Consider the following 215,407-nt stretch of genomic DNA (forward strand, 5'->3'; position numbering starts at 1 on the left):
TATTAATTTAATAGAAGGAACTAAGTATGAGTACATTCCGAAACAGGAAGATATTATAACTGGAATGGCTGATTTATCTAGAATGAAAGAAATGTTAGAGCAACCTGAGCATTATACAGAGCGTCATTTTCGTTCTGAGTGTATAAGTTGTGCGTTTCGTAGTGAATGCCAAGGGGAAGAAGTAAAGACAGAAGCGAAACAGAAGAAAAATATAGTTCATTAAAGGATGCAACTTTGCATCCTTTTTTGTTATTGACATGAAAAGCTTTTCATCATTTACGGTATATTTGTAGCAGATTTTAATAAAGTGAAACTTTAATCAGTGGGGGTTTTGTCAATCACCCACTGATTATCAGCCCTCATTAATCGGGCTACCCACAAATCAGAATAAAGGGAGGAATAATCAATGAAAGATGAAACAAAAGTATTTCAATGGTTAAAAGAACAAAATGCTCCTTTTGAAATTCAACTGCAAATTTTACAGGCATTTCAATTGTATAAAGTTATTGTTGAAATGGATAAAAAGTTAATGATGTATGAGGAGAGAGTATATAGGGAGAGAATGTAATCTCATCCCTGTAATATCGTTTTTAGCTGTTCTGTGCCTGTAATGAATTCGAGTTCATTCTCTGACTCAAAATTATAAATAATATTATGTAGTAAAGGACTGTATTGATAAAAGGTAGTAATACGATGAATGAGTAATGGATCATGATGAGAAATAAGTGTACTGTACTGTTCATATACAGATGTAGTAAACTCATGTCCGAAATCATAATATAGTCCTGCAAAATCAAAAGCAGGATCGCCAATTTGCGCATCACCAAAATCGATAACACCTGAAATGCTTTTGTTATGCTTGTTAAATAAAATGTGATGATGAGTAAAATCAGCGTGAATGATTGTGTTTTGAAAAGTGGATGTAGCTAAACATGCAAAGAAATTTTCAAATAAGCGATTTAAGGCTAGTTTCTGTAATGAAGTAAGGCTAGTAGTGAGATATTGGTTTAATTTTGTTTGTAGCTCTTTCCAGTAGGTACATGTTTTTTCAATAGGGAAACATAGCGTTGTAACTTGGTGTAAAGGAATACTATGTAGTACCGCAAGGAAAGTAGCTAATTGTGTAATAATTGCTTTCAGCTTTGGATCCTCCAGCGTGGCAACTGTTTCTGTTTTTAATGGTTCACCATGAATGAGAGTATAGTAACTACAAAGAGGAACCTCATCAGATTCATTTTTATAAATTAGGTGATATTGTGGAACTTCGATTTCTTGTAGTGATTGAGTGAGAATTGCGCATAGTTCTTTTTCTAACGGAATTCGCATCGCATATTCCTGTTTTCGCGGGAAACGAAACAGTAGCTCATCATTTACTATAACTGCTACATTATCCCATCCTTCTTCATTTTGTTTATATGAATGTATAGAAAGATTAGGCAAAGCTTCTTTTATATAATGTTTGTAAGAGTCCATAATTGTTCCTCGTTTCTGAGTTAAGTTATTCTATTTTATGATATCAGAATTTTCTTTCTATATGTTAAAATATATCTATTATTATGAAGAAGGGCGGGAGTATTACGAAAAAAAGACTGTTAATCATTTCTCTATGTATCGCTTTTGTATTGTTTTGGTCATATAAAGAGGAGGTTTTTGCTACCTTTAAACCGATTGATCAGTACGAGTTAAATAAGGAGTTAAAGAACAAAAGTATAGAAAACTTAACTCATAATGAAATGAAAAAGGTAGGAGAGCATTTTGTGACCGAGCAACTATCAGTGTTTGGGTCTACTAATAAAGAAGATGTGAAACGAAAAGGTGAAGAACTATTTTTAAATAGAGGGTATGAACAATTAATGGGAAATTATTATCCAAATCGTTTTCAAGATTTAGAGTATAAATTTACAAACGAGGAGATACGTGAAGAGACCAATGAGAGTTTTCTTTATCAAGCTGTAGCGTACGTTGCGGGTACTGAAAATGGTAAGAGTAAGAGAAGCGAAATGAAATTGAATTATGAAGTGAAAATTGTAAAGGTTAATAATATATTTATGGTGCTAGAACAAAAGCAGCGCGTACAATAAAGGAAATTCATTGCTCAATAGAACATTTGAGGGTGTATTACTTAATGCGGAATAAAAAGACCCTTAAGGAATAAAGGGCCTTTAAAGATTTTCATTTTGTTGACCAAGTTCTTTTTGAGCAATATATAAATTCCCTTGCTCGACTTGTTTAAGAGTATGAACAGAATCTCCTGCATATCCTTTTTGTGTTTTAACAGTTCTTTTTGAACGATTGGAATCTTGTTTCTTCATATAATAGGCCACCTTTCATCAAAAATAAACGAAAATGATAAGTATGAGTAATACAGCAGCGAAAATGGTAATGCCCATTAAAAACGAAGTGTTTTTATATTTAGGTGGCTTATGTACATCTTGCCGATATCCAGGTGAAATTTCAGGGGCAAATTCTTCATCGAATGATTGCTTTTTTTCTTTGTCGTCCATATGTACCCACCTTTCTTTTTCATTATATTATACGTTACAAGAAAAAATATGCATAAAGAAAACAGCCGCTTTATTATTAGCGGCTGTTTTGTGTTGTATATTTTCGTTGTACTTGAAAGAGACGGATAAGTAGGAAGGCAGCGCCAAATGCTAGACCGATAATAAGACCGATCCAATAGCCTTTCGCGGCCCATTCTGTATACGTCGCTAATATGTAACCTAGTGGTAGACCTATTATCCAATAAGCAATTAAAGTCATAATTAGAGCAACATTTACATCTTTATAACCACGCAAAGCTCCTTGTACAGGGGTTGCAATTGCATCTGAAATTTGAAATAAAATTGCAAAGATAAGAAATTCTTTTGCTAAATGATGAACTTTTGCATCTGTCGTATAAATAGAAGCAATTTGATCATCAAAGAAGTAGAGAAGAATCGAATATAATAAAGCAAAGGCAAGGGCTAATCCAATTCCAATCAGTCCGTATTGTTTTGCATTATCGTAACGTTTTGCTCCAACTTCGAATCCAACCGCAATAGTCATTGCCATTGCTAAACTTAGCGGAGTCATATATAACAAGGAAGCAAAGTTCATAGCTGCTTGGTGAGCTGCAATAGTTGTCGTACTAAAATTACTCATCATGAGCGTTACCGCAGCGAAAATACTCGTTTCAAAAAAGATAGCAAATCCGATAGGGACGCCAAGTTTTAAGAATGCTATCCAACTCGAAAGAGAAGGTCGGTATAATTGTTTGAAAATGTTGAAAGAGGCAAAAGGCTCTTTCGTCTGAATAATAATGACTGTAATAATTAAAATGCACCAATATGTTGCAGTGGAAGCAATTGCTGCTCCGACACCACCGAGCTTTGGGAAACCGAAGTTACCAAAAATTAATAGGTAATTTAATATTACATTAATTGGTAATGATAATAATGTAATAATCATCGTTGTTCGAGTTTTTCCTAATGCATCAATAAATCCACGTAAAACAGTGTAAGTGAATAAAGGTATAATTCCTATTGCGATAATACTTAAAAATTGCGCTGCAATACGTTCCACAGGTTCTTCTAAGCGCATGCCATTTAAAATAGGTGAAACGACGAAAAAACCGATGAGGATAACAACGAAGCTAGCACAAATTGCTAAATAAACTGCTTGTATGACAACGTGGGGAACGTCCTCTTTTTTCTTGGATCCAACGAGCTGTGCAACAATGGGAGTAGTAGCCATTAAAATTCCTGTTAACCCCGTACTAACTGGAATCCATATACTTGTTCCAATTGCCACACCTGCTAAATCAGTTGGACTTGCATGTCCTGACATCGTTGTATCAAAAAAACTCATCGCAAATAATGACATTTGCGTTACGAAAATCGGAAAAAATAGTAATACAAATTGCTTTAACTTTTGTGAGAATGAAGTAGTTTCTTTCATAAAATCCCCTTTCCGTATAAAAAAACAAACTCTTACTATCATACAATTTAATCAAAGATTAGAAAAGAAATACGCGCCTATAACATATGAAGCCAATAAAAAAAGGATGCACTTTGAAAAGGGATAAGGTATTATGATAAGGTGTGAAAAAATTACATATTATTTGTTATTAAGGAGGCACTACTTGTGGCTGATTGGTTAATTGGTTTAATCATGGGTGCTGTTGAAGGGTTAACAGAGTTTCTACCAGTATCATCAACAGGACATATGATTTTAACAGGACATTTAATTGGATTTGACGATGAGAGAGCGAAAGTTTTTGAAGTTGTTATCCAATTGGGATCGATTTTAGCAGTTGTTGTTATATTTTGGAAGCGTCTATGGTCGTTAGTTGGAATAGGTAAAGTAACAGACGGACCATCGTTAAATTTATTACATATTATTATCGGGATGATTCCTGCCGGGGTACTTGGCGTATTATTCCATAGCACTATTAAAGAGGTTTTATTTGGTCCAGGACCAGTTGTTATTAGCTTAGTAGCCGGTGGTATTTTAATGATTGTTGCTGAGAAGTTTTCGAAACCAAGTACAGCAAGAACGTTAGATGAAATCACATATAAACAGGCATTTACAATTGGAATGTTCCAATGTTTAGCTCTTTGGCCAGGATTTTCTCGTTCTGGTTCTACAATAAGTGGTGGTTTATTAGCTCGCGTGTCGCATACAGCGGCAGCTGAATATACGTTCATTTTAGCGGTACCGATGATGGTAGCTGCAAGTGGCTTAGATTTAATTAAAAGCTGGGATGTATTAAGCTCAGCAGATATAACGCTATTTGTAACAGGATTTGTAACTGCATTCGTTGTTGCGATGCTTGCAATTGTTTCATTCTTGAAATTATTATCTCGTGTAAAACTAACACCGTTCGCTTATTATCGTTTCATTTTAGCTGCGGTATTCTATTTCTTCATTATGTAATAAAAAAACCTGCCGAGCTCGGCAGGTTTTTATTTTACTACTTTTTCCATCATGTTTTCCATTACATGTTCCCAAAGAGAAGTATCATCAGCTAATGTAGCACGGAAATTAGCATACATTTCTTTTTGTTTTTCTTCGAAAGTTGGATCTTCTTTTTCAGGTAATGTAGCGTGCATTGAAGTTACTAATTCTTGTACTTTTGGAGCGCGTGGTCCCCAAACAGCTTGTTCATTTCCATCTTTATCAATGAAAATAAAGATTGGAATCGCACGTGCTGTTCCATTTGTTAAATATTGATCCATTAATTCTAAGTTTTCATCGCGAATTAATAAACTCATATCAATATTTGCAACTTCAGAAATTCGTTTCATAACAGGTACGCATAAAAGAGCATCGCCACACCAATCAGCAGTTAATACGATAACACGCCAGCCATCATTTTGACGTTCTTCTAATACAGGAAGTAATTCATTTGGAATTAAAAAATTATTGTAAATGTGTAGTAGCTCGTATTGGTTTACTTGCATTTCATTCACATATGTATCAAAGGACATACCTTTATCAGCCCATTGTTGTAAGTTCATAATTAACACCTCTTTAGTAAGATTTGCTTTCATTGTACCAATTTTTATATAGAAAAGCTTGTATTCTTACTCTTTCTTGTCACTTAATAATTTATTTAATAGAAAAAAGAATAGTACGACACATAATTCAGTTAAGTTGGACATTTGTACGCTTTCTATCCAATCATCAGCAGTATGAATGACGAACCAATCTAGTGTAATTTCAATGAATGAGAAAAGAGTGAGAGAAATCCAATTTGACATGTTTTGAGTCAATGGATATAGCAGCGCTTTGAAGAAACTGAAAATAAATAATGTAATACCATCTAAGAAAGTGATTAATAAAAAAAGAGAAGTAAAGCAGTACGTGAACTATACGCTATACCTGTAATTTGAAAGATTCCTACATATACAAAAAATATAAATGTAAAAACTATAATGAGAAAAAGAGCAATAATACTAATGATAATTGTTTTATCTTTTAGGCTGAGATTTGAGAACCTATCCTCCTCATGCATTAAAATACCCCTTTTTCTGGAAGTTGACTTCATTTTATCATGAAATACATATTAAAAAACTACGAATTATGGGAAAATAAGGTGACAAAAAGTAAGATTTCATGTAAAATTATTAATAAGGTTTTTATTTAACTAAATGAAATAAAAGGAGCTGTCAATGTTGTCTCAAAATCGAGAGCAATTAATGGAAGAACTATCGACAAATGTGTTTGCTATGTTTCGCACGTTGCGTAATGATATCGGAAAAATATTTGGTGGTTACATACCGTGGAATGAATTCATCGTCCTAAGAATATTAAATCGTACGAATAAAGAAATGGTATCGCGTGTAGCAAATGAATTAAATGTGTCGAATAGTCATATTACAGCTGTTACAGAAAAATTAATTAATAAGGGTTTTGTAACTCGTTCACGTTCTACATCAGATCGCCGAGTTGTGTATTTAGAGATTACAGAACAAGGGAAAGATTTAGTTGCGAAAATGGAAGATGCGAAAAAACAATATTTACAAGAAAGATTCTCTGCACTTTCAGAAGATGAAATGAATGTAATGATTTCAATTTCCAAAAAACTTATTTAAGTGATTATAAACAAGAAAACGCTTACGTGATAAAATAGAAGGTCTTCCTTATAGATGGGAGATCTTCTTTCGTGTGTAATAGATGTTAATAAATAAAATGTGTATGAAAAAAGATAGAGCGCCATACTACTAATACAAGGAAGGAGGGAGAAATATGACGAATCGTAACGGTAGTAAAGGGAGCGGTAATCAAGGATCACCAAAGTCCGGCCAGTTTAATCAGGAATTTAGCACTGAATTTGAAACTGGTAATGATAATAAAGGGAAAGAATATCGTTCTAAAAAAGGGAGTAAATCAAAAAAGGAGTGAAATAATTCACTCCTTTTTTGATTTACGATGCTGCCGATTGATCCGTATTATATTTTTCTTCTGATTTTGCGACAATCATTGCGCAAATTGCATCACCAGAAATGTTTACAGCTGTTCTAGACATATCTAGAATACGGTCAATACCGATAATTAAAGCGATACCTTCTACTGGTAGATTTACTTGATTTAAAACCATTGTAAGCATTACAAGTCCAACACCAGGTACACCAGCAGTACCGATACTAGCTAGTACAGCAGTTAATACGACCATAGCTAATTGCGGTAATGTAAGTTCAACTCCGTATACTTGAGCGATAAATACAGTGGCTACTCCTTGCATAATGGCAGTACCATCCATATTAATAGTTGCCCCTAGTGGTTGTACAAATGAGCTTATCGCTTTTGGAACGCCAAGCTTATCTTGTGCTGTTTTCATTGCAAATGGAAGCGATGCATTAGAGCTAGATGTACTAAATCCAATTGCCATTACTGGTCCGAAATGTTTAAAGAAACGAACAATACTTTCTTTTGCTAATACCTTTAATAAGCCGCCATATACAAAGACCCCGTGAATAATGAGTACTAACATAACGACAATCATATACTTGAACATCGCAGCGACGCCTGCAAGCCCCATTTTACCAACGGATGAAGCGAGCAAACCGAATGTTCCAATTGGGGCTAATTTCATAACGAGATTAACAAGATACATCATTAATTCGTTGCCCTGTTCAAGTAATGAATGGATACCTTGAACTCGTTTTCCTAAAATAGCTATACCGAGTCCAATCAATACGGCAAAGGCAATGATTTGTAACATGTTTCCGTCAGCCATCGCTTTTGCTGGGTTATCTGGTACGATATTTAGCAATGTGTCGACGAAAGATGTTTCAGTTTTTGCACCTTCATACTTAAGACCTTCTGTTTTAAAATTACCGCCAGCTCCTGGTTTTATAATAAGTGCAAATGTAACCGCTATAGAGATGGCAACCGCAGTTGTTACGAGAAAGAATGAAATTGATTTTAAACCGATTCTTCCAAGTTGTTTCGGATCTCCAAGGCCGGCAGCACCAAGTACGATAGAAATGAACACAACAGGAACAACTAGCATTTTAATAAGTCGAATAAACAATTGACCAATTGGGTTGAACACATATTGATTTAGTGGCTCAAAGATAGATGGAGCAGCTAAATTTAGAGTGAGTCCAACAACTAGACCTAGAAATAATGCGATTAAGATTGCTTTTGTTTGTTTCAATAAAATCCCCCCTTTTGTTTTTGCGAAATTTCTTTCTAAAGTAATTATACCGAAAAAATACCTAATTTGACAATATTTTCTGAATTTTTAATTTTTTAAGTGTAGATAGACAGATTTTGTGTTTGGAAAATAAAATAGACCATCACATAGGATGGTCAAGGGAAGGGGACAATTTATGTCAATTTAATTAGGGATGGAAGTTGCTTTAAGACACTGGGGAATGTCTTATAAATTAGGGAGGAACAACTTCGATACATATACTATAAAAGATAGGTGTGACTCTCATGTGAACATAGGGTGAAAGAGAGGGGGAGTTTTAAATAAAAGATAGAAAGACAAAAAAATAAGACCATCATATATAAGATGGTCAAGGAAGGGGACAATTTATGTCAATTTAATTAGGGATGGAAGTTGCTTTAAGACACTGGGGAATGTCTTATAAATTAGGGAGGAACAACTTCGATACATATACTATAAAAGGTAGATGTGACCTCTGTGTGAACATAGAGTGAAAGAGAGAGGGAGTTTTAAATAAAAGATAGAAAGACAAAAAAATAAGACCATCATATATAAGATGGTCAAGGAAGGGGACAATTTATGTCAATTTAATTAGGGATGGAAGCTGTTCAAAGACACTGGGGAATGTCTTATAAATTAGGGAGGAACAACTTCGATACATATACTATAAAAGGTGGATGTGACCTCTGTGTGAATATAGAGTGAAAGAGAGAGGGAGTTTTAAATAAAATGAAAATTTAATGAGTGTTTTTTGTTCATCCCCTGTTGATTATTAGCCTTAACCAATCGGGCGTTTATTGCCCACAAATAGCGGAATAAAAGATAGAGAAAACAAAAAAATAAGACCATCATATATAAGATGGTCAAGGAAGGGGACAATTTATGTCAATTTAATTAGGGATGGAAGCTATTCAAAGACACTGGGGAATGTCTTATAAATTAGGGAGGAACAGCTTCGATACATATACTATAAAAGGTGGATGTGACCTCTATGTGAACATAGAGTGAAAGATATGGGGATTTGAAAAATAGTACATATGAAATTGTTATTGCTAGCAATATTGAGTTAGGATATAGAGTTTTCCCAGCATAAAACGAAAAGGAATCTGAATATAAATAAAAGTTGTAATCTATGAAAAAAAGGATTATGCTCAACTATATTATGAGAATATAAGGTTTGTCCCAATTATTTAAGGGCTTTTAAAAAGCTTTTTATTGTATGAGGGGAAAGCTTCACTTTAATAAGGGAGTTAGTGATATGGACGTAACAAAAAAACAAGGGCTGTATAATCGTCTTATACGATTAAACCCACCACAAATATTAGCATTAGGCTTTTTCTGCTTAATTGTGGTTGGCGGTTTGTTATTAAAATTACCATTCGCAACGAAAGTACATATTAGTTGGGTAGATGCTTTCTTTACAGCAACGTCAGCAGCGACCGTAACTGGTTTGGGAGTAGTGGATACAGCAAGTACATTTACGATGTTTGGCGAAATTGTTATTATGTTTTTAATTCAAACAGGTGGTCTAGGTCTTATGACAATTGCCATTTTAATTGTTTGGGTACTAGGTAAAAAAATCGGATTACGCCATCGTTTATTAATTGGAGAAGCATTTAATCAAACAAATATAGGTGGTCTTGTAAAATTAGTAAAGCGTGTCTTTATATTTTCGATTTGTATTGAACTTATTGGGGTCATCTTTTTATCGTTTCGCTTTATTCCAGAGTTTGGTTTTGGAAAAGGTTTATATTATAGTATTTTTCATGTAATTGCATCTTATAATAATGCAGGATTTGCTTTATGGCCAGATAATTTAACAAGATATGTAGGGGATCCCATTATTAATATTGGGATTTGCTCTTTAATTGTAATTGGGGGACTCGGTTTTACCGTATTAATTGATATATGGTATAGCCACAGTTTTCGAAAATTATCACTTCACTCAAAAATAATGATTATTGGAACAGTAGTGCTAAATGTTATAGCAATGATTGTAATTTTTGTATTGGAATATAATAATGTGAAGACGTTAGGGAATTTATCTTTAAATGAAAAACTATGGGCTTCCTTCTTTCAAGGTATTACTCCGCGGACAGCTGGATTTAATACGGTTGACTATGGAGGTATGGAAGAATCATCTATATTATTTACGATGATTTTAATGTTTATTGGTGCAGGAAGTGTATCGACAGGTGGAGGAATTAAATTAACGACGTTTGTTATCTTAATTACATCTGTCCTTTCTTTCTTTAGAAAAAAGGAGGAAATTGTTTTATTTCAGCGTACAATTAAAATGTCGACAGTAACGAGGGCCTTAGCGATTGCTGTTGCCAGTCAAATACTTATTTTAGCAGCGGTATTCATATTAATGCTTACAGAAAACTTCAGCTTTATTCAATTATTATTTGAGACAATATCAGCGTTTGGCACAGTCGGATTAACGATGGGAATTACTGCAAAGCTATCGGCATTCGGAAAATGTATTATTATGTTTGTTATGTTCTGCGGATTAATTGGACCATTAACACTTGTGTTCTCTTTAGCGCGACCAGCAAAACAAAAAATAAAATATCCATCGGAAGATGTGTTTACAGGATAAGGTATCCCGCGTTAAGCGAGATACCTTTTTCTTTTTTAGAACAGGGAGAACAATAGACCAATAAGTGCTACTCGGAATAAAATTGCGATAAGTGCAGCAATTCCACCGACAACTGCAGCGATACCGCCAGTTACAGTAGCTCCGCGATTATAAGCGTAAATACCGAGTAAAACAGAAACAAGACCAAATAGTGTTGGAAATGTAAATAGCGATAAGATAGATAGCGCAAGAGCGATAAAACCAGCAGTTGATCCAGCAGCGGACGATTTTACAACATCTTTATCGTCTTTATCATCGTAATCATAATCAATGCGTTGTGGTGCAACCTCAGCGGCGTACTCTTCTTTATAGTCACTATAATCACTATCTATTCTATCTTTTCTTTTATAATCATCAAATTTCTCAGTCAAAGTCATGACTCCTTTCATAACAAGGTTCAATAGTAGTATGTATCTCTTTTTCTTTTTTATCCCGCTATTTGTGGGAGTCGAGAAACGTGCACATCCCACTGATTAAAGTTTCACTATACCGGAGCATGTACAGGGAGTAGTATCTTTTAAAAGGAGGAAAATGTTTTCTTGAAATAGGAAAAGTTAGTATGACTTCCTCTATTTTGGAAAATATAAAAAGGAATAATGAGGAAAGGGTGCAATACATAATGGAACATCCAATTGAAAATTTAATGAAAACGGCAATGACAAATTTAAAAGAGATGGTAGATGTAAATACAATTGTTGGGAGCCCGGTTTCAACAGCTGACGGAAATGTAGTATTAACAGTATCTCAAGTGGCTTTTGGTTTTGGAGCTGGTGGAAGTGATTTTAAAGGGGATTTCATTACTGAAAAACATAACGGTGGGCAAAATCAGCATAAAGAGAACAAACAAGGGCATCCATTTGGAGGAGGAAGCGGGGCTGGGGTTTCCATTAGTCCAGTAGCTTTTTTAGTAGTTGGTTCTAATGGGGTGCAAGTATTACATCTCAACAGCAGTACACATTTAATTGAAAAGGCTTTAAATACTGTACCAAGCACTGTAGATAAATTTGTGAATGGTCGTCAAAAGTGAACTTGCATTTTTTAGGAATTATGATATATTAGAAAAAGTGCGCTTTAGGATGATCGGAATAATTGAAATGTAAATATATATGATGTGTGGAATAAGGGAGAGGAATTTATGATTAATATCAAAAACTTAGTAGTTGGCTTATTCATGTTAGTAAGCGGCTTTGTTGTATATGTAATAAAAGAAAAAGCTCCATTCTAAAACAGACAAACCGTTAATGTCTGTTTTTAATTTGCGGAAAAAAGTTGACAAGTTATTGTATTGGTGTTACAATTTTAATTCGTGTCTCGGTTACAGCTAGTGTAAAGTAAATATCTCTTATGAATGCAATACGAAAAGTTTGCGAAAGATCGGGTAATTTTATCAACAACTTTTGTGAACAAACCCTATAAATTGTATTTGTAAGCTATATATGTATACTAGTGAATCAAGGAGCGGTCAGTGGAACCGTAATGATGAGAGAGAGGTAGGGCTTTCATCCAGTATATGTTACTTTCCCGTTAGGTGAATATAAAAAAGAGGACTCTTTTTAAAAGGAGTCCTCTTTCATTTTTTAAGTGCGACTTTCAACTTGTTGACAAATTTCATCTGTTGTTAAACCGTGAGCTGTAATGACTGATCCTTTAATTGATGTATCTGCAATGCCCATCACATTAGAATCTTGCCCAGTTACAACGCAACAATCACACCCTTGTGCATCCTGTTCTGAGTTAAGTGTAACAACTTCATGACCTTGTTGCTGAAGAGCTTGTTGAACGTCTGTTAATGAGTTTTCAACGCCAATTCTAGCCATAATTCTCACCTCCCTACCATCTAATTGCTAGTATGCTCAAGTTCACTGCATATATTTATGAAAAGACGGTAGGAAGTAAATCTTTGTTTAGTCGTTATATACGCCAGTAAGCATTTGACTAACGAATTGATCGTTTAATAATGTATCTTGTGCTGAAGAAGTATTTGAATGGATGTCGATTGAAGCAATAAAATGATTATGTTCTTGCGTATTTGGTTCTACCTCTACGTAATTATCGAATTTACAAAAACCTTTCGTATCCATTAGATCAAATAATTGCAGCATTTCTACTACCTCTTGTCTCGTTCCTTTAATTTGTACACACGCCATATTTATTTCCTCCTTCATTTTGACAAATTGTTTTTTAAAAATAGGATTATGATTACGAAATGAAAAATATGAATGTTATTTTTAGACAGCGCTATTTTTGTTATTTTCCCCCTTTTTCAGCAAAAGTCGTTATATATTTCCGGATTTATAAAATCGGACGTCCGTTTATTGAATACAATAGATTCGTATCAATTGATGAAAATCCTTCTTTTAAACAAATATTTTTTTAGTGGAAATTGGCGAAAAAAATTTTTTGACTTTTTGTAAACGTTAACAATGTTGTTAAATCAGTATAAGTAAAGAAGTACGTATGATTAAAAATTATAAATTTTCTAAAAATTCACTTGATTTATTTAGAAAGGAGAGTAAACTAGGAAACAATAAAAAATTCATAGAACATAGGAGGCGCTTCTAGTGAATGAGCAATGGATTTTCTTAAATGGAGAATTTGTTCCAAAAGATGAGGCAAAAGTTTCAGTATATGATCATGGCTATTTATATGGCGATGGAGTGTTTGAAGGAATTAGAGTTTATAGCGGTAATGTTTTCCGTTTGAGAGAGCATCTTGTCCGGTTGTATGAATCAGCAAAATCAATCCTTTTAGAAATTCCATATTCATTAGATGAAGTAACAAATATTGTTGTTGAGACGATTCGACAAAATAAATTATCTAATGGATACATTCGCCTTGTTGTATCAAGAGGAGCAGGAAATCTTGGATTGGATCCCGATTCATGTAAGAAGCCGAATGTAGTAGTAATTGCAGAACAATTATCTTTATTCCCACAAGAATATTATGAGAAAGGGATTCCAGTTGTAACAGTTGCAACGCGCCGAAATCGTCCCGATGTTTTATCCCCTCAAGTAAAATCTTTAAATTACTTAAACAATATTTTAGTTCGTATTGAAGCGAAATTAGCTGGAGTACAAGAAGCGCTTATGTTAAATGATCAAGGATATGTAGCTGAAGGATCAGGAGATAACGTGTTTATTGTTAAAGGAAATAAATTAATTACACCACCAAGTTCTGCTGGAGCGTTAGAAGGTATTACACGAAACGCCATTTTAGAAATCGGCGAAAAACTTGGGTATGACGTAAGAGAAGAGTTATTTACAAGACATGATGTATATGTAGCTGATGAAGTGTTTTTAACAGGAACAGCTGCTGAAGTGATTGCTGTTACGACAGTAGATGGTAGAACGATTGGCTTAGGGCAAACAGGTCCACATACGAACCGTTTATTAGAAGAGTTTCGTAAGTTAGTTGTAGAAGATGGAGAGAAAATTTACGAAGAAAATAAAGTTGGATAACAACTTTTTTAACATAAGAAAGCGTTGATAGGGAGGAGTAGTTGATTGTGAAGCCTCACAGAGAGTCGGTGGTTGCTGAAAACCGATGGTTCACGTCGACGAACATCGCCCTTGAGTGCTAAGCTAAAGCATTTGTCTAGGCTTAGAACCTGTCTAAAATCTTTGCTATAATATAGACAAAAAAGGATGTTTCCTATGATACACAATTATACAAGTAATATATCCCGTAAACAGTTTGAACTGATTCGTGAAGATTTAGAAAACGCACGTAAAAAGACGCGTCCGCGCACAGTCGATTTGTACGAAGCATTCTGCGGCGTACTGTACCTACTTACAACAGGATGCCAATGGCGCAACCTACCGAGTGATTTTCCACATTGGAAAACCGTGTATGCCTACTATCAAATTTGGCGGAAAGTAGACGAGAATGACACAAGTCTTCTCGAAAAAGTGCATAAAAAAATTGGTCGAAACCTATCGTGAGCAAGATGGGCGTGAAAAACACATGGATAGCTGGTGAAAAAGGCTATGATGCTGGAAAGAAAGTGTCAGGAATCAAACGTCATATCGCTGTAGACACCAATGGGCTTATTCATGCTATAGAAGTAACAACTGCGAAAATAACGGACCGAGAGGGCGCTATCCAAATGTGCAAACGCCATACTGAAACATTGGATAAAGTGACAAATATACTTTGTGATGGTGGATACACTGGCCCATCATTTGCACAATCGATAAAAGAGGCGATAGATTGTTCGGTTGAAATCATCAAACGCTCTGAACTTCACAAATTTGTCGTGTTACCAAAACGCTGGATTGTGGAACGAACTTTTGCTTGGTTGGAAAATTATCGAAGGCTGTGGAAGAACTGTGAACGAACACTTGAAAATAGTAGACAGAGTTGCTTATTGGCAGGTGTGGCGATTTTATTAAAAAGATTTTAGACAGGTTCTTAGACGGTAGCTCCGTTATTAGCTAGATCCATTTATGGATCACTGAGGCAAGAGTATTCTTGCAAAGAAGGGTGGTACCGCGAAATTTTTCGTCCCTTCAGCACATAGCTGGAGTGTGGACGTAGGATTTTTTTATTGTATAAAAGGTTGAAAAAGGGGGCTTATAAGAACAATGTCTTCAAAAACGGAAGAGAAACTGGAAACTGGTGCACAGCTATTGTTAGAAGCGCTAGAAAAGGAAGGCGTAGAAGTGATTTTCGGTTATCCGGGTGGTGCCGTTTTACCTCTCTATGATGCATTGTATGATTGTGAAATTCCGCATATTTTAACAAGGCATGAGCAAGGGGCAATTCACGCTGCTGAAGGGTATGCCAGAATTACAGGGAATCCAGGGGTTGTAATTGCAACGAGTGGACCAGGTGCTACAAATGTAATTACGGGTCTAGCTGATGCGATGATTGATTCATTGCCACTTGTAGTATTTACAGGCCAAGTAGCAACAACGTTAATTGGGAGCGATGCTTTTCAAGAGGCAGATATTATGGGACTTACGATGCCAGTGACAAAACATAACTATCAAGTGCGAAAGGCCTCAGATTTACCTCGAATTATTAAAGAAGCATTTCATATTGCTAAAACAGGAAGACCAGGACCAGTCGTTATTGACCTTCCGAAAGATATGGTAGTCGAGAAAGGTGAGCGATGTAGCAATGTACAAATGGATTTACCAGGATATAACCCTAATTATGAACCGAATCTACTTCAAATAAACAAATTACTCAAAGTAATTGAAACCGCAAAAAAACCGTTAATTTTAGCTGGAGCGGGTATATTGCATGCGAAAGCTTCGAAAGAATTGACAAGTTTTGCTCGTAAATATGAAATCCCTGTTGTGCATACATTACTTGGACTTGGTGGTTTTCCACCAGATGATGAACTATTTCTAGGGATGGGGGGAATGCACGGTTCTTATACAGCCAATATGGCATTATATGAATGCGACTTACTCATTAATATAGGCGCGAGATTTGATGATCGTCTTACTGGAAATTTAGCTTTTTTTGCTAAAGGGGCGACTGTTGCACATATCGATATTGATCCAGCAGAAATCGGGAAAAATGTGCCAACAGAGATTCCTATTGTTGCAAGTGCTAAGCAGGCGTTAGAAGTATTGCTTCAATCAGAAGGAAAGAAAGAAAATCATCATGAATGGCTCTTTTTATTAAAGAATAGAAAAGAAAAATATCCATTCTCTTATAAAAGAAATTCTGAAAGTATTAAACCTCAATATGCGATTGATATGCTATATGAAATTACGAAGGGAGAAGCGATTGTAACAACAGACGTTGGGCAACACCAAATGTGGGCAGCGCAATATTATCCACTGAAAAATCCAGATAAATGGGTAACTTCTGGTGGATTAGGAACGATGGGGTTCGGATTTCCAGCAGCAATCGGTGCGCAAATTGCAAAGCCTGAAGAATTAGTTATTGCAATTGTTGGTGATGCTGGGTTTCAAATGACTCTGCAAGAATTAAGTGTATTAAAAGAACACGCTTTACCCGTTAAAGTATTTATTTTAAATAATGAAGCTTTAGGAATGGTAAGACAATGGCAAGATGAATTTTACAATCAAAGATATTCACATTCTTTATTACCATGCCAACCAGATTTCGTCGCTCTTGCAAATGCATATGGCATAAAAGGTGTTCGTATTGACGATCCACTTCTTGCAAAGAAGCAAATCCAGCATGCGATCGAATTACAAGAGCCAGTCGTAATTGATTGTCGTGTACTTCAATCAGAGAAGGTTATGCCGATGGTTGCGCCAGGAAAAGGTGTTCACCAAATGGAGGGAGTGGAAAAAGGGTGAAGAGAATTGTTACAGCGACAGTTCGAAATCAAAGTGGTGTGTTAAACCGAATTACAGGGGTTATGACACGAAGACATTTTAATATTGAAAGTATTTCAGTAGGTCATACAGAATCATCAGATATATCGCGAATGACGATTGTTGTACACGTTGAAAGTGAACAGCAAGTGGAGCAGTTAATTAAACAACTGCATAAGCAAATTGATGTTCTGAAAGTATCAGATATTACAGAAGAAGCGATGATTGCTAGAGAGCTTGCTCTTATTAAAGTAGCAACTTCTGTAGCGAGGGCAGAATTATATAGTTTAATTGAACCGTTTCGAGCCGCTGTAATAGATGTTGGGAAGGATTCCATAGTTGTGCAAGTAACAGGTACGCAAGATAAAGTAGAAGCGTTAATTGAATTACTTCGTCCATACGGTTTGAAAGAAATTGCTAGAACAGGTGTAACAGCATTTACACGTAGTATGAAAAAACAAGATAAGCAAGTTATGTTAATTCAATAATCATTTAAATATAGGGGGAAATGAAAATGGCAAAAGTTTATTATGAGAAAGATGTAACAGTAAATGTATTAAAGGAAAAGAAAGTAGCAATCATCGGATATGGCTCGCAAGGTCATGCGCATGCGCAAAATTTACGTGATAACGGATTTGATGTAGTAGTAGGTTTAAGAAAAGGTAAGTCTTGGGATAAAGCGAATGAAGATGGGTTTTCTGTATATACAGTAGCAGAAGCTGCGGAAAAAGCTGATGTAGTAATGATTCTATTGCCTGATGAATTACAACCAGAAGTATATGAAGCTGAAATTGCACCAAATTTACAGGCTGGAAACTCTCTCGTGTTCGCACATGGATTTAATGTTCACTTTGATCAAGTAAAACCACCAGCTAATGTAGATGTATTTCTAGTAGCGCCAAAAGGACCAGGGCATCTCGTACGCCGTACGTTCGCCGAGGGCGGGGCTGTTCCTGCATTATTTGCAGTATATCAAGATGCAACAGGAGTTGCGACTGAAAAAGCACTTTCTTATGCTGACGGAATTGGAGCAACGAGAGCTGGTGTACTAGAAACGACGTTTAAAGAAGAAACAGAAACAGATTTGTTTGGAGAGCAAGCTGTACTTTGCGGCGGAGTGACTGCACTTGTAAAAGCAGGGTTTGAAACGTTAGTTGATGCGGGATATCAGCCTGAACTTGCATATTTTGAATGTTTACATGAATTGAAGCTAATCGTTGACCTTATGTACGAAGGTGGACTTGAAAATATGAGATATTCAGTTTCAGATACAGCGCAGTGGGGAGACTTCGTATCAGGACCACGCGTTGTGACTGAAGATACGAAGAAAGCGATGGGGGCAGTATTAGCAGAAATTCAAGATGGTACATTTGCAAGAGGGTGGATTGCAGAACATAAAGCAGGAAGACCAAATTTCCATGCGACAAATGAGAAAGAGAATAAACATGAAATCGAAGTAGTTGGACGTAAATTACGTGAAATGATGCCTTTCGTACAGCCGCGAGTAAAGGTAGGGGTTAAATAATATGAAGCAGGTTTTGTTCATGGATACAACGCTTCGTGATGGCGAACAATCACCAGGAGTAAATTTAAATGAACAAGAGAAATTACAAATTGCTAGGCAATTAGAGAGGCTTGGTATTCATGTAATGGAAGCTGGATTCGCGGCAGCTTCCGAAGGCGACTTCCAATCGGTAAAACGTATTGCGAATACAATTCAAAATGCTACGGTTATGAGTTTAGCTAGAGCGAAAGAAAGTGACATTCGAAGAGCATATGAAGCTGTGAAAGGCGCTGTATCTCCTCGTCTACACGTATTTCTAGCTACGAGTGATATTCATATGAAATATAAACTTTGTATGTCAAAAGAAGATGTGTTAAATAGTATTCATCGCTCGGTTACGCTCGGAAAATCATTATTTCCGACAGTACAATTTTCTGCAGAAGATGCGACAAGAACATCGAGAGCATTTTTAGCTGAAGCAGTAGAAATTGCGATTCGAGCAGGAGCGAATGTAATTAATATTCCGGATACAGTTGGATATACAAATCCGGAAGAGTATTATTCTCTTTTTAAATACTTACAAGAATCCGTTCCATCATATGAAAAAGCGATTTTTTCTTGTCATTGTCACGATGATCTTGGTATGGCAGTAGCAAATTCGTTAGCTGCGGTTGAAGGGGGAGCATTGCAAGTAGAAGGAACGATTAATGGCATTGGAGAAAGAGCAGGGAATGCAGCGTTAGAAGAAGTTGCGGTAGCTCTTCATATTAGAAAAGATTTTTATAAAGCAGAGCCTTCGATGACTTTAAAAGAAATTAAGGCGACGAGTATATTAGTAAGCAGGTTAACGGGTATGGTTGTACCGAAAAATAAAGCAATCGTTGGAGCGAATGCATTTGCTCATGAATCGGGCATCCACCAAGACGGGGTTTTAAAAGAAGTAACAACTTATGAAATTATCGAACCAGCGCTTATAGGAGAATCTCAAAATCTCTTTGTACTTGGGAAACACTCTGGCCGTCATGCGTTTACGGAAAAAATGAAAGAGCTTGGTTATGAATTTACAAATGAAGAGCGAGATGCGGCATTCGAAGCATTTAAAAAATTGGCTGATCGTAAAAAGGAAATTACTGAAGAAGATTTACGCGCACTTATGCTTGGTGAAGCAGCATTTGCAGCTCAGCAATATAACATTACGCAATTACAAGTGCATTTCGTATCAAATAGTACACAATGCGCAACAGTTGTGTTGAAGGATGAGGAAGGAAATGTATATGAAGATGCAGCCACTGGTTCTGGTAGTATTGAAGCGATATACAATGCGATTCAAAGAATTTTAGGATTAGAATGTGAATTGGCAGATTATCGCATACAATCTATTACACAAGGTCAAGATGCACTTGCTCACGTTCATGTTGAATTAAAAGAAGGTAGTCACCAAATATCAGGTTTCGGAGTTGCGCAAGACGTATTGGAAGCGTCGGCGAGAGCTTATGTCCATGCAGCAGGGAAATTAAAATCTCTTATAGCGCTTGTGAAATAAATAATTGATAGGTGAGAGAAGCTTTCCTCACCTATCAAATTAAAGTTCTGAAAATTCGGTTAAAAGGAGTGTTAAAAATGGAAAAACGTATCGTTTGTTTAGCTGGTGATGGTGTCGGTCCAGAAGTAATGGAGAGTGCGAAGGAAGTATTGCATATGGTAGAAAGGCTATATGGACATCATTTTCATTTGCAAGATGAGTACTTTGGTGGTGTTGCTATCGATTTAACTGGGCAACCATTACCACAGCGAACACTTGCCGCCTGTTTAGCGAGTGATGCGGTTTTACTTGGAGCAGTAGGTGGACCAAGGTGGGATAGTGCGAAAGAAAGGCCTGAGAAAGGATTATTAGCATTAAGAAAAGGACTCGGTGTATTTGCGAATGTTCGCCCTGTAACGGTAGAAAGTGCAACTGCACATTTATCACCATTAAAAAACGCTGATGAAATTGATTTCGTTGTCGTTCGTGAATTAACAGGCGGAATTTATTTTTCTTATCCGAAAGAGCGAACGGAAGAAGTGGCGACAGATACACTTACGTATCATCGCCATGAAATTGAACGTATCGTTTCGTATGCTTTTCAATTAGCAAATAAGCGGAAGAAAAAAGTAACATCTATTGATAAAGCGAATGTTTTAGAGTCTAGTAAATTATGGAGAACTGTGACAGAAGAAGTAGCACTTCGCTACCCAAATGTGGAAGTAGAACACATTTTAGTAGATGCAGCAGCTATGGAATTAATTCGGAATCCAGGAAGATTTGACGTTATTGTAACGGAAAATTTATTTGGTGATATTTTAAGTGATGAGGCTTCAGTATTAGCTGGATCATTAGGAATGCTTCCATCAGCAAGTCACGCTGAAAAGGGACCTTCATTATACGAGCCTATTCACGGATCAGCACCGGATATTGCGGGGGAAAATAAGGCGAATCCAATTGCGATGATGCGTTCTGTTGCAATGATGCTTGGGCAATCGTTCGGATTAACGAGAGAAGGATATGCAATTGAAGAAGCAGTTTCTGCAGTCCTTAAATCAGGGAAATGTACAGCAGATATCGGGGGGACTGAAACGACAACTTCATTTACAAAGGCAGTTATTCAAGAAATGGAAGAGCAAGCGTTAGTAGGGAGAGGGAGATAATGGGAAAAAGGTTACTAGATAAGCTTTGGGAAAGACATGTAGTTGCGACTAATGAAAATGGATTGGATTTATTATATATCGATCTACATCTTGTTCATGAAGTAACGTCACCGCAAGCCTTTGAAGGCTTGCGGCTTACAAATCGAACAGTCCGCAGACCAGATTTAACATTTGCAACGATGGATCATAATATTCCAACGAAAGATGTTTGGAATATTACCGACCGCATTGCGAAGCAGCAACTAGATACACTTCGGCAAAACTGTAAACAATTTCAGGTGCCATTAGCGGATATCGGAGATGAAGAGCAAGGGATCGTTCATGTAATAGGACCAGAACTTGGACTCACACAGCCAGGAAAAACGATTGTTTGTGGTGATAGTCATACAGCAACACACGGTGCTTTTGGCGCACTAGCGTTTGGTATTGGTACGAGTGAAGTGGAACATGTATTGGCAACGCAAACGTTATGGCAACGAAAGCCGAAAGCGATGGGCATTGAGTTAAAAGGGAAGTTACCGCAAGGTGTCTATGCGAAAGATATTATTTTACACCTTCTTTCAAAGTACGGAGTAGCAGTTGGAACAGGTTACGTAATGGAATTTTATGGAGAGGCCATTCATGCTATGGATATGGAAGAGAGGATGACGCTTTGCAATATGGCAATTGAAGGGGGAGCAAAGGCTGGCATTATTGCACCAGATGAAAAAACGTTTGCTTACGTAAAAGGGCGTAAATATGCACCGAAAGACTATGAATCTATTAAGAAAAAATGGTCAGAACTTTATACAGATTTAGATGCAGTTTATGATTTACATATTCTAGTAGATGTTACGGATTTAGCGCCGTACGTTACGTGGGGAACAAATCCTAGTATGGGTGTTCGGATCGATGAGAAATTGCCAGAAAAGCATGATGCAAATGATGAAAGAGCGTTTTCTTATATGGGATTGAGTCCCGGACAAAGTACGTATGACATTCCAGTTCAACATGTTTTCATTGGATCTTGTACAAATTCCAGGCTTTCTGACTTAGAAATTGCTGCATCTGTCGTGAAAGGTAAAAAAGTAAAAGAAGGTGTGCGAGCACTTGTTGTACCTGGATCTCGAAGGGTAAGAGAAGCAGCGATGCATAAAGGATTACATCGCATATTTGAAGAAGCTGGATTTGAATGGAGAGAGCCCGGATGCTCAATGTGTCTAGGTATGAATCCAGATCAAGTGCCTGAAGGAGAACATTGTGCCTCTACGTCCAATCGCAATTTTGAAGGAAGACAAGGAAAGGGAGCACGAACGCATTTAGTTAGCCCGGCAATGGCGGCAGCGGCTGCGTTATATGGTCATTTTGTTGATATTAGAAAGGAGAGTTATGATGGAGCCATTTCGTATTCATAAAGGTACTGCCGCAGTACTGATGAATGATAACATTGATACAGATCAAATTATTCCGAAGCAATATTTAAAGAGAATTGAAAGAACTGGGTTTGGGAAGTTTTTATTTGATGAGTGGCGATATGATAATAATCGCCAAGAAAACCCTAATTTCCCGCTTAATGCACAAGAAAGAAAAGGAGCCAGCATATTAATCACAGGTGATAATTTTGGATGTGGCTCGTCAAGAGAACATGCTCCATGGGCACTTGCTGATTATGGTTTCCGCGTTATTATCGCTGGAGGATTTGCCGATATCTTTTATATGAATTGTATGAAGAATGGCATGTTACCGATTGTAATGGATAAAGATATGCGTGAACAACTTGCTAAAACAGATGCGAGGGAACAAATTACAGTTGATTTAGAAAATGAAATAATGACAACGAATACGCATAGATTCCATTTTACGATCGAGAAAATGTGGAAAGAGAAGTTATTAAATGGTTTAGATGAAATTAGTATTACAATGCAATATGAACAAGAAATAAAAGAGTATGAAAGAAAAGTGGCTTTACATTAAAAAAAATGACGGAATATTAAAAATGTATTTACATTCAAAATTAACTGTTATATACTATGTGAAAATCAGAGGAGAAAGGGAGTAAGTATTATGAATATCGTGCAATCTATTACAATGCTTACACAACTACATCATCATACATGAAACCCTTGAACCTAGCGTGAAAACGTGTAGGTACAAGGGTTATTCCCGTTGTACCTACACTCTACTGAAGAGCCTTGTAGGTATTTTGTCTACAAGGCTCTTTTTATTTTCGGCTTAGGGGAATGAAATAGGCATACATTAGAAGGGGAAAGGTGTGAAAATTTAGATGACAAAATGGAAACGAGCAAACCCGAATGGAACGAGAGATTATTTATTCGAAGAATGTACGTTAATTGAAGAAGTAGAACAAAAATTAAGGCTTACTTTTTTAGAGAGAGGTTATGAGGAAATAAGAACACCTACAATTGAATTTTATGATGTTTTTGCATTTCAAAATAGACCGATAGATGAAGAGAAGATGTATAAATTTTTTGATGAAAAGGGAAGGATTATCGTTTTACGTCCAGATATGACAATTCCTTTAGCGAGAGTTATTGGAACACAGAGATGGGATACGCCACTTAAAGTGACGTATAGCGGGAATGTATTTCGAGCGAATGAATCCCATTCTGGAAAATATAATGAAATCGTACAAAGTGGTATTGAAGTTATCGGGATTGATAATGTAAGAGCTGAAATTGAATGTGTAATAAGTGTCATTCAAGCACTTCAAAAGTTGAAGGTGCAATCTTTTACAATTGAGATTGGGCAAGTACAGTTATATAAATGTATTGTAAAAAAACTCTCCATCCAGGATGAAGAAGAAAGGGTACTTAGAACGTATATAGAAAGTAAAAATTATGCAGCCCTCTCAAATTTTATCGGAGAAAAGAAATTAGATCGATGCGATGAGACAGTAAGATTACTTGAGAAATTGCCAAGGCTATTTGGAAATTTAGAAGTTATTGAGGAAGCAGAAAAGCTTGCTTCAAGTAATGAAATGAAAATGGCAATTGCAAGAGTAAAAGAAATGTATGAAACAATTGAAATGTTAGGATATGGTTCTTACATATCAATTGATTTGGGCATGATTCAACACTTAGATTACTATACGGGTGTTATTTTCAAAGGATATATATATGAAATTGGAGAAGAAATCGTTAGTGGCGGAAGGTACGATGAGCTAATTGGGAATTTTGGAGAAATGCTGCCAGCTGTTGGACTCGCGGTACAAGTAAATCAAATTGTGAAGGCGCTGCAAGAGCAGCAAGAACCATATGAACGAAATCAAATTGATATTGTGATTCATTATGAGTTAAATAGATTAGCGGAAGCAGAAAGGCTACGAAATTTACTTCGAAAGGATGGGAAAAATGCTTGGTTATCTCTATTCTCTAATTTAAGCGATACCTTTCAATTTGCAAGAAAAAATAAAATAGGAACGGTCGTTGAGGCAAAGAATGAATACTTAGTGGAATATGTATGGAATGAGAAATGGGTAGTCCAGAAAGAAGGAGAGGCTTCATGCGTAACATTCAAATTGCGTTAACGAAAGGAAGATTAGAAAAACATGTCATTCCACTTTTTGAGCAGATTGGAATTGATTGTTCCGAGCTCAAAAATAAAGGTCGGAAGCTTGTATTTCAAAGTAAAAATACAAATGTTTCATTTATTTTAGTAAAAGCGATTGATGTTGCTACTTATGTAGAACATGGGGTAGCTGATATTGGCATCGTTGGAAAAGATATTTTAATGGAAAACGAGAAAGATATTTATGAAATGCTGGATTTAGGAGTGGGGATTTGTAAGTTTTGTGTTGCTTCTATTCCTACGTATAATCCGAAGAGTTACCGGAAGAAAAGAATCGCTACGAAATACCCCCATATTACTTCTACTTATTATCATGATAAGGGAGAGGATGTAGAAATTATTAAGATAGAAGGTTCTGTAGAAATCGCTCCTCTTCTTGGATTGGCAGATGCGATTGTAGATATTGTTGAAACAGGAAAAACATTACAAGAGAATGGACTCATTGTATTTGAGGAAATGTACTTTATATCGGCTCGGATGATTGTAAATAAGGCAGCCTTAAAAACTAAAAAAGACGAAATATTCAGCATTATAAATATGATGGAGCAAGAAATCTTATCAAGGAAATAGGAGGATTTAAAATGGAAATCATTTATGAAGAATTTAAGGAGGCATTATCTAAAATAAAAGTGCTAAGAGAAAACGCTAATATAATAGAAGAAACTGTTCAAAGAAGTGTAAGAGAAATCATTAGACATGTAAGGGAAGGGAAAGATGAGGCTTTATCTTTCTATACAAAAAAGTTTGATGGTGTAGAGATGAAAGATTTTCGTGTAAGTGAAGAAGAAATACAGCAAGCGAGTATGTTTGTAGAGAATTCATTTTTAGAAGCTTTAAAAGAGGCGAAGAAAAACGTTGTTTCGTATCACGAAAAGCAAAAGAAGCACTCAATATTCGATTGTGAAAGTAAAGGGATAATTAGAGGGCAACTCATTCGGCCGTTAGAAAATGTAGGTGTATATGTACCGGGTGGGACAGCCTCATATCCTTCTTCAGTATTAATGAATGTATTGCCGGCGAAACTCGCAGGTGTGAAAAAGATTGTAATGGTAACACCGCCGAGGAAAGGAGGAATTGATCCGCATATATTAGCTGCTGCAGATCTTGCGGGAGTAGATGAAATTTATACGATAGGTGGCGCACAAGCAATTGCTGCTTTAGCATACGGGACGGAATCGATTCCGAAAGTGGATAAAATAGTTGGACCGGGAAATTTGTACGTCGCTCTAGCGAAACGAGAAGTATACGGAATAGTAAATATCGATATGATTGCTGGTCCATCAGAAATTGTAGTTGTCGCGGATGAAACAGGTAATGCAAAATATATCGCAGCGGATTTATTATCGCAAGCAGAGCATGATGAGAGAGCAACGGCGATTTGTATTACAACGAATATAGAACTAGCTAAAGAAGTAGAAAAAGAGGTAGAAAGACAGTTAGAAACGTTACCAAGAAGTGAAATTGCACGTGAATCAATAAATAGAAATGGAGCCATCTTTATCGTTCCTTCTTTAGAGGAGGCGCTAAAGTTATCAAATGAAATTGCTCCAGAACATTTAGAGTTACATATAAAAGAACCGATGAATGCTCTAGATTATGTGAAACATGCAGGTTCTATTTTCCTTGGGTCATATGCACCTGAACCGCTCGGGGATTATTTAGCGGGACCGAATCATGTATTACCAACGAGCGGAACGGCAAGATTTTTTTCTCCGTTATCAGTCGATGATTTCGTGAAAAAATCAAGTTTTATTTCTTATACGGAGGAAGCATTAAAAAATGTACAGCATCATATTGTAGAGCTTGCAAATAAAGAAGGGTTACATGCACATGCGAGAGCAATCCAAATAAGGTTTGAGGAGGAACAATAATGCGTCAGTCCAGTCAAGTACGTGAGACGACAGAAACAAAAATTAAATTAAGTTTGCAGCTTGATGAAAGTACAAATGTATCTATTCAAACGAGGGTTGGTTTTTTCGATCATATGCTTACTTTATTTGCTAGACATGGAAGATTTGGATTGCAAGTTGAAGCAGAAGGTGATGTATTTGTCGATGCACATCACACCGTTGAAGATGTTGGAATTGTACTCGGAAATTGCTTGAAAGAAGCATTGCAAAACAAAGAGGGAATTAATCGTTACGGTTCTGCGTATGTACCGATGGATGAATCTTTAGGATTTGTCGCAATTGATATAAGTGGACGCTCATATTGTGTATTTCAAGGGGAATTAACAAATCCGAAGCTTGGGGATTTTGATACAGAATTGACGGAAGAATTTTTTAGAGCAGTTGCACATGCTGCCAATATTACATTACATGCGCGCGTTCTATACGGAAGTAATACGCATCACAAAATTGAAGCATTATTTAAAGCTTTTGGTAGAGCGCTTAGAGAAGCGGTCGAAAAAAATGCCAACATTACTGGTGTAAATTCAACGAAAGGGATGTTGTAATTGATTGCCATTATAGATTATGGAATGGGGAATATTCGCAGTGTAGAGCAAGCATTAAAATATATTGGCGCAGAGTACATTGTAACGAGTAATAAAAAAGAGATATTGAGAAGCGATGGCGTGATTTTACCGGGAGTAGGTGCATTTCCGAAAGCGATGGACGTATTAGAAGAAAGAGATTTAGTGTGTGTACTAAAAGAGGTTTGTGATATAGGAAAACCACTCCTCGGTATATGTTTGGGCATGCAGCTTTTATTTGAACGAAGTGAGGAACTAAAAGATTGTAGCGGGTTAGGTTTACTACCAGGGGAAATTCGTAAGTTAAAAGTTTCGTATAAAATTCCTCATATGGGATGGAATGAATTAAGGAAGGAAAGAGAATTTCCGCTTTGGAATGGATTAGTGGATGGTTCTTTCGTGTATTATGTTCACTCATATTACGCGGATTGTCCAGATGAAATTGTATGCGGAGTAAGTGATTATGGAATGCAAGTACCAGGGTTTGTAGCGAAAGGAAATGTATTTGGTGCACAGTTTCATCCAGAAAAAAGTGGTGAAATTGGCATGCAAATATTAAAAAATTTTCAAGGGGTGGTAGAAGCATGGAAATCTTCCCAGCTATCGATTTAAAAGAAGGACGATGCGTTAGACTTTATCAAGGAGAGTTTAGTAAAGAAACGGTGATGAATGAAGATCCGGTAGCGCAGGCAATCATATTTGAAAAGCTTGGAGCGGAAATACTACACATTGTTGATTTAGACGGTGCAATTGCTGGCGAGTCGTTAAATTTGCCCGTCATTGAAAAAATCTGCAAGGCGGTACGTATTCCTGTGCAAGTGGGAGGAGGAATTCGTTCACTTGTAGCGGTGGAGAAGTTATTGTCAGTAGGTGTAGAAAAAGTGATTTTAGGAACAGCAGCTCTTTATGATAAGTCATTTTTAGAGGAAGCAGTTCGTCTATATAAAGAGAAAATCATTGTTGGAATTGATGCGAAAAATGGTTTCGTAGCAACGAGAGGTTGGCTTGATCTGTCTGAAATTTCTTATATTAGTTTAGCGAAACAAATGGAAAGTTTAGGTGTTCAAACGATTGTGTTTACAGACATTTCGAAAGACGGGACGCTTGCAGGGCCAAATTTTGAACAATTGGCGTTACTTCAAAAAAGTGTGGGCATTCGTCTCATTGCCTCTGGAGGAGTGGCATCTATTCAAGATGTGAAAAAGTTAAATGATATGAATATATATGGTGTCATAATTGGAAAGGCGCTTTACGAGAAAACGATTGATTTAGAAGAAGTGTTACAGGTAACGAAGTTATGTTAGCGAAACGAATTATTCCATGTCTAGATGTGAAAGAAGGGCGAGTCGTAAAGGGTGTAAATTTTATAGGATTACAAGATGTCGGTGATCCGGTTGAAATAGCTGAAGCATATAACGTGGCAGGGGCGGATGAAATCGTATTTTTAGATATTACAGCGACTCATGAAGGAAGAAAAACGATTATAGATGTTGTAGAAAAAACAGCAGCTAAAGTATTTATTCCTCTTACGGTTGGCGGGGGGATTTCAAGTGTGAAAGATATGTACAATTTACTAAGAGCTGGAGCAGACAAAGTTTCAATAAACTCAGCGGCAGTGCGAAACCCGAAGCTAATAGAAGAGGGCGCAGAACACTTTGGATCACAGTGTATTGTCGTGGCAATTGACGCTAGAAAAGTAGCAGAAGATAAATGGAACGTATACGTCAACGGCGGAAGAGTTGACACAGGAATGGATGCCATAGAATGGGCGAATCGTGTTGTTAAACTTGGGGCAGGTGAAATTTTGTTAACGAGTATGGATGCAGATGGAACGAAAAGCGGATATGACCTTCGTTTAACAGAAGAAATTTCAAAAAGTGTTTCTATTCCAGTCATCGCATCAGGGGGCTGTGGTCATACGGATCATATTATAGAAGTTTTTCAAAAGACAACAGTTGATGCAGCGTTAGCGGCATCCATCTTTCATTATGGTGAGGCGACAGTGCATAGTGTAAAGCGAAAATTAAGAGATGCAAATATTGAGGTGCGGTTATGAAACCTAATTTTTCAAAAGGATTAATACCGGCAATTGTCATCGAAGAAGGTACGAAAGACGTTTTAATGCTAGCTTATATGAATGAAGAAGCATATGAAAAAACGTTAGAGACGAAAAGAACATGGTTTTATTCTCGTTCGAGGCAGTCGTTATGGAATAAGGGGGAAACATCAGGGAATGTTCAATATGTGCAATCTTTATATTTAGATTGTGATCAAGATTCAATTGTTGTGAATGTGAAACAAGTAGGACCTGCTTGTCATACGGGAGAGAAGACATGTTTTCACTATCAAATTATATAGGGGGATACATATGGAAAATGCCTTTAAGTTGCTGTATAAAACAATTGAAGAACGAAAGGGAAGCCCACTTCCTGAATCGTATACAAATTATTTATTTTCAAAAGGAGAAGATAAAATTTTAAAGAAGATTGGTGAAGAGTGTGCTGAAGTAATTATCGCATGTAAAAATAATGATAAAGAAGAAGTAGTGAAAGAAATGGTTGATGTATTTTATCACTGTTTCGTTTTATTAGCTGAAAAAAATATTGCATTGGAAGATGTCATGCGAGAGGTGAAAGAACGAAATGGAAAGCTTTCGAGAGTTGGGGATAGAAGGGAAATAGATACATTATAAGGGGGAATGTATATGAAAGTAGATTATCATCTTCACTTAGAAGAAGGACCGTATTCAATAGGATGGCTTGCTAAAATAAATGAAGCGTTGGAATGTTATGAACCGCTTCAAGAAAGACATTCTATTGATTGGCTTATGAAAACACAAGAGCGTTTGCAAAAGCGTGTGAAGGAAGGGCCATTTACAACAGAATGGATAGATCTATATTTAGAAGAAGCTGTACGAAAAGGAATAAAAGAAGTGGGAATTGTTGATCATCTATATCGTTTTCATGAAGCAAAAGGATATTATGAAAAATATGTAGATATTAGTGATTCTAAGCTCGGTCGTATACAGAAAGAATGGTTGGATCAAGTAAGGGTAGTTTCACTGTATGATTTTACAAAGGCAATTGAAGAGGCGAAAGAACGATGGGGGAAAAGAGGTGTCACACTTAAACTTGGAATTGAAGCGGATTATTTTATTGGTTGTGAAGGAGAGTTAAAAGAATTATTAGCGCTAGGAGACTTTGATTATGTAATTGGTTCCGTTCATTTTCTAAATGGCTGGGGATTTGATAATCCAGATACGAAAGAATATTTTGAGGTGCATGACCTACGCGCATTATATGATATGTTTTTTAAAACAGTTGAGAGTGCGATTCGTACCGAGTTATTTGATATTATCGCTCATCTTGATAATATAAAGGTATTTAATTATCGATTGGATGAGAATGAACAGCTTTCTTATTATGAGGAAATTGCCTGTGCGTTAGTAGAAACGAATACGGCAACAGAAATAAATGCAGGATTATACTATCGTTATCCTGTTCGTGAAATGTGCCCAAGTCCACTATATTTACAAGTATTAGCTAAGTATGGTGTTCCAATTACGATTTCTTCGGATGCCCATTACCCAAATGATTTAGGGAATTATGTACAAGAAAATGTACAAACATTACGAGCTCACGGTGTTACTCAGGTTGCAACATTTACGAAGCGAGCAAGAGTAATGAGGTCGCTTGAAGAAGAAGTAACAAATTCAAAATGAAACGCAATTTTTTGATGAAAACGGTCCTTTTTGTTCAAAATAAGAAAGAATGAAAAGGAGGGTAAGAAATGGCGAAACAACAAAATAAACAAAATGTACAAGGTGCACAGCAACAAGCTTATACTTCTGAAACGAATGCTGCATCTCAATCGGTTATTGAGGAGCAAATTAGCGATACGGTTGCAGAAGGAACTATTGATGTGAAGCTCGGAAAAGAATCGCAGGAAAAAGCGTAAGAAAAGGGGAGAGTTGCATCTCCTCTTTTTTCATGGAAAAGTGTCGATTTTCAAAACTATAATCAAATTCCTTGGTTTTTATATGTGGATTTCTTACAATGAAATATAAGAGATGTCTTATTTTCTATAGAAGAGGTGTTAGTAGTGGCAAAAATATTAGTAGCGGGAAAAATTCCGGAAATTGGATTAGAACTATTAAAAGATCATAATGTAGAAATGTACAATAAAGAGGAGTTAATTTCTATAGATGAATTAACAGAGCGTGTAAAAGATAAAGATGCATTGTTAAGTTTACTTTCGACAAAGGTGCCAAAAGAAGTTATTGATGCAGCGCCTCATTTAAAGATTGTTGCAAACTATGGTGCTGGTTACGACAATATTGATTACACGTATGCGGGCGAAAAAGGAATTGCAGTTACGAATACACCGAAAGTATCAACGGAAGCGACTGCAGAATTAACATTTGCACTTCTTTTAGCAGCGGCGCGTAGAATTCCTGAAGGGGATACGTTATGTCGTACGACTGGATTTAACGGATGGGCACCGTTATTTTTCTTAGGACGAGAAGTTCATGGTAAGACAATCGGAATTATAGGTCTTGGAGAAATTGGGAAGGCTGTTGCAAAACGTGCGAAAGCATTTGGAATGGATGTTTTATATACAGGGCCAAATCGTAAGCTTGAAGCTGAAAGTGAACTGGGAGCAACGTATGTGACGTTGGAAGAATTATTACAAACAGCAGACTTTATTACAATTAACTGTGCTTATAATCCAAAATTACATCATATGATTGATGAAGAGCAGTTTAAAATGATGAAGAAAACAGCGTATATTGTAAATGCTTCACGTGGACCAATTATGAATGAAGCAGCACTTGCTCATGCATTAAAAACAAATGAAATTGAAGGAGCAGCTCTTGACGTGTTTGAATTTGAACCGAAAATTACAGAAGAGCTAAAAGAATTAAAGAATGTAGTACTTGCTCCACATGTAGGGAATGCAACATTTGAAACTCGTGATGCGATGGCTGAAATGGCTGTCAGAAATATTTTAGCTGTATTAAACGGCGAAGAGCCAGTAACACCTGTAAATCAAAAGGTATTAGTTACAAAATAAAAAGAAACCTTCCGGACTTGGAAGGTTTTCTTATTTTTCTTTATTCGCTTTTTTAGACGGTCTTTGTCTAATGAATTGAGATAACATGTACAAAATATATAGTGGAATGGCAATGAATAAGAAAACAGAAAAATTTCCAAATCCTGTTTGATACATTGTAATAATGATTCCAACTAAAAATAGTGTAATAATGATGCTATATCGTGGAATTGGTACATCTTTTAAACTTGGGATACGAATGCGGCTCACCATTAAAAATGCGAACGTTACAAATACGGTAATAAGAACGATTTTTGGAATGGTATGTGAAAATAATGTTAAGAAAGCAACAAGCCCTCCCGCTGCTGTAATCGGTACTCCAGTGAAATATTTCATTGAAGTAGAAGATGGTGTTACATTAAATCGTGCTAAACGATATGCTCCGAAAAGAGGGAATAATCCCGCTATGTATAATCCGATGATTCCGTAGTTTGAGAAAGATGTGTAATACATTAAAACAGCTGGTGCTGCACCAAATGTTACGACATCTGCAAGCGAGTCGAGCTCTTTTCCCATTTGTGAATCAACACGTAATAAACGAGCAACACGACCATCAAGACTATCTAACATCATCCCGATAAGTACTAAAATAGCAGCTGATTTATAATATCCTAAAGATGCATAGCCGATTGATAAAAATCCGCTATATAAATTTCCGAGCGTAAATAAGTTTGGAATAGCTGCTCTATACAAAATCTGATCCCTTGCTTTCTGTAATAAATTCTTAATTAGTGTATGAAAGTTTACTTATTTTATCATACCATAAATTTATTCCTCATACGAAAGAAATTACCAATTTGTGAAAGATTTCATAGAAGGATGGTTTGAAAATTAAGTGAAAATAAAAAGAGGAAGCAACTTGTATAAAGTTGCTTCCTTTACTATTCAAATTTCGTTGTCATCGTTCCAGTTTTATATCGATTATTAGGATCGAAGCGTAATAAATCTCCATAAATTAATTTGTCGGAGAATTTTAATTCTGTTTTTGCTTTTTCAATATACGGCTGACATAGCGTCATGTCAGCTTCTTCACCCGTACTTCTTTTGTAGCACATATTTTTTGTATAAACATACTCTTCAGAAACAAAGCTACCATCACGCATTACCATAAGCGGGTCTTTCTCTTTAATAAATAAGTCAGTTCCAAATTCAACGGATTTATTTGTTTTAATACCAAGTAAATGAAGGAGCGTTGGCTTAATATCAATTTGACCGGATACTTTAGAAACAACTTTTCCTTCTTGGCCAGGCACATGAATAATAAGAGGAACTCGTTGTAATTGCATAGAATCGAATGGTGTAATAGTATCTTTTCCTAGGAACTGTGCCATAGCTGTGTTATGGTTTTCGGAAATACCGTAATGATCACCATAAATGACAATAACGGAATTATCATATAATCCTTCTTCTTTTAATTGTTGAATAAATAATTTAAGAGCTTCATCTGTGTAACGAACAGTTGGGAAGTAGCGGTTTACAACACCACTTTCCGAGTTGAATTCATCAACATATTGATCTTCCGGATTTAGAAGAAACGGAAAATGATTTGTTAATGTAATAAATTTTGTATAGAACGGTTGCGGTAAAGATTTTAACTTTGGAATAGATTGTTCAAAGAACTCTTTATCTTTTAATCCCCAACCGACAGACATTTGCTCCGTTCCTGCGTAATCATTTAAATTAAAATAACGATCATATCCAAGCGCAGGATACATTACATCCCGATTCCAAAACGTTTTATCGTTTGAATGGAAGACGGCAGAAGAATATCCGTATTTCTTTAATTGTTCTGGTGTCGCTGTGTATTCATTTGTTGCATGAGTAAAGAATACAGAACCACGATCTAGCGGATAAAGTGAGTTTTCAACGATAAATTCAGCATCAGAAGTTTTGCCTTGTCCAGTTTGATGATAGAAGTTATCGAAATAGAAACTATCCTTAATAAATTCATTTAAAAATGGTGTAATTTCTTTTCCATTTATTTTTTTATTAATAACAAAGTTTTGTGTAGATTCCATTGAAATTAAAATTACATTTTTACCTTTTGCAGCTCCAAATAAGTTTTTATCAACTTGTTTGTCTTTTGAGTCTGTATAGTTTTTAATTTCAGAAAACCCATCCCCACTTGCAAATACACGCTCAGCTGAAGACTTGGATTGAAGCGTAATATCAAATAGATGGTATGTGTATAAACCTAAATTCTTCACGACAGTTTGACGGTCAAATGAGCGCGAGAACATTTGTGGTTTATAAATAACTGATACAACAATTTGTAGTGCTAATAAAGCTGTTACACCGCTAAAGAAAGTTCGCTTCTCTGAGCGGGAAAGTGGTGTTTTGTCGCCAAATGATGGGAATTTACGTGAAATAAACATTAAAATAATTGCATCTGCAAATAAAAGTAATGTTTTGTACGTAAAGAGTTCTTTTATACTTGTCCCTAAATCAGCCATATTGTTTGTTTGGAATAAAACCGGGAAAGTAACGAAATCGTTATAGAACCCATAAAACATTGCGTTTCCAAATAAAATAAATGACAGTATAAAACTGATTCCAATTATAATTCGGTTTCGGTGCTTAGATGCAAGTAAAGCTAAGCCGAAAAATAAAAGTAACGCAGCTAGTGGATTGATAAAAAGCATGAATTCTTCAAAGAAATTATCAATTTTAATATCAAATGCTAGCTTGTACACAATATATGTTTTAATCCATAGTAAAACGACTGCAACGAGTGCAAATCGCAGTTTTGGAAACAGATGTTGTAGCATAATATACTCCTCTCCTAAAAAGCATGACAGTTCTTGTGAGTCAGTTTGCTTAACGACTCATTTTATATATACGAACAGTCCTTTGTTATTATGATTATTATACTATGAGTATCATTATACGAAAATAAAAGAAGGTTGTGGGCTTTTTTATAATAATCGAGTAGAAAAAGAGTGGTGGGAGACAATAAAACAGAATTTCTATGTATGATAATTATCGTACGCAGAAAGAATCGCGTGATTATACGGAGGTTATAATGCGAAAATTATTATATTTTATAGCATGCAGTAGTGTTATACTTTTTACTTCACCGAGTGTGTCGGTAGCCCAATATGATGCACCTCTTATGGAAGATGCACTTTATTCTGTTTTATTTCCAAAAATAAATAAAGCAATTGAAAAACAATATGGAAGTTTGAAACCTTATCAATGTCCTAAAATTATTAGTTTAAAAAAAGTGTATAGCGGTACATATTTATTTCAAGCAAGTATTGAAGTGACAAAGTATGAACGTGTTGCTGGGAAAATTGCTCCACCATTTGAGAAGGTAACGATTACATTTAATAACGAAGAAGGCGAATGGGAAGTGACAAAGATTTCAGTAAAGCGCTTACCAAATGATACGAAACTAAACTGTAAAAAAACAATATAAAAAATTGTTTGACAAATAAAATGGTCCTTTGGTATTGTTAATAGCAACAATTAGATGTTTGAAAATTAAATAGACTTACCTCATCTACTCTCAAAGGTAGAGGCCGCGATAGGAAAGAGTAAGCTATGGGAGATTTAATGGAATCTGTGATCATAGGTTGAAAGGGACTATTGCCGAAATATAAGAATAACCATCTTATTCATATATTGGGACTGCATTGAATAAATGTAGTACTGTCATAAGATTTATTTTATGGAGAGCTATTTGGAGATGTTGATGCGGTTTCTTATTTTGAGGAGATAACAACTCGTTTATTTTTTCAATATATATTTTTCCTAATAAGAAACGCGTGTGAACATTGTTCCGCGCGTTTTTTGTCTATCTAAAAGCGTGCTGCAATGAATAGAAGATTGGGGTTATGAGTTTTAGAGGAAATAAGGGAGGAATTTAAATGTATTTACACGGCACAAGCCGAATTAATGGGCAAGGACACTTAGAAATTGGAGGGTGCGATACGACGCAGCTAGCAAAGCAATACGGAACACCACTTTATGTATACGATGAAGAGTCTATTCGAGGAAAATGCCGAGCATTTCATCGTGCTTTTAAAGAAAGTGGTTTCTCTTATCAAGTAGCATATGCAAGCAAGGCGTTCTTGTGCATGGAGATGTGCCGAGTAGCTCGTGAAGAGAGTATGTCATTAGACGTTGTTTCTGGGGGAGAATTATATACTGCGCTCCAAGCAGGATTTCCGGCATCACGTATTCATTTTCATGGAAATAATAAAACAGAAGAAGAAATAGTGATGGCTCTTCAGGCGAATATCGGTTGTTTTGTCGTAGATAATTTCTTTGAATTAGAAGTTTTACACGATTTAGCGATGCAACATGGGAAATTTGTGAACATATTAATTCGTGTAACGCCTGGAGTAGAGGCGCACACACATGAATATATTACAACAGGTCAAGATGATTCGAAATTTGGATTTGGTGTTTCAAACGGTCAAGCGATGCAGGCAATTGGATTTGCTTTACAAAAATCAAATTATAATGTGCTAGGGATCCATTCACATATTGGGTCGCAAATATTTGAAACAGCTGGTTTTGTTCGAGCAATTGAAGTTCTTCGCCAATTTTTAGAAGAAGTGAGAGAGCAAACAAACTATGTAGTAAAAGTGTTAAATGTAGGCGGGGGATTTGGAATACGTTACACAGAGTCAGATACACCATTAACTCTTGAGACATATGTGCGAGCTGTAACAAGTGCAGTGAGAGAACAATTTACTGTATGTGAATATCCATTGCCAGAAATATGGATTGAGCCAGGCCGTAGCATTGTAGGTGATGCTGGGACAACAATTTATACAGTTGGATCTGTGAAAGATATTCCTGGTATTCGGAAATATGTATCAGTCGATGGTGGAATGACAGATAATTTAAGACCTGCTTTATATAGTGCGCGTTATGAAGCGATGTTAGCGAATCGAGGGAATGATGAGAATGAGGAACTCGTTTCGATTGCTGGGAAATGCTGTGAGAGTGGAGATATGTTGATTTGGGATATTCATTTACCGAAAGTCGCTGCTTCTGATTTACTAGCAGTTTCCTGTACAGGAGCATACGGGTACTCGATGGCGAATAATTACAATCGGATTCGAAGACCAGCCGTTGTCTTTGCAAAAGGCGGAACATCGCAAGTAGTTGTGGAACGCGAAACATATGAAAATATTATTGGGAACGATCGCATACGTATTAAAGAGCTTGTCTAAATAGGAAAAGGAGTTGTTCGAATGGACAATTCCTTTTTTATAAAATAAAATAATTAAAATATATCGGAAAACTAGGATTGAAAAAAATCAGAATTGTGATAAAATACAAATACAAAGCTTATCAAGAGAAGCGGAGGGAACTGGCCCGAAGAAGCTCGGCAACCTGCTTATAGAAAGCAAGGTGCTAAATCCAGCAAAATGGGATCCATTTTGAAAGATAAGGTAAAATATATTACCGAACAGTCTTTTCGAAATGGGAAAGATTTTTTTTATGAATAAAAAGGGGGGCTGTTCGCGTGAGTGTACGGGAACATTTTGATGAAGTATCCGAGAAGATTGAAGCGATGCTTGCTGATATGAAATATGGTTCAATTACAATTGTTGTGCAAGATGGAAAAGTAATTCAGTTAGAGAAAAGTGAAAAAGTACGTTTAAAGTGAAAAGCGCTGACTAGAAAAACTAGAGGCGGTTTTAACCTATTTTCATTAGGTTAAAACCGTCTTTTTGCTTTTACAGGGGGAAAAAACATGTTGACGTATGAAACGTGGGAAGAAAATGTTGTTTCGTTTTCGGAAGAAGATGAAACAAAAGGTGCGTTATCAGTATTAAATTGGGCTTATAAAGAATATAAAGATGAGGTTGTCTACGCATGTAGCTTTGGGGTGGAAGGTATGGTATTGCTGCACATTATAAACCAAGTAAATCCATCTGCTAAAGTTGTATTTTTGGATACAAATGTTCATTTTCAAGAAACGTATGAATTAATTCGAAAAGTGCGGGAACGATTTCCTTCATTGAATATTATAGAAAAACAGCCAGAACTTACACTTGATGAACAGGCGAAGTTGCATGGTGAAAAACTGTGGGAGAGCAATCCGAATCTTTGTTGTAAGATTAGAAAAATTTTACCTTTAGAAAAATCATTAGTCGTGGAAAAAGCATGGATATCGGGCTTAAGAAGGGAACAATCAGAAACACGTAAGCATACAAAGTTTATAAATCAAGATCATCGTTTTCAATCTATTAAAGTTTGTCCACTCATTCATTGGACGTGGAAAGAAGTTTGGCGATATGTATACAAACATAGCTTGCCGTATAACCCGTTGCATGATGTTGGCTATCCAAGTATTGGGTGTGAGAAATGTACGTTACCTGTAGGGGATGGTGGCGATTCAAGAGATGGTAGATGGGCTGGAAAAGTGAAAACTGAATGTGGTCTTCATTACCAATAAGATGAATCTTGAAATAAAGCGAAGAGAGGATATAGAAAAATGAGCATAGTAAACGAATTAGTAAACCGTATAGATGAGACATATGACGTATCACAAATTGAAAAAGAGATTAAATTAGACAATATTGCGTTAAGTGATTTAGAACTATTGGCGACAGGTGGATATAGCCCCCTTACTGGTTTTTTAGGGAAGGAAGATTATGATTCTGTTGTAGAAACGCTTCGTTTAGCAAATGGTAGTGTGTGGAGTATACCGATTACATTACCGGTAACAGAAAAAGTCGCCGAAAGCCTGAAGGCTGGAGAGGAAGTAAAGCTTGTCAACAATGGAAATATATACGGTGTCATTCAAATAGAAGATATTTTTGTACCAGATAAAGAAAAAGAAGCGTTACTTGTATATAAAACAACGGATGAGGCTCATCCAGGAGTGAAAAAATTATATGAACGACCAAACGTTTACGTTGGAGGAACTATTATTCTAACAAAACGCTTTGAAAATAATCAATTTCCTTTTTATCATTTAGACCCAATTGAAACGAGGGAAGCATTTAAAAAACGTGGGTGGAAAACAGTGGTCGGATTTCAAACGAGAAACCCGGTACATCGTGCCCATGAGTATATTCAAAAATCTGCTCTTGAAATTGTAGATGGTCTCTTTTTAAATCCGCTCGTTGGAGAAACGAAATCGGATGATATTCCTGCTGATGTAAGAATGGAAAGCTATGAAGTACTTCTTCAAAACTATTATCCGAAAAATCGTGTCTTTTTAAGTGTATTTCCTGCTGCCATGCGTTACGCAGGACCAAGGGAAGCGATATTTCATGCGTTAGTAAGAAAGAATTTTGGATGTACCCACTTTATAGTAGGGCGTGATCATGCTGGAGTAGGAGATTATTACGGAACGTATGAAGCGCAAGAAATCTTCACAAATTTTACGATAGAAGAGTTAGGAATTACAACACTATTCTTTGAGCATAGTTTTTACTGCACGAAATGTGAAGCGATGGCTTCAACGAAAACATGTCCGCACGGAAAAGAAGATCATGTTATTTTATCGGGTACGAAAGTAAGAGAATTATTAAGAAACGGTGAGATTCCGCCAAGTACATTTAGTCGTAAAGAAGTAGTGGAAGTGCTAATTAAAGGCTTGAAAAAAGAAGTAGTAACAGAATAGGGAGAGAACGAGATGGATACGAATATTACTTGGCATACAGCTTCGGTTTCAAAAGATGAGAGAAGAGTGAAGAATGGACATCATAGTTTTGTAATTTGGTTTACTGGTTTATCAGCTTCGGGTAAATCTACAGTAGCGAATGCGGTCGCTCGTAAACTGTTTGAAAAGAATATTGGAAATTATGTGCTGGATGGGGATAACATTCGCCACGGTTTAAATAAAGACTTAGGATTTTCTGAAAGTGATCGCATGGAAAATATAAGACGTATTGGCGAAGTGGCAAAGTTATTTGTAGACCAAGGAGCAGTTGTCCTTACAGCATTTATTTCACCATTTCGAGTAGACCGCAAACAAGTAAGAGATTTATTAGCGGCAGATGAATTTATTGAAATTTTTGTGAAGTGTCCGATTGAAGAGTGTGAGAAACGTGATCCGAAAGGACTTTATAAAAAGGCAAGAAAAGGTGATATTAAGGATTTCACAGGTATTGATTCGCCTTATGAAGAGCCAGAGCAAGCGGAATTAATTGTAGAAACGCACAAATATTCTATTGAAGAATGTGTAGAACAAATCGTGAAGTACTTACAAGAGCGTAGTTTTATATAGGGGGATAAACAATGAGTTATGAAAAAGTGTGGGCTAACAATGAAAAATTAAATCAGACCGAGAAAAATAAATTAGAAAAAGATGGCTTAGAAATTTTTAATGATATTCCTTACTATGCGGAAAATGGTTTCGAATCTATTCCGAAAGAAGAGTGGGATGCCTTTAAATGGGCAGGCTTGTATTTACAAAGACCGAAAGAAGCTGGTTATTTTATGATGCGGGTAAATATTCCGTCAGGGATTATTACAAATGCACAGGCAGAAGTACTTGCTTCTATCGCTGAAGATTATGGACGTAATGTAATAGATATTACGACGAGACAGGCGATTCAGTTTCACTGGTTAGAAATTCAGCAAATTCCAGATATTTTTAAAAGATTAGCAAGAGTTGGGTTATCTTCAGCGGGGGCTTGTGGTGATATAACGCGGAATATTACAGGTAATCCGCTTGCTGGCATTGATGCAAATGAACTATTCGATACAACGCATATTGTAAAAGAAGTATATGATTACTTCCAACATAATGAGGAGTTTTCTAACTTGCCACGTAAATTTAAAATGTCTATTAGTTCTAATATTTATAATTCAGCAAACGCAGAAATTAACTGTGTTGCATTTACGCCTGCAACGAAAGAAATAGATGGTGAGAAAAAAGTTGGTTTTCATATAAAAGTAGGTGGAGGATTATCAGCTCGACCGTATTTAGCTGATGAATTAGATGTATTCGTTTTACCAGAAGAAGTGAAGGCGGTGGCGATTGCGATTGCTACTATATTCCGTGATTTTGGATATCGTGAAAAACGTCATTTAGCTCGGTTGAAATTTCTTGTTGCGGACTGGGGAGCAGAGAAATTTAAAGAGAAACTAATAGAGTATACAGGGCCTTTACAAAGTAAAGGGGAAAGTGCACTCAAAGGATGGAATGCAGGCTATTTTTATGGTGTTCAAGACCAAAAACAAAAGGGATTAAAATATGTAGGTTTTAATGTACCGGTAGGTCGTTTACATGCAGAAGAAATGTTTGAGATTGCAAGAATCGCAAAGCAATATGGAAATGGACAAATTCGTACATGTAACTCGCAAAACTTCATTATTCCGAACGTTCCTCCAGAAAATGTAAAAGGATTACTTAGTGAACCGCTGTTTGAAGCGATATCTGCTAGCCCGAAATCATTTATTGGTCATGCGGTTTCATGTACCGGTATTGAATATTGTAATCTTGCACTAGTAGAAACGAAAGAAAGATTACGAAAAATTGCAGAATACTTAGATACACAAATTGCACTCGATGTTCCAGTTCGAATTCATATGGTAGGCTGCCCGAATTCATGTGGTCAACGTCAAATTGCTGACATTGGGTTACAAGGGGTGAAAATGAAAACGAAGGAAAAAGGTATTGTTGAAGCGTTTGAAATATACGTAGGTGGAACATTGTTAGATGGCGGTGCCTACAATCAAAAGTTAAAAGGAAAAATAGATGGCGAGGATCTACCTGATGTACTCGCATCATTTATAAGTTATTTCAAAGAGAATAAATTACCAGCCGAAACATTTTATGATTTTGTAGGTCGTGTTGGTGTAGATACATTACAAATAGCGTTAAATAACGTGCTAGAAGAAGTAATAGCGTCTTAGGAGGGACGATATGGATTTATATCGATTTGAAGTTGTGTTAGTAAATAGTATTGTTCCGATTGTTGTTGTTGCTCAAAGTGAAGAACAGGCATTTAAGCTTGCGGAGATTGAGCTTGAAAAGCATTTTTTACCGTTGCCAGAGGTAAAAGAGATTTCTTTGTTTGAAAAAAAGAAGATTCGAAAAGGTGGGGCATTTGTTATCCATGAGTAGAGATCAGTAATACGAAAAAATAAAAACTTCCATTCTTATATACGAATGGAAGTTTCATTTTAATAGAAGAAATGAGGAGAGATGATGGGAAAGGTTTATATTGTTGGAGCGGGTCCTGGCGATCCAGATTTAATTACTGTTAAAGGGTTGAAATGTATTGAGAAGGCAGATGTTATTTTATACGACCGACTTGTGAATAAAGAGCTGCTTTCATACGCAAAGCCTGACGCGGATTTAATTTATTGCGGAAAACTCCCGAATTATCACACGATGAAGCAAGAGACAATTAACACGTTTCTTATTAAGTATGCGAAAAAAGGAAAAGTTGTAACGAGGCTTAAGGGCGGCGATCCATTTGTGTTTGGTAGAGGGGGAGAAGAAGCTGAAGCATTAGCAAAGCAAGGTGTACCATTTGAAATCATTCCTGGTATTTCAGCTGGAATAGCTGCTCCTGCTTATGCGGGCATTCCAGTGACGCACCGTGATGCAAGTGCAAGTTTTGCTATTGTGACTGGGCATAGGAAAGAAGGTGCTGAAGAAGAAGTGAAATGGGAAAGTTTAGCGAAAGGTGTAGAGACTTTAGCGGTATATATGGGGGTTAGTAATTTGCCCTACATATGTGAGCAACTTATGAAGCATGGAAAAGATAAAAGTACGCTAGCTGCTATTATTGAGCAGGGGACGACGTCTATGCAACGCACAGTTGTTGGAACGTTAGGGACAATTGTAGATGTTGCGAAAAAAGAGCAAATTCAAAATCCGAGTATGATTGTAATTGGAGAGGTTGTCCGTTTTAGAGAAAAAATTCATTGGTTTGAGAAGCAGACAGAAAATGCTTATCAAGTAAGTGGAGTGTTGTAAAATGAAAGCCGTCTTATATATATGTCATGGAAGTCGTTTGAAGACAGCGAAAGAAGAGGCGATTCAATTTATTACATCATGCATGAGCCGTATAGAAGCGACTATTCAAGAAGTTTGTTTTTTAGAGTTAGCGAATCCTTCTATTGAAGATGGTTTTCGTACATGTGTGAAGCGTGGGGCCACTGAGATTATTGCTATCCCTGTTTTTTTATTAGCGGCAGGTCATGTAAAAAAAGATATCCCTTTTGAATTGGAAAAGTTAACTAATCAATTTTCGGATGTTAAAGTGACCTATGGTAATCCGTTTGGTGTATCAGAAACACTTGTTAAATCGGTGTATAGCGGAAGTGGCATCGAACAGGAAGATAAAAATGAAGTGACGTTACTTCTTGTTGCAAGAGGGAGCAGTGATCCTGAAGTATTAAGAGATATAAACTGGATTGCTTCTTTATTTCAAACAAAAGAGAAGGTTAAAAAAGTAGAAGTTTGTTATTTAGCGGCTGCAGAGCCAAAATTTGAGGAGAAGTTAAAGGAAGTTGTAGAACGAAAAGAAAAGAACATCGTTGTACTGCCTTACTTGTTATTTACAGGTTTGCTTATGAAACATATTGAGAAAGAAGTGCGCCAATATGAAGTGGAAGAGATAAAAATCAGTCCATATTTAGGGAAGAATGAAGCGTTTCAAGATATGTTAATTCAGAAAACGACGGAGTTATTGAAAGGAGATCAGTATGTATCCACTTACAGTGCGAGTTAATGAGAAACGCGTTGTTGTTATTGGCGGGGGAAAAGTTGCAGGATTTAAAATTATTCCTTTACTCAAACAGGGTGCGGATATAGTTGTGATAAGTCCAGAATTAGATGCGAATTTAGTAAAACTTGTGGAAGAAAAGAAAATTCGTTGGTATCAAAGAGAATATGAAAAAAGTGATATTAAAAGTGCTTTTTTAGTTGTTGCAGCGAGTAGTGATTCAATATTAAATGAACAAGTTGCTGAAGATGCCGCTGAGAATCAATTAGTAAATATTATTACAAATCCGGAAAGTGGTAATGTTCATTTTCCGGCAGCGATTCATCGTGGTTTACTTAATATAGCAGTTTCTACTGGGGGAGCGAGCCCGAAGCTCGCAAAAAAAATTCGAGATGATATTGCAAATAAATATGATGAGACATATGAATCGTATTTAGATTTTTTATATGAAGTAAGGTTGAAGTTAAAAGATTTACAGTTAGAAAAGAGGGAACGAAATATATTGCTCCAAGAAGTGTTGAAATCAGTATATGTGCAAAATGAGGGGAAAAGAGAAAGTTTTTTACGTGAGTTAGAGGAAAAGGTTTTAAAATAATAAAAGATAAAGTGCGCTTTACAAATATAAAAATATAATTTATAATCACAAGTAACTTCAATAGATGAAATCGATGAGCAAGAAGAGTACGTATATTTGATGCGTTCAGAGAGCTGGGGTTAGGTGGGAGCCCGGTACGATAAAATATACAGAATGGGCTTGCGAGAGGTATGTTGAACATTGTAGTAGGCAACCCGGGTTCCGCCGTTAAAAGGATAGAGTATCGGAATTATTCCTGTACTTGAACAAGTGGGATTTATCAATCCAATTGAGGTGGTACCACGGTATTTACATTACATATATCGTCCTCTACATGCATATTTGCGTGTAGGGGACTTTTTTATTTTCTAAAGGAGGTGTGCGAGTATGAAATGAAAGTGTATAATTAACAAAAGTTTAAATATTCAGAAAAGGAGAAATTATGATGAAAGAAACACAGCAATGGACGTCGAAAATAGGCTTTGTACTCGCAGCAGCCGGAGCCGCAGTAGGTCTTGGTGCGATATGGAAATTTCCATATGTTGCAGGTAATGGCGGGGGAGGCGCATTCTTCCTTGTATTTTTACTATTAACTTTATTTATAGGTATGCCTCTTTTAATAGCGGAGTTTGTTATTGGACGTAGCACGCAAAAAGAGGCCGTTACAGCTTATAAAGTACTAGTGCCAAATAGCAAAGTATATCCTTGGATTGGTCGTATGGGAGTTGTTACTTGTTTTAGTGTACTATCTTTTTATAGTGTTGTAGGTGGATGGATTTTACTTTATTTATATTATAGTGTGACAGGAAGTTTCTGGAATGGAGCAGCTGATTATGGACAATTGTTCGGTGAAACGATTTCAAATCCGTTAAGTGCGATTGGAGCACAATTTATCTTTATGCTTTGTACAATTTTTGTCGTAAGTAAAGGTGTAGAGAAAGGTATAGAAAAGGCAAGTAAGTACATGATGCCGCTATTATTTATTTTATTTATTGCGATTATTGTTCGTGCGTTAACACTCGATGGTGCTTTTGCTGGAGTAGAGTTCTTCTTAAAGCCAGATTTTTCAAAGCTTACAGCAGATACGATTTTATACGCGATGGGACAATCTTTCTTCTCACTAACAGTAGGTGCCTCAGTAATGGTCACGTATAGTTCGTATTTAAAGAAAGAGGAACATTTAGCGAAATCAGCAACATCTATTGTAAGTTTAACTGTTTTTGTTACAGTACTTGCAGGATTAGCAATTTTCCCAGCGATTTTCGCATTAGGAGTAAAACCAACTGAAGGACCAGGATTACTGTTTATCGTCCTTCCAGCAGTATTTGCAAAAATACCATTTGGTCAATTTTTCTTTATTATGTTTTTAATTTTATTCTTCTTTGCGACTTTAACATCAGCAATTTCAATGCTTGAAATTGTAGTAGCATCTGTTGCGAAAGGTAATGAGAAGAAGCGTCCGTCAGCATCATTATTAATTGGTATTCTTATTTTTGCAGTCGGTATTCCATCAGCGTTATCATTTGGGATTATGAGTGACGTGAAAATATTTGGGAAAACGTTCTTTGATTTAGTCGACTTTTCGGTAAGTAACGTATTGCTACCGTTAGGAGTACTAGCTATTTCATTATTTGTACCAAATAAAATGAGTAAAGAATTGTTGATGAAAGAATTAGAAGTGACGGAAACGAAAGGGAAAACGTTATTTAACATTTGGTTCTTCTTACTTCGTTATGTTATTCCGGTAACTGTAATAATTGTATTTTTAAATGCGATAGGTGTATTTAAAATGTTTGCATAAAAAAAAGGCGGGGATCTCCCGTCTTTTTTTATGTTGATGAATGTAATAGACGATTATACGCTTTATAGGCTGTGGTGACTGCGAGGAATGAACCGATTAAAAATAAAACTGAGCCGCCAAATGTAAATATTCGGCCAATATACGTTCCTCTAGCTTCTTCTATTTTTTGTTGTAATTGCGTATTCATATGGATCACCTCGTCAACTATAGGCATTTAGTTATAGTCTATGTAGAACGCCTATATTGTGTGAAGTGTAAATGAAAAACCTCGGTAGGCACCGAGGTTTTTTATAATCCGATATAAGGAGATGGGTCAACTGCGTTTGTCTTGCCGACATTCCATTCTCCAAGATGAAGTTCGAAGTGTAAATGTTGTCCGTATGATTGGCCCGTATTCCCCATAAATCCAAGCTGATCGCCTTGTTTTACAGTTTGTCCATTCGATACAGAACGACTATTCATATGAGCATATACTGTCGTATATGTTTTTCCGTTTATACGGTGAGATAAATACACTACGTTTCCGTAACTAGATGATAATTCTGAGCGAATAACAACGCCATCTGCAGCAGCGATAATTGGAACCGTTCCCGAAGCAGCGATGTCAATTCCTTTATGGTTATCTAAAGAACGTACACCAAATCCGGAAGTTTTTGATCCAGCTGCTGGTTTGATAAAACCACCGATATTTGTATCATGTGGTGTTGGGGCCGCTTGAGCAGATTTAGTAGCTTGTTGTTTGCGAGCCTCTTCTGCCTGGCGGGCTTCTTCCGCTTTACGAGCTTCTTCCGCCCGTTTTTCTTCTTCAATTGCTTTTTGAACAGCTTGACGTTGATTTTCTAAAATGCCCTTGGATTCTTCTAATCCTTCAATCTCTGAATCTACTTTTGCTACTTTCGTATGTAGATCGTTAATAAGAGTTTGTTGCTGCTGTTGATTATTTTGTAATTCTTGTTGTTTTTGTTCTAGTTTTTGTTCAGAGTCTTTCAGTTGTTGTTCTTTTTTCTCAACAGCCTCTTTTTCTGTCGTTACAGCATTTTGATCAGATGTTTGTTTTTTTACAATATCTGTATCGTTGTTTAATATTAAACTTACGGAGTACATATTATCAACAAGATCAGCAATGTTTGTAGAGTTTGTTAATACTTCTGTAATGATATTTGTACGCGGTTTTTCTTGCATAGATTGTAATCGTTGTTTAATAACTTCCTGACGTGTATCTATGTTTGTTTGTAATTGTTCTATATGTTTCTTTTTGTCAGTAATTACTTGTTGTGTTTTGCTAATTTCTTTTTTTGTATCGTTTAATTCAGTCTCATTTTTATTAATGGAGGTAGTTAATTCATCGATTTTCTTCTGTAATTCTTGAATTTCTTTTTCTATTTGTTCTTTCTCGACTGATTTATTTTGTAAGTCACTTTGTTTGCCTTCTAATTCAGATTGAATGTTAGATAATTTATCTTGATTCGTTTCAGCGTATACGGGTGAAAGTAACGGGGAAGCAAAAATCGTTCCTGCTGCTAAAACGCTAAACGCCGCAAATTTCTTTTTCATTGTTGTCTGACTCCTTTCCCTATGAATGTTATATATCATAAGAAGAAGGGTGTCTATCGTTGTAATCATAATGTAAAGAAAATTTTATAAAATTGCTAAGTTTTGTCGGAATTTATCATTTTTCAACTGTAATTGTCATAGTGCTTACATTTTATTCATATGTGTAACAAAGGTAAATTTTGGGATTTATCTGTGGAATGAAGGAGGAAAGTAATCGTTTTTATGAGGTGAAATATTACTTGGAAAGCTAATAAAACACTAGTAAGGAATCGTTCTCATGTTAGGTTTTCTAACATGGGTCTGCTTTTTGTCAAGAAAATTATTTGTGTTCGGGCAAAGTTATTTTGTTGTCAGATTTAAATTTTTGATTTATGATTTTTAACAGGGACAAAATGTAGTGAATTGTCGAATAATATGTAATACTCTTAATTTCTTAGTTTTATAGAGATAGAATGAGAGATAGAGTGACACATCGAAGAGGGGGTTACAACAAATATGAAAAGAATAGGACTTGCATGGCAAATATTAATAGGACTTGCGCTTGGTATTGTGGTTGGTGCGATTTTCTTTGATAATCCAGCTGTTGTGAAGTACTTACAACCAATTGGTGATATTTTCATCCGATTAATTAAAATGATCGTTGTACCGATTGTTGTAGCAAGTATTGTTGTTGGGGTTGCTGGTGTTGGCGATGTTAAAAAACTAGGTCGACTAGGCGGAAAAACAATTCTTTACTTTGAAATTATTACAACAATTGCAATTATTGTTGGTCTATTAATAGCGAATATTTTCCAACCAGGAAAAGGCGTAAATATGGAGCAGTTAACAAAGACAGATATTTCGAAATATACACATACGACAGAGCAAGTACAAAGTCATTCATTTGCAGATACATTTGTAAATATTGTTCCAACGAACATTATGAAGTCGTTAGCTGACGGAGATATGCTTGCTATTATCTTCTTCTCTGTACTATTTGGTTTAGGTGTAGCAGCGATTGGTGAAAGAGGAAGACCAGTTCTTCAATTTTTCCAAGGGGTAGCTGATGCAATGTTTTACGTAACAAACCAAGTTATGAAATTTGCACCATTTGGTGTGTTTGCACTAATTGGTGTTACAGTTTCTACATTTGGTCTTGCTTCATTAATTCCGTTAGGGAAATTACTAATTGTCGTATATGGAGCAATGATTTTCTTCGTCGTAGTTGTCTTAGGACTTACAGCGAAAATATTTGGAATTAACATTTTCCAATTCTTTAAGATTTTAAAAGACGAGCTGATCTTAGCGTATTCTACAGCAAGCTCAGAAACAGTTTTACCAAAAATCATGGAGAAAATGGAGAAATTCGGTTGCCCGAAAGCAATTACATCTTTCGTTATTCCGACAGGTTATTCATTTAACTTAGATGGATCAACTTTATATCAAGCAATTGCGGCTATTTTCTTAGCGCAAATGTACGGTATTGATTTATCTATTACACAACAAATTACATTGTTGCTTGTATTAATGGTTACATCAAAAGGTATCGCAGGTGTACCGGGCGTATCATTCGTTGTATTATTAGCGACACTTGGTACAGTAGGTATTCCACCTGAAGGCTTAGCGTTCATTGCTGGTATTGACCGTATTTTAGATATGGCTCGTACAGCAGTTAACGTTGTAGGAAACTCTTTAGCAGCTGTAGTTATGTCTAAGTGGGAAGGTCAATATGACGCTGAAAAAGGACAAGCTTATTTAAAAGAGATTTCTGAAAAGGGTCAAGCGGCTTAATTATAATATGAACAAGCTCTCACATAATATGTGGGAGCTTTTCTGTATATAGAAGAGGAGCAGACATAATGAAACGAAAATATGGTGACGGTTCTTCGTGGAAGAGACTAATAGAAAAGAGTTATACGGTTAAGCAAGTGGAAGAGGGAATGCTCGGAATACTGGATATAAAAAAGGTGAGAGAGCCTAGTTGTAAAGAATATGATGGTAAAGAAATTTGTATTGCAAGTGATGGGTATACGTGGGTTCAATATTTCATTAATGGAAAGAACTTTGCGATTACAGCTATGTTAGATGATAGGCACAATTTAGTGCAATATTATATTGATGTGACGAAAGAATATGAAATAGACGATCGTGGTTTACCGTATTTTGATGATTTATATTTAGATGTAGTATTATTACCCAGCGGTAAGGTGTATATATTAGATGAAGAAGAGCTAGAGGATGCTTATAAAAGTGGCGATGTCACGAAGGAAGAGTATGAGTTAGCTTGGTACACTACGAAATGGATATTAGCAGCAATGAAAAATAGTGAATTTTATTGGATTTCAATATTGGAAGAAGAAATCGAAAAGTTAAAATGATTGTTGTATTCGAATTTTTGTATAATTACCAAAAAAATCTATACAAAAAATAATTGACTTTTGTTTTGTAAGCGAGTAAAGTTAGGGAAGAAATTATTATTAAAAAATAAATATGAAACCTTCTTATAAAGAGAGGCGGAGGGACTGGCCCTACGATGCCTCGGCAGCGGACTCGATTTCAGAGTGCTGTGCCAAATCCAGCAAGCATGTGCTTGAAAGATGAGAAGAGCGTTTCTTATAGATGTATAAGACCTCTTCTCATCGGAAGAGGTCTTTTGTTATTCATTAGAAAAAGGTTGAAACTAGGGAGAGATGGTACTTTGAAAGAAACGAGAGGAAATGGTTTAGCTTTATTACCACTTGGGATATTTTTGGCGCTATTTATTGGTTCTGGAATTATTACAGGTGATTTCTATAAATTGCCGATACTTGTAGCGATTTCAATTGCTGTAGGAGTCGCTTTAGTGATGAATCGTAAAGAAAGTTTTAATGTGAAAGTAGAGCGGTTCGCTAAAGGTGCAGGAAATCCGGATATCATGATTATGGTATTAATTTTTGTGCTTGCAGGTGCATTTTCTGAAACTGCTAAAGGAATGGGCGGAGTAGACTCAACTGTTAATTTAGCGTTAACTATTTTACCGCCAGGATTTATCGTAGCTGGAATCTTTGTTATTGGTGCATTTATTTCATTAGCGATGGGAACTTCAATGGGAACAATTGCAGCATTAGCGCCGATTGCTGTAGGTATTAGTGGTCAAACCGATATCTCAATTGCGCTTGCAATGGCTACTGTTGTTGGCGGAGCGATGTTTGGTGATAATTTATCATTTATTTCAGATACAACAATCGCAGCTGTTCGTTCACAAGGAACAGAAATGAAAGATAAGTTTAAAACGAACTTTTTAATTGTGTTACCAGCGGCTATTATTACAATTGTACTATTAGTAATAGTTACTTCAGGAAGTGACACGCAGATTAAAGCACATAGCTTTGATTGGATAAAGATTTTACCGTACGCAGGAGTACTTATTACAGCGCTACTTGGCTGGAATGTACTTATTGTATTAACTGGTGGAACTGTACTATCTGGTGTTATCGGCCTTATAGATGGAAGTTACACGTTAGAAAGTTTCTTTAAAAGTGTAACGACTGGAATGGGCGGTATGATGGAGTTAGTATTACTTGCTATATTAATTGGCGGTATGGTTGAATTAATCCAATATAATGGTGGTATTCAATATTTAATGAATGTATTAACACGTAATATTCGTTCGAAAAAAGGAGCGGAATTTGGTATTGCTGGTTTAGTGAGTATGACGAATATGTGTACAGCGAATAATACGATTTCAATTATCTTTACGGGCCCGCTTGCAAAAAATATTGCAGATCAATATGAAATAGACCCTCGTAAATCAGCGAGTGTATTAGATCTTTTCTCATGTTGTGTGCAAGGATTAATTCCGTACGGTGCCCAAATGTTAACGGCAGCAGGATTTGCAGCGTTATCTCCGGTTGAATTGTTGCCATATGCATTTTATCCAATCTTAGTTGGAGTATGTGGGATTGCTTCTATTTTAATTGGGTTTCCAAGGTTTTCGAAAGTAGCTGAGAAAAAAGAGTATCATAAAACAGCTTAATTTAATATGAATGTTAGTAATTAAAAAACGTGCAGAGGATAGACTCTGCACGTTTTTTTGCGTAAAGGGCTGAATATGACTCGGTCTTAAGTCTGAGTTAAAAACGGTTCTTAAGCTCGTTATGGAAAGATGAAAAAATAGTTAAGATAAGAGTATCAAATCGAAGGGAGGCAAGCACAAGATGAAACAATTTCTAGCGTTTATCGCAGCCGGTATTTTGGCTTTAATTGCTCTTGGTAGTCTTGCTGGTATTGTAGGATTTGCAATCGGAGCAGGAGTTGTATATTGGAGCTATAAATCATTTGTGCGAGCTAAATCATTTTTTGGAAAGTTAGCTTGGGGGATTGTTGGTTTAATCGGTTTATCCATTGCACTTTCTCATTCGCCAGCATTAATCGGTATCGCTGCTTTAGTGGTTTTATACTACGGATACCGTGAGTGGAAAAAAGAAAAAGATGTAGTTGTTGAATCTGCTCCAGAAAGTTCTAAACCATATAGCAACTTTGAAGATGAGTGGAACAAATTAATGAAAAACTAAAACAATAAATCAAATTATAATTAAAGTAGAAGAGAGGAAGATTTATAATGAAACAATCTTTATTCGGACGTGTACGCGATGCAATTTTAGCTGATTTTCATAACGTGTTAGATGAGAAGGAAAGAAAAAATCCAATTGCGATGTTAAACCAATATTTACGTGATAGTGAGCGTGAAATAACAAAAATTGAGAAGTTAATTGAGCGTCATAAAACATTAAAATCTAACTTTGCTCGTGAGCTTGAGCAAGCACGTTATTTCGTTAATAAAAGATCAAAGCAAGCTATCATTGCTCAAGAAGCAGGCGAATTGCAATTGCACGAACGTGCGTTAGAAGAGGTAGCTTATTATGAAGGTCAAGTAACTCGATTAGAAGAAATGTATGCAGGTGTTGTAGAGCAAATTGATGAGTTAGAGCGTCGTCTTTCTGAAATGAAAAATAAATTAAAAGAAATGCACGCAAAGCGTATGGAACTAATGGCACGTGAAAATATGGCACATGCAAATCGTCGTATGAATACTGCGATGCATAAAATGGATGAAAATAATCCGTTCTTACGATTTGAAGAAATTGAAGATCACATTCGTGACTTAGAAACTCGTATGAATGAAGAGCATGAGCGTGATACATTTGATATGAAAATTGCAAAACTTGAGCGTGAAATGAAAGAAAAGAATGATGTATCGTTAACGAAAGAGTTAACAAAATAATAGTAGTATATTATAAAACAGGCTTATGATATAGTGATAGGAGAAAAGGTGTTGGAAAGCAATGCCTTTTCTTCTATGTATATGTGACAAGAAGGGGGGAGCTGAAATGAAGAAACATTTTTCAAAGACACAATTAATGGGGATGCTCCTCATCATATTTGGATTCGGTCTTTTTCTTGATATGATACTTGGACATTTTGAACCAGGTGGTCTCATTTTTGCATTTATTATGCTTATGTTTGGAAGGCATTATCGTAAAAAGAATCGTTATGTACGGGGAAATGTATTTTTATTTGTTGGTGGTATCGTATTTTTATTTTTCTTATTTTCATCAGCAGCATTTGTTCTTGTCGTATTTGCTTGTTTAGCTTTAATTGGTTATCAATTGATTCAACAAGGGCATCAGCAAAAAGCAATGAAGGTTGAAATTAAAGAAAAAGGGATTATAGACGAAGAGAAGCAAATATATCGTACAGAAACATATTTGAAAAATATGTTTGTAGGCAATGTGCGAATGATGGATCATATTTATGAACTTGAGGATATTAATGTTCAATATGGTGCTTGTGATGTGGAAATAGATTTAACAACTGCTATGATTCCAGAAGGGGAAACGGTAATTGTTATTCGGGGTGTCGTTGGTAATATTCGTTTATATGTGCCGTATGATATTGAACTTTCTTTAAATCATTCTGTTATTGTCGGACGTGTGCTCTTGCCAGGTCATGAAGAGACAGGGTTTAACCGCAATGTTACATTTAGAACAGAGCAGTATAAAGAGGCTCCTCGACGTATTAAAATTATTTCTTCGCTTGTCGTAGGCGACACGGAAGTGAGGAAAGTATAATGAAGAAACAAAAAAATATTTCGTGGATGTATATTCGTTATTCTATGTTGTCCTCTGTTAGTATCGCACTCATTTGTACAATTGTATATGTATGGAAAAGCGAGCAACAAGTGTATGATTTATTATGGAAGGAATCCATCGCTTCTGTTCCAATTGGCTTGTTTATTATGACTACAAGTTTACTTATCGGGGGAATTGTAGGATATGCAATCGGTTATTATATAGAGCAGCGTATACAAGGATTAAATACTTTTCTATTTGAAGTAGAGCGAGGGAATTTTCCGAGCGATGTTTCGTTTACTGCAGATGATGAATTTCATGAAGTGGAACGAAAAGTAATCGTTCTGGCTCGTCGATTAGAGGAGCAAGCTGGACTCTTTCAAAAAGTAACGAATGAACGAGCTCATTGGAATGAAGAGATGAGACAAGAAGCGATTTCTCAAGAAAGGCATCGTTTAGCAAGGGAGTTGCATGATTCAGTAAGTCAGCAGCTTTTCGCAATGTCGATGATGATGTCAGCGATTAATGAACAAATAACTGAATTTCCAGATGTGACAAAAAAACAATTGCAACTTGTTGAAAATATGGTTGTAAATGCTCAATCAGAAATGAGAGCATTGCTCCTTCATTTACGTCCTGTACAATTGGAAGGTAAGAAACTGACAGAAGGTATAGAGGAATTATTAACGGAATTATCGCGAAAACAACATATGAAAATTGAATGGCTTATTGAGCCAATAGAATTAAAAAAAGGTGTAGAAGATCATTTATTCCGTATTGTGCAAGAAGCGCTATCAAACACGTTGCGACACGCGAAGGCAAAGAAAACAGAAGTGCGCCTTCGAAAAATTGATCAATATGCGATTTTAAAAATCATTGATGACGGCGTTGGGTTTGAAGTAGGGGTTAATAAGGCTGGTTCATATGGCCTAAGATCGATGCAAGAGCGTGTTCATGAAATTGGTGGGACACTTAAGGTACTTAGTTTCCCGGCCAAAGGTACACAAATAGAAGTAAAAGTACCGATTATGATTGAGAGAGGGGGAGAAGTATGATAAAAGTATTGCTTGTCGATGATCATGAAATGGTTCGTATGGGTGTATCGGCATATTTATCAACACAGCCAGATATTGAAGTAGTAGGGGAAGCTGAGAATGGAAGAAAAGGATCAGAATTAGCATTGCAATTAAGGCCGGATATTATTTTAATGGACCTTGTTATGGATGAGATGGATGGTGTCGAAGCAACACGTGCTATTATTCAAGAATGGCCAGAAGCAAAAATTGTAGTTGTAACAAGCTTTTTAGATGACGAAAAATTGTATCCTGTTATTGAGGCTGGGGCGACCAGTTACTTATTAAAAACATCAAGAGCAAGTGATATTGCTGATGCTGTACGAGCTACTTATGATGGAGAAACAGTATTAGAGCCGAAAGTTACCGGGAAAATGATGTCCCGTATGCGTCAAAAGAAAGAGCAACCTTTGCATGATGATTTAACGGAAAGAGAGTTTGAGATTTTGTTATTAATTGCAGAGGGAAAAAGTAATCAAGAGATTGCGGACGAGTTATTTATTGCACTGAAAACGGTAAAGACACATGTGAGTAATATATTAAATAAATTGAATGTAAGTGACCGTACTCAGGCGGTTATTTATGCATTTAGGCATCAATTAACGAAGTGATAAAGTGAAACTTTAATCAGTGGGGAGGTTGTTCCTCTCCCACTGATTATCAGCCCTCACCAATCGGACTTTTACGGGCAGTTAATGCGGGATAAAGTAAAACTTTAATTGGCGGGGAATTCCTCGCTGATTATTGGCTCGATGCAATATAGATTTGGCGTTAAAACAATTGAATGTTTTTATTGACGACAAATAATGTAAGCGTTATCATCGAGGTGTTAACAGTACATATAAAGGGGAGAATGTATATGTTAGTTCAAACTATATTCGGAATGGATAAGTCTAAAAAATTAGGGGATTATGTGAACGCATTACAAGCGCTTTGTGAACAATATAATGTTGAAACAGATAAAATTGCGATTATTGAGGCAACAGAGGAATACTATTTATTTTTAGTAAAGCAAGAAGAGCGCTATGATGTTGTCAAGGTAGAAACAGTTGATACGAATATTGAATATTATACGAAGGCTTATAAAATAAGCAGTTTTAATCATGCTGCGTATCAAATGTAAAAAAAACTCCCTTTTGGGAGTTTTTTTAGGAGGCTTTTACTTCGTGAGATTCGGTTACTAATGGAACTTTTTTCGTACCGCTTAACTTAGCCATTGCAAGACCAATAAGAGCTCCTACTAATGCTGGTATTAGCCAGCCGATTCCTTCATTATATAAAGGGATAAATTCAAAATATGGTGTGATAAATGAAACTGAAATACCACCTTGTTTTAATCCATCAAATACGCTCACTACAGCTGCTCCAATTAAAGCACCTACATAAACAGAGCGATATCCACCGAAGTATTTATGAAGTAATGATAGTAGTACGAGTACAATCGCAATTGGATACACAACAAGTAGAATTGGAACAGAGATTGCGATAATTTTCGTTAAACCTAAGTTGGCAACTAGTAATCCTAATGCGCAAATGATACTCGCGAACGTTTTGTATGAAAATGTAGTCAATAATGTTGAAAAATATTGGCTGCACGCAGATACGAGTCCAACGCATGTCGTTAAACAAGCGAGTGTAACGATAAGAGATAATAGGAGCAAACCGTATGGACCGAATAATTGTTGTACGATAACAGTAAGTAGCTGTCCGCCATTTTTTGCATATCTGAGCGAGACGCTAGTTGCCCCAAGCCAGCCGAGTGCACCGTATACAAGTACGAGCCCTGTAGCGGCAATAAGCCCTGCTTTTGCTGTGGCGATGGCAATGGACTTACGATCATTCACACCTTTAGAGCGAATTGCATTTACAACGATAATTCCGAATGCAAGTGCTGAAATAGTGTCCATTGTTAAGTAGCCTTCCATAAAGCCTTTGAAGATTGGAGAAGTTTGATACTCTTGCATTGCTGGTCCTGATTGCCCAAGTGGTGTAAATACACTTTTAACAAACAATAAGAAAATAGAGAGTAATAAAATAGGTGTTAATACATTTCCAATACGATCAACAAGTTTAGATGGATTCAAACTCAGCCAAAATACGATAGTAAAGAAGATGATTGTATATACAAATAGCACTAGGCTGCTAGAGCGGATTGTTTCTGGCAAGAAAGAACTAACCCCCATTTCATAAGCGACATTTGCAACACGTGGGATGCCCATGGATGGACCGATAGCAATGTATACAACTACTGTAAAGAAAATTCCGAATAATGGATGGACATGACTTGCAAGTTGCTGCATTCCATTTCCTGATAGAGAAATTGCGATAACAGTAAGTAGTGGTAAGCCAACTCCTGTTAGTAAAAATCCAATCATTGCTGGCCAAAAGTTTTCACCTGCGTTTTGCCCAAGCATGGGAGGGAAAATTAAATTACCTGCCCCAAAAAATAAAGAAAATAGCATAAGACCCGTGAAAAAAATATGTTTTTTTGATACAGTGTTCATTGTTTTTCCTCCTTTTTCATTCATTTGTAAGAACACAAAAAACTCGTCCCTAAAGAAAGGGACGAGTTATATTTACCCGCGATACCACCCTAATTTACACATGTAGAAATAAATCTATATGTATACGGCTTTGCAACGTACAACATGATACGTGTTCCTTGTAACGGGGGACGGCCGGTAAGAACTTACTGTAACATTCGGTTCTACTTCTCGGAGATGATTTTCGGTTACGCACTGAACGTTGGCTTTCAGCAAATCGCCAACTCTCTGGGGAACAGTTCTATAACGTACTCGTTCTCGTCAATGAATTTTTATTCAAGTATTCTGACAGTATTGTTGCATGTTTTTTTTAGAAAGTCAATATGTTTTTTGAAAGATATATTTATATACGGAAATATCGAAAGTGATATTCGTTGTTGCAAAAGGAATAATGAATTGTAAAATAGGAGTAAAAATTTACGGAGAATTGTAAAATTTATAGAGAAAGTTGATATTTATAGGAGTAAAGAAGGGATTGTTTGAATTTACAGAGAATAATACAACAATCCACTTGCTGGAAAGAACAAACCAAAAGAGGTGACTGAAATGCTTGCGATGGGAGTATTATTTGGCATTATTGCTATAATTGGTTTTATGTGGTTATATTATTCGCGTTCGTTTAAACAAGCAGAAGTTTTACTCTTTCAAAAAGGTAGTTTATTGACAAATCAGTCTAGATATTTAGTATGTCCGAAGTGTGGAAGTGCACAGGCCAGAAGTGGAGGATATCAAGAGTGTTGCAAAATTAGATTATGAAAGAAAGGAAGCCTCACATTATTTTGTGAGGCTTCCTTCCTTACAACTTCATGGCGCTCCAAATTGTCCATCGATCTCTTTCAATAATAGGAGAGACGTTTTGTAATGCGGTCTGTATATGTTGTAGAAGTTGAGAAAGTTCATCATCTGTTAACTCATATAGAATGGATCGACCTGTTCGAGGAGATAAATCTTGCAATAATGCTTCTACAGAATCATGTATTTTTCGTATTTCCCATTGTGTTTGTGCGGGAAGTACATGAAGAGAATGTTTTTGTAATTCTGTCTGTATAGTGTTGGTTTTTGGACGTCTTTTTGACTCTATTTCAATAAGTTTTGGAAATAGAGAGAAAAAATATCCGCGAATGTGTTCGGGACTTCCTGGAATTGTACAATCTTCAATTGTTCGATCTTGTAAAATAAGTACACCGTTTTTATTTAATATACGAGAAGCTTCACGTAAAAATGTAGGAATGTCTTGTAAATGATGAATAACTGCACGCGAAATAACTATGTCGAATGTTTCATTAGGGTATGGGATATTATGTGCATCACCGTGGATGAATGAAATGTTTGAAAAGTTGTTACAATTTTCTTTTGCAGCTTGTAATATTTCTTTTGAAAAATCAAGTCCCACAACATTTTTGGCTCCCATAAGAGCGAGTTCTTTCGTATAAATCCCACCACCACAGCCGATATCAATTATTTGCTTGTTTTGTATTTCTGTAATGTTTTTTACCATTTCAGCCCAAGAAATATGAGCGTTTCTTATTGCATATGTGTACTTATTATTTTCATCATGAAAATTAATGGACATGATAAAGACCTCCTTTCAATGATTAGTATAGCGTATTTAATAGGATGTCACGTTTTTGTTTTATGTATGAAGATTATAAGGATTTCTTATCGTAAGAGGAGGATTAATTTGAAAGGGAAATATGTATTGGTGTTGTTGTTTGTTATGTTACTAGCAGCTTGTGGTCAAGTTGAACCGAAAAAAGAAACAAAAAAAGTAGAAGAGACGGTGAATGAAGTGAAAGAAACAATAGGGGTAACCGTTATACAAAAAAAACATAAAGAGAAAAAGTTGCAGGAATCAGAAGCGAAGTTAGTAATAGACATTTTGAATAAAGCTGAGAAACAAGAAATAACAGGAAGCTTCGGTGAACCTGAATATGAAATACAAATTAGTAGAGATGGGAAAAAAGAAACTTATTATGCATGGTTAAGGGGAGAAGATAGACGAGGATGGGTGCAATATAAGAAAGCTATGTATATGTTGAATGAAAAAGATACGGAAAAGCTTTTGGATATATTTCCAAATGTCTCAGAACAAAAAGAAGATGAGATGCAGGTAAGCCCTTTAACGGAAGTAACAAAAAAAGATTTGCAGATTACCGCGTTTCATATTAAAACAGGCGATCAAAACGTGAATTATACGGTACGGTATACGATTTCACAATCACTATACAATAAGTTAGTGAAGGAGCAAGAATATTATTTGCAACTCAATTTTCCAGAAAAAGTTCAAAAATTAATTGGAGCAAAAGAGAGTGAAATGATTTTAGGTGAAAAAGTAAAGGAAGGGTATAAGCAATATGAATTACATGCTACTGTTCCGATAAACAGCGCTTCAGAATCACAATTAAAATCATTAGAAACATATTACGAAAATTATGATTTGAAAATATTAAACAGTGAAAAAGAAAAAATAGGTGTGTTTCAAAATATAATTCAGATTGTTAAAGATTATGGTGAAAAAATGAATTTTCAAAGATAAAGTGAGACTTTAATTAGCCCTTACGGATTGGAATGAATGTAAACTTGTCAAATCTATATGACCTTTCCTAGGAAATGATAATAGAGAGGGGAAAGCACCCCTCTCTATTACTTTGCTTTTGTAGATGGCTCATTCATTGATTTTCGTGTAATAAGAAAAGAAATCATAAGAGCGGAAAGGATGACAAGGGCAATAAATACGTGATTGGGCAACAAATCTAATAATAATACGTAACTAACGGTATAAAAAATAAGAGTTGAGGCTAAAAACGATAGAGCACCTATTATAAGAGATTGTAAATTCATTTGTGTACACCTCCTTTTATTTATATTTTTGGCTGAAAATGGATTATATAAACATTATTTCTAACAATAGAAAAAAATATGTCATAATAGAGAAAAGAACAAGCTTTGATGAATGATATGATTCATTAATGAGAGATAAAGGAGAGGAATATGAAAAATAATAAAAAAGGATTATGGGGAATTATTGTTGCGATAGGTCTATTTTTACTGTCTAAGTTAAAGTGGGTATTTGCAATTTTTAAATTAGCAAAGTTTTCAACGGTATTTAGTATGTTTCTATCGCTTGGCGCATACGCAGTTCTATATGGTTGGAAATTTGGAGTGGCGCTCATTTATTTGTTGTTTGTTCATGAAATGGGCCATTTATGGGCTGCGAAAAGAAAGGGGATCCCAACATCGCCAGCAATCTTTATTCCATTTATGGGGGCTCTTATTGGAATGAAAGAGATGCCGAAAAATGCGAAAGAGGAAGCTTACATTGCCTATATGGGTCCGCTTTTCGGACTTCTGTCATTTTTACCGGCGATACCGCTTTATATAATGACGAAAGAGCCATTTTGGGCGCTTGTTATTTTGCTTGGAAGTATGATTAATTTCTTTAATTTAATTCCCGTTTCGCCGCTAGATGGTGGGCGAATTATTTCAGTTGTCAGTACTAAAATTTGGGGAGCAGGCCTTATTTTATTACTTGGCTATTCAATTTACTTTAAAAGTATTTTGGGAGGATTTATTGTTATTATCGGTTGTATGGAGTTATATAGAGTAATAAAGAGAGATGAGCCGATTAAGGAATTAGGGCATAAAATTGATGGGATGAAAGAATATGTTACTAGGCTTGAAGAGGAATTAAAAGAAACGGGTGCTGTACATCGGACTATATACGTGATGCATCATGAGATGAATGCATTAAGACAAAGAGAACGGGAAAAAGAGTTACAAATAGGTGAACTTCAAAAAATGGAAGTGTTAGAGTATCTTTTACCGAAGTTCGAACCGTTAGATTATGTTCCATATGAAGATGAAAAAGATGAGTATACAATTCACATAAGGGAAGCATTTGAAGCGTCAGAAAGAAAATTAAATGAGTGGAAAACAGAAAAGGAACAACAAGAAAACTATTATAAAGTGGATGCGAAAACGAAATGGACAGTATTTGCTTGTTATATCGGATTAATGGCTATACTCGGTTACACAGCTTATGAAGGATATATTGTTTTACAAGAACATTTGCCAACGAGAAATGTATAGAAAAATATTGTCGAAATGATAGGAAGAATTTATACAGGAATTATATTTCTACGAGAGAAAGTTACAAGTATAGTCATACATTGTAATATTTTTAGTAGAGAAGGAGTTCTGTGTATGAAGAAATTGTTAAATGTATTAGGTATTATTATCGTGATGATCATTGCGAGTTATAGTCTTATGAAAGTGCTGTTACATTATGCAAATAAGCCTGCTGAGGTAAATACAATAGCTCAAATAGAAGATGTGCAAGAAGAGACAAAAGTGCTAGATTTTATTCGAATGACACATGAAAGCTATAATAATTTCTTAAATTATGGTAAAGCAGAGAATTATACAGATGGGGATTGGAATCAATTTAAGCAATGGTTTCAACAACAAGAACAATCTTTAAAAAATATACATACGGAAATAAAGAATGAAAAAATAAAACGCGATGTAAATAGAAGCTATGAAATTGTAAAAAAAGGTGTGGAACTTCAAAATATTGAGTATGTAGTGTATGCTCACCGTGTATATCATGACTTGGATATTATCGTAAATAAATATAGAGGTGAAACGAATATCTGGGGGTATACGGAGTTTGGCGATGGGAAAGATATAAAAGTAATCGAACAAGCTATACAAACAAAATAATAAGCTAGCTAGAATTCTAGTTAGCTTATTTTCTTTTGTAAATGCAATGTTCATATATTATTCACAAAAACACCGTGTTAATAGTGATTAAAATCACAATCTGCATTATAAGATTCAGTTAAACTAAAAACAGTTAAGGAAATAGAGGAGTGGGATACAATGTTAAGTGCAAAAACAATTGAAATCGTAAAGTCAACAGTACCATTATTACAAGAAAAAGGCGTTGAAATTACAACGAGATTTTATGAAATTTTATTTTCGGAACATCCGGAGTTATTGAATATTTTCAACCATACAAATCAGAAAAAGGGAAGACAACAACAAGCGTTAGCGAATGCTGTTTATGCAGCTGCAACGTACATTGATAATTTAGAAGCTATTATTCCAGTTGTAAAACAAATTGGTCATAAGCATAGAAGTTTAGGTATTAAAGCAGAGCATTATCCGATTGTAGGTACATGTTTACTACGTGCCATTAAAGAGGTCGCAGGTGCACCTGATGAAGTTTTAAATGCATGGGGAGAAGCATATGGTGTCATTGCTGATGCATTCATTAGCATTGAAGCAGAGATGTATGAAGAAGCTGCACATAAAGAAGGTGGATGGAAAGACTTCCGCAACTTTGTGATTGTAAAAAAAGTGAAGGAAAGCGATGTTATTACGTCATTTTATTTGAAACCTGAAGATGGAGGGAAAGTTTCTTCATTCATCCCAGGTCAATATGTAACGATTCAAATCAATATTGAAGGTGAGACATATACACATAATCGTCAATACAGTTTATCCGATGCTCCTGGGAAAGAATATTATCGTATTAGTGTAAAAAAAGAAAAAGGTGTAGATACACCAGACGGTAAAGTGTCTAATTACTTACATGAACATGTAAAAGAAGGAGATGTTTTACCAGTAAGTGCACCAGCGGGAGATTTCGTGTTAAATATGGATTCAACATTACCAGTTGTACTAATTAGTGGTGGAGTAGGGATTACACCGATGATGAGTATGTTAAATACGTTAATTGAACAAGATTCAAAACGTAATGTATATTTTGTTCATGCAGCAATAAATAGTAATACACATGCAATGAAAGAACACGTTAAGGCAGTAGAAAATGAATATGAACAAGTTAAAGCATATACTTGTTATTCTGCACCGACTGAAAAAGATTTAGAAATGAAGAACTTTGATAAAGAAGGTTTCATTGAAAGTGAATGGTTAAAAACTATTATTCCGACAACTGAAGCAGAGTTCTATTTCTGTGGTCCAGTAGCATTTATGAAGCATATAAATGCTGCACTAACTGATTTAAGTGTGAAACAAGAGCATATTCATTATGAATTTTTCGGCCCAGCAACAAGCTTACAATAAGCAAAAAAACGAGGTATTTATTTTACCTCGTTTTTTATTTGTTCTCGTAATAAACGGTTTACTGTTTCACGGCGTATACCTATCAGTTGGCCAATTTCGGTTTGTGTTAATATTTCATATATAGGAATGTCACCTAAATATAGAGTGAACCATTCTTGTAAACGATGAAGACGTTCTTTCGGAGAGACGGTTGTCAATTGATCAATTCGTTGTTGCATCATTCTTAATTTAGATTGCAATTGCATAGCAATGTTAGCATACGATTCGGGATTTGCTTGAAGCCTCTCATACCATTCACTACTAGTGATCGGTTCCACTTCTGTTTTTATTAAAGCGATAGCTGTACCGTGATATTCTTTCGGTGAAATTAAAGAATGATGAGGTATCGTTTCACCTGGAACGATAATATTGAATAAAAATGGTGTTCCGTTTTCTTCTAGCCGAACTACTTTTAATAAGCCTGTTTTTATAAAGTATAAAGGACCGTCCTCGCCTTGACGGAATAGTACATCTCCTTTGTGTAGAATCAATGTTAGCCCCCCATTAATATGTTTCTATTTCTTCTATTTTAGCGTATATGTATATAGACAATATGCTATTTCAACAGCAATTTCATTGACGAAATGTATGCTATTACAGTAGTATACTATTTAGTGTGTAATAGTACTAGCAATGAATACGCTGTAGGGGGTTTAGTATATTGTTAGATGCGATGAGAATGACGGATATGAGAATTCCGGCGAATGCTATCATTCATGTAGAAGAGATGAAAGGTGGAGTCGTTTTATCCGTTGAAGTAGACGGCCAAATTATTTATACGATGGCTTATGATGAAGAAACAGATAGCTATGCTGAATTATATGATCGAAACGATAAGAGGGCGTGCCAAGTACATGAAGACTTCATGGGGTGGTCACTTCTTCATTAAAAAAGATGTCAATATGACATCTTTTTTTATTAAATCGATAGAATATACAAAGAAATGAAATATAAGGATAAAATTTGTAATAATTGATTTTGCATTGTTAACACTCTGTAACTGCAAGTGAACTATTTTTTCGCTATCATAAAGATAACAGTCGCAGTTATAGGAGTGGTCAACTTGAAGAAAGTACATATTTCAAATTATATGTTATTATGTGTTTGTTTAATTTTATTTGTTCTCCTCGGAGGATTTTTATATTCATGTGTATAAGAACCTGTCTGAAATCTATGATATAATCTATACAAAAAAGGATGTTTCCTAATGATACATGATTATACCAGTAATATTACTCGTAAACAGTTTGAACTGATTCGTGAAGATTTAGAAAATGCACGGAAAACGACGCGCCCACGCACAGTTGATTTGTACGAGGTATTCTGCGGTGTACTATATTTGCTTACGACAGGTTGTCAATGGCGTAATCTGCCAAGGGACTTTCCAAACTGGAAAACCGTCTATTCCTACTACCAGATTTGGCGGAAAGTAGACGAGAATGGCATAAGTCTTCTTGAAAAAGTGCATAAAAAAATTGATCGAAACCTATCGTGAACAAGAGGGGCGAAAAAAACAGACAAGCTTCTGCATCGTAGATGCACAAAGTGTAAAAAACACATGGATAGCGAGTGAAAAAGGCTACGATGCGGGAAAGAAAGTATCAGGAATCAAACGACATATCGCTGTAGACACCAATGGTCTCATTCATGCGATTGAAGTAACAACTGCGAATATAACAGATCGAGAAGGTGCTATCCAAATGTGTGAAAAGCATAAAAAATCATTGGACAAAGTGACAAATATACTTTGTGATGGTGGATATACGGGCCCATCATTTGCACAATCGATAAAAGAAACGATTCATTGTTCAGTTGAAATTATCAAACGCTCGGAACTTCACAAGTTTGTTGTGTTACCCAAACGCTGGATCGTAGAGCGAACTTTTGCTTGGTTGGAAAATTACCGCAGACTGTGGAAAAACTGTGAACGAACACTTGAAAACAGTAGACAAAGTTGCTTATTGGCAGGTGTGGCAATTTTATTGAAAAGATTCTAGACAGGTTCTAAGAAAAACGCATTCTAAAAAGAATACGTTATAAAAGGGAAATAATGATTAATCTAGTTCCAAGAATAATCAACGTAATACGTAATAAATTAATTACGGCGTTACCACTTAGTTTTGTATTAATGTAAGACCCGATTTTTCCGCCAATCCATGCACCCGGAATCAGGATTAATGCATAAATCCAGCTGACATTTCCAAGTGAGATGTGAGTTGCAGAACTTACAATTGCTGATAGAAATACGATGAACATTGAAGTTGCTACTGCAATATGTGCTGGGAATGCAAAAAGAAGCATCATTGCTGGAACAAGTAAGGCACCGCCACCAATTCCAAATAATCCAGATATAAACCCAACTATAAAGGCGATAAAGATAGCAAGAAACGGTGGGAATTGGTAGTGTACAGTATTTCCATCATTATCTGTAAAAGAACGCTTAATTACAGACGTATTTGAGAGGGAAAGAGGTTTTAATTTGTCTCGAAGCATAAGTAGAATTGAGACGAATATAAGGAAAATCCCAAAGTATAAAGAAAATGTGTCTTGGTTTAAAAATTTATTTGCCCATGATCCGATAATACCACCAGGGCCGCTTCCGATAAATAAAATAAGTCCACTTTTATAATCTACTCGCTTATGCTTCATGTAAGTAAGGGTGGAAGATAGTCCTGTGAAAACGACTGTTACCATAGAAGTCCCTACTGCAAGTTGTGGTGATAAACTGTGTAATCCAATTAATAACGGAACAATAATAATTCCGCCTCCAAGCCCAACTAGGCTGCCGACTGTTCCGGCGATTAGTCCGATGAAAAGTAACATGATGTATTCCAAAATTGCCAACTCCTCTAAATAACTTATCCACCAATTATTATACACGCTTTTTAATGAGAAATAGGCTTGTTCACAAAAAAGTCGTCTTCCTAGAAAAATAAGGAAGACGACTTTTGATTAGAAAACAAAATGTAATAGGTAGTAAAACAGAGCAGCTAAAGAAGCTGAAATAGGAAGTGTAATAACCCATGTAATTAACATGCGTTTTGCAGTTCCCCATTTTACCCCTTTCACACGGTGAGAAGCACCAACCCCTAAAATAGAAGAAGAGATAACGTGCGTCGTACTAACCGGTAAGTGAATGAATGTTGCACCGAAAATAACAAGTGATGATGATAAATCGGCAGCTACACCATTTACAGGACGAATTTTCATAATTTGTCCACCGACAGTTTTAATAATTTTCCATCCGCCGACAGAAGTACCAAGCCCCATTGCGATAGCACAAGATAATTGTACCCAGAACGGGATATCGCTAGAAGTATGATAGTTATTAGCCATAAGAGCCATCGTAATGATTCCCATTGCTTTTTGTGCATCATTCGTACCGTGTGTGTAGGCTTGTAATGCTGCAGTGAAAATCTGGAATATACGGAAGTTCTTATTCGTTTTTGTTAAGTTAAAGTTTTTAAATACTACTTTAAAAATACTGTATACGGTATAACCAATAACGAAAGCGATAATCGGTGAAATGATTAAAGCTTCAATAATTTTAATAAATCCTTTAAGATTTAGCGAGCTAATCCCAGCGGCCGCAATTGCTGCACCTGCGATTGAGCCGATAATTGCATGCGAAGAACTACTTGGAATACCGTAGTACCAAGTAATTAAGTTCCAAGCTATCGCCGCAAGCAAAGCAGCTAAAATTACAAGAGAACCATTTTGTAAGGCGAATGGATCAACGATATCTTTTGTAATCGTTTTTGCTACACCTGTAAATGTCATTGCGCCTAAAAAGTTCATAATAGCCGCCATAATAATGGCATGTCTAGGCTTTAGAGCTTTCGTTGAAACAGCCGTTGCAATAGCGTTTGCTGTATCGTGAAATCCATTGATAAAGTCAAAAGCTAAAGCGCAAATGACTACTAAAACGGTTAGTATCAAGAGTGTATCCATGATCAAACTCCTTACGCGTTCTTCATAATAATTGTTTCTAATACGTTTGCAACGCTTTGACAGCTATCAGCTACTTCTTCAAGCTCTTCGTAAATCTCTTTAAATTGAATAATCTTAATCGGATCTTTTTCACGAGAGAATAAGTTCTTAATCGCATGACGGCGAATATCATCACACTGTGATTCATAATCCTTAATCTTAATCGCATTTGTACGAATGTCGACTAATTTTTTGTTAGACATTAATTCAACAGAGTTTGCAATCTCAATCGCACATTGATTAATTGCTTCTACGAATTTAATCATGTATTCATCAGCTTCTGTAATAGAATACATTTCGAACAGACCAGCACTGTGATCTAATCCGTCTAATACATCATCCATACTCATTGCAAGTTGTAGGATGTCCTCACGCTCAATCGGAGTGATAAACGCTTTGTTTAACTCCATAATGATTTCGTGAATAAATGAGTCACCTTTTGACTCATACTCTTTCATGCGCATAGAAAACTCTTTTAAATCGCTAGCATTTTTAATTTTATACTCCACGAAAAACTGCGCGCCTTCTTTTAAATTTTCGGAAACATTCATTAACATTTCAGAAAATTTATCTTTTTTTGATTTAAAGACCATTATTGTTACCCCCACAAAAGTAATATATGTAAAATATATTGGCTAATCAATTCTAACAAAAAACTGTCGTTTTTTAAAACATTTTATCGAAAAGTTTACAAAAACTTAACATAACTCTCGTTGTTCTATTAATAATATTAATATCCAATAGTGAATATCTTACTTGTAGAATGTCCTTTTCTTGCAAAAAGTATGAATGTAAAAGAAAAGCTTTACACTATAGGAATGACTACGTTATTATAATAAATTTAAAAGGCGGTATATTCTTCCTTTTAAAAAGAAGAGTGTAAATAAATGAAGGAAGTGAACGAATGAAATTGAAGAACACTCATTTTAAAAAAATGCTTGAGTGGTTCAATAAGAGGAAGAAACTTCGTAATTCATTAATTGTATTGGGAAGTGTATTCGTTACTCTATTTATTGCTGTAAATATAATAATTTCCATTCAAGACATATCTGAATTAAAACAAGCTGTTCCACAACCGACTTTAATTTATGATGCAAATAATGAGGTCGCAACTAAATTAGCTTCCTCGAAAACAGAAGGCGTTAAAAGAAAAGATATTCCTGATATTATGGTTCAGGCAATTGTTGCAGTAGAAGATAAGGAATTTTTTAACCATCATGGTATTTATTATAGTGGAATTATAAGTGCGGTTTTTAAAAATATTACAGCAGGAGAAGTTGTAGCAGGGGGAAGTACAATAACACAACAACTTGCGAAAAATGTATTTCTGACACAAGACCGCACATACTCTCGAAAAATAAAGGAATATTTTTTAACGAAAAAAATAGAGCGCACGTATACGAAAGATGAAATCATTGAAATGTATATGAACCAAATTTATTTTGGTGAAGGTGCTTGGGGTATAAAAAGGGCAGCTAAATCTTATTTTGATAAAGATGTAAAAGATTTAACAATTTCAGAAGCTGCAACGATTGCGGGCTTGATTAAAGCACCATCTGCGTATTCACCTTATAAAAACTTTAACAAGTCAATTGAAAGACGTAATGTCGTATTAAGTTTAATGAAAGAGCAAGGGTATATTTCTGACGAACAGTATAATAAAGAAAAAGAGAGCGGACTTGTGTTAAAACGTGGCGTTGATGATAAATATAAGGGAAAATACTCTCAATATGTAGACTATATTGTTAGAGAAGCGATGGAAAAGTACGAATTAACACAAAATGAAATTTTAGCGGGTGGTTATCGTATTTATACAGAGCTTGACCCGAAAAAACAACAGGCTGTAGAAGACGTTGTGAATAATGATAGTTATTTCAAAGATAGTGGCTCAGACCAACTTATGCAAACGGGTGTAGTTCTTATAAATCCCAAAACAGGCGGTGTTCCAGCTTTAGTTGGTGGTAGAGGACCATATCAGTTTTTACAATTTAATCATGCTACGCAATTAAAAAGACAACCAGGTTCAACGTTAAAGCCTCTAGCTGTATATGTACCCGCTTTAGAACAAGGGTATGAAGTATACGATATATTAAAGGATGAACCATTTCATATTAAAGAATATGAACCGAAAAATAGTGATCAGGCTTTTCATGGTAATGTGACAATGTATGAAGCGGTAGCAAAGTCGTATAATGTTTCCGCTGTGTGGCTATTAGAACAAATAGGATTAGATAAAGGATTGAAATCTTTAGAGCGATTTGGTATTCCATTAGTACCAGAAGACCGTACGTATCCAATTGCTTTAGGTGGGATGCATGTAGGGACATCACCATTTGTAATGGCCCAAGCATATAGTACATTTGCTAATGATGGGGTTCAAGTAGAGGCTCATGCAATTAGAGAAGTTCAAAATGCTGAAGGAGAAATAATAGGGAAATGGTATAAGAAAGAGACACGAGTGACGAGTGAGAAAATTGCTCAAAAGATGACGTATTTATTAAAAGGTGTTGTAGAAAAGGGAACAGGTGGAAAAGCGAAAGTTACTAATGTTGATACAGCAGGAAAGACAGGGACTACTCAACTTGTAAATGGTCCGAGCGTAGGGGCAAAGGACTCGTGGTTTGTAGGATACACACCAGATTTAGTAAGTGCGATTTGGGTAGGATATGACAAAACAGATAGCGAGCATTATGTTCCAGGTGGTAGTCAAATTACAACGACGATGTTCCGGGATATCATGAAAAAAGCAAATGCAAACCCAGCCCAAAAAGCGTTCCAATTGTCGTTAATATCTGAAGCGGACTATAAAAAACAATTGCAAACAATTGAAGAAGAAAAGCGAAGAAAAGAAGAAGAAAAGAAAAGGCAAGAAGAAGAACAACAAAGGAAAAAAGAACAGCAAGAGTGGTTTAATAAAGTGAAAGAGTGGATTCCATCATTATGGTAAAAAAAGAGGCGAATTTCGTTATTCGCCTCTTTCTCATGTGAAAAATAAAGTTTGCTCATAATTTGTGAGGTAAATGCTACTATTCATTAAGAGTAATGTTCGTACTGCCAAAGGATTGGGAATCGTATGTGATGATTATTGTTCCTTTACTAATCGGTTCGTATAGTAATTCTTCTTCATAACTACCATTATTTTCATTATGGATAGACAGCGTGATTTCATCAATTCCTTTATTTGTATATTGATTTTTAATCGTTTCAGCAATTTGAAGTAGAGTTTCGTAACTAGGAGCTTCCGTAATAAGCATTCCTTTTATAACTTTTTTTTCATTATTTGTGGAATTGGAATAAAGGATGTTGTTTTGTTTCGTATACAAAAGTGTGTATGGAACTGTTTTTCTCTCTGCTTTTGAAATAGTGGAATATTTTAGAGTTAAAAAAAATCCTACACATAAAATAATGCATATCATAAGAGCAATCCAAATGCGTATCGGTGACATAACTCTCATTTTTCATCCCTCTTTCATATCTTTGACTTCATTATTTATCATACAAAATGAGGATTAAGATAGAGTAAATTTGAGGTAAAGAAACGTAAAGAAGGAGCACTTATCCTCCCAAACAAGTGCTCCTTTTTATTAAAAGAGAGATTTAATAGTCAATCAAAATCACATCTATTACTTATAAATGTGCTTAGTCCTCCCAAAATATTTTCGGAAATTGTGGTTAGTAAATTCGGAAGACAGATAGTGTCGCAGTTGTATCGCCCGCAGGTCCTTGTTGAGCCCCTTGAGCACCAGTAGTCCCCGTAGTTCCTCCGCCTAGGCAACCAGATCCATATTGAACTAGAATAGCTTGGCCAAGAGCTTGAAGAAGTCTAACGAATTCTGTAAGTTCGGACTTAGAGATGTTAATGTGACTGCAAGTTCTGGCTTCACAACAATCATTACCATAAAATACTTTTCCTTTATTTTTATTGTTCATCTTTTCATTCCTTTCTTTCATAGAATCAATAGTCATTACTATATATTAAAATGAAATTTCTACTAAATCCGTGCTGGACAAACTACCATTTCTAAAAAAATAAGTAAAACATAGAGAAGGTTTTATATAATGTAAAGAAGAAAAGTTCAACATAAAAACTGCATGTCAATTGTTGAAGGATGTAACAATTGACATGCAGTTCGTGGATTGGATTTTATTTGTATTGATTTAATCTTTCAAGGGCTGTTTTAGGTAAGATTGGAATTGAAATAGTAAAAGTAGTACCATCTTCATTACTAGTCATTTTTAATGTACCGTTATGATTTTGAATAATTTTTTTCGTTACTGACAAGCCCAAACCTGTGCCGGAATCTTTTGTTGAGAAGAATGGATCAAAGATATAGTCTTGAATCGCTGGTGGAATACCAGTCCCATTATCAGTGAAAGTAATACGAACAAAATTATCTAGGCGGTAACTAGTGATTTGGATAGAAAGTTTTTTTTCTCCTTGAGCATCGACGGCGTTCTGGAATAAGTTTAAAAAAACTTGCACAAGTTCATGACGATCAATATGAACTAATATATCATCTAATTCGGTAGAAAAATTATAATCAATTGAAATGTTATGTAAAAAGACTTCGCTAGCTAGTAACTGTTGAATATACTCACGTAAAAATGTATTAATGGGAAAGGGTTCTCTTTTAAATTCACGTGTTTTTGAAAGAGATAAAAATTTTGTAATGATACTATTTGCTCGATCTAATTCAGGAATAAGTAAATTTTTAAATAGTTCTTTATTAGATGGAGAAACACTTTCTTGTAAAAATTGTAAATATCCTCGTACTGTTGTAAGAGGATTTCGTACTTCGTGTGCAATTCCAGCTGCGATTCGCCCTGCTAACGAAAACTTCTCTGCATCACGTTCTGTATTTAAATAATGAAAGACACTAATAACTCTAAAAATCTCCCCGTTATAATCACGAATAATTCGGTTATTTATAATGCCATAGTTTTTGTCTAAAACTTCTTCATTATATATTTCTGTTCCCGTTTTTAATGTTTCAATCGCTTTAATTTTTTCTTCCGGCAAGTTTAGTAATTGTTGAATCGGTTTTCCGATAATATCATTTCGTATTACACCGAAATCATCTGCAGCAACTTGATTACATAAAGTAATATTCCCTTTATTATCGACAAAGGTTACATGATGTGAAAAGGCATCAAAAATATGTACAAAGTGTTTTTCGAGTTGTTCAAATAAAAATAATGAATCACAAGTAAGTTGAAAATGAGCCTCTTTATTCTCTTTTGGTATTTCTTGAATGGAATGGGTTGTTCTAGTTTTCTTTATTCGTAAACCAATATGTGGATTTTTGTATGTGAAATGATGTGGTAATTGATTCACAAGTTCTTCATAAAAACGTACTTTATTTTCTAGTTCTTCAATTCGTTTTTCATGAGATACAGTAGCATCGTTTGGAAGCATAAATAAATAACCCCTCATTTTAAAAATTCTTCCATATAGTATATCATATTTTTATAAGGATACTCTTAAAGAAAAGGCTACATGATGCAAAGTGTTTGGAAAGTGAATAGAAGATGAAGTTAAAAAGGGAGGGGTATATGTGCTGTTTATTGGAGTGACAGGATGGGGAGATCATGATTCTTTATACATAAATCCCTATGAAAATAGAAATAAATTACGAACATACAGCGAGTATTTTCCTATAGTAGAAGTGGATAGCTCATTTTATGCGATGCAACCTGCACGAAACTATACAAAATGGGCAATGGAAACACCGAAAGATTTTTCTTTTATCGTAAAAGCATATCAAGGAATGACAGGACATATGAAAGGTGAAATTCCTTTTTCTACGTTCGATGAGATGTTTGATGTATATAAACAATCTATTCTTCCTTTAATTGAAGCTGGTAAATTAAAAACGATTTTATTTCAATATCCACCATGGTTTGATTGTAAAAAGAAAAATGTAGATTTTCTCCGATATACAAAAGAAAAAATGGAAGGTTTGCCGTGTGCGATAGAATTTCGAAATCAAACATGGTTTTATCCAAAAATGAGAGATAAGACGTTACAGTTCCTAGAGCTGGAGAAATGGATTCATACAATTTGTGATGAGCCACAGGCAGGGATGGGTTCAGTACCGCTTGTATTAGAAGTAACGAATGCAGAGATGGTGTTAATACGTTTTCATGGCCGGAATGTTCATGGCTGGCTTGATAAAGGGGAAAATTGGAGAGCGGTGCGTTGCTTATATCGCTACAACAATAAAGAATTAGAAGAATGGGTAGAAAGACTAGAACAATTAAAAAAGAAGACAAAGGACATATACGTACTATTTAACAATAATTCGGGCGGCGATGCAGCAGATAATGCGAAACAGCTTATGAAAATGATGAACATTACATATGGTGAGCCGAAGCCGGAGCAATTAAATTTTTTTGAATGATAATAAACAAGAAAGGCACTGTACAAACAGGGGGAATGTACAGTGCCTTTCTATATGAAAAAGAGGGGTAACAATGTTACTGAGCGTTTGGTTGATTCATCAATTGTTGGCTTCATAATAAATGATAATGGTTATCATTATCATTGTCAATGGTTTTTCTAAAAATATATAAAAAACTTTGTATATTTTAAATAGAGATAAAAAAAGAACAGCATTAATGCTGTTCTTTTCCGTTGACGAATTGTTGTAAATCAAAAGGAGTTATCGCTTGGATAAATTCTTTTGAGATAAGTGTTTGAACGAGAGTGCTCTCAGAGATAGAAGCACCTGTTTTCTTTTCATAAGCTTGTTTTAATAAATCAAGTTTTTCAGCCGTTTCTTTTGGTAATTCAATTGTAAGTGTGTTCATAATTTCTCCCCCTTATTATTAGAGTACCACTACAGTATAGGAGAGACAAGAAAAGAGAATATGAAATATAAAAAAGGTTACCAAATTTTCAAATGGTAACCTTTTTTATGTATAAGAGTTATTAAGCAATACCGATATACTTTAAAGTTTTTGATGGAGTACTGTGATCAAAGAAGTGTTGTAAAAACGCAATATCAACACCTGATTTGTATGCACAATAACCCCAAGTTTTTCGAAGTGTATGTGAGCTAATCCCTTCTAATCCAACTTCTTTTGCAGCTTTGTTTAAAATGTACCATGCATGTTGTCTCGTAATAGATTTTGTTCCTTTTTGAGATTTTAGCAATGGTTCATTACGTTTCCAAGTTTTACGTTCTTTCATGTAGTCTTCGATTGCGTGCTGTAAGTCTTCATTTACAGCAAACCATTTATGTTTCTTCACTTTTTCATTGTAAAATAAAATGGAATGGCGAACATTTTCATTTTCATCGATTACATCACTAACTTTTAATTGTAAGATTTCACTTACTTTTAAGCCAGAATTTACAGCTAATACGAATAATAAGCCATCACGTTTCGAAGATTGTAAAAGTATATTTTTGATAGTTTCTAATTGTTTTTCATTTTGAATAGGTTGTCCTGCTTGTTTCATTTCACGCACTCTCCTCTTTTATATGTGTAAAGGAAAGGATTAACTTGTTTCTTACTATAAAGGGAGAGTGTGAATTTCATGTGAACTCCTAGTGAAATTAAGACAAATTATTTGACTTCTTTTACTTTTTGTAAATTGAAATAGAATACAACACTGTTAGTCGTATTATACACACCATACTCGGCATGATGGAGGTCTAAAATGTTTTTTACAATAGATAATCCGAGACCGGTACCTCCAGTGTGACGGCTACGTGATGCATCTAGACGATAGAAGCGATCCCAAATTTTTTCAAGACTTTCTTCAGGGATAGGGTTTCCTGTATTCTCGATTTCGACTTTTACGGTATCTTCTGCTTCTATAATGGAGACTTGTATTTTTTCTCCCTCTGGCGTATAACGGATTGCATTACTTAGTAAGTTCACAACTACTTGCTCAATGCGACTGCGATTTGCTTTAACAAGTATAGAAGGGTCTGCATCGATGTTCACTTGTAAATGTTTTTCTTCCATGCTAAATAATAATTTTGTGTAGACTTGTTGCGTTAATTCACCGATTGAGAACGTCGTCATATCTAGTTTGTAAGTACCAGATTCCAACTTTGCTAATTCTAACATTTCAACAATCAGCCTGTTCATATTTTCTGTTTCTTCTAAAATAACATCAGTATAATACGAAGTATCCTTACTAACACCATCTTTAATTCCTTCTGCAAAACTTCTAATTACACTTAGCGGTGTTTTTAATTCGTGTGATACGCCAGAAATGAATTCTTTTCTTGTTTTTTCTAATTGACGTTCACGTTCAATATCTTGTTGTAACTTTGTATTAGCAACATTTAATCGATCGATGCGATCTTTTAAATTTACAGATAATGTATTGATACTGCCAGAAAGCCCGCCAATTTCATCGTCAGCTGTAACAGGTAATTTCTCGCTGAAATCAAAATTAGCCATTTTTTTTGTAACACGATTTATTTTAATTAATGGCTTAACAATGATTTTTGAGTAGTAGAAGGATAACAAAATAATTACGAGAAACACGATGATTAAGGCATAGACATAATAATCTTTTAAAACGAGCATCGCTTCATTAACAGGCTGCAAAGATGCTATCGCAAAAGCGTATTCTGTAATCCTTCCATTTTCTATAATCGGTTTTACAAAGATACTATTTTTTATATTTTCTCCACCATCTAATATGAAAGTACTTAATTGGTTCGAGTTAGAAGTTCCCTCTCTAATCATATCTGCAAAATATTGAACGGCTTGTAATGTTTCAATATCATTTGCAAGACGAACCTCCGCTTTGGATGGGAGCTGTAACTTAGTTATAACACCTGTAAAGACAATTCGAGTTGTAGATTTGTATCGGCTTGCAAGTCTGTTCTTAGAAGGGTTACCATTAATTGACTGAAAATCCGAATAGAAATGTTCGTTCTGCCATTGATTATAATTCGTTCCTAATTTTTGTGGTGTGATTATATTATTCTCTTGTACGACTCCATCAACATTGATTATTACATCTTTTTTTAAACCTAAATTTTCGAATTTATTATATTCTTCTGGTGTTAAAAGATTATTGAGTGGAATGGAATACTGTTTATTATTGTTGGGATTAAATACATCGATATAGTAATTGTTATCACTTTTAATAATACCGTTAGAATCCAAAAACTGCATATCGGCATTTGTTTTATCATGAAATTCTTGTTTTAGTTTTCTAACCTGCTCATAACTTTTATCACTTTTATCATAATTATCTACGAATTTTTCAAAAGCAGTTTGGACTGTTTTTACTTTCTTATTAATATAAAATTTCTCTAAAAATAGAGATTGTCCTAGGAAAAAAAGTAGGAATATGATTGTAAATAAAGTGGATGTTAATAAAAATAGTTTAAAGACGATACTTCTGTTTTTCACTGCGTCACCTCTTATGAGAAATACTGTAAATGATTTCTTTATCCCGCTTTAACGGGCAATAAGACTCCCACTTCAAAATTCGGCGAATACAAGGGAGTTAGGCGGGAGATCAATTGCCCGTAAAATCCGATTGGTTCAACTAATAATCAGTGGGGGATGGAAAAAACCTCCACTGATTAAAGTTTCACTTCATTATAACAAACGTTACAAGAAAGTAGAGGGGAGAAATCTGTCTCTTTATAAAGTAGTTATTTATAAAAAGTCACATAAAAAGAACTCGCCAGACGTATGACAAGTTCTTTAGTGTATTATTGTTGAATTGCTGCATCTAAAGAGATTTCAATCATTTCGTTAAATGTAGTTTGACGCTCTTCAGATGTTGTTTCTTCGCCAGTGAAGATGTGATCGCTAACTGTTAATACAGATAATGCATTTACACCGTATTTCGCTGCTAATGTGTAAAGAGCAGTTGTTTCCATTTCTACTGCTAATACACCGTAATCTCCAAGTTTTTTAACCATGTCCATGCTTTCACGATAAAACACATCTGCTGTTAAAACGTTACCGACACGAACGTGTAATCCTTTTTCAGTTCCAGCATCATAAGCTTTCTTTAAAAGGTCAAAGTTTGCAGCTGGTGCAAAATCAAATCCTGGGAATGTTAAACGGTTCATATTAGAATCAGTACAAGCCGTCATTGCGATAATAACATCACGAACTTTTACATCTTTTTGAATTGCACCGCAAGTTCCAACGCGAATTAAATTTTTAACTCCGTAGCTTTGGATTAATTCGTTTACATAAATAGAAATAGAAGGAACACCCATACCTGTACCTTGAACAGATACACGTTTTCCTTTATAAGTTCCAGTGAAACCTAACATACCACGCACATTATTATAGCAAGTAACGTCCTCTAGAAATGTTTCAGCGATATATTTTGCACGTAATGGATCACCAGGTAATAGAATAGATTCAGCGATTTCGCCTTGTTTTGCTTCGATATGTACACTCATAAAAAAGTCCTCCTTATAATGTATTGATAGAAATCAATATCATTTGCATTATACACTACGAATCCTTTCAATTAAAATCTTTTTATTATTTGTAATATGTACAAAATAGGAGGATTTCATAAATCATAATCTAGAATATATATCTTAAGAAGTTTTGTATGAATAGAGACAATAAAAATGGTAGGTGATGTTTTGAAAAATCTTGTGATTGGGCTTATTGCGTTAGTACTTATTGTGGCAGGAGGATTTTACATAAAAAAATATCAAGAAAACGAAGAGACTGTAGGAGATGTTCAGGAAGTAAAGTGGGATGTTTCAAATGGAAAGGGAAATGAGAAAGTAGATATTGTATTTCAGTTGTTAAACAACAAGAATAATGAAATTCGTGGTGTAAATGATCAAATGCGGGCAGTGATTGTAGATGGACAGTTAAAAAACATACAACAAATTAAACCCACATTTGCAGGGAACGGGTCATATAAGTTATCTTCCAAAATAGCGAAAGACGAAGAATATACAATATTTTTATACGAAGACAAAAATAAGTCCGTAGAGTCATTCGCTAGGAAGAATTTTGGTAGAACGAAAGAGGAGAACAATAAGAAAAAAGTGAAATTTCCAATCGACAGTGTACTTACAAAAAAAATAGGAGAGTATGAAGTTTCTCTTTTATTTGGCGCATTACATCCGAATGAACCAGTTACGTTAACATTTCAGTTTCAAGCGAAAAAGGGTGAAAAATTGAAATTGCATTCAGAGAGAGGAGAAGTAGAGTCACTCTATATAGTGGATGAAACGAAGGAGAATTTTTTATACGCTATGCCTGTAGATACGGATGAGCAATTACAATACCGAATTACATTTCCTGCCGAGGGCACGTATAAAATGTGGGGGAATTTCTATATAAATGGTAAGAAGTATGAAAAAGAATTTATTGTACAAGTTCAAAAAAGAAAAAACAGCTAAGAATTTAGCTGTTTTTTCTTTTTCCTATTAATTTTGTTACAGAGAGCATTGTAATTGGTAAAGAATGATTCTTCCTAAATGCTAAATATTTACCGCTCCATGCTGGTTTATATTTTTCTTTAAAATGTCGTAATCCGCTGAAACTATACGTATAACGAACGTTATTAAAGATTGCAGCAGCCACTCGTTCAGACCAGAAAGACTGTGTGGATAAACCAACATTTGAAAGTGGTGCCATACCGATATTAAAGGAGTGGTATTCATTTTCTTTTGCCCACTGGAATAAGTGGATGAAAATTGCGTCCATAATGCCGCTAGGCGCATCTGGATAATATCGCATTAAATCGACAGATAATGATCCGTTTTGATATACAGGCATGAATGTTGTGAATGCAATAATTTTTCCATCCGCATCAGATAATGTTGCGATAGGAGCGCGACTAATATATTCACGATCGAAGTATCCGAGTGAAAAACCTTTCTCTTTTTTTCCACCAAGCCATGCATCTGAAACTTTTCTTAACTCTTCATATAATTCGTCGGAGAAAGGTGGCTCATGAATAGAGAATGTATAGCCTTCTCTTTCAAAACGGTTGAAAGTAGCTCGCATGCCAGCGCGTTTCTTTCCTGTTATTGTAAAGGTATTTAAATCAACAACAGCTTCTTCACCAAGCTTAAAGAAGTTATAACCAAAATCGTGGTATAAACTCATCCATTTACTTTCAATTTGATAGAATACACAAATGTATCCAAATCGATCAGCCTCAGCTAAAAACTCTTGCAATACAGTACGATAGGAGGAAGGGGCCCCAATTGGATCACCTAGTACAATAAGTCGTTTTCCAGTTATTGAGAAGAGAATGAGTGCTTTTCCATCACTACTGAAAAAGAACTGTTTATCTCCTAAAAAACCTAAATGACTAAGTACATTTCCACCATGTTCATCTAAGAAGTTTTGTAATCGTTTATCATTAGCTGGTTGCCCGGGAAATTCATTTCGATAACGATTTGCAATGAGTGAACCAATTAGTAAAAAAGTAGGAACAAAAAAGGCAGCTGCTAATGCACTTCGTTTTACTTGTGTAATATTACGAACGACAAAATCAGGTTTGAAAGCTTCTTTTGCACCTGCAAATAAAATACCTAAGTTTTTATATAAATATAACGTTACAAGTAGGAATATAAAAACTTTTACGATATCGGAAAGTGAGACTTCCATTTTCTCACGTACAAACCTTTTACGAAGCATATACAATACAGCGAGTACGATTAATAAAATAAAAGTTTCTTCAACATCAATTCCTTTTAGTGTGTTAAAAATAGCCGCTCCAATTAAAGAAACAATCGTCATATAATAAGAACGTTTTGTTCCGTAATATATCCCCCGCGAAAGAATGAGGAGGAGAATACCGAATGTTAGCGATAAGCTAAAAGAAAATTGAATAAGATGTTTTGGAGCTAGAATATGTAAGGCGTGTGCCCGATTTATACTTGTCGGTAGAATGGTTGATAAAATAACCATTAAGCCAGCAAATACTGTTAAAGCAGCAGATGCCCAAGAACCTAACTTTCCTAGAAAGTCACGCTGCAAAGTCCATATAACACCAGTTGTCTCTAATGCAGGCGCAATAAAAGGTTTATCTTCAAACTTTTTAATGGCTACTCCTGTCATTTCAAAAGCTGCAAAAATGAGACCAAGGCAGAAGGGCAAGATGTAATAGACGAGACGATATAATAACATAGCAGGGAGTAAAACACCTGTATCGATGCCGTATTGCCCAAGCCCAGTTAAGAAGACAAGATCAAATGATCCAAGGCCACCAGGAACAAGACTAACGACACCAGCTAAAGCAGCAATAACATATACGCCTAAAAACTTTTGGAATTCGATTTCAATGCCAAATAATAGTAATATGACGTACATAACAATACCAGCAGATACCCATTCGACTAATGAAACTAATGAGTATAAAACAGTTGGGTTTTTCTCCTCTTCTTCTTGTTCCTCTGTTTGCGTCGCTTTTCTATTTTTTAATTTAGAAAATCCGATATATATAGGGACGAAAAGAGCGAAGAAGATAAGAACAGGCCATAGCCATGGTTTTTCATGCAAAATAAATCTCGTGTCTAATATTCCGATAAGACCAAGAAATGAAAGAATGGCTAATCCATTAATAAAGGCAGTTGTCATCCAAGCGATACTTTTAATAAGTTTTCCATTTTCTTTTATATATGGACGATAAAGCATTGTGCGTACGCCGGCTCCAACAAGACCACCAAACCCGATAAATCCATTTAAAGTATTAGCAATCCACGAGATACGGAAAATCTTTTGGACAGGAATATCAGCTTTTAAGTAACGAAGCATAACATAGTCATAAAAGAACATTGTTGATACAGCGAATGCACCAAGTGTAATTGCTAAAAAGACTCCTCCAGTTGGAATGTTTTTAATTGTATCAATCGCTTCTAAAAAAGAAATGCCCGCTAATTCTTTTTTTGCTTGAAAGAATACAATTGTTAATACAACAAATGGGAAGATAATTTTCCCGATTTGTAAGAAACGTTTCCATGAAAACGACATAAATACAACTCTCCTTGTATAAGAAAACTGAGACAATAATATTATTATGACAAACTTCAAGAAAAATAAAAAGGTAATTTCCTGTATAGGGGAGCTATTTTTTATATAGGTATATTTAAAAGAATATTTTGTTTATCGGAAAATTAAGTTAGAATAAGGTGAAAGAAGGGGGAGGGGGGAGTATATGATTATAAAAGGTTACGTAGGATATGAGTTAGAAAAAGAGAAACCTAATACATCAGAAGATTTTTTTAACAGATCTGAAGTGACATATATATTAAATGGTAAAGAGAAAACTTTTTCGGTTTTATACGTTCGATATTTTGAAGAAGTTTTACAAGAAATTACTCCTTTTGAAGGAAATCCAGTGTATAAAGTAGAAGAACAAAACATATATTTGCGCGATATTGTAGCGATATGTTGTTTAATGAAAGATAAGGAGCTTCGTGCGCAAAAACGTTTGTATTTAAATAATATGGAAGAATTTCAACAATATTTTGATGAGGGAACGGTGTCGAAAGTACAAGAAATATTGGCTGAATTACATAAAAATAAAAGAGTAGAAATAGCGTGAAATGGCAAAGGAGAGAGAAAAAATGTCTAATTTGATGGTTGAAAATCAAACAGAACAAGTTTCTATATTTTTAGAAGATGCTATTAATTTGATAACCAATTATGTAAATTATCATACGTTACCTTCTTTATTAGAGGAAACACCAGCAGGGAATGAGCGATACTATAAAGGGTTATTAGCATCAATGAGACGACTTCTCGTTTTTTGCGAAGAAGGACAGGATGCATGTTTTGTTTTGTTGAATAGCCAGCCATTTCGAAAAACAGCAGCTGAAAAAATTTTATATAAGATTTACCATCAAGTAATTGCAGAGTTTTTTTCACCGAAGAGTGATCATTGGTATGAAAATAGTCGGTCTGCATATACAGGGAAAAATTCTATCGTTTTTCAACAAACACCACCTGCATCTTTAGAGCAAGTGATGAAGAGTTTAGAAGGTAAATTTCAATTGATGCGTGAAGAACTAGAATATTATGAGACGGATTATCAGACAAAGATGTTACACAAATATTGATTGAGGAAAAGAAGCTAAGGTGACTTAGCTTCTTTTCCTTTTGTACAGTTATATAAGGGATTTTCATTGAATATAGTTAAGTGGATAGCATTAGGGAGGTGCAACATGAATCAGCAAGGTGTATTTACAGATTACTTTCATGAAGTAGAAAATTGGTGTGAAAGTGTTCTTCACGTATTAGATAGTCGCGCAATGGAAGTGTATGATGTCCATATGCTTGCTTATAAAATTCAGACGTTATTAGAGCGTATGAAAGAGCATGAGTATGAAACAGATGCAGAGTTTATGTATGAAATAAGCGATGATGTAGAACATATTCAGCATCACTTGCAGGAAGTATTTATGCAAGAAGAAGAGGAATATGAATTATATGAAAGAGGGGATAGTGAACGAGCTGTCCCAATTGGAGGACATACACTCCCGCCATTACCTTATCCATATAATGCGTTAGAACCGTATATTTCTAAAGAAATTATGATGTTACATCATGATAAACATCATCGGAGTTACGTGGAAGGATTAAATAAAGCAGAGAAGATGATGGAAGAAGCGAGAAAAACAAATAAATTTGATTTAATTAAGCATTGGGAAAGGGAAGCGGCTTTTCATGGGTCAGGTCATTACTTACACACGATATTTTGGAATAACATGAAAAAAGACGGTGGTGGAAGTCCAAGAGGAACTTTTTCACAACAAATTGAACAAGATTTTGGGAGCTTTTTACGTTTCCAAAAACATTTTACAGAAGCAGCCTCTAAAGTAGAAGGTTCAGGCTGGGCAATTCTCGTTTGGGTACCCCGGTCTGGAAGGTTAGAAATTTTGCAAAGTACACTTCATCAATTATTTACACAATGGGATACGATACCGCTCCTTGTACTAGATGTCTGGGAACATGCGTATTATTTACAATACCAAAATCGAAAAGATGAATATATTAAAAACTGGTGGAATGTTGTAAATTGGCCTGATGTAGAAAAAAGGTTTGAAACTGCGAAACAAATTGAATGGACACCATATTAGACGCAAATTCTCTGCGTCTTTTTTAATGGAAGTAGAAGGAAGATTTCGTTCATATTTTAAAAGGCCAAGCATACACTTGTACAAAAAGTGCCAAAAGGACGTGGGGGGAAATATGAGACGAATTTGTGTAATCATTACGCTTCTTATGATGTATGCAAGCGTTATGCCGATTCCTACATATGCAAAGATGAACAGCAATGTTAGTGCTCGAAATGCTGTATTAATGGAGCAACAGTCTGGTCGTGTATTATACGGAAAGGCAGAACATGAGCCTCAAAAAATTGCTAGTATAACAAAAATTATGACCGCCTTATTAGCTGCTGAATCAGGGAAGATGAAAGAAATGGTATCAGTTAGTAATGAAGCGGTGAGGGTGGAAGGATCGGCAATCTATTTAAAGCCTGGACAAAAAGTGAAGTTAGAAGATTTAGTATACGGACTCATGCTTAGATCTGGTAATGACGCAGCGCAAGTAATTGCTGAAAGTGTGGGTGGGAGTATAGATGGATTCGTATATTTAATGAATCAAAAAGCGAAAGAAATTGGAATGAAAGATACGCACTTCTCAAACCCTCATGGCTTAGATGGAGATGGATCACATTATTCGTCGGCTTACGATATGGCATTATTAACGAAATATGCAATGGGAAACGAGACATTTAAGAAAATCTTTGGAACCAAAACATATAAATCAGATTCTTGGGATTACCCATGGAAAAATAAACATAAGCTGGTAACGTCTTATTATGAATTTGCAACAGGGGGAAAAACAGGCTTTACGAAGAAAGCTGGGCGAACGCTTGTTACAACGGCATCAAAAGGTGGACTAGATTTAATTGTCGTAACTTTGAGTGCCTCTAGTGATTGGGATGATCATATGAATTTGTTTGATAAAGGTTTTGACCGTTTCAAACAAACGAAAGTTTTAGGACAAGGAGCAATTGCTGAAATAAATGAAAAGAAGTATGCCAACCATGTTTATACGAAAAATAGTTTTTCGGTACCGTTAACTGAAGAAGAAAAAAAGAACGTAGTATTAAAAGTTGAACTCGATAAAAGTACAAAACTTACGGATGGAGTAAAGGTTGGGAAGACAGACATTTATGTTGGTAATGAAAAAGTTGGAGAACGGAATTTATTTTATAGTAAACGAAAGTTAGTAGCTACAACGGGACTTTACTGGAATAATGTGAAAGAAATTTTTTCTTACATGATAGGTGTTGGGAACGATGGTTAATCTCGTATGGGTAGCGATGGCTGTCATTGGGATTGTATACGCCATGATAAATGGAACGATGGAAGAAGTGAATAAAGCTGTATTTGACGGAGCAAAAGATGCGGTAACGATTTGTATAGGACTTATTAGTGTTTTAGTATTTTGGCTCGGTTTAATGAAAATTGCAGAGGAAGCCGGATTGTTAAAAAAATTAGTTACACTTTTTATGCCGATAGTAAAAAGGTTGTTTCCAGAAATACCAAAGGATCATCCGTCTATGGGATTTATTCTATCAAATATGATGGCAAACTTTTTTGGTCTAGGTAATGCAGCGACCCCTCTTGGTATTAAAGCGATGGAACAACTGAAAGAGTTAAATGGAGGAAAGGATTCGGCGAGCCGTTCTATGGTGACGTTTCTAGCATTAAATACATCAGCTATTACATTAATTCCTACGACAGTCATTTCCATTCGAATGACGTATGAATCAGCGAATCCTACTGAAATTGTTGGGGTAACATTTATTGCACAAGTACTTTCTATGATTGGGGCAATTTGGATTGACCGCTATTTTTACCGAAGAAGGAGTAGAAAGGGGCGGAAAAAATGAGCATTGTAAATACAATTTCCTTATGGGTAATCCCTTGTGTAATTAGTTTTATCCTTTTATATGGCACAATAAAGAAAGTACCGACGTATGAATCGTTCGTTGAGGGAGGAAAAGAAGGGATTCAAATTGCAATTTCCATCTTACCGTTTATGGTTGGAATGCTTGTGTCTATTTCTATATTCCGGTCTTCAGGTGCGTTAGATGCAATGATATCGGTAATGAAGCCAATGTTAGATTTGATCCATGTTCCAGCAGAAATTGTACCCTTAGCACTTATACGCCCTATTTCAGGCTCTGCTGGTTTAAGTATTACGACCGATCTAATTGCTACATATGGGCCAGATTCGTTTATTGGGAGATTGGCTTCTACGATGCAAGGGAGCACAGATACGACTTTCTATATTTTAACTGTATATTTTGGAGCGGTTGGGATTAGAAAAATGGGGGATGCACTAAAAGTAGGACTTTTTGCAGATTTAATCGGGATTATATGCTCAATTGTGTTCGTTTCTTTATTGTTTCAGTAATACTATTCATTTTTTACGCTATTTCGCTTATAATACGTATACGACCACTATTAAGGTGTAGCTTAATAGTGGTTTTTTTATGTGGTATTTTTGACAAAATGATGAACTTTTATTGTTAGAAATATGAAAAATATGGACAATAATAAAGGGTAAAAACATGATTTGACCTTTATATGTTTATTATCATCGCTATGTTGTTTAAGTAAGATGAAGCGAATAGCCGTAAAGCGTATGCGGTTGCCAAGTCTTTCTAATGTAAGGTAAGATAAATTCGAGGTGAAAAAAAGAAATGGAACGATTACAAAAAGTGATTGCGCAAGCAGGTATTGCATCGAGAAGAAAGGCTGAGGAATTAATTCAGCAAGGAAAAGTGAAAGTTAATGGAAAAATAGTGAAAGAGTTAGGGACAAAAGTAACTCCTCAAGATAAAGTAGAAGTAAATAACATCCCTCTTGAAAAAGAAGAACCTGTTTATTTTTTACTATATAAACCAACTGGCGTAATTTCAAGTGTATCAGACGATAAAGGAAGAAGTGTTGTAACGGACTTTTTCCCGGAAATTACACAACGTTTATTCCCAATCGGACGCTTAGATTATGATACGTCTGGCGTATTATTAATGACAAACGATGGGGACTTCGCAAACGTATTAATGCATCCTAGATATAAAGTTGAAAAAACATATGTTGCAAAAATAAAAGGGCCATTAACAGGTGAGAAAATTCGCATGTTAGAACGCGGTGTTACGTTAGAAGACGGTAAAACAGCACCAGCACGTGTGAAAATTATTTCTTGGGACAAGCGTAAAGAGATGGCTATTGTACAATTAACAATTCATGAAGGACGTAATCGTCAAGTACGTCGTATGTTTGAAGCGTTAGACTGTAAAGTAGTGAAATTAAAACGTGAACGTTATGCTTTCTTAGAAGTAGGAAGCCTGCGACCTGGTGATGCGAGAGAATTGACACCACATGAGGTGAAACAATTACGCGCGCTTGCTTCTACAAAGCCAAGATAAGCTATAGAGTTAAAAATTCACCAGTGGAGTGCTCTGCTGGTGATTTATTCAATACAACATTTACAGAAGATAATACATAACACTTGCCGAGGAGAGGAGAGGTAATATGAAGAAAAATCGCTTATTATTTCGCGTTATTATTCTACTCATTTTATGTGGTGCTGTAGGATTTACCCTTTATCAAGGATTCTTTGCTAATAAAGAGAAAATGCAAATCGGAAAAGAAGCACCTAACTTTATTGTGACGGATTTAGAAGGAAAGAAAATTGAACTAAAAGATTTAAAGGGAAAAGGTGTATTTTTAAACTTTTGGGGCACGTGGTGTAAACCTTGTGAAAAAGAAATGCCTTATATGAATGAATTATATCCAAAGTATAAAGAAAAAGGCGTTGAAATCATAGCGTTAGATGCAGATGAAACGGATATTGCAGTAAAGAACTTTGTGAACCAATATGGTTTGAAATTCCCAGTTGCCATTGATAAAGGACAAAAGATTATAGGAACATATGGAGTAGGTCCTTTACCGACAAGCTTTTTGATTGATAAAGATGGAAAAGTAGTGGAGCAAATTATAGGGGAACAAACGAAAGAACAGTTAGAAGGGTATTTAAAGAAAATTACTCCGTAATAAAGAAAGCCTTTACATAAGGGGTGCGTGTTTATAGTGCCTCTGGTTTAAAAATTCTGAGTATTGCGGTAACTTGAGGTTAGAATATACAATAGTACATATAGATACAGGGGCGGTGAGAGTGTTGAAAGAAATTAAATGTGAATGTGGACATGTTAATCCGATAGGAACCGTTTTTTGTGAAGCTTGCGGGAAACCATTTGAAAGCAATGAAAATGCAAAACTATTGGATATGCGCTATGAGGGGAGTGCACGGAGATCTCTCACGCAGACAAAAACGATAGTCGATAAAATTTGGAGCTTTTTCTCTTCTGTAAAAGTAGGTGTATGGCTAATCGTAATAACTTTAGCTGCATCAGCGATAGGAACTATTTTTCCGCAAGAAATGTACATAACTCCAGGTATTGCACCAGCTGAATATTATAAACAAGAATACGGATTTTTAGGACAATTATACTATCAATTAGGGTTTAATAATTTATACGGTTCATGGTGGTATATGATTTTGATTGCTTCTATCGGTATTTCACTTGTGATATGTAGTTTAGACCGCGTTATTCCACTTTATAAAGCTTTAAAAAAGCAAGGCGTAAAAAGACATCCTAGTTTTTTAAAGAGACAGAGATTATATGGGACTGGTACACCGCAAGAAGGTGACCTGGAAAGAGTGCAAGAGAATTTAAAGAAAAGAAACTATAACGTGAAAGTGGAAGACGGAAACGTTTTAGCAGAAAAGGGACGCTTCTCGCGTTGGGGTCCATATGTAAATCATATCGGTCTTATTATCTTTTTATTCGGTGCGATGCTTCGTTTTTTACCGAGTATGTACGTAGACGAAGCACTTTGGTTACGTGACGGTGAAACGAAAGAAATACCAGGGACGGATGGACAATACTACTTAAAAAACGAGAAATTTATAAAAGAAGTTTATGATAAAAGTAAGGACAAGGAAGTTTTTGATGAAGCGATTGATCGTGTAGGCGATAAAATGATTGCGAAAAACTTCCAAACGAATGCCGTATTATATAAAGCGGTAGGAGAAAATATAGCAGGACAAAAACCGAAATTAGAAAAAGTAAAAGAAGCGGAAATTCGAGTGAATGAACCACTGAAATTTGATCAATTTGCAGTGTATCAAGTTTCTTATAAAGAAAGTGAATTTAAAAGTATGTCCTTTAACTTGCAAAATAAAGAAAATAATCAAAAGTGGGGACCAATTAAAGTAGATTTAACGAATCCTAAGGAAAAATATGATTTAGGAAATGGTTATTCTCTAGAACTATTAAGCTATTTTCCTGATTTTTATTTTGATGAGAATGGAAAACCAAATACAAAAACGAAATTACCAAACAATCCTGCATTTGTATTTAAAATGTTTACACCTGAAACACCAGATGGTGAAGTGAGTTTTGTTGGTATTCAGCAAAATATAGAACCAGATGGAAACAACAAATATAAAATGTCGTTTGCAGGTGTTGAAATGCAAAATGCAACAGCACTTACTGTAAGAAAAGATTTAACGCTTTGGATTCTCGGCATTGGAGGATTTATATTTATGGTTGGTGTCATTCAAGGTATGTATTGGAATCATCGCCGTATTTGGATACAACGTGTTAATGATGAATGGTGGATTGCAGGGCATACAAATAAAAATTGGTTCGGTTTAAAGAAAGATATTGAAAGAGTAATAGAAGGTACAGCAATTCCACAGCCAAATGATAAAGTAATTGATAAAAAAATTAGTTAAGGTGGGGAAACGATATGGTGCAAATAAGTAGTAACTTTCTCTTTACCGCATTTATTTTATATTTAATTGCGACTCTATTTTTTGGGGGAGCCATTAAAGAAAAGGGTCATAAATGGGCAAATGTAGGAATAACGATTACAATTTTAGGGTTTATAGCACAAACAGTATATTTTGTTACAAGGTGGATTGCATCAGGGCATGCGCCAGTTAGTAACTTTTTTGAATTCGGTACATTTTTCGGCATGATGCTTGTAGGAGCATTTATTGTTATGTATTTTATGTACCGTGTAAGCATAATCGGACTATTTGCATTACCAGTTGCGCTTTTATTAATTGCCTATGCAAGTATGTTTCCGAGGGAAATATCTCCGCTTATTCCATCTTTAAAAAGTAATTGGTTACATATTCACGTGACGACTGCAGCAGCAGGACAAGCCATTTTAGCGATTAGTTTTATTACAGGCGTTATGTATTTATTGAAAAATGTAGATCAATCGACGAGAAGTAAACGTACATTTTGGCTAGAGACGGTAGTATTTACACTTGTTTGTACAGTTGGATTTATTGGGGTAACAACGGTATTTTCTAGTATGAAATATGAAGCGAAGTTTCAATGGATTGACAAAAATGAACAGCAAGCGGAAATGAAGTACAATCTTCCGGCTTTAGTTGGACCGCATGAAGGGAAGTTACTGACAGAAAATAAATTAGAACCGGCAGTTGAAGTTCCAGCAATTGTAAATGCGAAAAAATTAAATACTGTTATTTGGTCAGTGTTAGTTGGAACATTACTGTATATTGTATTAAGACTTGTTTTACGGAAGCGAGTATCGGCGGCACTTCAGCCGTTAGTAAAGAATACGAATAGTGATCTACTAGATGAAATCGGATATCGATCTATTGCAATTGGATTCCCAGTGTTCACATTAGGAGCGTTAATTTTTGCGATGATTTGGGCTCAAATAGCGTGGACGCGCTTTTGGGGCTGGGATCCAAAAGAGGTTTGGGCACTTATCACTTGGCTCTTTTATGCGGCAGTATTACATTTACGCCTATCAAAAGGATGGCATGGAGAGAAGTCAGCTTGGCTTGCAGTAATTGGTTTTGCAATCATTATGTTTAACTTTATTGTAGTAAACTTAATTATTGCCGGTTTACATTCATATGCATAGAGAAATAAAATAGGGGAGTGCATGTCACTTTCCTATTTTATTTTTGTCAACTTTTCTTCTTTTTTGAGAAAAACATGACAAAGTAGCGGTTGATTTTGTAAAATGATGTCGAGGACATTATATGCTGTTCAAAAAAAATACATAGTTTTGGAAAAAAATTGAACAAAATTTATTATTCTTGTGAAGCATAATATGGGAAGTGAAACATTTAGAAGATTGCTTAAATAAACGAGAATAGCGCAACATAATAGTTAAAGAAGGGTAGGTGTGAACCGCTGAGGTGAGAGTGCGCAGCGGGTAGAGATGGAAAATGAATCAAGAATTTTAATTGTAGATGATGAGGATCGTATTCGTCGTTTATTGAAAATGTACTTAGAAAGAGAACAATATACGATTGAAGAAGCAGATAATGGTGATACAGCTTTAGAAATGGCGTTGCAAAATGATTACGATTTAATCTTATTAGATCTTATGATGCCTGGTAAAGATGGCATTGAAGTATGTAAAGGGGTTCGTGAGAAGAAAGCGACACCAATTATTATGCTGACAGCAAAAGGTGAAGAAGTAAATAGAGTACAAGGATTTGAAGTTGGAACAGATGATTATATTGTAAAGCCATTTAGTCCACGTGAGGTCGTACTACGTGTGAAAGCGGTATTACGTCGTGCTGTACCAACAACATTCTTTACACAAGATACAACGACAAAAGATGTTACTGTATTCCCGCACTTAACAATTGATAACGATGCACACCGTGTTACTGCAGATGGTAATGAAGTAAACTTAACGCCGAAAGAATATGAGTTACTATTATTTTTAGCGAAAGCTCCTGATAAAGTATTCGATCGTGAGCAACTGTTAAAAGAAGTATGGCAATATGAATTCTTCGGAGATTTACGTACAGTTGATACACATGTAAAGCGTTTACGTGAGAAGTTAAGCAAAAAATCACCAGATGCAGCGAAAATGATCGTTACTGTTTGGGGTGTAGGTTACAAATTTGAGGTTGTGAACGACTGATGCTTTGGAGAAGTGTAGTAGGGAAGTTATGGATGACCATATTACTTCTCGTTTCGTTTGTTCTTGGATTTGTTGCGATTTTACTTTCACAGTTTTTTAGAACGTATTATGTTGATATGAGTGAAGCTAGGCTTCAAAAAGTTGCAACAAGTGTTTCAGAGTTAATTGAAGAAGGTGCCGATGTAAAAACGATTGAGAATATCGCTTACAAATTCTCTGACCCACTTTCAAGGATTATTATTGTAGAAGATGGTAAAGAAATCTCTTCTTCACCGAAACAAGAAGGGTTAGTCACTCTTACAATGGATGACTTAAAAGAAGATAAAGAATTAGCGGCTGTGTTTACAGACAAAAAAGAAATTAAGAATAATATTAGAAAAGCGTCTAATAGTAGGAAGAATAAAAACACCGAAAATGATATTATGATCGTCGGAAAACCAGTGCAATCAAAAAATCAAAGTGCAGTGTTCGTATATGAATCTTTACAAGTACCGATACAAGGTATGGAAAGAACAACTGATTTTATTTTCTTATCGGCTGGAATTGCGATTATATTAACAACTTTCTTTGCGTTCTTCTTATCTACTCGGATTACAGCACCGCTTCGTAAAATGCGTGAGGTTGCTTTTGAAGTGTCACGTGGGAAGTTTGATGCAAAGGCTCCTATGGTATCTCAGGATGAGATTGGTGAGCTTGCAACGGCCTTAAATCAAATGGGAAAACAGTTGAAGTTTAATATGAACGCCTTGCAACAAGAAAAAGAGCAGTTAGCAAGTATTTTGAGTAGTATGGCAGATGGGGTTATTACGTTAAATCAAGAAGGTGAAGTCGTTGTAATCAATCCGCCGGCCGAACATTTCTTACAAGTTTGGCAAGAAGAAAAAGAGATAGAGTTAAGTAAAAAATTACCTTCTGAACTTGTGGAATTATTCCATCTCGTTGTAGAAAGCGAACAACAACAAGTTGTTGAAATTAATTTACAAAAAGGAAACTATGTAGTTCTTATGACGCCGCTTTACAATCAAACGAAAATTCGTGGAGCTGTAGCAGTGCTGCGAGATATGACGGAAGAACGTCGTCTTGAAAAGATGCGTCAAGATTTTATTGCGAATGTATCACATGAACTTCGTACACCAATGGTCATGCTGCAAGGGTATAGTGAAGCGATTTTAGATGATATTGTGCAAACGAAAGAGGAAATAGATGAGTTTGTTCAAATTATTTATGATGAATCTGTTCGTTTAGGTAAACTTGTAAATGAATTGTTAGATTTAGCTCGTATGGAAAGCGGTCATGTAGAGTTACATATTGGTGAAGTGGATATACATCCGTTTGTTGAAAAAATTGGTCGTAAATTCCAAGGGATTGCAAAGGATAAAGAGGTCGCGTTAACGGTTGATTTCAAAGATCCAATTGAACAATACCCGTTTGATGCAGATCGTATGGAACAAGTATTGACGAATTTAATTGATAACGCAATACGTCATACGAATGCAGGCGGACATGTAACGCTTGTAATTGATACGAAAAATAACGGTCTTATTTTTGAAGTACAAGATTCGGGTGCAGGCATTCCAGAAGAAGATATTCCATTTTTATTTGATCGTTTCTATAAAGCTGATAAAGCAAGAACACGTGGGAAAAAGGGTGGAACAGGACTCGGGCTTGCGATTGCGAAAAATATTGTTCAAGGCCATGATGGTAAAATTTCTGTATCAAGTGTTGTTGGAGAAGGAACTACATTCTCTGTATATTTACCGAATCGTATAATTTAGATATGCGTTTTTAAAGTTGATAATGAATAAAGTTCTGCTGTTTTTTATTTTTTTGTAAACTCAATTAAATAAAGAATGGTAGAACTTTTTTCTATGTTGCTCGAATAAAGAATAACAAGAGAGGTGCTGTGAAGAAATGAAATTATATACAAAAACAGGAGATAAAGGAACGACAAGTGTAATAGGTGGCAGGGTTGATAAAGATGATATCCGTGTGGAAGCGTATGGAACAATAGACGAGGCAAATTCTCATATTGGATATGCAATGACTAAGCTTCAAGGTGGGGCTTTTATAGATATTTACAATGAGCTCGAAAATATTCAACATGAACTATTTGATTGTGGAGGAGACTTGGCAATAGTGGAACAAAAAATTCCTTATAAAGTGACAATTGAGATGGTTGAAAGTTTAGAAAGAAAGATTGATTTATATATAGAAGAAGCCCCGCCACTAGAACGCTTTATTTTGCCAGGTGGTAGCGAGGCGGCGGCTACTATTCATATTGCACGTACTGTTGTAAGGAGAGCAGAACGCTCTATAGTATCATTGCAAAAAGAAGTGAAAATAAATGAAGTTGTATTAAAGTATGTAAATAGATTATCTGATTATTTGTTTGCGATAGCTCGAGTAATAAATGCCCGATTACAAGTGAAAGATGTGGAGTATAACCGTAGTGCATTAGTTTTTCGTGATAAAAAAGAGAAGGAAGTGGAGTAATTCACTTTCTTTTTTTGTATACTTTTTTCTGTAATATACCAAAATAGAGAAGGTATGGTGGTAATTAGAAAACGGAGGATGTATATGAAAGTTTTAAAATGCGGTGTCATGTTATTGAGTATACTGTTTGTATCTCAATTACATGTTTATGCAGAAGAAAATCGATGGACATGGCCTGTTGAAGGTCAGATAAGTGATTATTTTGGGACAAGGCATGGAAAACACTATGGTATTGATGTAGCTGCGCCGATTGGAACGCCTGTGGCAGCTATCCAAGATGGTAAGGTAACGAGGTCTTATTATTCAAGTAGTTATGGAAATGTTGTATTTATTAAACACGGAGAATATGAGGCTGTATATGCACATTTAAATAAGAGATATGTGAATCAAGGAGATTATATTTCCAAAGGAGAAAAAATTGGAGAAGTAGGGAACACGGGAGAATCGCGAGGTGCGCACTTACATCTAGAACTTCATCAAGGAAGATGGACGATGGCGAAAAAGAATGCGATGAACCCATTGCTTGTTTTAAGTGAACAAAGAAATGAAGTTGTTTCTTCGTCATTATATGTCGTACAAAAAGGCGATACTTTAGTTAGTATTGCACGGAAATTTAGTATGACACTTAAGGAAATTAAAGAAAAAAATGGATTGCAGCAAGAGCTAATTTATCCTAATCAACAATTATATGTTAAGTAAAGGAAACGCCTCAAAAATTAAACTTTGAACAAATTTATGTTCTTCTTAAATAAGATTCAATGTAAATGAAATTATATGGGCGCTTTTGCTAGAACTATTGAGTGAATCAGAGCATCTATATCTAAAAGAAAACCGTCCCAAAATTTATTTTGGGACGGCTTCTTTTACCAAAAAATAAAGACACATATAAATCCAGAAATAGCTAAATAGCTATATAAGTAAAAAACTTTTGTTCTTGTTTTCTCTTTTGTTCGAAACAGTACGATAGTCGGTTCAATTAAACCGATTGTCAAACAAAGTAGGCCAAGAAGCATACAACCAATCGAAATAGAATACAGGGCGATTTGTGGTGCCTGAAATGGAATCATCCATTTTAATAAAAATGCAATAAGTGCAGTGTAACAAATACTACCGATGTATTTATTCAGTGGTGTATTAGAACGAAAACCAGGAAGTTTTTTTAAGAAAGAGCGGGAAACAACTTCTGTTTGTAAAGATGTATGCTCTTCAATAATTTTTTGAGCTTCTTTTCCTTTTTGAAAAAGAGATAAGATCCAATTTCGCTCACCCTGAAAAATAAATTGAGAAGTTGTCAAATAGTGATCAATCTTCACTTTATTCCAACTCTTCCACGGATGACGCTCACACAATTTTAATTTACTTTCTGTTTTTTTATCATACTGATAAATACTGATGCCATCTTCATCGAAAGTAGCATAGTATGTCTCGTTTGAGAATGTGCCTAAATCAATTGGGCAGTAGAAAAGTAATTCTTTTTTTAAGTAAAAGTATTCTTTTCTTAAGTTTTTTTTCATTGCTTCTCGAATAGAATGTCTCTTGTCTTTTTTCATGACATTTCCTCCATAACTCAGAAAATGTTCTTATCTTAACAATTCAATATCTTATCACTTTTAATTATATATGACTAGGTAATTCAAAAGAGAAATGCCGAATAATAAAAAATATGGATTGTATTGTAAAATATCTCGCAATTTATTTTTTTGTTACGAAAAATAAATAACTAATTTTAAATAAGTTACAATTTTTTAGTTCACAATGTTATGAGGTTGTTGTATAATGAAGGGGAAAATAGAATATCGGTCTATCTTCGGGGCAGGGTGAAAATCCCGACCGGCGGTGATGAACTATTTATGATTTTGTTCTAAGCCCGCGAGCCGTTAAGGCAGGATTTGGTGTGATTCCAAAGCCGACAGTATAGTCTGGATGGGAGAAGATGGAGGTTCAAGCGTTCAAAAAAGATATGGATTTGAACGTCTGTTTGATGTGCCTTAAATTCTCCCTTTGTGTAAAACACAAAGGGTTTTTTCGTTCTATGAAAAAATAGGCATAGCAGAACCTTTCCACTTTCCATGAGATGATCGATGGAAAAGGAGAGAGAAAGATGAAACAAAAAAACAGTGTAGTGCAGATGGTGAGTGTAGCGATGCTAAGTAGTATTGCATATTTACTAATGATGTTGGATTTCCCGTTCCCAGGGCTTCCGCCATTTTTGAAAATTGATTTTAGTGATGTACCAGCTCTAATTGCGGCAATTATCTTTGGACCAGTAGCAGGAGTGATTGTAGAGGCGATAAAGAACATTTTACATTACGGGATTCAAGGAAGTCTAACGGGAGTACCAGTTGGAGAAATTGCAAACTTTATTGCAGGATGTTTATTTATTGGGCCAGCAGCTTTCTTATTTAGAAAGTATCGTACTGTGAAGAGTTTAACTACAGGATTAATGCTAGGGACAATTACAATGGCACTTATTATGAGTGTATTAAACTACATCATCATATTCCCGGCGTACACTTGGTTTTTAAATTCACCAGCTATGTCTAGCGAAGCTATAAAAACAACGGTTGTAACGGCAATCTTACCATTTAATTTAATTAAAGGGATTGTTGTAACAATTGTATTTGTAGCATTATTCTCACGCCTGAAAGTATGGGTGTTTGCAAAAATGAAAAATGCATAATATATACTAAAACCATTAGTAGTGTGAAACTACTAATGGTTTTTTATTAAGGAAAATAAAGTTTAGATACAAAAAATGCCCCTCATCAATATGAGGGGCATTTTTTGAAGTTAATAAAAGACTATTCGAATTTTAAAGCGTCTCCGTCGAATGATTCGTCAGCAACTTTAATTGAGTCAGTTGGACAGCCTTCGAATGCATCCATCATATCTTCAATTAATACATCTGGAATTTCAACGATACCTTGGTTATCATCTAATGTTACAAATGCAATACCTTCATCATCATAGTCATAAATGTCTGGTGCAGCAGCGCCACAAGCACCACATGCAATACAAGTATCTTTATCAACGATTGTATATTTTGCCATCTTTTTTCCCTCCTGATAATATGTATGTGAAAAGCTCGCCATAAAAATTATAACCTTATTGTAAAACGGTTTGTAAAACTTTTCAACATAAAATTATAATGATAATGCTTATCAATTAGAGTGTCAACTTATTTTTGAATTATGTCATAAGATTTTCAAAATACGTAAATATGATTTCGTTTGATACAATAGAATATATACAAGTATATAGTTCTTATATGATAAGTTTAATGAGCGACAGTAGATAGTGTAATTGTACTGAAAAGAATGAAGTTAAGATTGGAAGGTGGAAGCGGTCATGCAAATACAATATACTTTGTTGCATTGTTTAAAACAATTGAATGGTGAAAGAACCGTTTCTTCTATTTATTATTTACTAAAGGGCAAACGTTCTTCGCAAACTTTACAAGATGGAAATATGTTCCGAATTTCTTTTTTGTTCGGAATATATAAATCATTAAATAGAAATGACTATGATGGTGAAGTTGCAAAGTTGTTGCAAGCGGATTTTATTCAAGAAATACATGAAAATACATATGTGTTAACACCTACGGGTAAAATGCAGTTACATAAATGGGAGGAAGTTTATGCTTTTCCGGCGCATTTGCATGGTTTACATTATGGTGAATTAGGTGAAACATTTTGGAAAAGATTATCATTAATTATTCAAACCATATCAAATTTACAACAGAATAATACGAGGTTTATTCCAATTCAGCAAGACACAGAAATAATGATGTGGGTGAAACGTTTTCTAACAGGAAGGCCATATAAGAGAAGTGAGTTGGCGAGAAAACTATGGACGGAAGTACATAATCTTTTAGAAAAGAGTAATGCGATAGAAGCGACGATTGTAACATATCGATTAACAGGTTATGAACGCATTGGTTGTACATTGCAACAATTAGCAGAAATTACGAAACAAGATATATTCAGGGTGTATTTTTTATTTTGGGGTACAATACATTTCTTTATACAAGAAGTTCGTGATAAAGAAAATGAATTTCCACTATTAGCTGAAATTATATCTTATCCAAATGAGAGAGCTGAATTATTTAGTTTATCCACGAAAAAAACATATAATTTTTGGAGACAAGGACGTTCTTTAGAAGAAATAGCGACGATTCGGAATTTAAAGGTTGCAACGATAGAAGATCATTTTGTTGAAATTGCTTTGCGAGAAAAAGATTTTTCTATTGAAATGTTTATGGAAAAAGAAAAGATAGACAAAGTAATAAAAGTAATTGAAGCATTGCAAACGCGGAAGTTACGTGTTTTGAAACAAGCGGTTGGAGAAGATATCTCTTATTTTGAAGTTCGTCTTGTATTAGCGCGGATGGAGGGTGTAAATGAAACTTGAAGAATATTTATATAAGTGGTTTGGATATTCTGAATTTCGTCCAGGTCAAAAAGGAGTAATTACAGATTTATTAGAAGGAAAAGATGTGATAGCAATGCTTCCGACTGGAAGAGGGAAATCTATGTGCTATCAGTTTCCGGGGCTTATGCGAGAAGGAACAGTGCTTGTTGTATCACCGTTATTATCTTTAATGGAAGATCAAGTGACACAATTAAAGTATGTTGTGAAAAACCGAGTGATAGCATTTAATAGTTTTCGGACATTAAATGAAAAAAGAGAAGCGATGAAAAAATTATCTTCATATAAATTTATTTTTGTTTCACCAGAGATGTTGCAGTCGGAGTTATTAATTAGGGAATTGAAGAAAATTCATATTTCATTATTTGTTGTTGATGAGGCTCATTGTATTTCTCAATGGGGTTATGATTTTAGACCGGACTATAAAAAACTAAATGTAGTTATTGAAAATATTGGTTCTCCTACAGTATTAGCATTGACAGCCACAGCGACAAAAGGGGTACTGCAGGATATCGCAGATAGTTTAAATTTAAAGGATGCCGCGGAACATGTATACTCTATTGATCGTCCTAATATTGCAATGGATGTGCGATTTGTAGAGACGATAGAAGAAAAGAAAGAGGCGCTTTTAGAGCAGGTGATGTATTTACAAGGGCCGGGGATTGTATATTGCTCAAGTAGAGCGTGGACAGAAAGGTTAACGGAATACTTGAGAGGGAAAGGTGTTACTGGTGTAGCTTTTTATCATGGTGGTATGGAACATGAAGAGCGTATGTTAATTCAACAGCAGTTTATGAACGATCAATTGCAACTTGTAATATGCACAAGTGCATTTGGTATGGGGGTAAATAAGGCGAATACGCGATATATTATTCATTTTCATTATCCAACTAATATAGCCTCTTACTTACAAGAAATCGGAAGAGCTGGAAGAGATGGCGAACCGAGTATAGCTATTTTATTATGTAGTCCGTTGGATCATGATTTACCAATTTCAATCATTGAGGATGAATTGCCAAGTAAGTCACAAATACAATTTTTATTTTCTTTACTACAAGAAAGAATGTTTCAAACGAAGGAATTACCAATAGAAGATGTAGAAGAAATTTGTTATAATGCAGCAAGATTTAATGAGCAATATTGGCGTTTCGTTCGTTATCATCTCGAACAGGTTGGAATTATACAACAACGAAGATTATTATTAGAAGGTTTGTCAGATGAAATCATGAACCGATTAATAGCTGAAGTAGAAATAAGGTTGCGTAATAAATATAGTGAGCTAGAAAATATGAAGTCATGGATACAAGTTAAAGGGTGTAGACGTGAATATGTGCTGCAACAGTTTGGTTATAGGAAAGAGCAAGAGTTAATTAATTGCTGCGATTATTGCGGTATTACCAAAGAAGATTATAAAAAAAGACGAGCGCAACAATCGGATTTCGACTATAATTGGGAAACAGAGTTACAAAAGCTTTTCGGCCTAGAAAAGATGGGGGAATGATGAACATTCAAAGGCATAATGTTGAAGATATGAGTCCGCAGGAAATAAGGCTGAATCTATATATAACACAGTTAATTATTATCGGTATTGGCTGTTTACTGGCATATATATTATTTCAAGATGTAAAAGAAGTCTTTAATTTATGGAAATGGGAACCAGTATCTATACTTATTATAGGTGGTTTGTTAGCGATTGGTATTGTGTTATTAGATTATGTTGCAATGCGAGTGTTTCCGGAGTCTTGGTTTGATGATGGTGGTATTAACGATAAGATGTTTCGAGGAATGTCCGTTCTACACTTACTCGTTATTACGTTCTTGATTGGTTTTGCAGAAGAATTTTTATTTAGAGGTGTAGTACAGACTCATTTTGGAATTGTAATTGCGAGCTTCGTATTTGCAGTGTTACATATTCGTTATATAACAAAGCCATTTTTGTTTTGTTTCGTCTGTTTCATTAGTTTTGTCTTTGGTTATGTATTTGAATGGACAGGAAATTTGTTTATAACAATCTTTGCACACTTTCTTGTTGATTTTATAATGGGACTCCAATTAAGAAAATAAATGGAAGGTGGTGGTGAACAACATGAGGAAACGAATTCCTGATTTTGAAGAGGAATTAGAAGTTGAGCGAGTGGAAGAAAAAGAAAGTTTACCGCCGCGTAGTGAAATTCATAGAAATAAAGAGAAAAAACAAAAGTTTAAAATAAATCACATTTTCGTCCGGGTTTTAACATTTCTATTCATTCTGCTGCCGATTAGTATTTTGTGGTACACGGATAAATATATTCAGGTGAAGGGTGATAGTAATAATGCTGGAAAAAGTGCGTTTGAAGTAATCTTCTTTGATTCAGCTAAATCTGAGTCGCAGAAACATTCTGAAAAAGTAATAACGCATACTGTGAAAGAGGGAGAAACTTTAGAAAGTATAGCGAAGCAATATTTTTCAGATGGAAATGGAATTGAAGTAATTAAAAAGTATAATAACTTGCAAGAAGATGAAGTGAGTGCGGGTCAAGAATTAAAAATTCCGATAAAAGATAAGTCCACAAAGCAAGAAAGCTAGCGAGTTAAGCGATCACAGTTTGTTATAAAAGCCTAGGATTATCTTTATGAGGAGGGAGTCAAAAATATGATATGGATTATATTATTCAGTACTCTCATAGGCATGGGGATTTTATTACTTTTTGTGATGTATAAAGAAGCGATGCGTAATACGGTGTTGGAACATACTTTAGTATTTAAAGAATTTCCGAAAAGTTTTCAAAAAGTAAATGTGTTTTTTATTTCTGATATTCATAGAAGGGTCATTTCGAATTTGTTAATTGAACAAGTAAAAGGAAAAGTAGATCTCGTAATTATCGGAGGAGATTTAGCAGAGAAAGGTGTCTCTTTATCAAAAATCTCTGCGAATATTCAAAAGTTAAGAGAGATAGGTCCTGTATATTTTGTGTGGGGAAACAATGATTATGAGATAGAATATCATGAATTAGATGCGTTATTATTAGAAAATAACGTAAAAGTTTTAGATAATACAAGAGTGGTATTTGAGTCTGAATTAGGAGAGAAAATTTGTTTGCTCGGTATAGATGATGTTGGATTGCACCGTGATCGTCTAGATTTGGCATTGGCGGATTGTAAAGAAGATGGTTTTCGTATCCTAGTTAGTCACAACCCTGATATAATAAAAAAAATGTCTGGAAATGAACAGATTTCACTTGTGTTAAGTGGACATACGCATGGAGGACAAATCCGATTATTCCCATCTAAAAAATATTTAAAAGGTGGCGTATATAACCATTTGAATACGATTCTCTTTGTTAGTAATGGGTATGGAACAACATTGATACCACTTCGTTTCCGAGCACCTGCTCAAACACATATCATTACATTGTGCGGAGGGAAATGATGCCAACTCTTAGTGGGAAATATAATATAAAAGCCGTTTCGAATATAATTGGAGTTCAGCCGAGTACGCTTCGTGCATGGGAAAGACGATATCAAATTATTGCCCCAAAGCGGAATCAAGCTGGGCATCGCTTATATACAGAAGAGCATATTCAAATTTTAAAATGGTTAATGGAAAAAGTTTCTTCCGGTATGATGATTGGACAAGCAGTTCAGTTATTAGAAGAGAATCGTTTGCAGAGTACAGTTCAAAAAGAGATACATTTCGATAAAGAAGTTGTTTTAGTGGACGATTTGCTACAAGCTTTGTTAAAATTTGATGAAATTACAATTGCTGCATTATTAAACGAAGCTTTTAGTATATATTCAACTGAAAAGGTTGTTGCCAGTATCGTTCTTCGAGTGACAGACAAATTATTAACGTCAAAAAATAATAATGAGATTTCAATGGTGCAATTTCAATATGCACTATCATTTTTACAAACGCGTCTAGGGATGGTGTATCACAATGCCTCAATGTTTTCCTCTTTACACAAAGTTATTGTGTTAGAAAAGGATGCATTGAAAGGATTTATTTTTTCAACTTATTTACGCTTAAAAGGATATGAGGCGATATATATTAGGACAAGCTTAGCTGAAGATGGTATGTTATCAGCGGTAGAGGAAATACAGCCGAAATATGTATTTATATCTTTTGCTGACGAACAAGAAATGAAAAAGACGATGAACTTTATAAATTTATTACAAGAAAAAAGGGAATCTCTTTCTGTTGGATTTATCGGAAAGCTAGGCGTTCTAAACCAGTTGGACATTGAAACAATCTTAATTGGTGATACGAAAGAAGAATGGGATGGATGGTTAAAAATGTCGGAATAGTTGTTCGAAAAGAACCATCTATTTTCTATTTCATATAATAAAAATTAGATGCATTGGTTACGTAGGGAGGGTATGAGATGAGGCTGGAACGATTAAATTACAATAAGATAAAAATTTTTCTAACATTTGATGATTTATCTGAACGAGGATTAACGAAAGAAGATTTATGGAGAAATGCACCGAAAGTACAGCAATTATTTCGTGATATGATGCAAGAAGCAAATAAGGAATTAGGGTTTGAAGCAGATGGTCCGATTGCAGTTGAAGTGTTTTCTCTACAAGCACAAGGGATGGTTGTAATTGTAACGAAAGAAAATCAAGAAATGGATACAGATGATGAGTTCCGTGACGAGTTTATTGAAATGCAAGTGACTCTAGATGAAAGTGAGCATATATTATATGAGTTTGCTACTCTAGATGACGTAATTAACCTGTCGAATCGCTTATATAACCTTGGTGTAACTGGCGGAAAGCTATATACGTGGGATGAGCGCTTCTATCTTTGGGTGGAAGAAGAGGAACAAATTCAATTGTTAAAGGCGGATTTTATAGCTATTTTAGCGGAATACGGTAATCCGTCTACAGCAACCATTTATCGCATCATGGAGTACGGTAAAGAATTAATGGATGTTAACGCGATAGAACAAATACACAATTACTTTGTGAAAAAACAAAACCTCAGCTAATACAACATAGCTGAGGTTTTGTTTTTATTTGGAGAAGGGAAGGGATGATTGTAAATACTCGAACATACTTTTTGAAAATAAAATATGCAGTTTTATGGGAGTGTGGTTGATGAAAATAAAAAATATTTAAATATTTAAGTATTTTACTTTTCTAAAAGTAATAAAAGGACTATAATAATAGTGAAAACGCTTGCAACAGAAAATAGTTTGTATATATTTGTTAGCGTTTTCTATTGCATTCCAAATTTAAGGGTGTATACTAGGCAATGAAGGTTTACTAAACAAGTGAAATTACAGGGGGTTTACTTACTATGGTAGCCGAAAAGGGAACTCAAACAAAAACACAACAACAAAGGGAACAACATTTTGAACTATTGAATTCAACACAAATTGTTATTAGTGAAGCGTTAGAAAAATTGGGTTATCCAAACGAAGTATATGAATTATTAAAAGAACCAATTCGTATGATGACAGTGAAAATACCAGTTCGTATGGATGACGGGACTGTTAAAATATTTACAGGATATCGTGCGCAACATAATGATGCTGTTGGTCCAACGAAAGGTGGAATTCGCTTCCATCCGAATGTAACAGAAAATGAAGTGAAAGCACTTTCAATCTGGATGAGTTTAAAATGTGGTATTGTTGATTTACCATATGGTGGAGGTAAGGGTGGAATTATCTGTGATCCACGTGAAATGTCATTCCGTGAGTTAGAAAGATTAAGCCGCGGTTATGTACGAGCAATTAGCCAAATCGTAGGTCCGACGAAAGATATTCCAGCTCCAGATGTATTCACAAACTCTCAAATTATGGCGTGGATGATGGATGAGTATAGCCGTATTGATGAGTTTAATTCACCAGGATTTATTACAGGTAAACCGCTTGTATTAGGTGGATCACATGGACGTGAAACAGCAACAGCGAAAGGTGTAACAATTTGTATTCGCGAAGCTGCTAAAAAACGTGGCATTGATATTAAGGGTGCACGCGTTGTTGTTCAAGGATTCGGTAATGCTGGTAGCTTCTTAGCTAAATTTATGCATGATGCAGGTGCGAAAGTTATTGCAATCTCAGATGCTTACGGCGCGTTACATGATCCAAACGGATTAGATATTGATTATTTATTAGACCGTCGTGATAGCTTCGGTACAGTAACAAAGCTATTTAACAATACAATTTCAAACAAAGAATTGTTAGAACTTGATTGCGATATTTTAGTACCAGCTGCAATTGAGAACCAAATTACAGAAGAAAATGCTAATGATATTAAAGCAAAAATCGTTGTTGAAGCTGCAAATGGTCCAACAACATTAGAAGCGACTAAAATTTTAACAGATCGCGGAATTTTGCTTGTTCCAGACGTGTTAGCAAGTGCTGGTGGTGTAACAGTATCTTACTTTGAGTGGGTACAAAACAACCAAGGTTACTACTGGACTGAAGAAGAAGTAGAACAACGTTTAGAAAAAGTAATGGTAAGATCATTTGATTCTATTTATGAAACAGCACAAGTTCGTAAAGTGAACATGCGCTTAGCGGCGTACATGGTTGGTGTTCGTAAAATGGCTGAAGCAAGCCGCTTCAGAGGTTGGGTATAAAATATTATATCTTGAGAAAACGTGATTTCCTTTCGAGGGAATCACGTTTTTTTGTTGAAGTATTAAATGAGGTGTTGTATATGGAGAATGAAATGCTGGAACGAGTAGAACAATTAGAAGAGAAGGTTAAGAGGTTAGAGGGAGAACTTGCAAGAACGATGAAAGCTCGAAAAATAAGTACCGTTCGGATGTTCGGGGAAGGGCTACTGTTTTTGGTATTTGGTGTGGTTGTAGTAGGGCCGATTATTGCCGTTGTAATCTCGATTTTTACTTGGCTTGCTGAAAAATAAAATAAAAATAAAAAGAACGCTTGTTCTATACGAACAAACGTGCTATACTCTCCTTAGATAAACAAAACGGAAATGATTTTAAGGAGAGATAAATGATGAAAATGACAGTAGACCAAAGATTTATGATGCCAGCAGATGTTGTAGAGCGAGTGGAAGTATTACGAAACAAACAAAGCAAGCGTGGCACATTATTACAATCGGTAAATAAATTTTTCGGTTTAGATACGAAAGAAGATTGTGTTTGGTTTTACGGTTTTTATGGAGTGGCTGTAAGTATCTTGTTGTTTATGGTGTTCACTTCAAATATTTTCGATTTTCTCTTCGCGTAAGAAATATGCGATAAGGACATTGCTACCGAATACATATATAAGGAAGTAAGGTAATCTTCTAGAGCGGGAGTTGGTAGCAATGGCGATGTTTCCTATAGAGCGCAACTATATTGGATATGGAAGTTCACGACCGGGGATTCCTCTGACTAAAGTGAGATTTATTGTAAGCCATGATACGGGGAATCCTGGAAGCGATGCGATAGGGAATCGAGATTACTTTAATGAATTACAACCGAAAGCTTCGGCGCATACATTTATAGATGATAAAACAATATTGGAGATTATTCCTATAAATGAAGTTGCGTATCATGTTCGATATGGTGTGCCGACGGATAATGACTTATATGGCTATGACGCGAATAAGGCGGCCATTGGAGTGGAACTTTGTTATGGTGGTGATGTTAACTTTTGGGAAGCATATAATCGTTTTACATGGTATCATGCGTATTTATGCCAAAACTTTGGCTTAAATCCGAAAAAAGATATCGTGTCACATAAAACGCTTGATCCAGCTAGAAAGATTGATCCTGAGAATGTATTAGGGAAACAAGGTATTAAATTTCAGCAGTTTTTAGCAGATGTCTATCGGATGTACGTTTCGTTTAGATGACAAATGTATGAAAAATGAATACAATAAAGATAGGTGCCTACTGCTGTAAGTAGGTTTTTTCTTGTTTTTATAAATAGTGTATTGGTAGAAGACTAGGAGTGGACGAGTATGCAGAAAGAAACAGTTATTATAATCGGAGGCGGTCCGTGCGGATTAGCGGCTGCAATTTCGTTGCAAAAGGTAGGGATAAATCCGTTAGTAATTGAAAAAGGAAACATTGTAAATGCCATTTATAATTATCCAACTCATCAAACATTTTTCTCTTCTAGTGAAAAATTAGAAATTGGTGATGTAGCTTTTATTACAGAAAATCGTAAGCCAGTTCGAAATCAAGCGCTTGCGTATTATCGTGAAGTAGTAAGACGTAAATCTGTACGTGTAAATGCTTTTGAGCGAGTGGAGAAAGTTCAAAAAGATGGAGAAGTTTTTCAGGTTGAGACGACAAAGCGTGACGGAAGTAAGGAAATATATATAGCGAAATATATTGTTGTAGCAACTGGATATTATGATAATCCAAATTATATGAATGTTCCAGGTGAGGAATTGAAGAAAGTAGCTCACTATTTTAAAGAGGGGCATCCTTATTTTGATCGAGATGTAGTAGTTATAGGTGGGAAAAACTCGAGTGTAGATGCCGCGTTAGAACTTGTTAAATCTGGTGCACGTGTAACGGTACTGTATCGTGGAAGTGAGTATTCACCAAGCATAAAGCCTTGGATTTTGCCGGAATTTGAGGCGTTAGTACGAAATGGTACAATTCAAATGCATTTTGGGGCTCATGTGAAAGAAATTACTGAGCATACATTAACGTTTACAGTTGATGGTGAAGCTCTTACAATCAAAAACGATTTTGTATTTGCGATGACTGGTTATCATCCTGATCATAGCTTCTTAACGAAGATGGGTGTTCAGATTGATGAAGAAACAGGACGTCCAATTTATACAGAGGATAGAATGGAAACGAATGCTGAAAATATTTTCATTGCAGGTGTCATTGCTGCTGGAAATAATGCAAATGAAATATTTATCGAGAACGGAAGATTTCATGGAGATGCGATTGCGCAGACCATTGCATCAAGAGAAAAATAAAAAGGAGCTGTCGGGAAAACCTCGACAGCTCCTTTTTATTCGTGCATAAACATATTTTGAATGGATTCATGAGAATTTGTATTCTCTAATGCAACAAGTAATTTAATGCGTGCTTTTTGTGCATTTAAGCCGTATGTGAATACAATGCCCATATCTTTTAAGTGTTTACCGCCACCTTCATACGAATATACGTCTTGAACGATACCGTTGAAACAGCGAGAAACTAATACGACAGGAATACCTCTATTTAATAATCTTTCTAGACTAGGTAGTGTTCTTGGAGGGAGATTACCTTGTCCAAGAGCTTCGATAACAATGCCGTCTACAGGAAGATTTTCGATTGCTGCTAATAATGTATCATCCATGCCAGCATATGCTTTTAGAACAACTACATTTTTAGACACTTTGTTTATCGTATATGTTTCGTGATGTACTAAAGCGTGATGGAAGACAACGCCGCGTTTTGTTACCATTCCAATTGGTCCGTATTGTGGGCTTTGGAATGTTGCAACATTACTTGTATGTGTTTTCGTTACATTTGTAGCGCAATGAATTTCGTCGTTTAATACGACTAAAACACCTTTTTCTGCAGCTTCATCACAACTAGCAACTTTTACAGCTGATAAGAAGTTATATAGACCATCAGCACCTAACTCATTGCTAGAGCGCATTGCACCTGTCACTACGATCGGAATAGTTGCTTGTACTGTTAAATCTAGGAAATAAGCTGTTTCTTCTAATGTATCCGTGCCATGCGTAATGACTACGCCATGAATGTTGTCTTGTTTTACTCTTTCATCAATGATGACTTGTAATTGTAACATTTCGCTCGGTGTCATATGAGGAGATGGTAGGTGGAACACATCTTCAACGATTAAATCAACATCGCCTTCTAAATCAGGAATGAATTTTAAAAGAGGATTTTTTTCACCTGGTTGTACGACCCCAGTTTCTTTATCTTCCTCCATTGCAATTGTTCCACCTGTGTGTAAAACTAGGATTCTTTTCAATGCTTATACCCCTTTCAAGTAAAAAAATACATTTAGAACATAACATGTTTTGAGTAAATTCGACAATGGAAATGTATAAAAGTATGCCTCGAAAATGACAATAAAATTAACTGCTATATGTACGATGTATAAAATCATGAAACGAAATGTGCAAATATAGTATAGGAGGGAAGAATTCCGGTGAAAAAGATGGAGAGAATTTTTATTCGTATATTAATAATACAATTCATTTGTCTTTCTATTGTGCAATTGTTATTTATACATAAGTCATCAGTGAAATATTTATCTAAAATTGTTTATTATGAAGGTGTCATGGTAAAAAACAAAGTGGAAATCTTGCAGGTGAATAGGTAGTTTTCATTTTCTTCTATGAAGGATTATGCTACAATAATTGAGGATTTAATGACGTGAAGCAAATGAGAAGAAGCAGGGTGAACACCTGCTTTTCGTTTTGTTTTATAAGTGAAAAAATGAGGTGTTACAATGGATAAACGAATTTCAATTGCTATAGATGGTCCAGCAGCTGCTGGGAAAAGTACAGTGGCAAAAGTTGTTGCGAAGGAACTTTCTTACGTTTATATTGATACAGGCGCAATGTACCGTACGCTTACATATGCAGCCCTTGAACAAAAAGTAGACATTGAAAATGAAGAGCAGTTAATGGAAGTTGTAAAGAATGTAAATATTGAGTTTCAGCAAGGAGAAAATACACAGCTTGTATTTTTAAATGGACAAGATGTTTCTGAAGTAATTCGTACACCTGATGTGACGAATCGAGTATCTATTGTAGCGAAACATCGCCTTGTTCGTGAAGAAATGGTACGTCGTCAGCAAGAGTTAGCGAAAAAAGGCGGCGTTGTAATGGACGGCCGTGATATTGGTACACATGTATTACCGGATGCTGAAGTGAAAATCTTTATGCTTGCTTCTGTTGAAGAAAGAGCGGAAAGAAGACATTTAGAAAATTTAAATAAAGGTTTCGATTCTAATTTAGAGCAGCTAAAAGAAGAAATTGCTCAGCGTGATAAATTAGATTCAGAACGCGAAGTTTCTCCACTAAAAAAGGCTGATGATGCATTGGAATTAGATACGACTTCTTTATCAATTGAAGAAGTTGTCCAAAAAATTATGAGCATTGTTTCTGGAGTGTTTGCGAAATAAAGAAAGGGGATAGTCCTTTTTCTTTTTTTGTTTAAATAGAAATGTAAAGGATACGTGAATTGTGAGTCTCTTTCCTTGACAAATGAGCTGATTTGTAAGAAGTTAGTTAAAGAGGAATGAAACTGTCAGAATATATTCGCTATTATATTTCAAAACATACTTTTTTCAAGCTGGTTTTGCTGTATACTATTTATATAGGTTTAATATATTTTCTTGTGAATGTTATTGAAAAAGAGTATGTGATGAGAAATTCTTAAACATGCAAATGAAAACTTTGTTTTCATTTCGTATATACATAAAAAATGCTTTGTCAATTCTGTAGGGAGGTATTTCCATGGTAGAGAAAATGAATGAAGAAGTTATGGATTCAAAAGAATTACAAGTTGGTGACGTTGTTACAGGTTCTGTAACGAAGGTTGAAGAGAAACAAGTGCTTGTAAATGTTGGATACAAAACAGATGGCGTAATTCCAATTAGTGAATTAGCTAACGTTCATATTGAAAAAGCAAGCGATGTTGTAGAATTAGATCAAACACTAGAGTTGAAAATTATTAAATTAGAAGAAGATGATCTTGTCTTATCTAAACGTGCTGTTGATGCAGAAAAAGCATGGGTAGAACTACAAGAGAAATTTACTTCTGGTCATGTATTTGATGTTACTGTAAAAGATATTGTGAATGGCGGATTAGTTGTGGACCTTGGTGTTCGCGGTTTTATTCCAGCTTCACTTGTAGAAGTACATTATGTAGAAGACTTTACTGACTATAAAGGTAAAACATTAGCGGTGAAAATTGTTGAATTAGACCGTGAAAAAAATCGTGTAATCCTTTCGCATAAAGCGGTAGTAGAATTAGAACTAGATTCTAAGAAAAAAGAAGCAATTTCTTCATTAAAAGAAGGGGACGTTGTTGAAGGAACAGTACAACGATTAACTGACTTTGGCGCATTCGTTAACGTTGGTGGAGTGGACGGTTTAGTTCACATTTCACAAATTTCACACGAACGTGTAGAGCAACCTTCTGAAGTGTTAGAGCAAGGTCAAAAGGTTAAGGTAAAGGTGTTATCTGTTGATGCTGATACACAACGTATTTCTTTATCAATTAAAGCAGCTCAACCAGGACCTTGGGAAAACGTTGCTGGCGAAATAAAAGCTGGAGATATTCGTGAGGGAGTAGTAAAACGCCTTGTTACATTTGGTGCATTCGTTGAGATTTTACCGGGCGTTGAAGGGCTTGTACACGTATCTCAAATTGCAAATCGTCACGTGAAAAATCCGAATGAAGTATTGGAAATGGGACAAGAAGTAAAAGTGAAAGTACTTGAAGTTCACGTAGCAGAGAAACGTATTTCTTTAAGTATAAAAGAAGCGCTTGAGGAAAATAATGTAACTGAAGATTATAGTCAGTATGAGCCAAATGCTGATTCTGCTACTTTCCAATTAAGTGATATTATTGGTGAACAACTGAAAAAATTAAAGAAATAATGAGGGGTACAAGTGGTAAGGGCAAAACGTAAATTAGATCATATTGAATACGCTCTTTCTACTGGTCAGTCTCGTACGCATGGCTTTCATGATATTGATTTTGTGCATCAAAGCTTGCCAAATTCAAATTATGACACAATAACATGTGAAACAAAAATCGGCGAACTTTCACTAAGTTCGCCGATTTTTATCAATGCGATGACTGGTGGTGGAGGAGAGAAAACGTTACATATTAATGAGCAATTAGCATATGTAGCGAAACATCATAACCTTGCTATGGCTGTAGGTTCGCAAATGGCGGCGTTAAAAGATGAAAGTGAAGCTGCTTCTTATAAGGTGATTAGAAAGGTAAACCCAAATGGTATTTTCTTTGCTAATTTAGGTAGTGAGGCAACTATCGAGCAGGCAGAGCGCGCCGTTGATATGATTGAAGCGAATGCATTACAAATTCATTTAAATGTCATACAAGAGTTAACGATGCCAGAAGGAGACCGTGATTTTACTGGAGTACTTCAGCGCATTGAGAAAATTGTTTTAAATAGTAAAGTTCCTATCATTGTAAAAGAAGTTGGATTTGGGATGAGTAAGGAAACAATGCAACAGTTAGTGAACGTAGGTGTAACAGCAATTGATATTGGTGGGCAAGGTGGTACGAATTTTGCTGCTGTTGAAAACGAAAGAAGACAGCGAATGCTTTCTTATTTTAATAACTGGGGCATACAAACAGCAACCTCGATTATTGAAGCAACCTCTACAAATAATAACCTCTCTTTTATTGCATCTGGGGGTATACAAACAGCGCTTGACGTAGCGAAAGCAATCGCATTAGGGGCGAATACAACTGCGTTTGCTGGTTATTTTTTACGTATTTTAATGCAAGATGGTATCGAGAAGTTAGTAGATGAAATTGAGCTTCTACATACAGATTTGAAATTTATAATGACAGCTCTTGGTGCGAAGACGATAGAAGAGTTGCAATCTGTACCTCTTGTTGTAAAGGGTGAAACATATCATTGGTTAATGCAGCGTGGTATTGATACTGCGCATTATAGTAGGAGATAAAAAATCAACCATTCGGTTGATTTTTTTTGTTCTATTCTTTTTCGTAATATAAAGTGGAGAATGGAATTAGCATTATATAAAAATATCATTTCGTAAAAATTGTAATTGAAAAAGGGTTGAAAAATGTAGATGGTGTGTTGTCGAATTACTGGAGAGAACTTAATTTTTAATGGGAATAGGTGAAGGTAAAAAGAAGTAATGGGAGGATATAGTGCGCGAAATATTATTTCAATATAAATAGAAATCATTAAACTGATTATGTAAAAGACGGTTTCGTACAATATAGAAACCGTCTTTTTGTATTAATTAGTGCTGGTTTTGTTTTCGAGCCTGTTCTGGTGTATCAAGTCCAGTTGCACCTGGATATTGTAGTGATTGATCACGATCGGATTCAACGCGGCGTGATTCTCGTAGTTTTCGTTCTTGGCGATCTTTACCCATAATGAATAACACCTCCTTGTTAAAAGTGTTGCTGTTATAAGAAAAAACTATGCGTAAATAAAGTGGATTAACTTTCATAAAAAGTTCCCATAATGGAAAACATAGGAGGTGAAGTTGATGGATGGAAGTACTTTTTATTTTGTAGCTTGGATAGGGTGGATCATTGTAACCTTTTTTATGAAAAAGGACCCTATCCGGTGGAAGTTAGGCGCTTGTATACTGATTTTTATAATTTGCTCTCCGTTACATGTAACGATTGCCTCATTCGTGGTATCAGTAAATGCTCTTTTACTTTGTATTATTTCTTTTATAGGGATCACGCTATATTCTGTCTGGAAAAAAGTGTATAGCTTACTTTCGGCACTTATTATTGCAATGTTATATACAAGTTTTCATCTGTTAGAAATATATGATCCGATTTGGATTGTGGTGGATAGAGTGTTTCTGCTAAGTAGTGCTCTTGTGTATGCATCGGTGTTATTGCATGGGGATCGCATATTACGATTATGTTCTCTATATGTAGGGATGTTACAAGGAGAGCTGCTAGTGACATTTATTTTTAGGAAATTGAATTTTCCATATGATTACGGTAGTTTAGCATTTTTTGATATCGTCGCCATTTCTACATTATTCATGGCAATATTGTTTTGGATTGCAAAAGCATCAGTATACATGGAACGGTTTAAGAGAAAAACACGTAAAAGAAAGGCGAGGGTAATACATGACTGAATATACACCAGCCATTTTATGCGGCGTAATAGCGGGGACAGTTACAAGGGTGCTAATGCTTCGGACGGATACGCGGCAATATCCGACGAGGCTACATGGGAAAATTATTCATATTGCAATGGGGTTAATTGCAGCTGCTTTAGGAGCGATTGCAATCCCGTCTATTTTGAAAAAAGATTTTTCTGCCATTACATTTCTTACATTAGCAGCGACACAATTTCGTGATGTACGTAATATGGAAAGAAATACGCTTCAACAATTAGATGGGTATGAGCTCGTACCGCGTGGAAATACATACATTGAAGGAATTGCATTGGTTTTTGAAAGTCGCAACTATTTGGCAATGTTAACGTCGTTTGCAACGACGTTTGCGTATATAGGATTCCGTTCATGGATTGCAGGAGTAATTATGGCTATAATCGCATTTTTTATCGCGAAAAAATTAATGTCTGGTAAAAGGCTACATGATCTTGTTGAAATTGAGCACGTTCCGCTTCGTTTTGAAGGAGCAGGGCTTTATATTGACAATATTTACATTATGAATATTGGATTGCCAGCAAGACAAGAAGAAATTATGAAATATGGTATGGGTTTTATTTTAAAGCCGAAATCAATTGATGCGATGGTTACAATCTCAAATTTAGGGCAACGACAAGCTATTTTACACGATGTTTCAGTAGCGTTAGGGATTTATAGAGATTCTGGTACACCAGCGCTTGTACCGTTAGCAAAGCGTGATTTAGAGGATGGCAGGGTTGGGATTTTTGTCCTGCCGCAAGATCAAGATGCAGAGAAAGCGATAGGTGTCATAGGAAATGTACCAACGTTAGAAAGTGCTGTCCATATGTCATCGGAAGCCCCAAAAGGAAGGGGAGATAAGAGATGATGTTAGAAAGTGTTATTCTGGCAGTTATAACAACGACTCCAGAAAAATTTGCAGGTGGTGCTCCTTTATTCGTTTGCGAATCGACGGAGGAACTAGAATTTGTTGCAAATAATTTAGAAGCAATTTTAGATGGTATTGCACATCGCTTACAAGAGAATGTATATATTATTGTGAAACATTAGCAACGTGTGTTATAATGTGAGGTGTTTTGATACGTTGAGAAATATTCTGGAATGCAAATCCCTTCTTGCACAAAGAAGGGTTTTTTACATAATAAACAGAAGCAAGTTGAAAGGATGAAAGTATATGCCGAAACCAGTAATAGCGATAGTAGGTCGCCCGAACGTAGGGAAATCTACTATTTTCAATAGAATTGTTGGAGAAAGAGTTTCAATCGTAGAAGATATTCCAGGTGTAACGCGCGATCGTATTTATAGCGCTGGAGAATGGTTAAATCATGAATTTAACATTATTGATACGGGCGGAATTGATATTGGAGACGAGCCGTTTTTGACACAAATTCGTCAACAAGCTGAAGTAGCAATTGATGAAGCGGATGTTATCATTTTTATGACAAACGGTCGTGACGGTGTAACAGCAGCTGATGAAGAAGTTGCAAAAATTTTATATCGTTCAAATAAACCGGTTGTACTTGCAGTAAATAAAGTAGACAATCCGGAAATGCGCAGTGACATTTATGACTTTTATGCATTAGGATTTGGCGAACCATTCCCAATTTCAGGTACACACGGATTAGGGTTAGGTGACTTACTAGACGAAGCTGCACAACATTTTCCAAAGATTGAAGAAGACGGATATGATGAAGACACAATTCGTTTCTCTTTAATTGGACGTCCAAACGTAGGGAAATCATCACTTGTAAATGCTCTTCTTGGTCAAGAGCGTGTAATTGTTAGTAATGTAGCAGGAACAACTCGTGATGCTGTCGATACACCATATAGTAAAGATGGAAAAGATTATGTAATTATTGATACAGCTGGTATGCGTAAAAAAGGAAAAGTGTATGAAAGTACAGAAAAATATAGTGTACTTCGTGCGCTAAGAGCGATTGAACGTTCTGACGTTGTTTTAGTCGTTTTAGATGGTGAAGAAGGAATTATTGAGCAAGATAAAAAAATCGCTGGATATGCTCATGATTCAGGGCGAGCTGTTGTTATCGTTGTAAATAAATGGGATGCAGTGAAAAAAGACGAAAAAACAATGAAAGCATTTGAAGAAAATATCCGTGCTCATTTCCAATTCTTAGAATACGCACCAATTGTGTTCTTATCTGCAAAAACGAGAAAACGTACACAAACATTAATACCGGTTATCGATGAGGTAAATGAAAGTCATAGTATCCGTATTCAAACGAACGTATTAAACGATGTAATTATGGATGCGGTAGCGATGAATCCGACGCCAACTCATAATGGTAGCCGTCTGAAAATTTTCTATGCAACACAAGTTGCGGTAAAACCACCGACATTTGTTGTGTTTGTAAACGATCCAGAATTATTGCACTTCTCATATGAGCGTTTCTTAAAGAATCGCTTACGTGAATCATTTGGCTTCGTAGGAACGCCGATTCACATTATCGCTAGAGCAAGAGACTAATGGAGAGGATGTGATTTTATGACAAAAATCACAGTAGTAGGAGCAGGTAGCTGGGGAACAGCGTTAGCGATGGTATTAGCTGACAATGGACATGATGTACGTATTTGGGGAAATCGCCCAGAACTTATGGATGAAATTAATACGAAACATGAGAATAGTCGATATCTCCCAGGCATTACATTGCCAAGCACAATCGTAGCCTACTCTTCTTTAGAAGAAGCATTAGTAGATGTAAATACAGTACTGCTAGTAGTACCAACGAAAGCGTACAGAGATGTATTACAAGAGATGAAAGAAATTGTTACTGAACCAATTACTTGGATTCATGCGAGCAAAGGAATTGAACCTGGTACGTCAAAACGTATTTCGGAAGTGATTGAGGAAGAAATTCCAGAGCACTTAATTAAAGATGTTGTTGTACTGTCTGGACCGAGTCATGCTGAAGAAGTCGGTTTACGACAAGCGACAACAGTTACGTCTGCAGCAAAGCGTATGGAAGCGGCTGAGGAAGTACAAGATTTATTTATGAATAGTTATTTTCGTGTATACACAAATCCAGATATCGTTGGAGTTGAACTTGGTGGTGCGTTAAAAAATATTATCGCATTAGCTGCTGGTATAACTGATGGTCTTGGATTAGGTGATAATGCAAAGGCGGCATTGATGACACGTGGTTTAACAGAGATTGCTCGTTTAGGAAGAAAAATGGGCGGGAATCCGTTAACGTTTGCTGGTCTAACTGGTATGGGAGACTTAATTGTAACTTGTACAAGTGTTCATAGCCGAAATTGGCGCGCTGGAAATATGCTTGGAAAAGGACACTCTTTAGAAGAAGTGTTAGAAAGCATGGGTATGGTTGTGGAAGGTGTAAGAACAACGAAAGCTGCTCATGAATTGGCAGAGAAAATGGAAGTTGAAATGCCGATTACAGCTGCTTTATATGACGTGCTGTTCAATGGGAATAACGTAAAAGATGCAGTAGGCTCATTGATGGGACGTGTTCGAAAACATGAAGTGGAAGCTATACCTGATTTACTGTAAAGAAAAGCGACAGAAGTACATTTGTACTTCTGTCGCTTTTTTATTTTTTGGGTCTTTTCACCATTTTTTCATTTTTGCATAGGATGAAGAGTAACTTGAGGAGAGGGTGAAAAGAATGGATAATAATATTTTTAATAATATTGAGAAGGAAGCGAAAGTAAATAAAGAGGATATTTTTAAATTAGCATCATCCGTGCAAAATGCGAATTTACGTGATGAAACTGTACTTCGTCAATTAATTCATCAAGTGGCTCTTATGGCGGGACGTGAAGTGCCGAAAGAGCAAGAGGATCAAATTGTAAAAGCGATTATTAATAATAATATGCCAACAGATTTTGGCTCGTTAAGCAAAATGTTTAAAAAATAAATTATGAGAAACAAAGAGTTTGGAGATTGCATATGATAGCCATGAAAGAATGGGAATAGAGCTGTTTTTGGGCATATTTGGTCAACCGAAGCGAGAGATACAATCGCTTCGGTTTTATTTTTGCCTAGATTGGTGAGAAATGCTGGAAAACCTATTGATTAAAGTTACATACTCGCGATTTGTAGTAAAATGTTCTTTTTGTATTTGTTTAAAGATTTTAATTTGTTAAAATAGTATAAAAATAGATTAATAAAAAGGGGTGTGTATATGTCAGAAGGGCTTATGAAAATGTGGTTGGCTTTAGGGGCAATTGGATTTATGTTTTTTGCAGTAAGTTTTATTTTATTAAGTAGACATAGAATAAAGAATAAATTTTTGAAAGGGATTACAGCGTTAGTAGCGTACACCCTTATGATTGTGTCAGGAATTGTTATTTTTCTTGTTGTATTTAGTGGACCTGTACAGCAGTAAATGGAATGGTCTCGAAAATACTACATACGGAGCAAATTAGATTAGTATGAAAAGGTGATGCTAGTGAAAAAATTCCATATTATTTTAATATTTTGTTGTATGAGCCTTTTAACGGGGTGTCTGTATCCGAAAGAAAATATGAAGCAAAATGCGGTTCCTTATGAAGATCAGCTACAGGTTGTTCAAAAAGCTGTTGTGACATTTAAGGAGCAAAATGATGGGATATTGCCAATTAAGACGAGGGATATGAGTACACCTATTTATCAAAAGTATCCAATCGATTTTCAACAGATTGCCCCGCGTTACATACAAGAAGCGCCAGGGAATGCGTATGAAAGTGGAGGAGTATATCAATACGTATTAATAGACGTTGAAACAAATCCAACAGTAAAGTTAATTGATGTTAGGATGGCTGAACAAATTCAGGAACTATCTTTAAAGCTTAGGATGTATCGTGATGAACATCAATATCCACCTTTTAAAAAAGTAATTTCAGATGGTGTATATGAATTGGATTTCAAAAAACTAGGATATAAAGATGTGCCACAAGTGACAAGTCCATATTCTGGTAAAGGACTTCCTTTTGTAATTAATGAAAAAGGAGAAGTTTTTGTTGATTATAGAATCGACTTATATGACGCTTTGAAAAAAAATGAAGGGCAGTTTACAGAGGGAGAAGATATTCGAAATATACTTTCGAAAGGTTCCCCGTTTGTACCAGCTTATTCTTTACCGTACACAGTAAAGGACGGAGAACCAATTTTTTTAAAATGATAAGTCATGAACCTTTCTTTTAGTGAATAAGTTCTAGAAGAAAGGTTTTTTATGTTATACAACTTACGATGCAAACAAAAGATATTTTTTAATAGTCATATGAAATTGGACAAAATTATATGATATATTGTCCGAACTTCTAGAATACCATTATATTATATCAGATATTATAGGCAACGTTAGAGAAGGTATTAGTTGACTATAAACGCGGAATTATTCCCAAAAATTTTGAGGGAGGGAATCACTTGGAAAAGGTAGATATTTTTAAAGATATTGCAGAACGAACAGGCGGTGATATTTATTTTGGAGTTGTAGGAGCTGTTCGAACAGGGAAATCAACATTCATTAAAAAATTTATGGAACTTGTAGTTATTCCAAATATTGAGAATGAGTCTGACCGTCAAAGAGCGCAGGATGAATTGCCTCAAAGTGCTGCTGGTCGTACAATTATGACGACGGAACCGAAGTTTGTTCCAAACCAAGCGGTTTCTATCGAAGTAGATGAAGGACTTGAAGTGAATATTCGATTAGTAGATTGTGTTGGATATACGGTTCCTGGAGCGAAGGGCTATGAAGATGAGAATGGCCCGCGTATGATTAATACCCCTTGGTATGAAGAACCTATTCCATTCCATGAAGCTGCAGAAATCGGCACGCGTAAAGTAATTCAAGAACATTCAACAATTGGTGTTGTAATTACAACAGATGGAACAATTGGTGAAATTCCAAGAAGAGATTATATAGAGGCAGAAGAACGCGTTGTAAATGAGTTGAAAGAAGTAGGAAAACCTTTCATTATGATAATTAATACGGTACAGCCGTATCATCCAGATACAGAGCAATTACGCCAAAGTTTATCAGAAGAATATGATATCCCGGTTATTGCAATGAGTGTGGAGAGTTTAAGAGAAACAGATGTATATAATGTACTTCGTGAAGCGCTATTTGAATTCCCTGTATTAGAAGTGAATGTGAACCTTCCGAGTTGGGTAATGGTGCTAAATGAAGGGCATTGGTTGCGTCAAAGTTATCAAGAAGCAGTTCAAGAAACTGTGAAGGATATAAAACGTCTTCGTGATGTGGATCGCGTTGTTTGGCAGTTTAGTCAATATGAATTTATTGATCGAGCGAGCCTAGCTGGCATTGATATGGGGCAAGGTGTGGCGGAGATTGATTTATATGCGCCAGATGAATTATATGATCAGATTTTAAAAGAAGTAGTAGGAGTAGAAATTCGAGGGAAAGATCATTTATTAAAGCTTATGCTCGATTTATCTCATGCGAAAATAGAGTACGATCAAGTGGCGGATGCACTGCGTATGGTTAAGCAAACAGGATATGGTGTAGCAGCACCTGCATTAGCGGATATGAGCTTAGATGAGCCAGAAATTATTCGTCACGGTTCAAGGTTTGGTGTGAAGTTAAAAGCGTTAGCGCCATCTATTCATATGATTAAAGTAGATGTAGAGTCAACGTTTGAGCCGATTATTGGTACTGAAAAGCAAAGTGAAGAATTAGTTCGTTATTTAATGCAAGATTTTGAAGATGACCCGTTATCAATTTGGAATTCTGATATATTTGGACGTTCACTTAGCTCGATTGTTCGAGAAGGAATTCAGGCGAAATTATCTTTAATGCCAGAAAATGCTAGATATAAATTAAAAGAAACGCTAGAAAGAATTATTAATGAAGGATCTGGCGGATTAATTGCGATTATACTATAAGAAAAAATCCCTCTCATTGTAGAGGGATTTTTTGTTTTTTTTTATTATAAAATAGAAAAATAAACAGTCATTATCTAATACATTGTTGTAAATTGTCAAGTTTCATCAGATTTTCACATTTTAAGAGTAACAATTTCCTTAAAAATATTGAATTATAAAGGAGAATCGTATAATATAGGCGTTGATAATGATTTATCTACATCTTTGTAGTATAGAATTTGCAAAAATTGCCTACAAATGAAAGTAAGACTCATTTTATGATCATTATACAGTCTTATCTTTGGGAGGAGGTGAATGGCATGAACAAGACAGATTTAATCAATGCTGTTGCAGAAGCAAGTTCCCTTTCTAAAAAGGACGCAACAAAAGCAGTAGACGCTGTTTTTGATTCTATCTTAGAAGCTTTAAAACAAGGTGATAAAGTACAACTGATCGGATTCGGTAACTTCGAAGTTCGTGAGCGTGCGGCTCGTAAAGGTCGTAACCCACAAACAGGTGAGGAGATTGAAATCGCTGCAAGTAAAGTACCTGCATTCAAACCTGGTAAAGCGTTAAAAGATGCGGTTAAATAATCCTTACATATTAACAGGGAAGAAGAGTTTCCTTTTTGGGAACTCTTCTTTTTGCTTTTAAAAACATAAATATGCTAGAATGTGTTCGTATCACTTTTAGGTTTTCGGGAGGGCTAGCGGATGGCAAAAGTTAATTTAGAACAAATTGAACATGCAGTACGCCTTATTTTAGAGGCGATTGGGGATGACCCAAATCGTGAGGGAGTACTTGATACACCAAAGCGTGTTGCAAAAATGTACGCAGAAGTGTTCTCAGGTATGCATGAAGATCCGAAAGAGCATTTGCATAAAGTATTCGGAGAAGATCACGAAGAGCTTGTACTAGTAAAAGATATACCATTTTATTCGATGTGTGAGCATCATTTAGTACCATTCTATGGAGTTGCTCACGTTGCATATATTCCGCAAGGTGGAAAGGTAACAGGGTTAAGTAAATTAGCTCGTACCGTAGATACAATTGCACGTCGCCCACAACTGCAAGAACGTATTACATCAACAGTAGCGAACTCTATTATGGAAGTACTAGAGCCTCATGGTGTAATGGTAGTAGTAGAAGCAGAACATATGTGTATGACGATGCGTGGTGTGAAAAAACCAGGTGCGAAAACAGTAACGACAGCAGTGCGTGGTGTGCTTGAAAATGATGCTGCAGCGCGCAGTGAAATTTTATCGTTTATTAAAACGAAGTAAAGAAAAGCGGGAAACTGCTTTTCTTTTTTTTTTTAGTAAATAAATGATATAGTTTTAACTAGACAGAGTGAGATTAGAAAGATTGCTTACATGAATGGTAGGTGTAGCCAAGTTTTGGTTATAGAAAATAGAGTGTATGTGTTATAATAAGTTTTATGAATTAGAAAACAAGGGTGATTTTTTGTGTGTGACATCTACGGAGGGTATGCGGGTATAAAAGAAAAATTGATGGAGAAATTACGCCATCCTTATTTTATAAACTATATTGAAGAACCATTTATTGATGAAGAAAAGATAGCATTGTTATATGGTGCTTTAAAGAGTGCAAACTTACATATAGAACAAATTGAGCATTACGTAGTAACAATTATGCTTGTACAAATTGCGCTTGATACGCATGAAAGGGTATCAAATAAAGCAGGCGAGGAAGAGATTGGATTCCATAAATGTCGTCAATTAACAGTACTTGCAGGCGATTACTATAGTGGACTATATTATTATTTATTGTCTATGAATCGTGATATTGTTTTAATTCGTGCACTTGCTGAAGGAATTAAAGAGATAAATGAACACAAAATTATGTTATACCAAAAAGCGCATGAAACGACGGATGACATAATGAAAAGCATAGTAACGATTGAGTCTGCGCTCCTTCAAAAAACATGTGATCATTTTCAGTTATCACATTGGAAGCCATTTATCACATACGTATTAGGTGGAAATCGCCTTCAAAAAGAAATTCAATTGTATGCTGATAAGCAACATTCACCTGTTTTTCAAGCTATGCAAGATGCTTTAGGGGATAAAGCAGAAGTAGTGATTAATGGTTGGATGAAGGAATTGAGAAAGAAAGAAAAACAATTTTTAGAAAATCACACAGACATAAATGAAATAAATTCTGTGTTAAGGAATAAATAGAAGACATAAGCAATTTTACATTGGAAGAAGGTACGAGCATGCAACAATCAAAAGAAGAAAGAGTACATGACGTATTTGAAAAGATTTCTGATAAATACGATGTGATGAATTCTGTAATTAGTTTTCAAAGACATAAAGCGTGGCGGAAAGAAACGATGCGAATTATGGATGTACAACCAGGCAGTCAAGCGCTTGATGTATGCTGTGGAACCGCAGATTGGACAATTGCGCTAGCTGGAGCCGTAGGTGAGCAAGGAAAGGTTGTTGGCTTAGACTTCAGTGAAAATATGTTATCTGTCGGTAAGCAAAAGGTAGAGGCGTTACAATTAAAACAAGTAGAACTTCTACATGGGAATGCAATGGAACTTCCGTTTGAAGATAATACGTTTGATTATGTGACGATTGGGTTTGGTTTACGTAACGTACCGGATTATATGCACGTATTAAAAGAAATGACGCGTGTAGTAAAACCAGGTGGAAAAGTAATCTGTTTAGAAACATCTCAACCAACAATGATTGGTTTTCGACAAGGGTATATTTTATACTTTAAATATATCATGCCATTATTTGGAAAGGTGTTTGCGAAAAGTTATAAAGAATATTCATGGCTTCAAGAATCTGCTAGTACGTTCCCAGGGATGAAAGAATTGGCTCAAATGTTTGAGCAAGCTGGACTTGAACGTGTGCAAGTGAAACCATTTACTTTTGGGGTAGCAGCAATGCATTTAGGTATTAAACCAGAATCAAAATAGAAAAAAGAAGTTTTAGGTTAAGGTGAACAATATGAAGTTACAACTTATGTACTCTTTTTTACGATCGGATATTAATGTGATAGAAAAAGAATTAAAAAAGACAGTCGCTTCTGAACAGCCATTAGTAGAAGAGGCAGCATTACAGCTGATTGAAGCTGGTGGGAAACGAATTCGTCCTGTATTTGTGTTGCTTGCAGGGAAATTTGGAGATTATAAGTTAGATGCGATTAAGCATGTTGCTGTTGCGTTAGAACTTATTCATATGGCTTCTCTTGTTCACGATGATGTTATTGATGCTGCATTTTTACGACGCGGCAGTGCGACTGTGAATGCGAAATGGGGAGATCGTATTGCGATGTATACAGGGGACTATCTGTTCGCTAAGTCTCTTGAATGTATAACCAATATCGAAATTCCAGAGGCACATCAAGCGTTATCACATACTATTTTAGAAGTCTGTAAAGGTGAAATTGAACAAATTAAAGATAAATACAATTATGACCAAAATTTAAGAACGTATTTAAGAAGAATAAAGCGAAAAACAGCATTATTAATTGCCGCGAGTTGTCAATTGGGAGCGATTGCTGCTGGTGCTAATCGTGATACGGTAAATCGTCTATTTTGGTATGGGTATTTTGTAGGAATGTCTTATCAAATTATTGATGACATTTTAGACTTCGTTTCTACAGAAGAGAAACTTGGAAAACCTGCTGGTGGAGATTTACTACAAGGGAATATTACACTTCCTGCTTTATATGCGATGGAAGATCCCGTACTTCGTCAGAAAATCACATCTGTACATGAAAATTCAACAGCAAGTGAAATGCAAGAAATTATTGATGCTGTAAAAAATAGTACAGCAATTGATCAAGCATTTGCGTTTAGTGAACGTTATTTACATAAAGCTTTAGAAATAATAAAACCACTCCCACGTGGAAAAGCAAAGTACGCATTACAAAATGTTGCAAAGTATATTGGAAAACGAAAATTTTAAGGTTTATTCTAAAAAATAAAATAATCTCTCTATTTCAAAACTATTGCACAATTGTGATAAGGGTGATAATATGTGTGTGGGGATATACAATTACATACATAATTCAGAAGTGGAGAGATTTTTTATGGAAAAAACATTTCTAATGGTAAAACCAGACGGTGTACAACGTGCCTTCATTGGGGAAATTGTAGCTCGTTTTGAGAAAAAAGGCTTTCAATTAGTTGGTGCAAAATTAATGCAAGTCACTCCAGAAATTGCTGGACAACACTACGCTGAGCATAAGGAAAAACCTTTCTTTGGTGAGTTAGTAGACTTTATTACATCTGGACCTGTATTCGCAATGGTATGGCAAGGTGAAGGTGTAGTAGATACAGCTCGTAACATGATGGGGAAAACAAGACCACATGAAGCAGCTCCTGGAACAATTCGTGGAGATTTCGGTGTAACTGTTGCGAAAAACATTATCCATGGTTCTGATTCTTTAGAAAGCGCAGAGCGCGAGATTGCTATTTTCTTTAAAGAAGAAGAATTAGTTGACTACTCAAAATTAATGAATGAATGGATTTACTAATTATTTTGAAATAATTTGTAAACGCTTTAATCACTGTGATAATAGTAAAAAGTGCAAGGAGAATAGGGGTATTCTTCTTGCACTTTTTTTATTTTCAGTTAGTTACGAAGTTTGAACTGTTATGATATATTGATATTTAAATTAGGACTATCGGAAATATAGAATAAGAAAATGGTCGATTTATGATATAATTTCTTTAATATTTTTAGAATGATAAAAGTTAATATAGTGAGATAAATACATATACGAAAAGAGGAATAACGTATGCGATATATTACAGCTGGTGAATCTCATGGTCCACAACTTACAACGATTATAGAAGGTGTTCCGGCAGGATTGTCTTTAGTAGCAGATGATATAAACGAAGAGTTAGCTAGAAGGAAAAAGGGATATGGGCGCGGTAGACGCATGCAAATTGAAACGGATCAAGTGCAAATTTTAAGTGGTGTTAGACATGGAGAAACATTAGGTTCCCCTATTGCACTTGTTGTTGAAAATCGTGATTTTGCACACTGGACAAAAATTATGGGGGCGGAGCCTTTAACTGAGCAAGAAGAAAAAGAGATGAAAAGGAAAGTGACAAAACCAAGGCCTGGGCATGCTGATTTAAATGGTGCGATTAAATATGGTCATAGAGATATGAGGAATGTACTGGAACGTTCGTCAGCGCGCGAAACGACGGTGCGTGTTGCTGCTGGTGCGGTTGCTAAAAAGGTGTTAGCAGAACTTGGTATTAAAGTAGCGGGCCATGTAATTGAAATTGGCGGTGTACAAGCTAAGGAGATTACGTATAGTTCAATTGAAGAATTAAAGAGTATTACCGAAGCATCTCCTGTACGTTGCTTAGATGACGAAGCTGGTAACCAAATGATGAAAGCGATTGATGATGCGAAAGCAAATGGTGATTCAATTGGTGGAATCGTTGAAGTAATTGTGGAAGGGATGCCAATTGGAGTAGGTAGCTACGTGCATTATGATCGAAAACTGGATGCGAAATTAGCAGCTGCAATTATGAGTATTAATGCTTTTAAAGGTGTCGAGATTGGAATTGGTTTTGAAGCAGCGCATAGACCAGGAAGTGAAGTTCATGATGAAATTCTGTGGAATGAGGAGCATGGATATACACGAAGAACAAATAATGCAGGGGGATTAGAAGGCGGTATGACGACTGGAATGCCAATTGTTGTGCGCGGTGTGATGAAACCGATACCTACACTTTATAAACCTCTTCAAAGTGTAGATATTGATACGAAAGAGCCTTTTACAGCGAGCATTGAACGTTCAGATAGTTGTGCAGTGCCAGCAGCTAGTGTCGTTGCAGAAGCGGTTGTGGCTTGGGAATTAGCGACAGCTTTAATAGAACAATTCGGATTAGATCGTATGGAACTAATTCGTGAAAATATTGAGAAACATAATGAATATGCGAGGGGATTTTAATGGGAAACATACATATTCAAACGAAATCAAAAGAATATGATGTACATGTTGGTAAAGAAGTGTTGTCAAACTTAACAACGATCGTTCAAAATATGCAGCCAGCGGTATCTAACGTAATGATTATTTCAGATGAAGCTGTTGCATCACTACATTTACAGACAGTTATCGATGCATTACAAGTAGAGCAGCACGTGTTTTCGTTTGTTGTACCAAGTGGCGAAAAAGAGAAGTCTTTCGAAAATTTCTATGCGGCTCATACGTCAGCTCTTGAAAATAAATTAGATAGAAATTCTTTAATTCTTGCACTTGGAGGCGGAATGATTGGAGATTTAGCTGGTTTTGTTGCTGCATCGTTTATGCGTGGTATTCGCTTTGTGCAGGTTCCGACAACTTTATTAGCGCACGATAGCGCAGTGGGTGGGAAAGTAGCGATTAACCATCCGTTAGGTAAAAATATGATTGGTGCATTCCATCAGCCAGAAGCAGTTGTATATCATACACCTTTTTTACAGTCTCTTCCTGAAAAAGAGTGGCGTTCAGGTTATGCAGAGGTGATAAAGCATGCTCTTATCGGTGATGTGGAGCTATACCATTGGTTAAAAGAAGAAGTGCAAACATTAGCGGATCTTCATGATGAGAAGTTAATCCATATATTAACGAAGGCGATTCCTGTAAAGGCAAATGTTGTGTCACAAGATGAAACAGAGAAGGGTGTACGTGCTCATTTGAATTTTGGACATACGTTAGGACATGCTCTTGAAAAAGAGCTAGGGTATGGAAATATTACTCACGGTGACGGTGTAGCGGTTGGAATGTTATTCGCCATATTTTTAAGTGAGCAAGTGTACAAGGTTGATCTTGCTTATGAAGATATGAAGCAGTGGTTCTTGAAATACGGCTATCCAAAAATGCCAAGCGATTTGAATGTAGAGCGCCTCGTTCAATTGATGAAACAAGATAAGAAAGCAAATGCAGGAGCAATTCATATGGTGCTTATGCAGGAATATGGGGTAGTGAATGTCGTATCTATTTCAGATGAGACTGTTCATATTGCGTTAGAGGCATTTCAAAAAGATATGGTTTAAAATGATAGCGAAGTGCTGTGAAGTGCTCATTTAGAGGTATTCTCGTAATAGTGATGGTTATGACAAAAGATTACAGTAAGGGGCTATAACCGTATTGTAATCAAATTGAATGAAATGACTGGGGGAAGAAAAATGAGAGTGAAAGAGCAATTGTTAACTTTGAGAGCGTATGTGCCTGGGAAAAACATTGAAGAAGTAAAAAGAGAATATGGTTTATCAAAAATTGTGAAATTAGCATCCAATGAAAATCCATTCGGTTGCTCAGCACGTGTGACAGAAGCATTAACTTCTTTAGCGAGCCAATATGCCCTTTATCCAGATGGATATGCCTTTGAACTTCGGACAAAAGTAGCGGAACATTTAGGTGTAAAAGCAGAACAACTACTATTTGGTAGTGGATTAGATGAAGTCATTCAAATGATTAGCCGAGCGTTACTACATGAAGGAACAAACGTTGTAATGGCGAATCCTACGTTTTCACAATATCATCACCATGCTGTTATTGAAGGAGCAGAAGTTCGTGAAGTATCACTTAAAGATGGTATTCACGATTTAGATGCAATGCTAGAGCAAGTAGATGAGAAAACGAAAATTGTATGGATTTGTAATCCGAATAATCCAACAGGTACATATGTTGAGAAACAAAAATTACTTTCATTTTTAGAATCAGTTCCTAAGTCGGCTCTCGTTATTATGGACGAAGCATATTATGAATACGCGGAAGCAGAAGACTATCCGCAAACATTACCACTTCTTGAAAAGTATGAAAATCTTATGGTTTTACGCACGTTTTCAAAAGCATATGGTTTAGCTGCTTTTCGTATCGGATATGCGATTGGGGATGCGAAGTTAATCGGACAGCTAGAAGTAGCTAGGTTACCATTCAATACATCAACTGTAGCCCAATCTGTAGCACTCGCTGCATTAGAAGATCAAGCCTTTTTACAAGATTGTGTGCAAAAGAATGCTGAAGGTTTAAATCAGTATTATGCATTTTGTAAAGAATATAACGTATTCTATTATCCATCTCAAACAAATTTCATTTTCTTAAAACTCGGTATACCAGGTAATGAAGCTTTCGAACGATTAATGAAAAAAGGATATATCGTTCGTTCTGGTGCTGCATTTGGTATCGATGATGGTATTCGTATTACTATCGGTTTGAAGGAAGAAAATGATGAAATTATAGAGTTACTGAAAGAGCTTGTAAATGAGCAAGTACAGAAAGAAGAAACATATTCTTAAGAGATTGTGAAGGCTCCTATTATAGGAGCCTTTTTTATCGCATTCAAAATAAAGGTTGAAGACTGCTAATTAAGTTATTCTGTAAACCACGGTTTGTATGGCTTGATAATTAGTGAGAGAAGTTATTTGCACGGTCATAAAAGAAAGCGGTACAATAGAAGATGATGATAAGGTATCGGTGTCATATCCGAACCTTTTGAACAATTAACTACTCTGTAGGAAGAAGTATAAGAAGAAGCATGCTCATTCTAAAGGTTGCGTTCTAACAGTGAGTTGCTTATGATAAATGAACAGAAGAGAATATTTTTTAGAATTAAAGGAGACGTTTATGCAAAAGTTTGAACAAGCTGTTTCATATATTGAAAATGGTGAAGCGGAAAAAGGATTACAATTATTAAAAGAACAATTAAAAATTGCGAATGATGAAGAGAAGTATGATATCGCTCGTTACTATCATACACTTGGATTTACAGATGAGGCATTAGCAATTACTGAAGACTTACGTTTACTGTATCCAGAAGAAAGTGAATTCACTGTATTTTTAGCAGAATTATATATTGATCTAGATAAAGAAGATGAAGCGATTGAAGTGCTTCATGATATTCCAGAAAATGACGATTTATATGTTCAATCGTTATTACTTGTTGCAGATTTATTCCAAATGCAAGGTTTTGATGATGTAGCAGAGCAAAAACTATTAAAGGCGAAAGAAATGATGCCTGATGAACCTGTTATTACGTTTGGGTTAGCAGAATTATATAGTAGTAAAGGTGAAGAACAAAAGGCAATTACTTATTATGAATCGCTATTAGCGGAACATAAAGTAATGGGTGGTGTTGTGATCGCACTTCGCCTCGCAGAAACGTTAAGCGCGATCGGAAACTGGGAAGAAGCGATTGCTTATTATGAAGCAGGCCTAGAGGAACAAAAAGATATTCACTCATTATTTGGATATGCCTTCACATTATACCAAGGTGAAGAATATCAGAGAGCAATTGGTGCTTGGCAAGAACTAAAAGAATTAGACCCTGAGTACGCATCACTGTACATGTATTTAGCGAAAAGCTATGAAAAAGAAGGAATGCTTCAAGAAAGCTATGAAACGCTTCATGAAGGAATTAAAGTAGATGAGCTTTCAGTTCCATTTTATGTAGAGTTAGCGAACATTGCGGCGAAATTAGGAAAAATAGTAGAAGCAGAGGAAGTTCTTCAAAAAGCGCTTGAGTTAGATCCAGGGCATTTAGGTGCAACATTAAAATATGCATATATCTTAAAAGAACAAGAAAAGTACGAAGAGTTAATTGCAATTGTAGAGCGTGCTATTGATAGTGGAGAACCAGATACACAACTACTTTGGGATCTTGCGTATGCAAAAAAACAATTAGAAATGTATTCGGATGCATTAAAACACTATGAAAGTGCATATACTTCTTTTAAGAATCATCCAGACTTCTTAGAAGAGTACGGTTATTTCTTATTGGAAGAAGGAAAACGAAAAGAGGCGAAAGAAGTATTTACCCAGTTATTACAACTAGACCCGACACAAATTCATATTGAAGAGTTGTTATATAATTTAGAGGATTTTTCATAAGTTGGAAGGAAACTGAATGCCGCTTCTTGAATCTAAAAAGAAAAGAGAAAGACAGAGGAGGGACTTAATTGCTATGAATACCCCTGTTTCTGTAAACGAGAAGAAGGATTTTGTAAAATGGTTTTTGAATAATTACCAACTGAAACAGCGTGAATGTGTATGGATTCTGAATTATTTAATGAGTCACGACCAATTGATGCATAAAGTCCACTTCGTAGAGCATGCAAAATATTGTCCGCGTGGCTTAGTGATGTCAGCGAATTGTGTGAAAGACACACCGTTTCACTTTTTTAAACAAAATGTTATGACAACAGATGCTGAAAAATCGTTTCATGATATTCGTTTAAATCGAGATGAGGATATTTATATTCAACTCAACTTTAAATCATCGTTTCAAAATGCGAATTATGTAGCTGTATTAGAAGAAAACCCATATCTACCAAAGCATATTGAAGTAAATGAAAAAGATCGTTTACTTGCAGAAAGGTTTTTGGAAGAAAGTGTATTTTCGTTTAGGAGAGAACGCCTTTTGAAACAAATTGATGAAGCGTTAGATAAGCAAGATAAGGAAGCGTTTCATAGATTAACGGCAGAGTTAAAAACTTTATAGAATTTATTTGGATTAATAAATTTTTACAAATTTCAGACTTTCATCAAGAAAAACTACCTATATTGGGTAGTTTTTCTTTTTTTACCTCTTTTAGTATGGTTTAATATATATAAAGTGAAAGTTCTGTCATTTGCAAGTGAAGGAGGGAAGGAATTTGAAGTGGATTGTAAAAGATGTGGAACAGTTTGAGCAAGCAAGAGAGTATGTTGATACAGGAGTAATACCGCTGTTATCAATTTCGGCAGCAAAAGAAATGAAAATGGTTGTAGAACAAGGTGAATTTATCGAATTGTTGAGCACGGAATTGGAAAGAGAGTATAAGGGAAGAGTGCTTTTACTGCCTGCGTTTACGTATTTGGTAGAAAGTCAAAAGAATGAAAAAGGTCGTTTGCAAGAATGGACAAATCATTTACGAAGTGAAGGTTTTAAGCATATTGCTTATGTTACAAGTGATTTTTCATGGAAAGAGGATATGCAAGAGTTACAGGGAGATTTGTTTTGGTTTCCTTCATTAGCATTAGAACAATTTAGTGATCAAGCAAAAAGAGAAGTTATTCATGCACATATAAAAAATATAATGGTGATGTTGGAAGAGAAATGGGGAAACTCATAATAAACAGAAAGTTCTTATTATTATGAGTAGTATGATATTGACCTGTGCATGAGCGTATTATATCATGATAGTGTCCTAGTTTTTATTTTTTATATAATTTATCACGAGGGGACAATTTCTGATAGAGGGGGGGAAATTTTCGTGAGCGAGAAAGAACATCGCGTGTCAAGAAGACAATTTTTAAATTACACACTCACAGGGGTAGGAGGCTTTATGGCTGCCGGTATTTTAATGCCGATGACGCGATTTGCGCTTGATCCGGTGTTAAGAAAAGAAGCGGGAACGGATATGGTTGCTGTTGCGCAAGTAAAGGATATTACAACAGAGCCGAAGCGTTTCGATTTTAAAGTGAAGCAGGTTGATGGTTGGTACAAGTCTGAAGAACCAAAATCAGCTTGGGTTCATAAAGATGAAAGCGGAGACATTGTTGCGTTCTCTCCAGTATGTAAACATTTAGGATGTACAGTTAACTGGAATTCGGACAAAGCACATCCGAATCAATTCTTTTGCCCATGTCACGGGGGTCGTTATACAAAAGATGGGATTAACATTAAAGGTACGCCACCCCTTGCTCCGCTTGATGTGTACGAGTCTAAAGTGAAAGATGGAACGCTGTATCTAGGAAAAGCGAAGCCAAGAGGGGGTGCAAAGTAGATGTTAAATAAAATTTATGATTGGGTGGATGAAAGATTAGATATTACACCAATATGGCGTGATATCGCTGATCATGAAGTACCTGAACATGTAAACCCGGCACATCACTTTTCTGCATTCGTCTATTGCTTTGGAGGACTTACCTTTTTCGTTACTGTAATTCAAATTTTATCTGGAATGTTTTTGACGATGTATTATGTGCCTGATATTAAAAATGCTTGGGAATCAGTTTACTATTTACAAAATGAAGTTGCTTATGGGCAAATTGTTCGTGGTATGCACCACTGGGGTGCTAGTCTCGTAATTGTAATGATGTTTTTACATACACTCAGAGTTTTCTTCCAAGGTGCGTATAAAAAGCCCCGTGAGTTAAACTGGATTGTTGGTGTTCTTATTTTCTTTGTTATGTTAGGTCTTGGTTTTACCGGATATTTATTACCGTGGGATATGAAAGCTTTATTTGCTACAAAAGTAGGGATTCAAATTGCAGAGCAAACACCGCTCATTGGTCCTTATATTAAAACATTACTCGCTGGTCATTCCGAAATTGTTGGCGCTCAAACATTAACTCGCTTCTTTGCTATTCACGTCTTCTTCTTACCAGCAGCACTTCTAGGTTTAATGGCCTTCCACTTCATCATGATTCGCAAACAAGGTATTTCCGGTCCACTATAAGAGATTGCTAAATTAAAGGGGAAAGAACTAAAGGAGGGAGATTATGCATCGCGGCAAAGGGATGAAGTTTGTAGGAGATTCTCGGGTACCAGTAGCTCGGAAACCAAATATTCCAAAAGACTATTCTGAATACCCAGGGAAAACAGAAGCATTTTGGCCGAACTTCTTGTTAAAAGAATGGATGGTTGGTGCAGTTTTTTTAATCGGTTATTTATGTTTAACAGTGGCGCATCCGTCGCCGCTTGAGAGAATGGCGGACCCAACAGATGCTGGATATATACCACTTCCAGATTGGTATTTCTTATTCTTGTATCAGTTATTAAAGTATTCGTATGCTTCCGGTTCATTTACTGTAATTGGAGCATTTATTATGCCAGGGATTGCGTTTGGAGCATTACTGTTAGCTCCATTTCTTGATCGAGGTCCAGAAAGACGTCCATTGAAGCGTCCTGTGGCAACTGGATTTATGCTTTTAGCAATTGCATCGATTATCTTTTTAACTTGGGAATCTGTAGCACACCATGACTGGGAAGCTGCAAAAAAACAAGGAGCAATTGTAAAAACAGCGCCAGTTGATAAAAATGATGATGGCTATAAATTAATGCAAAAAAATACTTGTTTAACATGTCATGGTGACAATTTACAAGGCGGGGCAGCAGCACCGGCACTGCAAAACTTAACTTTAAAGCCAGAAGAAATTGCTAAAATTGCGAAAGAGGGAAAAGGTTCAATGCCTAAAGGTGTATTTAAAGGTACGGATGAGGAACTGAAGAAGCTTTCGGAATTCGTTGCAAAGTATAATAAAAAATAATAAAAAAGCTGACTACAAAATTTGTAGTCAGCTTTTTTATTTAGTTGGATGAAGTTTGTTATAATAGAGTAGGATTTAGTGAATGAATTACTTTGCTTGAAAGGTGTTGGACATACGGATTGGTGTACTTGTATGCAATGTTAAGACAACGCTCGGTATTATTATTTTTATTAATTGTTAACTTATTAGGTACAATTTATGGATTTATATGGTACGGAAATCAATTGAAAGAAACGTCACCTATATTTTGGCCGTTTGTACCAGATAGTCCTATGGCGACTCTCTTTTTTGTCTTTGTTTTAATTGCTTTTTTGGCAAAGAGAAACTGGGGATTAATAGAAGCGTTAGCGATTGTAACTTTAATAAAATATGGTATTTGGGCTGTTGTTGTAAACGCGATTATGATTTACGTAAAAGGGCCTATAGGCCTTATGGGCTACATGTTAATGCTTTCGCACTTCGCGATGGCAATACAAGGATTTTTATATGCTCCATTCTATCGTATAAAAAAATGGCATTTTATAGTAGCAGCTGTGTGGACGTTGCATAACGATGCAATTGATTATTTATTTTGGCAAATGCCGCGATATGGAATTATGCATTTGTTTGTAGAGGAAATTGGTTATTTTACGTTTTGGTTAAGTATTGCTGTACTATGTATTACATATTATTGTTGCTTACGTGAGCAAAGAAAACAATTTTCTTTATGATGGTTAGAACATTTAGGGGGAGAACATGGAGAAAAATAAGAGTGGTACAAAAATATTGGATCGATTGATTACTTTAGTTGTTTCATATAGCATAACATTTTCTATTTTTGCACTAGCAACAACGGCAGTTGTGTATGGAAAATGGTTGTATTATTTTGAAATTGATTTTTTAAATATTCCTGATTTAGCGGATATGACGAAGGATGAAATTAAAAGAAATTACGATGTGCTTATTACATATTTATCCCCGTTTTATGACGGAGCATTACATTTGCCCACATTAGATATGTCCACAAATGGCCGTATTCATTTTGTAGATGTTAAAAATATTTTAGTAAAGATTCAATATGTGATGTATGCGACAATTATGATTGCAGTGATAGGCGGAATTTATTTATTAAAAAAGAAAAATGAAAAGTTTTTACTGCACGGATCGATTTTAACAATCATTTTTCCGATAGCGCTTATGTTACCAATTGCTATTAATTTTGAAAAGAGTTTTGTATTATTCCATAAACTTTTATTTAGTAATGATTATTGGGTTTTTGATCCTGAAAAGGATCCAATTATATTAATGTTACCAGAAGAGTTCTTTATGCATGCTGCGTGTGCTATTTTATTATTCATTTTAGGTGGGAGTATACTTTGTTACAGTTTATATAGATATCTCGTAAAAAAGAAAAGGATGTCACAGAAAAAATTCTCTGCTTAAAGAGAATTTTTTTCTTTGTAAAACGATAATATATTTTTCGGTCTAGTTCTGTTCTATTCTTGTCCAAATTAACATATTTTGTACTAGTAGTTAAGGGGGGACCGGGATGAAGAGAACATTAATTGGATTGATAGCATTTCTAATTATAATGTTTCCGTTACGTATATATGCTGAAGAGTGGAATGAGCTAACAGGGTTGTTAGACGACTCGTTACAGTTAGTGAAGCGTAATGAAGATGAAAAAGCGGTACAAGTATTACAACATTTCTCGGAGCAGTTTTTAATAAAGGGGAATGAAAAGAAGCAGGAAGTAACACCAGATCAAGTTAGAGTTATTTCTTTAGCTTACGATAAGGCGCAACAATCGCTCTCTGAAGAAGGTTTAGGTAAGCAAGCTAAAATTGATAATGTGCTGGCATTACAACTTGCTGTTGATGCACAAGTATCGAAATATCAACCACTTTGGATGGAAAGAGAAAGGAAAGTAATGGATGCCTTTTCTCAAATGGAAAAAGCGATGGAAAAAGAAGATGCTGGGCAGTTTCAACAAACGTTAAATACGTTTTTAAATGAATTCAATATTATTTATCCAAGCTTAATGATTGCTTTGCCAGAAAACGAGGTCCAGCGTGTAAATGTTCATTTATCTTATTTAGATGAATTTCGTAACGTTATGTTAAAAACGAAAGGCGGCCAAATGCAATTAGGGATTATTAAAGGGGATTTGCAAAAGATATTTCACACAGTAAAAAAAGATGAAATTGCACCCTCTCTCATTTGGTTTATGACAATTACTGGGGGACTTATTTTATTCACATTAACTTATGTTGGATGGAGAAAGTATAAAGGAGAGAGAGAAAAAAGAAAAAGTAATGTACATTCTAAAAATAGATAATGCAATAAATAAAGATATGGATTGTAAGGTTTATTCATTGACAATAGTGGCAGAAGAAAATAGAATGAGAAGTACTATAATTAAAACTTCAATGGAGGTTCATGATGTTTTATTTAATTTACTTCGCGATCATAATGATCATACCGTTGTATGCACAGTCAAGAGTACGTAGTGCCTATAGCAAGTATTCACAAGTTTATTCAACATCAGGTATGACAGGAGCGGAAGTGGCTCGAAAAATTTTAGATGAAAATGGATTATACAACGTAGCTGTAGAAGAAACACCAGGTCATTTATCAGACCATTATGATCCAACCGCTAAGACGGTTCGATTATCAACAGATAACTATTATGGACATTCAGTTGCTGGTACAGCAGTTGCAGCACACGAAGTAGGACACGCAATTCAAGATGCACAAGATTATAACTTTATGCGTATTCGTCATTCGTTAGTTCCTGTGGCTAATTTTGGATCGAATATATCATGGGTATTTATTATGATTGGTATATTTGCGACAATGTCAAAACTATTGTTATTAGGTATCATTTTAATGGCAGCAGGTGTTGTGTTCCAGCTCGTTACATTGCCAGTTGAGTTTGATGCGTCAAAGCGCGCAATGCAACAAATTGAAGCGTTAGGTATTGTATCAACAGATGAATATGGGCAAGCTCGTAAAGTATTAAATGCGGCAGCATTAACATATGTAGCAGCTGCAGCTGTAGCTGTATTTGAATTATTACGTCTCGTATTAATGTATACTGGTATGCAGCGTAGCGACGACTAAAGACTATCAATTTTGATAGTCTTTTTTTGTTGTGTGGATTGAATTATATAATGTATTGCAAATAGAAATAATAGAAGTAATGCGGAAAGGTGGTGGGGGAAATGAAATATCCAGACCATTTAGTAAAACAAGTGCAAAAGCGTAGTGCTCCTTATCAACTAGAAGGTTTTTTAAGTGGACAAGGTCCTGAAAATCCCAAATTTATGTTGTTAGGAGAAGCACCTGGTGAAACAGAAATTCATAATGGGATTCCGTTTAGCGGGAGGGCGGGAAAACAATTAATGGTTTTTTTAGAGCGTATTCACGTTACAAGGGAAGAAGTATATATTACGAGCGCTGTTCGGAGTAGACCTTATAAATGGCGAGAGAAAAAAGAACGAAATGGTGAAATCATACAAAAAAAGTATAATAGAACGCCAAATCAGGGAGAAATAATTGCCCATGCGCCTTTGTTAGATTATGAATTAGAGAAAATACATCCGAAGTTTATCGTCACGCTTGGAAATATCGGTCTTCAACGTTTAACAGGAAAAAATAAAAAAATCACAGATGTACACGGGCAATTATTAAAACAGCCCATTCAAAAATTAAAGGATATGCAAAGTGCAGAGTTTACATGGTCAGAGAAAGAATATCATGTTTTTCCGACTTTTCATCCAGCTTCCATTTTTTATAATCGGAGTTTATTGGAGCTTATTCATGAGGATTTTGAGAAGCTTAAAAGACTTGTAATAAAAAACTAGAAAAGCTAAGGCGCTTTTCTAGTTACATTTAATTATGTAAAGGGTTTTTATTTTCATCTAACGTAAATCCTTCACCAACTACATCATGTACATCACTTACAGCGACAAAAGCATGAGGATCTACAGAAGTAATGATATTCTTTAATTTCACGATTTCATTTTTAGCAACAACGCAATACAATACATTACGTTCCACTTTTGTATACGATCCAACAGCTTTTAAAAAGGTTGCTCCGCGCTCCATTTCAGATAAAATTTTGGCAGCAATTTCATCGTTTTTCTCTGAGATAATAGTCGCTCCTTTGGCAGCATAAGCTCCTTCTTGCATAAAATCAATGACTTTAGCACCGATAAAAACAGCAACTAGCGTATACATGCCCTCGCGGTATGATAAATATGTAAGAATAGAGACGACGATAACGACAGCATCAAACATAAACATTGTTTTCCCCATACTCCAGCCAACATATTTGTGCGCTAGTCGTGCGATAATATCTACACCGCCAGTAGTCCCGCCATATTTAAATATTATTCCAAGGCCGATACCGATAAATGCCCCGGCGAATAAAGCTGCGAGTGTCATATCATTTTGCAAGTTTAAATGTAAGTTGAGTACTTCGTAACGCTGGAAAATCCATAGAAATAAAGATACGCTAAAGGTTCCAATTAATGTATATAAAAATGTCGTTCTGCCAAGTAACCTCCAGCCAATAAAAAATATAGGGATATTTAAAATTAAGTTTGAGTAGGAAGGATCAAACTTAAATAAAAAATACAATAATAGTGTAATACCAGTAAACCCACCCTCTGCAAGGTGGTTTTCAATATTGATATTGACAATACCGAAAGAAAATATAGCGGAACCAATTAAAATAAAAATAATATTTCGCATCTTCAATTTTGATGTCATATAGAAATCCCCCTAATTATGTAATGATTGCATTGCTCCGCTGAAACGGTAAAACATAATAATAAGTAATTTCTAGTTGCTAGTGAAAATAGTAAGAACCTGATTGATGTGGACTGATTTTTTGTGAAAAGTGCAAAAGAAAGTTTCACTTTATCCCGCTCTAAAGGCTGATAGGAGATGAAGCAAAGAAGAGGGGCAAACCAGCCGTAGGAACCCGATTGGTGTGGGCTGATCTTTTGCAAAAATCGCAAAAGAAGTTTCACTTTACCCCGTACCAACGGCTGTTAGGAGATAAAGCTCTGAAGAAAGGCGAACCAGCCGTAGGAACCCGATTAGTTCAACTAATCTTTTGCAAAAAAATCGCAAAAGAAGTTTCACTTTATTATAGTCTATCCAAAAATGGGTCGCAAATAGGTGTTTGGCGGGGAATAATATTTGTCAAATCGCGATGAATTGGCTAACATGAAAGAGGAAGGATTAGAGGTGAATAGTATGGAAGCAAAAACGATGAAAGATATGCAGAAAGAAGTAGATGCATATATTGGTCAGTTTAAAGAAGGTTATTTCAGTCCGCTTGCAATGATGGCTCGTTTAACGGAAGAAATGGGAGAGCTTGCAAGAGAGGTAAATCATTATTATGGCGAGAAACCGAAGAAAACAACTGAAAAAGAAAGAAGTATTGAAGAAGAGCTTGGAGATGTATTATTTGTTATGATTTGTATGGCAAATAGTTTAAATATTGATTTAGAGACAGCACATAATATTGTAATGAATAAATTTAATACACGTGATAAAGATCGCTGGACACGTATTGATGAGGGAGAGAAAGAATAATGAAAAAAATTAAAGTAATTATCGCCGGACCAAGAGGACGTATGGGACATGAAGCAGTCCTTCTTATGGAAAGAACGGAACATTTTAATTTAGTAGCAGCAGTGGATTATAAGCATGGTGGTAAGAAGATTTCTGATTTACCTGGTATGCCAGCATTACATGCGCCGATTTACGCTGATTTACATACTTGTTTAGATGAAGTAGAAGCAGATGTGTTGTTAGATTTAACAACACCAGAAGTGGGGAAACAACACGTTACACTTGCAGTTGAGCGTGGAATTCGTTCGGTTATTGGTACAACTGGATTTACAGAAGAAGAATTGGCACGTTTAACAGAGAATGCAAAAGAAAAAGCAGTAGGAACAATTATTGCTCCAAACTTTGCAATTGGTGCAGTTCTTATGATGAAATTCTCACAAATGGCAGCGAAATATTTCCAAGATGTTGAGGTAATTGAATTACATCATGATCAAAAATTAGACGCACCATCTGGTACAGCTGTAAAAACGGTAGAGTTAATTCGTCAAAATCGTGAATCAAAGCAGCAAGGTCATCCAAATGAAGTAGAGCAACTAGCAGGTGCACGAGGTGCAAATGTAGACGGTATTCACATTCATAGTGTACGTTTGCCAGGGCTTATTGCACACCAAGAAGTAATGTTTGGTGGAGATGGACAAATGTTAACAGTTCGTCATGATTCATTCAATCGTGCATCATTTATGTCAGGTGTAAAACTATCAATTGAGACAGTAATGAACCTTGATCATCTTGTGTACGGTTTAGAAAATATTATCGACTAAAGGGGAGACAACGGATGAAAATTGCCTTAATCGCACATGACAAAAAGAAAAATGATATGGTTTCGTTTGCATACGCATATAAACCAATTTTTGAACAACATGAATTATTTGCAACAGGAACGACAGGGCTTCGCATTATGGAAGCGACTGGATTAGTTGTAACAAGATATCAATCTGGCCCTCTTGGTGGAGATCAAGAAATTGGTGCAATGATTGCAAAGAACGATTTAGATATGGTGATTTTCTTCCGCGATCCATTAACAGCACAGCCGCATGAACCGGATGTGAATGCATTACTTCGTTTATGTGATGTATATGCGATTCCACTTGCAACGAATATGGCAAGTGCTGAAATGTTAATGCACGCATTAGAGCGAGGAGATTTAGATTATCGTAAGTTAAGAAAATGAGGGGAACAATTATGAGTGGATTACATATATTAGCGTTTGGTGCTCATGCCGATGATGTTGAAATCGGCATGGCTGGTACCATCGCTAAATATACAAAGCAAGGGTATGAAGTAGGTATTTGTGATTTAACAGAAGCTGATCTTTCTTCAAATGGAACGATAGAGTTGAGAAAAGAAGAAGCGAAGGTCGCAGCTCGTATAATGGGAGTAAAAACGAGGCTGAATTTAGCGATGCCAGACCGTGGTTTGTATATGAAAGAAGAGTATATACGTGAAATTGTCAAGGTGATCCGTACATATAAACCAAAACTAGTTTTTGCGCCGTACTATGAAGATCGCCATCCAGATCATGCAAATTGTGCAAAGCTTGTGGAAGAGGCTATTTTTTCAGCAGGAATCCGTAAATATATGCCGGAACTTTCACCACATCGTGTGGAGTCTTTTTATAATTATATGATTAATGGTTTTCATAAACCGAATTTTTGTATAGATATAAGTGAGTACCTCTCTATAAAGGTGGAAGCATTAGAAGCGTATGAAAGTCAGTTTTCAACAGGGAGTGATGGTGTTAAGACACCGTTAACAGAAGGTTACGTTGAAACTGTGATTGCTCGTGAGAAGATGTTTGGAAAAGAAGTTGGAGTCTTGTATGCCGAGGGATTTATGAGTAAGAAACCGGTTTTATTACATGCTGATTTATTAGGGGGATGTAAATGAAATTAAAAATAGGTATTACATGTTATCCTTCTGTAGGTGGTTCTGGAGTTGTTGGAACAGAATTAGGAAAGCAATTGGCGGAACGTGGGCATGAAATTCACTTTATTACATCGGGTTTACCATTCCGGTTAAATAAAGTATATCCAAACATTTATTTTCATGAAGTGACGGTAAATCAATACTCTGTATTTCAATATCCACCATACGATTTAGCGTTAGCAAGTAAAATGGCCGAGGTTGCACAAAGAGAAAACTTAGACATTTTACATGTGCATTACGCAATACCACATGCAATTTGTGCATATTTAGCAAAACAAATGATCGGAGAGCGTATTAAAATTGTTACAACCTTACATGGAACAGATATTACTGTGTTAGGTTCCGACCCTTCGTTAAATAATTTAATTCGTTTTGGTATTGAGCAATCGGATGTTGTTACTGCTGTCTCGCATTCATTAATTAACGAAACACATGAGCTTGTAAAACCAAGTAAAGAAATTCAAACGGTATATAACTTTATAGACGAACGTGTATATTTCAAGCGTAATATGTCTCAATTAAAGAAAGAATATGGTATAAGTGAGAGTGAAAAAGTACTTATTCATATTTCGAATTTCCGTAAAGTGAAACGTGTGCAGGATGTTGTTCACGCATTTGCTAAAATTGTTAAAGAAGTAGATGCGAAGTTGCTTCTTGTTGGAGACGGACCAGAATTCTGTACGATTTTACAGATAGTGAAGAATTTACATATTGAAGATCGCGTTTTATTCCTAGGGAAGCAAGATAATGTTGCAGAACTACTTGCGATGAGTGATTTAATGTTGCTTCTATCAGAGAAGGAAAGTTTTGGTCTTGTTTTATTAGAAGCAATGGCGTGTGGTGTACCTTGTATCGGAACGCGGGTTGGAGGTATTCCAGAGGTTATTCAACACGGGGAAACAGGATATTTATGTGAAGTTGGCGATACAACAGGAGTGGCAAATCAAGCTATTCAGCTATTAAAGGACGAGGAACTTCACCGTAATATGGGAGAACGAGCAAGAGAAAGTGTTTATGAGCAATTTCGCTCAGAAAAAATTGTTTCACAATATGAAACGATTTACTATGACGTACTAAGGGATGACAAAAATGGAAAGATTTAAAAAAGCTAGTTCTATTATTGAGACATTAAAGCAACAAGGACATGAGGCTTATTTTGTTGGTGGGAGCGTACGAGATCTTATTATCGATAGGCCGATTGGAGATATTGATATTGCGACATCTGCTCTACCAGAAGAAGTGATGGCTATATTCCCAAGAAATGTTCCTGTTGGTCTTGAGCATGGAACTGTAATTGTTGTAGAAAATGGTGAGCCCTATGAGGTAACTACTTTTCGAACAGAAAGCGAATATGAAGATTTTCGAAGACCTAGTAGTGTTCAATTTGTTCGTTCATTAGAAGAGGATTTAAAACGTCGTGATTTCACGATGAATGCAATTGCTATGACAGAAGAAGGCAAAATGGTCGATTTATTTGCTGGACAGGAAGCCATTCAACAGAGAGAAATTGTGATAGTTGGAAATGCTGCGGATCGTTTTCAAGAAGATGCCCTGCGAATGATGCGTGGTATTCGGTTTGTAAGCACGTTAGGTTTTTCATTAGAAATGAAAACGAAGCAAGCGATTGAAACGTATGGGCATTTGCTAGAACATATAGCAATTGAGCGTATTACAGTAGAGTTTGAGAAACTGTTAACTGGTACATATTGTGTGAAAGGTCTCAAAGAATTAGTAGAGACGAAGCTATTTTCTCATTTGCCATATTTACAAATGTCAGAAGAGAGACTGTTAAAAGCTACGCAGTATAAATGGGATTCTTTCGAAACGGATATTGAGGCGTGGGCATTTTTCTTATATTGTATCGGAGAAGAACATCCATCTGTCTTTTTACGTCAATGGAAGTTTTCGAATAAAAAAATAAAAGATATTGTTGCAGTTTTATTGACAATCCGTACTAGAAAGGAGAAGGATTGGGATACAGTCCTTCTTTATAAAACGGGAATTCATATCGCTGAAATGGCAGAGAGAGTATATGAAGCGATGATTGAACGCTATGACCCTACATCTGTTGAACGAGTACAATCAATGTTTCATGCATTGCCAATCCAGGAGCGTCAAGAAATGAATGTGACTGGTAATGATTTATTAAACTGGGCAAACAAAAAGCCTGGTCCGTGGGTTGCTGAGATGCTTCAGAAAATCGAAGAAGCAATCGTACAAGGAAACGTAGTTAATGAGAAAGAGCGTATAAGGGAGTGGCTACAAGGATGCAATCTACTATAAGAAAGCAGTTATTGCAAGTTTTTTCTGAAGCGGATGGCGAGTTTGTATCCGGCCAAACAATTAGTGATAAACTTGGTTGTTCAAGAACTGCTGTGTGGAAACATATGGAGGATCTGCGGAGTGAGGGATATGAACTTGAAGCTGTGCGTCGATTAGGTTACCGAATTGCAAGTAAGCCAGACAAAGTGACCGCTAATGAAATTCAGTTAGGGCTACAAACGAAGCGGATTGGTAGAACAGTGTATTTTGAAGAAACTGTTGAATCAACGCAGCACATTGCAGCAAAACTTGCTTATGAAGGTGCAGAAGAAGGAACTGTCGTTGTAGCAGAAGAACAAACAGCGGGAAGAGGTCGTTTAAGCAGAAAATGGCATTCACCGAAAGGAACAGGGATTTGGATGAGTATTATTTTACGCCCATCAATCCCAGTTCATCATGCACCGCAACTTACTTTGTTAGCGGCCGTTAGTGTTGCACAGGCAATTGAAAAATGCACGGGTGTAAACGTAGGAATAAAATGGCCAAATGATATTTTAATTCAAGGTAAAAAGGCTGTAGGTATATTAACAGAAATGCAAGCGGATCCTGATAAAATTAATGCTGTCATTATGGGCATTGGTATTAATGCGAATCAAAAGCAAGAACATTTTGATGAAGAAATTCAGCACATTGCTACTTCATTAGCGATTGAATCAGGTAAGCCGATTGTTCGTGCAGAACTTATGCAACAAATCTATTTACAACTAGAAAAATTATATGAAGAGTATTTACAAAATGGTTTCTCTGTCATTAAAATTCTTTGGGAAAGTTACGCTGTGAGCATCGGGAAAGAAATTACCGCTCGAACGATGAGAGAGACAATTACGGGGTTAGCAAAAGGAATCACAGAGGATGGTGTATTACTTCTGGAGGATCATGAGGGGAAAGTACATCATATTCATTCTGCAGATATTGAAATTAAGTAAAAGAAGTTCCTCTTTTGGAACTTCTTTTTATTTCAATAGTTTTGAGTTGAATTTGTAACATGATAATAAATTTTTTTCATATTTAAAGTTCATTTCAAAATATCTTCCGTCGAGTTGGCAGGACATGTTATTTGACGATTACTTTGCCTGCCATTCCTTTAAGAAGATGGTATCGACATATTAATTCATATGTACCAGTATTTTTAGGTTTCACGGTAATATTCTTTTCTTTTCCTGACTCGATTACGACGTCAATGCCGAGTTTTTTCACTGTAAAGGTGTGCTCGTTTTTACCTTTATTTTTCAATAGTAATGTTGTTGATCCTTCAAGCGGAATCGTGATAACATTTGGATTAAAGTAATCATCATTTAGTTCAACCTCAATCACTTTCGTTAAATCGGTGGGGGGTGTTACGACAGTAACTGAGGCAAATACATGGGAGGATCCTAAAGACATCCACCATACAATCATTACAAGCAAACTGCTGAATCGAAATAACCACCTGTTCATAGACATCCGCAATTCTCCTTTGTTAAGTACTTTCCTCAATTAACCTGCATCATTAGTTTAAGAGTTATACTATACAGTTAAATGGATTACAGAAAAAATTAACTTGGACTTTTTTAGCATGCGTTGAAAAAACATGTATCTTTTCAGGATTGAATTCTCCATAAAAACTGTATAGCATATATACTCTCGTGTTAAATTTCATATACCGTAATAAGAATAAAAAATTATTTTTTCAAAAAAATGTAGTAATTCCTTTTTGTAGTTTGCTATAATTAGTTCGAATGTGGGCAGTATCAGAGCGAACTGCACCATGATTCGAAGTCATACGAAAAATAATAACTTGGATTCTGCCTTGATCCAATAACGGACTGGGACAGAGGGATGAATAATGCCGACTAACACACAACCCTTCTGCCCTTTTATGGTCAGAGGGGTTTTTTATATGATTTCGGCCATCTCCTCTCTCCTGCATAAAGGAGGAGTAGTTTTTGAAAACAAAAACAGATTTTTTGAAGATGAAAGAGCAAGGTGAGCCGATTACAATGCTAACGGCGTATGATTATCCATCTGCTAAATTAGCAGAAGAAGCTGAAATTGATATGATTCTAGTTGGAGATTCTCTTGGAATGGTTGTACTCGGATACGATTCAACAGTACCTGTAACAGTAGAGGATATGATTCATCATACGAAAGCTGTACGCCGTGGAGCGAAAGAGACGTTTATTGTAACTGATATGCCATTTATGTCGTATCACGTATCATTACAAGAAACGATGGTGAATGCACGTCGCATCGTTCAAGAGAGCGGGGCACACGCACTGAAGGTAGAAGGTGCTGGAGAAGTTATATCGACGATTCAATATTTGACGAACGCAGGAATTCCTGTTGTAGCGCATTTAGGTTTAACCCCTCAATCTGTAGGAGTGTTGGGTGGATATAAAGTGCAAGGAAAAGATGCGGAGAGTGCAAAAAAATTAATAGAAGATGCAAAGAAATGTGAAGAAGCTGGTGCAATAGCGCTTGTGTTAGAATGTGTACCAATGCAGTTAGCAGAACTTATTTCAGAGCAACTAACAATACCAACAATTGGGATTGGTGCAGGGCAAAAAGTAGATGGGCAAGTGCTTGTTTATCATGATCTTATCTCATACGGCGTAAATCGTGTTCCGAAATTTGTGAAGCAATATACGTCTGTTCAAGAGGAGATTGTGCGTGGGATTTCACAATATGTTACTGAAGTAAAGACAAGGCAATTTCCTGAAGAAAAACATTCGTTCACAATGAAAGAGGAAGAATGCTTAGCGTTATACGGAGGAAAACAATAATGAAAATCGTAACTACAGTGCAAGAGATGCAGCAAATTACAAGCGAACTTCGTGCAAGTGGAAAGAGTATTGGTTTTGTTCCAACAATGGGTTATTTACATGAAGGCCATGCTACTTTATTACGTAAGGCAAGAGAAGAAAATGAAATTGTAGTTTTAAGTGTATTTGTAAACCCACTACAATTCGGCCCAAATGAAGATTTAGATCGATATCCTCGTGATATTAATAGAGATGAAAATGTAGCAAAAGAAAACGGTGTAGATTATTTATTTTATCCGAGTGTAGAAGAAATGTATCCAGCAGAACAAACAACAACAGTAGAAGTTGTGAAGCGCACGGACGTATTATGCGGTCAACAAAGACCTGGTCATTTCGCTGGTGTTGCAACTGTACTGATGAAACTATTTAATATTACGGTGCCAACACGTGCTTATTTCGGTATGAAAGATGCTCAACAAGTTGCAGTAATTGAAGGATTTGTAACTGATTTCAATATTCCAGTTACAATCGTACCAGTTGATATTGTAAGGGAAGAAGATGGTTTAGCAAAAAGTTCTCGTAACGTGTACCTATCACAAGATGAACGTGAAGAGGCTCTTCATTTATACCGCAGCCTATGTATAGCGAAAGAAAGAATTGAGGCAGGTGAACGTAATCCGGAAATCATTACAAATCTTGTGAAAGATTATATTGAGACGCATACGAAAGGCACTGTAGATTATGCGGATTTATATGCATATCCGTCATTAACAATGGTAGAGAAAGTCGAAGGAAGAATCATTTTAGCTATTGCAGTTAAGTTTGAAAATGTAAGATTAATTGACAATATAACATTAACGGTTAAATAAGGGGGAGCATCTATGTTTCGCACAATGATGAGAGCAAAGTTACATCGTGCAACTGTAACGGAGGCAAATTTAAATTATGTAGGTAGTATTACAATTGATGAAGACTTAATGGATGCAGTAAATATTGTAGAAAACGAAAAAGTCCAAATTGTAAATAATAATAATGGTGCTCGCTTAGAGACATACGTTATTAAAGGGGAACGCGGTAGTGGTGTTGTTTGTTTAAACGGTGCTGCGGCAAGACTTGTACAACCAGGGGACAAAGTAATTATTATTTGTTATGGGCTAGTTACGGAAGAAGAGATTCATACACAAGAACCAAAAATTGCAGTACTAGACGATAATAATCAAATTATTGAAATGTTAGGTGCTGAAAAAGCGGGTACGATATTATAAGTAGAAAAGCTATCTCCATTGCGGAGATAGCTTTTTTGTGCATCTTTTCATTAAGATGAGATAAAACGTGGTATAGTAACATTATATAAATTATTGTTGTTTGAAAGGTAAGAAATTGAGGTGTTACATATATGAGTAAGCGTTATGTCGTTGTTGATTTAGAGACGACAGGGAACTCCTGGAAAGATGGGAAGGATAAAATTACCCAAATTGCAGCTGTTGTAGTAGAAGATGGAGAGATATTGGAGATTTTTTCGTCTTTTGTTAACCCAAAGAGAGAGATCCCACCATTTATTACAGAATTAACAGGGATTGATGAAAGTCTTGTAAAACAAGCCCCGTTATTTCAAGATGTAGCCCCGATGATTGTTGAGCTATTACAAGGTGCGGCTTTCGTTGCGCATAATGTTCACTTTGATTGGAATTTTTTAAATGAAGAATTAAGGCAAGCTGGATATACAGAAATACATTGTCCGAAAATCGACACGGTTGAATTGGCTCAAATTCTTTTGCCGACAGCCGATAGTTATAAATTACGTGATTTAGCTAAGAAGCATGAACTAGAGCACGATCAACCACATCGTGCGGATAGTGATGCTCTTGCAACAGCGGAATTATTTTTACAATTTTTAAATGAAATTGAAAAGTTACCACTTGTCACGTTGCAATCGCTTTATGAATTAAGTGATGTGTTCCAAAGCGATATAGCTGATGTGCTTTCTGAAAATATTTTAAAGAAAGTAATGCACGGTAAAGAAGATATAGCGGAGTATGAAATACATCGAAATATTGCGCTGAAAAAGCGGAACTATTCCTTAAACCTTGGAGAAACGTGTTCATCAAAGTTTGATGCTTTCTTGAATAAAACGATGGATAAATTGGAATCACATATGCCAAAGTTTGAAAGAAGAGAAAGTCAACAACTGATGATGAAAGAGATATATACGGCGTTAAGAGATTCTCGTTTTTCACTAATTGAAGCCGGTACAGGAACAGGAAAGACTCTCGCTTATTTGCTTCCTAGTCTTTATTTTGCAAAGAGAAAAGAAGAACCTGTCATTATAAGTACACAAACGGTACAACTCCAACAACAAATATTAGAAAAAGAAATTCCGTTATTACAAAAAATAATGCCATTTTCATTTGAGGCAGCTCTTCTAAAAGGAAGAAAGCATTATTTATGCTTACATAAATTTGAGTATGCTTTGCAAGAGGAAGAAAAAAATTATGATATGGCACTTACAAAGGCGAAGATTTTAGTTTGGCTATTGCAAACTGAAACAGGTGATCGAGACGAATTAAATATTCCTGAGGGCGGAAAGTTACTTTGGAATCGTATTTGTAGCGATGCGTATAGTCCAGGCGGTATGCAAAGTAATTGGTTTAGTCGTTGTTTTTACCAGCGAGCGAAGAATAAAGCTTTATTTGCAGATATCGTTATTACAAATCATGCGTTATTATTTCAAGATTTTTCAAGTGAAGAACCGTTGTTCGCTTCATGCGAACATATTATTTTTGATGAAGCTCACCATATTGAAGAAGCCGCGAGTAGAACATTGGGTGAACAGTTCTCTTGTATGTATTTTCAATTGGTTATATCTCGTCTTGGGACACTAGAAACAGAAGATGTACTCTCCAAAGTATATAAAATGATGAAAAAATCAGAGCAAGCATCTCGTTCAACTTTCCGTATGATAAGTTATAGTTTGAAGGAACTTAAGTTTGATGCGGATGAACTCTTCCAAATGTTACGTACTTTTATATTTAAACAAACAAAGCAAGAGCAAGGAACGAATAATATGCCGCTCATCTATAGGTATAACGCAGAACTAGAAAAAGGTAAGTTGTGGGATAGTATCGTCGAATTAACAAATCGTTTTATATATGAATTAAGAAGGGTAGTAACTGCTCTTGAGAAGCAAGTGGATATATTGCAAAGTAAGTTAGAATGGGAGATGCATGTTGTAACAGGTGAATTTATGCATTTAATTGAGTTGCTGAGAAAGATGGCAGAATCATTACAGTTACTCGTATTAGAAAAGAATTCGTATGTAACTTGGATGGAGACTGAAACGAAAGGGACGATTCATTCAACAGTTCTATATGCACAGCCTGTTCATATTGGTGAAAGATTTGCTGATGAATTTTTAACAGAAAAAAAGAGTGTTATTTTTACATCCGCAACACTAACAGTTAACGATACGTTTGATTATATAAAAGAGGAACTTGGTTTACATGATTTCGCTCCAAATACTTTAAAGGTTCCGTCGCCATTTCGTTATGATGAACAGATGAAATTAATGGTGTCAACGGATGTACCTTTTATTAAGCAAGTAAGTAATGAGCGATATATTGAATCTGTATCGGAACATATTGCAAAGATAGCGAAAGCCACAAAAGGCAGAATGCTCGTTTTATTCACTTCGTATGAAATGTTAAAAGAAGCGTATGCGAATTTAAAAAATAATGATGAATTAGAGGGGTATTTATTACTGACCCAAAGTGTGAATAATAGAAGTCGAAGCCGCTTAATTCGAAAGTTTCAAGAATTCGACAAATCAATTTTATTAGGGACGAGCAGTTTCTGGGAAGGAATAGATATTCCAGGAGATGCCTTAAGTTGTCTTGTTATAGTCCGTCTACCATTTACACCTCCTCATCAGCCGATGATGGAAGCGAAAGGTGAGTGGCTAAAAAATCAAGGTGAAGATGTATTTGCTAAATTAGCGCTTCCACAAGCAATATTACGTTTCAAACAAGGATTCGGCCGCTTAATTCGAACGAATACAGATACAGGAACGGTAGTAGTGTTAGATCGTCGTTTGACGAGTTCTTCCTATGGAAAACGATTTCTACAATCGATTCCTAACGTACCTCTTTATGAAGGGCCATTAGAAGAATTGTTAGTACAATTAGAAGAATCACCAAATGAATAAAAATGGAAGAAAAATACGCCTGAAGTACTTATAAACTTCAGGCGTAAAAAATGTGGGTAGGAGGAATTTTATTTTTCTTACTTCTTGTATACAAAATGTGTTGGTTTTCGACTTGAAACCTTTTTTTGCTGTACATGTCCTGCTATAATAGATGGGTGATGAAGCAGGGGTTGTAAAGAATGTACTCTTATTGTAACCGCATTGCGTTCTTCTATAATTAGAAATTTTTGTGTAACGGAGGAGTTTTTTCATGGAGAAGAAAATCGAAGTACTATCAACGACGCGTATTAAATATTCGTCGGATTTGTATAAAATTGTTGATAGTTTAAATCGTACGTTAAAAGAGCAGGACCTCATGTTCGGACTAGCATTAGACGAAAAAGATAAAGAAATAGCTGTATTTACGATTTACAGAACGTAGTGATACAATGAAAAAGTGGATCTTTGCAATCATTATTGTTATCGTTGCTAGCGGAATATATGGGGCGTATGTTTATAATAAAGCGATGGGAAAGAAAATTCCAAAAGAGTCGAAATTTGTAGAAATTGCTAAAGAAAAAGCAAAGCTTACAAAGGTGAAATCTGTTGATTATTACAACGGAAAATCTGTATATATAGTCGTGCAAGGTACAGATGAAAAGGGAGAACAACTTATCGTTTGGGTGCCTGAGAAAAAAGGGGATACTGTAGTAAGGAAAAAGAGCGAAGGTATTTCTGAAAAAGAGGCTATACAAAGAACAATAGAGCAAGTCGGCAATGAAAGTAAGGAATCAAAAAGTAAGCCGAAAGAGATTATGAAAGTGAAATTAGGCTTTGAAAATGATGTACCACTATGGGAAGTTACATATATTGATGATGACAATCGTTATAGTTATTACTATCTTGAATTTAAAGATGGAAAATTTTTAAGACGATATAGCATTGAAAAATAGATGTAGGGGGAACTACAAATGAAATTAGCAAAGCGAGTAGCTGCTTTAACACCGTCTTCAACTTTAGAAATTACAGCAAAGGCACAAGCATTAAAAGCAGAGGGTCATGATGTAATTGCATTAGGGGCAGGGGAACCTGACTTTAATACACCAGAGCATATTATGGATGCTGCACATAAAGCGATGTTAGAAGGGCATACGAAGTATACACCAACAGGTGGATTACAATCGTTAAAACAAGAAATTGTGAAGAAATTTACTCGCGATCAAGGTATTGCGTATGATCCATCTGAAATTATTGTATGTAATGGTGCAAAGCATGCATTGTATACATTATTCCAAGTATTACTTGATGAAGGAGATGAAGTTATCATCCCAACTCCTTACTGGGTAAGCTATCCAGAGCAGGTAAAGCTTGCTGGCGGTAAGCCGGTTTATGTAGAAGGTTTAGAAGACAATGAGTACAAAATTACAGCAAAGCAGCTGCGTGAGGCAATTACAGAGAAAACGAAAGCAGTTATTATTAATTCACCGAGCAATCCAACAGGAATGATTTATAGCAAAGAAGAATTACAACAGCTTGGAGAAGTATGTTTAGAACATGATATTTTAATCGTTTCTGATGAAATTTATGAAAAATTAATTTATGGTGGCGTAGAATATACTTCAATTGCCCAGCTTTCTAATGCATTAAAAGAACAAACACTTATTATTAATGGTGTATCTAAATCTCATTCTATGACAGGATGGCGTATTGGATATGCTGCAGGAAATAAGCAGCTTATTAAAGCGATGACGAACTTAGCGAGTCATAGTACGTCAAACCCTACTTCAATCGCTCAATACGGCGCAATTGCGGCATATGCAGGCTCACAAGAACCTGTGGAAACAATGCGTCAAGCCTTTGAAGAGAGATTAAACATTATTTATGATAAATTAATTCAAATCCCTGGCTTTACTTGCATTAAACCGCAAGGTGCATTTTACTTATTCCCTAACGTAAAAGAAGCTGTAGCTTTATCAGGATATGCAACAGTTGATGATTGGGCAAAAGCTCTATTAGAAGAGGAAAAAGTGGCTCTTGTACCAGGTACAGGATTTGGTGCTCCAAATAATGTTCGCTTATCATATGCGACATCTCTTGAACAAGTAGAGAAAGCATTAGAGCGTATCCATACATTTATGAAAAGTAAAGTGCAAGCTTAATTTTATATTTCATTCATGTAATATAAAAAACCTCCCCATTAATAGGGAGGTTTTTTTGACGAATTGTGGCAAAAAGAAATAGCTAAAGGTGTGTTATACTAGAGAGCGAGGTGTTTGGTGATGAAAAAGAAAATGATGTTACAGTGGTTTGAGCAGGGAAGCATTGCAATTCCAAAATTACTTATGATGCATTATAAAAAATTAGGTTTAAATGAGACGGAATTTATGGTCGTACTTCATGTACACACATTTTTAGAGTCAGGTAATTCGTTTCCGACTCCTTCAGAGATTTCTGAACGGATGACGATAACGGAAATGAAATGTATGGAAGTAATTCAAGCATTGATTCAAAAAGGGTTTTTATCACTAGAAGGTGGACAAAGATCAGAAGCGATGATGTGCGAAAGTTATTCTTTACAACCGTTATGGGAAAAAATATTACATTTCTTAATGGATGAATCGATAGAGGAAGAGAAAAAAGAAAAAAAACAGCTGCAAGTAAATTTATATACAGTATTTGAAAAAGAATTTGGAAGACCACTTTCGCCGTTCGAATGTGAAACGTTAGGAATGTGGGAGGACCAAGATCAACATCATCCAAATTTAATTCAAGCGGCTCTTAGAGAAGCTGTAATGAGTGGAAAACTAAATTTCCGATATATTGATCGTATTTTATTTGAATGGAAAAAGAATGGAATTAAAACGGTAGATCAGGCTCAAAATCAAGGTCAAAAATTTAGAGCGAATCAACAAAGAGCACAACAAATGACAAAACAAGAGACGAAATTTACTGGAAAAGTGCCTTTTTATAATTGGTTGGAGCAGTAATATAGGAGGAAGTATATGTTAAATAAAACGCAAATTCGCTATTGTTTAGACACAATGGCGGATATGTATCCAGAAGCACATTGTGAATTAATTCATGAGAATCCTTTTGAATTAGTAATCGCGGTAGCACTATCTGCACAATGTACAGATGCACTTGTAAATAAAGTGACGAAAAATTTATTTCAAAAATATAAAACACCAGAAGATTATTTAAGTGTATCTTTGGAAGAGTTACAACAAGATATACGTTCTATTGGGTTGTATAGAAATAAAGCAAAAAACATTCAAAAATTGTGTCAGATGTTGCTGGATGATTACAATGGAAAAGTTCCAGAAGACCGTGACGAGTTGACGAAATTACCAGGAGTAGGGAGAAAAACAGCAAATGTAGTTGTTTCGGTAGCGTATGGCATCCCGGCAATTGCTGTTGATACGCATGTAGAAAGAGTGAGTAAACGGTTAGCGATTTGTAGATGGAAAGATTCGGTGTTAGAAGTAGAAAAAACATTAATGAAGAAAGTACCGATGGATGAGTGGGGAGTTACACATCATCGTATGATTTTCTTTGGACGTTATCACTGTAAAGCACAACGACCGCAATGTGAGGAGTGCAGACTGTTAGAAGTATGTCGTGAAGGAAAGAAGCGAATGAAGGTGAAATAAAGGATGGAGCGAGTTATAGAAATACCGAAAGAATTTCACTGTTTACCATTTTTTAAAGAAAGTGTAAATTTAGTTAAGTATCATACAGACAATTCTTTTGAAGAGATAATACAAAATACTTACTTTATATTTGATATTGAAAGACAGTATGAGCCGTGGAAGGAAATTGAAAACAGCATTCCAGCGATGTTGAATGTATGGAAAAATAAGCATGAAGACATTGCTATACTGTTTCGAAATAGAAATAAGCAAGAGGCTGAGGGACCAATGATTCTTTTTGCAGCTCACTTGTTATCGGTTGTCTATTGGCTAAATGAACAACCTGTTCATAGTTTGAATGAAATGCAAATAAATACGAATAAATTAAAAGTGCGACCTGTTAATTTTATGGAAAGATATTCATTCATTATAAAGAAACCGAGTAATTATCATTCTTATATTCAATTAGCGCAGTTGTATATCGAAATAGAAAAGCTGTATGTAAAGAAAATGATAACAAAAAAGAAGTCCGCTTCTCGTTAAGAGAAACGGACTTCTTTTTTGTATATTAGGACTCTGTTGTAACAACAGCACCGTCTGCGTGAGGTGTATCTCCTCCGGTATTTTGGTGTTGCTGTTCTTGTTGTTTCTTAGCCTCTTCTTCAGCTTTTTTCTTGGCCTCTTCTTCAGCTTTCTTCTTAGCTTCTTCATCAGCTTTTTTCTTAGCTTCTTCATCAGCTTTTCTTCTAGCTTCCTCATCAGCTTTCTTTTGAGCTTCTTCTTGCTGTTTACGTTGCTGTTCTTGCTGTTGTTCTTGTTGTTTCTTAGCCTCTTCTTCAGCCTTTTTCTTAGCTTCGTCTTGTTTTACTTTATCTTCATTAGCCTTTTTCTGGGCTTCTTCATCAGCTTTTTTCTTAGCTTCTTCATCGGCCTTTTTCTTAGCCTCTTCTTCAGCTTTTTTCGCATCTGGAGTTCCGCCAGGCGCAGTGAAGGATGCACCAACTGCTGGGCTTGTTCCAGTACCTTTTTTCGCTACTACAGAGAAGCTGTAAGTAACACCTGGTTTAATACCACCAAGAGTAGCTGTCGTACCACTTATTGATAGGCTACCACTTGAACCATCAGTTGCTTTATAGCTGGCTGCATATGCATCGACTTCTGCTGGTCCAGACCAGTTTAGTGTAACTGTGCTAGCGCCATCAAAAGTGACATTCAGACCACTAGGGGCATCTACTTTAATTTGTTTAATTGCATCTTTTTTCGCACCTTTTACGTATAATTCTCCGTTTATTTCTTGTACAGAAGAGGGACGTTCAAAGCGAGATTTATCTGTAGCGAATTTGCTCATCATTACTTGGAACATTTGCTGTGCAATTTTAGTATAACGATCACTAATGTAGTTTTCTGGACCATTCTTTACGTAACCCGTCCATACAGCCATCGTATATTGTGGTGTATATCCAGCGAACCAGCTATCCCTGTTTGCATCAGCTGGAATGCCGTATTTCTTTAAATCTTTTGCATCAAAGTTTTGCGTTCCAGTTTTACCCGCTACGTCAACACCTGAAACATATGCTGTTGGTCCTGTACCACCAGAACCAGGTTTTACTACGTCACGAAGAACGTCAGTTACCATGTAAGCTGTATAGTCTTGCATAGCGCGTTGTTCTTTCGGTTTAAAGCTTTTCTTTTTCCCGTCCGGGAAGGTTACTTCTTTTACGAAGTGTGGTTTATTATAGTTACCACTATTACCGAAGGTTGCATATGCACCTGCTACTGCTAATGGAGAACTATCGTTACTACCAATTGCAGTAGATTCATGTACTCCATTTTCAAATGTCATGCCTAAACCTTCAGCAAACTCTTTTGATTTATTAAGTCCAACTGTTTGAGCTGTCTTTAAAGCCGGGATGTTTAATGACTTCTTCAATGCTTCACGAAGTGAAACGTCACCTTTAAAACTCCCTGTAGCATTTTTAATCTTTGTGCCATCCGAATAAGTATATTCAGAGTCATTTAATTGATGGTAAGTAGACCATTGAAGATTCTCAATCGCTGGACCGTAGTCGAAAATTGGTTTCATTGTTGAACCAACTTGGCGTTTTAAATCAGTTGCCATATTATGACCTTTGAAAGTGGACTTATTTTCTTTACGTCCAGCACCAATTGCTCGAACTTCTCCAGATTGTGTATCCATAAATACGAATGATCCTTGGAATTGATCGTTTGGATACTTAATAAGATTACCATCCATAATTTTTTCAGCGTAATCTTGAGCATCTTGATCAAGTGTTGTATGAATCGTTAAACCATCTGAACCGATATTTACATCAGGATATTCTTTTTCAACTTCTTTTACAACCGCATCTAAAAATGCTTGATACTTCATCTCAGTTACTTCTGAAGACGGTTGAAGGCCCTCAGTTACTGGGATCTTAACGGCGTTATTCATTTCTTCTTTTGTTATATAACCATGTCGATTCATTAATGATAATACGACATTACGACGATTTGTTGCTCGTTCAACATTTTCCTTTTTTGTTGGATCATAAATGTTTGGACCTTGGGGTAAACCAGCGAGCATAGCAGCTTCATGTAATTGCAAGTCTTTTAAATCTTTACCATAATATTTTTGCGCTGCTGTCGCAATACCGTATGAACGGTTACCTAAATTAATCTTATTTAAGTACATTTCTAAAATCTCATGTTTAGAGTATTGTTGCTCTAATTTGTAAGATAAGTACCATTCTTGTACTTTTCTTTTAGCAGTTTTGTCCATCGTTAGAAAGTAGTTTTTAACGACTTGCTGTGTAATCGTACTACCACCTTGGGAACCGAAACCACCAGTGACATTTTCCATAACTGCTTTTGTAGTTCGTTTAAAATCAATTCCATTATGATCATAGAAACGCGAATCCTCAGTTGCAAGGAATGCATTTTCAACTACTTTTGGAATTTGATCATAAGTAACGTGTGTTCGTTTTTCAGCACCGTATTCATAGAAGAAATTCCCGTTTTTATCAAGAAACTTTGTTGATAAAGGATTAACAAGTTTGGCTTTGTCTAATTTTGGAGCATCCTTTACCATAACAAAGAAAGCGGAAACGCCGGCTACAAGACCAACGATACCAAGAAGTAGACAACCTATAAGAAATTTCTTGAAAAAGGAGCCTTTTTTCTTTGGTTTTTCTTCTTTATGTGTTTTTTTCTCTTGATTTTTCACATGATTTCGTTCTGTACGAGAACGATAATTATCTGACATTATACTTTCTCCTACCTTTCATTCTCTCCCCCAAAAGTCGAAAAAAGAGCCTTAGTGATGACTCTATCACGAAAAATAAACCATGTCTAGTACACGGATATAGTCAATCCGAGGGTGATAACCGCATGATAATAAGGATCCATGCTCTTCTATTTCTTCTTTCGTAATCGACTTGCGTCCACCAGTATTTTGACGATTCCAAAATGCAATAATATGTTTTGCATCTAGTAAATAAAATTCATCAAAAAGTGTAAATTTAATAATAACAAATGCAATTCCATTATGAGCAACCACTTGCTTCATATGTTCAATTTGATGAAGGTGGAAGTTTTGAAGTGGGAAACTAGTTTTATTTTTTGTTTCCTTTGCTTCAAAATCGATGTATTTCCCTTTGTATACACCGTTGTAATCTGTTGTAGAAGGTTGTTTAAAATACGCTTCTTTTACCACTGCAGCACTTCGAGCGGGGTAATCTACTTTTACAATTTGAAGAGGTGTAGGCTTTTTATGTACACATGCAATATTATGGGTTAAGTAATATTGATTTGTTTCATTCAATTCCTCTTCAAGGGACATACCTCTATTACTATAAGTATGTGTTTTTATAGGTGTTTTTTGAGGTTGTGAAGCTTGATTATACCTTTTTCCATTTGGGTAACGAATGGTCATAGTGTGTCCACCCCCAACTTGCTAAGAATTACTTACAAAGGTGATTATATCAAAAAATGAAAAAAGATGTGACCTTTTTGATGAAAGGTATGATGACTTATTTATGTTTACATGGAATGATTATATGAAAATGAAACAAAATCGAGAAAAAAATTTTTGTACAGAGGAAGAAAAAGCAATCGTTCACAATATTAAAAAGAAAACAGAAATAGCTAATGTGGACAATATTTCTCGGACACAATCTTATCAAGAATATTATGTAAGAAATAGTGAAATCAGGTGGGCCTTTTTAGCGAGTATGGTTTCGAGAAATGCGGGCTGGAATATGACTGATTTAGAAGGGAGATATTATGCTACTGTTTTACCTAGAACGGTAAAAAAACATTTATTTATTCTGTACGAACAGGCTAATTGGATTATTTTTTTAGATGCATTTCCTCAGCTATTATTGTATGAGGAAAGTAAGAAGAGACGTGCACCTCTCTTTCATTTGTTGCAATATTTCAACGTATCAATATTTATGGAAAAAGAATGGCTACTTTTCTGGGAAAGAAGAGATATGAATAGGCTTATGACAGCGCTTATTATAAATGAACAAAATAAAATTCAAAAACCAGTCATTGAGAACACATATTTTAAAAAACATGTATTCCATACTGCACTTTTTAAAGTGCAAGAAAGACTTCATATTAGTGCAGTTATCTTCCCAACAATTGAAGGGAGAATGTATGGATTTTCGGTTTATCAATTTGAAACGTTACAACAGCGTATAGAACTAGGAAAAAAATTAGCATGGTTATTGTTTCATCCAATTTATAATGGTTCGTTTTATAAGTTTGCATTGCAAACTACACATACTGGGTCTAGAGAAGATTATGAAGTTTACGCAAAGGAAACTCGAAAGTCTTATACGCCAACACTTAGAGATATTTATCCTGTTATTTTACATGAAGAAATAAAAATGAGAGATTGGTTTTGTGCAAATATGAAAATGAATGTGCTATTTGTACCTGAAGAACCTAAAGGGGAAGTTAATATAACAGAATGGTATAGAAGAAAGAGAGAACAAATCTATAGGCTATCTATCGCAAATCGTTTTGCTAAAAGGATGGATGAGTTCATGATATAATAAAAAAGAAGTCCCGTCTTCCATTTTGAAGACGGGACTTCTTAATTTGAAACAATCCTGCTATGTGTGCTACAACTTTAATCTCAAAACGTAATGCTAGTAGGAGATTAAGGGTGACTTGAAATTTAACTGTTCGTAATAAAGTCTCGCTTTATGTAGCAGGGAAGTTTGGACCATCTAGCTTTGGATTGCCAGTCTCGGGTTTATTTTGTTGTTTGTTTTGGTTTTTCTTTTTTTCATTTTTGTTCTTTGCCATTGTAATACACCTCCTTTTTGTATTGTTACCATTTCTATAAATGACATACGAAATGATTTCTTTGACGAATAACAACTAGTTTTGTCATGTGGGCAGGAGTGGTGAATCATTCGGCGAAATTACATGACAAAGGAAAAGCAAAGAAGGAGGCGTTTTGTATATGGCGATGGTTCAGAAGGAAGATGTAATGAAAAAAATGGATCAAATGTTAAGTTCTCTCGATTTGCTGGAAATGAATATAGGGATTAGAATGAATCATGCATTAAAGGATGCGAGTGAAAAAATATGCAATAAGATAGAAATAACAGAAATGCATATTGAACATATGGAAAATAAATTAGTGCATCACGAAGAGAAAGGGAATTGGGTAAAGACATTTCAAAACGTCGTAGTGAGTGCATAATAAGGTGGGAAAGAAATGAAGAATGAAGCATTAATACAGTCTTCAGAAAAACTCATGCAGTATAATAATGAAGCGAATGTAAAAAAGAGAGAACTAACCGAATACGACTTTTATAAGGATATGAAACCGTTTGTAGATATGGTAGATGAGGAATTAAAGAAGTGGAAAGAATTAGCTTATAAGTGGATTAAAGAAGAAAAGCCAAAATATATACATGTACAGCAAATTGATCAAGTATATGATAATTTACAAACGAATGTGTTGCAATGCTTTGTAAATAAAGGTAAAGGTAAACGATTCTTTGAAACACACCAAGCCATTTCGTATACTTTGCAAAATATAGTTGAGCAATGTAAATAACAAGAGGGAGATCCCTCTTGTTATTTTTATGCTTCTGTCATTGTTGTAGGTTTTGTTGCGCCGTTTATTTCTAATTCTTTTATTAATGTTCGATAATCTGATATGCATATTTTTCCTTCGAGATACCAATGTCTCGCAAAGTCTAATAATTCATTTGCATTCTCTGTGCAATACCCCTTTTTTTGAGAAAACGCTTGTTTTAAATCCCCTAATACCATGTTGATTCCTCCCCCATGAGAATCTTCTTCTTTATTATCATAGCATGGAAGGGTTTTCTTTTTTAATTTTTTAAAAATTTAAACTTCCGACAAAAATAGACAGATACTCCATCACACATATTATTTTATAGGTACATATTATATATGTAGAAACTTATGTGAAGGAGGAGAGAATGCATGTTTCAACAACCTAACTTATATCAGCAAACGAATCCATATGCACAGCAAAATATGTACCAATATAATACGGATACATATTTACGGTATAATATGTATCCTTTCGAGCCTTATTATGGAAATCAAAATTATTATCAACCGTTTGAAGTGTCCTTTATGAATCAAGCTCAACAACCACAACAGCAGCAACCTTATGTGAATCAAGCTCAACAATCACAAGCTCAGCAACCATACATGAATCAACCACAGCAGCAGCCTTATATGAATTCGCAATATTATATGCCACCACCATCGCCGTATGCTAATCAACAAGCGATGTTTTATCCACCAAAACAACCGTACCCGACGCAGGGTAAGCAAAAGCAACAACAGCCAAGTCAGTTTTCTAGTTTTGTTTCTCAATTTAAAACATCAGATGGTAACTATGATGTAAATAAAATGATGAATACAGCTGGACAAATGATGAATGCGATGAATCAAGTGACAGGTATTGTAAAGCAAGTTGGAGGCTTTTTTGGTAAGTGATGTTGAAGGATTGTCTATAAAAACAATGTAAATGAAATAAAGGACTAGACAAATTTCCTTGTAATAAATGGGTATATATAACAAACGGCTTTCTCTCTTTTCTCATACTGTAAAGTGTAATCAGATTTTTTTAACGAGAGAGGAGAGAAAAAACTATGCATCATTGTCATCCTTGCTTTGGAGGGCATAAGCCTACAGGACCTATTTGTACGACTGCTCCTGTCATTCATCCGACGAAACAATGCGTAACACACTCTTTTTCAACAACGGTGGTGCCACACATTTTCCCAACACATACAACACATGTACATCATCAACAAATTAAAAACCAAAACTTCTTCCCGCAAACAAATTCAAATGTAAATGTTGTGGACCCAATCGACCCAGGATTCGGTGGCGGATGTGGACCGTGTGGCCATGGTCATCATCATCACCACCACGGTCATCAAATATCTCCATTTGGGCCAGGACCGAATGTATCACCGTTTGGACCAGGACCAAATGTATCACCGTTTTTACCAAACAATGTATCACCAGTAGGTCCAAATATCGGACCAAACGTTGGTGGAATATTTAAAAAGTAAATGATATGTTAGAACTAGCGAAATGCTAGTTCTTTTTTTGTAATTGGAGTGTTGATATGAAAGTTATTGCAGTAACAGGATATAAGCCATTTGAACTTGGAATATTTAAAAATAATCATCCAGGAGTGGAGTGTATAAAGAAAGCATTACACCGTAAATTACTCACTTTTGTAGAAGATGGTTTAGAATGGGTTATAATAAGCGGCCAATTAGGTGTAGAATTATGGGCTGCTGAAGTTGTTTTTGAAATGCAAGTAGAATATCCTGATTTAAAATTAGCGGTATTCACTCCGTTTTTAGAACAAGAAGAAAATTGGAAAGAAGATAATCGTGAATATTACGAATTTATTCTTTCTCAAGCAGACCATGTTGATAGTATCACGAAACGGAAGTATGAAAGCCCAGAGCAATTTAAATTAAAAAATCAATTTTTTATTGAAAAAAGTGATGCGCTTTTAGCGGTATACGATGAAGAAAAACCAGGAAGTCCCAAATATATTGTAGAATCAGCAAAGAAAAAAGGGGAAATAGAAAATTATCACAGTTATTTCATTCTTTTTTCTGATTTACAAGATATAATAGAAGAGGAACAGTGGAATAATGCAGAGTAATATGTAATATAGTACTCGTATATATGATTGACAAAAAGCATTGTTTCTGAAAAAATTTAGTTAATGAAAGTTTTGGTAAAAATTTGAGGTGAAGAAAATGATTTCGGATAAAATTAAATTAACAGCGAAAGATATTTTAGAAAAAGAATTTAAAACAGGTATGAGAGGTTATCAGCAAGAAGAAGTAGACAAGTTTCTTGATATGATCATTAAAGACTATGAAGCTTTCCACAAAGAGTTTGAGCAATTAAAGCAACAAAATGCTCGTTTAAAGCGTGAATTAGAGGAACAAAAACTAGCAGTAACGCAAGTTCCACAACAACCTGTACAAACACCAGTTGCACAACCGGTTTATAACAACACGAATACGGATATTTTAAAACGCTTATCTAACTTAGAAAAAGCTGTATTTGGAAGTAAGTTATACGAATGATGTAAGGTGGGAAAAGGTTTAAGCATTTTACATAGAAAAAAACGTTGCAAAATCTTTTTGTTTCCACTATACTAATGGATGTCATAACGTTTGGGTAATCGCTGCAACGCCAACGTTGTAGAGGAAAGTCCATGCTCGCACGGCCTGAGATGGCTGTAGTGTTCGTGCCTAGCCAATTCATAAGCTAGGGTATCCTGGCTGTAAGGCTGGTTTAACGGCAGGGAAAAAACCTAAGTCCTTTCGGATATGGTTTGACTACCTTTAAAGTGCCACAGTGACGAAGTCCTTGAAGAAATGATAGGAGTGGAACGAGGTAAACCCCACGAGCGAGAAACCCAAATAATGGTAGGGGAATCTTTTCCAAGGAAATGAACGACGGGAAAGGACAGGTTTTATAACCTGTAGATAGATGATTGCCACCGGAGTACGAGGCGTGGGCCGTTTGTAGTACAAAGGAACAGAACATGGCTTACAGAACGTTATGAACCAACTATGAAATAACTCAGCTCTCCTTTGTTAGAGGAGGGCTTTTTATTTGTATGAAGTTATAAAGTATGAGTTAAAATGGTTAATGAGAATATTTTTCGTAAAATGTAATAATTAATAGGACCAATTGCTATTAATTATTGTTTGAATATACATAAGAGGTGAATGCAAATGGGAAAAGTTACTTTAATTGCAACAGCGGCAATGGGTATTGAAGCGTTAGTTGCCCGAGAAGTTCGCGATCTTGGTTATGAATGTCAAGTAGAAAACAGCAAAGTAACATTTGAAGCAGATGAAAAGGCGATTTGTCGTACGAATTTATGGTTACGTACTGCGGACCGTGTAAAAATTAAAGTTGGCGAATTTAAAGCAACGACATTTGATGAGCTATTTGAAAAAACGAAAGCATTAAACTGGGGAGATTATATTCCAGAGAATGGAGAATTCCCTGTTATCGGTAAATCTTTAAAATCTGAATTATTCAGTGTTTCGGATTGCCAACGTATCGTTAAAAAAGCTGTCGTTGAAAAATTAAAAACAACATATAAACGTACAACTTGGTTTGAAGAAGATGGTCCGTTATTCCGTATTGAGATTGCAATGCTCAAGGATATTGCAACATTAACAATTGATGCGAGCGGTGTTGGACTTCATAAACGTGGATACCGTATGGATCAAGGGGAAGCTCCGTTAAAAGAAACATTAGCTGCATCTTTAATTAAATTAACAAACTGGAAGCCAGATCGTCCATTTGTTGATCCATTCTGTGGATCAGGTACAATTCCGATTGAAGCAGCATTAATTGGACAAAACATTGCACCAGGATTTAACCGTGGTTTCGCATCTGACGAGTGGGGCTGGGTAGGTAAACAAAACTGGCGTGAAGCTCGTCAAGAAGCTGAAGATTTAGCGAACTATGATCAACGATTACAAATCATTGGATCAGATATTGATCATCGTATGATTCGAGTTGCTCAAGATAACGCAGAAGAAGTAGGCTTAGGCGATTTAATTACATTTAAACAAATGCAAGTAAAAGATTTCACAACAAAAGAGGATTATGGCTACGTTGTAACGAATCCCCCATACGGAGAACGTTTAAGTGAAAAAGCACTCGTTGAACAACTGTATAAAGAAATGGGACAAGTATTCCGCCCATTAGATACATGGTCAGCGTATGTATTAACAAGCTACGAAGCATTTGAGAAGTGTTACGGAAAAGATGCGTCGAAGAAGCGTAAGCTGTTTAACGGATTTATCCGTACAGATTACTACCAATACTTCGGAAAACGTCCACCGCGTAATTCATAGTATAAAGGCATTTGAAGGGCTAAAACATAATTGGTTCGCTTAGAACAAGTTATTAAATATTAGCCCAATAAATAAACCTCATTCTTTTTTCCAAAAGGAAGAAAGGGTGAGGTTTTTTGTTGTATAAAATTGTAATGCAAGAATTTTTAGATGATAGGGAATTACGTAATTTAAGTAAACATACTTTGAAATCTTATAAAGAAATTTTGAAAAGATTTGAGTCCTTTTGTGTAAATAAAGGGATATTTGACACTGATAAAGTTACGTCAAAAGTTGCAAAAGAGTTTTTCATTTATTGTAAGCATGAGTTGAAAAATAGTATATCTACAATAAATGAAAAGAATCGAACATTAAAGGTGTATTTTAAGTACCTAGAAGAAGGGATAGTCGAAGAAAACCCATTCAAAAAAATAAAATTTAGTAAAGAAGATACCATAACAGATGTTTTAACAGATGAGTAAGTAAAGAGTGTTCTTGAACACTTTGATAGAGGGCATTATAAAGGGACAAATTATGCTTTAATGAGAAATCAAATGGTAATAGTCCTATTGATTTCTACAGGGCTTAGGAGAGAAGAATTAGTTAATTTAAAGTGGCCTGATATTGACATGAGGAATAGGACAATTATGACTTATGGGAAGAAAAGAACCGTTGCTACTATTCCATACACACAGCCCCATTTTCCGAAGAGTTGCGGTCACTCTTCGGTACCCATATCGTAATTTATGCCGAAGACAAACATCCTTTATTTTCTCTTCTATCTCATCTCTTAGGTCCACTGTTCGTTGTAACCAACGATAAAATGTAGACCAGGTAATTCTAATACATTACATAATTCTTTTACCGTTAGTTTTGTTTTGAAATCGGTCCATAAAGTAACTACAGTTTCCGGGGTTAATTCCTTTCGATTTCCAGATACTTTCCCCATATCAGTAATTTTGTTTTTAACTGTTTATTTTCTAACCGTAGCTGTTCCAATTCATTTAACTCTTTTGGCCCTTTTCCATAAGAATATTGTTTTCCTACAGGTTGTTGAAAACGGTACGTTTGACCGGTACGATACCACTTCATCCACGTCTTAATTTGGGAAACATTTTTAATTCCAAACTGCTCCATAATGGTCCGATTGGAATATCCATCCTTTTTCATGTACCACTATTCGGGTTCACTTCAAAATTTAGGAGGGCGTTTTTTTGAGTCGTGAATCTTTTTGATTTTCGTTTTCGTAATTCGTTTTAATATATATAAAGTTGGCAAATTAGAGAATCCTCAAACCCCTTGATAACAATGAGATTTATCATGTCTCAAAAGTACCAAATTGCAATTAAGGATACCCTCTTGGACATTTTGGAATATTAAATTACTTGTTTAAAATGCGATGGGATATCACTTTTTGTCCGAAAATGAGAAATAAGGTGACATTTTCTGATAAACTTATATCAAAAAGTGTCTCAAAAATGGACAAAAAGTGATAGGTATAGAAAATAGATAGTAAAAAGAATAGATAGTATAAAAGGAAGGTCGCTAACGCTCTTTGATTCGCCTTCGGCTCATTACCTCACTTCGTTCGGTGGGGCTTTGCCCTTCTTTTACATAATAAAAATGTTTTAAATGAACTTTAAAAGATATTTTAAGCGAAATAAATTATTTAATTAAAGATTTTAAAGAAGTATGAAAATAAAAAAGGGTGGTTATCTATTTTACAACCACCCTTTTAATTCAACCTATTAACCACCAGTATGACCATCCGACATTTGTTTTACAGTATAAATTGTTTCATGTGTATCTTTAGCATCCAGTACACCAAATGTTAATGTTAGTGCAGTCATAATTCCCGTTAAACTAATTATTACTTTTTTCATTTTAACGCCCCCTTATCATGAATTTTTTCTCTTGCATTTGAACTTAGATAGAAGTATTTACTTGCCTTTAAATGATTGCCTTCATGATAAAATTTCACTGCTAATTTTTCATTATATTCATTAATGTACTCGTATAGGTTTTCTTTTTCAAAATAGAGCATTCCTGCTAGTATTATTGATTCTAATTGTTCTCCAGAAACCTCATTGTTTATCGTTAGTAAGATATTAAAGCGATGTTGGTATTCCTCATTTTTTAATTTTAAACTGATTTCTAAACCTGTTTTTAAAAGTTCTAATGCTTTTTCTTTATTATTAATTTTTGCATGTTCGCATGCTTCAATTAAAATCGCTCTATAGTTTGCTGGCATTTTTTCAGTTACTTCGGATAAATAGCGAATTGCTAATTCTGAAAGGTTTTGATTTGCATACATAAAACCTAAGTTATGTCGAACGTATAAGGTTGCTTGTTCTTCGTTTTGTTTTTGGAATATATCCAATGCAGAGATAAGACATTCTTCTGCTAATTCATATTCTTTCAAATGTATACATGCTAATCCATAAAGATTATTACAGTAACCAATGTTTAATTCATAACCATTGTATTTAGAAAAAATTTCTTTTGCCTTAGAAACCTGTTTAAGTGCTAAAACATATTGTTGGTTATGGCAATTGAAGGTAGAAAGTTTAAAATAAAATTCTGCTTGTTCGAGTTGATCTGGGATTTGTTTTAATTTAATTTCGGCTTTTTCATAATGTTCTTTTGCCAAATTATAATCACCAGTTATGTTTGAGTGCATTGCCTTGAAAAAATGGTAATAATATAATAAAGGTTCATCTGTTGGTATATCAAAAGATTCTATTTCTTTAAAACTATCTTTGCCAATACTTAAACTGTCCATCAAGTATTGATAACGGAAGTTCAATAAAGAGTGGTATAAAAGTACATTTTTATCGTCTTTTACACTGGTAATGTTTTTATCGAGTTCCTTTTTTAGTTGCTTTGCATTATTTAAATTTCTTTTTCGAATTTCTATATACCAGTTATCTAATAACTTTGTAATCTGTTCATTCCCCTTTGTTTGAACGTTCATGATATCCTCCTTTGGATTTTATAGATTCTTATAAATAATGATAGCAAGAATAGAATATAATAGATATTATACTTAATTGTTTTTCAACAAAAAACTGAATTTTCTGTTTTTGTTAAGGGTAATATAAAATCGTTTTAAATAGTACATAATAGGAAGTTTATGTGTATGGAAAAATATGGTATTTTTATTAGTAAAGTGCAAATTTTATTAAAGGAAAGAGGGCGTAGGGATGGGGAATTTAGAACCATTTACAGGGGTGACGGTAACAGGGCAGATACTAAAAGAAGGATATACATTAAATTGGCGTAATCAAGAATTAATCATTGGGCAAAAAGTAAAAAGTGAATTGATAAATATTGATACAAAAAAATGGAAACAGAATATTTCAATGCTTGAAATTGTTAGTGAAGATAGTGTGAAAAATGTGCAAAGTGCTGTAGTTCGTGGCGTTATTGGGAATATTGCATTAGGTGGTGCAGGAGCGTTAGCAGGGGCTTTGTCTGCAAAGAATGATTCTACATTTCATGTAATAATTAGATATCATAATGGATATGTAGATTTGATAGAATGTGATATTAAATTGTACACCAAACTTTTGCAACAAGTAGCAGAAAATAAACGTTCTGGAAACAGTGAATTCATTAACATGGAATATGATGCAGAAGAGTATAAAAGAAGGAAAGAGCAATTTAATAAAGGGCAAACCATGGATATAGTTGGATGTGGTGTGGTTTTAATTATAATTATTGTTATAGTTTTTGTTTTTATTGGTATTTTGGCAGGTTAATAAAATAGTGAGATTAGTGTGCTAGTGTAAAAAAGAATTCTTTTTTGAAAAGGAGAAGTTATAATTGATGAATTTTATATCTAAATTAACAGATGTCGAATAACCGGAAGTTATTGTTGAATTTAGTAAGAAATATAGGGGTATAAATACTGTGATTTTTGTAAAATACAAGTTTAAGAATTGAGGTAAATAGATGGCACTTGAAACACAAGCAATTCGTAGTATAAAGGAATTTAAAGAAATTTCATTACAGAAAATACAAGTAATTCTTTTTTTATTGTTGACCTTTTTGTTTTTTATTAAAAGTTTTGATTATAATTTTTTTGTAGATTTAAATAATTAATTTATGGGATTGATGGCTCATCAATATTTAAAGAAGGTCCTGTTAGTATTTGTAATGATAATGAACTTTTTAGCCTACTTAGTGATATTAGGAGGGATAATATCAGTTTTTTTACTTCTTATATATCATTTTTATTGGGAGAAACTTACTTGTTATAAGTTAAATGGAGAAAGATGGTATGTGATAAGATATATAACAGAATTGAGCGTGAATTTATCTACTTTCTATTTACTTATTTTGGGTTATTTGAATGTATTAGATGTTAATGTGAAATATACAAATTTGCTAGTGACAGCAGGGTATTTTGCTGGTTTTTTTGTCTTCTTATTTTTCTTTAGTATCATGCGATTTCTTTTTGCTAATACAGATGATTAATGAGAAGCGATGAGATTGTCCAGTTTTGAATCAAATAGTCATCTCATAATTAGGATATAATAAATTATTGAAGATGTTATCTAATTATGTTAAGATAAAACGATGTGTCTAATACATAAATCCATTGTATTTTTTTTCTAGACATATTATTATGGAAGTAGTAACAAATGATTCGGAAAAAAGAAATTAGAGGAAACCTTTAAATTACTAGGTTTATGAGTTTGTTTTGGTGGCAGATTACTACCAATACTTCGGAAAACGTCCACCGCGTAATTCATAGTATAAAACTCCTCCAGCGCGCATATACTGGCTATTATGTAATGCGTAAAGGAGGAAGTCATATGGATAATTTTCAATTATCAATGATTCAAAAAGCTATTCACCGTACGTATGATGAGCTCGGAAAAGAAGTGGATAGTCAAGGTGCGATTGTAGATGAAATACAAAAAGCACAAGAAGAATATTTGTCAGCTCTTTCACATGAAACAGCGATTGATAAACGGTATTTAAAGTCATTAATATAGAAGAAAATTTTCCTTTTTCGAAAGGAAAATTTTTTTTCGTGAATTTCTATGTATTGCAACAGGGGAAAGCAAATGCATACATATGCGTAGCAGTTGCTATTATCTTTTTATAGAAAAACTTTTTGGTTGGAGGCTAAGGATGTTTACTGAGAAGAGATTACCATTTGAAGTAGGAAAACAAGATAATTTTTATGATAAGTTGAATGAGTGGATTGGAGATGTGTTTTACGACATCCTTCCGGAAAAAGGCTTTGAAGAGCGTGATGAACAAATTTTTATGGCGTTTCAGTTAGAACGCGCTTTCCAAGAAAAGAAAGTTATGTTCGCAGAAGCTGGTGTAGGAACAGGGAAAACAATTGTATATCTTCTATATGCAATTTGTTACGCGCGTTATACTGGGAAACCAGCTATTATTGCTTGTGCAGATGAAACGTTAATTGAGCAGCTTGTGAAAGAAGAAGGGGACATCGCTAAGTTATCTGAAGCATTAGGGCTATCTGTTGATGTAAGGCTTGCAAAATCAATGGATAATTATTTATGCTTACGTAAACTTGAAGATGTTATGAGTGGACGAGCTCCAGAAGTAATTGAAGACGTATATTATGAGTTACCACAGTTTGTATTCGATCATGGTACGATGCAAAACTTTACTCACTATGGTGACAGAAAAGAATTTCCACTTTTAAATGACGAAGAATGGTCAAAAGTAAATTGGGATTACTTCCAAGATTGCTTTACTTGTGATTCTCGTCATCGTTGTGGACAAACTCTTTCTCGTGAACATTATCGTAAAGCAGCAGATTTAATTATTTGTTCTCAAGATTTCTATATGGATCATATTTGGACGTACGATGCTCGTAAGCGTGAAGGGCAAATTCCGTTATTACCAGAAAGTAGCTGCGTTGTATTCGATGAAGGACATCTTGTAGAATATGCAGCTCAAAAAGCTTTAACATACCGTTTAAAGCAAACAATGATGGAGCAACTTTTAACGAGATTGCTACAAAACGATATTCGTGAGGAGTTTGCACATTTAGTAGAAGAAACAATTTGGCAAACAGAGCGATTCTTTGATGTGTTACAAGAAAACAAAAAAGAAATTGCCGGTTCTGATCGTTTAGAAATTACTGTGACAGAAAAAGTAACAGCTGAAGCGAAACGACTTTATGCAAAAATCGGTGAAGTTGGAGATGCATTAGTATTCGAAAGTGAAATGCATACAGTAAACACGTATGATTTAAATATTGTTGATGAGCATTTAGATGTATTAGAACATTCACTTCGTCTGTTCATGCACGAGAAAAATGTAATTACTTGGGGGGAAGAAGGTGATGGTGCCTTCACATTAGTGATTATGCCGCGTGCAGTTGAAGAAGTATTACAAGAGAAAGTGTTCTCGAAGAAAATACCGTATATTTTCTCTTCTGCGACATTATCGAACAATGATTCATTCGCGTTTACAGCTAATAGCCTAGGGGTAAAAGATTACTTATCATTCTCAGTTGCTTCACCGTTTGATTACGAAGAGCAAATGGCAGTAAACTTACTATCGCATACGAAAGAAAATGAATGGGAAAGAAAGTGTCAATATACACTTGAAAATATACAAAAAACAAATGGACGTACGCTTGTATTATTCCGTACAACGCAAGAGCTTGCAGCGTTCAAAGAGTATGTAAGTAAGGAGCAAATGTCGGTTCCGTTCTTATATGAAGGAGATCAGGAAATTAGCCAGCTCGTTTCTCGTTTCCAAAATGAAGAAGAGACTGTACTTTGTGCGGTTCATTTATGGGAAGGTTTAGATATTCCTGGTTCATCATTATCACACGTTATTATTTGGTCATTACCATTCCCTCCAAACGATCCTGTGTTTGAAGCGAAACGTAAGCACGTAAATGATCCATTCTGGGATGTAGATGTACCATATATGATTTTACGACTTCGTCAAGGAATTGGGCGTTTAATTCGTACAAGTGAAGATAAAGGTGCTATATCAATCTTCTTATCTGATTCAGAAGATGAGAAAGTAGTTGCAGCTGTGAAAAATGTACTGCCAGTAGAAGGTAAAGAATTATAAGGAGAAAGCTTGGCGCTTGCCAAGCTTTTTTTCTATTATAAAAGGAATTTATGTTTCCGTGTCGAATTAAGTTTGAGGTAGAAAAAGGAGGCTTTTATACGATGACAGTTGCTACATATGAGGTAGAAAAACAATTTTTAACATACGTGAAGAAGATACAGAATTACGGAGAAGCATTAAGTTTAATGTTTTGGGATTTAAGAACAGGTGCACCAAAAAAAGGTGTAGATCAGCGTTCAGAAGTAATTGGTATGCTTTCGTCAGAAGTGTTTGCTATGTCGACTTCAGATGAGATGGGAAACTATTTAACAGAACTTGAAGCTTTAATACGTGAAGATAAACTTTCTGAAACGACAAAGAAAATGGTTGAAGAGTGTCGGAAAGAATATGATAGAAATAAAAAAATTCCACAAGCTGAATATGAGGCTTATGTGAAATTAGAAGCGAAAGCAGAGAGTGTGTGGGAAGAAGCTCGCGAAAAATCTGATTTCGAAATGTTCCGCCCGTACTTAGAAAAAATTGTTGAATTTAAAAAGAAATTTATTACATATTGGGGTTATGAAACATATAAATACAATACATTATTAGACATGTATGAGCCAGGTATTACAGTAGAAGTTTTAGATCACGTATTTGGTCAACTTCGTGAGCGTATCGTGCCGCTTGTAAAAGAAATCTCTGAGTCTAAAAAAGGATTAAAAACAAGTGCTTTATCGGAACAGTTTTCAAAAGAAAAACAAAAGAACTTTACATTAGAACTATTAAAGCAATTGAATTATGACTTTGAAGCAGGTCGTCTTGATGAAACAGTACATCCTTTCGAAATTACATTAAATAGAGGGGATGTTCGTATTACGACACGCTATGATGAAAAAGATTTCCGTATGGCTGTATTTGGAACAATTCATGAATGTGGTCATGCAGTATATGAACAAAACATTGCAGAACAATTTGAAGGTACACCACTTTGCAGTGGTACATCTATGGGTATTCACGAATCACAATCATTATTCTTTGAGAACTTTATCGGCCGTAATAAATCATTCTGGAAGAAAAATTATGATTTATTAAAAGAGTATAGCGATGGTCAATTTGATGATATGTCAGTCGATGAATTTTATGATGCAATTAACGAATCGAAGCCGTCATTCATTCGTATAGAAGCAGATGAGCTTACATACCCGCTTCATGTTATGGTGCGTTATGAATTAGAGAAAGAATTATTTGATGGTACATTACAAGTGAAGGACTTACCAGCAGCTTGGAATGATAAGATGGAAGCATATTTAGGAATTCGTCCGGAAAATGATGCGCAAGGTGTATTGCAAGATGTTCACTGGGCTGGTGGCTCATTTGGATACTTCCCATCTTATGCACTTGGTTATATGTATGCAGCGCAATTTAAGCAAAGAATGTTAAAAGACATTCCGAACTTTGATGCATTATTAGAAGAAGGAAACGTAACACCAATTCGTGAATGGTTAACAGAAAACATTCACCAATACGGTAAAACGAAAAAGCCACTTGAAATTTTAGAAGATGTAACAGGTGAAGGCTTAAATGCAAACTACTTAGCTGATTATTTAGAAGCGAAATATAAAGAGATTTATGAGTTGTAAAAAAAGAGCTGCTTAATTGTGAAGTGACCCCTAAAAGTTAGACACGGTTATTTCATTAGGCAGCTTGATAAAAGTGAGTCCGGTATTGTACCGGGCTCATTTTTAATTTTGCCTTAATCCGTTTCGTATTATAATAATCTATATATTTTTCTAATTCTATTTTAAAGTGCTCTACATTTTCAAATTCTTTTATGTAGAGGAACTCCGACTTCATAATCCCAAAGAAATTTTCTATTACTGCGTTGTCGTAACAGTTGCCTTTTCGAGACATACTCTGGACGATAGCTCTTGATTCAAGTGTCCGGACGTACTGTCTCATTTGATAATGCCATCCTTGATCCGAATGCATCAGTAGCTGGTGGGTTTCAGGTAAACGTTCCAATGCTTTCTCTAACATGTCTGAAACAAGCGAATACGTCGGTCTAGAACCAATTGTATAGGTAATAATTTCACCATTATACAAATCTAATACAGGTGATACATACAGTTTTTCTCCAAACAATTTAAACTCTGTGATGTCTGTTACCCACTTTTGATTCGGTGCATCTGTATGAAAATTACGCTCTAAAATATTAGGTGCAATTCTACCGACTTTTCCTTTATAGGATTTATATTTCTTCATACGCACAACACACTTTAACCCAAGCTCTTTCATAATGCGCTGAACCTTCTTGTGGTTCACTTTCTGGCCACGATTCGTTAATTCATCACGAATGCGACGATAACCATAACGACCTTCATTTTCCTCATAAATCGCTTTAATCTCGGCTTTCAAATCGGCATCTACATCTGGACGATTCATTTTCTTTACTAAATCATAATACGTGCTTCGAGGAATAGTAGCTAGCTCCACGAGTGCCTTCACCGAATATTTATGCCTTAATTCATAGACTACTTGCGCTTTGTCTTGTTTTGTGATTTTTCCTTGTTTTGAACTAAGGCATTTAACTTTTTTAAGTACTCATTTTCCATCTCAAGCTGTTTAATGCGTGCTTCAAGTGCTTCGACTGATCCTTCAGCTAAAGGTTGTTTTACTTGTTTATTTGAATCTTTTTTCATGGATGGACGCCCCTTTTTCTTAGATTGAAGGGCATCAATTCCTTGTGTTTCGAGCTGTTTTTTCCAAACAGAAATCGTTGAAGGGGCAGGAATATTAAAGATAGCTGCCGTCTCAAATAAGGACATACCGTTTTCAATCATAAAGTTTAGTACGTCTAGTTTAAATTGTTGTGTGTAATTTGTACATCGTTTTAGAAAAGCTTCCAGACCATTCTGTTTATATTGGTTTACCCAATTCAAAATGATTGTGTCACTTATACCGAGCGATCTACCCATTTCTCGATAACTTTCATTTCCGTTCAAATAACGTAGAACGATTTGTATTTTTTCATCAGCTGTAAATTTAGCCATAGAAAAACTGCACCCCAATTGTTAGACTGTGTCTAACAATTGGGGTGCAGTTCAATGCATGGTGCTCTTTTTTATTTTATTTTTTTCATCTCTGCATAACATTTTCAACCCTGTTCATACTATTTTTGTAACTTAAAGTTACAAACTATTTCTGTAAGCGGAGCGTTTCTTTTGTACAACAAGCAGTTAGTTTTATTAACTAGCTGCTTTGTTGTGCAAAAGAAAGATCTGCACATGTATTAAGAACATACATAAAATATCATGTGGTATTCTTTTTCAATTTTAGTTTTGGTCATGGAGCGCCTTAAAAAGCGCTCTTTATATTTGCAAATAACCATTTCGTTCAAACATACACACGATTTATATAAACTAAGCATATATTTACATAGACAAGACATAGCTTTTACTATACATGCACAATTTTTGTGCATGTTTTTTTGTTCAACACAATAACTATTTTGTACATTCCTTGCACCTTTAAATGAGGCAATCATATGTTGTAGTATTATGTTTCATCGCTTATAGGAGCCTCCTTTTTTCAAGAGTACATATTTGATATGTGCTCTTTTTTCATTCTCCTATACGAATAATCTTTTTTACATTACACAAACTATCCTCAAGTCAACTTCCCATGACTACACTCTTTAAAAATGGAGCTTTACCCCTCCGGACTTTTTAGGCACACGGCAGGTAACTTAGTCAATTACCTGCCATTTTCTATTCAAATAACGCATTTGTTTAATGAAAATCAATTAACTATAATTTGAAAAATCGGAAACATTTACTCAATGATTTTTCTGAATACTCATACTATTATTTATGTGCTGATGTTCACCATCCCAAGAACTCAGTAATATCATCCACAGACTCCACTCTCACCCTTTTGAGAGTGGAGCCTTTATTTATAAGGATTATCCTCAATATTTATTTTTATAAAATTCAAATTTGGTCTTAATATCCGTTATCTTGGCGCTGGTGGTTCACTTCATTCTTTTTGTAATAACCTTGCTCAATCTCTTCAAATGTGATTCCTAATTTCTTACCTAAACCTAAGAACGAGTACAATAATTCCTCATAAAGCTCAATGTCTTGAGTTGCACGAAATTCCGATACAAGCTTCATATACATTGTTAAATTGATTTACTAGCGTACTTGCGGTATAGACGTTTGCATTATGTTCTAATAACTTCAGGCTATATTCATTAGGATTAAATCCGATGCCATTCCCTAATGAAGATATAAAATGAAATCCATCTACATACTCCATTAAAATAACTTCTTTTTCACTAGGTCCTTTATTGTTCCAATGCTTAAAGCATCTTGTTTCATTTGCAAGTTCTCCAATTTCAACCTGTAATGCAAGAATCATATTGTAAAATAAATTTTGCCCTTCTAATCCATGCTCCTCAATGATTCTTGTATCTAACACCTTTTGCATTCTGAATATTTTAGTTAAATTCATTTTGCTTTCCCCTTCCTATTTAGCAAATCCCTAATCCTATCGGACGATTTTTAATTAAATACTTATCAGCCTGATCTATTACAAGGATAGCAACCTCAGCTTGATGTCTCCTTAACGCTTTTGCCATCTTTGGTAAACTCATGCCTTGACTCCACATTTCACGAAAACGAATTACATCTCTTTCATCCCAAATGAAGTTAGCTTCTTCTAAAGCGATGTATACCTTCAACCGTGATTCCTTCATCGCTTCATGATTTCTCGCTACACTCATAAGCGAACCTACTTTCTTAAAATGATTATTTTATCTTTTCAGTAAACTTAGTATCTACACGATCAACTTTACCGTTTATCCAAACAGCAACTTGCTCACCAAAACCACTCTCCGGTGGATTGAATGCTGTAACATTTCCATCCTTTACTATTAAAAGCTTGTTATTACTAACATCAATTTCTACTTTTTTCATATGTCCATCTCCCTCGTAGAATATAGTTTAGATCAGTATTTCTGCTTTCTAATTACCCTGATTTTAAAAAAAATANCATAGACTACTTGCGCTTTGTCTTGTTTTGTGATTTTTCCTTGTTTTGAACTAAGGCATTTAACTTTTTTAAGTACTCATTTTCCATCTCAAGCTGTTTAATGCGTGCTTCAAGTGCTTCGACTGATCCTTCAGCTAAAGGTTGTTTTACTTGTTTATTTGAATCTTTTTTCATGGATGGACGCCCCTTTTTCTTAGATTGAAGGGCATCAATTCCTTGTGTTTCGAGCTGTTTTTTCCAAACAGAAATCGTTGAAGGGGCAGGAATATTAAAGATAGCTGCCGTCTCAAATAAGGACATACCGTTTTCAATCATAAAGTTTAGTACGTCTAGTTTAAATTGTTGTGTGTAATTTGTACATCGTTTTAGAAAAGCTTCCAGACCATTCTGTTTATATTGGTTTACCCAATTCAAAATGATTGTGTCACTTATACCGAGCGATCTACCCATTTCTCGATAACTTTCATTTCCGTTCAAATAACGTAGAACGATTTGTATTTTTTCATCAGCTGTAAATTTAGCCATAGAAAAACTGCACCCCAATTGTTAGACTGTGTCTAACAATTGGGGTGCAGTTCAAAAGCAGCTCTTTTTTAAAGGGGGATGGGAGAATGGACTATACATATAAAGTAATGACGCAAGAAGAAGCAGAAGAAATTGCATACAACTGGCATTATGAAGGGAAATATTCCTTTTACGATATAGAGGCAGATGAAGAAGATTTAGCTGAATTTTTACATGATGAAAGTAGAGGGAATCATACATTTTCTGTGAAGGAAAATGGCACTCTCATTGGTTATTTTACTGTTTGTAAAATAAATGACGGAACGGTTGATATTGGTCTTGGAATGAGACCTAATATAACTGGGAACGGATTTGGTTTACAGTTCTTAAACGCTATACTAGCTTTTAGTAAAGAAAAATATGGATGCAAGTATATAACACTATCAGTAGCTATATTTAATGAGAGAGCGATTAAAGTGTATAAAAGGGCAGGGTTTGAAGTAGTTGGAACGTTTATACAGAAAACAAATGGTAGTTGTTTTGAGTTTTTGAAAATGAATTATATATGTAAAAATGATTAAAAAACAGAAGAATCTCCTTCTGTTTTTTTATGCAGAAATAAATCATACTTTTTGTAATTGGAAGTTTTGAAATTTGGGAAGAGGATGTGTATGATTGAAGTTTAATAGTAAATAGCAAGTTTAGTAAGGAGAGACAGCATGAGTATAATTAAAACGAAAAATGAAATAGAGTTAATGCATGAATCTGGAAAATTACTTGCTTCATGTCATAGAGAAATTGCGAAGATGATGAAACCAGGTATTACTACAAAAGAAATTAATACGTTTGTTGAAGCATATTTAGAACAGCATGGTGCAACGTCTGAGCAGAAAGGGTACAACGGATATCCATATGCGATATGTGCATCTGTAAACGATGAAATGTGTCATGCGTTTCCGGCCGATGTTCCTTTAACTGAGGGTGATATTGTAACAATTGACACGGTAGTAAACTTAAATGGGGGTCTTTCAGATTCTGCTTGGACGTATAGAGTTGGAAAAGTTTCTGATGAAGCAGAAAAGTTGTTGTTAGTAGCTGAGAATGCTTTGTATAAAGGAATTGACCAGGCGATAATCGATAACCATGTAGGAGATATTGGCTATGCAATTGAAAGTTATGTAACAAATGAAGGTTTTTCTGTTGCAAGAGACTTTACGGGACATGGAATCGGTAAAGAGATTCATGAAGAACCAGCAATTTTTCATTTTGGGAAACAAGGACAAGGACCTCAGTTACAAGAAGGAATGGTAATTACAATTGAACCGATTGTAAATATAGGTATGCGATATTCTAAAGTAGATTTAAATGGGTGGACTGCACGAACGATGGACAGGAAATTATCAGCTCAATATGAGCATACAATTGCGATTACAAAAGATGGGCCAATCATTTTAACGAAGTTGTAATTGGAAATGAAAGAGTTTGCAAAACTCGAACAAAAATAGTAGTTTTTAAAAATTTGTACGTGTTTTTTCGATAAATGCTTTTCAAAGCATAAAAAGTACGTTATAATCCTTCTATAAAATAAATAGTTAGCTACACTCATATAATCGCGGGGATATGGCCTGCAAGTTTCTACCGAAGTACCGTAAATACTTTGACTATGAGTGAGGACGAATATAATTGCTTGTTTAGCATTCTTTTTTTGCGAAACTCCAAAAGCGCGTCTCTCACTTGTAACGAGTGGTGGCGGCTTTTGGAGTTTTTTTATTGCATAAGAGGGGGAACAAACATGAAAGTATTACAAGAAAAGATTTTGAACGAAGGAAAGGTTTTATCTGGTGACGTATTAAAGGTAGATGCTTTTTTAAATCATCAAATTGATCCAGTACTTATGCAAGAAATCGGAAAAGAATTTGCTAAACGTTTTAAAGAAGAGAACATTACAAAAATCGTGACGATTGAATCTTCAGGCATTGCACCAGCAGTTATGGCTGCATTAGAGCTTGGTGTAAAAGTAATTTTTGCACGAAAACGTAAATCGTTAACGTTACAAGATAATATGTACGTTGCAAACGTATATTCATTTACAAAACAAGAAACAAATGAAATTTCATTATCTCGAAATCATATCGATGAAAATGATCGTGTATTAATCATCGATGACTTTTTAGCAAACGGTCAGGCTGCTTTAGGTTTAATGAGTTTAGTAGAGCAAGCTGGAGCGAGTATTGCAGGAATTGGAATTGTTATTGAAAAAGCATTTCAAGATGGAGGAAAGAAGCTTCGTGAACAAGGCGTTCGTGTTGAATCACTAGCAGAAATTGCATCACTTGATAACGGCACAGTTACATTTGTACAGCAAGAAACTGCGGAGGTGAAATAAACGATGAAGCAGCATCCATTTAAAATTGCATCGCTTGGTATGCAGCATATGCTTGCAATGTATGCTGGAGCAATTATCGTTCCGCTTATTGTGGGCGGTGGACTTGGTTTAAATCAAAAAGAGTTAACATATTTAGTCTCAATTGATTTATTAATGTGCGGCGTTGCGACAATTTTACAAGCATTATCAAATCGCTTTTTCGGTATAGGACTTCCCGTTGTACTTGGTTGTACATTTACAGCCGTTGGACCGATGATTGCGATTGGAAAACAATACGGTGTGTCTTCAATTTATGGAGCAATTATTGCTGCTGGGTTATTCGTTGTTATTTTTGCGAAATTATTTGGAAAACTTGTAAAACTGTTTCCACCTGTTGTAACAGGATCTGTTGTTACTGTAATTGGAGTTACACTTGTTCCAGCAGCAATTAATGATATGGCTGGAGGAGTAGGAAGTAAGGATTTCGGTAGTCTTGAAAATTTAGCATTAGCATTTGGTGTGTTATTATTTATCATCATTATGTATCGTTTCTTTGATGGATTTATTCGTTCAATCTCTATTTTACTAGGTCTATTGTTCGGTACTATCGTTGCAGCGTTTATGGGGAAAGTAAGTTTGCAAGCGGTTGGAGAGGCGGATTGGTTCCACGGTATTCAACCATTTTACTTTGGTACACCAACATTTGAATTAACACCAATTATTACGATGATTCTCGTTGCTTGTGTAGGGATTGTAGAAGCAACGGGTGTATACTTTGCATTATCTGATATTTGCAATAAAAAAATCGGTGAAAAAGAATTAACAAAAGGCTATCGCGCAGAAGGATTAGCGATGGTGTTAGGTGGCATTTTCAACGCGTTCCCATATACAACATACTCTCAAAACGTAGGACTTGTTCAATTAACTGGAGTAAGAAATCGCGTTATTATTTATACTTGCGGTGGTATGTTAATCGCACTTGGTTTCATTCCAAAAATCGCAGCTATTACAACAATTATTCCAAAATCAGTACTGGGCGGTGCGATGTTAGCGATGTTCGGTATGGTTATGGCATATGGTATTAAAATGTTAAGTAGCGTTGACTTCGGAAGACAAGAAAACTTATTAATCGTTGCATGTTCTGTCGGAATTGGGCTTGGCGTAACAGTCGTTCCTACATTATTTTCACAACTCCCAGAAAGCATTCGTATTTTAACAGATAACGGAATTGTACTTGGAAGTGCGTCAGCAGTACTTTTAAATATCGTATTTAATATGGTGCCGCAGCGCAAAGTGAAAGTAGAAGAAGAGCCAGTATCTATGCAAAGTGCAGTAAGAGAAGCGTAAAAAAGCAAGGTCTCGTTATGAGACCTTGCTTTTCTTTTTAAGTGGCATCATTTTCCCATAAGTACCAAGACGCCAAATGTACTCAAGTGGTCCGTATTGGTAATGTGAAAGCCACCAGCGGCTAATAAAGATTTGTAACGTGTAGAAACTAATGCAGAATAGTGGTCCAACCCATAGTGGAGCCAGATAATCATTTTTAAACAATAGCCCGAATACAAGTAATGTAACAATTGTATGCGAGATGTAATTTGTTAATGCCATTCGTCCAACGTATTGGAATGGACGTAATAACGTTTGCCATTTTTCTTTTTGTAATAAACGCATTAGTGTGAAAATGTAGAATATGAATAACGTTTTTCCGCTAAACATTGTAAAGACCTGCATATAAATTGGTTCATAAAATGGTTTTGATAAGAAGTAACGAACCATGAAGAACCACATTGGTAATGTAAAAAGGAACATAATAATTTGCCATTTTTTAAGCTTTGGATCTAACTCTTTCGCGCGGCGGAAAATATCCTTTTTGCCGGCGTATAAACCAAGTAAAAACAGCCCAACTGTTTCTGGGAGCATAAGTAAATTTAATCCAATTCCATCAGCGTAAAATGCATGGAAACGATTTTGTATTTGTGACAGCCAGTCTTCTAATGGCATGATAGGTAAGGAAAAACCTAGCTCTTCCTTTGGTACCAATGCAACCGTAATACCAGCCATTAGCATAATGAATTGAAAAATACTCAATAAAACGATAGCCCATATTAAAATAGTACGAGGTTCTCTCTTATAAAATAAAAATAAGAAAAATCCAGCAATCGCATAAGTATGTAAAATGTCTCCGTCCCATAAAAGAACGTAATGTAAGAAACCGAATAATAATAAAATAAGTAAGCGGCGAACAAATAAAATTTTTGGATGATCTGTTTTCGCTTCAGCACGACTCATAAAAATATAAAAACCTAATCCGAATAAAAACGAAAAAATTGTATAAAATTTCGTTTGAATAAACATATCGTAAAATAGGCGAATGTAGCTGTCTATCCCTTCGTAAATTCCTGAAAGATCACGTGAGTCAACCCCGGCGATAACAGGCCAATTCACAAGAAAAATACCTAGTACAGCTATTCCTCTAATAATATCAATGGAGTGTATCCTCTCGTCTTGTGTGAGATTTTGTGTCATTTTTTTCCTCCTTGTTAAGTAATCCCCTTTTATTATACGAAATGTAAGGTGGAGGAGATAGGGGATATTTCCATTTTTTTAAACTGTTAAGTTATGTAGGATGAGATATAATAAGAGTGCACAACAAGTTTTAACCTTTTTCAAAACAGGCAGTAAAGCTCCTTCTTATAAGGAGCTTTCTTTATGAAAAGTGTTGATAATGATTCTCTTTAATGATAAACTGTATTCAAAAGTGATAATCATTATCAAAAAAAGGTTGGTGCGTAAGTATGGTATATGCATTAGTAGTAGGTACAGTCGCTGTATATGCAGTTATTGCGAAGTATGTTTTAAATGGAGTAGGAACAGCAAAATGAGTGATATGACATAAAATCCCTTTCATTTGTAAAAAGAATGAAAGGGATTTTTTATTTTTAATGAGAATATGCTGAAAATTTAGTATGATAGTAAAGTGAAACTGTAATCAATGGGTAGGTGTAACTCTCACTGGTTATGAGCTCGCAAATAGCGGGGAAAAGTATATACATCTTGGATAAAGGGGAACAAGGGGATGACAAACATAGTACAGACAAACGGTATGAAAAAACTTGTTTGTTTTTATGAAGAGTGGCAAAAACACGGCGATGCAGAGAATAGTTTAAAGTTGTTTGAGGTAATTCAAAAATATAAACAAGAACAGCTTATGATAGCGTTCTGCGGTCACTTCTCTGCAGGGAAATCAACGATGATGAATCATCTATATAAAGCGCAGTTGTTACCGACAAGTCCAATTCCGACAAGCGCTAACGTTGTCAAAATTGAAAAAGGAATGGATCGTGTTGTTGTAACGGTTAAATCTGGAGAGCAGTACGAATATGACGGTGCATATTCAGCAGAAGAATTAAAACAAATTTGTAAAGACGGCGATGAAGTAATTGGTGTTCATATTTATCGAAACGACGCGCCGATTCCTGAAGGGGTTATGTTAGTTGATACACCAGGGATCGATTCAACAGATGATGCCCATCAATTAGCGACAGAGTCGACACTTCATCTGGCAGATGTCATTTTTTATATGATGGATTATAATCACGTCCAATCGGAAGTGAATTTACAATTTGTTAAAGAATTGAAACAACGTAATAAAACGGTTTATCTCGTTGTAAATCAAATAGATAAACATAAAGAAAATGAATTATCGTTTGAGAATTATAAAGATAGTGTAAAACAATCATTCTCTAACTGGGATATTGAAGTAGATGGTGTTTATTATACGTCATTACGAATGATGAACCATCCACATAATGAAATTAGAAGCTTAGAAGCGTTAATTACTTCTATTATGAAAGAAAAAGAGCAGTATGTAAGGACTGGAATGGAGCGAGAAACAGAATATTTAATGGGGGAACATTTCTCGTTTATTGTTTCTGAAAATGAAAAAGCTCTCTTGAAATATGAGGAAGAGTTAGCATCACCACTTTCTATTTCAGAGGTAGTTGAAAAGAAGGAAGAGTTAACGGAAGCGAAAAATCGTGAGGCAAGTAAAGAATCTTATGTGAGAAATGAATTTATAAAAGGTTTACAAGCTATATTAGATAACGCATATTTAATGCCGTTTGAAATGAGAGAATTGGCAAATGCATATTTAGAAACGAAATTAACAAAATTTAAGGTCGGTTTGCTATTTGCGAAAGGAAAGACGGAGCAAGAAAAACAAAGACGTGTAGAGGCGTTTTATTCTGCCCTTCAAAAGACTGTTGAAACGCAGCTTGATTTTCATGTGAAGGAATTTATTGTAGCCTTCTTAAAAGAAGAAGGATTGTTCACGGAGGAAATTGGGAAAGACATATATGGGTTAGAAATTGCTTTCGGACCAGAAATGTTGGCTGAAGTAATTAAACAAGGCGCAGGTTTCACAGGTGATTACTTACTTCTTTATACAGCGGATGTAGCGAATGAACTGAAGAAACGTTATTTTATAAAAGCGCAGCAAATTTTTGATAAAAGTGCGGTCGTTTTAAAGCAAAAGGTGAGAGAAGCAGTTGCTCGTATTGAAGAAGAGATTGAAACATATACGATGTTGCAAACGGCGAAAGAAACACAATTACAATACAGTAACAATTTGGAGGCATATGAAGACTATTTACGAAATGTTTGGCACGATCATGTTGCTACGCCTGAAGGGTTGCAAATAGATGAGATATTGCAAAGGGAGGCACAAATTGTTAGTGAGAAATTTACACTACAAGAGCAGGAAATCGTAAACAATAACGTAGCGGTTCATGAAGAAGAGCTGAAAGGAACGGTGGCTTTAAATATTCAGCGGATATTAGAGAAAGTGAAAAAAGCTGAAACGATATTAGAGCCATTGCCTGCGCTGAAACATGTACAGCAAGAGGTAATAGAGAAAAGAAGACGTGTGGAAACAAAACAATTTACAGTAGCGTTATTCGGGGCATTTAGTGCTGGAAAATCATCATTTGCCAATGCCTTACTCGGTGAGAAAGTACTTCCTGTATCACCAAACCCGACGACGGCAACGATTAATCAAATTTTGCCGGTTACAGAGGAAAAACCACACGGAACAGTAATTGTTCAGTTTAAATCAAAGCAAGCGTTATTAGAAGATATGAAAGCTGTTTATAAGCTGTTTCATTATGAGATTGCTACGTTAGATGAAGCGTTAGCGCAAATCGATAAAGTTATGAAATATCCTTCACCAACTGGGAAGCAAAAAACAACATTTAGCTTTTTACGAGCGGTACAAAAAGGGTATGATGCAGTTTCTACTTATTTAGGAGAACAAGTACAAGTTACATTAGAAGAGTTCTCTGATTATGTAGCGAATGAAGAGAAATCATGCTTCGTTGAGTATATGGAACTTTATTATGATTGTGCTTTAACAAGGCAGGGAGTAGCGCTTGTAGACACACCTGGAGCGGATTCTATTAATGCTCGCCATACGGATGTTGCATTCCAGTATATTAAAAACGCAGATGCTATTTTATTTGTAACATATTATAACCATGTATTCTCTCGTGCTGACCGTGAATTTTTAATTCAGCTTGGTCGTGTAAAAGATACTTTTGCCCTTGATAAAATGTTCTTCTTAATTAATGCGGCGGATTTAGCAGAGTCTGAAGAAGAACTTGAAATGGTAAAAGGTTATATCGCAGATCAGCTGCTGCAATACGGTATTAGAAATCCGCGTTTATTTGCAATTTCAAGTTTATGTGCGCTTGAAGAGAAACAAGGAAAGAATGTTGAAAAAGAGAAGTATGGTATTTTACAAAACTCTGGGATTACGAAGTTTGAGGAATCATTTACGTCCTTTATGATGAGAGATTTAATGCTTGTTTCTGTGCATGCTCTATATGGTGCTTTGCAAGGGGCAGATCAGCTTTTAGTAAACATGATAAAGGGTGCAAAACAGGGGAATGAAGAGAAAGAGAAGCAAACGAAAAAATATGAAGCAGAGCGTGATCAACTACTTCATATCATTTCATCATATAGTGTACTTGCTGAAGAACAGGCGATGCAAAATGAAGTGAAAGAGTTGCTTTATTACGTGCAACAGCGTCTATTCCTACGCTATAACGATGTGTTTACTGAATTTATTAATCCGACGTCACTTCGAACGGATGGAAATGTGAAAACACAATTGCAACAGTGTGTTATGGAATTAGTAGCATTTATTCAGCATGATTTATTGCAAGAAATGCGTGCGACATCATTACGCCTTGAAAAATGGATAGACGAAGCGATGAAGCGTGCAAAGGACGAAATTGTAGTGAACTGTAAAGTAGAAAATGAATCAATTTCTATGAATGGAATAGTGGAGTATGAATATAAAGATATTACACATAAAGAACCGTTCCCTTCAGTTGAAATAAAAGATTTCAAAAAAGCACTGGCACATTTTAAAAATGAGAAAAGCTTTTTTGAAAAGAATGACAAAGCTTTTATGCAAGAAGACGCTAAATCTGTATTAGAACCGTTCGTATCAAACTATGTAGCTGATGAAAAAGATTTATTTGTTCATCATTATAAGCAAGAGTGGGATATGAAGTGGAACTTATTCCAAAAAGTGATGCAGCAAGATGTGATGAACTATTATGAAAGTATATTGTTTGCATTGGCTGAAACGATCGATGTATCTCTATATGAACAAAGTAAAGAACAATTGCAAAAGCAGTTAGTAGAGATTGAAAAAGAAATTTATGTTATATAGTCGTTAGGAGAAAAAGATTCGTTCAATTTTCTTTTGCAGTACAGTATCTAAAGATTTTACAAATCCAGCAAATTCATCGGTAGAAATCATATGAGTAAGAACGAGTCGTCTGCCATCTGGTGTTTCACCGCATAAGACGAATGAAGAAAATTCATATGTTTTGTTTTCAACTACTAATTTTGGATAGGAATACGTGTCGCTTTTCTTCTTCTTTCCATCAATAGAGATGACGTTGCATTTTTTCTCATTGTTGTCCATGGTGAATCCCTCCTTTCTATTACTTATGGTAGACAAGGAGGGTTTAGAACAATAGAGAAGGGGGAATTTTTTATGTCTGTTGTAATAGAACGTATTCCAAAAGAGGCTATACCGAAGTCTTTATTGCTACTTGCTGATCCAAGTGAACGGCAAATAGCTACATATGTACAAAGAGGATTAACATACGTAGCTAAGCAGGGGGGGAGTGTTATCGGTGTATATGTTCTTTTGGAAACAAGGCCAAAGACGATGGAAATCATGAATATTGCGGTTGCAGAGCATTTACAAGGAAAAGGGATTGGGAAGAAGCTATTAAGGCATGCTGTAGAAACTGCTAAAGGATATGGTATGTCAAAACTTGAAGTTGGTACAGGCAATTCTAGTGTTTCACAATTTGCTTTATATCAAAAATGTGGATTTCGTATTTTTTCTATTGATTTTGATTACTTTTCGAAGCATTATGAAGAAGAGATTATTGAAAATGGGATTGTATGTCGTGATATGATCCGGCTTGCAATGGAATTGAATAAAAACGTATAACTATTTAGGGGGAAGAGAAGATGGAAGTACATAAAGCAATTACAGCACATTCTCGTAAACAAAATGAAAGTGTAAAAGCATGTTTACAATTAGATGCACAGCGTGAAGCAGCTATTGAAGCTGCCGTATCTCTTGCGTCAAATGGGAAAGAATTTTCGGTTGATGTCATTAATGTTGTAACGAAGCAAATTAATGATCTTGCAAAAAATGGTGTTACCTTGCAGCGTAAATATGTTACAGAAGAAATGGTTATGGAGTATGTAAGTCGTTTGAAAGAGAAAGAAGGTCTTTAAAGATGATAGTTACAGTCGAATGGTTACGTGAGCATATAGAAGATGAGAATGTCCGTATAATCGATTGTCGTTTTGATTTAGCGAATCCTAATTGGGGTAGAGAAAAGTATGAAGAAGGACATATTCCTCATGCGTTATATTTTGATTTGAATTTAGATTTATCAAGTCCTATAGCAGAACATGGTGGCCGCCATCCTTTACCAAATATTGAGGAGTTTGCAGACAAGCTTTCGGAGGCTGGTATTGATGAACATACGAAAGTAATTGCGTATGACAGTCAAGCCGGTGCAAATGCTGCTCGTTTATGGTGGTTATGTAACTATGTAGGACATGAGAAAGTATATATATTAGATGGTGGTTTCCCGGCTTGGAAAGAGAATGGACTACCGACAACAACGGAAATTCCTGTTGTTATACGAAAAACATTCAAAGCTAACATACAAGATCATATGCTTGTAACGATGGAAACGGTCAGAGAGAATATCCGTGCAGGTGCGGATGTTACATTAATTGATTCTAGAGAGCCAAAGCGTTATGCTGGTGTCGAGGAACTTGTCGATCATAAAGCAGGTCATATTCCGACAGCGGTAAACCATTTTTGGAAGGATGGAATGTTGCAATCAGGACAATTTAAGAATGGAGCTGGGCAACAAGAACGCTTCCAAAATCTTTCGAAAGATAAGGAAACAATTGTATATTGTGGTTCTGGTGTTACAGCGTGCCCAAATATCGTTGCATTAAAATTAGCTGGATTCCAAAATGTAAAATTGTATGCAGGTAGCTGGAGTGATTGGATTTCTTATCCAGAAAATCAAATTGCAAAAGAAGAAGATTAATCACTTGCATGCAAAAATAATTTGTATTAAAATAAGGTCACAAGCAAGAGATTGCTCGAAAAACTTTGTATTTTACACATTAGAAACAATGTGATAATATAACGACAAGTAAATAATACATCCTGCGGTGTGCGTAACTTATTTATGTCTAAAACCGATGTTAGTTATACGGAAGCTCAATATTTAGCGACCATCATCAAGCCTTCTTTGTGGAGGAAGATGTACGGTAACTGTGAGGGCATCCACCTGCGAGTAGCGGGTTTTTGGACATTTACGAGGAGCGGCACGTGCGGGGGTCTTATTTCAACTAACCTTATATAAAATTCCTACGGTGTACGTAGCTTATGCATGTCTTAAACCAATAAGTTTAATATGGAAGTTCAATATTTAAATGTAGCTAACATGCCATCTTTTTAAGAAGGAAGTTACAAACATTTGTGAGAGCATCCACCTGTGAGAGCAGGTTTATGGACATCTAGAGAGAACGGCATATGTGGGGCTATATAAAAACCTTACGTTTTATACGTAAGGTTTTTTTGTTGCATAGATATATCAATATTATCTTGATTCACCTGTGAAGTTTCCGTAATAAATGTAGCACTTTCTGTCTTCATCAATCTCTCTTGAATCTAAGGAGAACTCCATAGACATGCCGTCTCGCTGAATATATATAATATCTGAATGAAGAGATGGTAAAATTTCTTCATAGTTCCATACATCTTGACTATCTACTATGTTTGAACTCGTTTCACTTAGTTCTCTAATTTCAAAACCGATGTAGGAGTATGTAGGGTCTGAAGGGTCATTTGTGAAAACTTCTTTTTGAATATAAATAACTGCTGTTCCGTCTGGATCAACCGAAGTTGCAGTAACAACATAAGTATTTTTCTCTTTAATAAAATATTCACAAGTCATGCGTGCGATAATTTCAGAATTAGAAATATTGGCGTAGTTCCATAAAGCAGGATACCCTTTCGTTTCATCATTAAGTCGATATTCTAAGCGCATTTAATCCCTCTTCTTCCTTTTTCTTCTACTTTATCATGCCATCCTATATAATAGGAATAGAATTTAAAAAGGGGAGTGCGAAGGTGACAAAAACGAAATGGCTAGTAGGTGGTGTCGTAACGTCTTTAATGACTGGCACTTTATTTGGTTGCGCACAAGATCTTCCCCCAAAACCGAATGATAATAGTTGTTCTGATTGGGATTGGGATGATGAACTTGGGGTATGGCAGTGTGATGATAGTAGTTCAGGTTATCGTGGGCATTACTTCTATGGTGGACGATACTATCAAAATAAATCCACTTTTAAAAATTCATCGGCGTTTAAATCGTATCAATCGTCTGCTGAATTTAAAGGTGGAATTGGAAGCGGTTCAAAGGGAGGATTTGGGGGCTAAAATATGTCGCAATACATAAGGGATAGAAAAGAATTTTATTTAAAATATCCGAATTTTTGGTCGGATTTATATGAATGTGAGTATAGTTTGTTTCATGTTTTTTCTATAACAAATCAGACTTTGGAACAAGTACACTTAGCGACTGAACGAATGGGTAAAATATTTTTTAAGACTGCTAGACTTTTGCGAAATTTAAGTGACGAACAGCTTCTTGAGCTTGGTTTTCCTCCTGCGAGCTTATCATTCATTAGAATGAAAGGGCTTTATCCTGAATCTGTAATTTCGCGATTTGATTTTGCCGTAACAGAGGATAACCAAATCAAAATGCTTGAGTTTAATAGTGATACACCAACTTTTATTATGGAATGCTTTCAAATGAATGGGAAAGTATGTGGAAATCTAGGCTATGATGATCCAAACTCGGATCAAGAACGATTGCTATCTTCTGGTGTAACGAAAGCAGTAATGGAAGCGACAAAGGGATTAGATAATCCAAATGTTGTTTTTACAGCACATCATGAACATATCGAGGATTGGAATACCACTATGTATTTAAGTCAGCTATGCCATGTTGAAAATAAAGTAGTGCCAATGTCAGAACTTAGAATTACAAAGGATGCTCTAGTCGATAAAGATGGGGCGAAGATTGATGTTTTATATCGCCAAACATATCCGATAGAAGATTTAATTGAGGATCAAGATCCTGAAACAGGAGATTTGGTAGGTGTGGAATTGTTACAACTTGTAAAAGCCGGAAAGCTTTTTATAATAAATCCTTTGTCAGCATTTTTACTTCAGCCAAAATCAATTCAGTGTCTTATTTGGGGGTTAGCAGAAGAAGAGGCCTTTTATACAAATGAGGAACAACAGTGGATTAAAGAATATATGTTACCTACATATTTAGAACCAGATTTATTTTTAGGAAAAGGTTCTTTCGTTCAAAAACCTTCATTTGGGAGAGAAGGAGATACAATTACGATTCGCGATAAAGACGAAAATATTATGCTTCAAAATGCACACCAAACATATAAAGCGTCACTGCCGATATTTCAAAAGTATATCGAACTGCCAGTCGTATCCTTGGAAACAGAAAAAGGGATCGAGAAACTGTCATATGTGTTTGGTTCGTTTTTAATTGCTGGAAAAGCGAGTAGTATCGGTATTCGTGCGGGAGAAAAGATTACAGGAAATGAATCGTACTATTTACCGGTAGGTATAAAAAGGAGGGGAAAAAATGATTAATTTTTTATTATATTTAGTAGTAACACTCGGCCTTTTATGTATAGGTCTGTTCTTGATGGAAGTGACAACGAAAGTAAAGGAATTTAAGTTAATGACCCAAGGAAATAAGGCGGTAAGCTATGTGCTTGGAGGACGATTACTTGGGTTAGCTGTTGTTTTATATTCGACAGCAGCTAATTCAATTTCACTTCTTGATATGATTTCGTGGGGAGCAGTTGGGATTTTGGCTCAAATTATCGTCTTTTATTTAGCTGAGTGGCTTACACCACGCTTTAATATAAACAAAAGTCTCGAAGAAGATAATCAAGCAGTCGGTCTTTTTCTTATGTTTTTATCAATTTCAATTGGGATTGTAATTGCTGGTTGTATAACTTATTAAAAACTTTACGTTTAAACGTAAAGTTTTTTATTTTATCCCGTAAAAGCCCGATTGGTGAGGGCTGATTAAAGTTTCACTTTATATATGTTAGTTTGCCATACCTTTTGAAAAAATTATAGGCTACGGTTGACATCTATTTTAAATAAGAGTAACATTTTCAATGTAATGAAAATAAGTCTCTGTTAGGTGAGGCTCCTGTATAGAGAAATGCTACTGCCCAAAAATGTCGAGAGACGCCAATGGGTCAACAGGAATGATCGAATTAAGGTTTTTCTTAACGTAGCTGGTAATGTACCTATGCTATACAGTGCTAAAACTCGGTGAGGGAGAGGTCCGTAGATTTCTAATTATATTAGAAATCGTTTATTTGTGTATGTAATGGCCGCTACTCTCTTAAGGGTAGGGGCCTTTTTTGTTACCAAGCTATGAGTAATTTCATAGTATAAACTATAAAATTAAACGAGGAGGTGAGGAGCATGTCAAATTCTGACTCGGTTCCGTTACCCATATACTTCAAATCAAAAATATATGATGTAGGCAGGAAACGATTTGTTCCTCCCTCTATATTTATCATAATGTAGCGTTTATAAAACGCGAGACACTTTCACAGTAAAGTGGATAAATTGAGAAACAAAGCGTTTCTTCCTATGTTGTAAAGGAGGAGACGATAATATGTTATATGCAAACAAAACTGTGGGTAACACGTCATATAAACTAAGTAAAAAATCAATAAAAGAACAAACAATGCTCCAAAAAAATAAAGATTTATTAATTGAAATTGCAACAAGAGATGTAAAATCTGTATTTGCATATTTTAAAACAACAAGAGACGGACTATCAATGAAAGAGGCACAAAAACGTATTCAAGTATATGGCCGAAATGAACTAACTTCAAAAAGAGCACTTCTCGCAGAAGTAATGATGAAGCTTGGTGGCATGATTCCAGGTTTTTCAAAACAACGTGTGTGTGATGAATTACAACGTGAAACGATTACTGTATCTAGAGTAGAATGTTCTAGTAGTACAGGGCTAAATAGTGAACTGAAAATGATGGAGATACCAGTGCAAGAACTTGTACCTGGAGATATAATTTTTCTTTCGGCTGGAGATGCTGTGCCGGCTGATGTACGTATTATTTATGCAGATGATTTATTAGTGAATGAGTCTGTGTTAACGGGAAACGAAGCGAATATAGAGAAGTTTGAAAGCTGCTATCACCTTGAACGTAAACGATTTATTCCATTAAAACGGATGAAAGATTATAATCCACTTGAGCTTGAAAATGTATGTTTTAAAGGTTCACATATCGTTAGTGGAAATGCAAAGGCTGTCGTTGTTTCTACTGGAAAAAATACGTATTCAGGCATATTGCATACTTGTTGTAGTAGAACGTCTTAATGTGTTAATGGTGCTAAATATACAAAAACAATGTATAATAGACAAAGTTGAGCAAAAACGTAGAATGGTAATCTATTTATATAACCTTACGTGATAACGTAAGGTTATTATTTTTTTAATAGGAGAGGAATTATGAAAAAAGTATTATTAGTTGATGGTATGGCACTATTATTTCGTGCTTTTTACGCAACAAGTGTCTACGGACAATTTATGAAACGACAAGATGGAACCCCTACGAACGGGATTCATGGTTATATGAAACACTTATTAACAGCTACGCAAGCGATCGAACCAACACATATCGTTACATGCTGGGATATGGGAAGTACGACATTTAGAACAGAATCGTTCTCGAATTATAAAGCAAATCGTGCAGCGCCACCAGAAGAATTAATTCCTCAATTCGATTTAGTGCAAGAAATGACTGCGAAATTATCCATTCCAGTTATCGGTATGAAAGGCTACGAAGCGGATGATTGTATCGGTACGCTTGCAAAACAATACTGCAATGAAGCTGAAGTTTATATTTTAACAGGTGATACGGACTTATTTCAACTTGTTGATAAGAACGTTACAGTTATGCTTCTGCGTAAAGGAATTGGAAATTACGAATATTACACACCGGAGAAAATCATGGAAGAAAAAGGTGTAGAGCCGTGGCAAATCGTCCATGCAAAAGCTTTCATGGGAGATACAAGTGATAATTATCCAGGTGTAAAAGGTATCGGTGAAAAAACAGCGTATAAGCTTATTCAAGAGCACGGAACAGTATCCGCTGTACTAGAAAATGTAGAATCATTAACAAAAGCGCAGCGTACGAAGATTGAAAGTGATTTAGAGAACTTAAATATTTCGTTACAATTAGCCGAAATTCACTGTGAAGTTCCAATTTCATGTTCACTAGAAGAAGGGTTACACACAATGGATGAAGAAAAACTTAGATTTGTTTGTGAAGAAATGAATTGGGGAAGACCTGAAATATTAATAAATATGCTATAAATAGTTTGGAAAGAGGGATGTTGCATAAGTCGAACTTTGACTTGGTGACACCTTCTTTTTGTTTTTGTAAACAGTATGATAGTAAATAAAATTATGTCGAACTCAATTTTTAATATATAAATGTTTCGACAAGATATAATGATAAAAGTTGATGAAAATAGTAATTTTTATAATGAAGTAAATTAATTTCAACATAGTTTTAGATAGTCTTTTTTTTCGTGTTCACAAAGTTGTCAGAAAATAAACGGAATTTTCATATGAAGTTCAAATAGAATTCACAACAATCAATTATTATAAGAACACACAGATAATTCTTTATCTTTTATATAAATCATCCCCCAAGGAGGACAATGAAAATGAGAAAAAAAGTGAGAAAATCTTTTAAACAATTATTAATTGAAAATAAACAATCACTATTAAATAATAAAGAAAATATGAAGGAAATTGAAGAGAGAATTGAGAAACGACATGTAGCATATAGTGGTGCTAGTAATTAAATAAAATAAAAAAGATAGCCTATGCAGGCTATCTTTTTTATTTTATATTGAAAAAACGCTATTCATCTCTTTAATTTATGTAAATTTGCAAGATATTTTTATAGCGTTTTTCTATCAATATTACTCATTTTTCGAGGTTGAAATTGGTATATACCAATTTTTGAGATTCGCTATTCATAATATTACAAAAAATGTTACAATACACTCAAATTTATACTATAAAATCATTTTAATATGAAAAATTGGAATGAAAAGAAAGGAGAGGAATATGAATAAAGATGTCGCTTTGAAATGATTATTATCATTTCATTAGGAGTTGATGTAAAAAGATGAAGAGATACGAGGAATTGGATTCTATAAGAGGGATTTCTTCATTAATAGTAATGATCGGTCATCATTTAATGATTTTTTCAGCATTTCAAAATTACAGTTATGAAGATAATAAACCATTTGTTGTGTATCTATTAAAAGAAACGCCTGCTCGTCTAATTTTTAGTAGTGGTAACGAATCAGTTATTATCTTTTTTGTTTTGAGCGGATTTGTTTTGTATGAATCTATTCAAAAAAACTATAGTAGCTATGGGTCATACCTTTTAAAACGTATATGCAGAATATATATTCCTTATATTGTGGCAATAATTATAGCTATTGTATGCCAGATTACAATTAGTGAATATGGTATTTCTTATTTAAGTGAATGGTTTAATCGCTCATGGACGATTGAAAGTTCTTCAAGCTTAATCGCACAACATATTTTATTGGTTGGGAAATATAATACAGATGCATATAACGGTGTGATTTGGTCACTTGTCCATGAAATGCGAATATCAATAATTTTCCCGTTAATTTTGATGATTTGCTTACGAAAAACGTTAAGGTGTTCATTACTATTATTGTTTAGTTTTAGTATATGTTCTGTCGTAATATTATTTTTGTTTCGCTCGGGCTTAACATTAACAAGCTATGCATTAACATTGCATTACACAGTGCTGTTTTTACTAGGAGCACTAGTTGCGAAGTATAAAAATAATTTAATAGTTTTTTATAGTAATTGTACTAAAAACACGAAAATTGCATGGTTTTTATTTGCGATTTTACTTTTTATGTATGAAGGGCTTATAGGAGAAATTAAAGTGCTCAATAATTTTATATTTCGAGACTACGTAGTGGCGATAAGTGCATGTTTATTGGTCATATTAAGTTTGTCAATATCAACTTTGTCGTCCTTGCTACATAATAAATATTTGTTATATTTAGGGAAGATTTCTTACAGTCTTTATTTATACCATATTATATCGTTGTTTTCCCTTATATACATGCTCCATGAAATATTACCGTTGCCTATTATTTTAATTTTTTCACTTGTTTTTTCGTTTATACTTGCAATGCTTTCGTATGTATATGTAGAAAAATTTGCATTCGGAGTCGGAAAGTATGTAACAAAACAAGTGGATAGAAGAGAGAAAGGGTTATCTGTAAAGAGTGAATTGCAGGATGTTATTCAGAAAAGGGCGGTGAAATAATTGAAGCAAGAAATGAGTATAAAAGATTTTCAACAATTACTGAAAAGAAGATTCGTAACGATTATTTTAACGATGTGTTGTTTAACCGCTTCTTTAGTTCTTATCTCTATGTATGTTTTAAAGCCGTCATATCAATATTCAACGCAAATTCTTGTTGGGAATTTAGATGAGTTTAATAAGGAAAATTCAACAAATAAAACACAAGAGAATAAGCAACTAGTAACATCGTATGTTGATATTTTAAAAAGCCCATTAATTATTTCAACAGTCAAAAAAACTTTGAAATTAGAGCAATCAAGTTATGAATTAGCACAAAAAATCTCGGTTGTGAATACGGACAACTCACAAATTGTAACTGTTACAGTAAAAGATTCCAATCCGAAAATCGTGAAAGACATTGTAAAGACATTGGCAGAGCAATCACAACAAAGTTTTCAACAGTACACAAATGTACAAGGTGTGAAAGTGTTGACGGATCCTGAGTTACAGGAACAGGCTGAAAAATTGTTTCCAAAATTTCAACTGATCATTCCTATTTCTTTAATTGTTAGTTTTTTTGTTGGGATAGGTTTAGCTGTATTTCAAGATTATTTTGATGAACGTATATACACGGAACAAGATTTAGAGAAAATAACAACAGTCTCTGTTATTGGTCACATAAATATGAAACCGAATAGAAAAAAGAAACCTACAGAGGTTGATAAACAATCATCTATATATCGAGGTGAACATGTCGATGTTTAGGACAAAGAAACAGCTGCCATTCGATCTGCATGATGATCTGATGAAAGAGCAGTTTTATACGGTGTATCACGATCTGAAAAAATCTGGAAAACAACTGTTCACAGTTAGTTCAACGAAGGACAGAGGGGTTGTTGCCTCGCTTATAGTAAATATGGGTCTAGTGTTTGCGGAAATGAAGAAAAAGGTGTTACTTATTGATGTGAATTTTTCTGACCCTAAATTACAGGTATTATTACAAAGTGATCACATGATAACAGTAAACGATATAATAAGCTCTTCCCCCTACAATTATGAATCTTTTTCTAGTAATTTGTCTAAATACTTATATTGTATTCCTGCAAAAAAAACAGTACACACAGGGACGCCCTTAGTTGCTATGGATGAATTTGATAATGCGATTGCTAAGTGGAAAGAAGATTTTGATTACATTTTCTTTTATTCTTCTGAAGTATTTGATCTTCCTGCTACGCACATTATTGCAGAGAAATGCGATGGAGTGGTCTTAGCAGTTAAAAAGCGAAAAGATTCACTACGTACAGTGCAAAAAGTAATAGCGGATATAAATAGGAAAGAATGTGAATTAATAGGTATAATTTTATATTCTTGAATGTGGGGGTAACGATCCATGATTCGTGAAACAAATCAAGCCAAGTTGTATACGATTCCGGCTCAAGAAAAGCCTAGCATATTGAATCGAAGTGTAAAACGCTTGTTTGATATTATATTTTCAATCATATTGTTACTATTAACAATACCAATTATGTTGTTCTTTTGTATTATGATTACCTTAGAAACATCAGGGGCTCCAATATACTTTCAAGAACGTTTAGGTATAAACGGGAAGAAGTTTAATGTATTTAAATTAAGGTCGATGGTAAAGGATGCTGAAATGAACGGACCACAATGGGCAAAAGAACATGATCAAAGAATTACAAAAGTTGGATTGTTTATAAGAAAAACGAGAATTGATGAATTACCGCAACTTTTAAACATTTTAAGAGGAGATATGTCTTTTGTAGGCCCTAGACCAGAGAGAGAGTTTTTTTATAATGAATTTGATGCGTATATTCCAGAATTTAAGGAACGTTTAATAGTAAAACCAGGATTAACAGGATGGGCACAAATAAATGGAGGGTATAATCTTGATCCAAAGGAAAAGTTGAGGCTTGACATGGAGTATATTGAAATGAAAACATTTCGGATGGACATCCGTATTTTATGTAAAACCGTTTTAATTGTATTGAACGGTAATGGTGCAAGATAAATATGTAAACAAACAACATATGTAAGTAGGTTACTTGCAAAGGAGAACTTGTATGGGTAGATCTATTCTAAACAATATTATCCATCTATTTTATAGTACAATTTTAGCTAACCTTCTTCAGGCCGTCAGTTTAATTGTTTTAGCAAACTTTTTTAACGCACAACATTATGGGATGTTTAGTGTTGCCATAGCAGTGACGTTTGTTATGTTATTCTTTACAGACTTAGGACTTAGTAATACGTTTCTTCGAGAAGGGGCAAAGGATGGAGCAGATTTAGAGCAGATTTTATCATCGTATATAAAAATAAGGATGATTCTACTTATTTTTATTTCTATCATCGGTTATATTGCTATTCATTATATGTATGCGGATAAAAATTTAATTTATATGATGATAAACGTAATGTTTTTCATGTTAATAGGATTAACTTGGCAAAACATAGGGATTGCCTATTTTCAACTGACGGAACGTATGAAGTATATAGCGCTCATAAAAGTTGTATCAGCATCAGTTGTCATTATAATTACATGTTTTTGTATTTTCGGAGAGTTACCGGTGTATGTAACGGCTCGTTTATATGCTTTTGGGTATATGATCGGTGGTTTATTTAGTATATATATCATGAGAAGAAAGACGAAAATGAATATGAAAGTCGTAATTCATAAAGCGTTATTTTGGCAATTAACTCCCTTTATTATTAGCGGTTTTTTAATAATGAGTACGCCACAATTAGCACCTATCTTGCTCAACTATACATTGCCATTAAGTATGGTAGGTGTTTTTGCAGTGGCGTACCGGATGCCGGCAGCTTTATATCAAGTACCAGGGGTAATTGCAGGTGCGTTTTTTCCGGTGCTCTTTAAGCATTATAACCAGAATAATTTAGAAGAGCATACGAAATTAAATTTGCTTCAAATTAAATCAATGGCGATTGTAGGAATATGTATGACGATCGGTTTATATCATTTAGCACCATACTTTATTTCTATATTTTTTCATGAGGAATGGAGCAATGCAGTAGAACCACTCCGAATATTATCATTTCTTATTGTGCTACAAAGTTTAAATATTGCTATTGCTGACGGTTTAACGACGAGTGGATGTCAAAATAAGAGAACTGTTGTGCAGTGTGTAGCATTGGTGATCGGTGGGGTTATGCTTTATAGCTTTAGTAGTCTTGGTGGAGTGATAGGAGCAGCATACGCTATGGTTTTATTTGAAATAGTCGCTTTAGTGGGATATATAGCGGTAAGTGTAGTGAAGAAAAAAATTGTATTCCAAATTGTAATACCGTATACAATTTATTTTGGTGTAACCTTTATTGGAGTGCAATATATATTGCATACATATCATTTAATTGCGCTTGTTCTTAATATACTAATTGTACTAGCTGCCATATTCCTATATGATTATGAGCTAAAAAAACTTCTTCTTTCTTTTATAAGAAAAATACGCAAAAAGGATTATATTACGAAACAGGGGATATAGCCTATGGAAAATAATATGAAAGTATCAATGGGATGGATTATTCTTCTAATATTATTTGTCATGTTAAGTAAATACAATTTATATATTGGATTTTCATTGAAGATATATATGATTTTTTTAGTCATATATTTTTGTTTAACAATTAAAGACTTTCATATTCAAAAGTTATATTTTCATGAAGTTATATTTTTACTGTTTTATTTCATTTATTGTTTAAGCGGAATTCTTTCTATGTATTTAAATGCTAGTATTCGTATGATTTTTGGCGTGCTACTCGTTTTAGGATGCTATTTTATAATGAGAAATTTATTGGGGAATACTGAAATAGTGGTACTTGAATCATCTATTGCTTATGTAGGAGTAGTATTTAATGTTGTAAGTCTAATACTCTATATAATCGGTTTACAATACTTTAGTTTATACGGTGGAGAAGAGAGAGAAATTTTTGCTGGTTTATTAGTTGATAGAGGATATCCACGGTTAATTGGATTGCTAGATGATCCTAACATCTTTATTTTCTATAATACAATATTTTTTATGTACTATATGACGAATTTACAAAATATCACTAACATTCTAGGGTTAATTTTATGTGTTACGACGAGTTTATTAACCTTTTCAAGGGGTGGTATACTAGCGCTTGTGCTTGTCGTTTTTGTATATATATGTATGTCTAGTTTCGCTAAAAGAATAAAAATAATTATAAGTTTAGTATTGTTTAGTGTAGTTATTTTTAGTTTATCGAATAGTGTAATGGGGGGCCAATTAGATGACATATTAAATAAACGAATTTCTGATTTTTCCCATGATAATGGAAGTGGTAGATTTACATTATGGGAAGCTGCTTTTAAATATTATTTATCCAATCCATATATCGGAATCGGTGCTTTTAACTTTTCGAATTATTATGAGTATCAATTTAATGAAAAATTATATGTACACAATACATTTTTAGAAATCTTGTCTGAATCGGGTACAATTGGTTTTCTTCTATATAGCGCGTTTTTATTCATATTAATGTTCAAGCTAGCGCAGCATACTTTGTTTCGTGAAAAACCATATCTTCTATTGACTATGATTGCATTTATATTTCAGATGATGTCATTGTCACTCATTATTAACGAAGCATTCTTTTTATTTTTAGCAGTTGTTGTGAAGTATATTTCAATATATGAAGGAAGGGGAAAGGTAGATGGTAAAATGTCTATCAGCACATAACGAGCCGCCTTATGTTTCTGTAATAACACCTTCTTATAATAGTATACGATTTATAGGTGAGACAATTTTATCTGTACAGAATCAATCGTATGAAAACTGGGAAATGCTTATCGTTGATGACGGTTCAACCGACCAATCTGCCACAAAAATTAAAGATATAATAGAAGGAGACTCACGTATTAGGTTATTATCATTAAAACAAAATGTTGGTGCTGCTAAAGCTCGGAATTTAGCGATCCAAGAGGCAAGAGGAAGGTACATTGCCTTTTTAGATAGCGATGATATATGGTTGCCGCATAAATTGAAGACACAATTGTTATTTATGGAAGAAATGAATATTGCTTTTTCATATGCGTCGTATAGTTTAATTGATGAAAACGGTAATGAATTAAATCGTGAAGTGAGTGCACCAAAATCTGTTGACTATCATTATTTAGTAGGAAATACAATTATCGGTTGTTTAACAGTGATGATTGATCGTGAAAAAATTCCATATGTCGAAATGCCTAGTATACAGCCGGAAGATACAGCGTTATGGCTGAACTTATTACATGAAGGGTATGAAGCAAAAGGGATACAGCAAGTGTTAGCAAAATATAGAATTGTTACAAATTCTGTTTCTAGAAATAAAATTAGAGCAGCTTTCCGGTATTGGAAATTGTTAAGGGAACAAGAACGACTGAATTCGGTGCAAATTTTTTACTATTTTAGTAAGTATGCTTATCATGCTTATAAAAAAAATAAAATCAATGTAGTTGGGAAGACGCAATTATGAACATACTGTTGATGACAGATAAATTGATAACTGGCGGAGCCGAAAATTATTTCTGTAAATTAGAAAATAATTTGCATTATGAGGATTTTAAGATTTATACAGCTGCAGGTGATGGAGAACTATATGAATCCCTTACTAGAAAAGAAAATTTTATATTACTTAGTCGATGGAATCATTTGAAAAATATTTATTATTTACGAAACGAAATTTGTAAACGAAAGATAGAACTTATTCATGCAAATAGTTTGCGAATGGTATTATGTGCTTTTCTACTTCAAAAGTTTATTAAAAAAAAGATGAAAATTGTTTATACGAAACACAATGTAACGATATTAGAAAAGAAAATGCCAACGCTTTTTCGGTATTTCATGAATAAATATGTGAACAATATTATTACAGTAAGTGAGTTTGAAAAGAACAATTTAATTTCAATTCATGTAGCAGAAGAAAAAATAAATACAATTTATAACGGTGTTGATATTGAAAAGTTTTTATTCCAGCAGAAAAAGAAAGAATCTACATATAAAATAGGGATATTAGCTAGATTATCCAAAGAGAAAAACCATCAACTATTTGTCAAAATTGCAAATGTGTTGAAAAAGAGAAATGATTTTATGTTTTATATTGCTGGTGATGGACCAGAGAAAGAATCGATTATGAAAGAAATAGAAAAATATGGATTGCAGCAAAGGGTGAAGATGCTAGGGAATATTTCAGAGCCGCATGAGTTTATAGGGAATATGGACGCCTTACTTTTATTATCTTTTCGTGAAGTGTTTCCAATGGTAGTAATTGAAGCGATGGCTACAGGGACACCAATTGTTTCAATAGATGTTGGTGGAATACATGAAGCGGTAATAGATGGAGAGTCAGGTGTTTTGATATCTGAATATTGCGAATCCAAATTCGCAAGTGCGCTTGAGGAACTACAAGGGAATGAAGAAAAGGTAACTGCTATTAGATTGAAAGCACGAGAGAAAGCAATGAGATATTTCTCGTTAACTAAAATGATAGAGGAAACGAAAAATATATATGAATTAAACAAATGACCGAGTAGGTCGTTTGTTTTTTTTATTATAGAAACTTTTAAGAGACAACTCACATATTATATGAAAAAGGTAATATGAGGAGTGAATTTATTTTGTCAGAATATATTTCATCCCAAGAAGATTGTGCGCCAGAAAGTAGCGTTCATATTGATTGTTTTGGCGCAGTTCCAAACTCGGGAAATGATAGCTCATTAGCAATTCAGCAAGCTATTGATTATTGTGTAGCGAATCGAATTTCGACGGTTAGAATTACAGGGGTAAATACGTACAAAATTGTAAAGCCGATTGTTATTAAATCAAACGTAAGATTAGAGTTGGATCCTACCGTAACACTGCAAATTGATGGGGATTTTAATGCATTTGAGCTACAAAGTAACGCTTCGATAGTTGGTGGTACTCTTCAAGTTATAAATCCATTGTTTCAATCTGCTGTTATTTATGTTTCTGGTTCACAACAAATCGAAGTACCTAATCAATCTGTTATATCAAATATAAATATAATAAATACAACTCCATCGTATAAAGGAAAAGCTATACATTTTTATTGTCAAAAGGCATGGGATTTTATTAGTTTCTTTCAAGTTAAATTTATTCAAATTAAAAACTTTCAAACTGCAATACATTTGAAGACAGAATATATAAATGATATCAATACACCTTGCTGGATTAACGCCAATGTATTTAAATCTATATTTATTGATGGATGTGTATATGGGATTGAAGTAGATGGAAATAGTGATTTGCCAAATGAAAGTTCAGGAAATACGTTTCATGATATTCAAGTGCAATGTAGACAACAAACGGAAAAAGTAATTCGTTGTTCAGGTGCGTATAATACATTTGATTGTATGATCTGGGATACGTACCGGATGAGTAGTGAACAAATTGTTATTGAATTTTCTTCCAATTCTCATCGTAACTACCTTTTTTCAAATCTGCTTTCGACAACTATTGTAGATAAAGGACAGTACAATGTTTGTAAGTCTACTTATGAAGAATCCCTACGAATTCAGTTACCTTTGACGTTAAATAGACCTCATTTAATAGGAAATCAAGATGATATTTTAGTAAATGCTCAGCAGAAATATAACGTTAAGCAAGTAAGTGGAAAAGTGCCGTACGGGGGAAATCTCACAAATTGCTTTAATTTAATAGATGAACAAAGTGTAAACTATATTGACGTTCCAGATAGTAATCCAGTTGTAATTGAAATGGATTTTACGAAAAAACCAATACAAATGTTAAATTGTTTTGGAATGTATTTTGGATGGGGAGAGAGCCCAAAGAAAATTAAAATTGAATATGCATTAAGTGCAACTGGAAGTTGGGTTATCGCGTTGGATGTTCCATTAAATGTTGGCGATACAATTATATCGAATATGAAGGCGAGTCAGTTATATAAAGTTAGAATTACATTAAGTGGTTATTCTCAAGATCATAAGCGTTTTCGAATTAATCGTATTTTTGCAAGATCTTCTATGGAAAATGGGAGTGCTTGGTTAGCGACAACTGGCGGAAGAATGTTTGGAGATATTGAAATAGAGGCAAGTAAAGGTATAATCATGAAGACTGCTAGTGGAGTGAAATGGAAAGTTACTATTAATGAAGCTGGCCAACTTATTACGACTAAAATAACTTGAGATGGTGTGTAATCGTATATCTTTGGACGAGTTACAACGTAGCGGGATATAGGTAATGAAAAAGAGATTGTAATTTGGTTTCAACCAAACTACAATCTCTTTTTTGTTTCAATTACTTCCACCAAATCCAAGTCCAAAGGTAATTTCGCACATTTCGAGGAGTAATGCGAATGAAGCGTTCACCGTCAAAGAAGCAATTTAAATTTGGAAGTGCTTCATCTGGATTTTCTGGAACAAAGGTGACGATGTTTTCGTTACTTGTAACGGTTACTGTAATTGGTGGGTCGGTAGGCGAGACTTGAAGTTGTAATGAAATATTGGCCGTATTTTTAAATGGATTATTAACAGGTGGGCTTATCACTTGTACTGTGAATAACACGATAATTGTTTCGTTTGGTTCCAAATTAGTAGCGACTAGGAAACCGATATTCGGATTCGCTAGTGGAGAGCGTTCACCGTTAATAAAGACAGTGCCATTTATAAAGTGTAAACCTACTGGAATAGTATCTTGTAAAGAAATATTTGAGATTGAAATTTTGGAAGTATTTGTAATACGTACCGTGTAATCAAAATATTGATTTAAATAAGCTGAGCTGACGGAAGCATTTTTCGTGACTGTTGCAGTTATAAATTGAATTGGTATACGAACAATATTTGAATTAACAATGAAAGTAATAATTGGATCCTGTGGTGTCAATTGAAAGGCAGCGGTAACTGTTGCAGAATTTATAATTGTACTGTTTGAAGGAATAGAAGTTACGAGAACTTGAAATGTTATAATTGCTACTGAATCTGCAGGTAAAGAGCCGATATTAATACCGGTGTCTGGACGAATATTTGGAACGGGAGTACCGTTAATTGTTACACTGTTTTCTATAAATGTTGTACCAGCTGGAATTGTGTCTATAACGGAAGTGCTGATTGTCGGAATTGGGGAGTGATTAAATATCGCTAATGTGAATGTAATGATATCTCCTATAACGACAATAGATTTGTCAGCTATTTTTTCAATGTCAACCATCGGATCAACGACTGTCGTTGTAACGGTATTTGTTTGCTTTGTAATCGTAATAGGTGGTTGGATTGGACCGACAATAGGCGTATAGGAAATAGTAGCATCGTTATTGATTGTAGATTGAAGAGTAGAAGAGGAAATTGTCACTTGGAATGTAATAATAACAGATTCATTTGGAGCAAGATTTCCTAACGTAATACCATTTTCCGGATTCGCATTAGGTTGATTGATTCCGTTAATCGTAACACTACCAATAACAAATGTCGTATCTGCTGGTGCTGTGTCTACTAAAAGAAGGTCTTCGATAATGATATTACCATTATTAGTAATCGTGATGGTATACGTTAAAGTTTGACCGGGTAAGGCACTTGTGAAATCAACAGCTTTTATCGCAATGACATTATCATTTTGGACAGTAGTTGTGACGGTGTTTGTTGTAGTCGTATTTGTAACAGGTACGTTATTTGGGTTGACTATATAGTTAAAAGTAGTAATTGCGTTGTTGTTTAGTTCATTTGGTGTTGGAATAGAAGTCACAGTTACTTGGAATGAAACGATAGCATCTCCACTAATAGTTATAGTACCAATTGGTATGCCGCTTACTGGATTCACTCCTGGAAGAGTTTCTCCGTTTACAATGACGCTATTTTCTATAAACGTAGTACCTTGAGGAATAATATCTTGAATGATTACATCATTTACTGCAACATTACCGGTTTGATTTAGTGTAATCGTATACGTTAACGTATCACCAACCGTTGCAAATGCAAGGTCAACAGCTTTATTACTATTCAAATTTGCGTGATTAATTTCTGTTGCGGCAGCTGATGAAATAATAGTTTCGGTAATAGGTGGTCGATCTGGTACCGTGTATTCATATTCAATTGTACTCGTGTTAGAGATTGGATTTGTTTGTGGAATCGAAGTAACCCGTACTTGGAATAGAATGGTTGCTGTCGTATTAGGTGGAATAGTATCAATTTGTATACCGTTAAGAGGGTTGTCATTTGGCCGAGCGTTGCCGTTCACAATAACACTATTCTCTATAAAGCTCGTATTTGCCGGGATAATATCTGTAACAATAATGTTTTCGACTTGTATATTTCCGTTATTTATGATGGAAATTGTATAAGGGATGATAGTTTGTAAGTCAGCATATTGGATAGGTGTTGTTTTTGTCGCAATTACATTAGCGGAAATAACTTCAGTGAAGGTAATATTGCTAGTCGATATTTGTTCTTCCGTGTTTATTGTATAACGAGAAGTTGATTGATTTTGAACATGACCGCTAGCAGGAAGAGCTACGACGGTAACAGAAAATGTGACTGGGATAGAAGTGTTAGGAGCAATCGTTCCTACAAGTATACCTACACTTGGATTGGCGTTAAGCTGAGGAATGTTATTTACTAAAACGCTACCGTCAATAAAGGTTGTTCCATCAGGTATATTGTCTGTAAATACAACAGCAGTGGCATCCGTATTCCCTGTATTCGTTAAAGTTGTTGTATAGGTTAAAATGTCACCAATCGTTACAGAGGTTAAATCAACGGTTTTAAGTGAAACGATATCAGCATCATTAATTTGAACAAAAGTAGTATTGGAAGTAGTAGATTTTTGAATTGGTGCAAAGTCAGGATTGAAAATAAAGTCGTAGACGATGTTTGCAGTATTAGGTGTTGGATTTACAGTAGGTAAATTCGTAACGGAAACTTGGAATGTTATTGTAGTCATTTGACCTGCTGCGACATTAGGAATGGAAAAGCCGATATTCGGATCTGCTGCAGGAAGTACAGTATTATTAACTATTACACTTCCTGGAATAAATACTGTTCCATCCGCTATAGTATCTGTAAAAAAGATGGAGTTAGTTGTAGCCGATCCATTATTTTGAATGAATACTGTATATTCAATGGTTTCATCAATAGTAGCTAATACAGTATTAGCAGATTTTGTAGTAATAAGAATAGCATCAATAAATTGTATGTTTGTAGCATTGGAAGAGGTCGTTTCTGAAATTGGTGGTGTGCTTGGGTCTGGTCGATACTCATAGTGAATGACGGCGATATTATTAATGTTATTTTGTGGCGGTATAGAGACTACGCTTACTTGGAACGTAACAATAATCGTATTATTTGGAAGAATTATATCAAGGTTGATACCGGTAATTGGATTTTCGTTAGGTCTTGGTACGCCATCTACAAGAATGCTATTTGGAACGAATGTGGTGCCAGAAGCAATTGCGTCAAGTAGGAGAGTGTTTGTAATAGGTATTGTACCGGCGTTTGTAACTGCGACTGTATATGTGATGATTTGACCGATACGTGTAATGGATCTGTTAGCGGATTTAATTGCACTAACATTTGCCGTTCGCACTTCAGTATTTACTGCATTTGATAACGATCTACGCTGAATAATTGGAGAACTAGGATCAATTTGGTATTCGTACGAAGTGTCTGAAATATTAATGACTGTATTGCCCTCTGGTATATTTGTAAGTTGTACTTGGAATGAAATAGTGACTGTTTCATTTGGTTGTATCGTGCCGAGAGTTACTCCGTTTTCAGGATTCACGCCAGGCTGAATTACATTATTTATTGCTAAGCTATCTTCAATGAATATAGTACCTTCTGGAATGGTATCAATGAACACGATATTGTTAGCCGGAACGGTTCCTATATTTTGAAGTGTATTTGTGTAGGTAATCATTTGCCCGATTGATACGAAGTTTACATCCGCACTTTTAACAGAAATAATATTTGCATTTTGAAGTGATGTTGTAACAATGTTAGAATTTGCAGAGCGATTTACTGGTGGGGCTGTAGGAATACTTACATATTGGTAAGTTGCTGAAGATTGATTTACAATTTCAGTTTCATTCGGTGGATTATTTGTTTGCACTTGAAATAGTATCGTTTTGGAACTGTTTGCTGGAATTGTTCCAATCGGTATTCCGTTTTCAGGATTTACACCTAGCTGAAGGACACCGTTAATTGTGACACTATCGGGAACGAATGTAGTCCCAGCTGGAATAGAATCTGTGAAATTAATATTTATTGCGTCAACATTACCGACATTTTTCACTTCAGAAATATAAAGGATAGTTCCACCGATATCTACAGTTGTTGGATTGGATGTTTTTGTAATTGCCAATTGTGCTTGCACGAAATTTGTAATGACGATATTACTAGTAGATGTTTCAGTAATAGGCGGTTGCCCTGGGTTTGGTTGGATTGTATATGTTGTATTGGATTGATTTGTAATCGATTCTTGGGAGAATGAATCGTTAATAAGAATTTGGAACGAAATAAGGTGAGTAGCGTTTGCTGCTAAAGTAGGTAAAGTAACACCTACATTTGGATTGGCATCAAGTATAGTTGTTCCGTTAAGTGTAAAACTATTTTCTACGAATGTAGTATCTTGAGGGATCGTATCTGAAAATATGAGATTCGTAGCTGGAATATTTCCTGTATTTTCCAGTGTTATTGTGTAAGTCAAAATATCACCTGTTGTTGCTTGTTGTGCATTGACTGCTTTTAAAGAAAGGATAGTCGCATCCGAAATTTGTGTGAAAGCAGGATTAGACGTAATTGTTCGAGAGATGATAGGAGCAGTTGGATCGGCGATAAAAGTATAGTCAATACGGGCTGTATTAGAAATTGGGTTTACGCTTGGAATAGATTGAACGATAACCTGGAATGTTACAGTGACGTTTTCTGACGGTGCGATGGAGTTTAATGGTATTCCTGCGTTAGGATCGGCACCTGAAACGGAAACGCTATTAATAGTTACGCTATTCGAAATAAATGCAGTTCCTTCTGGGACCAAATCTGTTAAAGTAACTGTATTTGCAGTAGTATTCCCGTTGTTTTGAACGACTACGGTATAAGTGATTGTACCGTCAGTAGATTGTACGGGAGAATCTGTACTTTTAATTACGGATAACGATGCATCAACAACAGCTGTATTAACCGTATTAGACGAGGATGTTGCTGTAACAGGAGGTTGACTTGGATCGACAATATACGTGTAACTTGTAAGTGCTTGATTTATAATTGCTCCTTGCGGTGGAATAGAACTTGCAAGAAATTGGAACGTAATAGTAGCGGAATCACCTGGTGCGATAATACCAACTGGAATACCGAGAGTTGGACTTGCATCTGGAAGTGAAATCCCGTTGAGCGTAACACTATTTGGAACAAATAATGCTCCTTCAGGAACTCCGTTAATGAGTAATACAGAGTTTGCAGGGAAGTTTCCAGTATTCGTTAATGTTGCTGTATACGTAATTATATCCCCGATAGATACAATTGAGCGATTTGCTTGTAAAACAGTTGTAACAGTCGCGTTATTAATTTGTGTTGAAGCGCTATTAGAATTTATCGTGCCTGTAACAGGAGGAGAGGCCGGATCAACGATGAATGTGTATTGAATAGATGCTACGTTTGTAATCGGATTTGAAGGTGGAGTTGATGTAACTATGACTTGGAAAGTAACGGTTAAGGAACTACCTGCGCTAATTGTTCCGATATTCACTCCGTTATTTGGATTTTCACCTGGAATGGTACTTCCATTTACAGCAAAACTATTTTCAACAAAGGTTGTTCCTGCTGGAACTGGGTCTGAGAAATTTACATTCGTAGCGTTTGTATTGCCGCTATTTTGAATCAAAACTGTATAAGTGATCGTATCTCCAATATTTGCAAAGGCTGTATTAGCAGTTTTTACAGCTGAAAGTATTGCTGTATTAATAGAAGTAACGAAGACATTCGTTTCCACATTGCCAGGCTGAGCCAGTAATGCATTGCCTACGTTATATTGGAAGTTAACAAATCCTAAGTTTTGGAGTTCAGGTGTGAACGTTGTTGGATTACTTACGATTTGTACTTGGAATATGATTGTAACAGTTTGATTTGGATTGATTGTATTTATGCCAACACCGTTAATAATCGAAGCGGATGGTAATGGAGCGCCATCAACAATAACTGATCCTGCAACAAATTGTGTCCACGATGGTAAAGGGTCTGAGAATATAGCGTTGTTAGCAGGAATATTGCCTGTGTTCGTAATAGTCGTTGTATACGTAATCGTATCACCAATCGTTGCAAAAGTTTTATCTCCTATTTTAATAGTATTTAAAATAGCACTTTCAATTTTTGTTGTAACGTTGTTAGAAATAATATTTTTTGAAACTGGAGGATTAGCTGGATTAACGATATGTTGAAAGCTAACGCTAGCTTGATTAGTAATTGGATTTATAGGCGGAATTTCATTGGCGATAATGTTAAATGCTACGATGACAGATTCGTTTGGCGCGATATCACCGATTGGAACGCCTGTAATGATATCTGCATTTGGGATGCTAGTTCCGTTCAGTGTAAAGCTATTCGGTTCAAAGGAAGTTCCGTCTGGAATAAGGTCGGTAAAAATAACATTCGTTGCACTCACATTTCCGCTATTTGTAATTGTAACGGTGTAGGTAATATCCTGCCCGATATCTACCGTAGATACATTTGAATTTTTTTGTGCAGTAAGGATAGCGCTATTAATTTCTGTTGTCGTTGTATTAGATTGATTGGAAGTTGTAATAAGTGGCTGGCTAGGATCAACGACATAATGATATGTGGTAGAAGCAGAGTTAGAAATGGGATTAAGTGTTGGAAGTGTAATAACAGTTGCTTGGAATGTAACGATTGCCGTATTACCACCATTAATGGAACCAATATTTACACCAGTTGATAAATCGGCGTTTGGAATGGTTTGCCCATTAGCTGTGAAACTATTTGGAACGAAACTTAAATTGTTATCAAGAATATCGATAATAGTTACATCAGTTGCGGTCACATTTCCGGTATTAGGAAGGTTAAGTGTAAATGTTATTGTATTACCAACATCCGCAAAAGTAAGGTTTGCTGTTTTGGTACTAATAATAGTTGCGTTGTTTATTTGAAGGAGTGTAGTGTTGGAAGTAGCTGCACTTGAAACGGGAGGATTAACAGGATCAACAGTAAATTCATACGTCGTTGATGCTGTATTTGGTGCTGGGTTATTAGGAGGAATATTGTTTACTGTAACTTGAAAGACGATACTATATATTTCATTTGGTGGAAGTGTTGCAAGTAATACACCTGTATTTGGATCCGCGTTAGGTTGTAAAACGCCATCGACAGTTAATGTGTTAGGAACAAATGTGAGTCCACTTGGTAATGTATCTGTGAATACAATATTAGTTGCATCGGTATTGCCTACATTGGTAATAGAAGTAGTATAAAAAGCAGTTTGCCCGATATCTGCAAAGGATACACTTTCATTTTTCGTCATAGACAATATTGCTTCGTTAATTTGGGTTGAAACAGGATTACTAATTGAAGTTTCTGCATCAGGTGGTGAGACTAATTGATACGATGTTGATGAGAAATTTACAATTGGGTTTTGGTTTGGTAATGATGTTACAGTAACTTGGAACGAAACTGTTACTGTAGTCCCGGCTGTTATTGTCCCAATATTCACACCGTTCGATGGATCCGCCCCACTTTGAGGAACTCCGTTAATAGAAAATGTGTTTGCAATAAATGTAGTGACGCTTGGCACTGTATCTGTAAATATAACATTTTGTGCAGATGAGTTTCCATTGTTTGTTAAAATGACAGTATAAGTGAGTGTGTCTCCAATACGACTAAAGGATTTATCGACTTGTTTTAATGAAAGAATGTTAGCTGTATTAATCGTAGTAAACACTGTGTTTGAAGTAACGTTTCTTGAAACAATCGGTGCATTTGGATCAGCGATAAATGTGTAAGAAGCAGTAGCGGAATTGGCTACAGGATTTTGGTTTGGTGTAGAAGTAGCAGTAACTTGAAATGCGATAGATATTGAGTTGTTAGGAGCAATTGATCCGACTGTTATACCTGTATTAGGATCGAGTCCGATGTGTGTACTGCCATTGATTGTGACACTATTCGGAATGAACGTTGTGCCGTTTGGAATAAGATCAGTGAAAGTAATATTCGTTGCATTTGTATTGCCATTATTCGTTAAAATGGTTGTATAGGTAATGGTATCACCTAGTGTAACAATTGTTTGATCGACCGATTTTGCCATCGTTATCATAGCATCTAGTACCGGATTTGTAACGATATTCGTTGAAGTAGAAGTTGTAATAGGAGTTCCGTTTGGATCGACAGAATAAGAATATAAAATTGTGTCATTACCCATAATTGAACTTGAAGGGGGAACAGAAAGAACATTTGCTTGGAAAGTAACGGTTACTGTTTCACCAGGAGCGATATTTGGCATAGTTACTCCAAGTGCTGGTTGCGCACCAGATTGCTGAACCCCATTTATTTTGACTGAGTTTGGTATAAAGGTAGTGTTAGCTGGAATTGCGCTCGTGAACGTTATATTCGTTGCAGTCGTATTTCCTGTATTTGTAATAGTTGTTGTATACGTAATCGTATCTCCAACAGAAATGATAGATTTATCAACGCTTTTTTTGGTCGTTAATATTGCACTATTAATTGTTGTCGAAACAGCATTAGATACGTTCGTTTGTGTTACGGCAGGTTGGCTAGGATCAACTACATGTGCAAATTGTACAGAACTAAAATTAGAAATTGGATTTATACTTGGAATGTTTGTAACAAGTACGTTGAGAGTAATCACGGCCGTTCCATTTGGGTTTATATTTCCAATCTGAATCCCGTTAGATGGATTTCCGATTTGCTGTGTACCAGAATCGTTTGTAAGAGTGCCAGATATGAATGTCGTCCCATCAGGTAAAGTATCCGTGAAAATTATATTTTGTGAAGTGACATTTCCAGGGTTACTTAATGTAATTGTATAAGAAATTGTATCACCAATCGTTGCGAAAATTTTATCTACAGATTTGATTGCCACAATTTCTCCAGAATTTATTTGTGTCGAAACAGAATTAGATGTCGTATTTCGTGAAACAAGTGGTAAATTAGGTCCTGTCATAAATTTATAATCAATAGAAGCGCCGTTTACAACCGGTGAGTTTGGTCCGCCTGGTCCAATTGTGAAAATTGGATTTGGAATGCTAACTACTTGCACACGGAAGGTAACATTTATAAAATTTCCGGCAATAATATCTCCAATTGGTATCCCGTTCGCTGGATTTACTCCAGGTAATAAAACTCCGCCTACTCGAACGCTATCTTCTATAAATACTGCGTCATTTGGAATCGGATCTGTAAAAATGATATTCGTAGCAGTTGTGTTTCCTACATTTTCTAATAAAACTGTATACGTTAAAAATGAATTTCCAGGTGCTATGTCAGAAAATAGCCGATCCACACTTTTCGTTGCTTGAATAATTGCTTCGTTAATTTGAACTAAAGTTGGATTACTTGTAGCTGTTTCTGTCACCGGCGGCTGGGTAGGATCAATAATGATCGAGTATGTCGTGCTAGACTGGTTCAAAGTTGGATTTGTAACTGGTATTGAGCCAACGATAGCTTGAAAGCTAATTGTTGTCGTTCCTCCAACTGGAATTGAGTCTAAAGAAATCCCGCTATCTGGTCTAAATCCAAGTTGTGGGATGGTATTAATTTGTACGCTATCAGGAACGAATGAAAGTTCAGGTGGTAATATATCGATAAAAACAGGTGTGTTTGCGGCAGTATTTCCGCTATTGGTGAGGGTAGTTGTATACGTAATTGTATCTCCAACAGCAGCAAAAGCACTGCTTGCAGTTTTTGTTGCGATAACAGAAGCAGTATTTACTTGTGTAAAGGTTTTATTAGATTGAACTGTTCGTGAAACTGGCGGTTCATTTATATCTACAATAAAGCTATATTGAAGCGATGATTTATTCGGGATTGGATTAGGGTTTGGAAGTGTTGTAATGTTTACTTGAAAACTGAGTGTAGCAGATGCATTTGAATTCAAGTTACCAATATTGATACCGTTTTGTGGATTTGCATTCGGAACGGTTACACCATTTATCTTAAAGCTATTTGGGATAAAGGTAGTACCGTTTGGAATTGTATCAGTAAAAATAATGTTGTTCGCAGTAGTATTTCCGTTGTTTGTAACAGCTGAAGTGAATGTAATTGTATCACCAATTGTAGCGAAAGTTGTACTAGCGCTTTTATTTATTACTAAAGTAGCGTCAATAATTGGTGTAACTGTTGTATTTGTTACAGTGCTACCAACAGCAGGAGATTGGTTTGGATTTACGGTATATTCATAATTTACAAGAGCATTATTTGTTAATGTGCCACTAGGTGGTATCGCTAAAATTTGTGCTTGAAAAGTAATGAATACAGTATCTCCTGGCGAAATATCTGCCAAGTGAACACCAAGTGATGGATCTAATCCTGGTTGTGGAACATTATTGATCGTTACGGAGTTTTGGATAAATGAAGCTCCTGCGCCAAGCCCATCTGTTAAAACAGTTGCACTAGCAGGGGTATTACCTGTATTTGTTACTGCAATCGTATAAGTAACGATATCTCCAATTGCAGCATTCGGTGTGTTCACTGATTTTGTAGCGATAATCGTAGCGTTATTAATTTGAGTTGTTATTACGTTACTTAACGTATTGGCGGATGCTGGAGGTAAGTTAGGGTCTATGACGTACTGGTACGTTGTATTGCTTTGGTTCGGGATTGGATTTGGGTTCGGTATAGAATTTACTTGTACTTGGAACGAGATGATCGTATTTGCATTCTGATTTATTGGATCGATTGCAATTCCGCTTGCTGGATTGACATTAGGCAGTGTATTCCCATTTACAGTAACACTATTAGGAATAAACGATGTTCCGTTTGGAATTACATCTGTAAATATTACATTTGATGCAAGTGTGTTCCCGTTATTCGTTAAAGTAGTCGTGTACGTAATAATATCATTTACGTTAGCAAACTGTTTATCTGCAGATTTAGTAGCGGCAATTGAGGCGTTATTAATAGTTGTCTGTACAGTGTTAGAAGCAACCATCTGCATCACAGCAGGTTTGGATGGATCATACGTATATTGGAATGTTGTGCCTGATTGATTTGTAATTGGGTTTACAGCAGGGATAGTTGGTACAAAAACTTGAAATGCAACGGTGCGTGATGAATTCGCTCCTATCGTACCAATTGAAATGCCGGTGGCAGGATTTGCGTTAGCTACAGGGACATTATTAATCGTTACAGTATTAGGAATGAAGAGGGTACCCGCTGGAATGATATCTGTAAACGTTACATTAGCAGCAGGGATATTCCCGTTATTTGTTAAAATAGTTGCATATAGTATGAGGGTGTTGCAAAACTCATAAATATCCAAAAATGAATGCATAAAAAAATCCGTTTTCCTGGAAAAATGATAGTAACCGAAACTATCTCCAGAAAGGACGGATTTACTAGTATGATAACCAAATTTGATGAAAATCAATCCATTTTACAGATTTTATTTGCATACGTAGACAGTTTAACTATTGAAGGCGTTCCGCCTGTGACAGGTCGCCCACCAATCTGTAGAAAAGCCTTACTGAAATGCTTTTTCTTGAAAACTGTATTTCAAATTGACTCTTTACGCAAATTAACACGTTTTTTGCATCAATATCCTTCATTTCGTGTATCTTGTGGTTTATATTTCGTTCCTCACGTTTCTACTTTTTCACGTGTAGGTACTTGGTTTCGTGAAAAGGG

At 35.3% G+C, this 215,407-nt stretch carries 223 protein-coding genes, 3 other RNA genes, 5 pseudogenes, 6 riboswitches and 2 other annotated features (1 of these 239 running past the window's edge); of the genes and pseudogenes, 180 read left to right on the top strand and 51 right to left on the bottom strand.

Annotated features, from left to right (window positions below; translation table 11 throughout):
- Nucleotides 1-223: the 3' end of a hypothetical protein gene (locus tag V6946_RS07315; RefSeq protein ID WP_000544574.1), read on the top strand. It extends 551 nt beyond the left edge of the window; the window shows 223 of its 774 coding nt (coding positions 552-774); its start codon lies beyond the left edge, outside the window; the stop codon is at nt 221-223.
- Nucleotides 224-406: 183 nt separating this feature from the next.
- A complete protein-coding gene (locus tag V6946_RS07320) occupies nt 407-568 on the top strand; it encodes a hypothetical protein (protein WP_000651086.1) in 162 nt (53 codons plus the stop codon).
- Nucleotides 569-570: 2 nt separating this feature from the next.
- On the opposite strand, the gene V6946_RS07325 is transcribed toward V6946_RS07320, so the two are convergent.
- A complete protein-coding gene (locus V6946_RS07325; RefSeq protein WP_000378982.1) occupies nt 571-1,473 on the bottom strand; it encodes an aminoglycoside phosphotransferase family protein in 903 nt (300 codons plus the stop codon).
- A gap of 83 nt (nt 1,474-1,556) precedes the next feature.
- Between V6946_RS07325 and V6946_RS07330 the strand changes: the two genes are divergently transcribed.
- Complete coding sequence (locus V6946_RS07330; RefSeq protein ID WP_000715254.1) at nt 1,557-2,081, top strand: hypothetical protein; 525 nt, start codon at nt 1,557-1,559, stop codon at nt 2,079-2,081.
- An 81-nt stretch (nt 2,082-2,162) separates the two neighbouring features.
- Here V6946_RS07330 and V6946_RS07335 read toward each other — a convergent pair whose 3' ends face one another.
- The 3 genes from V6946_RS07335 to V6946_RS07345 form a co-directional block, all read right to left on the bottom strand.
- On the bottom strand, nt 2,163-2,312 hold the full coding sequence (locus V6946_RS07335) for a hypothetical protein (RefSeq protein ID WP_000743742.1): 150 nt from the start codon (nt 2,310-2,312) through the stop codon (nt 2,163-2,165).
- Between the two features lie 18 nt (nt 2,313-2,330).
- A complete protein-coding gene (locus tag V6946_RS07340) occupies nt 2,331-2,504 on the bottom strand; it encodes a hypothetical protein (RefSeq protein WP_000341062.1) in 174 nt (57 codons plus the stop codon).
- 76 nt (nt 2,505-2,580) lie between these two features.
- Complete coding sequence (locus tag V6946_RS07345) at nt 2,581-3,939, bottom strand: MATE family efflux transporter (RefSeq protein WP_000665546.1); 1,359 nt, start codon at nt 3,937-3,939, stop codon at nt 2,581-2,583.
- 186 nt (nt 3,940-4,125) lie between these two features.
- Here V6946_RS07345 and uppP point away from each other — a divergent pair, with 186 nt between their 5' ends.
- Nucleotides 4,126-4,917, top strand: a complete 792-nt coding sequence (uppP, locus tag V6946_RS07350; protein ID WP_000796256.1) for a bacitracin resistance undecaprenyl-diphosphatase — start codon at nt 4,126-4,128, stop codon at nt 4,915-4,917.
- Nucleotides 4,918-4,946: 29 nt separating this feature from the next.
- Here uppP and V6946_RS07355 read toward each other — a convergent pair whose 3' ends face one another.
- Nucleotides 4,947-5,534, bottom strand: a complete 588-nt coding sequence (locus V6946_RS07355) for a thioredoxin family protein (RefSeq protein ID WP_366981622.1) — start codon at nt 5,532-5,534, stop codon at nt 4,947-4,949.
- 33 nt (nt 5,535-5,567) lie between these two features.
- Nucleotides 5,568-5,998 (bottom strand): annotated as a pseudogene (locus V6946_RS07360) (regulatory YrvL family protein).
- A gap of 160 nt (nt 5,999-6,158) precedes the next feature.
- Between V6946_RS07360 and V6946_RS07365 the strand changes: the two are divergent.
- Nucleotides 6,159-6,578: a MarR family winged helix-turn-helix transcriptional regulator gene (locus V6946_RS07365; RefSeq protein WP_000081432.1), complete on the top strand. Its 420-nt coding sequence runs from the start codon at nt 6,159-6,161 to the stop codon at nt 6,576-6,578.
- Between the two features lie 154 nt (nt 6,579-6,732).
- On the top strand, nt 6,733-6,888 hold the full coding sequence (locus tag V6946_RS07370; RefSeq protein WP_000184928.1) for a hypothetical protein: 156 nt from the start codon (nt 6,733-6,735) through the stop codon (nt 6,886-6,888).
- 22 nt (nt 6,889-6,910) lie between these two features.
- On the opposite strand, the gene V6946_RS07375 is transcribed toward V6946_RS07370, so the two are convergent.
- A complete protein-coding gene (locus V6946_RS07375) occupies nt 6,911-8,146 on the bottom strand; it encodes a dicarboxylate/amino acid:cation symporter (protein WP_000814809.1) in 1,236 nt (411 codons plus the stop codon).
- Nucleotides 8,147-9,422: 1,276 nt separating this feature from the next.
- On the opposite strand from V6946_RS07375, the gene V6946_RS07380 reads away from it, so the two are divergent.
- Nucleotides 9,423-10,766: a TrkH family potassium uptake protein gene (locus V6946_RS07380; RefSeq protein ID WP_006926386.1), complete on the top strand. Its 1,344-nt coding sequence runs from the start codon at nt 9,423-9,425 to the stop codon at nt 10,764-10,766.
- Nucleotides 10,767-10,801: 35 nt separating this feature from the next.
- On the opposite strand, the gene V6946_RS07385 is transcribed toward V6946_RS07380, so the two are convergent.
- Entirely contained in the window at nt 10,802-11,176 is a 375-nt protein-coding gene (locus V6946_RS07385; protein WP_000136541.1) for a hypothetical protein, read from the bottom strand.
- Nucleotides 11,177-11,364: 188 nt separating this feature from the next.
- Between V6946_RS07385 and ytfJ the strand changes: the two genes are divergently transcribed.
- Entirely contained in the window at nt 11,365-11,832 is a 468-nt protein-coding gene (ytfJ, locus tag V6946_RS07390) for a GerW family sporulation protein (protein ID WP_000204234.1), read from the top strand.
- A gap of 108 nt (nt 11,833-11,940) precedes the next feature.
- Nucleotides 11,941-12,030, top strand: a complete 90-nt coding sequence (locus V6946_RS07395; protein ID WP_000608227.1) for a hypothetical protein — start codon at nt 11,941-11,943, stop codon at nt 12,028-12,030.
- Between the two features lie 352 nt (nt 12,031-12,382).
- Here V6946_RS07395 and V6946_RS07400 read toward each other — a convergent pair whose 3' ends face one another.
- Both V6946_RS07400 and V6946_RS07405 read right to left on the bottom strand, forming a co-directional pair.
- Nucleotides 12,383-12,622, bottom strand: a complete 240-nt coding sequence (locus V6946_RS07400) for a YkuS family protein (protein WP_000101022.1) — start codon at nt 12,620-12,622, stop codon at nt 12,383-12,385.
- An 87-nt stretch (nt 12,623-12,709) separates the two neighbouring features.
- Nucleotides 12,710-12,952: a DUF3911 family protein gene (locus tag V6946_RS07405; protein ID WP_000752513.1), complete on the bottom strand. Its 243-nt coding sequence runs from the start codon at nt 12,950-12,952 to the stop codon at nt 12,710-12,712.
- Between the two features lie 414 nt (nt 12,953-13,366).
- Between V6946_RS07405 and ilvE the strand changes: the two genes are divergently transcribed.
- The 21 genes from ilvE (at nt 13,367) to V6946_RS07510 (ending at nt 32,409) form a co-directional block, all read left to right on the top strand.
- Nucleotides 13,367-14,263, top strand: a complete 897-nt coding sequence (ilvE, locus tag V6946_RS07410; protein WP_001005486.1) for a branched-chain-amino-acid transaminase — start codon at nt 13,367-13,369, stop codon at nt 14,261-14,263.
- A 195-nt stretch (nt 14,264-14,458) separates the two neighbouring features.
- A protein-coding gene (locus V6946_RS07415; RefSeq protein ID WP_406622280.1) for an IS5 family transposase occupies nt 14,459-15,207 on the top strand; the annotation gives its coding sequence in 2 pieces (ribosomal slippage) (nt 14,459-14,723 and nt 14,723-15,207; 750 coding nt in all).
- Between the two features lie 181 nt (nt 15,208-15,388).
- A complete protein-coding gene (gene ilvB / locus V6946_RS07420) occupies nt 15,389-17,089 on the top strand; it encodes an acetolactate synthase large subunit (protein WP_000095876.1) in 1,701 nt (566 codons plus the stop codon).
- Nucleotides 17,086-17,595 (top strand): acetolactate synthase small subunit, encoded by a 510-nt coding sequence (ilvN, locus tag V6946_RS07425; protein ID WP_000822952.1) that lies wholly within the window; start codon nt 17,086-17,088, stop codon nt 17,593-17,595. Before ilvB ends, ilvN begins: the two co-directional genes overlap by 4 nt.
- Nucleotides 17,596-17,621: 26 nt before the next feature.
- Nucleotides 17,622-18,632: a ketol-acid reductoisomerase gene (gene ilvC, locus V6946_RS07430; protein WP_001151741.1), complete on the top strand. Its 1,011-nt coding sequence runs from the start codon at nt 17,622-17,624 to the stop codon at nt 18,630-18,632.
- 1 nt (nt 18,633) lies between these two features.
- Nucleotides 18,634-20,154, top strand: a complete 1,521-nt coding sequence (gene leuA, locus V6946_RS07435; protein WP_000815753.1) for a 2-isopropylmalate synthase — start codon at nt 18,634-18,636, stop codon at nt 20,152-20,154.
- 77 nt (nt 20,155-20,231) lie between these two features.
- Nucleotides 20,232-21,296 carry a 3-isopropylmalate dehydrogenase gene (gene leuB / locus V6946_RS07440; protein WP_006926374.1) on the top strand — a complete coding sequence of 355 codons (1,065 nt, stop codon included), beginning with the start codon at nt 20,232-20,234 and terminating at the stop codon, nt 21,294-21,296.
- On the top strand, nt 21,296-22,690 hold the full coding sequence (leuC, locus tag V6946_RS07445; protein WP_006926373.1) for a 3-isopropylmalate dehydratase large subunit: 1,395 nt from the start codon (nt 21,296-21,298) through the stop codon (nt 22,688-22,690). Before leuB ends, leuC begins: the two co-directional genes overlap by 1 nt.
- Nucleotides 22,668-23,249, top strand: coding sequence for a 3-isopropylmalate dehydratase small subunit (gene leuD, locus V6946_RS07450; RefSeq protein WP_000433189.1), 582 nt, complete (start codon nt 22,668-22,670; stop codon nt 23,247-23,249). The genes leuC and leuD overlap by 23 nt, the downstream gene beginning before the upstream one ends.
- 310 nt (nt 23,250-23,559) lie before the next feature.
- On the top strand, nt 23,560-24,822 hold the full coding sequence (locus V6946_RS07455; protein WP_000170296.1) for an ATP phosphoribosyltransferase regulatory subunit: 1,263 nt from the start codon (nt 23,560-23,562) through the stop codon (nt 24,820-24,822).
- Nucleotides 24,798-25,433 (top strand): ATP phosphoribosyltransferase, encoded by a 636-nt coding sequence (gene hisG / locus V6946_RS07460; protein ID WP_001244488.1) that lies wholly within the window; start codon nt 24,798-24,800, stop codon nt 25,431-25,433. The genes V6946_RS07455 and hisG overlap by 25 nt, the downstream gene beginning before the upstream one ends.
- An 11-nt stretch (nt 25,434-25,444) precedes the next feature.
- Nucleotides 25,445-26,734: a histidinol dehydrogenase gene (hisD, locus tag V6946_RS07465; RefSeq protein WP_000402930.1), complete on the top strand. Its 1,290-nt coding sequence runs from the start codon at nt 25,445-25,447 to the stop codon at nt 26,732-26,734.
- On the top strand, nt 26,734-27,318 hold the full coding sequence (gene hisB / locus V6946_RS07470) for an imidazoleglycerol-phosphate dehydratase HisB (protein WP_001249960.1): 585 nt from the start codon (nt 26,734-26,736) through the stop codon (nt 27,316-27,318). Before hisD ends, hisB begins: the two co-directional genes overlap by 1 nt.
- Entirely contained in the window at nt 27,319-27,948 is a 630-nt protein-coding gene (hisH, locus tag V6946_RS07475; RefSeq protein WP_000560361.1) for an imidazole glycerol phosphate synthase subunit HisH, read from the top strand.
- A complete protein-coding gene (hisA, locus tag V6946_RS07480; protein ID WP_000402296.1) occupies nt 27,921-28,640 on the top strand; it encodes a 1-(5-phosphoribosyl)-5-[(5-phosphoribosylamino)methylideneamino]imidazole-4-carboxamide isomerase in 720 nt (239 codons plus the stop codon). The genes hisH and hisA overlap by 28 nt, the downstream gene beginning before the upstream one ends.
- The gene (hisF, locus tag V6946_RS07485) at nt 28,634-29,392 is read left to right on the top strand and encodes an imidazole glycerol phosphate synthase subunit HisF (RefSeq protein ID WP_000880112.1); all 759 of its coding nucleotides are present in this window, start codon (nt 28,634-28,636) and stop codon (nt 29,390-29,392) included. The genes hisA and hisF overlap by 7 nt, the downstream gene beginning before the upstream one ends.
- Nucleotides 29,389-29,694, top strand: coding sequence for a phosphoribosyl-AMP cyclohydrolase (gene hisI / locus V6946_RS07490; protein ID WP_000803955.1), 306 nt, complete (start codon nt 29,389-29,391; stop codon nt 29,692-29,694). Before hisF ends, hisI begins: the two co-directional genes overlap by 4 nt.
- Nucleotides 29,695-29,704: 10 nt before the next feature.
- Nucleotides 29,705-30,028: a phosphoribosyl-ATP diphosphatase gene (hisE, locus tag V6946_RS07495; protein WP_000426358.1), complete on the top strand. Its 324-nt coding sequence runs from the start codon at nt 29,705-29,707 to the stop codon at nt 30,026-30,028.
- 12 nt (nt 30,029-30,040) lie between these two features.
- Complete coding sequence (locus V6946_RS07500; protein WP_000861838.1) at nt 30,041-31,057, top strand: histidinol phosphate phosphatase domain-containing protein; 1,017 nt, start codon at nt 30,041-30,043, stop codon at nt 31,055-31,057.
- A gap of 68 nt (nt 31,058-31,125) precedes the next feature.
- Entirely contained in the window at nt 31,126-31,293 is a 168-nt protein-coding gene (locus V6946_RS07505) for a YozQ family protein (RefSeq protein ID WP_001118878.1), read from the top strand.
- A 144-nt stretch (nt 31,294-31,437) separates the two neighbouring features.
- A complete protein-coding gene (locus V6946_RS07510) occupies nt 31,438-32,409 on the top strand; it encodes an NAD(P)-dependent oxidoreductase (RefSeq protein WP_001062858.1) in 972 nt (323 codons plus the stop codon).
- Between the two features lie 30 nt (nt 32,410-32,439).
- On the opposite strand, the gene pssA is transcribed toward V6946_RS07510, so the two are convergent.
- Together pssA and V6946_RS07520 are read right to left on the bottom strand one after the other, a co-directional pair.
- A complete protein-coding gene (gene pssA / locus V6946_RS07515; protein ID WP_000285417.1) occupies nt 32,440-33,141 on the bottom strand; it encodes a CDP-diacylglycerol--serine O-phosphatidyltransferase in 702 nt (233 codons plus the stop codon).
- Between the two features lie 188 nt (nt 33,142-33,329).
- Complete coding sequence (locus tag V6946_RS07520) at nt 33,330-35,216, bottom strand: LTA synthase family protein (RefSeq protein ID WP_000939079.1); 1,887 nt, start codon at nt 35,214-35,216, stop codon at nt 33,330-33,332.
- Between the two features lie 254 nt (nt 35,217-35,470).
- Here V6946_RS07520 and V6946_RS07525 point away from each other — a divergent pair, with 254 nt between their 5' ends.
- From V6946_RS07525 to V6946_RS07580, 12 genes are all read left to right on the top strand, one after another.
- Complete coding sequence (locus tag V6946_RS07525; protein WP_001228823.1) at nt 35,471-35,866, top strand: DUF3888 domain-containing protein; 396 nt, start codon at nt 35,471-35,473, stop codon at nt 35,864-35,866.
- An 89-nt stretch (nt 35,867-35,955) separates the two neighbouring features.
- A riboswitch (Lysine riboswitch) is annotated at nt 35,956-36,137 on the top strand.
- Nucleotides 36,138-36,317: 180 nt separating this feature from the next.
- Entirely contained in the window at nt 36,318-37,634 is a 1,317-nt protein-coding gene (gene lysA, locus V6946_RS07530) for a diaminopimelate decarboxylase (RefSeq protein WP_000280676.1), read from the top strand.
- 115 nt (nt 37,635-37,749) lie between these two features.
- A riboswitch (SAM riboswitch) is annotated at nt 37,750-37,858 on the top strand.
- A 72-nt stretch (nt 37,859-37,930) separates the two neighbouring features.
- Nucleotides 37,931-38,074, top strand: a complete 144-nt coding sequence (locus V6946_RS07535) for a YezD family protein (protein ID WP_000116158.1) — start codon at nt 37,931-37,933, stop codon at nt 38,072-38,074.
- Between the two features lie 87 nt (nt 38,075-38,161).
- Nucleotides 38,162-38,866, top strand: a complete 705-nt coding sequence (locus V6946_RS07540; RefSeq protein ID WP_000959022.1) for a phosphoadenylyl-sulfate reductase — start codon at nt 38,162-38,164, stop codon at nt 38,864-38,866.
- A 39-nt stretch (nt 38,867-38,905) separates the two neighbouring features.
- Entirely contained in the window at nt 38,906-40,042 is a 1,137-nt protein-coding gene (gene sat / locus V6946_RS07545) for a sulfate adenylyltransferase (protein WP_006915612.1), read from the top strand.
- A gap of 12 nt (nt 40,043-40,054) precedes the next feature.
- A complete protein-coding gene (cysC, locus tag V6946_RS07550; protein WP_000380500.1) occupies nt 40,055-40,648 on the top strand; it encodes an adenylyl-sulfate kinase in 594 nt (197 codons plus the stop codon).
- An 11-nt stretch (nt 40,649-40,659) separates the two neighbouring features.
- Nucleotides 40,660-42,282: a nitrite/sulfite reductase gene (locus V6946_RS07555; protein ID WP_000119621.1), complete on the top strand. Its 1,623-nt coding sequence runs from the start codon at nt 40,660-40,662 to the stop codon at nt 42,280-42,282.
- Nucleotides 42,283-42,292: 10 nt separating this feature from the next.
- Nucleotides 42,293-42,493: a DUF3906 family protein gene (locus V6946_RS07560; RefSeq protein ID WP_006915608.1), complete on the top strand. Its 201-nt coding sequence runs from the start codon at nt 42,293-42,295 to the stop codon at nt 42,491-42,493.
- A gap of 84 nt (nt 42,494-42,577) precedes the next feature.
- Nucleotides 42,578-43,354 (top strand): uroporphyrinogen-III C-methyltransferase, encoded by a 777-nt coding sequence (gene cobA, locus V6946_RS07565; protein WP_000521261.1) that lies wholly within the window; start codon nt 42,578-42,580, stop codon nt 43,352-43,354.
- A 1-nt stretch (nt 43,355) separates the two neighbouring features.
- Nucleotides 43,356-44,111, top strand: coding sequence for a sirohydrochlorin chelatase (locus V6946_RS07570; protein WP_000648887.1), 756 nt, complete (start codon nt 43,356-43,358; stop codon nt 44,109-44,111).
- A complete protein-coding gene (locus V6946_RS07575; protein ID WP_000283353.1) occupies nt 44,086-44,700 on the top strand; it encodes an NAD(P)-binding protein in 615 nt (204 codons plus the stop codon). Before V6946_RS07570 ends, V6946_RS07575 begins: the two co-directional genes overlap by 26 nt.
- A gap of 64 nt (nt 44,701-44,764) precedes the next feature.
- Nucleotides 44,765-45,013, top strand: a binding site (T-box leader).
- A 111-nt stretch (nt 45,014-45,124) separates the two neighbouring features.
- A complete protein-coding gene (locus tag V6946_RS07580) occupies nt 45,125-46,480 on the top strand; it encodes a sodium-dependent transporter (protein WP_000665440.1) in 1,356 nt (451 codons plus the stop codon).
- A 28-nt stretch (nt 46,481-46,508) separates the two neighbouring features.
- On the opposite strand, the gene V6946_RS07585 is transcribed toward V6946_RS07580, so the two are convergent.
- Nucleotides 46,509-46,667, bottom strand: coding sequence for a hypothetical protein (locus tag V6946_RS07585; RefSeq protein ID WP_001096006.1), 159 nt, complete (start codon nt 46,665-46,667; stop codon nt 46,509-46,511).
- 101 nt (nt 46,668-46,768) lie between these two features.
- Nucleotides 46,769-48,034, bottom strand: coding sequence for a murein hydrolase activator EnvC (locus V6946_RS07590; RefSeq protein ID WP_000726086.1), 1,266 nt, complete (start codon nt 48,032-48,034; stop codon nt 46,769-46,771).
- A gap of 495 nt (nt 48,035-48,529) precedes the next feature.
- Here V6946_RS07590 and gltP point away from each other — a divergent pair, with 495 nt between their 5' ends.
- The 9 genes from gltP (at nt 48,530) to V6946_RS07635 (ending at nt 56,319) form a co-directional block, all read left to right on the top strand.
- On the top strand, nt 48,530-49,804 hold the full coding sequence (gltP, locus tag V6946_RS07595; protein WP_006915601.1) for a glutamate/aspartate:proton symporter GltP: 1,275 nt from the start codon (nt 48,530-48,532) through the stop codon (nt 49,802-49,804).
- A gap of 68 nt (nt 49,805-49,872) precedes the next feature.
- Entirely contained in the window at nt 49,873-50,391 is a 519-nt protein-coding gene (locus tag V6946_RS07600) for a DUF402 domain-containing protein (protein WP_006915599.1), read from the top strand.
- A gap of 120 nt (nt 50,392-50,511) precedes the next feature.
- A riboswitch (SAM riboswitch) is annotated at nt 50,512-50,617 on the top strand.
- A gap of 94 nt (nt 50,618-50,711) precedes the next feature.
- Nucleotides 50,712-52,028 carry a Na+/H+ antiporter NhaC family protein gene (locus V6946_RS07605; protein WP_000665494.1) on the top strand — a complete coding sequence of 439 codons (1,317 nt, stop codon included), beginning with the start codon at nt 50,712-50,714 and terminating at the stop codon, nt 52,026-52,028.
- 181 nt (nt 52,029-52,209) lie between these two features.
- Nucleotides 52,210-52,566: a hypothetical protein gene (locus tag V6946_RS07610; protein WP_000808640.1), complete on the top strand. Its 357-nt coding sequence runs from the start codon at nt 52,210-52,212 to the stop codon at nt 52,564-52,566.
- A 47-nt stretch (nt 52,567-52,613) separates the two neighbouring features.
- Nucleotides 52,614-53,276, top strand: a complete 663-nt coding sequence (locus V6946_RS07615) for a PspA/IM30 family protein (RefSeq protein ID WP_000814127.1) — start codon at nt 52,614-52,616, stop codon at nt 53,274-53,276.
- Nucleotides 53,277-53,382: 106 nt separating this feature from the next.
- Nucleotides 53,383-54,123: a cell wall-active antibiotics response protein LiaF gene (liaF, locus tag V6946_RS07620; RefSeq protein WP_000716095.1), complete on the top strand. Its 741-nt coding sequence runs from the start codon at nt 53,383-53,385 to the stop codon at nt 54,121-54,123.
- Nucleotides 54,123-55,178: a sensor histidine kinase gene (locus tag V6946_RS07625; protein ID WP_000744326.1), complete on the top strand. Its 1,056-nt coding sequence runs from the start codon at nt 54,123-54,125 to the stop codon at nt 55,176-55,178. Before liaF ends, V6946_RS07625 begins: the two co-directional genes overlap by 1 nt.
- Complete coding sequence (locus V6946_RS07630) at nt 55,175-55,807, top strand: response regulator transcription factor (RefSeq protein ID WP_000598707.1); 633 nt, start codon at nt 55,175-55,177, stop codon at nt 55,805-55,807. The genes V6946_RS07625 and V6946_RS07630 overlap by 4 nt, the downstream gene beginning before the upstream one ends.
- Before the next feature lie 173 nt (nt 55,808-55,980).
- Entirely contained in the window at nt 55,981-56,319 is a 339-nt protein-coding gene (locus tag V6946_RS07635; protein ID WP_002025529.1) for a DUF3922 domain-containing protein, read from the top strand.
- Nucleotides 56,320-56,344: 25 nt separating this feature from the next.
- On the opposite strand, the gene brnQ3 is transcribed toward V6946_RS07635, so the two are convergent.
- Nucleotides 56,345-57,700: a branched-chain amino acid transport system II carrier protein BrnQ3 gene (brnQ3, locus tag V6946_RS07640; RefSeq protein WP_406622281.1), complete on the bottom strand. Its 1,356-nt coding sequence runs from the start codon at nt 57,698-57,700 to the stop codon at nt 56,345-56,347.
- Nucleotides 57,701-57,754: 54 nt separating this feature from the next.
- Nucleotides 57,755-58,013 (bottom strand) — a binding site (T-box leader).
- Between the two features lie 272 nt (nt 58,014-58,285).
- Between brnQ3 and V6946_RS07645 the strand changes: the two genes are divergently transcribed.
- On the top strand, nt 58,286-58,495 hold the full coding sequence (locus V6946_RS07645; RefSeq protein WP_000880630.1) for a hypothetical protein: 210 nt from the start codon (nt 58,286-58,288) through the stop codon (nt 58,493-58,495).
- Nucleotides 58,496-58,535: 40 nt separating this feature from the next.
- Here V6946_RS07645 and V6946_RS07650 read toward each other — a convergent pair whose 3' ends face one another.
- Nucleotides 58,536-59,312, bottom strand: coding sequence for a class I SAM-dependent methyltransferase (locus tag V6946_RS07650; protein ID WP_000026272.1), 777 nt, complete (start codon nt 59,310-59,312; stop codon nt 58,536-58,538).
- Between the two features lie 108 nt (nt 59,313-59,420).
- Here V6946_RS07650 and V6946_RS07655 point away from each other — a divergent pair, with 108 nt between their 5' ends.
- Nucleotides 59,421-60,275 (top strand): hypothetical protein, encoded by an 855-nt coding sequence (locus tag V6946_RS07655; protein ID WP_006915519.1) that lies wholly within the window; start codon nt 59,421-59,423, stop codon nt 60,273-60,275.
- A gap of 107 nt (nt 60,276-60,382) precedes the next feature.
- On the opposite strand, the gene V6946_RS07660 is transcribed toward V6946_RS07655, so the two are convergent.
- Nucleotides 60,383-60,580 (bottom strand): hypothetical protein, encoded by a 198-nt coding sequence (locus tag V6946_RS07660; protein WP_001053357.1) that lies wholly within the window; start codon nt 60,578-60,580, stop codon nt 60,383-60,385.
- A 150-nt stretch (nt 60,581-60,730) separates the two neighbouring features.
- Here V6946_RS07660 and V6946_RS07665 point away from each other — a divergent pair, with 150 nt between their 5' ends.
- The 3 genes from V6946_RS07665 (at nt 60,731) to hmpA (ending at nt 63,829) form a co-directional block, all read left to right on the top strand.
- Nucleotides 60,731-61,828, top strand: a complete 1,098-nt coding sequence (locus V6946_RS07665) for a site-2 protease family protein (RefSeq protein ID WP_006915517.1) — start codon at nt 60,731-60,733, stop codon at nt 61,826-61,828.
- A gap of 114 nt (nt 61,829-61,942) precedes the next feature.
- Nucleotides 61,943-62,461 carry a hypothetical protein gene (locus V6946_RS07670; RefSeq protein ID WP_000735227.1) on the top strand — a complete coding sequence of 173 codons (519 nt, stop codon included), beginning with the start codon at nt 61,943-61,945 and terminating at the stop codon, nt 62,459-62,461.
- A 159-nt stretch (nt 62,462-62,620) separates the two neighbouring features.
- Complete coding sequence (gene hmpA / locus V6946_RS07675) at nt 62,621-63,829, top strand: NO-inducible flavohemoprotein (RefSeq protein WP_006915513.1); 1,209 nt, start codon at nt 62,621-62,623, stop codon at nt 63,827-63,829.
- Between the two features lie 17 nt (nt 63,830-63,846).
- Here the strand turns inward: hmpA and V6946_RS07680 are convergent, their stop codons facing one another.
- The gene (locus V6946_RS07680; protein ID WP_000600589.1) at nt 63,847-64,359 is read right to left on the bottom strand and encodes a Crp/Fnr family transcriptional regulator; all 513 of its coding nucleotides are present in this window, start codon (nt 64,357-64,359) and stop codon (nt 63,847-63,849) included.
- 170 nt (nt 64,360-64,529) lie between these two features.
- Here V6946_RS07680 and V6946_RS07685 point away from each other — a divergent pair, with 170 nt between their 5' ends.
- Together V6946_RS07685 and V6946_RS07690 are read left to right on the top strand one after the other, a co-directional pair.
- A complete protein-coding gene (locus tag V6946_RS07685) occupies nt 64,530-64,757 on the top strand; it encodes a hypothetical protein (protein ID WP_000883009.1) in 228 nt (75 codons plus the stop codon).
- Nucleotides 64,758-65,075: 318 nt separating this feature from the next.
- Nucleotides 65,076-65,865, top strand: a protein-coding gene (locus V6946_RS07690) for an IS5 family transposase (protein ID WP_372584424.1) whose coding sequence is annotated in 2 segments (ribosomal slippage) — nt 65,076-65,333 and nt 65,335-65,865 — 789 coding nt in all. Because the reading frame shifts where the segments join, the coding sequence is not laid out codon by codon here.
- 37 nt (nt 65,866-65,902) lie between these two features.
- On the opposite strand, the gene V6946_RS07695 is transcribed toward V6946_RS07690, so the two are convergent.
- The 3 genes from V6946_RS07695 to V6946_RS07705 all read right to left on the bottom strand — a co-directional run bounded on the left by V6946_RS07695 (nt 65,903) and on the right by V6946_RS07705 (nt 68,451).
- The gene (locus V6946_RS07695) at nt 65,903-66,703 is read right to left on the bottom strand and encodes a sulfite exporter TauE/SafE family protein (protein WP_366981540.1); all 801 of its coding nucleotides are present in this window, start codon (nt 66,701-66,703) and stop codon (nt 65,903-65,905) included.
- A gap of 117 nt (nt 66,704-66,820) precedes the next feature.
- Nucleotides 66,821-67,819, bottom strand: a complete 999-nt coding sequence (locus V6946_RS07700) for an inorganic phosphate transporter (RefSeq protein ID WP_000380273.1) — start codon at nt 67,817-67,819, stop codon at nt 66,821-66,823.
- Between the two features lie 11 nt (nt 67,820-67,830).
- The gene (locus tag V6946_RS07705; RefSeq protein WP_000231449.1) at nt 67,831-68,451 is read right to left on the bottom strand and encodes a DUF47 domain-containing protein; all 621 of its coding nucleotides are present in this window, start codon (nt 68,449-68,451) and stop codon (nt 67,831-67,833) included.
- A 311-nt stretch (nt 68,452-68,762) separates the two neighbouring features.
- On the opposite strand from V6946_RS07705, the gene V6946_RS07710 reads away from it, so the two are divergent.
- Nucleotides 68,763-70,805: a PBP1A family penicillin-binding protein gene (locus tag V6946_RS07710; protein ID WP_366981539.1), complete on the top strand. Its 2,043-nt coding sequence runs from the start codon at nt 68,763-68,765 to the stop codon at nt 70,803-70,805.
- 79 nt (nt 70,806-70,884) lie between these two features.
- Here V6946_RS07710 and V6946_RS07715 read toward each other — a convergent pair whose 3' ends face one another.
- The 3 genes from V6946_RS07715 to V6946_RS07725 form a co-directional block, all read right to left on the bottom strand.
- Nucleotides 70,885-71,313, bottom strand: a complete 429-nt coding sequence (locus tag V6946_RS07715; protein WP_006915455.1) for a hypothetical protein — start codon at nt 71,311-71,313, stop codon at nt 70,885-70,887.
- 217 nt (nt 71,314-71,530) lie between these two features.
- Nucleotides 71,531-71,809 carry a hypothetical protein gene (locus V6946_RS07720; protein ID WP_033692659.1) on the bottom strand — a complete coding sequence of 93 codons (279 nt, stop codon included), beginning with the start codon at nt 71,807-71,809 and terminating at the stop codon, nt 71,531-71,533.
- Nucleotides 71,810-72,002: 193 nt separating this feature from the next.
- Entirely contained in the window at nt 72,003-73,274 is a 1,272-nt protein-coding gene (locus V6946_RS07725) for an ATP-binding protein (RefSeq protein ID WP_000937244.1), read from the bottom strand.
- Nucleotides 73,275-73,413: 139 nt separating this feature from the next.
- Between V6946_RS07725 and V6946_RS07730 the strand changes: the two genes are divergently transcribed.
- On the top strand, nt 73,414-74,259 hold the full coding sequence (locus tag V6946_RS07730; protein WP_006924471.1) for a DUF72 domain-containing protein: 846 nt from the start codon (nt 73,414-73,416) through the stop codon (nt 74,257-74,259).
- A 214-nt stretch (nt 74,260-74,473) separates the two neighbouring features.
- Here the strand turns inward: V6946_RS07730 and V6946_RS07735 are convergent, their stop codons facing one another.
- The 4 genes from V6946_RS07735 to deoD all read right to left on the bottom strand — a co-directional run bounded on the left by V6946_RS07735 (nt 74,474) and on the right by deoD (nt 78,258).
- Entirely contained in the window at nt 74,474-74,668 is a 195-nt protein-coding gene (locus V6946_RS07735; protein WP_001094860.1) for a DUF3924 domain-containing protein, read from the bottom strand.
- Between the two features lie 121 nt (nt 74,669-74,789).
- The gene (locus tag V6946_RS07740) at nt 74,790-75,320 is read right to left on the bottom strand and encodes a tyrosine-type recombinase/integrase (RefSeq protein ID WP_000806236.1); all 531 of its coding nucleotides are present in this window, start codon (nt 75,318-75,320) and stop codon (nt 74,790-74,792) included.
- Nucleotides 75,321-75,427: 107 nt separating this feature from the next.
- Nucleotides 75,428-77,242, bottom strand: coding sequence for a cell wall metabolism sensor histidine kinase WalK (locus V6946_RS07745; protein WP_000797516.1), 1,815 nt, complete (start codon nt 77,240-77,242; stop codon nt 75,428-75,430).
- Nucleotides 77,243-77,550: 308 nt separating this feature from the next.
- The gene (deoD, locus tag V6946_RS07750; protein ID WP_006924467.1) at nt 77,551-78,258 is read right to left on the bottom strand and encodes a purine-nucleoside phosphorylase; all 708 of its coding nucleotides are present in this window, start codon (nt 78,256-78,258) and stop codon (nt 77,551-77,553) included.
- Nucleotides 78,259-78,435: 177 nt separating this feature from the next.
- On the opposite strand from deoD, the gene V6946_RS07755 reads away from it, so the two are divergent.
- Complete coding sequence (locus tag V6946_RS07755) at nt 78,436-79,224, top strand: hypothetical protein (protein ID WP_000232610.1); 789 nt, start codon at nt 78,436-78,438, stop codon at nt 79,222-79,224.
- 4 nt (nt 79,225-79,228) lie between these two features.
- On the opposite strand, the gene mprF is transcribed toward V6946_RS07755, so the two are convergent.
- On the bottom strand, nt 79,229-81,808 hold the full coding sequence (mprF, locus tag V6946_RS07760) for a bifunctional lysylphosphatidylglycerol flippase/synthetase MprF (RefSeq protein WP_000010845.1): 2,580 nt from the start codon (nt 81,806-81,808) through the stop codon (nt 79,229-79,231).
- A gap of 184 nt (nt 81,809-81,992) precedes the next feature.
- Here mprF and V6946_RS07765 point away from each other — a divergent pair, with 184 nt between their 5' ends.
- The 14 genes from V6946_RS07765 (at nt 81,993) to V6946_RS07830 (ending at nt 95,046) form a co-directional block, all read left to right on the top strand.
- A complete protein-coding gene (locus V6946_RS07765) occupies nt 81,993-82,382 on the top strand; it encodes a hypothetical protein (RefSeq protein ID WP_000584367.1) in 390 nt (129 codons plus the stop codon).
- A gap of 22 nt (nt 82,383-82,404) precedes the next feature.
- The gene (locus tag V6946_RS07770; protein ID WP_000067557.1) at nt 82,405-82,896 is read left to right on the top strand and encodes a YpuI family protein; all 492 of its coding nucleotides are present in this window, start codon (nt 82,405-82,407) and stop codon (nt 82,894-82,896) included.
- Between the two features lie 105 nt (nt 82,897-83,001).
- Nucleotides 83,002-83,916 carry a superoxide dismutase gene (locus tag V6946_RS07775; RefSeq protein WP_001075741.1) on the top strand — a complete coding sequence of 305 codons (915 nt, stop codon included), beginning with the start codon at nt 83,002-83,004 and terminating at the stop codon, nt 83,914-83,916.
- A gap of 112 nt (nt 83,917-84,028) precedes the next feature.
- Nucleotides 84,029-85,153, top strand: coding sequence for a D-alanyl-D-alanine carboxypeptidase DacB (gene dacB, locus V6946_RS07780; RefSeq protein ID WP_001252638.1), 1,125 nt, complete (start codon nt 84,029-84,031; stop codon nt 85,151-85,153).
- Nucleotides 85,146-85,742: a spore maturation protein SpmA gene (spmA, locus tag V6946_RS07785; protein WP_000247811.1), complete on the top strand. Its 597-nt coding sequence runs from the start codon at nt 85,146-85,148 to the stop codon at nt 85,740-85,742. Before dacB ends, spmA begins: the two co-directional genes overlap by 8 nt.
- Nucleotides 85,739-86,269, top strand: a complete 531-nt coding sequence (gene spmB / locus V6946_RS07790) for a spore maturation protein SpmB (RefSeq protein ID WP_006924462.1) — start codon at nt 85,739-85,741, stop codon at nt 86,267-86,269. Before spmA ends, spmB begins: the two co-directional genes overlap by 4 nt.
- Nucleotides 86,270-86,558: 289 nt before the next feature.
- Complete coding sequence (gene rluB, locus V6946_RS07795) at nt 86,559-87,287, top strand: 23S rRNA pseudouridine(2605) synthase RluB (RefSeq protein WP_000440556.1); 729 nt, start codon at nt 86,559-86,561, stop codon at nt 87,285-87,287.
- 106 nt (nt 87,288-87,393) lie between these two features.
- On the top strand, nt 87,394-87,915 hold the full coding sequence (resA, locus tag V6946_RS07800) for a thiol-disulfide oxidoreductase ResA (RefSeq protein ID WP_000742192.1): 522 nt from the start codon (nt 87,394-87,396) through the stop codon (nt 87,913-87,915).
- Nucleotides 87,916-88,036: 121 nt separating this feature from the next.
- Nucleotides 88,037-89,662, top strand: coding sequence for a cytochrome c biogenesis protein ResB (gene resB / locus V6946_RS07805; protein ID WP_000910523.1), 1,626 nt, complete (start codon nt 88,037-88,039; stop codon nt 89,660-89,662).
- A gap of 14 nt (nt 89,663-89,676) precedes the next feature.
- A complete protein-coding gene (resC, locus tag V6946_RS07810; protein ID WP_000250079.1) occupies nt 89,677-90,834 on the top strand; it encodes a cytochrome c biogenesis protein ResC in 1,158 nt (385 codons plus the stop codon).
- A gap of 303 nt (nt 90,835-91,137) precedes the next feature.
- Nucleotides 91,138-91,854 carry a DNA-binding response regulator ResD gene (gene resD / locus V6946_RS07815; protein ID WP_000426861.1) on the top strand — a complete coding sequence of 239 codons (717 nt, stop codon included), beginning with the start codon at nt 91,138-91,140 and terminating at the stop codon, nt 91,852-91,854.
- Nucleotides 91,854-93,629: a sensor histidine kinase ResE gene (gene resE / locus V6946_RS07820; protein WP_000964673.1), complete on the top strand. Its 1,776-nt coding sequence runs from the start codon at nt 91,854-91,856 to the stop codon at nt 93,627-93,629. Before resD ends, resE begins: the two co-directional genes overlap by 1 nt.
- Before the next feature lie 136 nt (nt 93,630-93,765).
- Complete coding sequence (locus tag V6946_RS07825) at nt 93,766-94,347, top strand: cob(I)yrinic acid a,c-diamide adenosyltransferase (protein WP_000781266.1); 582 nt, start codon at nt 93,766-93,768, stop codon at nt 94,345-94,347.
- Nucleotides 94,348-94,431: 84 nt separating this feature from the next.
- Complete coding sequence (locus V6946_RS07830; RefSeq protein ID WP_000866119.1) at nt 94,432-95,046, top strand: peptidoglycan DD-metalloendopeptidase family protein; 615 nt, start codon at nt 94,432-94,434, stop codon at nt 95,044-95,046.
- Between the two features lie 164 nt (nt 95,047-95,210).
- On the opposite strand, the gene V6946_RS07835 is transcribed toward V6946_RS07830, so the two are convergent.
- Nucleotides 95,211-95,897: a hypothetical protein gene (locus V6946_RS07835; protein WP_000710837.1), complete on the bottom strand. Its 687-nt coding sequence runs from the start codon at nt 95,895-95,897 to the stop codon at nt 95,211-95,213.
- A gap of 249 nt (nt 95,898-96,146) precedes the next feature.
- Nucleotides 96,147-96,286, top strand: a riboswitch (FMN riboswitch).
- Between the two features lie 162 nt (nt 96,287-96,448).
- Between V6946_RS07835 and V6946_RS07840 the strand changes: the two genes are divergently transcribed.
- Nucleotides 96,449-97,027 (top strand): ECF transporter S component, encoded by a 579-nt coding sequence (locus V6946_RS07840; RefSeq protein ID WP_000810855.1) that lies wholly within the window; start codon nt 96,449-96,451, stop codon nt 97,025-97,027.
- A 121-nt stretch (nt 97,028-97,148) separates the two neighbouring features.
- On the opposite strand, the gene V6946_RS07845 is transcribed toward V6946_RS07840, so the two are convergent.
- A complete protein-coding gene (locus tag V6946_RS07845) occupies nt 97,149-97,397 on the bottom strand; it encodes a ferredoxin (RefSeq protein WP_001151993.1) in 249 nt (82 codons plus the stop codon).
- 298 nt (nt 97,398-97,695) lie between these two features.
- On the opposite strand from V6946_RS07845, the gene V6946_RS07850 reads away from it, so the two are divergent.
- The 12 genes from V6946_RS07850 (at nt 97,696) to V6946_RS07905 (ending at nt 107,661) form a co-directional block, all read left to right on the top strand.
- A complete protein-coding gene (locus V6946_RS07850) occupies nt 97,696-98,757 on the top strand; it encodes a helix-turn-helix domain-containing protein (RefSeq protein ID WP_001167004.1) in 1,062 nt (353 codons plus the stop codon).
- Nucleotides 98,747-100,276, top strand: coding sequence for an ATP-dependent DNA helicase RecQ (recQ, locus tag V6946_RS07855; protein WP_366981534.1), 1,530 nt, complete (start codon nt 98,747-98,749; stop codon nt 100,274-100,276). Before V6946_RS07850 ends, recQ begins: the two co-directional genes overlap by 11 nt.
- Nucleotides 100,276-100,839 (top strand): CPBP family intramembrane glutamic endopeptidase, encoded by a 564-nt coding sequence (locus V6946_RS07860; RefSeq protein WP_001025780.1) that lies wholly within the window; start codon nt 100,276-100,278, stop codon nt 100,837-100,839. Before recQ ends, V6946_RS07860 begins: the two co-directional genes overlap by 1 nt.
- A gap of 22 nt (nt 100,840-100,861) precedes the next feature.
- Nucleotides 100,862-101,341 (top strand): LysM peptidoglycan-binding domain-containing protein, encoded by a 480-nt coding sequence (locus V6946_RS07865; RefSeq protein ID WP_001231553.1) that lies wholly within the window; start codon nt 100,862-100,864, stop codon nt 101,339-101,341.
- Nucleotides 101,342-101,407: 66 nt separating this feature from the next.
- Nucleotides 101,408-102,184: a metallophosphoesterase gene (locus V6946_RS07870; RefSeq protein WP_000637791.1), complete on the top strand. Its 777-nt coding sequence runs from the start codon at nt 101,408-101,410 to the stop codon at nt 102,182-102,184.
- On the top strand, nt 102,184-103,059 hold the full coding sequence (locus tag V6946_RS07875; protein WP_001142718.1) for a MerR family transcriptional regulator: 876 nt from the start codon (nt 102,184-102,186) through the stop codon (nt 103,057-103,059). The genes V6946_RS07870 and V6946_RS07875 overlap by 1 nt, the downstream gene beginning before the upstream one ends.
- A 77-nt stretch (nt 103,060-103,136) precedes the next feature.
- Nucleotides 103,137-103,745, top strand: coding sequence for a genetic competence negative regulator (locus V6946_RS07880; RefSeq protein WP_001235402.1), 609 nt, complete (start codon nt 103,137-103,139; stop codon nt 103,743-103,745).
- 311 nt (nt 103,746-104,056) lie between these two features.
- On the top strand, nt 104,057-105,343 hold the full coding sequence (gene gudB / locus V6946_RS07885) for an NAD-specific glutamate dehydrogenase (protein WP_000225173.1): 1,287 nt from the start codon (nt 104,057-104,059) through the stop codon (nt 105,341-105,343).
- An 80-nt stretch (nt 105,344-105,423) separates the two neighbouring features.
- Nucleotides 105,424-105,633 carry a hypothetical protein gene (locus V6946_RS07890; RefSeq protein ID WP_000426763.1) on the top strand — a complete coding sequence of 70 codons (210 nt, stop codon included), beginning with the start codon at nt 105,424-105,426 and terminating at the stop codon, nt 105,631-105,633.
- 92 nt (nt 105,634-105,725) lie between these two features.
- A complete protein-coding gene (locus tag V6946_RS07895; RefSeq protein WP_001983018.1) occupies nt 105,726-105,962 on the top strand; it encodes a DUF3961 domain-containing protein in 237 nt (78 codons plus the stop codon).
- 79 nt (nt 105,963-106,041) lie between these two features.
- Nucleotides 106,042-106,572 carry an N-acetylmuramoyl-L-alanine amidase family protein gene (locus tag V6946_RS07900; RefSeq protein WP_277546592.1) on the top strand — a complete coding sequence of 177 codons (531 nt, stop codon included), beginning with the start codon at nt 106,042-106,044 and terminating at the stop codon, nt 106,570-106,572.
- Between the two features lie 108 nt (nt 106,573-106,680).
- A complete protein-coding gene (locus V6946_RS07905; protein ID WP_001168524.1) occupies nt 106,681-107,661 on the top strand; it encodes a YpdA family putative bacillithiol disulfide reductase in 981 nt (326 codons plus the stop codon).
- 35 nt (nt 107,662-107,696) lie between these two features.
- On the opposite strand, the gene ansA is transcribed toward V6946_RS07905, so the two are convergent.
- Nucleotides 107,697-108,671 carry an asparaginase gene (gene ansA / locus V6946_RS07910; RefSeq protein ID WP_000822010.1) on the bottom strand — a complete coding sequence of 325 codons (975 nt, stop codon included), beginning with the start codon at nt 108,669-108,671 and terminating at the stop codon, nt 107,697-107,699.
- A gap of 180 nt (nt 108,672-108,851) precedes the next feature.
- Between ansA and V6946_RS07915 the strand changes: the two genes are divergently transcribed.
- The 4 genes from V6946_RS07915 (at nt 108,852) to V6946_RS07930 (ending at nt 112,377) form a co-directional block, all read left to right on the top strand.
- The gene (locus V6946_RS07915; protein ID WP_000738054.1) at nt 108,852-109,025 is read left to right on the top strand and encodes a YpfB family protein; all 174 of its coding nucleotides are present in this window, start codon (nt 108,852-108,854) and stop codon (nt 109,023-109,025) included.
- Between the two features lie 129 nt (nt 109,026-109,154).
- Nucleotides 109,155-109,832, top strand: coding sequence for a (d)CMP kinase (cmk, locus tag V6946_RS07920; protein ID WP_000361252.1), 678 nt, complete (start codon nt 109,155-109,157; stop codon nt 109,830-109,832).
- A 334-nt stretch (nt 109,833-110,166) separates the two neighbouring features.
- Nucleotides 110,167-111,315, top strand: coding sequence for a 30S ribosomal protein S1 (gene rpsA / locus V6946_RS07925; RefSeq protein ID WP_000229559.1), 1,149 nt, complete (start codon nt 110,167-110,169; stop codon nt 111,313-111,315).
- A gap of 12 nt (nt 111,316-111,327) precedes the next feature.
- Nucleotides 111,328-112,377, top strand: coding sequence for a type 2 isopentenyl-diphosphate Delta-isomerase (locus V6946_RS07930; RefSeq protein ID WP_000251036.1), 1,050 nt, complete (start codon nt 111,328-111,330; stop codon nt 112,375-112,377).
- 306 nt (nt 112,378-112,683) lie between these two features.
- On the opposite strand, the gene V6946_RS07935 is transcribed toward V6946_RS07930, so the two are convergent.
- Nucleotides 112,684-112,818, bottom strand: a complete 135-nt coding sequence (locus V6946_RS07935; RefSeq protein WP_000513900.1) for a YpzI family protein — start codon at nt 112,816-112,818, stop codon at nt 112,684-112,686.
- Nucleotides 112,819-112,935: 117 nt separating this feature from the next.
- Between V6946_RS07935 and V6946_RS07940 the strand changes: the two genes are divergently transcribed.
- From V6946_RS07940 to V6946_RS08080, 29 genes are all read left to right on the top strand, one after another.
- Nucleotides 112,936-113,547, top strand: coding sequence for a hypothetical protein (locus V6946_RS07940; RefSeq protein WP_006924441.1), 612 nt, complete (start codon nt 112,936-112,938; stop codon nt 113,545-113,547).
- Nucleotides 113,540-114,433, top strand: a complete 894-nt coding sequence (locus V6946_RS07945) for a YIEGIA family protein (RefSeq protein ID WP_000141596.1) — start codon at nt 113,540-113,542, stop codon at nt 114,431-114,433. Before V6946_RS07940 ends, V6946_RS07945 begins: the two co-directional genes overlap by 8 nt.
- Complete coding sequence (locus V6946_RS07950) at nt 114,430-114,615, top strand: capping complex subunit for YIEGIA (RefSeq protein ID WP_000979059.1); 186 nt, start codon at nt 114,430-114,432, stop codon at nt 114,613-114,615. The genes V6946_RS07945 and V6946_RS07950 overlap by 4 nt, the downstream gene beginning before the upstream one ends.
- Before the next feature lie 124 nt (nt 114,616-114,739).
- Nucleotides 114,740-116,050, top strand: coding sequence for a ribosome-associated GTPase EngA (engA, locus tag V6946_RS07955; protein WP_001125893.1), 1,311 nt, complete (start codon nt 114,740-114,742; stop codon nt 116,048-116,050).
- An 18-nt stretch (nt 116,051-116,068) separates the two neighbouring features.
- Entirely contained in the window at nt 116,069-117,091 is a 1,023-nt protein-coding gene (locus V6946_RS07960; RefSeq protein ID WP_000161763.1) for an NAD(P)H-dependent glycerol-3-phosphate dehydrogenase, read from the top strand.
- A gap of 115 nt (nt 117,092-117,206) precedes the next feature.
- Nucleotides 117,207-117,458 (top strand): stage VI sporulation protein F, encoded by a 252-nt coding sequence (locus tag V6946_RS07965; protein ID WP_000369754.1) that lies wholly within the window; start codon nt 117,207-117,209, stop codon nt 117,456-117,458.
- Nucleotides 117,459-117,725: 267 nt separating this feature from the next.
- The gene (locus tag V6946_RS07970; RefSeq protein WP_001289008.1) at nt 117,726-117,929 is read left to right on the top strand and encodes a DUF2768 domain-containing protein; all 204 of its coding nucleotides are present in this window, start codon (nt 117,726-117,728) and stop codon (nt 117,927-117,929) included.
- A 63-nt stretch (nt 117,930-117,992) separates the two neighbouring features.
- Complete coding sequence (locus V6946_RS07975) at nt 117,993-118,703, top strand: hypothetical protein (protein WP_000713407.1); 711 nt, start codon at nt 117,993-117,995, stop codon at nt 118,701-118,703.
- A gap of 245 nt (nt 118,704-118,948) precedes the next feature.
- Nucleotides 118,949-120,427 (top strand): stage IV sporulation protein A, encoded by a 1,479-nt coding sequence (gene spoIVA / locus V6946_RS07980; RefSeq protein WP_366981532.1) that lies wholly within the window; start codon nt 118,949-118,951, stop codon nt 120,425-120,427.
- 299 nt (nt 120,428-120,726) lie between these two features.
- On the top strand, nt 120,727-120,999 hold the full coding sequence (locus V6946_RS07985; protein ID WP_001043860.1) for an HU family DNA-binding protein: 273 nt from the start codon (nt 120,727-120,729) through the stop codon (nt 120,997-120,999).
- A 120-nt stretch (nt 121,000-121,119) separates the two neighbouring features.
- On the top strand, nt 121,120-121,689 hold the full coding sequence (gene folE / locus V6946_RS07990) for a GTP cyclohydrolase I FolE (protein WP_001151482.1): 570 nt from the start codon (nt 121,120-121,122) through the stop codon (nt 121,687-121,689).
- A gap of 183 nt (nt 121,690-121,872) precedes the next feature.
- Nucleotides 121,873-122,607, top strand: coding sequence for a heptaprenyl diphosphate synthase component 1 (locus tag V6946_RS07995; protein ID WP_000332854.1), 735 nt, complete (start codon nt 121,873-121,875; stop codon nt 122,605-122,607).
- A gap of 38 nt (nt 122,608-122,645) precedes the next feature.
- Complete coding sequence (gene menG / locus V6946_RS08000) at nt 122,646-123,359, top strand: 2-heptaprenyl-1,4-naphthoquinone methyltransferase (RefSeq protein WP_098529081.1); 714 nt, start codon at nt 122,646-122,648, stop codon at nt 123,357-123,359.
- A gap of 31 nt (nt 123,360-123,390) precedes the next feature.
- Nucleotides 123,391-124,353: a heptaprenyl diphosphate synthase component II gene (hepT, locus tag V6946_RS08005; protein WP_000776077.1), complete on the top strand. Its 963-nt coding sequence runs from the start codon at nt 123,391-123,393 to the stop codon at nt 124,351-124,353.
- 124 nt (nt 124,354-124,477) lie between these two features.
- Nucleotides 124,478-124,924: a nucleoside-diphosphate kinase gene (gene ndk, locus V6946_RS08010; RefSeq protein WP_000415883.1), complete on the top strand. Its 447-nt coding sequence runs from the start codon at nt 124,478-124,480 to the stop codon at nt 124,922-124,924.
- A 264-nt stretch (nt 124,925-125,188) separates the two neighbouring features.
- Nucleotides 125,189-126,361, top strand: a complete 1,173-nt coding sequence (aroC, locus tag V6946_RS08015; protein ID WP_006924423.1) for a chorismate synthase — start codon at nt 125,189-125,191, stop codon at nt 126,359-126,361.
- Entirely contained in the window at nt 126,361-127,446 is a 1,086-nt protein-coding gene (aroB, locus tag V6946_RS08020) for a 3-dehydroquinate synthase (protein ID WP_000526821.1), read from the top strand. The genes aroC and aroB overlap by 1 nt, the downstream gene beginning before the upstream one ends.
- Nucleotides 127,447-127,578: 132 nt before the next feature.
- On the top strand, nt 127,579-128,691 hold the full coding sequence (gene hisC, locus V6946_RS08025) for a histidinol-phosphate transaminase (RefSeq protein WP_006924421.1): 1,113 nt from the start codon (nt 127,579-127,581) through the stop codon (nt 128,689-128,691).
- 328 nt (nt 128,692-129,019) lie between these two features.
- Nucleotides 129,020-130,282 carry a tetratricopeptide repeat protein gene (locus tag V6946_RS08030; RefSeq protein WP_006924419.1) on the top strand — a complete coding sequence of 421 codons (1,263 nt, stop codon included), beginning with the start codon at nt 129,020-129,022 and terminating at the stop codon, nt 130,280-130,282.
- Between the two features lie 73 nt (nt 130,283-130,355).
- Nucleotides 130,356-130,892 (top strand): ReoY family proteolytic degradation factor, encoded by a 537-nt coding sequence (locus V6946_RS08035; RefSeq protein ID WP_001095925.1) that lies wholly within the window; start codon nt 130,356-130,358, stop codon nt 130,890-130,892.
- A 154-nt stretch (nt 130,893-131,046) separates the two neighbouring features.
- Complete coding sequence (locus V6946_RS08040) at nt 131,047-131,505, top strand: YpiF family protein (RefSeq protein WP_000871313.1); 459 nt, start codon at nt 131,047-131,049, stop codon at nt 131,503-131,505.
- Between the two features lie 141 nt (nt 131,506-131,646).
- Nucleotides 131,647-132,159: a menaquinol-cytochrome c reductase iron-sulfur subunit gene (gene qcrA, locus V6946_RS08045; protein WP_001290418.1), complete on the top strand. Its 513-nt coding sequence runs from the start codon at nt 131,647-131,649 to the stop codon at nt 132,157-132,159.
- On the top strand, nt 132,160-132,834 hold the full coding sequence (qcrB, locus tag V6946_RS08050; RefSeq protein WP_000932700.1) for a menaquinol-cytochrome c reductase cytochrome b subunit: 675 nt from the start codon (nt 132,160-132,162) through the stop codon (nt 132,832-132,834).
- A 43-nt stretch (nt 132,835-132,877) separates the two neighbouring features.
- Entirely contained in the window at nt 132,878-133,645 is a 768-nt protein-coding gene (gene qcrC, locus V6946_RS08055; RefSeq protein WP_000554603.1) for a menaquinol-cytochrome c reductase cytochrome b/c subunit, read from the top strand.
- A 119-nt stretch (nt 133,646-133,764) separates the two neighbouring features.
- Nucleotides 133,765-134,355 (top strand): DUF1405 domain-containing protein, encoded by a 591-nt coding sequence (locus V6946_RS08060; protein ID WP_025709269.1) that lies wholly within the window; start codon nt 133,765-133,767, stop codon nt 134,353-134,355.
- A 25-nt stretch (nt 134,356-134,380) separates the two neighbouring features.
- Nucleotides 134,381-135,067: a TIGR01906 family membrane protein gene (locus V6946_RS08065; protein ID WP_366981531.1), complete on the top strand. Its 687-nt coding sequence runs from the start codon at nt 134,381-134,383 to the stop codon at nt 135,065-135,067.
- Nucleotides 135,068-135,173: 106 nt separating this feature from the next.
- Nucleotides 135,174-135,962: a sporulation protein YpjB gene (gene ypjB, locus V6946_RS08070; protein ID WP_000831584.1), complete on the top strand. Its 789-nt coding sequence runs from the start codon at nt 135,174-135,176 to the stop codon at nt 135,960-135,962.
- Between the two features lie 101 nt (nt 135,963-136,063).
- Complete coding sequence (locus V6946_RS08075; protein WP_011109966.1) at nt 136,064-136,747, top strand: zinc metallopeptidase; 684 nt, start codon at nt 136,064-136,066, stop codon at nt 136,745-136,747.
- 101 nt (nt 136,748-136,848) lie between these two features.
- Nucleotides 136,849-137,490, top strand: coding sequence for a uracil-DNA glycosylase (locus tag V6946_RS08080; RefSeq protein ID WP_006924397.1), 642 nt, complete (start codon nt 136,849-136,851; stop codon nt 137,488-137,490).
- A gap of 28 nt (nt 137,491-137,518) precedes the next feature.
- Here the strand turns inward: V6946_RS08080 and V6946_RS08085 are convergent, their stop codons facing one another.
- Complete coding sequence (locus V6946_RS08085; protein ID WP_000202121.1) at nt 137,519-138,400, bottom strand: YitT family protein; 882 nt, start codon at nt 138,398-138,400, stop codon at nt 137,519-137,521.
- 492 nt (nt 138,401-138,892) lie between these two features.
- Here V6946_RS08085 and V6946_RS08090 point away from each other — a divergent pair, with 492 nt between their 5' ends.
- From V6946_RS08090 to V6946_RS08120, 7 genes are read left to right on the top strand one after another with little or no spacing between them, the layout of a single operon-like run.
- The gene (locus V6946_RS08090; protein ID WP_002108639.1) at nt 138,893-139,234 is read left to right on the top strand and encodes a nucleotide pyrophosphohydrolase; all 342 of its coding nucleotides are present in this window, start codon (nt 138,893-138,895) and stop codon (nt 139,232-139,234) included.
- Entirely contained in the window at nt 139,234-140,034 is an 801-nt protein-coding gene (gene dapB / locus V6946_RS08095; RefSeq protein WP_366981530.1) for a dihydrodipicolinate reductase, read from the top strand. Before V6946_RS08090 ends, dapB begins: the two co-directional genes overlap by 1 nt.
- Nucleotides 140,035-140,048: 14 nt before the next feature.
- Nucleotides 140,049-140,444: a methylglyoxal synthase gene (gene mgsA, locus V6946_RS08100; RefSeq protein ID WP_000684765.1), complete on the top strand. Its 396-nt coding sequence runs from the start codon at nt 140,049-140,051 to the stop codon at nt 140,442-140,444.
- Between the two features lie 11 nt (nt 140,445-140,455).
- Nucleotides 140,456-141,160, top strand: a complete 705-nt coding sequence (gene bshB1 / locus V6946_RS08105) for a bacillithiol biosynthesis deacetylase BshB1 (protein ID WP_000015673.1) — start codon at nt 140,456-140,458, stop codon at nt 141,158-141,160.
- On the top strand, nt 141,157-142,302 hold the full coding sequence (gene bshA, locus V6946_RS08110; protein WP_000768304.1) for an N-acetyl-alpha-D-glucosaminyl L-malate synthase BshA: 1,146 nt from the start codon (nt 141,157-141,159) through the stop codon (nt 142,300-142,302). Before bshB1 ends, bshA begins: the two co-directional genes overlap by 4 nt.
- Nucleotides 142,289-143,482, top strand: a complete 1,194-nt coding sequence (locus tag V6946_RS08115) for a CCA tRNA nucleotidyltransferase (protein ID WP_366981529.1) — start codon at nt 142,289-142,291, stop codon at nt 143,480-143,482. The genes bshA and V6946_RS08115 overlap by 14 nt, the downstream gene beginning before the upstream one ends.
- Nucleotides 143,467-144,447, top strand: coding sequence for a biotin--[acetyl-CoA-carboxylase] ligase (locus V6946_RS08120; RefSeq protein ID WP_001192063.1), 981 nt, complete (start codon nt 143,467-143,469; stop codon nt 144,445-144,447). Before V6946_RS08115 ends, V6946_RS08120 begins: the two co-directional genes overlap by 16 nt.
- A gap of 127 nt (nt 144,448-144,574) precedes the next feature.
- Here V6946_RS08120 and V6946_RS08125 read toward each other — a convergent pair whose 3' ends face one another.
- Nucleotides 144,575-144,964, bottom strand: a complete 390-nt coding sequence (locus tag V6946_RS08125; protein ID WP_000062388.1) for a cupredoxin domain-containing protein — start codon at nt 144,962-144,964, stop codon at nt 144,575-144,577.
- Between the two features lie 482 nt (nt 144,965-145,446).
- Between V6946_RS08125 and panB the strand changes: the two genes are divergently transcribed.
- From panB to V6946_RS08175, 10 genes are all read left to right on the top strand, one after another.
- Nucleotides 145,447-146,283, top strand: a complete 837-nt coding sequence (gene panB / locus V6946_RS08130; RefSeq protein WP_366981528.1) for a 3-methyl-2-oxobutanoate hydroxymethyltransferase — start codon at nt 145,447-145,449, stop codon at nt 146,281-146,283.
- Complete coding sequence (panC, locus tag V6946_RS08135) at nt 146,283-147,131, top strand: pantoate--beta-alanine ligase (RefSeq protein WP_197228623.1); 849 nt, start codon at nt 146,283-146,285, stop codon at nt 147,129-147,131. The genes panB and panC overlap by 1 nt, the downstream gene beginning before the upstream one ends.
- A 12-nt stretch (nt 147,132-147,143) precedes the next feature.
- On the top strand, nt 147,144-147,527 hold the full coding sequence (gene panD / locus V6946_RS08140; protein WP_000490184.1) for an aspartate 1-decarboxylase: 384 nt from the start codon (nt 147,144-147,146) through the stop codon (nt 147,525-147,527).
- 131 nt (nt 147,528-147,658) lie between these two features.
- Nucleotides 147,659-150,463, top strand: coding sequence for an ATP-dependent DNA helicase DinG (gene dinG, locus V6946_RS08145; protein ID WP_025709260.1), 2,805 nt, complete (start codon nt 147,659-147,661; stop codon nt 150,461-150,463).
- Nucleotides 150,464-150,713: 250 nt separating this feature from the next.
- Nucleotides 150,714-150,884, top strand: a complete 171-nt coding sequence (locus V6946_RS08150) for a YpmA family protein (protein ID WP_006924381.1) — start codon at nt 150,714-150,716, stop codon at nt 150,882-150,884.
- Between the two features lie 7 nt (nt 150,885-150,891).
- Nucleotides 150,892-151,395: a DUF5590 domain-containing protein gene (locus V6946_RS08155; protein ID WP_086408952.1), complete on the top strand. Its 504-nt coding sequence runs from the start codon at nt 150,892-150,894 to the stop codon at nt 151,393-151,395.
- 18 nt (nt 151,396-151,413) lie between these two features.
- On the top strand, nt 151,414-152,601 hold the full coding sequence (gene aspB, locus V6946_RS08160) for an aspartate transaminase AspB (RefSeq protein WP_000761560.1): 1,188 nt from the start codon (nt 151,414-151,416) through the stop codon (nt 152,599-152,601).
- 120 nt (nt 152,602-152,721) lie between these two features.
- Entirely contained in the window at nt 152,722-153,429 is a 708-nt protein-coding gene (gene dnaD / locus V6946_RS08165; protein WP_006924379.1) for a DNA replication protein DnaD, read from the top strand.
- Nucleotides 153,430-153,444: 15 nt separating this feature from the next.
- Nucleotides 153,445-154,092 (top strand): endonuclease III, encoded by a 648-nt coding sequence (nth, locus tag V6946_RS08170; RefSeq protein ID WP_000933030.1) that lies wholly within the window; start codon nt 153,445-153,447, stop codon nt 154,090-154,092.
- 3 nt (nt 154,093-154,095) lie between these two features.
- On the top strand, nt 154,096-154,614 hold the full coding sequence (locus V6946_RS08175; protein WP_006924378.1) for a YpoC family protein: 519 nt from the start codon (nt 154,096-154,098) through the stop codon (nt 154,612-154,614).
- Nucleotides 154,615-154,639: 25 nt separating this feature from the next.
- On the opposite strand, the gene V6946_RS08180 is transcribed toward V6946_RS08175, so the two are convergent.
- Both V6946_RS08180 and recU read right to left on the bottom strand, forming a co-directional pair.
- Nucleotides 154,640-157,333, bottom strand: coding sequence for a PBP1A family penicillin-binding protein (locus V6946_RS08180; RefSeq protein ID WP_001283089.1), 2,694 nt, complete (start codon nt 157,331-157,333; stop codon nt 154,640-154,642).
- A 66-nt stretch (nt 157,334-157,399) separates the two neighbouring features.
- Nucleotides 157,400-158,002, bottom strand: coding sequence for a Holliday junction resolvase RecU (recU, locus tag V6946_RS08185; protein WP_000155598.1), 603 nt, complete (start codon nt 158,000-158,002; stop codon nt 157,400-157,402).
- A gap of 103 nt (nt 158,003-158,105) precedes the next feature.
- On the opposite strand from recU, the gene V6946_RS08190 reads away from it, so the two are divergent.
- Nucleotides 158,106-159,131, top strand: a complete 1,026-nt coding sequence (locus V6946_RS08190; protein WP_000495661.1) for a DUF2515 domain-containing protein — start codon at nt 158,106-158,108, stop codon at nt 159,129-159,131.
- 151 nt (nt 159,132-159,282) lie between these two features.
- On the opposite strand, the gene V6946_RS08195 is transcribed toward V6946_RS08190, so the two are convergent.
- Nucleotides 159,283-159,462 carry a hypothetical protein gene (locus V6946_RS08195; protein WP_001987054.1) on the bottom strand — a complete coding sequence of 60 codons (180 nt, stop codon included), beginning with the start codon at nt 159,460-159,462 and terminating at the stop codon, nt 159,283-159,285.
- An 85-nt stretch (nt 159,463-159,547) separates the two neighbouring features.
- Here V6946_RS08195 and V6946_RS08200 point away from each other — a divergent pair, with 85 nt between their 5' ends.
- Nucleotides 159,548-159,790 (top strand): hypothetical protein, encoded by a 243-nt coding sequence (locus V6946_RS08200; RefSeq protein WP_001252036.1) that lies wholly within the window; start codon nt 159,548-159,550, stop codon nt 159,788-159,790.
- 15 nt (nt 159,791-159,805) lie between these two features.
- Entirely contained in the window at nt 159,806-160,150 is a 345-nt protein-coding gene (locus V6946_RS08205) for a YppE family protein (RefSeq protein WP_000786939.1), read from the top strand.
- A gap of 26 nt (nt 160,151-160,176) precedes the next feature.
- On the opposite strand, the gene V6946_RS08210 is transcribed toward V6946_RS08205, so the two are convergent.
- On the bottom strand, nt 160,177-160,368 hold the full coding sequence (locus V6946_RS08210) for a YppF family protein (RefSeq protein ID WP_000242652.1): 192 nt from the start codon (nt 160,366-160,368) through the stop codon (nt 160,177-160,179).
- A 177-nt stretch (nt 160,369-160,545) separates the two neighbouring features.
- Between V6946_RS08210 and V6946_RS08215 the strand changes: the two genes are divergently transcribed.
- The 8 genes from V6946_RS08215 to V6946_RS08250 all read left to right on the top strand — a co-directional run bounded on the left by V6946_RS08215 (nt 160,546) and on the right by V6946_RS08250 (nt 165,217).
- On the top strand, nt 160,546-161,070 hold the full coding sequence (locus V6946_RS08215) for a YppG family protein (protein ID WP_006924368.1): 525 nt from the start codon (nt 160,546-160,548) through the stop codon (nt 161,068-161,070).
- A gap of 155 nt (nt 161,071-161,225) precedes the next feature.
- Entirely contained in the window at nt 161,226-161,654 is a 429-nt protein-coding gene (locus V6946_RS08220) for a CotD family spore coat protein (protein WP_000546270.1), read from the top strand.
- 56 nt (nt 161,655-161,710) lie between these two features.
- Complete coding sequence (locus V6946_RS08225; RefSeq protein WP_006924365.1) at nt 161,711-162,265, top strand: DUF1273 domain-containing protein; 555 nt, start codon at nt 161,711-161,713, stop codon at nt 162,263-162,265.
- A gap of 97 nt (nt 162,266-162,362) precedes the next feature.
- Nucleotides 162,363-162,698 carry a cell division regulator GpsB gene (gpsB, locus tag V6946_RS08230; protein WP_000622431.1) on the top strand — a complete coding sequence of 112 codons (336 nt, stop codon included), beginning with the start codon at nt 162,363-162,365 and terminating at the stop codon, nt 162,696-162,698.
- 86 nt (nt 162,699-162,784) lie between these two features.
- An RNA gene (gene rnpB / locus V6946_RS08235) (RNase P RNA component class B) lies at nt 162,785-163,175 on the top strand.
- Nucleotides 163,176-163,355: 180 nt separating this feature from the next.
- Nucleotides 163,356-164,495, top strand: a complete 1,140-nt coding sequence (locus tag V6946_RS08240; protein ID WP_000521224.1) for a class I SAM-dependent RNA methyltransferase — start codon at nt 163,356-163,358, stop codon at nt 164,493-164,495.
- A 119-nt stretch (nt 164,496-164,614) separates the two neighbouring features.
- The gene (locus V6946_RS08245) at nt 164,615-164,956 is read left to right on the top strand and encodes a phage integrase SAM-like domain-containing protein (protein WP_000276812.1); all 342 of its coding nucleotides are present in this window, start codon (nt 164,615-164,617) and stop codon (nt 164,954-164,956) included.
- A gap of 72 nt (nt 164,957-165,028) precedes the next feature.
- Nucleotides 165,029-165,217 carry a tyrosine-type recombinase/integrase gene (locus V6946_RS08250; protein WP_157404505.1) on the top strand — a complete coding sequence of 63 codons (189 nt, stop codon included), beginning with the start codon at nt 165,029-165,031 and terminating at the stop codon, nt 165,215-165,217.
- On the opposite strand, the pseudogene V6946_RS08255 reads toward V6946_RS08250, so the two are convergent.
- The 3 genes and pseudogenes from V6946_RS08255 to V6946_RS08265 form a co-directional block, all read right to left on the bottom strand.
- A pseudogene (locus tag V6946_RS08255) lies at nt 165,161-165,644 on the bottom strand (IS3 family transposase); the annotation flags it as partial. The gene V6946_RS08250 and the pseudogene V6946_RS08255 overlap by 57 nt on opposite strands.
- A gap of 578 nt (nt 165,645-166,222) precedes the next feature.
- Nucleotides 166,223-166,357, bottom strand: coding sequence for a hypothetical protein (locus tag V6946_RS08260; protein ID WP_006924364.1), 135 nt, complete (start codon nt 166,355-166,357; stop codon nt 166,223-166,225).
- Nucleotides 166,354-167,448, bottom strand: a complete 1,095-nt coding sequence (locus tag V6946_RS08265; RefSeq protein ID WP_366981525.1) for a tetratricopeptide repeat protein — start codon at nt 167,446-167,448, stop codon at nt 166,354-166,356. Before V6946_RS08265 ends, V6946_RS08260 begins: the two co-directional genes overlap by 4 nt.
- Before the next feature lie 229 nt (nt 167,449-167,677).
- Here V6946_RS08265 and V6946_RS08270 point away from each other — a divergent pair, with 229 nt between their 5' ends.
- From V6946_RS08270 to ypwA, 5 genes are all read left to right on the top strand, one after another.
- Nucleotides 167,678-168,235, top strand: a complete 558-nt coding sequence (locus V6946_RS08270) for a hypothetical protein (RefSeq protein ID WP_000527307.1) — start codon at nt 167,678-167,680, stop codon at nt 168,233-168,235.
- 523 nt (nt 168,236-168,758) lie between these two features.
- Complete coding sequence (locus tag V6946_RS08275; RefSeq protein ID WP_006924359.1) at nt 168,759-168,953, top strand: hypothetical protein; 195 nt, start codon at nt 168,759-168,761, stop codon at nt 168,951-168,953.
- 341 nt (nt 168,954-169,294) lie between these two features.
- The gene (locus V6946_RS08280) at nt 169,295-169,477 is read left to right on the top strand and encodes a DUF3921 domain-containing protein (protein ID WP_000368570.1); all 183 of its coding nucleotides are present in this window, start codon (nt 169,295-169,297) and stop codon (nt 169,475-169,477) included.
- Nucleotides 169,478-169,616: 139 nt separating this feature from the next.
- On the top strand, nt 169,617-171,554 hold the full coding sequence (locus tag V6946_RS08285) for an ATP-dependent DNA helicase (RefSeq protein WP_000493700.1): 1,938 nt from the start codon (nt 169,617-169,619) through the stop codon (nt 171,552-171,554).
- A 101-nt stretch (nt 171,555-171,655) separates the two neighbouring features.
- On the top strand, nt 171,656-173,173 hold the full coding sequence (gene ypwA, locus V6946_RS08290; protein WP_000215074.1) for a carboxypeptidase: 1,518 nt from the start codon (nt 171,656-171,658) through the stop codon (nt 173,171-173,173).
- 55 nt (nt 173,174-173,228) lie between these two features.
- Here ypwA and V6946_RS08295 read toward each other — a convergent pair.
- The 5 genes and pseudogenes from V6946_RS08295 to V6946_RS08315 all read right to left on the bottom strand — a co-directional run.
- Nucleotides 173,229-174,583, bottom strand: a protein-coding gene (locus V6946_RS08295; RefSeq protein ID WP_085961003.1) for an IS3 family transposase whose coding sequence is annotated in 2 segments (ribosomal slippage) — nt 173,229-174,130 and nt 174,130-174,583 — 1,356 coding nt in all. Because the reading frame shifts where the segments join, the coding sequence is not laid out codon by codon here.
- A gap of 951 nt (nt 174,584-175,534) precedes the next feature.
- Nucleotides 175,535-176,045 (bottom strand): annotated as a pseudogene (locus V6946_RS08300) (dUTP diphosphatase).
- A 19-nt stretch (nt 176,046-176,064) separates the two neighbouring features.
- Nucleotides 176,065-176,316 (bottom strand): hypothetical protein, encoded by a 252-nt coding sequence (locus V6946_RS08305; protein WP_006923989.1) that lies wholly within the window; start codon nt 176,314-176,316, stop codon nt 176,065-176,067.
- Between the two features lie 25 nt (nt 176,317-176,341).
- Nucleotides 176,342-176,509 (bottom strand): DUF3954 domain-containing protein, encoded by a 168-nt coding sequence (locus V6946_RS08310; RefSeq protein WP_006923988.1) that lies wholly within the window; start codon nt 176,507-176,509, stop codon nt 176,342-176,344.
- A 53-nt stretch (nt 176,510-176,562) separates the two neighbouring features.
- Nucleotides 176,563-177,110: pseudogene (locus V6946_RS08315) on the bottom strand (transposase); the annotation flags it as partial.
- Between the two features lie 86 nt (nt 177,111-177,196).
- On the opposite strand from V6946_RS08315, the gene V6946_RS08320 reads away from it, so the two are divergent.
- The 4 genes from V6946_RS08320 (at nt 177,197) to pbuX (ending at nt 180,801) form a co-directional block, all read left to right on the top strand.
- A complete protein-coding gene (locus tag V6946_RS08320; protein WP_000386765.1) occupies nt 177,197-177,670 on the top strand; it encodes a GNAT family N-acetyltransferase in 474 nt (157 codons plus the stop codon).
- A gap of 138 nt (nt 177,671-177,808) precedes the next feature.
- Complete coding sequence (locus V6946_RS08325) at nt 177,809-178,555, top strand: type I methionyl aminopeptidase (protein WP_000022486.1); 747 nt, start codon at nt 177,809-177,811, stop codon at nt 178,553-178,555.
- Between the two features lie 116 nt (nt 178,556-178,671).
- A riboswitch (purine riboswitch) is annotated at nt 178,672-178,773 on the top strand.
- 108 nt (nt 178,774-178,881) lie between these two features.
- Complete coding sequence (locus tag V6946_RS08330) at nt 178,882-179,475, top strand: xanthine phosphoribosyltransferase (protein WP_000866483.1); 594 nt, start codon at nt 178,882-178,884, stop codon at nt 179,473-179,475.
- A 3-nt stretch (nt 179,476-179,478) separates the two neighbouring features.
- Nucleotides 179,479-180,801, top strand: a complete 1,323-nt coding sequence (pbuX, locus tag V6946_RS08335) for a xanthine permease PbuX (protein WP_000809213.1) — start codon at nt 179,479-179,481, stop codon at nt 180,799-180,801.
- 15 nt (nt 180,802-180,816) lie between these two features.
- On the opposite strand, the gene V6946_RS08340 is transcribed toward pbuX, so the two are convergent.
- Nucleotides 180,817-181,980: a DUF418 domain-containing protein gene (locus V6946_RS08340; RefSeq protein ID WP_006924354.1), complete on the bottom strand. Its 1,164-nt coding sequence runs from the start codon at nt 181,978-181,980 to the stop codon at nt 180,817-180,819.
- A 550-nt stretch (nt 181,981-182,530) separates the two neighbouring features.
- Between V6946_RS08340 and V6946_RS08345 the strand changes: the two genes are divergently transcribed.
- Nucleotides 182,531-186,190 carry a dynamin family protein gene (locus V6946_RS08345; protein WP_006924353.1) on the top strand — a complete coding sequence of 1,220 codons (3,660 nt, stop codon included), beginning with the start codon at nt 182,531-182,533 and terminating at the stop codon, nt 186,188-186,190.
- Between the two features lie 3 nt (nt 186,191-186,193).
- Here the strand turns inward: V6946_RS08345 and V6946_RS08350 are convergent, their stop codons facing one another.
- A complete protein-coding gene (locus V6946_RS08350) occupies nt 186,194-186,448 on the bottom strand; it encodes a DUF3931 domain-containing protein (protein WP_000369740.1) in 255 nt (84 codons plus the stop codon).
- A gap of 72 nt (nt 186,449-186,520) precedes the next feature.
- Here V6946_RS08350 and V6946_RS08355 point away from each other — a divergent pair, with 72 nt between their 5' ends.
- From V6946_RS08355 to ssrS (V6946_RS08375), 5 genes are all read left to right on the top strand, one after another.
- Complete coding sequence (locus V6946_RS08355; protein WP_006924352.1) at nt 186,521-186,988, top strand: GNAT family N-acetyltransferase; 468 nt, start codon at nt 186,521-186,523, stop codon at nt 186,986-186,988.
- Between the two features lie 20 nt (nt 186,989-187,008).
- Complete coding sequence (locus tag V6946_RS08360; protein WP_000451817.1) at nt 187,009-187,281, top strand: YpbS family protein; 273 nt, start codon at nt 187,009-187,011, stop codon at nt 187,279-187,281.
- A gap of 2 nt (nt 187,282-187,283) precedes the next feature.
- Nucleotides 187,284-188,117 (top strand): sulfurtransferase, encoded by an 834-nt coding sequence (locus V6946_RS08365; RefSeq protein WP_006924351.1) that lies wholly within the window; start codon nt 187,284-187,286, stop codon nt 188,115-188,117.
- A gap of 116 nt (nt 188,118-188,233) precedes the next feature.
- Nucleotides 188,234-188,416: non-coding RNA, 6S RNA (gene ssrS, locus V6946_RS08370), on the top strand.
- Between the two features lie 21 nt (nt 188,417-188,437).
- A non-coding RNA gene (gene ssrS / locus V6946_RS08375) (6S RNA) lies at nt 188,438-188,621 on the top strand.
- Between the two features lie 54 nt (nt 188,622-188,675).
- Here ssrS (V6946_RS08375) and V6946_RS08380 read toward each other — a convergent pair.
- A complete protein-coding gene (locus V6946_RS08380) occupies nt 188,676-189,125 on the bottom strand; it encodes a hypothetical protein (RefSeq protein ID WP_001235526.1) in 450 nt (149 codons plus the stop codon).
- An 83-nt stretch (nt 189,126-189,208) separates the two neighbouring features.
- Here V6946_RS08380 and V6946_RS08385 point away from each other — a divergent pair, with 83 nt between their 5' ends.
- From V6946_RS08385 to V6946_RS08455, 15 genes are all read left to right on the top strand, one after another.
- Nucleotides 189,209-189,520 carry a hypothetical protein gene (locus tag V6946_RS08385; protein WP_000169030.1) on the top strand — a complete coding sequence of 104 codons (312 nt, stop codon included), beginning with the start codon at nt 189,209-189,211 and terminating at the stop codon, nt 189,518-189,520.
- 3 nt (nt 189,521-189,523) lie between these two features.
- Nucleotides 189,524-190,762, top strand: a complete 1,239-nt coding sequence (locus tag V6946_RS08390; RefSeq protein ID WP_000084947.1) for a glutathionylspermidine synthase family protein — start codon at nt 189,524-189,526, stop codon at nt 190,760-190,762.
- A complete protein-coding gene (locus V6946_RS08395) occupies nt 190,755-191,141 on the top strand; it encodes a DUF350 domain-containing protein (protein WP_006924346.1) in 387 nt (128 codons plus the stop codon). The genes V6946_RS08390 and V6946_RS08395 overlap by 8 nt, the downstream gene beginning before the upstream one ends.
- Nucleotides 191,142-191,312: 171 nt before the next feature.
- Nucleotides 191,313-191,476: riboswitch (M-box (ykoK) riboswitch) on the top strand.
- 337 nt (nt 191,477-191,813) lie between these two features.
- Entirely contained in the window at nt 191,814-192,539 is a 726-nt protein-coding gene (locus V6946_RS08400) for a cation-transporting P-type ATPase (RefSeq protein ID WP_000964947.1), read from the top strand.
- Between the two features lie 132 nt (nt 192,540-192,671).
- Nucleotides 192,672-193,538, top strand: a complete 867-nt coding sequence (locus V6946_RS08405; RefSeq protein WP_366981987.1) for a 5'-3' exonuclease — start codon at nt 192,672-192,674, stop codon at nt 193,536-193,538.
- A 356-nt stretch (nt 193,539-193,894) separates the two neighbouring features.
- Nucleotides 193,895-194,035: an FbpB family small basic protein gene (locus tag V6946_RS08410; protein WP_001228048.1), complete on the top strand. Its 141-nt coding sequence runs from the start codon at nt 193,895-193,897 to the stop codon at nt 194,033-194,035.
- A gap of 329 nt (nt 194,036-194,364) precedes the next feature.
- Nucleotides 194,365-195,558, top strand: coding sequence for an acyltransferase (locus V6946_RS08415; RefSeq protein WP_025709246.1), 1,194 nt, complete (start codon nt 194,365-194,367; stop codon nt 195,556-195,558).
- On the top strand, nt 195,559-196,302 hold the full coding sequence (locus V6946_RS08420) for a YveK family protein (protein WP_006928690.1): 744 nt from the start codon (nt 195,559-195,561) through the stop codon (nt 196,300-196,302).
- Nucleotides 196,289-196,909, top strand: coding sequence for a CpsD/CapB family tyrosine-protein kinase (locus V6946_RS08425; protein WP_025709243.1), 621 nt, complete (start codon nt 196,289-196,291; stop codon nt 196,907-196,909). The genes V6946_RS08420 and V6946_RS08425 overlap by 14 nt, the downstream gene beginning before the upstream one ends.
- An 18-nt stretch (nt 196,910-196,927) precedes the next feature.
- Complete coding sequence (locus tag V6946_RS08430; protein WP_000617648.1) at nt 196,928-197,566, top strand: sugar transferase; 639 nt, start codon at nt 196,928-196,930, stop codon at nt 197,564-197,566.
- 52 nt (nt 197,567-197,618) lie between these two features.
- A complete protein-coding gene (locus tag V6946_RS08435) occupies nt 197,619-199,055 on the top strand; it encodes an oligosaccharide flippase family protein (protein ID WP_006928695.1) in 1,437 nt (478 codons plus the stop codon).
- 3 nt (nt 199,056-199,058) lie between these two features.
- Nucleotides 199,059-200,273 (top strand): O-antigen ligase, encoded by a 1,215-nt coding sequence (locus tag V6946_RS08440; RefSeq protein ID WP_006928697.1) that lies wholly within the window; start codon nt 199,059-199,061, stop codon nt 200,271-200,273.
- Nucleotides 200,248-201,048: a glycosyltransferase family 2 protein gene (locus tag V6946_RS08445; protein ID WP_000237682.1), complete on the top strand. Its 801-nt coding sequence runs from the start codon at nt 200,248-200,250 to the stop codon at nt 201,046-201,048. Before V6946_RS08440 ends, V6946_RS08445 begins: the two co-directional genes overlap by 26 nt.
- Nucleotides 201,045-202,097, top strand: a complete 1,053-nt coding sequence (locus tag V6946_RS08450; protein WP_366981989.1) for a glycosyltransferase family 4 protein — start codon at nt 201,045-201,047, stop codon at nt 202,095-202,097. Before V6946_RS08445 ends, V6946_RS08450 begins: the two co-directional genes overlap by 4 nt.
- 92 nt (nt 202,098-202,189) lie before the next feature.
- Nucleotides 202,190-203,737, top strand: a complete 1,548-nt coding sequence (locus tag V6946_RS08455; RefSeq protein ID WP_366981990.1) for a hypothetical protein — start codon at nt 202,190-202,192, stop codon at nt 203,735-203,737.
- 112 nt (nt 203,738-203,849) lie between these two features.
- Here V6946_RS08455 and V6946_RS08460 read toward each other — a convergent pair.
- Nucleotides 203,850-215,015, bottom strand: a pseudogene (locus tag V6946_RS08460) (beta strand repeat-containing protein); the annotation flags it as partial.
- Between the two features lie 108 nt (nt 215,016-215,123).
- Here V6946_RS08460 and V6946_RS08465 point away from each other — a divergent pair.
- Nucleotides 215,124-215,407: transposase (locus V6946_RS08465; RefSeq protein WP_406622057.1), on the top strand; the 284-nt coding region annotated here is incomplete at its 3' end.

This window comes from Bacillus sp. PPSBB_2, assembly GCF_045291115.1.
GTDB lineage: Bacteria > Bacillota > Bacilli > Bacillales > Bacillaceae_G > Bacillus_A > Bacillus_A cereus.

Excerpts from the sequence above, each read along its gene's own strand:
- mprF (WP_000010845.1), bottom strand. The coding sequence starts at position 81,808 with ATGTCGTTTTCATGGAAACGTTTCTTACAAATCGGGAAAATTATCTTC.
- V6946_RS07870 (WP_000637791.1), top strand. The coding sequence starts at position 101,408 with ATGATATGGATTATATTATTCAGTACTCTCATAGGCATGGGGATTTTA.
- V6946_RS07705 (WP_000231449.1), bottom strand. The coding sequence starts at position 68,451 with ATGGTCTTTAAATCAAAAAAAGATAAATTTTCTGAAATGTTAATGAAT.
- V6946_RS08120 (WP_001192063.1), top strand. The coding sequence starts at position 143,467 with ATGCAATCTACTATAAGAAAGCAGTTATTGCAAGTTTTTTCTGAAGCG.
- V6946_RS08220 (WP_000546270.1), top strand. The coding sequence starts at position 161,226 with ATGCATCATTGTCATCCTTGCTTTGGAGGGCATAAGCCTACAGGACCT.
- V6946_RS08435 (WP_006928695.1), top strand. The coding sequence starts at position 197,619 with ATGGGTAGATCTATTCTAAACAATATTATCCATCTATTTTATAGTACA.
- V6946_RS07735 (WP_001094860.1), bottom strand. The coding sequence starts at position 74,668 with ATGAACACACTTACAATTGAATTACCAAAAGAAACGGCTGAAAAACTT.
- V6946_RS07900 (WP_277546592.1), top strand. The coding sequence starts at position 106,042 with ATGGCGATGTTTCCTATAGAGCGCAACTATATTGGATATGGAAGTTCA.
- bshA (WP_000768304.1), top strand. The coding sequence starts at position 141,157 with ATGAAATTAAAAATAGGTATTACATGTTATCCTTCTGTAGGTGGTTCT.
- V6946_RS08240 (WP_000521224.1), top strand. The coding sequence starts at position 163,356 with ATGGGAAAAGTTACTTTAATTGCAACAGCGGCAATGGGTATTGAAGCG.
- V6946_RS07345 (WP_000665546.1), bottom strand. The coding sequence starts at position 3,939 with ATGAAAGAAACTACTTCATTCTCACAAAAGTTAAAGCAATTTGTATTA.
- V6946_RS08030 (WP_006924419.1), top strand. The coding sequence starts at position 129,020 with ATGCAAAAGTTTGAACAAGCTGTTTCATATATTGAAAATGGTGAAGCG.
- V6946_RS07560 (WP_006915608.1), top strand. The coding sequence starts at position 42,293 with ATGGATTTATATCGATTTGAAGTTGTGTTAGTAAATAGTATTGTTCCG.
- V6946_RS08425 (WP_025709243.1), top strand. The coding sequence starts at position 196,289 with ATGTCGATGTTTAGGACAAAGAAACAGCTGCCATTCGATCTGCATGAT.
- lysA (WP_000280676.1), top strand. The coding sequence starts at position 36,318 with ATGTATTTACACGGCACAAGCCGAATTAATGGGCAAGGACACTTAGAA.
- V6946_RS08115 (WP_366981529.1), top strand. The coding sequence starts at position 142,289 with ATGGAAAGATTTAAAAAAGCTAGTTCTATTATTGAGACATTAAAGCAA.
- hisG (WP_001244488.1), top strand. The coding sequence starts at position 24,798 with ATGCGTAACATTCAAATTGCGTTAACGAAAGGAAGATTAGAAAAACAT.
- V6946_RS07650 (WP_000026272.1), bottom strand. The coding sequence starts at position 59,312 with ATGTCCATTAATTTTCATGATGAAAATAATAAGTACACATATGCAATA.
- V6946_RS08090 (WP_002108639.1), top strand. The coding sequence starts at position 138,893 with ATGGAAGCAAAAACGATGAAAGATATGCAGAAAGAAGTAGATGCATAT.
- V6946_RS07570 (WP_000648887.1), top strand. The coding sequence starts at position 43,356 with ATGAAAGCCGTCTTATATATATGTCATGGAAGTCGTTTGAAGACAGCG.
- hisI (WP_000803955.1), top strand. The coding sequence starts at position 29,389 with ATGAAACCTAATTTTTCAAAAGGATTAATACCGGCAATTGTCATCGAA.
- V6946_RS08430 (WP_000617648.1), top strand. The coding sequence starts at position 196,928 with ATGATTCGTGAAACAAATCAAGCCAAGTTGTATACGATTCCGGCTCAA.
- resE (WP_000964673.1), top strand. The coding sequence starts at position 91,854 with ATGCTTTGGAGAAGTGTAGTAGGGAAGTTATGGATGACCATATTACTT.
- V6946_RS08065 (WP_366981531.1), top strand. The coding sequence starts at position 134,381 with ATGGAGAAAAATAAGAGTGGTACAAAAATATTGGATCGATTGATTACT.
- V6946_RS07945 (WP_000141596.1), top strand. The coding sequence starts at position 113,540 with ATGACTGAATATACACCAGCCATTTTATGCGGCGTAATAGCGGGGACA.
- V6946_RS08155 (WP_086408952.1), top strand. The coding sequence starts at position 150,892 with ATGAAAAAGTGGATCTTTGCAATCATTATTGTTATCGTTGCTAGCGGA.
- ndk (WP_000415883.1), top strand. The coding sequence starts at position 124,478 with ATGGAAAAAACATTTCTAATGGTAAAACCAGACGGTGTACAACGTGCC.
- V6946_RS07400 (WP_000101022.1), bottom strand. The coding sequence starts at position 12,622 with ATGGCTAGAATTGGCGTTGAAAACTCATTAACAGACGTTCAACAAGCT.
- hisC (WP_006924421.1), top strand. The coding sequence starts at position 127,579 with ATGAGAGTGAAAGAGCAATTGTTAACTTTGAGAGCGTATGTGCCTGGG.
- V6946_RS08125 (WP_000062388.1), bottom strand. The coding sequence starts at position 144,964 with ATGTCTATGAACAGGTGGTTATTTCGATTCAGCAGTTTGCTTGTAATG.
- panC (WP_197228623.1), top strand. The coding sequence starts at position 146,283 with ATGAAAATCGTAACTACAGTGCAAGAGATGCAGCAAATTACAAGCGAA.
- V6946_RS08190 (WP_000495661.1), top strand. The coding sequence starts at position 158,106 with ATGTTTACATGGAATGATTATATGAAAATGAAACAAAATCGAGAAAAA.
- recU (WP_000155598.1), bottom strand. The coding sequence starts at position 158,002 with ATGACCATTCGTTACCCAAATGGAAAAAGGTATAATCAAGCTTCACAA.
- V6946_RS08205 (WP_000786939.1), top strand. The coding sequence starts at position 159,806 with ATGAAGAATGAAGCATTAATACAGTCTTCAGAAAAACTCATGCAGTAT.
- V6946_RS08225 (WP_006924365.1), top strand. The coding sequence starts at position 161,711 with ATGAAAGTTATTGCAGTAACAGGATATAAGCCATTTGAACTTGGAATA.
- mgsA (WP_000684765.1), top strand. The coding sequence starts at position 140,049 with ATGAAAATTGCCTTAATCGCACATGACAAAAAGAAAAATGATATGGTT.
- V6946_RS07610 (WP_000808640.1), top strand. The coding sequence starts at position 52,210 with ATGAAACAATTTCTAGCGTTTATCGCAGCCGGTATTTTGGCTTTAATT.
- V6946_RS07770 (WP_000067557.1), top strand. The coding sequence starts at position 82,405 with ATGTCTAATTTGATGGTTGAAAATCAAACAGAACAAGTTTCTATATTT.
- V6946_RS07700 (WP_000380273.1), bottom strand. The coding sequence starts at position 67,819 with ATGGATACACTCTTGATACTAACCGTTTTAGTAGTCATTTGCGCTTTA.
- dapB (WP_366981530.1), top strand. The coding sequence starts at position 139,234 with ATGAAAAAAATTAAAGTAATTATCGCCGGACCAAGAGGACGTATGGGA.
- aroC (WP_006924423.1), top strand. The coding sequence starts at position 125,189 with ATGCGATATATTACAGCTGGTGAATCTCATGGTCCACAACTTACAACG.
- V6946_RS08395 (WP_006924346.1), top strand. The coding sequence starts at position 190,755 with ATGATTAATTTTTTATTATATTTAGTAGTAACACTCGGCCTTTTATGT.
- V6946_RS07370 (WP_000184928.1), top strand. The coding sequence starts at position 6,733 with ATGACGAATCGTAACGGTAGTAAAGGGAGCGGTAATCAAGGATCACCA.
- V6946_RS08340 (WP_006924354.1), bottom strand. The coding sequence starts at position 181,980 with ATGACACAAAATCTCACACAAGACGAGAGGATACACTCCATTGATATT.
- aspB (WP_000761560.1), top strand. The coding sequence starts at position 151,414 with ATGAAATTAGCAAAGCGAGTAGCTGCTTTAACACCGTCTTCAACTTTA.
- V6946_RS07725 (WP_000937244.1), bottom strand. The coding sequence starts at position 73,274 with ATGCTTCCAAACGATGCTACTGTATCTCATGAAAAACGAATTGAAGAA.
- gpsB (WP_000622431.1), top strand. The coding sequence starts at position 162,363 with ATGATTTCGGATAAAATTAAATTAACAGCGAAAGATATTTTAGAAAAA.
- V6946_RS08200 (WP_001252036.1), top strand. The coding sequence starts at position 159,548 with ATGGCGATGGTTCAGAAGGAAGATGTAATGAAAAAAATGGATCAAATG.
- V6946_RS08305 (WP_006923989.1), bottom strand. The coding sequence starts at position 176,316 with ATGAGTGTAGCGAGAAATCATGAAGCGATGAAGGAATCACGGTTGAAG.
- V6946_RS07580 (WP_000665440.1), top strand. The coding sequence starts at position 45,125 with ATGAAAGAAACACAGCAATGGACGTCGAAAATAGGCTTTGTACTCGCA.
- V6946_RS07985 (WP_001043860.1), top strand. The coding sequence starts at position 120,727 with ATGAACAAGACAGATTTAATCAATGCTGTTGCAGAAGCAAGTTCCCTT.
- cobA (WP_000521261.1), top strand. The coding sequence starts at position 42,578 with ATGGGAAAGGTTTATATTGTTGGAGCGGGTCCTGGCGATCCAGATTTA.
- V6946_RS07615 (WP_000814127.1), top strand. The coding sequence starts at position 52,614 with ATGAAACAATCTTTATTCGGACGTGTACGCGATGCAATTTTAGCTGAT.
- V6946_RS08345 (WP_006924353.1), top strand. The coding sequence starts at position 182,531 with ATGACAAACATAGTACAGACAAACGGTATGAAAAAACTTGTTTGTTTT.
- V6946_RS08410 (WP_001228048.1), top strand. The coding sequence starts at position 193,895 with ATGAGAAAAAAAGTGAGAAAATCTTTTAAACAATTATTAATTGAAAAT.
- V6946_RS07710 (WP_366981539.1), top strand. The coding sequence starts at position 68,763 with ATGAAATTGAAGAACACTCATTTTAAAAAAATGCTTGAGTGGTTCAAT.
- leuA (WP_000815753.1), top strand. The coding sequence starts at position 18,634 with ATGAAGCAGGTTTTGTTCATGGATACAACGCTTCGTGATGGCGAACAA.
- V6946_RS07850 (WP_001167004.1), top strand. The coding sequence starts at position 97,696 with ATGCAAATACAATATACTTTGTTGCATTGTTTAAAACAATTGAATGGT.
- V6946_RS07330 (WP_000715254.1), top strand. The coding sequence starts at position 1,557 with ATGAAGAAGGGCGGGAGTATTACGAAAAAAAGACTGTTAATCATTTCT.
- V6946_RS08415 (WP_025709246.1), top strand. The coding sequence starts at position 194,365 with ATGAAGAGATACGAGGAATTGGATTCTATAAGAGGGATTTCTTCATTA.
- V6946_RS08210 (WP_000242652.1), bottom strand. The coding sequence starts at position 160,368 with ATGGTATTAGGGGATTTAAAACAAGCGTTTTCTCAAAAAAAGGGGTAT.
- ypjB (WP_000831584.1), top strand. The coding sequence starts at position 135,174 with ATGAAGAGAACATTAATTGGATTGATAGCATTTCTAATTATAATGTTT.
- V6946_RS07670 (WP_000735227.1), top strand. The coding sequence starts at position 61,943 with ATGAAGAAATTGTTAAATGTATTAGGTATTATTATCGTGATGATCATT.
- V6946_RS08400 (WP_000964947.1), top strand. The coding sequence starts at position 191,814 with ATGTTATATGCAAACAAAACTGTGGGTAACACGTCATATAAACTAAGT.
- V6946_RS07840 (WP_000810855.1), top strand. The coding sequence starts at position 96,449 with ATGAAACAAAAAAACAGTGTAGTGCAGATGGTGAGTGTAGCGATGCTA.
- V6946_RS07755 (WP_000232610.1), top strand. The coding sequence starts at position 78,436 with ATGGTAGGTGATGTTTTGAAAAATCTTGTGATTGGGCTTATTGCGTTA.
- folE (WP_001151482.1), top strand. The coding sequence starts at position 121,120 with ATGGCAAAAGTTAATTTAGAACAAATTGAACATGCAGTACGCCTTATT.
- V6946_RS07380 (WP_006926386.1), top strand. The coding sequence starts at position 9,423 with ATGGACGTAACAAAAAAACAAGGGCTGTATAATCGTCTTATACGATTA.
- V6946_RS08280 (WP_000368570.1), top strand. The coding sequence starts at position 169,295 with ATGGATAATTTTCAATTATCAATGATTCAAAAAGCTATTCACCGTACG.
- V6946_RS08080 (WP_006924397.1), top strand. The coding sequence starts at position 136,849 with ATGAAATATCCAGACCATTTAGTAAAACAAGTGCAAAAGCGTAGTGCT.
- V6946_RS08380 (WP_001235526.1), bottom strand. The coding sequence starts at position 189,125 with ATGCGCTTAGAATATCGACTTAATGATGAAACGAAAGGGTATCCTGCT.
- V6946_RS08270 (WP_000527307.1), top strand. The coding sequence starts at position 167,678 with ATGGGGAATTTAGAACCATTTACAGGGGTGACGGTAACAGGGCAGATA.
- V6946_RS08450 (WP_366981989.1), top strand. The coding sequence starts at position 201,045 with ATGAACATACTGTTGATGACAGATAAATTGATAACTGGCGGAGCCGAA.
- V6946_RS08360 (WP_000451817.1), top strand. The coding sequence starts at position 187,009 with ATGGAAGTACATAAAGCAATTACAGCACATTCTCGTAAACAAAATGAA.
- qcrC (WP_000554603.1), top strand. The coding sequence starts at position 132,878 with ATGCATCGCGGCAAAGGGATGAAGTTTGTAGGAGATTCTCGGGTACCA.
- spmB (WP_006924462.1), top strand. The coding sequence starts at position 85,739 with ATGAGCATTGTAAATACAATTTCCTTATGGGTAATCCCTTGTGTAATT.
- V6946_RS07405 (WP_000752513.1), bottom strand. The coding sequence starts at position 12,952 with ATGGCGTGTGTACAAATTAAAGGAACGAGACAAGAGGTAGTAGAAATG.
- V6946_RS08365 (WP_006924351.1), top strand. The coding sequence starts at position 187,284 with ATGATAGTTACAGTCGAATGGTTACGTGAGCATATAGAAGATGAGAAT.
- V6946_RS07875 (WP_001142718.1), top strand. The coding sequence starts at position 102,184 with ATGCCAACTCTTAGTGGGAAATATAATATAAAAGCCGTTTCGAATATA.
- ilvB (WP_000095876.1), top strand. The coding sequence starts at position 15,389 with ATGTCTTCAAAAACGGAAGAGAAACTGGAAACTGGTGCACAGCTATTG.
- leuC (WP_006926373.1), top strand. The coding sequence starts at position 21,296 with ATGGGAAAAAGGTTACTAGATAAGCTTTGGGAAAGACATGTAGTTGCG.
- hisB (WP_001249960.1), top strand. The coding sequence starts at position 26,734 with ATGCGTCAGTCCAGTCAAGTACGTGAGACGACAGAAACAAAAATTAAA.
- spmA (WP_000247811.1), top strand. The coding sequence starts at position 85,146 with ATGGTTAATCTCGTATGGGTAGCGATGGCTGTCATTGGGATTGTATAC.
- V6946_RS07950 (WP_000979059.1), top strand. The coding sequence starts at position 114,430 with ATGATGTTAGAAAGTGTTATTCTGGCAGTTATAACAACGACTCCAGAA.
- hisA (WP_000402296.1), top strand. The coding sequence starts at position 27,921 with ATGGAAATCTTCCCAGCTATCGATTTAAAAGAAGGACGATGCGTTAGA.
- V6946_RS07720 (WP_033692659.1), bottom strand. The coding sequence starts at position 71,809 with ATGAAAGAAAGGAATGAAAAGATGAACAATAAAAATAAAGGAAAAGTA.
- V6946_RS07395 (WP_000608227.1), top strand. The coding sequence starts at position 11,941 with ATGATTAATATCAAAAACTTAGTAGTTGGCTTATTCATGTTAGTAAGC.
- hepT (WP_000776077.1), top strand. The coding sequence starts at position 123,391 with ATGAAGTTACAACTTATGTACTCTTTTTTACGATCGGATATTAATGTG.
- V6946_RS08325 (WP_000022486.1), top strand. The coding sequence starts at position 177,809 with ATGAGTATAATTAAAACGAAAAATGAAATAGAGTTAATGCATGAATCT.
- dacB (WP_001252638.1), top strand. The coding sequence starts at position 84,029 with ATGAGACGAATTTGTGTAATCATTACGCTTCTTATGATGTATGCAAGC.
- aroB (WP_000526821.1), top strand. The coding sequence starts at position 126,361 with ATGGGAAACATACATATTCAAACGAAATCAAAAGAATATGATGTACAT.
- V6946_RS07830 (WP_000866119.1), top strand. The coding sequence starts at position 94,432 with ATGAAAGTTTTAAAATGCGGTGTCATGTTATTGAGTATACTGTTTGTA.
- V6946_RS07335 (WP_000743742.1), bottom strand. The coding sequence starts at position 2,312 with ATGAAGAAACAAGATTCCAATCGTTCAAAAAGAACTGTTAAAACACAA.
- V6946_RS07905 (WP_001168524.1), top strand. The coding sequence starts at position 106,681 with ATGCAGAAAGAAACAGTTATTATAATCGGAGGCGGTCCGTGCGGATTA.
- hisD (WP_000402930.1), top strand. The coding sequence starts at position 25,445 with ATGGAAATCATTTATGAAGAATTTAAGGAGGCATTATCTAAAATAAAA.
- ytfJ (WP_000204234.1), top strand. The coding sequence starts at position 11,365 with ATGACTTCCTCTATTTTGGAAAATATAAAAAGGAATAATGAGGAAAGG.
- V6946_RS08085 (WP_000202121.1), bottom strand. The coding sequence starts at position 138,400 with ATGACATCAAAATTGAAGATGCGAAATATTATTTTTATTTTAATTGGT.
- resA (WP_000742192.1), top strand. The coding sequence starts at position 87,394 with ATGAAGAAAAATCGCTTATTATTTCGCGTTATTATTCTACTCATTTTA.
- resC (WP_000250079.1), top strand. The coding sequence starts at position 89,677 with ATGGTGCAAATAAGTAGTAACTTTCTCTTTACCGCATTTATTTTATAT.
- V6946_RS08405 (WP_366981987.1), top strand. The coding sequence starts at position 192,672 with ATGAAAAAAGTATTATTAGTTGATGGTATGGCACTATTATTTCGTGCT.
- V6946_RS08035 (WP_001095925.1), top strand. The coding sequence starts at position 130,356 with ATGAATACCCCTGTTTCTGTAAACGAGAAGAAGGATTTTGTAAAATGG.
- menG (WP_098529081.1), top strand. The coding sequence starts at position 122,646 with ATGCAACAATCAAAAGAAGAAAGAGTACATGACGTATTTGAAAAGATT.
- V6946_RS08445 (WP_000237682.1), top strand. The coding sequence starts at position 200,248 with ATGGTAAAATGTCTATCAGCACATAACGAGCCGCCTTATGTTTCTGTA.
- V6946_RS07970 (WP_001289008.1), top strand. The coding sequence starts at position 117,726 with ATGTCAGAAGGGCTTATGAAAATGTGGTTGGCTTTAGGGGCAATTGGA.
- V6946_RS07325 (WP_000378982.1), bottom strand. The coding sequence starts at position 1,473 with ATGGACTCTTACAAACATTATATAAAAGAAGCTTTGCCTAATCTTTCT.
- gltP (WP_006915601.1), top strand. The coding sequence starts at position 48,530 with ATGAAAAGAATAGGACTTGCATGGCAAATATTAATAGGACTTGCGCTT.
- V6946_RS07540 (WP_000959022.1), top strand. The coding sequence starts at position 38,162 with ATGTTGACGTATGAAACGTGGGAAGAAAATGTTGTTTCGTTTTCGGAA.
- V6946_RS07455 (WP_000170296.1), top strand. The coding sequence starts at position 23,560 with ATGACAAAATGGAAACGAGCAAACCCGAATGGAACGAGAGATTATTTA.
- hmpA (WP_006915513.1), top strand. The coding sequence starts at position 62,621 with ATGTTAAGTGCAAAAACAATTGAAATCGTAAAGTCAACAGTACCATTA.
- V6946_RS08250 (WP_157404505.1), top strand. The coding sequence starts at position 165,029 with ATGGTAATAGTCCTATTGATTTCTACAGGGCTTAGGAGAGAAGAATTA.
- V6946_RS07865 (WP_001231553.1), top strand. The coding sequence starts at position 100,862 with ATGAGGAAACGAATTCCTGATTTTGAAGAGGAATTAGAAGTTGAGCGA.
- V6946_RS07960 (WP_000161763.1), top strand. The coding sequence starts at position 116,069 with ATGACAAAAATCACAGTAGTAGGAGCAGGTAGCTGGGGAACAGCGTTA.
- V6946_RS07825 (WP_000781266.1), top strand. The coding sequence starts at position 93,766 with ATGAAATTATATACAAAAACAGGAGATAAAGGAACGACAAGTGTAATA.
- V6946_RS07715 (WP_006915455.1), bottom strand. The coding sequence starts at position 71,313 with ATGAGAGTTATGTCACCGATACGCATTTGGATTGCTCTTATGATATGC.
- V6946_RS08260 (WP_006924364.1), bottom strand. The coding sequence starts at position 166,357 with ATGAAAAAAGTAATAATTAGTTTAACGGGAATTATGACTGCACTAACA.
- cmk (WP_000361252.1), top strand. The coding sequence starts at position 109,155 with ATGGATAAACGAATTTCAATTGCTATAGATGGTCCAGCAGCTGCTGGG.
- V6946_RS08330 (WP_000866483.1), top strand. The coding sequence starts at position 178,882 with ATGAAAGTATTACAAGAAAAGATTTTGAACGAAGGAAAGGTTTTATCT.
- V6946_RS07585 (WP_001096006.1), bottom strand. The coding sequence starts at position 46,667 with ATGAATACGCAATTACAACAAAAAATAGAAGAAGCTAGAGGAACGTAT.
- V6946_RS08355 (WP_006924352.1), top strand. The coding sequence starts at position 186,521 with ATGTCTGTTGTAATAGAACGTATTCCAAAAGAGGCTATACCGAAGTCT.
- V6946_RS07635 (WP_002025529.1), top strand. The coding sequence starts at position 55,981 with ATGTTTTTATTGACGACAAATAATGTAAGCGTTATCATCGAGGTGTTA.
- V6946_RS07320 (WP_000651086.1), top strand. The coding sequence starts at position 407 with ATGAAAGATGAAACAAAAGTATTTCAATGGTTAAAAGAACAAAATGCT.
- V6946_RS07860 (WP_001025780.1), top strand. The coding sequence starts at position 100,276 with ATGAACATTCAAAGGCATAATGTTGAAGATATGAGTCCGCAGGAAATA.
- dinG (WP_025709260.1), top strand. The coding sequence starts at position 147,659 with ATGAGTAAGCGTTATGTCGTTGTTGATTTAGAGACGACAGGGAACTCC.
- leuB (WP_006926374.1), top strand. The coding sequence starts at position 20,232 with ATGGAAAAACGTATCGTTTGTTTAGCTGGTGATGGTGTCGGTCCAGAA.
- V6946_RS07835 (WP_000710837.1), bottom strand. The coding sequence starts at position 95,897 with ATGAAAAAAGACAAGAGACATTCTATTCGAGAAGCAATGAAAAAAAAC.
- deoD (WP_006924467.1), bottom strand. The coding sequence starts at position 78,258 with ATGAGTGTACATATCGAAGCAAAACAAGGCGAAATCGCTGAATCTATT.
- V6946_RS07935 (WP_000513900.1), bottom strand. The coding sequence starts at position 112,818 with ATGGGTAAAGATCGCCAAGAACGAAAACTACGAGAATCACGCCGCGTT.
- V6946_RS07355 (WP_366981622.1), bottom strand. The coding sequence starts at position 5,534 with ATGAAAGCAAATCTTACTAAAGAGGTGTTAATTATGAACTTACAACAA.
- V6946_RS07765 (WP_000584367.1), top strand. The coding sequence starts at position 81,993 with ATGATTATAAAAGGTTACGTAGGATATGAGTTAGAAAAAGAGAAACCT.
- V6946_RS07590 (WP_000726086.1), bottom strand. The coding sequence starts at position 48,034 with ATGAAAAAGAAATTTGCGGCGTTTAGCGTTTTAGCAGCAGGAACGATT.
- dnaD (WP_006924379.1), top strand. The coding sequence starts at position 152,722 with ATGAAAAAGAAAATGATGTTACAGTGGTTTGAGCAGGGAAGCATTGCA.
- V6946_RS08180 (WP_001283089.1), bottom strand. The coding sequence starts at position 157,333 with ATGTCAGATAATTATCGTTCTCGTACAGAACGAAATCATGTGAAAAAT.
- brnQ3 (WP_406622281.1), bottom strand. The coding sequence starts at position 57,700 with ATGAACACTGTATCAAAAAAACATATTTTTTTCACGGGTCTTATGCTA.
- panD (WP_000490184.1), top strand. The coding sequence starts at position 147,144 with ATGTTTCGCACAATGATGAGAGCAAAGTTACATCGTGCAACTGTAACG.
- V6946_RS08390 (WP_000084947.1), top strand. The coding sequence starts at position 189,524 with ATGTCGCAATACATAAGGGATAGAAAAGAATTTTATTTAAAATATCCG.
- V6946_RS08150 (WP_006924381.1), top strand. The coding sequence starts at position 150,714 with ATGGAGAAGAAAATCGAAGTACTATCAACGACGCGTATTAAATATTCG.
- hisF (WP_000880112.1), top strand. The coding sequence starts at position 28,634 with ATGTTAGCGAAACGAATTATTCCATGTCTAGATGTGAAAGAAGGGCGA.
- V6946_RS07740 (WP_000806236.1), bottom strand. The coding sequence starts at position 75,320 with ATGAAACAAGCAGGACAACCTATTCAAAATGAAAAACAATTAGAAACT.
- qcrB (WP_000932700.1), top strand. The coding sequence starts at position 132,160 with ATGTTAAATAAAATTTATGATTGGGTGGATGAAAGATTAGATATTACA.
- V6946_RS08265 (WP_366981525.1), bottom strand. The coding sequence starts at position 167,448 with ATGAACGTTCAAACAAAGGGGAATGAACAGATTACAAAGTTATTAGAT.
- V6946_RS07600 (WP_006915599.1), top strand. The coding sequence starts at position 49,873 with ATGAAACGAAAATATGGTGACGGTTCTTCGTGGAAGAGACTAATAGAA.
- V6946_RS07775 (WP_001075741.1), top strand. The coding sequence starts at position 83,002 with ATGAATCAGCAAGGTGTATTTACAGATTACTTTCATGAAGTAGAAAAT.
- V6946_RS07525 (WP_001228823.1), top strand. The coding sequence starts at position 35,471 with ATGCGAAAATTATTATATTTTATAGCATGCAGTAGTGTTATACTTTTT.
- engA (WP_001125893.1), top strand. The coding sequence starts at position 114,740 with ATGCCGAAACCAGTAATAGCGATAGTAGGTCGCCCGAACGTAGGGAAA.
- V6946_RS07500 (WP_000861838.1), top strand. The coding sequence starts at position 30,041 with ATGAAAGTAGATTATCATCTTCACTTAGAAGAAGGACCGTATTCAATA.
- V6946_RS07630 (WP_000598707.1), top strand. The coding sequence starts at position 55,175 with ATGATAAAAGTATTGCTTGTCGATGATCATGAAATGGTTCGTATGGGT.
- leuD (WP_000433189.1), top strand. The coding sequence starts at position 22,668 with ATGGAGCCATTTCGTATTCATAAAGGTACTGCCGCAGTACTGATGAAT.
- rluB (WP_000440556.1), top strand. The coding sequence starts at position 86,559 with ATGGAACGATTACAAAAAGTGATTGCGCAAGCAGGTATTGCATCGAGA.
- liaF (WP_000716095.1), top strand. The coding sequence starts at position 53,383 with ATGAAGAAACATTTTTCAAAGACACAATTAATGGGGATGCTCCTCATC.
- rpsA (WP_000229559.1), top strand. The coding sequence starts at position 110,167 with ATGGTAGAGAAAATGAATGAAGAAGTTATGGATTCAAAAGAATTACAA.
- V6946_RS07505 (WP_001118878.1), top strand. The coding sequence starts at position 31,126 with ATGGCGAAACAACAAAATAAACAAAATGTACAAGGTGCACAGCAACAA.
- V6946_RS07645 (WP_000880630.1), top strand. The coding sequence starts at position 58,286 with ATGCTTGCGATGGGAGTATTATTTGGCATTATTGCTATAATTGGTTTT.
- sat (WP_006915612.1), top strand. The coding sequence starts at position 38,906 with ATGAGCATAGTAAACGAATTAGTAAACCGTATAGATGAGACATATGAC.
- V6946_RS07880 (WP_001235402.1), top strand. The coding sequence starts at position 103,137 with ATGAGGCTGGAACGATTAAATTACAATAAGATAAAAATTTTTCTAACA.
- V6946_RS08350 (WP_000369740.1), bottom strand. The coding sequence starts at position 186,448 with ATGGACAACAATGAGAAAAAATGCAACGTCATCTCTATTGATGGAAAG.
- bshB1 (WP_000015673.1), top strand. The coding sequence starts at position 140,456 with ATGAGTGGATTACATATATTAGCGTTTGGTGCTCATGCCGATGATGTT.
- V6946_RS07845 (WP_001151993.1), bottom strand. The coding sequence starts at position 97,397 with ATGGCAAAATATACAATCGTTGATAAAGATACTTGTATTGCATGTGGT.
- V6946_RS07555 (WP_000119621.1), top strand. The coding sequence starts at position 40,660 with ATGAGTTATGAAAAAGTGTGGGCTAACAATGAAAAATTAAATCAGACC.
- V6946_RS07625 (WP_000744326.1), top strand. The coding sequence starts at position 54,123 with ATGAAGAAACAAAAAAATATTTCGTGGATGTATATTCGTTATTCTATG.
- ilvC (WP_001151741.1), top strand. The coding sequence starts at position 17,622 with ATGGCAAAAGTTTATTATGAGAAAGATGTAACAGTAAATGTATTAAAG.
- pbuX (WP_000809213.1), top strand. The coding sequence starts at position 179,479 with ATGAAGCAGCATCCATTTAAAATTGCATCGCTTGGTATGCAGCATATG.
- hisE (WP_000426358.1), top strand. The coding sequence starts at position 29,705 with ATGGAAAATGCCTTTAAGTTGCTGTATAAAACAATTGAAGAACGAAAG.
- V6946_RS08320 (WP_000386765.1), top strand. The coding sequence starts at position 177,197 with ATGGACTATACATATAAAGTAATGACGCAAGAAGAAGCAGAAGAAATT.
- V6946_RS08075 (WP_011109966.1), top strand. The coding sequence starts at position 136,064 with ATGATGTTTTATTTAATTTACTTCGCGATCATAATGATCATACCGTTG.
- gudB (WP_000225173.1), top strand. The coding sequence starts at position 104,057 with ATGGTAGCCGAAAAGGGAACTCAAACAAAAACACAACAACAAAGGGAA.
- V6946_RS07665 (WP_006915517.1), top strand. The coding sequence starts at position 60,731 with ATGAAAAATAATAAAAAAGGATTATGGGGAATTATTGTTGCGATAGGT.
- V6946_RS07340 (WP_000341062.1), bottom strand. The coding sequence starts at position 2,504 with ATGGACGACAAAGAAAAAAAGCAATCATTCGATGAAGAATTTGCCCCT.
- recQ (WP_366981534.1), top strand. The coding sequence starts at position 98,747 with ATGAAACTTGAAGAATATTTATATAAGTGGTTTGGATATTCTGAATTT.
- V6946_RS08310 (WP_006923988.1), bottom strand. The coding sequence starts at position 176,509 with ATGAAAAAAGTAGAAATTGATGTTAGTAATAACAAGCTTTTAATAGTA.
- V6946_RS08215 (WP_006924368.1), top strand. The coding sequence starts at position 160,546 with ATGTTTCAACAACCTAACTTATATCAGCAAACGAATCCATATGCACAG.
- cysC (WP_000380500.1), top strand. The coding sequence starts at position 40,055 with ATGGATACGAATATTACTTGGCATACAGCTTCGGTTTCAAAAGATGAG.
- V6946_RS08285 (WP_000493700.1), top strand. The coding sequence starts at position 169,617 with ATGTTTACTGAGAAGAGATTACCATTTGAAGTAGGAAAACAAGATAAT.
- ypwA (WP_000215074.1), top strand. The coding sequence starts at position 171,656 with ATGACAGTTGCTACATATGAGGTAGAAAAACAATTTTTAACATACGTG.
- V6946_RS07575 (WP_000283353.1), top strand. The coding sequence starts at position 44,086 with ATGTATCCACTTACAGTGCGAGTTAATGAGAAACGCGTTGTTGTTATT.
- V6946_RS08440 (WP_006928697.1), top strand. The coding sequence starts at position 199,059 with ATGGAAAATAATATGAAAGTATCAATGGGATGGATTATTCTTCTAATA.
- resD (WP_000426861.1), top strand. The coding sequence starts at position 91,138 with ATGGAAAATGAATCAAGAATTTTAATTGTAGATGATGAGGATCGTATT.
- V6946_RS07520 (WP_000939079.1), bottom strand. The coding sequence starts at position 35,216 with ATGCTACAACATCTGTTTCCAAAACTGCGATTTGCACTCGTTGCAGTC.
- V6946_RS07895 (WP_001983018.1), top strand. The coding sequence starts at position 105,726 with ATGATGAAAATGACAGTAGACCAAAGATTTATGATGCCAGCAGATGTT.
- V6946_RS08175 (WP_006924378.1), top strand. The coding sequence starts at position 154,096 with ATGGAGCGAGTTATAGAAATACCGAAAGAATTTCACTGTTTACCATTT.
- V6946_RS07890 (WP_000426763.1), top strand. The coding sequence starts at position 105,424 with ATGGAGAATGAAATGCTGGAACGAGTAGAACAATTAGAAGAGAAGGTT.
- V6946_RS07940 (WP_006924441.1), top strand. The coding sequence starts at position 112,936 with ATGGATGGAAGTACTTTTTATTTTGTAGCTTGGATAGGGTGGATCATT.
- V6946_RS07660 (WP_001053357.1), bottom strand. The coding sequence starts at position 60,580 with ATGAATTTACAATCTCTTATAATAGGTGCTCTATCGTTTTTAGCCTCA.
- V6946_RS07965 (WP_000369754.1), top strand. The coding sequence starts at position 117,207 with ATGGATAATAATATTTTTAATAATATTGAGAAGGAAGCGAAAGTAAAT.
- nth (WP_000933030.1), top strand. The coding sequence starts at position 153,445 with ATGTTAAATAAAACGCAAATTCGCTATTGTTTAGACACAATGGCGGAT.